The sequence below is a fragment of the Bradyrhizobium sp. Ken01 genome (assembly GCF_055807355.1).
This window is the reverse complement of record NZ_JBVVPC010000005.1, coordinates 1-219,645: the sequence shown is the minus strand read 5'-3', so window position 1 is coordinate 219,645 and position 219,645 is coordinate 1. Positions and strand designations below refer to the sequence as shown.

229 protein-coding genes, 1 tRNA gene, 1 pseudogene and 1 riboswitch are annotated in these 219,645 nt (G+C 64.4%); of the genes and pseudogenes, 110 read left to right on the top strand and 121 right to left on the bottom strand.

What is annotated here, in order from left to right:
* Complete coding sequence (locus AC0L3S_RS08135) at positions 1 to 1,146, top strand: GNAT family N-acetyltransferase (RefSeq protein ID WP_473278662.1); 1,146 nt, start codon at positions 1 to 3, stop codon at positions 1,144 to 1,146.
* Positions 1,147 to 1,174: 28 nt separating this feature from the next.
* Here the strand turns inward: AC0L3S_RS08135 and wrbA are convergent, their stop codons facing one another.
* The 3 genes from wrbA to AC0L3S_RS08120 form a co-directional block, all read right to left on the bottom strand.
* Positions 1,175 to 1,774, bottom strand: coding sequence for an NAD(P)H:quinone oxidoreductase (gene wrbA / locus AC0L3S_RS08130; protein ID WP_473278661.1), 600 nt, complete (start codon positions 1,772 to 1,774; stop codon positions 1,175 to 1,177).
* Positions 1,775 to 1,915: 141 nt separating this feature from the next.
* Positions 1,916 to 2,614, bottom strand: coding sequence for a pirin family protein (locus AC0L3S_RS08125; RefSeq protein WP_473278660.1), 699 nt, complete (start codon positions 2,612 to 2,614; stop codon positions 1,916 to 1,918).
* Between the two features lie 36 nt (positions 2,615 to 2,650).
* The gene (locus AC0L3S_RS08120) at positions 2,651 to 3,403 is read right to left on the bottom strand and encodes an SDR family NAD(P)-dependent oxidoreductase (RefSeq protein ID WP_473278659.1); all 753 of its coding nucleotides are present in this window, start codon (positions 3,401 to 3,403) and stop codon (positions 2,651 to 2,653) included.
* Positions 3,404 to 3,520: 117 nt separating this feature from the next.
* Between AC0L3S_RS08120 and AC0L3S_RS08115 the strand changes: the two genes are divergently transcribed.
* Complete coding sequence (locus AC0L3S_RS08115; protein WP_473278658.1) at positions 3,521 to 4,456, top strand: LysR family transcriptional regulator; 936 nt, start codon at positions 3,521 to 3,523, stop codon at positions 4,454 to 4,456.
* A 73-nt stretch (positions 4,457 to 4,529) separates the two neighbouring features.
* Here the strand turns inward: AC0L3S_RS08115 and AC0L3S_RS08110 are convergent, their stop codons facing one another.
* Positions 4,530 to 4,787, bottom strand: coding sequence for a hypothetical protein (locus AC0L3S_RS08110; protein ID WP_473265729.1), 258 nt, complete (start codon positions 4,785 to 4,787; stop codon positions 4,530 to 4,532).
* 151 nt (positions 4,788 to 4,938) lie between these two features.
* Between AC0L3S_RS08110 and AC0L3S_RS08105 the strand changes: the two genes are divergently transcribed.
* Complete coding sequence (locus AC0L3S_RS08105) at positions 4,939 to 5,922, top strand: tripartite tricarboxylate transporter substrate binding protein (protein WP_473278657.1); 984 nt, start codon at positions 4,939 to 4,941, stop codon at positions 5,920 to 5,922.
* Between the two features lie 95 nt (positions 5,923 to 6,017).
* Positions 6,018 to 6,374, top strand: coding sequence for a hypothetical protein (locus tag AC0L3S_RS08100; RefSeq protein WP_473265731.1), 357 nt, complete (start codon positions 6,018 to 6,020; stop codon positions 6,372 to 6,374).
* Positions 6,375 to 6,442: 68 nt separating this feature from the next.
* Here the strand turns inward: AC0L3S_RS08100 and AC0L3S_RS08095 are convergent, their stop codons facing one another.
* The 4 genes from AC0L3S_RS08095 to AC0L3S_RS08080 all read right to left on the bottom strand — a co-directional run bounded on the left by AC0L3S_RS08095 (position 6,443) and on the right by AC0L3S_RS08080 (position 9,682).
* On the bottom strand, positions 6,443 to 7,282 hold the full coding sequence (locus AC0L3S_RS08095) for an adenylate/guanylate cyclase domain-containing protein (RefSeq protein WP_473278656.1): 840 nt from the start codon (positions 7,280 to 7,282) through the stop codon (positions 6,443 to 6,445).
* A 55-nt stretch (positions 7,283 to 7,337) separates the two neighbouring features.
* On the bottom strand, positions 7,338 to 7,805 hold the full coding sequence (locus AC0L3S_RS08090; protein ID WP_473278655.1) for a YbaK/EbsC family protein: 468 nt from the start codon (positions 7,803 to 7,805) through the stop codon (positions 7,338 to 7,340).
* The gene (locus AC0L3S_RS08085; RefSeq protein ID WP_473278654.1) at positions 7,802 to 8,578 is read right to left on the bottom strand and encodes a haloacid dehalogenase type II; all 777 of its coding nucleotides are present in this window, start codon (positions 8,576 to 8,578) and stop codon (positions 7,802 to 7,804) included. The genes AC0L3S_RS08090 and AC0L3S_RS08085 overlap by 4 nt, the downstream gene beginning before the upstream one ends.
* 93 nt (positions 8,579 to 8,671) lie before the next feature.
* Positions 8,672 to 9,682 carry a zinc-dependent alcohol dehydrogenase family protein gene (locus AC0L3S_RS08080; protein WP_473278653.1) on the bottom strand — a complete coding sequence of 337 codons (1,011 nt, stop codon included), beginning with the start codon at positions 9,680 to 9,682 and terminating at the stop codon, positions 8,672 to 8,674.
* An 84-nt stretch (positions 9,683 to 9,766) separates the two neighbouring features.
* On the opposite strand from AC0L3S_RS08080, the gene AC0L3S_RS08075 reads away from it, so the two are divergent.
* On the top strand, positions 9,767 to 10,114 hold the full coding sequence (locus AC0L3S_RS08075) for a MerR family transcriptional regulator (protein ID WP_473265736.1): 348 nt from the start codon (positions 9,767 to 9,769) through the stop codon (positions 10,112 to 10,114).
* Positions 10,115 to 10,228: 114 nt separating this feature from the next.
* On the opposite strand, the gene AC0L3S_RS08070 is transcribed toward AC0L3S_RS08075, so the two are convergent.
* Positions 10,229 to 11,113 carry an amidohydrolase family protein gene (locus AC0L3S_RS08070; protein WP_473265737.1) on the bottom strand — a complete coding sequence of 295 codons (885 nt, stop codon included), beginning with the start codon at positions 11,111 to 11,113 and terminating at the stop codon, positions 10,229 to 10,231.
* A gap of 323 nt (positions 11,114 to 11,436) precedes the next feature.
* On the opposite strand from AC0L3S_RS08070, the gene ykgO reads away from it, so the two are divergent.
* The 3 genes from ykgO to AC0L3S_RS08055 all read left to right on the top strand — a co-directional run bounded on the left by ykgO (position 11,437) and on the right by AC0L3S_RS08055 (position 12,696).
* Positions 11,437 to 11,562, top strand: a complete 126-nt coding sequence (ykgO, locus tag AC0L3S_RS08065; protein WP_006611362.1) for a type B 50S ribosomal protein L36 — start codon at positions 11,437 to 11,439, stop codon at positions 11,560 to 11,562.
* 107 nt (positions 11,563 to 11,669) lie between these two features.
* Positions 11,670 to 12,311 carry a tetratricopeptide repeat protein gene (locus AC0L3S_RS08060; protein WP_473278651.1) on the top strand — a complete coding sequence of 214 codons (642 nt, stop codon included), beginning with the start codon at positions 11,670 to 11,672 and terminating at the stop codon, positions 12,309 to 12,311.
* A gap of 124 nt (positions 12,312 to 12,435) precedes the next feature.
* Complete coding sequence (locus tag AC0L3S_RS08055; RefSeq protein ID WP_473265739.1) at positions 12,436 to 12,696, top strand: hypothetical protein; 261 nt, start codon at positions 12,436 to 12,438, stop codon at positions 12,694 to 12,696.
* Positions 12,697 to 12,708: 12 nt separating this feature from the next.
* Here the strand turns inward: AC0L3S_RS08055 and AC0L3S_RS08050 are convergent, their stop codons facing one another.
* Entirely contained in the window at positions 12,709 to 12,891 is a 183-nt protein-coding gene (locus AC0L3S_RS08050; protein WP_007596968.1) for a hypothetical protein, read from the bottom strand.
* Positions 12,892 to 13,216: 325 nt separating this feature from the next.
* Between AC0L3S_RS08050 and AC0L3S_RS08045 the strand changes: the two genes are divergently transcribed.
* Positions 13,217 to 14,173, top strand: a complete 957-nt coding sequence (locus AC0L3S_RS08045; RefSeq protein ID WP_473278650.1) for an alpha/beta fold hydrolase — start codon at positions 13,217 to 13,219, stop codon at positions 14,171 to 14,173.
* 108 nt (positions 14,174 to 14,281) lie between these two features.
* Here the strand turns inward: AC0L3S_RS08045 and cycA are convergent, their stop codons facing one another.
* The gene (cycA, locus tag AC0L3S_RS08040) at positions 14,282 to 14,677 is read right to left on the bottom strand and encodes a cytochrome c-550 CycA (RefSeq protein WP_473278649.1); all 396 of its coding nucleotides are present in this window, start codon (positions 14,675 to 14,677) and stop codon (positions 14,282 to 14,284) included.
* Positions 14,678 to 14,950: 273 nt separating this feature from the next.
* Here cycA and AC0L3S_RS08035 point away from each other — a divergent pair, with 273 nt between their 5' ends.
* The 5 genes from AC0L3S_RS08035 (at position 14,951) to AC0L3S_RS08015 (ending at position 20,941) form a co-directional block, all read left to right on the top strand.
* A complete protein-coding gene (locus AC0L3S_RS08035) occupies positions 14,951 to 16,444 on the top strand; it encodes an FAD-linked oxidase C-terminal domain-containing protein (RefSeq protein ID WP_473278648.1) in 1,494 nt (497 codons plus the stop codon).
* Positions 16,445 to 16,506: 62 nt separating this feature from the next.
* Complete coding sequence (locus AC0L3S_RS08030) at positions 16,507 to 17,745, top strand: FAD-binding protein (RefSeq protein WP_473278646.1); 1,239 nt, start codon at positions 16,507 to 16,509, stop codon at positions 17,743 to 17,745.
* Complete coding sequence (gene glcF, locus AC0L3S_RS08025; RefSeq protein ID WP_473278645.1) at positions 17,742 to 19,064, top strand: glycolate oxidase subunit GlcF; 1,323 nt, start codon at positions 17,742 to 17,744, stop codon at positions 19,062 to 19,064. Before AC0L3S_RS08030 ends, glcF begins: the two co-directional genes overlap by 4 nt.
* 99 nt (positions 19,065 to 19,163) lie before the next feature.
* Complete coding sequence (locus tag AC0L3S_RS08020) at positions 19,164 to 19,523, top strand: histone (RefSeq protein ID WP_473265745.1); 360 nt, start codon at positions 19,164 to 19,166, stop codon at positions 19,521 to 19,523.
* Positions 19,524 to 19,936: 413 nt separating this feature from the next.
* Positions 19,937 to 20,941 (top strand): TorF family putative porin, encoded by a 1,005-nt coding sequence (locus AC0L3S_RS08015; protein WP_473265746.1) that lies wholly within the window; start codon positions 19,937 to 19,939, stop codon positions 20,939 to 20,941.
* 251 nt (positions 20,942 to 21,192) lie between these two features.
* Here AC0L3S_RS08015 and AC0L3S_RS08010 read toward each other — a convergent pair whose 3' ends face one another.
* Positions 21,193 to 22,956, bottom strand: a complete 1,764-nt coding sequence (locus AC0L3S_RS08010) for an ABC transporter ATP-binding protein/permease (RefSeq protein ID WP_473278644.1) — start codon at positions 22,954 to 22,956, stop codon at positions 21,193 to 21,195.
* A gap of 313 nt (positions 22,957 to 23,269) precedes the next feature.
* Here AC0L3S_RS08010 and AC0L3S_RS08005 point away from each other — a divergent pair, with 313 nt between their 5' ends.
* Positions 23,270 to 24,934 carry an L-lactate permease gene (locus AC0L3S_RS08005; RefSeq protein ID WP_473278643.1) on the top strand — a complete coding sequence of 555 codons (1,665 nt, stop codon included), beginning with the start codon at positions 23,270 to 23,272 and terminating at the stop codon, positions 24,932 to 24,934.
* A gap of 137 nt (positions 24,935 to 25,071) precedes the next feature.
* Positions 25,072 to 25,470, top strand: coding sequence for an META domain-containing protein (locus AC0L3S_RS08000; RefSeq protein WP_007614988.1), 399 nt, complete (start codon positions 25,072 to 25,074; stop codon positions 25,468 to 25,470).
* 153 nt (positions 25,471 to 25,623) lie between these two features.
* Here the strand turns inward: AC0L3S_RS08000 and AC0L3S_RS07995 are convergent, their stop codons facing one another.
* The 3 genes from AC0L3S_RS07995 to AC0L3S_RS07985 form a co-directional block, all read right to left on the bottom strand.
* Positions 25,624 to 26,835, bottom strand: coding sequence for a hypothetical protein (locus tag AC0L3S_RS07995; RefSeq protein ID WP_473278642.1), 1,212 nt, complete (start codon positions 26,833 to 26,835; stop codon positions 25,624 to 25,626).
* Positions 26,836 to 27,037: 202 nt separating this feature from the next.
* The gene (gene groL, locus AC0L3S_RS07990) at positions 27,038 to 28,669 is read right to left on the bottom strand and encodes a chaperonin GroEL (RefSeq protein ID WP_027520435.1); all 1,632 of its coding nucleotides are present in this window, start codon (positions 28,667 to 28,669) and stop codon (positions 27,038 to 27,040) included.
* 146 nt (positions 28,670 to 28,815) lie between these two features.
* Positions 28,816 to 29,112 carry a co-chaperone GroES gene (locus AC0L3S_RS07985; RefSeq protein WP_007596954.1) on the bottom strand — a complete coding sequence of 99 codons (297 nt, stop codon included), beginning with the start codon at positions 29,110 to 29,112 and terminating at the stop codon, positions 28,816 to 28,818.
* Positions 29,113 to 29,425: 313 nt separating this feature from the next.
* Between AC0L3S_RS07985 and AC0L3S_RS07980 the strand changes: the two genes are divergently transcribed.
* Complete coding sequence (locus AC0L3S_RS07980; protein WP_007596953.1) at positions 29,426 to 29,947, top strand: hypothetical protein; 522 nt, start codon at positions 29,426 to 29,428, stop codon at positions 29,945 to 29,947.
* 83 nt (positions 29,948 to 30,030) lie between these two features.
* Here AC0L3S_RS07980 and AC0L3S_RS07975 read toward each other — a convergent pair whose 3' ends face one another.
* Positions 30,031 to 30,810 carry a protein phosphatase CheZ gene (locus AC0L3S_RS07975; RefSeq protein WP_007614982.1) on the bottom strand — a complete coding sequence of 260 codons (780 nt, stop codon included), beginning with the start codon at positions 30,808 to 30,810 and terminating at the stop codon, positions 30,031 to 30,033.
* A 315-nt stretch (positions 30,811 to 31,125) separates the two neighbouring features.
* Here AC0L3S_RS07975 and AC0L3S_RS07970 point away from each other — a divergent pair, with 315 nt between their 5' ends.
* Positions 31,126 to 31,926: a L,D-transpeptidase gene (locus AC0L3S_RS07970; protein ID WP_473265750.1), complete on the top strand. Its 801-nt coding sequence runs from the start codon at positions 31,126 to 31,128 to the stop codon at positions 31,924 to 31,926.
* 76 nt (positions 31,927 to 32,002) lie between these two features.
* Here AC0L3S_RS07970 and AC0L3S_RS07965 read toward each other — a convergent pair whose 3' ends face one another.
* The 5 genes from AC0L3S_RS07965 to AC0L3S_RS07945 form a co-directional block, all read right to left on the bottom strand.
* Positions 32,003 to 32,830, bottom strand: coding sequence for a DUF2076 domain-containing protein (locus AC0L3S_RS07965; RefSeq protein ID WP_473265751.1), 828 nt, complete (start codon positions 32,828 to 32,830; stop codon positions 32,003 to 32,005).
* 135 nt (positions 32,831 to 32,965) lie between these two features.
* The gene (locus tag AC0L3S_RS07960; protein ID WP_473278641.1) at positions 32,966 to 33,811 is read right to left on the bottom strand and encodes a ChbG/HpnK family deacetylase; all 846 of its coding nucleotides are present in this window, start codon (positions 33,809 to 33,811) and stop codon (positions 32,966 to 32,968) included.
* Positions 33,808 to 34,899, bottom strand: coding sequence for a glycosyltransferase family 2 protein (locus AC0L3S_RS07955; protein WP_473278640.1), 1,092 nt, complete (start codon positions 34,897 to 34,899; stop codon positions 33,808 to 33,810). The genes AC0L3S_RS07960 and AC0L3S_RS07955 overlap by 4 nt, the downstream gene beginning before the upstream one ends.
* A gap of 112 nt (positions 34,900 to 35,011) precedes the next feature.
* Positions 35,012 to 35,989 (bottom strand): ATP phosphoribosyltransferase, encoded by a 978-nt coding sequence (gene hisG / locus AC0L3S_RS07950; protein ID WP_018453440.1) that lies wholly within the window; start codon positions 35,987 to 35,989, stop codon positions 35,012 to 35,014.
* A gap of 3 nt (positions 35,990 to 35,992) precedes the next feature.
* Complete coding sequence (locus AC0L3S_RS07945) at positions 35,993 to 37,144, bottom strand: ATP phosphoribosyltransferase regulatory subunit (protein ID WP_473278639.1); 1,152 nt, start codon at positions 37,142 to 37,144, stop codon at positions 35,993 to 35,995.
* A gap of 739 nt (positions 37,145 to 37,883) precedes the next feature.
* On the opposite strand from AC0L3S_RS07945, the gene AC0L3S_RS07940 reads away from it, so the two are divergent.
* Positions 37,884 to 38,828: a helix-turn-helix domain-containing protein gene (locus AC0L3S_RS07940; protein ID WP_473265755.1), complete on the top strand. Its 945-nt coding sequence runs from the start codon at positions 37,884 to 37,886 to the stop codon at positions 38,826 to 38,828.
* Positions 38,829 to 38,911: 83 nt separating this feature from the next.
* Here the strand turns inward: AC0L3S_RS07940 and AC0L3S_RS07935 are convergent, their stop codons facing one another.
* Positions 38,912 to 39,664, bottom strand: a complete 753-nt coding sequence (locus AC0L3S_RS07935) for a 16S rRNA (uracil(1498)-N(3))-methyltransferase (RefSeq protein WP_473265756.1) — start codon at positions 39,662 to 39,664, stop codon at positions 38,912 to 38,914.
* A gap of 210 nt (positions 39,665 to 39,874) precedes the next feature.
* On the opposite strand from AC0L3S_RS07935, the gene AC0L3S_RS07930 reads away from it, so the two are divergent.
* Together AC0L3S_RS07930 and ubiA are read left to right on the top strand one after the other, a co-directional pair.
* Positions 39,875 to 40,534, top strand: coding sequence for a hypothetical protein (locus AC0L3S_RS07930; protein ID WP_473265757.1), 660 nt, complete (start codon positions 39,875 to 39,877; stop codon positions 40,532 to 40,534).
* On the top strand, positions 40,531 to 41,463 hold the full coding sequence (gene ubiA, locus AC0L3S_RS07925; protein WP_473278638.1) for a 4-hydroxybenzoate octaprenyltransferase: 933 nt from the start codon (positions 40,531 to 40,533) through the stop codon (positions 41,461 to 41,463). The genes AC0L3S_RS07930 and ubiA overlap by 4 nt, the downstream gene beginning before the upstream one ends.
* Here the strand turns inward: ubiA and AC0L3S_RS07920 are convergent.
* Entirely contained in the window at positions 41,460 to 41,978 is a 519-nt protein-coding gene (locus AC0L3S_RS07920) for a DUF6101 family protein (RefSeq protein WP_473278637.1), read from the bottom strand. The genes ubiA and AC0L3S_RS07920 overlap by 4 nt on opposite strands.
* Before the next feature lie 264 nt (positions 41,979 to 42,242).
* Here AC0L3S_RS07920 and AC0L3S_RS07915 point away from each other — a divergent pair, with 264 nt between their 5' ends.
* Genes AC0L3S_RS07915 through lpxK form a run of 6 tightly spaced genes read left to right on the top strand, consistent with a single transcriptional unit; the run spans position 42,243 to position 47,782 of the window.
* On the top strand, positions 42,243 to 43,646 hold the full coding sequence (locus AC0L3S_RS07915) for a TldD/PmbA family protein (protein ID WP_473262539.1): 1,404 nt from the start codon (positions 42,243 to 42,245) through the stop codon (positions 43,644 to 43,646).
* Positions 43,633 to 44,451: a 3'(2'),5'-bisphosphate nucleotidase CysQ gene (locus AC0L3S_RS07910; protein WP_473278636.1), complete on the top strand. Its 819-nt coding sequence runs from the start codon at positions 43,633 to 43,635 to the stop codon at positions 44,449 to 44,451. Before AC0L3S_RS07915 ends, AC0L3S_RS07910 begins: the two co-directional genes overlap by 14 nt.
* A 60-nt stretch (positions 44,452 to 44,511) precedes the next feature.
* Complete coding sequence (locus AC0L3S_RS07905; RefSeq protein WP_007596929.1) at positions 44,512 to 44,754, top strand: DUF4170 domain-containing protein; 243 nt, start codon at positions 44,512 to 44,514, stop codon at positions 44,752 to 44,754.
* Entirely contained in the window at positions 44,751 to 45,464 is a 714-nt protein-coding gene (locus AC0L3S_RS07900) for a lysophospholipid acyltransferase family protein (RefSeq protein WP_027520420.1), read from the top strand. The genes AC0L3S_RS07905 and AC0L3S_RS07900 overlap by 4 nt, the downstream gene beginning before the upstream one ends.
* A complete protein-coding gene (locus AC0L3S_RS07895; RefSeq protein ID WP_473278635.1) occupies positions 45,427 to 46,773 on the top strand; it encodes a 3-deoxy-D-manno-octulosonic acid transferase in 1,347 nt (448 codons plus the stop codon). Before AC0L3S_RS07900 ends, AC0L3S_RS07895 begins: the two co-directional genes overlap by 38 nt.
* The gene (gene lpxK, locus AC0L3S_RS07890) at positions 46,766 to 47,782 is read left to right on the top strand and encodes a tetraacyldisaccharide 4'-kinase (RefSeq protein ID WP_473278634.1); all 1,017 of its coding nucleotides are present in this window, start codon (positions 46,766 to 46,768) and stop codon (positions 47,780 to 47,782) included. The genes AC0L3S_RS07895 and lpxK overlap by 8 nt, the downstream gene beginning before the upstream one ends.
* Positions 47,783 to 47,994: 212 nt before the next feature.
* On the opposite strand, the gene AC0L3S_RS07885 is transcribed toward lpxK, so the two are convergent.
* Positions 47,995 to 48,222, bottom strand: coding sequence for a DUF2093 domain-containing protein (locus AC0L3S_RS07885; protein WP_007596922.1), 228 nt, complete (start codon positions 48,220 to 48,222; stop codon positions 47,995 to 47,997).
* 174 nt (positions 48,223 to 48,396) lie between these two features.
* Here AC0L3S_RS07885 and AC0L3S_RS07880 point away from each other — a divergent pair, with 174 nt between their 5' ends.
* Positions 48,397 to 49,221 carry a dienelactone hydrolase family protein gene (locus tag AC0L3S_RS07880; protein WP_473278633.1) on the top strand — a complete coding sequence of 275 codons (825 nt, stop codon included), beginning with the start codon at positions 48,397 to 48,399 and terminating at the stop codon, positions 49,219 to 49,221.
* Positions 49,222 to 49,292: 71 nt separating this feature from the next.
* Positions 49,293 to 49,457, top strand: coding sequence for a hypothetical protein (locus tag AC0L3S_RS07875; protein ID WP_473262544.1), 165 nt, complete (start codon positions 49,293 to 49,295; stop codon positions 49,455 to 49,457).
* A gap of 413 nt (positions 49,458 to 49,870) precedes the next feature.
* Here AC0L3S_RS07875 and xseA read toward each other — a convergent pair whose 3' ends face one another.
* Positions 49,871 to 51,493 (bottom strand): exodeoxyribonuclease VII large subunit, encoded by a 1,623-nt coding sequence (xseA, locus tag AC0L3S_RS07870; RefSeq protein ID WP_473278632.1) that lies wholly within the window; start codon positions 51,491 to 51,493, stop codon positions 49,871 to 49,873.
* A 137-nt stretch (positions 51,494 to 51,630) separates the two neighbouring features.
* Between xseA and AC0L3S_RS07865 the strand changes: the two genes are divergently transcribed.
* Genes AC0L3S_RS07865 through AC0L3S_RS07855 form a run of 3 tightly spaced genes read left to right on the top strand, consistent with a single transcriptional unit; the run spans position 51,631 to position 53,491 of the window.
* Positions 51,631 to 52,641, top strand: coding sequence for an alpha/beta hydrolase (locus tag AC0L3S_RS07865; protein WP_473278631.1), 1,011 nt, complete (start codon positions 51,631 to 51,633; stop codon positions 52,639 to 52,641).
* A complete protein-coding gene (locus AC0L3S_RS07860) occupies positions 52,638 to 53,192 on the top strand; it encodes an Asp23/Gls24 family envelope stress response protein (protein WP_473278630.1) in 555 nt (184 codons plus the stop codon). Before AC0L3S_RS07865 ends, AC0L3S_RS07860 begins: the two co-directional genes overlap by 4 nt.
* Positions 53,192 to 53,491: a winged helix-turn-helix domain-containing protein gene (locus AC0L3S_RS07855; protein ID WP_027520413.1), complete on the top strand. Its 300-nt coding sequence runs from the start codon at positions 53,192 to 53,194 to the stop codon at positions 53,489 to 53,491. The genes AC0L3S_RS07860 and AC0L3S_RS07855 overlap by 1 nt, the downstream gene beginning before the upstream one ends.
* 1,560 nt (positions 53,492 to 55,051) lie before the next feature.
* Here AC0L3S_RS07855 and AC0L3S_RS07850 read toward each other — a convergent pair.
* The gene (locus tag AC0L3S_RS07850; RefSeq protein ID WP_473278629.1) at positions 55,052 to 56,173 is read right to left on the bottom strand and encodes a hypothetical protein; all 1,122 of its coding nucleotides are present in this window, start codon (positions 56,171 to 56,173) and stop codon (positions 55,052 to 55,054) included.
* A gap of 502 nt (positions 56,174 to 56,675) precedes the next feature.
* On the opposite strand from AC0L3S_RS07850, the gene purD reads away from it, so the two are divergent.
* Together purD and AC0L3S_RS07840 are read left to right on the top strand one after the other, a co-directional pair.
* On the top strand, positions 56,676 to 57,959 hold the full coding sequence (gene purD, locus AC0L3S_RS07845; RefSeq protein ID WP_473278628.1) for a phosphoribosylamine--glycine ligase: 1,284 nt from the start codon (positions 56,676 to 56,678) through the stop codon (positions 57,957 to 57,959).
* Positions 57,960 to 58,128: 169 nt separating this feature from the next.
* Entirely contained in the window at positions 58,129 to 59,031 is a 903-nt protein-coding gene (locus AC0L3S_RS07840) for an alpha/beta fold hydrolase (RefSeq protein ID WP_473278627.1), read from the top strand.
* 146 nt (positions 59,032 to 59,177) lie between these two features.
* Here AC0L3S_RS07840 and AC0L3S_RS07835 read toward each other — a convergent pair whose 3' ends face one another.
* Positions 59,178 to 59,636, bottom strand: a complete 459-nt coding sequence (locus AC0L3S_RS07835) for a nucleoside deaminase (RefSeq protein ID WP_007596901.1) — start codon at positions 59,634 to 59,636, stop codon at positions 59,178 to 59,180.
* Positions 59,637 to 59,755: 119 nt separating this feature from the next.
* Between AC0L3S_RS07835 and AC0L3S_RS07830 the strand changes: the two genes are divergently transcribed.
* Together AC0L3S_RS07830 and rsmD are read left to right on the top strand one after the other, a co-directional pair.
* Entirely contained in the window at positions 59,756 to 61,897 is a 2,142-nt protein-coding gene (locus tag AC0L3S_RS07830; RefSeq protein WP_473278626.1) for a pseudouridine synthase, read from the top strand.
* Positions 61,898 to 61,899: 2 nt separating this feature from the next.
* A complete protein-coding gene (gene rsmD / locus AC0L3S_RS07825; protein WP_473262554.1) occupies positions 61,900 to 62,454 on the top strand; it encodes a 16S rRNA (guanine(966)-N(2))-methyltransferase RsmD in 555 nt (184 codons plus the stop codon).
* Between the two features lie 9 nt (positions 62,455 to 62,463).
* Here the strand turns inward: rsmD and mutL are convergent, their stop codons facing one another.
* Complete coding sequence (gene mutL, locus AC0L3S_RS07820) at positions 62,464 to 64,275, bottom strand: DNA mismatch repair endonuclease MutL (protein WP_473278625.1); 1,812 nt, start codon at positions 64,273 to 64,275, stop codon at positions 62,464 to 62,466.
* A 243-nt stretch (positions 64,276 to 64,518) separates the two neighbouring features.
* Here mutL and AC0L3S_RS07815 point away from each other — a divergent pair, with 243 nt between their 5' ends.
* Entirely contained in the window at positions 64,519 to 64,836 is a 318-nt protein-coding gene (locus tag AC0L3S_RS07815) for a ribbon-helix-helix domain-containing protein (RefSeq protein WP_018453472.1), read from the top strand.
* A gap of 147 nt (positions 64,837 to 64,983) precedes the next feature.
* Here the strand turns inward: AC0L3S_RS07815 and AC0L3S_RS07810 are convergent, their stop codons facing one another.
* The 4 genes from AC0L3S_RS07810 to AC0L3S_RS07795 are packed head-to-tail and all read right to left on the bottom strand — an operon-like array spanning position 64,984 to position 67,948.
* Positions 64,984 to 66,552 carry a GMC family oxidoreductase gene (locus tag AC0L3S_RS07810; RefSeq protein ID WP_473262556.1) on the bottom strand — a complete coding sequence of 523 codons (1,569 nt, stop codon included), beginning with the start codon at positions 66,550 to 66,552 and terminating at the stop codon, positions 64,984 to 64,986.
* 30 nt (positions 66,553 to 66,582) lie between these two features.
* Positions 66,583 to 67,131, bottom strand: a complete 549-nt coding sequence (locus tag AC0L3S_RS07805) for a gluconate 2-dehydrogenase subunit 3 family protein (RefSeq protein ID WP_354061512.1) — start codon at positions 67,129 to 67,131, stop codon at positions 66,583 to 66,585.
* Between the two features lie 34 nt (positions 67,132 to 67,165).
* Entirely contained in the window at positions 67,166 to 67,561 is a 396-nt protein-coding gene (locus tag AC0L3S_RS07800) for a VOC family protein (protein ID WP_473262557.1), read from the bottom strand.
* On the bottom strand, positions 67,562 to 67,948 hold the full coding sequence (locus tag AC0L3S_RS07795; RefSeq protein WP_473262558.1) for a c-type cytochrome: 387 nt from the start codon (positions 67,946 to 67,948) through the stop codon (positions 67,562 to 67,564). It lies immediately after the preceding gene.
* A gap of 304 nt (positions 67,949 to 68,252) precedes the next feature.
* Here AC0L3S_RS07795 and AC0L3S_RS07790 point away from each other — a divergent pair, with 304 nt between their 5' ends.
* Positions 68,253 to 68,561: a hypothetical protein gene (locus AC0L3S_RS07790; protein WP_473278624.1), complete on the top strand. Its 309-nt coding sequence runs from the start codon at positions 68,253 to 68,255 to the stop codon at positions 68,559 to 68,561.
* 62 nt (positions 68,562 to 68,623) lie between these two features.
* Here the strand turns inward: AC0L3S_RS07790 and arfB are convergent, their stop codons facing one another.
* The 7 genes from arfB to AC0L3S_RS07755 all read right to left on the bottom strand — a co-directional run bounded on the left by arfB (position 68,624) and on the right by AC0L3S_RS07755 (position 77,776).
* Complete coding sequence (arfB, locus tag AC0L3S_RS07785; protein ID WP_247352946.1) at positions 68,624 to 69,040, bottom strand: alternative ribosome rescue aminoacyl-tRNA hydrolase ArfB; 417 nt, start codon at positions 69,038 to 69,040, stop codon at positions 68,624 to 68,626.
* A gap of 114 nt (positions 69,041 to 69,154) precedes the next feature.
* Positions 69,155 to 70,522 (bottom strand): M16 family metallopeptidase, encoded by a 1,368-nt coding sequence (locus tag AC0L3S_RS07780; RefSeq protein WP_473262560.1) that lies wholly within the window; start codon positions 70,520 to 70,522, stop codon positions 69,155 to 69,157.
* The gene (locus AC0L3S_RS07775) at positions 70,519 to 71,913 is read right to left on the bottom strand and encodes a M16 family metallopeptidase (RefSeq protein WP_473262561.1); all 1,395 of its coding nucleotides are present in this window, start codon (positions 71,911 to 71,913) and stop codon (positions 70,519 to 70,521) included. The genes AC0L3S_RS07780 and AC0L3S_RS07775 overlap by 4 nt, the downstream gene beginning before the upstream one ends.
* A 198-nt stretch (positions 71,914 to 72,111) precedes the next feature.
* Entirely contained in the window at positions 72,112 to 72,837 is a 726-nt protein-coding gene (locus AC0L3S_RS07770; protein ID WP_473262720.1) for a hypothetical protein, read from the bottom strand.
* A gap of 97 nt (positions 72,838 to 72,934) precedes the next feature.
* Positions 72,935 to 73,429, bottom strand: coding sequence for a signal peptidase II (gene lspA / locus AC0L3S_RS07765; protein ID WP_473278623.1), 495 nt, complete (start codon positions 73,427 to 73,429; stop codon positions 72,935 to 72,937).
* Between the two features lie 164 nt (positions 73,430 to 73,593).
* Entirely contained in the window at positions 73,594 to 76,602 is a 3,009-nt protein-coding gene (ileS, locus tag AC0L3S_RS07760) for an isoleucine--tRNA ligase (RefSeq protein ID WP_473278622.1), read from the bottom strand.
* A gap of 202 nt (positions 76,603 to 76,804) precedes the next feature.
* Positions 76,805 to 77,776 (bottom strand): bifunctional riboflavin kinase/FAD synthetase, encoded by a 972-nt coding sequence (locus tag AC0L3S_RS07755; protein WP_473278621.1) that lies wholly within the window; start codon positions 77,774 to 77,776, stop codon positions 76,805 to 76,807.
* A gap of 228 nt (positions 77,777 to 78,004) precedes the next feature.
* On the opposite strand from AC0L3S_RS07755, the gene AC0L3S_RS07750 reads away from it, so the two are divergent.
* Entirely contained in the window at positions 78,005 to 78,400 is a 396-nt protein-coding gene (locus AC0L3S_RS07750; RefSeq protein WP_007596883.1) for a response regulator, read from the top strand.
* Positions 78,401 to 78,520: 120 nt separating this feature from the next.
* On the opposite strand, the gene AC0L3S_RS07745 is transcribed toward AC0L3S_RS07750, so the two are convergent.
* The 3 genes from AC0L3S_RS07745 to AC0L3S_RS07735 all read right to left on the bottom strand — a co-directional run bounded on the left by AC0L3S_RS07745 (position 78,521) and on the right by AC0L3S_RS07735 (position 82,570).
* Positions 78,521 to 79,375, bottom strand: coding sequence for a TIGR01459 family HAD-type hydrolase (locus AC0L3S_RS07745; RefSeq protein WP_473262567.1), 855 nt, complete (start codon positions 79,373 to 79,375; stop codon positions 78,521 to 78,523).
* 15 nt (positions 79,376 to 79,390) lie between these two features.
* A complete protein-coding gene (locus AC0L3S_RS07740; protein ID WP_473278620.1) occupies positions 79,391 to 80,866 on the bottom strand; it encodes an EAL domain-containing protein in 1,476 nt (491 codons plus the stop codon).
* A gap of 141 nt (positions 80,867 to 81,007) precedes the next feature.
* Complete coding sequence (locus AC0L3S_RS07735; protein ID WP_473278619.1) at positions 81,008 to 82,570, bottom strand: winged helix-turn-helix domain-containing tetratricopeptide repeat protein; 1,563 nt, start codon at positions 82,568 to 82,570, stop codon at positions 81,008 to 81,010.
* 119 nt (positions 82,571 to 82,689) lie between these two features.
* Here AC0L3S_RS07735 and AC0L3S_RS07730 point away from each other — a divergent pair, with 119 nt between their 5' ends.
* The gene (locus AC0L3S_RS07730; RefSeq protein ID WP_473278618.1) at positions 82,690 to 83,529 is read left to right on the top strand and encodes a class I SAM-dependent methyltransferase; all 840 of its coding nucleotides are present in this window, start codon (positions 82,690 to 82,692) and stop codon (positions 83,527 to 83,529) included.
* A gap of 45 nt (positions 83,530 to 83,574) precedes the next feature.
* Here the strand turns inward: AC0L3S_RS07730 and AC0L3S_RS07725 are convergent, their stop codons facing one another.
* From AC0L3S_RS07725 to uvrC, 7 genes are all read right to left on the bottom strand, one after another.
* Positions 83,575 to 84,705 (bottom strand): YihY/virulence factor BrkB family protein, encoded by a 1,131-nt coding sequence (locus AC0L3S_RS07725; protein ID WP_473278617.1) that lies wholly within the window; start codon positions 84,703 to 84,705, stop codon positions 83,575 to 83,577.
* 2 nt (positions 84,706 to 84,707) lie between these two features.
* Entirely contained in the window at positions 84,708 to 85,307 is a 600-nt protein-coding gene (locus AC0L3S_RS07720) for a phage holin family protein (protein ID WP_473278616.1), read from the bottom strand.
* A gap of 90 nt (positions 85,308 to 85,397) precedes the next feature.
* Positions 85,398 to 86,357 (bottom strand): 50S ribosomal protein L3 N(5)-glutamine methyltransferase, encoded by a 960-nt coding sequence (gene prmB / locus AC0L3S_RS07715; RefSeq protein ID WP_473278615.1) that lies wholly within the window; start codon positions 86,355 to 86,357, stop codon positions 85,398 to 85,400.
* On the bottom strand, positions 86,357 to 86,833 hold the full coding sequence (locus AC0L3S_RS07710) for a molybdenum cofactor biosynthesis protein MoaE (protein ID WP_473262575.1): 477 nt from the start codon (positions 86,831 to 86,833) through the stop codon (positions 86,357 to 86,359). The genes prmB and AC0L3S_RS07710 overlap by 1 nt, the downstream gene beginning before the upstream one ends.
* A gap of 3 nt (positions 86,834 to 86,836) precedes the next feature.
* Complete coding sequence (gene moaD / locus AC0L3S_RS07705) at positions 86,837 to 87,088, bottom strand: molybdopterin converting factor subunit 1 (protein WP_473262576.1); 252 nt, start codon at positions 87,086 to 87,088, stop codon at positions 86,837 to 86,839.
* Positions 87,085 to 87,702 (bottom strand): CDP-diacylglycerol--glycerol-3-phosphate 3-phosphatidyltransferase, encoded by a 618-nt coding sequence (gene pgsA / locus AC0L3S_RS07700; protein ID WP_007596859.1) that lies wholly within the window; start codon positions 87,700 to 87,702, stop codon positions 87,085 to 87,087. The genes moaD and pgsA overlap by 4 nt, the downstream gene beginning before the upstream one ends.
* Positions 87,703 to 87,800: 98 nt before the next feature.
* Positions 87,801 to 89,870, bottom strand: a complete 2,070-nt coding sequence (uvrC, locus tag AC0L3S_RS07695) for an excinuclease ABC subunit UvrC (RefSeq protein ID WP_473278614.1) — start codon at positions 89,868 to 89,870, stop codon at positions 87,801 to 87,803.
* A 250-nt stretch (positions 89,871 to 90,120) separates the two neighbouring features.
* On the opposite strand from uvrC, the gene AC0L3S_RS07690 reads away from it, so the two are divergent.
* Complete coding sequence (locus AC0L3S_RS07690) at positions 90,121 to 90,744, top strand: outer membrane protein (RefSeq protein ID WP_473278613.1); 624 nt, start codon at positions 90,121 to 90,123, stop codon at positions 90,742 to 90,744.
* Between the two features lie 67 nt (positions 90,745 to 90,811).
* Here the strand turns inward: AC0L3S_RS07690 and AC0L3S_RS07685 are convergent, their stop codons facing one another.
* The 4 genes from AC0L3S_RS07685 to AC0L3S_RS07670 form a co-directional block, all read right to left on the bottom strand.
* Positions 90,812 to 91,027, bottom strand: coding sequence for a cold-shock protein (locus AC0L3S_RS07685; protein ID WP_007614865.1), 216 nt, complete (start codon positions 91,025 to 91,027; stop codon positions 90,812 to 90,814).
* Between the two features lie 249 nt (positions 91,028 to 91,276).
* Positions 91,277 to 92,137 carry a 23S rRNA (adenine(2030)-N(6))-methyltransferase RlmJ gene (locus tag AC0L3S_RS07680; protein WP_473278612.1) on the bottom strand — a complete coding sequence of 287 codons (861 nt, stop codon included), beginning with the start codon at positions 92,135 to 92,137 and terminating at the stop codon, positions 91,277 to 91,279.
* 52 nt (positions 92,138 to 92,189) lie between these two features.
* A complete protein-coding gene (locus AC0L3S_RS07675; RefSeq protein ID WP_473262580.1) occupies positions 92,190 to 92,882 on the bottom strand; it encodes a ribonuclease T2 family protein in 693 nt (230 codons plus the stop codon).
* Between the two features lie 120 nt (positions 92,883 to 93,002).
* A complete protein-coding gene (locus AC0L3S_RS07670; protein ID WP_473262581.1) occupies positions 93,003 to 93,467 on the bottom strand; it encodes a hypothetical protein in 465 nt (154 codons plus the stop codon).
* 182 nt (positions 93,468 to 93,649) lie between these two features.
* Here AC0L3S_RS07670 and AC0L3S_RS07665 point away from each other — a divergent pair, with 182 nt between their 5' ends.
* On the top strand, positions 93,650 to 93,943 hold the full coding sequence (locus tag AC0L3S_RS07665) for a hypothetical protein (protein WP_007596852.1): 294 nt from the start codon (positions 93,650 to 93,652) through the stop codon (positions 93,941 to 93,943).
* A 44-nt stretch (positions 93,944 to 93,987) separates the two neighbouring features.
* Complete coding sequence (locus tag AC0L3S_RS07660; RefSeq protein WP_473262582.1) at positions 93,988 to 94,518, top strand: DUF3617 domain-containing protein; 531 nt, start codon at positions 93,988 to 93,990, stop codon at positions 94,516 to 94,518.
* 162 nt (positions 94,519 to 94,680) lie between these two features.
* Here AC0L3S_RS07660 and AC0L3S_RS07655 read toward each other — a convergent pair whose 3' ends face one another.
* From AC0L3S_RS07655 to AC0L3S_RS07645, 3 genes are read right to left on the bottom strand one after another with little or no spacing between them, the layout of a single operon-like run.
* Positions 94,681 to 96,069: an ATP-binding protein gene (locus AC0L3S_RS07655; protein ID WP_473262583.1), complete on the bottom strand. Its 1,389-nt coding sequence runs from the start codon at positions 96,067 to 96,069 to the stop codon at positions 94,681 to 94,683.
* A 17-nt stretch (positions 96,070 to 96,086) separates the two neighbouring features.
* Positions 96,087 to 96,818, bottom strand: a complete 732-nt coding sequence (locus tag AC0L3S_RS07650; protein ID WP_018453502.1) for a response regulator — start codon at positions 96,816 to 96,818, stop codon at positions 96,087 to 96,089.
* Positions 96,815 to 97,354: a MarR family winged helix-turn-helix transcriptional regulator gene (locus tag AC0L3S_RS07645; protein WP_007596846.1), complete on the bottom strand. Its 540-nt coding sequence runs from the start codon at positions 97,352 to 97,354 to the stop codon at positions 96,815 to 96,817. The genes AC0L3S_RS07650 and AC0L3S_RS07645 overlap by 4 nt, the downstream gene beginning before the upstream one ends.
* A 339-nt stretch (positions 97,355 to 97,693) precedes the next feature.
* On the opposite strand from AC0L3S_RS07645, the gene AC0L3S_RS07640 reads away from it, so the two are divergent.
* From AC0L3S_RS07640 to AC0L3S_RS07615, 6 genes are all read left to right on the top strand, one after another.
* Positions 97,694 to 98,776, top strand: a complete 1,083-nt coding sequence (locus tag AC0L3S_RS07640; RefSeq protein WP_473278611.1) for a branched-chain amino acid aminotransferase — start codon at positions 97,694 to 97,696, stop codon at positions 98,774 to 98,776.
* Positions 98,777 to 99,055: 279 nt separating this feature from the next.
* On the top strand, positions 99,056 to 99,469 hold the full coding sequence (locus AC0L3S_RS07635; protein WP_473262586.1) for a YegJ family protein: 414 nt from the start codon (positions 99,056 to 99,058) through the stop codon (positions 99,467 to 99,469).
* A gap of 118 nt (positions 99,470 to 99,587) precedes the next feature.
* Positions 99,588 to 100,112 (top strand): YegJ family protein, encoded by a 525-nt coding sequence (locus AC0L3S_RS07630; protein WP_473278610.1) that lies wholly within the window; start codon positions 99,588 to 99,590, stop codon positions 100,110 to 100,112.
* A gap of 50 nt (positions 100,113 to 100,162) precedes the next feature.
* Positions 100,163 to 101,683, top strand: coding sequence for a histidine--tRNA ligase (gene hisS / locus AC0L3S_RS07625; RefSeq protein ID WP_473278609.1), 1,521 nt, complete (start codon positions 100,163 to 100,165; stop codon positions 101,681 to 101,683).
* Positions 101,684 to 101,738: 55 nt separating this feature from the next.
* Entirely contained in the window at positions 101,739 to 101,987 is a 249-nt protein-coding gene (locus AC0L3S_RS07620) for a tautomerase family protein (RefSeq protein ID WP_473278608.1), read from the top strand.
* A gap of 183 nt (positions 101,988 to 102,170) precedes the next feature.
* Positions 102,171 to 102,566 carry a thioesterase family protein gene (locus tag AC0L3S_RS07615; protein WP_473278606.1) on the top strand — a complete coding sequence of 132 codons (396 nt, stop codon included), beginning with the start codon at positions 102,171 to 102,173 and terminating at the stop codon, positions 102,564 to 102,566.
* Positions 102,567 to 102,692: 126 nt separating this feature from the next.
* Here the strand turns inward: AC0L3S_RS07615 and proC are convergent, their stop codons facing one another.
* Positions 102,693 to 103,517 (bottom strand): pyrroline-5-carboxylate reductase, encoded by an 825-nt coding sequence (proC, locus tag AC0L3S_RS07610; RefSeq protein ID WP_473262722.1) that lies wholly within the window; start codon positions 103,515 to 103,517, stop codon positions 102,693 to 102,695.
* 195 nt (positions 103,518 to 103,712) lie between these two features.
* A complete protein-coding gene (locus tag AC0L3S_RS07605) occupies positions 103,713 to 104,213 on the bottom strand; it encodes a type III secretion system chaperone family protein (RefSeq protein ID WP_007614845.1) in 501 nt (166 codons plus the stop codon).
* A gap of 412 nt (positions 104,214 to 104,625) precedes the next feature.
* Positions 104,626 to 104,785, top strand: a riboswitch (FMN riboswitch).
* Positions 104,786 to 104,861: 76 nt separating this feature from the next.
* On the opposite strand from AC0L3S_RS07605, the gene AC0L3S_RS07600 reads away from it, so the two are divergent.
* Positions 104,862 to 105,440, top strand: coding sequence for a 6,7-dimethyl-8-ribityllumazine synthase (locus AC0L3S_RS07600; RefSeq protein ID WP_473278605.1), 579 nt, complete (start codon positions 104,862 to 104,864; stop codon positions 105,438 to 105,440).
* A gap of 76 nt (positions 105,441 to 105,516) precedes the next feature.
* Here the strand turns inward: AC0L3S_RS07600 and AC0L3S_RS07595 are convergent, their stop codons facing one another.
* The 8 genes from AC0L3S_RS07595 to AC0L3S_RS07560 form a co-directional block, all read right to left on the bottom strand.
* Positions 105,517 to 106,551: a D-alanine--D-alanine ligase family protein gene (locus AC0L3S_RS07595; protein WP_473278604.1), complete on the bottom strand. Its 1,035-nt coding sequence runs from the start codon at positions 106,549 to 106,551 to the stop codon at positions 105,517 to 105,519.
* Complete coding sequence (locus tag AC0L3S_RS07590; RefSeq protein WP_473262592.1) at positions 106,548 to 107,576, bottom strand: putative zinc-binding metallopeptidase; 1,029 nt, start codon at positions 107,574 to 107,576, stop codon at positions 106,548 to 106,550. Before AC0L3S_RS07590 ends, AC0L3S_RS07595 begins: the two co-directional genes overlap by 4 nt.
* Positions 107,577 to 107,718: 142 nt before the next feature.
* On the bottom strand, positions 107,719 to 108,672 hold the full coding sequence (locus AC0L3S_RS07585; protein WP_007596822.1) for a ribose-phosphate pyrophosphokinase: 954 nt from the start codon (positions 108,670 to 108,672) through the stop codon (positions 107,719 to 107,721).
* 193 nt (positions 108,673 to 108,865) lie between these two features.
* Positions 108,866 to 109,492, bottom strand: coding sequence for a hypothetical protein (locus AC0L3S_RS07580; RefSeq protein ID WP_473278603.1), 627 nt, complete (start codon positions 109,490 to 109,492; stop codon positions 108,866 to 108,868).
* Positions 109,493 to 109,605: 113 nt separating this feature from the next.
* Entirely contained in the window at positions 109,606 to 110,373 is a 768-nt protein-coding gene (gene pgeF / locus AC0L3S_RS07575) for a peptidoglycan editing factor PgeF (RefSeq protein WP_473278602.1), read from the bottom strand.
* Positions 110,370 to 111,488: a class I SAM-dependent methyltransferase gene (locus AC0L3S_RS07570; RefSeq protein WP_063993930.1), complete on the bottom strand. Its 1,119-nt coding sequence runs from the start codon at positions 111,486 to 111,488 to the stop codon at positions 110,370 to 110,372. The genes pgeF and AC0L3S_RS07570 overlap by 4 nt, the downstream gene beginning before the upstream one ends.
* Positions 111,489 to 111,509: 21 nt before the next feature.
* Complete coding sequence (gene lgt, locus AC0L3S_RS07565) at positions 111,510 to 112,355, bottom strand: prolipoprotein diacylglyceryl transferase (protein ID WP_473278601.1); 846 nt, start codon at positions 112,353 to 112,355, stop codon at positions 111,510 to 111,512.
* Between the two features lie 206 nt (positions 112,356 to 112,561).
* Positions 112,562 to 113,293 (bottom strand): dienelactone hydrolase family protein, encoded by a 732-nt coding sequence (locus AC0L3S_RS07560; protein ID WP_473262597.1) that lies wholly within the window; start codon positions 113,291 to 113,293, stop codon positions 112,562 to 112,564.
* A 169-nt stretch (positions 113,294 to 113,462) separates the two neighbouring features.
* On the opposite strand from AC0L3S_RS07560, the gene AC0L3S_RS07555 reads away from it, so the two are divergent.
* The 4 genes from AC0L3S_RS07555 to ychF all read left to right on the top strand — a co-directional run bounded on the left by AC0L3S_RS07555 (position 113,463) and on the right by ychF (position 116,385).
* Entirely contained in the window at positions 113,463 to 113,714 is a 252-nt protein-coding gene (locus AC0L3S_RS07555) for an accessory factor UbiK family protein (RefSeq protein WP_007596812.1), read from the top strand.
* 184 nt (positions 113,715 to 113,898) lie between these two features.
* Positions 113,899 to 114,618 (top strand): 50S ribosomal protein L25/general stress protein Ctc, encoded by a 720-nt coding sequence (locus AC0L3S_RS07550; protein ID WP_473278600.1) that lies wholly within the window; start codon positions 113,899 to 113,901, stop codon positions 114,616 to 114,618.
* A 58-nt stretch (positions 114,619 to 114,676) separates the two neighbouring features.
* Entirely contained in the window at positions 114,677 to 115,282 is a 606-nt protein-coding gene (pth, locus tag AC0L3S_RS07545; protein WP_473278599.1) for an aminoacyl-tRNA hydrolase, read from the top strand.
* 5 nt (positions 115,283 to 115,287) lie between these two features.
* Positions 115,288 to 116,385, top strand: coding sequence for a redox-regulated ATPase YchF (ychF, locus tag AC0L3S_RS07540; protein ID WP_247489249.1), 1,098 nt, complete (start codon positions 115,288 to 115,290; stop codon positions 116,383 to 116,385).
* A 116-nt stretch (positions 116,386 to 116,501) separates the two neighbouring features.
* On the opposite strand, the gene AC0L3S_RS07535 is transcribed toward ychF, so the two are convergent.
* A complete protein-coding gene (locus AC0L3S_RS07535) occupies positions 116,502 to 116,798 on the bottom strand; it encodes a DUF4282 domain-containing protein (protein ID WP_473278598.1) in 297 nt (98 codons plus the stop codon).
* 178 nt (positions 116,799 to 116,976) lie between these two features.
* Here AC0L3S_RS07535 and AC0L3S_RS07530 point away from each other — a divergent pair, with 178 nt between their 5' ends.
* The 3 genes from AC0L3S_RS07530 to AC0L3S_RS07520 all read left to right on the top strand — a co-directional run bounded on the left by AC0L3S_RS07530 (position 116,977) and on the right by AC0L3S_RS07520 (position 118,256).
* A complete protein-coding gene (locus AC0L3S_RS07530; protein ID WP_473278597.1) occupies positions 116,977 to 117,429 on the top strand; it encodes a MaoC family dehydratase in 453 nt (150 codons plus the stop codon).
* Positions 117,429 to 117,911 carry a MaoC family dehydratase gene (locus AC0L3S_RS07525; protein ID WP_473278596.1) on the top strand — a complete coding sequence of 161 codons (483 nt, stop codon included), beginning with the start codon at positions 117,429 to 117,431 and terminating at the stop codon, positions 117,909 to 117,911. The genes AC0L3S_RS07530 and AC0L3S_RS07525 overlap by 1 nt, the downstream gene beginning before the upstream one ends.
* A 198-nt stretch (positions 117,912 to 118,109) precedes the next feature.
* Complete coding sequence (locus AC0L3S_RS07520; protein ID WP_007614826.1) at positions 118,110 to 118,256, top strand: hypothetical protein; 147 nt, start codon at positions 118,110 to 118,112, stop codon at positions 118,254 to 118,256.
* A 39-nt stretch (positions 118,257 to 118,295) separates the two neighbouring features.
* Here AC0L3S_RS07520 and AC0L3S_RS07515 read toward each other — a convergent pair whose 3' ends face one another.
* From AC0L3S_RS07515 to AC0L3S_RS07495, 5 genes are all read right to left on the bottom strand, one after another.
* A complete protein-coding gene (locus AC0L3S_RS07515) occupies positions 118,296 to 118,433 on the bottom strand; it encodes a hypothetical protein (RefSeq protein WP_007614812.1) in 138 nt (45 codons plus the stop codon).
* Positions 118,434 to 118,696: 263 nt separating this feature from the next.
* Positions 118,697 to 119,119, bottom strand: coding sequence for a hypothetical protein (locus AC0L3S_RS07510; RefSeq protein WP_007614810.1), 423 nt, complete (start codon positions 119,117 to 119,119; stop codon positions 118,697 to 118,699).
* 337 nt (positions 119,120 to 119,456) lie between these two features.
* Entirely contained in the window at positions 119,457 to 120,374 is a 918-nt protein-coding gene (locus tag AC0L3S_RS07505; RefSeq protein ID WP_473278595.1) for a hypothetical protein, read from the bottom strand.
* A 214-nt stretch (positions 120,375 to 120,588) separates the two neighbouring features.
* Positions 120,589 to 121,029 (bottom strand): nuclear transport factor 2 family protein, encoded by a 441-nt coding sequence (locus AC0L3S_RS07500; protein WP_473262601.1) that lies wholly within the window; start codon positions 121,027 to 121,029, stop codon positions 120,589 to 120,591.
* 214 nt (positions 121,030 to 121,243) lie between these two features.
* A complete protein-coding gene (locus AC0L3S_RS07495; RefSeq protein ID WP_473262602.1) occupies positions 121,244 to 121,696 on the bottom strand; it encodes a nuclear transport factor 2 family protein in 453 nt (150 codons plus the stop codon).
* A 283-nt stretch (positions 121,697 to 121,979) separates the two neighbouring features.
* Between AC0L3S_RS07495 and AC0L3S_RS07490 the strand changes: the two genes are divergently transcribed.
* From AC0L3S_RS07490 to AC0L3S_RS07480, 3 genes are all read left to right on the top strand, one after another.
* Entirely contained in the window at positions 121,980 to 122,222 is a 243-nt protein-coding gene (locus AC0L3S_RS07490) for a hypothetical protein (RefSeq protein WP_473278594.1), read from the top strand.
* 118 nt (positions 122,223 to 122,340) lie between these two features.
* Positions 122,341 to 122,727, top strand: a complete 387-nt coding sequence (locus tag AC0L3S_RS07485; protein ID WP_473278593.1) for a hypothetical protein — start codon at positions 122,341 to 122,343, stop codon at positions 122,725 to 122,727.
* A gap of 7 nt (positions 122,728 to 122,734) precedes the next feature.
* On the top strand, positions 122,735 to 123,100 hold the full coding sequence (locus tag AC0L3S_RS07480; protein ID WP_473262605.1) for a hypothetical protein: 366 nt from the start codon (positions 122,735 to 122,737) through the stop codon (positions 123,098 to 123,100).
* A gap of 46 nt (positions 123,101 to 123,146) precedes the next feature.
* Here AC0L3S_RS07480 and uvrB read toward each other — a convergent pair whose 3' ends face one another.
* The 7 genes from uvrB to AC0L3S_RS07445 form a co-directional block, all read right to left on the bottom strand.
* Complete coding sequence (gene uvrB, locus AC0L3S_RS07475) at positions 123,147 to 126,122, bottom strand: excinuclease ABC subunit UvrB (RefSeq protein WP_473278592.1); 2,976 nt, start codon at positions 126,120 to 126,122, stop codon at positions 123,147 to 123,149.
* Between the two features lie 86 nt (positions 126,123 to 126,208).
* Positions 126,209 to 127,135, bottom strand: a complete 927-nt coding sequence (locus tag AC0L3S_RS07470; RefSeq protein ID WP_473278591.1) for a DNA/RNA non-specific endonuclease — start codon at positions 127,133 to 127,135, stop codon at positions 126,209 to 126,211.
* A 15-nt stretch (positions 127,136 to 127,150) separates the two neighbouring features.
* Entirely contained in the window at positions 127,151 to 127,627 is a 477-nt protein-coding gene (locus tag AC0L3S_RS07465; protein WP_473262609.1) for a hypothetical protein, read from the bottom strand.
* Complete coding sequence (locus AC0L3S_RS07460; protein ID WP_473262610.1) at positions 127,590 to 127,958, bottom strand: hypothetical protein; 369 nt, start codon at positions 127,956 to 127,958, stop codon at positions 127,590 to 127,592. Before AC0L3S_RS07460 ends, AC0L3S_RS07465 begins: the two co-directional genes overlap by 38 nt.
* 168 nt (positions 127,959 to 128,126) lie before the next feature.
* The gene (locus AC0L3S_RS07455) at positions 128,127 to 128,357 is read right to left on the bottom strand and encodes a hypothetical protein (protein ID WP_473262612.1); all 231 of its coding nucleotides are present in this window, start codon (positions 128,355 to 128,357) and stop codon (positions 128,127 to 128,129) included.
* A gap of 56 nt (positions 128,358 to 128,413) precedes the next feature.
* A complete protein-coding gene (locus AC0L3S_RS07450) occupies positions 128,414 to 128,641 on the bottom strand; it encodes a hypothetical protein (RefSeq protein ID WP_007614796.1) in 228 nt (75 codons plus the stop codon).
* Between the two features lie 124 nt (positions 128,642 to 128,765).
* Positions 128,766 to 129,683, bottom strand: a complete 918-nt coding sequence (locus tag AC0L3S_RS07445; protein WP_473262613.1) for a LysR substrate-binding domain-containing protein — start codon at positions 129,681 to 129,683, stop codon at positions 128,766 to 128,768.
* 313 nt (positions 129,684 to 129,996) lie between these two features.
* Here AC0L3S_RS07445 and AC0L3S_RS07440 point away from each other — a divergent pair, with 313 nt between their 5' ends.
* Both AC0L3S_RS07440 and AC0L3S_RS07435 read left to right on the top strand, forming a co-directional pair.
* Complete coding sequence (locus tag AC0L3S_RS07440) at positions 129,997 to 130,776, top strand: TSUP family transporter (RefSeq protein ID WP_473262614.1); 780 nt, start codon at positions 129,997 to 129,999, stop codon at positions 130,774 to 130,776.
* Positions 130,773 to 131,003 carry a hypothetical protein gene (locus AC0L3S_RS07435; protein WP_473247179.1) on the top strand — a complete coding sequence of 77 codons (231 nt, stop codon included), beginning with the start codon at positions 130,773 to 130,775 and terminating at the stop codon, positions 131,001 to 131,003. Before AC0L3S_RS07440 ends, AC0L3S_RS07435 begins: the two co-directional genes overlap by 4 nt.
* A 26-nt stretch (positions 131,004 to 131,029) precedes the next feature.
* Here AC0L3S_RS07435 and AC0L3S_RS07430 read toward each other — a convergent pair whose 3' ends face one another.
* Positions 131,030 to 131,611, bottom strand: coding sequence for an SCO family protein (locus AC0L3S_RS07430; protein WP_473262615.1), 582 nt, complete (start codon positions 131,609 to 131,611; stop codon positions 131,030 to 131,032).
* Between the two features lie 26 nt (positions 131,612 to 131,637).
* Positions 131,638 to 132,753: an MBL fold metallo-hydrolase gene (locus AC0L3S_RS07425; protein ID WP_473247177.1), complete on the bottom strand. Its 1,116-nt coding sequence runs from the start codon at positions 132,751 to 132,753 to the stop codon at positions 131,638 to 131,640.
* 181 nt (positions 132,754 to 132,934) lie between these two features.
* On the opposite strand from AC0L3S_RS07425, the gene AC0L3S_RS07420 reads away from it, so the two are divergent.
* On the top strand, positions 132,935 to 133,633 hold the full coding sequence (locus AC0L3S_RS07420; RefSeq protein WP_473247176.1) for a glutathione S-transferase family protein: 699 nt from the start codon (positions 132,935 to 132,937) through the stop codon (positions 133,631 to 133,633).
* Between the two features lie 160 nt (positions 133,634 to 133,793).
* Here AC0L3S_RS07420 and AC0L3S_RS07415 read toward each other — a convergent pair whose 3' ends face one another.
* Positions 133,794 to 133,985 (bottom strand): cysteine-rich CWC family protein, encoded by a 192-nt coding sequence (locus AC0L3S_RS07415; RefSeq protein WP_473278590.1) that lies wholly within the window; start codon positions 133,983 to 133,985, stop codon positions 133,794 to 133,796.
* Positions 133,986 to 134,099: 114 nt separating this feature from the next.
* Here AC0L3S_RS07415 and AC0L3S_RS07410 point away from each other — a divergent pair, with 114 nt between their 5' ends.
* The 3 genes from AC0L3S_RS07410 to hmuQ all read left to right on the top strand — a co-directional run bounded on the left by AC0L3S_RS07410 (position 134,100) and on the right by hmuQ (position 137,298).
* Entirely contained in the window at positions 134,100 to 135,677 is a 1,578-nt protein-coding gene (locus AC0L3S_RS07410) for a DUF1800 domain-containing protein (protein ID WP_473278589.1), read from the top strand.
* Between the two features lie 2 nt (positions 135,678 to 135,679).
* Positions 135,680 to 136,897 carry a DUF1501 domain-containing protein gene (locus tag AC0L3S_RS07405; RefSeq protein ID WP_473278588.1) on the top strand — a complete coding sequence of 406 codons (1,218 nt, stop codon included), beginning with the start codon at positions 135,680 to 135,682 and terminating at the stop codon, positions 136,895 to 136,897.
* Positions 136,898 to 136,974: 77 nt separating this feature from the next.
* Complete coding sequence (hmuQ, locus tag AC0L3S_RS07400) at positions 136,975 to 137,298, top strand: heme-degrading protein HmuQ (protein WP_473262723.1); 324 nt, start codon at positions 136,975 to 136,977, stop codon at positions 137,296 to 137,298.
* Positions 137,299 to 137,316: 18 nt separating this feature from the next.
* Here the strand turns inward: hmuQ and AC0L3S_RS07395 are convergent, their stop codons facing one another.
* The 6 genes from AC0L3S_RS07395 to AC0L3S_RS07370 form a co-directional block, all read right to left on the bottom strand.
* Positions 137,317 to 138,258, bottom strand: coding sequence for an aldo/keto reductase (locus AC0L3S_RS07395; RefSeq protein WP_473262620.1), 942 nt, complete (start codon positions 138,256 to 138,258; stop codon positions 137,317 to 137,319).
* A gap of 276 nt (positions 138,259 to 138,534) precedes the next feature.
* Positions 138,535 to 138,990, bottom strand: coding sequence for a GNAT family N-acetyltransferase (locus tag AC0L3S_RS07390; protein ID WP_473262621.1), 456 nt, complete (start codon positions 138,988 to 138,990; stop codon positions 138,535 to 138,537).
* 66 nt (positions 138,991 to 139,056) lie between these two features.
* The gene (locus AC0L3S_RS07385) at positions 139,057 to 139,869 is read right to left on the bottom strand and encodes a PAS-domain containing protein (protein WP_473278587.1); all 813 of its coding nucleotides are present in this window, start codon (positions 139,867 to 139,869) and stop codon (positions 139,057 to 139,059) included.
* A 129-nt stretch (positions 139,870 to 139,998) separates the two neighbouring features.
* Entirely contained in the window at positions 139,999 to 140,193 is a 195-nt protein-coding gene (locus AC0L3S_RS07380; RefSeq protein ID WP_473278692.1) for a hypothetical protein, read from the bottom strand.
* 37 nt (positions 140,194 to 140,230) lie between these two features.
* Positions 140,231 to 140,407 (bottom strand): hypothetical protein, encoded by a 177-nt coding sequence (locus AC0L3S_RS07375; RefSeq protein ID WP_007614766.1) that lies wholly within the window; start codon positions 140,405 to 140,407, stop codon positions 140,231 to 140,233.
* 157 nt (positions 140,408 to 140,564) lie between these two features.
* Entirely contained in the window at positions 140,565 to 141,215 is a 651-nt protein-coding gene (locus AC0L3S_RS07370; RefSeq protein ID WP_473262624.1) for a glutathione S-transferase family protein, read from the bottom strand.
* A gap of 523 nt (positions 141,216 to 141,738) precedes the next feature.
* Here AC0L3S_RS07370 and AC0L3S_RS07365 point away from each other — a divergent pair.
* The 8 genes and pseudogenes from AC0L3S_RS07365 to AC0L3S_RS07330 all read left to right on the top strand — a co-directional run.
* Complete coding sequence (locus tag AC0L3S_RS07365) at positions 141,739 to 142,941, top strand: pyridoxal phosphate-dependent aminotransferase (RefSeq protein ID WP_007596745.1); 1,203 nt, start codon at positions 141,739 to 141,741, stop codon at positions 142,939 to 142,941.
* A 163-nt stretch (positions 142,942 to 143,104) separates the two neighbouring features.
* A complete protein-coding gene (locus tag AC0L3S_RS07360; protein ID WP_473262625.1) occupies positions 143,105 to 143,584 on the top strand; it encodes a DUF992 domain-containing protein in 480 nt (159 codons plus the stop codon).
* A 151-nt stretch (positions 143,585 to 143,735) separates the two neighbouring features.
* Entirely contained in the window at positions 143,736 to 145,784 is a 2,049-nt protein-coding gene (locus tag AC0L3S_RS07355) for an elongation factor G (protein ID WP_473278586.1), read from the top strand.
* 156 nt (positions 145,785 to 145,940) lie between these two features.
* The gene (locus AC0L3S_RS07350) at positions 145,941 to 146,213 is read left to right on the top strand and encodes a helix-turn-helix domain-containing protein (RefSeq protein WP_007614761.1); all 273 of its coding nucleotides are present in this window, start codon (positions 145,941 to 145,943) and stop codon (positions 146,211 to 146,213) included.
* Positions 146,214 to 146,322: 109 nt separating this feature from the next.
* Positions 146,323 to 148,077 carry a SulP family inorganic anion transporter gene (locus AC0L3S_RS07345; RefSeq protein ID WP_473278585.1) on the top strand — a complete coding sequence of 585 codons (1,755 nt, stop codon included), beginning with the start codon at positions 146,323 to 146,325 and terminating at the stop codon, positions 148,075 to 148,077.
* A gap of 93 nt (positions 148,078 to 148,170) precedes the next feature.
* On the top strand, positions 148,171 to 149,004 hold the full coding sequence (locus AC0L3S_RS07340; protein ID WP_473278584.1) for a shikimate dehydrogenase: 834 nt from the start codon (positions 148,171 to 148,173) through the stop codon (positions 149,002 to 149,004).
* 67 nt (positions 149,005 to 149,071) lie between these two features.
* The gene (locus AC0L3S_RS07335; protein ID WP_473262629.1) at positions 149,072 to 149,698 is read left to right on the top strand and encodes a hypothetical protein; all 627 of its coding nucleotides are present in this window, start codon (positions 149,072 to 149,074) and stop codon (positions 149,696 to 149,698) included.
* A gap of 15 nt (positions 149,699 to 149,713) precedes the next feature.
* A pseudogene (locus AC0L3S_RS07330) lies at positions 149,714 to 150,334 on the top strand (single stranded DNA-binding domain-containing protein); the annotation flags it as partial.
* 127 nt (positions 150,335 to 150,461) lie between these two features.
* Here AC0L3S_RS07330 and AC0L3S_RS07325 read toward each other — a convergent pair.
* On the bottom strand, positions 150,462 to 151,598 hold the full coding sequence (locus tag AC0L3S_RS07325) for an alpha-hydroxy acid oxidase (protein ID WP_473278583.1): 1,137 nt from the start codon (positions 151,596 to 151,598) through the stop codon (positions 150,462 to 150,464).
* A 135-nt stretch (positions 151,599 to 151,733) separates the two neighbouring features.
* On the opposite strand from AC0L3S_RS07325, the gene AC0L3S_RS07320 reads away from it, so the two are divergent.
* The 11 genes from AC0L3S_RS07320 (at position 151,734) to AC0L3S_RS07270 (ending at position 162,723) form a co-directional block, all read left to right on the top strand.
* A complete protein-coding gene (locus AC0L3S_RS07320; protein WP_473262631.1) occupies positions 151,734 to 151,901 on the top strand; it encodes a hypothetical protein in 168 nt (55 codons plus the stop codon).
* Positions 151,902 to 152,120: 219 nt separating this feature from the next.
* Positions 152,121 to 153,464 (top strand): phosphoglucosamine mutase, encoded by a 1,344-nt coding sequence (gene glmM, locus AC0L3S_RS07315; protein WP_027565344.1) that lies wholly within the window; start codon positions 152,121 to 152,123, stop codon positions 153,462 to 153,464.
* A gap of 135 nt (positions 153,465 to 153,599) precedes the next feature.
* A complete protein-coding gene (locus tag AC0L3S_RS07310; protein WP_473278582.1) occupies positions 153,600 to 154,847 on the top strand; it encodes an MFS transporter in 1,248 nt (415 codons plus the stop codon).
* A gap of 236 nt (positions 154,848 to 155,083) precedes the next feature.
* Complete coding sequence (locus AC0L3S_RS07305; protein ID WP_473278581.1) at positions 155,084 to 155,911, top strand: outer membrane protein; 828 nt, start codon at positions 155,084 to 155,086, stop codon at positions 155,909 to 155,911.
* A gap of 167 nt (positions 155,912 to 156,078) precedes the next feature.
* Positions 156,079 to 156,906: an outer membrane protein gene (locus AC0L3S_RS07300; RefSeq protein ID WP_473262634.1), complete on the top strand. Its 828-nt coding sequence runs from the start codon at positions 156,079 to 156,081 to the stop codon at positions 156,904 to 156,906.
* Positions 156,907 to 156,976: 70 nt separating this feature from the next.
* The gene (locus tag AC0L3S_RS07295) at positions 156,977 to 157,576 is read left to right on the top strand and encodes a glutathione S-transferase family protein (RefSeq protein WP_473262635.1); all 600 of its coding nucleotides are present in this window, start codon (positions 156,977 to 156,979) and stop codon (positions 157,574 to 157,576) included.
* Between the two features lie 15 nt (positions 157,577 to 157,591).
* A complete protein-coding gene (locus AC0L3S_RS07290) occupies positions 157,592 to 158,056 on the top strand; it encodes a GNAT family N-acetyltransferase (RefSeq protein ID WP_473278580.1) in 465 nt (154 codons plus the stop codon).
* A gap of 158 nt (positions 158,057 to 158,214) precedes the next feature.
* Positions 158,215 to 158,421 (top strand): hypothetical protein, encoded by a 207-nt coding sequence (locus tag AC0L3S_RS07285; protein WP_473262637.1) that lies wholly within the window; start codon positions 158,215 to 158,217, stop codon positions 158,419 to 158,421.
* 79 nt (positions 158,422 to 158,500) lie between these two features.
* On the top strand, positions 158,501 to 159,673 hold the full coding sequence (locus AC0L3S_RS07280; RefSeq protein WP_473278579.1) for a phosphoserine transaminase: 1,173 nt from the start codon (positions 158,501 to 158,503) through the stop codon (positions 159,671 to 159,673).
* A 134-nt stretch (positions 159,674 to 159,807) separates the two neighbouring features.
* Positions 159,808 to 161,397 (top strand): phosphoglycerate dehydrogenase, encoded by a 1,590-nt coding sequence (gene serA, locus AC0L3S_RS07275; protein ID WP_247358003.1) that lies wholly within the window; start codon positions 159,808 to 159,810, stop codon positions 161,395 to 161,397.
* A gap of 153 nt (positions 161,398 to 161,550) precedes the next feature.
* Positions 161,551 to 162,723, top strand: coding sequence for a thiolase family protein (locus AC0L3S_RS07270; protein WP_106940730.1), 1,173 nt, complete (start codon positions 161,551 to 161,553; stop codon positions 162,721 to 162,723).
* A gap of 134 nt (positions 162,724 to 162,857) precedes the next feature.
* Here AC0L3S_RS07270 and AC0L3S_RS07265 read toward each other — a convergent pair whose 3' ends face one another.
* Positions 162,858 to 166,247 (bottom strand): PAS domain-containing sensor histidine kinase, encoded by a 3,390-nt coding sequence (locus AC0L3S_RS07265; RefSeq protein ID WP_473278578.1) that lies wholly within the window; start codon positions 166,245 to 166,247, stop codon positions 162,858 to 162,860.
* Positions 166,248 to 166,897: 650 nt separating this feature from the next.
* Here AC0L3S_RS07265 and AC0L3S_RS07260 point away from each other — a divergent pair.
* The 3 genes from AC0L3S_RS07260 (at position 166,898) to AC0L3S_RS07250 (ending at position 169,275) form a co-directional block, all read left to right on the top strand.
* Positions 166,898 to 167,329: a phasin gene (locus AC0L3S_RS07260; RefSeq protein WP_473278577.1), complete on the top strand. Its 432-nt coding sequence runs from the start codon at positions 166,898 to 166,900 to the stop codon at positions 167,327 to 167,329.
* Between the two features lie 339 nt (positions 167,330 to 167,668).
* Positions 167,669 to 167,745: transfer RNA gene (locus tag AC0L3S_RS07255), tRNA-His, on the top strand.
* Positions 167,746 to 168,732: 987 nt separating this feature from the next.
* Positions 168,733 to 169,275, top strand: a complete 543-nt coding sequence (locus AC0L3S_RS07250; protein ID WP_473278576.1) for a methyltransferase domain-containing protein — start codon at positions 168,733 to 168,735, stop codon at positions 169,273 to 169,275.
* Positions 169,276 to 169,418: 143 nt separating this feature from the next.
* On the opposite strand, the gene AC0L3S_RS07245 is transcribed toward AC0L3S_RS07250, so the two are convergent.
* Positions 169,419 to 169,598: a hypothetical protein gene (locus AC0L3S_RS07245; protein WP_473278575.1), complete on the bottom strand. Its 180-nt coding sequence runs from the start codon at positions 169,596 to 169,598 to the stop codon at positions 169,419 to 169,421.
* A gap of 132 nt (positions 169,599 to 169,730) precedes the next feature.
* A complete protein-coding gene (locus AC0L3S_RS07240; protein WP_473278574.1) occupies positions 169,731 to 170,774 on the bottom strand; it encodes a restriction endonuclease in 1,044 nt (347 codons plus the stop codon).
* A 392-nt stretch (positions 170,775 to 171,166) separates the two neighbouring features.
* On the opposite strand from AC0L3S_RS07240, the gene tenA reads away from it, so the two are divergent.
* Positions 171,167 to 171,841, top strand: coding sequence for a thiaminase II (tenA, locus tag AC0L3S_RS07235; RefSeq protein ID WP_473278572.1), 675 nt, complete (start codon positions 171,167 to 171,169; stop codon positions 171,839 to 171,841).
* A 289-nt stretch (positions 171,842 to 172,130) separates the two neighbouring features.
* Here the strand turns inward: tenA and AC0L3S_RS07230 are convergent, their stop codons facing one another.
* The 7 genes from AC0L3S_RS07230 to AC0L3S_RS07200 all read right to left on the bottom strand — a co-directional run bounded on the left by AC0L3S_RS07230 (position 172,131) and on the right by AC0L3S_RS07200 (position 176,748).
* Positions 172,131 to 172,265 (bottom strand): hypothetical protein, encoded by a 135-nt coding sequence (locus AC0L3S_RS07230; RefSeq protein WP_473278570.1) that lies wholly within the window; start codon positions 172,263 to 172,265, stop codon positions 172,131 to 172,133.
* A complete protein-coding gene (locus AC0L3S_RS07225; RefSeq protein WP_473278569.1) occupies positions 172,265 to 172,426 on the bottom strand; it encodes a hypothetical protein in 162 nt (53 codons plus the stop codon). Before AC0L3S_RS07225 ends, AC0L3S_RS07230 begins: the two co-directional genes overlap by 1 nt.
* A 46-nt stretch (positions 172,427 to 172,472) precedes the next feature.
* Positions 172,473 to 172,943, bottom strand: a complete 471-nt coding sequence (locus tag AC0L3S_RS07220) for a hypothetical protein (RefSeq protein WP_473278568.1) — start codon at positions 172,941 to 172,943, stop codon at positions 172,473 to 172,475.
* A 41-nt stretch (positions 172,944 to 172,984) separates the two neighbouring features.
* Positions 172,985 to 173,497 (bottom strand): hypothetical protein, encoded by a 513-nt coding sequence (locus AC0L3S_RS07215; protein ID WP_473278567.1) that lies wholly within the window; start codon positions 173,495 to 173,497, stop codon positions 172,985 to 172,987.
* Between the two features lie 216 nt (positions 173,498 to 173,713).
* On the bottom strand, positions 173,714 to 174,649 hold the full coding sequence (locus AC0L3S_RS07210) for an AEC family transporter (RefSeq protein ID WP_473278566.1): 936 nt from the start codon (positions 174,647 to 174,649) through the stop codon (positions 173,714 to 173,716).
* Between the two features lie 6 nt (positions 174,650 to 174,655).
* Entirely contained in the window at positions 174,656 to 175,579 is a 924-nt protein-coding gene (locus AC0L3S_RS07205) for an HpcH/HpaI aldolase/citrate lyase family protein (protein ID WP_473278565.1), read from the bottom strand.
* Positions 175,580 to 175,581: 2 nt separating this feature from the next.
* The gene (locus AC0L3S_RS07200; protein WP_473278564.1) at positions 175,582 to 176,748 is read right to left on the bottom strand and encodes a CaiB/BaiF CoA transferase family protein; all 1,167 of its coding nucleotides are present in this window, start codon (positions 176,746 to 176,748) and stop codon (positions 175,582 to 175,584) included.
* 322 nt (positions 176,749 to 177,070) lie between these two features.
* Here AC0L3S_RS07200 and AC0L3S_RS07195 point away from each other — a divergent pair, with 322 nt between their 5' ends.
* Together AC0L3S_RS07195 and AC0L3S_RS07190 are read left to right on the top strand one after the other, a co-directional pair.
* Positions 177,071 to 177,421 carry a hypothetical protein gene (locus tag AC0L3S_RS07195; RefSeq protein ID WP_473278563.1) on the top strand — a complete coding sequence of 117 codons (351 nt, stop codon included), beginning with the start codon at positions 177,071 to 177,073 and terminating at the stop codon, positions 177,419 to 177,421.
* Positions 177,422 to 177,858: 437 nt separating this feature from the next.
* On the top strand, positions 177,859 to 178,536 hold the full coding sequence (locus AC0L3S_RS07190) for a ParA family protein (protein ID WP_007596685.1): 678 nt from the start codon (positions 177,859 to 177,861) through the stop codon (positions 178,534 to 178,536).
* Between the two features lie 78 nt (positions 178,537 to 178,614).
* Here the strand turns inward: AC0L3S_RS07190 and AC0L3S_RS07185 are convergent, their stop codons facing one another.
* The 5 genes from AC0L3S_RS07185 to trxB form a co-directional block, all read right to left on the bottom strand.
* On the bottom strand, positions 178,615 to 178,794 hold the full coding sequence (locus AC0L3S_RS07185; RefSeq protein WP_027565323.1) for a hypothetical protein: 180 nt from the start codon (positions 178,792 to 178,794) through the stop codon (positions 178,615 to 178,617).
* A gap of 98 nt (positions 178,795 to 178,892) precedes the next feature.
* Positions 178,893 to 179,039 (bottom strand): hypothetical protein, encoded by a 147-nt coding sequence (locus AC0L3S_RS07180; RefSeq protein ID WP_166517545.1) that lies wholly within the window; start codon positions 179,037 to 179,039, stop codon positions 178,893 to 178,895.
* Positions 179,040 to 179,218: 179 nt separating this feature from the next.
* Positions 179,219 to 180,127, bottom strand: a complete 909-nt coding sequence (locus AC0L3S_RS07175; protein WP_473278562.1) for a 4-hydroxy-tetrahydrodipicolinate synthase family protein — start codon at positions 180,125 to 180,127, stop codon at positions 179,219 to 179,221.
* Positions 180,128 to 180,589: 462 nt separating this feature from the next.
* Positions 180,590 to 181,513, bottom strand: coding sequence for a LysR family transcriptional regulator (locus AC0L3S_RS07170; RefSeq protein WP_007614700.1), 924 nt, complete (start codon positions 181,511 to 181,513; stop codon positions 180,590 to 180,592).
* Between the two features lie 5 nt (positions 181,514 to 181,518).
* Entirely contained in the window at positions 181,519 to 182,484 is a 966-nt protein-coding gene (gene trxB, locus AC0L3S_RS07165; RefSeq protein WP_007596678.1) for a thioredoxin-disulfide reductase, read from the bottom strand.
* 265 nt (positions 182,485 to 182,749) lie between these two features.
* On the opposite strand from trxB, the gene AC0L3S_RS07160 reads away from it, so the two are divergent.
* Complete coding sequence (locus AC0L3S_RS07160) at positions 182,750 to 183,229, top strand: Lrp/AsnC family transcriptional regulator (protein WP_007596676.1); 480 nt, start codon at positions 182,750 to 182,752, stop codon at positions 183,227 to 183,229.
* Positions 183,230 to 183,398: 169 nt separating this feature from the next.
* On the opposite strand, the gene greA is transcribed toward AC0L3S_RS07160, so the two are convergent.
* From greA to AC0L3S_RS07145, 3 genes are all read right to left on the bottom strand, one after another.
* Positions 183,399 to 183,872, bottom strand: a complete 474-nt coding sequence (greA, locus tag AC0L3S_RS07155) for a transcription elongation factor GreA (protein WP_007596674.1) — start codon at positions 183,870 to 183,872, stop codon at positions 183,399 to 183,401.
* Between the two features lie 211 nt (positions 183,873 to 184,083).
* Positions 184,084 to 187,548 (bottom strand): carbamoyl-phosphate synthase large subunit, encoded by a 3,465-nt coding sequence (gene carB / locus AC0L3S_RS07150; RefSeq protein ID WP_473262652.1) that lies wholly within the window; start codon positions 187,546 to 187,548, stop codon positions 184,084 to 184,086.
* Positions 187,549 to 187,693: 145 nt separating this feature from the next.
* Complete coding sequence (locus AC0L3S_RS07145; protein ID WP_473278561.1) at positions 187,694 to 188,863, bottom strand: MFS transporter; 1,170 nt, start codon at positions 188,861 to 188,863, stop codon at positions 187,694 to 187,696.
* Between the two features lie 112 nt (positions 188,864 to 188,975).
* Between AC0L3S_RS07145 and AC0L3S_RS07140 the strand changes: the two genes are divergently transcribed.
* Positions 188,976 to 189,347: an ArsR/SmtB family transcription factor gene (locus tag AC0L3S_RS07140; protein ID WP_473278559.1), complete on the top strand. Its 372-nt coding sequence runs from the start codon at positions 188,976 to 188,978 to the stop codon at positions 189,345 to 189,347.
* A 281-nt stretch (positions 189,348 to 189,628) separates the two neighbouring features.
* Here AC0L3S_RS07140 and AC0L3S_RS07135 read toward each other — a convergent pair whose 3' ends face one another.
* On the bottom strand, positions 189,629 to 190,330 hold the full coding sequence (locus AC0L3S_RS07135; protein WP_473278558.1) for a class I SAM-dependent methyltransferase: 702 nt from the start codon (positions 190,328 to 190,330) through the stop codon (positions 189,629 to 189,631).
* Positions 190,331 to 190,443: 113 nt separating this feature from the next.
* Here AC0L3S_RS07135 and AC0L3S_RS07130 point away from each other — a divergent pair, with 113 nt between their 5' ends.
* Positions 190,444 to 190,968: a Dps family protein gene (locus AC0L3S_RS07130; protein ID WP_473262657.1), complete on the top strand. Its 525-nt coding sequence runs from the start codon at positions 190,444 to 190,446 to the stop codon at positions 190,966 to 190,968.
* Between the two features lie 120 nt (positions 190,969 to 191,088).
* Here the strand turns inward: AC0L3S_RS07130 and AC0L3S_RS07125 are convergent, their stop codons facing one another.
* Together AC0L3S_RS07125 and carA are read right to left on the bottom strand one after the other, a co-directional pair.
* On the bottom strand, positions 191,089 to 191,610 hold the full coding sequence (locus tag AC0L3S_RS07125) for a hypothetical protein (RefSeq protein ID WP_473278557.1): 522 nt from the start codon (positions 191,608 to 191,610) through the stop codon (positions 191,089 to 191,091).
* 166 nt (positions 191,611 to 191,776) lie between these two features.
* Entirely contained in the window at positions 191,777 to 192,967 is a 1,191-nt protein-coding gene (carA, locus tag AC0L3S_RS07120; protein WP_473278556.1) for a glutamine-hydrolyzing carbamoyl-phosphate synthase small subunit, read from the bottom strand.
* 146 nt (positions 192,968 to 193,113) lie between these two features.
* On the opposite strand from carA, the gene AC0L3S_RS07115 reads away from it, so the two are divergent.
* The 4 genes from AC0L3S_RS07115 to AC0L3S_RS07100 all read left to right on the top strand — a co-directional run bounded on the left by AC0L3S_RS07115 (position 193,114) and on the right by AC0L3S_RS07100 (position 197,359).
* Positions 193,114 to 193,842: an alpha/beta fold hydrolase gene (locus AC0L3S_RS07115; protein WP_473262660.1), complete on the top strand. Its 729-nt coding sequence runs from the start codon at positions 193,114 to 193,116 to the stop codon at positions 193,840 to 193,842.
* 34 nt (positions 193,843 to 193,876) lie between these two features.
* Complete coding sequence (locus AC0L3S_RS07110) at positions 193,877 to 194,332, top strand: GatB/YqeY domain-containing protein (protein WP_473278555.1); 456 nt, start codon at positions 193,877 to 193,879, stop codon at positions 194,330 to 194,332.
* 160 nt (positions 194,333 to 194,492) lie between these two features.
* A complete protein-coding gene (locus tag AC0L3S_RS07105) occupies positions 194,493 to 195,629 on the top strand; it encodes an epoxide hydrolase family protein (RefSeq protein WP_473278691.1) in 1,137 nt (378 codons plus the stop codon).
* Between the two features lie 119 nt (positions 195,630 to 195,748).
* Entirely contained in the window at positions 195,749 to 197,359 is a 1,611-nt protein-coding gene (locus AC0L3S_RS07100) for an acyl-CoA synthetase (RefSeq protein ID WP_473278554.1), read from the top strand.
* Positions 197,360 to 197,371: 12 nt separating this feature from the next.
* On the opposite strand, the gene AC0L3S_RS07095 is transcribed toward AC0L3S_RS07100, so the two are convergent.
* Positions 197,372 to 199,600: an ATP-binding protein gene (locus tag AC0L3S_RS07095; RefSeq protein ID WP_473278553.1), complete on the bottom strand. Its 2,229-nt coding sequence runs from the start codon at positions 199,598 to 199,600 to the stop codon at positions 197,372 to 197,374.
* A gap of 315 nt (positions 199,601 to 199,915) precedes the next feature.
* Here AC0L3S_RS07095 and AC0L3S_RS07090 point away from each other — a divergent pair, with 315 nt between their 5' ends.
* The gene (locus AC0L3S_RS07090; protein ID WP_473278552.1) at positions 199,916 to 200,689 is read left to right on the top strand and encodes a DUF2189 domain-containing protein; all 774 of its coding nucleotides are present in this window, start codon (positions 199,916 to 199,918) and stop codon (positions 200,687 to 200,689) included.
* A 27-nt stretch (positions 200,690 to 200,716) separates the two neighbouring features.
* Here AC0L3S_RS07090 and AC0L3S_RS07085 read toward each other — a convergent pair whose 3' ends face one another.
* Together AC0L3S_RS07085 and AC0L3S_RS07080 are read right to left on the bottom strand one after the other, a co-directional pair.
* Positions 200,717 to 200,908, bottom strand: coding sequence for a hypothetical protein (locus AC0L3S_RS07085; RefSeq protein ID WP_473262665.1), 192 nt, complete (start codon positions 200,906 to 200,908; stop codon positions 200,717 to 200,719).
* Entirely contained in the window at positions 200,908 to 201,714 is an 807-nt protein-coding gene (locus AC0L3S_RS07080) for a transglutaminase-like domain-containing protein (protein WP_473262666.1), read from the bottom strand. The genes AC0L3S_RS07085 and AC0L3S_RS07080 overlap by 1 nt, the downstream gene beginning before the upstream one ends.
* Before the next feature lie 390 nt (positions 201,715 to 202,104).
* Here AC0L3S_RS07080 and AC0L3S_RS07075 point away from each other — a divergent pair, with 390 nt between their 5' ends.
* Positions 202,105 to 202,284, top strand: a complete 180-nt coding sequence (locus tag AC0L3S_RS07075) for a hypothetical protein (protein WP_018453606.1) — start codon at positions 202,105 to 202,107, stop codon at positions 202,282 to 202,284.
* A gap of 18 nt (positions 202,285 to 202,302) precedes the next feature.
* Here the strand turns inward: AC0L3S_RS07075 and AC0L3S_RS07070 are convergent, their stop codons facing one another.
* Genes AC0L3S_RS07070 through AC0L3S_RS07060 form a run of 3 tightly spaced genes read right to left on the bottom strand, consistent with a single transcriptional unit; the run spans position 202,303 to position 203,589 of the window.
* Positions 202,303 to 202,815 carry an SRPBCC family protein gene (locus AC0L3S_RS07070; RefSeq protein WP_473278551.1) on the bottom strand — a complete coding sequence of 171 codons (513 nt, stop codon included), beginning with the start codon at positions 202,813 to 202,815 and terminating at the stop codon, positions 202,303 to 202,305.
* A complete protein-coding gene (locus tag AC0L3S_RS07065; RefSeq protein ID WP_473278550.1) occupies positions 202,812 to 203,282 on the bottom strand; it encodes an SRPBCC family protein in 471 nt (156 codons plus the stop codon). Before AC0L3S_RS07065 ends, AC0L3S_RS07070 begins: the two co-directional genes overlap by 4 nt.
* On the bottom strand, positions 203,275 to 203,589 hold the full coding sequence (locus AC0L3S_RS07060; protein WP_106940701.1) for an ArsR/SmtB family transcription factor: 315 nt from the start codon (positions 203,587 to 203,589) through the stop codon (positions 203,275 to 203,277). The genes AC0L3S_RS07065 and AC0L3S_RS07060 overlap by 8 nt, the downstream gene beginning before the upstream one ends.
* A gap of 167 nt (positions 203,590 to 203,756) precedes the next feature.
* On the opposite strand from AC0L3S_RS07060, the gene AC0L3S_RS07055 reads away from it, so the two are divergent.
* Positions 203,757 to 204,377: a LysE family translocator gene (locus AC0L3S_RS07055; protein ID WP_473278549.1), complete on the top strand. Its 621-nt coding sequence runs from the start codon at positions 203,757 to 203,759 to the stop codon at positions 204,375 to 204,377.
* 11 nt (positions 204,378 to 204,388) lie between these two features.
* On the opposite strand, the gene AC0L3S_RS07050 is transcribed toward AC0L3S_RS07055, so the two are convergent.
* Positions 204,389 to 205,195, bottom strand: a complete 807-nt coding sequence (locus AC0L3S_RS07050; protein WP_473278548.1) for an N-formylglutamate amidohydrolase — start codon at positions 205,193 to 205,195, stop codon at positions 204,389 to 204,391.
* Positions 205,196 to 205,286: 91 nt separating this feature from the next.
* On the opposite strand from AC0L3S_RS07050, the gene AC0L3S_RS07045 reads away from it, so the two are divergent.
* Entirely contained in the window at positions 205,287 to 206,198 is a 912-nt protein-coding gene (locus AC0L3S_RS07045) for a transglutaminase family protein (RefSeq protein WP_473278547.1), read from the top strand.
* A gap of 90 nt (positions 206,199 to 206,288) precedes the next feature.
* Entirely contained in the window at positions 206,289 to 206,687 is a 399-nt protein-coding gene (locus AC0L3S_RS07040) for a gamma-glutamylcyclotransferase family protein (RefSeq protein ID WP_473262673.1), read from the top strand.
* Here the strand turns inward: AC0L3S_RS07040 and AC0L3S_RS07035 are convergent.
* Positions 206,684 to 207,247, bottom strand: coding sequence for a chlorite dismutase family protein (locus AC0L3S_RS07035; protein ID WP_473262674.1), 564 nt, complete (start codon positions 207,245 to 207,247; stop codon positions 206,684 to 206,686). The genes AC0L3S_RS07040 and AC0L3S_RS07035 overlap by 4 nt on opposite strands.
* Positions 207,248 to 207,439: 192 nt before the next feature.
* Here AC0L3S_RS07035 and dnaG point away from each other — a divergent pair, with 192 nt between their 5' ends.
* Positions 207,440 to 209,455: a DNA primase gene (dnaG, locus tag AC0L3S_RS07030; protein ID WP_473278546.1), complete on the top strand. Its 2,016-nt coding sequence runs from the start codon at positions 207,440 to 207,442 to the stop codon at positions 209,453 to 209,455.
* Between the two features lie 377 nt (positions 209,456 to 209,832).
* On the top strand, positions 209,833 to 211,980 hold the full coding sequence (gene rpoD, locus AC0L3S_RS07025) for an RNA polymerase sigma factor RpoD (protein ID WP_473278545.1): 2,148 nt from the start codon (positions 209,833 to 209,835) through the stop codon (positions 211,978 to 211,980).
* A 94-nt stretch (positions 211,981 to 212,074) separates the two neighbouring features.
* Here rpoD and AC0L3S_RS07020 read toward each other — a convergent pair whose 3' ends face one another.
* A complete protein-coding gene (locus AC0L3S_RS07020) occupies positions 212,075 to 212,311 on the bottom strand; it encodes a hypothetical protein (RefSeq protein ID WP_007596614.1) in 237 nt (78 codons plus the stop codon).
* Between the two features lie 605 nt (positions 212,312 to 212,916).
* Positions 212,917 to 213,855: an OmpA family protein gene (locus AC0L3S_RS07015; protein WP_473278544.1), complete on the bottom strand. Its 939-nt coding sequence runs from the start codon at positions 213,853 to 213,855 to the stop codon at positions 212,917 to 212,919.
* 158 nt (positions 213,856 to 214,013) lie between these two features.
* Between AC0L3S_RS07015 and AC0L3S_RS07010 the strand changes: the two genes are divergently transcribed.
* The gene (locus AC0L3S_RS07010) at positions 214,014 to 214,820 is read left to right on the top strand and encodes a lytic murein transglycosylase (RefSeq protein WP_473278543.1); all 807 of its coding nucleotides are present in this window, start codon (positions 214,014 to 214,016) and stop codon (positions 214,818 to 214,820) included.
* Between the two features lie 171 nt (positions 214,821 to 214,991).
* Here the strand turns inward: AC0L3S_RS07010 and AC0L3S_RS07005 are convergent, their stop codons facing one another.
* Complete coding sequence (locus AC0L3S_RS07005) at positions 214,992 to 215,822, bottom strand: SDR family NAD(P)-dependent oxidoreductase (RefSeq protein ID WP_473278542.1); 831 nt, start codon at positions 215,820 to 215,822, stop codon at positions 214,992 to 214,994.
* A 131-nt stretch (positions 215,823 to 215,953) separates the two neighbouring features.
* On the opposite strand from AC0L3S_RS07005, the gene AC0L3S_RS07000 reads away from it, so the two are divergent.
* The 4 genes from AC0L3S_RS07000 (at position 215,954) to AC0L3S_RS06985 (ending at position 219,449) form a co-directional block, all read left to right on the top strand.
* Positions 215,954 to 216,328 carry a response regulator gene (locus AC0L3S_RS07000; protein WP_027520278.1) on the top strand — a complete coding sequence of 125 codons (375 nt, stop codon included), beginning with the start codon at positions 215,954 to 215,956 and terminating at the stop codon, positions 216,326 to 216,328.
* Positions 216,329 to 216,384: 56 nt separating this feature from the next.
* On the top strand, positions 216,385 to 216,996 hold the full coding sequence (locus AC0L3S_RS06995; RefSeq protein ID WP_473262685.1) for a LysE family translocator: 612 nt from the start codon (positions 216,385 to 216,387) through the stop codon (positions 216,994 to 216,996).
* A 580-nt stretch (positions 216,997 to 217,576) separates the two neighbouring features.
* Positions 217,577 to 218,788: a GGDEF domain-containing protein gene (locus AC0L3S_RS06990; RefSeq protein ID WP_473278541.1), complete on the top strand. Its 1,212-nt coding sequence runs from the start codon at positions 217,577 to 217,579 to the stop codon at positions 218,786 to 218,788.
* A gap of 34 nt (positions 218,789 to 218,822) precedes the next feature.
* On the top strand, positions 218,823 to 219,449 hold the full coding sequence (locus tag AC0L3S_RS06985) for a peptidoglycan recognition protein family protein (protein ID WP_473278540.1): 627 nt from the start codon (positions 218,823 to 218,825) through the stop codon (positions 219,447 to 219,449).
* Positions 219,450 to 219,645: the final 196 nt, after the last annotated feature.

Genomic DNA, 219,645 nt, shown 5'->3' with positions numbered 1-219,645 from the left:
ATGACGATCCTCAGTGTCGAGCAACCAGATGGTCTTGTGTCCAGCGCGTCGGGAATCGCGATCGATTTCGTGCGTGACTGGAAGCAGGCCGCTTCGCGCCTGAGCGCAGGCCATCGCACTGCATTCCAGCATGGCTACTGGCTTGGCGCCTGGTACGAGGCGTTCCACGATCTCTCGCCGCTGATTGCATTGATCTCCGATGCCACGACCGGCAGGGACATCGCAATGGTGCCGATGATCAGCCATCTCAGGCGCGGCATCCGCATCGTCGAATTCGCCGATTGCGGCGTCTCCGACAACAACGCGCCGATCCTGGCGCTCGATGCCGCGTTGGACGCGGCGGCCACGGAGGCGATCGGCAAGGCGCTGATCGACGCGTTACGCGCATTACCGGACCGCTTCGATTTGCTGCGCCTGAGGAAGATGCCGGCCCAGATCGGCGGCAACCCGAACCCGCTGGTGTCGCTCGGCCGGATCGGATCCTGCTCGCTCAACGGCAACCTCGTGATGACCGGCGACGACTATGAAGATTACCAGGCCTCGATCAAGCGCATGCAGATGCCGCGCTGCTGGCGCGTCTTCAGCCGTCACGACGGCGCGCGATTCGAGATCGCTACCGATGTCGCGTGTGCGCGCGAGCTGCTGGACGTGATGGATGCCCAGCAGCAGGCGCGCATGCGAAAGCTCGGCTCGCGCTTCGTCCTCAACGACGAAACCCATGCGCAGTTCTACCGCGAGGTCGCCCGCCAGGGCGTTGCGGACGGTTATGCCGTCATCTCGGCGCTGGTCTGCGACGAGGCCGTCGTTGCCACCACGCTCGGCGTCAGATTCGGTGCGACCTATTTTCTCCTGCGCATCAGCCACGCCGGCGATTCATGGTCGAGCTGCTCGCCGGGTCTGCTCGTGACCGAGCGCACCATGGCGGCGTTGCATGCGCAGGGCGTGCGCCGTTTCGACCTCAGCATCGGCAACCAGGACTACAAGCGCCGCTTCGGCGCCGAGCCCGTGCCGCTGACCGATGTCAGCGTCGCGCTGTCCTGGCGCGGTATGCCCTTCGCGTGGCGGGACCACGCCGCGCAGGGCCTGCGCCGTCACCCCAGGCTTGCCGCCTTTGCGGCGCAGGCGATGGGCAAGGGGACGCGCTGACGGGCGACCCTCGCATCAGCCATGTAGCTCAGCCGTGCAGCTTCCTGGCCGTCTCCGCGATCTGGCGGCCCTGATAGCGTGCACCTGCAAGTTCGTGGGCACTGGGCTGGCGGCTGCCGTCGCCTCCGGTGATCGTGGTGGCGCCGTAAGGTGCGCCGCCGGTGACCTCGTCGAGCTTCATCTGGCCGGCAAAGCCGTAGTTCAGGCCGACCACGACCATGCCGAAATGCAAGAGGTTGGTGATGATCGAGAACAGCGTCGTTTCCTGGCCGCCATGCTGGGTCGCGGTCGATGTGAAGGCGCCGCCGACCTTGCCGTGCAGCGCGCCCTTGGCCCAGAGGCCGCCGGCCTGGTCGAGGAAGTTCGCCATCTGCGAGGCCATGCGGCCGAAGCGGGTGCCGGTGCCGACGATGATCGCGTCGTAATTGGCGAGGTCCTCGATCTTGGCGACGGGGGCGGCCTGGTCGAGCTTGTAATAGGAGGCTTTCGCGACCTCGGCCGGCACCAGTTCGGGCACGCGCTTGATGTCGACGGTGGCGCCGGCTTCGCGCGCGCCTTCGGCGACGGCGTTGGCCATCGCTTCGATGTGGCCATAGGCGGAATAATACAGGACGAGAACTTTGGTCATGATGGTCTCCGTTGGGTGAGTCGGATGATTAATCTTGTTCAGGTCGTCATGCCCGGGGCTTGTCCCGGGCATCCACGTTCTTGGATCCTCGTGGAAGGGCGTGGATGGCCGGGACAAGCCCGGCCATGACGGAGAGAGCCGTTAGGCCGCGTCGACGAGCACGATCTCGGAATCTTCCAGTGCCGTGATCTTCAGCCTGTCCTCGTCGCGGATCGCGGCGCCGTCGCGGGCGTTGACGCGCACGCCATTGATCTCGACTGACCCCGCCGCGGGCACCAGATAAAGGTGCCGCGACTTGTGCGGCACGTATTCCGCGCTCTCACCGGCCTTCAGCGTGGTGGCGAGCACCCGCGCATCGGCGCGGATCGGCAGCGCGTCCGTATCATGCTCGAAGCCGCTCGCGATGGTGACGAGCTTGCCCGAGCGATCTCCTTTCGGAAAAGGCTTCGAGCCCCAGGTCGGCTGCCCCCCGCGCGCGGTCGGCTCAATCCAGATCTGGAAGATGCGTGTCCTGGTCGGCTCGAGATTATACTCGGAGTGGCGGATGCCGCTGCCGGCGCTCATCACCTGCACGTCCCCCGCTTCGGTGCGGCCTTCGTTGCCCAGGCTGTCCTGATGGGTGATCGCGCCCTCGCGCACATAGGTGATGATTTCCATGTTGGCGTGGGGATGGGCGGGAAAGCCGGTGTTCGGCGCGATCTCGTCGTCGTTCCACACCCGCAAGGCGCCGTGACCCATGTTGTCGGGGTCATAATGGCTTGCGAAGGAGAAATGATGCTTGGCGTTGAGCCAGCCGTGATCGGCGCCGCCGAGCTTTGCGAAGGGTCTGAGTTCGATCATCTGCGTAATTCCTTGTTTTGGCGGGTGGCGCCTTGATCAGGCGCCAAAACCGCCGTCGACGTTGAGCACCGTGCCGGTGACGAAGGATGCTTCCGGGCTTGCGAGGAAGACGATTCCGGCGGCGACTTCCTCGGGGCGGCCGAAGCGCTGCAACGCGTGCTGCTGGCGCTGGGTCTCGGCGAACTCGCCGCCGTCCTTCGGGTTCATGTCGGTGTCGATTGAGCCGGGCTGCACCACGTTCACGGTGATGCCGCGCGGGCCGAGGTCACGTGCGGCGCCCTTGGTGTAGCCGACTACGGCCGCCTTGGTGGCGACGTAGTCGGCGAGACCCGGGAACGAGGCGCGGTCGGCGAGCATCGAGCCGACGGTGACGATGCGGCCGCCTTCGCCCATCAAATGCGAAGCGGCGCGGATCGCGGCGATCACGCCATGCACGTTGACGGCATCCTGGCGGGCAAGCGCTTCGGTATCGGCATCGGCGTCGTCGATCGCGGCGCCGCTCGCAACGCCGGCATTGTTGACGAGGATGTCGAGACGGCCGAACTCCTTTGCGACATCGTTGACCAGCTGCGTCACGTCCTTTGCCGAGGCCTGGTCGGCCTTGAAGGCGCGCGCCTTGACGCCCCGGGCCTTCAACTCAGTGACGACCGCTTCCGCCTTTTCGGGAGAGGCAACGTAGCTGATCGCGACATCCGCCCCTTCATCGGCGAGTGCGCGGGCAGAGGCCGCGCCGATGCCGCGCGAGCCGCCGGTGACGAGGGCAACCTTGCCTGAGAGCTTCTTGGTCATTGGATTTCTCCAGTCCTGAATTTCTGATGACCCTTGGATAAGCCTCCGCCTGTGGTATAGAAATAGAAACTGTCGAAACACATTGTTTCCTTAAGCAGCCCAATTGGATCCGCTTTCATGGCCAAGCTCCCCGATTTCGAGGCGCTCGCAATTTTCGCAAAAGTCGTGGAATTACGGTCGTTTGCGGGGGCCGCGGGCGAGCTCGCGATGTCCAAGGCGACGGTGTCCAAGGCGGTCACGCGCCTCGAAGAGCGGCTCGGCGCCCGGCTGTTCAACCGCACCTCACGCCGGCTCGCGCTGACCGATGCCGGGCATAAGCTCGCCGAGCGTGCGACCCGCCTCCTGTCCGACGGCGAGGCGGCGGAGAACGAGGCGCTGGCGCAGTCGGTCGCGCCGCGGGGCCTGGTGCGGCTCGCCGTGCCCATGTCGTTCGGGATCAAGGCGGTGGCGCCGTTGCTGCCGGAGTTCTTCGAGGCCTATCCGGAGGTCTCGGTCGATCTGCACCTGAGCGATGCCACCATCGATTTGATCGGCGAAGGCTTTGACATGGCGGTGCGGATCGCGCGGCTGCCGGATTCCTCGCTGATCGCGCGGCGGCTCTTCACCATGCCGCGTTTCACGGTGGCCGCGCCGTCCTATCTTAGACAATACGGACGGCCGACGCATCCGATGCATCTGGCCGAGCACAAATGCTTCAGCTACGCTTATCTCTCGACGCCCAATGTCTGGCACTACACCAACGCGGCCGGTGAGCAGGCCAGTGTACGCCCCGGCGGCCAGCTCCGTGTCAACAACGGCGAAGCGGTGATGCCGGCGCTGATCGCCGGGCTCGGTATCGCGGATCTCCCCGAATTCATCGTCGGTGACGCCATCTCCTCCGGCGAGGTCGAAGTGATCCTGAAGGACTGGAAGCAGGCCGAAGGCGCCGTGCATCTGGTGACGCCACCTGGCGGCCCGCGCCCCGCACGCGTCGAGGCGCTCGGCGATTTTCTCGCAGCGAAGCTGCCGGGTACGTGCAAGCGGCGGGTGCGCGGAAAGGCAAAGCCGTCGTAGCAAAGTCATCGTAGAACGAGCGGCTTCAGCGATCTCTGGATTGCTTCGCTTCGCTTGCAATGACGGGTTTGGACTAAGACACCTTCTCACCATTACGCACGACAATTCGCAAGCTCGGTTTCAACGTCTCTTCCAGTTGCGACTTCAATTCATGGACACGCGGATCGTGCGAGCGCCTCGCGCAAACCGCGTATTGGTGCACAGATCGCGCCAGGGCGCGTCGCGCTTCCGGGGTTCGCGTCACGTCCGGCTTCGAAAGCCGCAAGACGATGGCGGCGAGATTCACCAGCATCTCGTCCAGCGCCACGTCAATGGTCTGAAGTCTATTCATCGCTCCACTCCCTGGGGGGCAACGGTAGAGTCCAGAGGGCGTTCCTGACCGGGCGGAACATGGATAATACCTGGTAAATCCCGCTGCGCCGCTTGTTCTTGCGGACGGTCGCGCTAGGCTGGCGACACAAGAAAACAGGGGGGAATCTGCTATGGATCGACGCGATGTCCTGCGCGCCGCTGCCGCATTGCCGTTGTTGCCTGTGTTGTCGAGCGTGGCTTTCGCGCAAGCCTATCCCGCGCGCAACGTCACCATGATCGTGCCGTTTCCGGCCGGGGGCCAGGCGGATCTTGCGGCGCGTCCCGTCGCACAGGCGCTGGAGCGAATCCTCGGCAAGGCGGTCATCGTCGACAACCGCGCCGGCGGTGGCGGCGGATCGGTCGGCAATGCCGCGGCGGCACGCGCCGAGCCCGATGGCTATACGCTGCTGATGACGCTGTCCTCGCTCGCGGTGCTGCCCGAGGCCGACCGGCTGTTCGAGCGTCCGGTGGCCTACGAGGTCTCACAGTTCATGCCGATCGCGCGGGTGCTGGCCGATCCCACGCTGCTCGCGGTGCCGGCTTCGGCGCCGTGGAAGACGGCGCAGGATTTCGTCGAGGATGCGAAGAAACGCTCGGGCCAGATCACCTATGGCTCGTCGGGGCCTTACGGCACGCTGCATGTGGCAATGGAGATGTTTGCGAGCAGCGCCGATATCAAGCTGCTGCATGTGCCGTTTCGCGGCGCCGGACCGGCGCTCACCGCGCTGCTCAGCGGCACCGTGCAGGCGATCGCCGCCGCACCGGGGACGCTGAAGCCGCAAGTGGACGACGGCAAGCTGCGCGTGCTCGGCAATTGCGGCGCCAAGCGGATCGCGAGCTTCCCCGACGTTCCGACGTTCCAGGAGCTCGGCTACAAGGACGTCGAGATGTACATCTGGGCCGGACTCTTTGCACAGAATGATCTTCCTGCGCCGATCGCGACTCGCCTGCGCGAGGCGATGGCGCAGGTGATGACGAGCCCGGACGTGCTCAAGGCCTTCGAAACGTCGGGCAGTCTCGTCGCCTATCAGGACGCGCCGGCGTTCGCCGAGTTCGTGGCGGTCGACAGCGCGCGGCTGATTACGGCTGTCAAGAAGATCGGCAAGGTGGAATAGGTTCCTAGCCCGTTTTCACATTTTTTTGTTGGTCCAGAACCTCTCCGCGTCTCATTGATTGAACAGAGTTCGAGAGACTCGCGAAGGAATCGGACATGCGAACAGAGCGGATTGCGCTGGGTGTAGCGCTTGCGATCGGCGGCATCGCCGCGCAAAGCGCTGCATCCGCTGAAGAGTATCGCGGAACCATGGAGCAGCAGATGGCCTGCACGCCGGATGTGTGGCGGCTGTGCAGCGACCAGATCCCCGATGTGAGTCGCATTACCGCCTGCTTGCGGCAGAACACGCCCCAGCTCTCCAGCGGTTGTCGCGCGGTGTTCCAGTCCAACAATCAGATGCCGCCGCAGCAGCAGGTTCCGGGCAATCGCGTGGCGCCGGCGCCGCGATACAACAATGTGCCGCCACCACCTCCGCAGGCGCAGCCGCGGCCTTATGACGATAGCGACGATTAGTGCTGCCCAAGGCATGATCCGGGCGCGCGCACAGCAGTGGGCGCGAAGATGCGGCCGTGCCGCCTCGTTCAGCGCTCGCCCTTGCCGCCCGACTCAGGTCGATCCCGGAGCGCCGTCCGCATGATGGCGCCGAAGAGCAAAGCTGCCACCGGCCAATGGAACCAGATCTTGTGCATGCCGGTGAAAATATTGATCAGAATCAGAAAGGCCGACACCGTGAGGGCCCCCGCAATCGGGCGGGGCAGCTTCGCCAGCCCGTCTGAAACGAAGCCCATCCAATTGGATGACTCGGATCTGTCGCGGCGCGCGGCGTCAGTTTGCGACCCCGCCATTGCGGTCTGAGACGTCGGGCGTTCGCCAGGCGGAAAGCTCCGTGCTTGAGCGGTTTGGCCGCTCATGGTCACACGATAGCTGGTCACGGGAGCAATGTTTTTCATTGGACGCTGGCCGAGGCAGTCGAAGCCAACAGACAATTTGTTGTGCACCTGATCATAGGCGGAGCTGGAGATCACGATGCCACCGGGTTCGGCAAGTTCTTGCAGACGCGCCGCGATATTGACCCCGTCTCCGTAGAGGTCGGAACGATCCACCATCACATCGCCGAGATTGATGCCGATGCGAAACCGCATCGGGGGAGGTGGGGCCGAATCCTGGTTGGAAATTTCCTGCTGAATCTCGACCGCACACTGCACGGCTTCGACGACGCTAGCGAATTCGGCGATGACAGCATCGCCCCAGGTATTCACGATCCGGCCGTCATGGCGCTCCACCAATCGCGCAATGGCCGTGCGGTAGCGGCGGAGTGTCTCCAGCGTTCCCGCCTCGTCTGCTTCCATGAGACGAGAATAGCCGTGCACATCGGCGCATAGCACGGTGGTCAGCCGCCGTTTGACCTTATCGTCGGGCATGGTCTGTACATTAGCCTCCCTGACCGGCAAATGCATCAGGCATCCCGCAGCTGCCTTACGGCCTGACTTCGCAGACATCGACCCATTCCGCTGCGGTCAGCTCGGCCATCCGTTCCGGCGTGATGCGTACCGCACTGTGGGTCGAGCCGGCGGCCGGCACCACCACATCGAACGCTTTCAGCGAGACGTCGCAATAGACCGGCAGCGGTGCCTTCAATCCGAACGGGCAGACGCCGCCGACTTCGTGGCCGGTGATCTCGGCGACCTCTTCCAGTCCCAGCATCTTCGGCTTGCCGCCGAACGCCGCCTTCACCTTCTTGTTGTCCATGCGCGAGGTGCCGGCCGCGACGATCAGGATCACGCGTTCGCCGATCCGCAACGACAGCGTCTTGGCGATGCGTCCGGGCTCGACGCCATAAGCCTCGGCGGCCAACGGCACGGTCGCGGAGCTGATCGGGGATTCGATGACTGATATGTCGGGGGCTTTTTCGGCGAAGAAATCGCGAACGGATTGAAGGCTCATTCAGGTCGGCTCATTCCAGACTCATGGGCGGGCGGCGATGCCCAGGCAATCCCTGGCAGCTCCGAGAGCGCCCGGACACGATGATCCGGCGCAAAGCCGAGCTCGTCCATCTGGGTGCGGATCGCCTTGAACATCGTCAGCGGTGCCACGAGTTCGTTCTCGACGCAAGCCAGCGCCATCGCTTCGGGCGTGACCCGTTCGATCCAGGCAACGTTCAGTCCGAACGCTTTCGCGCCCGCGACATCCCAGGGATTGGAGGAGACGAACAGCACCTCGTCAGGCGCGGTGCCGAGCACCTCGCCGATCAGCTCATAGGCCTCCGGGCTCGGCTTGAAGATCTTCTTCGCGTCGACGCTGATCGTGGCGTCGAGCAGGGCGTCGAGGCCGGAGTTGCGCACGAGCGCATTCAGCATGTCCGGACTGCCGTTGGAGAGGATCGCGAGTTTTCGCGGCTTTAGAGCCGTGAGTGCTGCCGTCGCATCCGGATAGAGATCGAGATGCAGATATTTCTCGATCACGCGCTCGAATGCCTCGTTCTCGTAAGCGAGCCCGAGCACGCGCAGCGTATAGGCTAGCGAGTCGCGCGTGATGGCTGCAAAGTCCTGGTAGCGCCGCATCAGCGAGCGCAACCAGGTGTATTCGAGCTGCTTGATCCGCCAGATCTGCGTGATGATCTCACCGTAGCCGGGAAACGCATCCTCGGTGATCTCCGCGACCGACTGGATGTCGTAGAGCGTTCCGTAGGCGTCGAAGACAACGGCTTTGAGACTCAATTGACCTGTCCCCGGGATTGCTGCGGGCGCATGGACTATACAAGGCGCTACGGTATCGATCCAACACGGAAACGCGAACTGGGCCCCTGATTTCTAAAGCCCGATCACGACCTTGCCAAAGTGTGAGCCGGTCCGGAGGTGCGCATATGCTTCGAGAACGTCGTCGAAATCGTAGACCCGATCGACGATCGGGTGGATCGCATGCTCGGTCAGGAAGCGATTCATCGCGACAAAGTGTTCGGCCGATCCGACGGTAACACCGATGATGTCGGCATTCTCCCACTGAAGGCGCGCGAGGTCGGGCTTGGGGCCGAACCCCGTCAAAACCCCGATCTGAACGATCTTGCCACCCGAAGCGACCGATCGCAGCGATCGGTCATAGGTGCCGGGACCGCCGAGTTCGAGGATATGACTGGCCCCGGCGCCATTCGTCGCCTTCATCAGGCCCACATCCCAGTCAGGCGTGTCGCGATAGTTGATGAGGATCGAGCCGCCCAGCGCCTTGGCGCGGGCGAGTTTTTCATCCGAGGAGGATATCACGATCGCACGCGCCCCCAGCGCCGCTGCGAATTGAAGCCCGAACAGCGCGACGCCGCCTGTTCCCTGGACCAACAGCGTGTCGCCTTTGCGCATCCCGCCGCGCGCGATCAGGCCGTGGAAAGCCGTGACGCCGGCACAGGGCAGGGTCGCTGCCTCCACCGCGGACAGATGCGCTGGCACGGACACCAGCGCGGTCGCCGGCAGCACGACATACTCAGCCAGCATTCCGTCCATCGTGTTGCCACCGAGGGATGACGGAATATAGCTGGAGTTGAACGGCCCCGAGATCCAATCGCGGAAGAACGATGCAGCGACGCGGTCTCCGAGTTGCCATTGCGCGACGTCGGCGCCGACGGCGTCAACGACACCCGCGCCGTCGGAGAGTGGCACGCGGCCGTTGAGCTCGCCTCGGCCTGCACGGTCGAGGATCAGGAGGTCGCGGTAATTCAGACTTGCCGCTTCGACCCGAATGCGGACCTCGCCATTGGCGGGTTCGGGTTTGCTGATTTCGGCGCGCGCAAGGTGGCCAGCACCAGCTTGGCCGTTCAAATGGTAGGCTTTCATCGTTGCTCCCTTCACAAGTGGCATTCACTTGGACGAGCAAATTCTGTAAGGTCTGACAGTGCTGTCAGGGTCAAGAGGCTTCAGATGAAAATCGGCGAACTCTCCCGGCGGACGGGGGTCAGCGTCCGGATGCTGCGCTACTACGAAGGCGAAGGACTGCTCGCGCCGCTGCGGACGAACTCCGGCTATCGCGACTATGGCCTGGCCGAAGAGGAAGCCGTACGGCGGATCAAGATGCTCGGCGCCGCGGGGATGACGCTCGAAACCATCAAGCGGTTGCTCCCGTGCGTGCGGAACAACGATCCGGCTTTCACGCCGTGCAACGAGCTGCGAAAAATACTCGCTCAGCAGGTCGGCCTGATCGATGAACGTATTGAGACGCTCAGCGAAAGCCGGACAATTTTAGCGGGCTATCTGGCAAGCGTGAATTGATCGCACGCAACGCGGCCATCGGATTCACCGCGCCAAAGTCTTAGGCCTTGAGGGTTTGAGTGTGAGGGCTTCGATAGCAGCGTCGAAGCCCTCGATGCGCTGACGAGTACGCGCCTAGATCCCCAGCAGCTTCCGCGCGTTCGCCTTCAACACCTTCGGCCGGATCTCGTCGCGGATCTCGATCTTGGCGAAATCCGACAGCCAGCGGTCGGGCGTGATCACCGGCCAGTCCGAGCCGAACAGCATCTTGTCCTGCAGGATCGAGTTGATGTAGCGCACCAGGATCGGCGGGAAATATTTCGGCGACCAGCCCGAGAGGTCGATGTAGACGTTCGGCTTGTGGGTCGCGACCGACAGCGCTTCTTCCTGCCAGGGGAAGGAGGGATGGGCGAGGATGATCTTGAGGTCGGGGAAATCAGCCGCGACGTCGTCCATGTACATCGGGTTGGAATATTTCAGCCGCATCCCCATGCCGCCGGGCATGCCCGAGCCGACGCCGGTCTGGCCGGTGTGGAACAGCGCGATCGCGCCACCATTGTTGATCTCTTCATAGAGCGGATAGGCCATGCGGTCGTTGGCGTAGAAGCCCTGCATGGTCGGGTGGAATTTGAAGCCGCGCACGCCGTATTCTTCGATCAGCTTGCGCGCCTCGCGCACACCGAGCTTTCCCTTGTGCGGGTCGATCGAGACGAAGGGGATGAGGACGTCGAGATGGTCGGAGGCGATCTCCAGCATCTCCTCGTTCTTGTAGCGGCGGAAGCCGGTCTCGCGCTCGGCGTCGACCGGGAAGATCACCGCGGCGATTTTCTTGGATCGGTAGTAGGCCGCGGTCTCCGGCACGGTCGGCGGATGCTTGTGCGGCGACTTGAAATAGTCCGCCATCTGCGCCTGGAAGTCGTCATAGCCGTCGTCGGGATGGGTGCCGCAGGGCTCCTCGGCGTGGGTGTGGATGTCGATGGCGACGACGTCGTCGATATTGGGCAGCTTCAGCTTCGGCATGGGTTTCCTCCCGACGGGTTGCCGAATTGATTATATGATATAACGAACTTGGCAAGGCGTTGTGGGACAAGGCGTTGTGGGGCAGGCACCGTCCGAGATGCTGATTGGGCCGATCCGGTCGCTTCTACTTTGCATGGGGTTGTTTTCCTGAATTTGCTGGGTGGGATCGGGCCAGTTAACATTGACATCCGGTCCTCCCATGCCTTAAGAACCGCCCCGTCCCGGGCGGTCGGTCCGCCAGCGGGAAAATCTCATTTTGCCTCATTCGCGCGTGCCGAAACGGTAGTGCCGAACACGGCCTTTCGAACGTTCAGGATTCTGCCATGAAGGTCCGTAACTCGCTGAAATCGCTGCGCGGTCGCCATCGCGCCAACCGCCTGGTCCGCCGCAAGGGCCGGGTCTATGTGATCAACAAGGTGCAGCGCCGCTTCAAGGCGCGTCAGGGCTGATTTCGCCCTGCCGGACGCCCGCGCGCGCCCCGCAAGACCACGGTCTCACACGAGTTTGACGCCGCCCCTGCTTTGCAAGGGCGGCTTTGCGCGTTTAGACTTCGACCATGGCAGTGAGATTCTCCGTCGCGCGCACCCTGTGTCTGGCTCTCGCACTGGGAGCCGCCGGACTCACTCCGGCGCTGGCACAGCAGATTGATCCGCCGACCCCGCCCGGCAAGCAGAAGAAACTTCCGGAAGCGCCGGCCAAGCTGCCCAAGGTCGATCGCACCAAGAATCTCGATTTCCTGTTCGGCGCGCTGAAAGCTGCGCCCGACGAGGCCAGCGCCAAGCATGTCGAGGCGCGGATCTGGGCGATCTGGATCCAGACCCCGAGCGACACCGCGGCGCTTTTGATGGCGCGGGCCAAGACCGCGGTCGACGCAAAGAAGATCGAGGTTGCGATCAAGCTGCTGGATTCAGTCGTCAAGCTCAGGCCCGACTACATCGAAGCCTGGAATCGTCGCGCCACGCTCTACTACATGCAGAACGATTATGGCCGCTCGCTCGCCGACATTCGCGAGGTGTTGATCCGCGAGCCCCGCCATTTCGGCGCGCTCGCAGGCCTCGGCATGATCATGCAGGAGGTCGGCGACGAAAAGCGCGCACTTGAGGCCTACCGCAAGGCGCTCGCCGTCAACCCGCACCTCGAGAAGATCCCCGATCAGGTCAAGGCGCTGACCGAGAAGGTCGAAGGCCGCGATATTTAGCGGACAAGTCGATCATTGCTCGAGCGAATGCGGCGCTAGCCGATTAACCACGATCACACGCGCCGCGTCACGAGGGGTGTGGGTGGCCCCGCCGCAGGCCTACCTTCATCGCGGGAGCACAGCCATGAAGCGTTTGATCTTTGCAGGTACATTGCTGCTCGCGTCGGGCACGGCGAGCCTCGCCGACGGACTGTTCTGGGTGGTCGGCAATCGCGCCACCGGAAAATGCAACATCGTGACCAGCAATCCCGTGATCATCGGCGACGTCTGGTTCGGTGACGGTCCCTACAAATCGAAGGCCGACGCCAAGCTTGCCCGTTCGACCATCCGCGCCTGTCCCGCATCCACGCCTGACGAGGAAAAGGACGAGGACACCACGAACTAGGTCGACAGCGACCTAGTGCAAAACGCTGCCTTCGCGCTCGGCGAGGCCGCGATCGACCGCTGCGGCGTAGGCCTTTGCAAGCTCCGTCTCGAGATGCTCGTTGATCAGCAGCAGCGCGCGCACGGCACCGCGCAGGTCGCCGTGGCAGCTTGCCACGATCTCGTCGATCGCAGTGTCTTTGGATCTCAGGCTCATCGCAATTCTCCGGTTCAAATCAGGATAAATCCTGCCGGTCTTTCCCGCATCCCCGAGGGCTGCGAGCACGATCGGCGCCCACCCGCGTCTAAATGGCGGAACCGACCGTGGCGATTATAAGGAAGCTGCGATGACGAAGGCATGAAGCTGTTTCGAGGCTTGCGTGCTCCCGGGCCAGTATTGATTTCGTTGCGTTTTTCCCGCTTGAATTATGCACATATCCACAGCCCCGGCATTTCAAGTGGAGCGCGGGGGCTCCCCGGGCGAAACTGCCGCCCGCAAGCCACGTAACTGCCCTGTGCCCTGGATCGCCCGGATTCCATCCATGATCGTGATGTCAGTCGTGACCGCGCTGGTTGTGCTGGCGCTGGTCACGCAGGCCGGCGTCCTCGCCGTGCAACGCGCCTTTCCACCGCAGGGCCGGATGATCGAGGTCGATGGCGCCGTGCTTCACCTCGTCGATATCGGCCCGCGCGATTCGGGCCTGCCGATCGTGATGCTGCACGGCGCGAGCTCCAATCTCGAAGCGATGCGGCGGCCGCTCGGCGATCTCCTCGCCAGGAATCATCGCGTGATCCTGATCGACCGTCCCGGTCACGGCTGGAGCACGCGGGCGCGGCGGCAGGATTCGACCCCGGAGGTCCAGGTGCGGATGATCGATGAGGCGCTCGGCAAGCTCGGGATCGATCGCGCGGTCTTCGTGGTGCATTCCTGGAGCGGTGCGCTCGGCGCACGGCTGGCGCTCGATCATCCCGGCCGCGTCGCGGGCCTTGTGATGCTCGCGCCCGTCACCCATCCCTGGCGCGGCGGCGTCGGCCGCTACAACGAGGTCATCGCAACGCCCGTGATCGGCCCGCTGCTCGCCTACACCATAACCCTGCCGCTGGGCTACTTCCTGAGCGAGCCCGGCGCGCGCAACGTCTTCCTGCCGCAAATGATGCCAGACGGTTTCGTGCAGGACTCCGCGACGCCGCTGCTGCTGCGCCCGCGCGAGTTCATCGCCAATGCCTATGATCTGGTGACGCTGAAGGAAGCGGTCGCCGCGCAGGTTGCGCGCTACGGCGAGATATCGGCGCCGGTCACGATCATCGCCGGCGAACCCGACAAGACGGTAAAGACCGACATTCACGCGCGCCCGTTCGCCGCCACCGTGCAGAATGCGAAGCTGATCGTGCTGCCTGATCTCGGCCACATGGTGCAGAACGCGGTGCCCGATCTCGTGAAGGCGGAGATCGAGACGATGATCGGGAAAATCGTATCGGCGCAGACGGTCGCCGATTAGAGCGTTTTCGAGCGAAGTGGCTGCCGGTTCGCGTGAAGAAAACGCGTCAAAAAAAGAAGCTGGAGCTCCGGTTCAGAACCGAAGCTCCAGCGGCCGCCCGTCGCGCGCTTACTGCTTGATCTTCCCGTCCTTGTCGAACTGCGACACGTAGGCCCAGAGATTGTTGATCTCGGTCTCGTTCTTGATGCCGGCGAACGCCATCTTGGTGCCGGGGATCTTGGCCTTGGGGTCCTTGATGTATTCCTTGAACTGGGCCTCGTTCCAGGTGATGCCGGAATTCTTGTTGGCGTCGGAATAATTGTAGTCCGGCGCGGTGCCGGACTTGCGGCCGTCGAGGCCGTTGAGCTCGGGGCCGACCTTGTTCTTGGCGCCTTCGCCGATCGCGTGACAGGCCAGGCATTTGTTGAAAGACGATTTGCCGGCCGCAACGTCCTGCGCCATCGCGGCGGGTGCGGTGGCAATCGCGGTGAGGATGGTCAATGCGCCAAAAATCAGTTTTGTCATCGGGTGCTCTTCGTCTCTTCCCTGGGGGCTGGTCAGTTGCATGCCTGATCGGCAATGGTCGGACCTGCCGGTTTTGGCAGGCCTGCTCGGATTGGACAAGCCGCCAAACCATGGCAGGTTTCACGATTTCCTACTTGTCCCAGAGCGAACTCGCGCAAGATCGTCGATCCGACTTTCGGATGGCCTACCCAAACCACCGCGGACATGGTTGATTTGCCGCGACAATTCGATCCTGCGGCCTCAGCCGGAAGGATACGCCATGAAGGATGTGATATGGCCATCATGATGCCCGCGAGCGACCAGGCTGTGCTCGCGCGTCGCGCCGAGATCGTGGCTGCATTGCGCGCAATCGTGCCGGGCGAAGGCGTGATCGATACGCCTGCCGAGATGCGGGCCTATGAATCCGACGGACTGACGGCCTATCGGCAGCCGCCGATGGTCGTGGTGCTGCCCGACACGACCGAGCAGGTTTCGCTCGTCCTGAAATATTGTGCAGGGCAGGGCATCAAAGTGGTGCCGCGCGGCTCCGGCACCTCGTTGTCCGGCGGCGCGCTGCCGCTGGAAGACGGCGTGCTCCTGGGACTCGGCAAGTTCAAGCGCATCCGCGAGATCGATTTCGACAACCGCGCCGTCGTCACCGAACCCGGCGTCACCAACCTCGCGATCAGCCAGGCCGTCGCCCATGCCGGATTCTACTACGCGCCGGATCCGTCCTCGCAGATCGCCTGCTCGATCGGCGGCAATGTCGCGGAGAATTCCGGCGGCGTGCACTGCCTGAAATACGGCATGACCACCAACAACGTGCTCGGCTGCGAGATCGTGCTGATGAGCGGCGAGATCCTGCGCATCGGCGGAAAATCGGCGGAGAACTCAGGCTACGACCTGATGGGCGTCATCACCGGCTCGGAAGGCCTGCTCGGCGTCATCACCGAGATCACGGTGCGCATCCTGCAAAAGCCGGAGACGGCGCGCGCGCTGATGGTCGGATTCGCGCAAGTCGAGGCGGCCGGCGAATGCGTGGCGCGCATCATCGGCGCCGGCATCATTCCCGGCGGCATGGAGATGATGGACAAGCCCGCGATCCACGCCGCGGAGGCCTTCGTCCATGCCGGCTATCCGCTCGATGTCGAGGCGCTCCTCATCATCGAGCTCGACGGTCCCAAGATCGAGGTCGACGAGCTGATCACGCGGGTCGAGGCGATTGCGAACGCTTGCGGCTCGACCACCTGCCAGATCTCGGCCTCGGAGGCCGAGCGCAATTTGTTCTGGGCGGGGCGCAAGGCTGCGTTCCCCGCCGTCGGCCGCATCTCGCCGGACTATCTCTGCATGGACGGCACCATCCCGCGCGGTGCGCTGCCGAAGGCGCTGGCGCGCATCCGCGAGCTCTCGGAAAAATACCAGCTCGGTTGCGCCAACGTGTTCCATGCCGGCGACGGCAATCTGCATCCGTTGATCCTCTACGACGCCAACAAGCCCGGCGAGATCGAGCGCGCCGAAGCCTTCGGCGCCGACATCCTGCGCGCCTGCGTCGAGTTCGGCGGCGTGCTCACCGGCGAGCACGGCGTCGGCATCGAGAAGCGCGATCTGATGCCGGAGATGTTCAGCGAGATCGACCTCAACCAGCAGCAGCGCCTGAAATGCGCCTTCGACGCGCAGGGCCTGCTCAATCCCGGAAAGGTGTTTCCGACCCTGCACCGCTGCGCCGAGCTCGGCCGCATGCACGTCCATGCTGGGAAGCTGGCGTTTCCCGACATCCCGCGATTTTAACGTCGCCTCGCTGCAACGCGCCAGATTTGATTTTCGCTGCAAATTTCGCTACCGCCTCAGTCGTGGATACGCTCAAGGTACGAGACGCCAAAGACGTCGAAGAAGTGGTGCGCGCGGCGATTGCCAATGAGCAGCCGCTCGAGATCATCGGCCATGGTTCCAAGCGCGGCATCGGCCATGCGATGGCGACCAATGCCGTGCTCGACGTCTCCGCGCTGAATGCCATCACCGCCTACGAGCCCAACGAACTCATTGTCACGCTCCAGGCCGGCGCGCCGTTGGCCGACGTGCTGTCGCTGATCGATGCCAAAAACCAGCAATTCGCCTTCGAGCCGATGAACACCGCGCCGCTGCTCGGCACGCCGGTATCAGGCACCATCGGCGGCATGATCGCGGCTGGACTGGCCGGTCCGCGCCGGATCAAGGCGGGTGGGGCGCGCGACCATCTGCTCGGGGCGCATGCCGTCTCCGGTTTCGGCGACAGCTTCAAGACCGGCGGCAAGGTGGTGAAGAACGTCACCGGCTACGACCTCTGCAAGCTTCTCGCCGGTTCCTGGGGCACGCTGTCGGTCATGACCGAGGTCACGCTGAAGGTGATGCCGAAGCCGGAGGCCGAGCGGACGCTGTTGCTGCGCGGGCTCGACGGTGCCGCCGCCAACCAGGCGATGACGGCGGCGCTCGGCTCGCCCTTCGACGTCTCCGGGGCCGCGCACCTGCCGACATCGGCGTTCCGGACCAGGACCGAAGGCCTCGGCGATATCGCAGGCCAAAGCGAGGCGCTGACCATGCTGCGGCTCGAGGGCATTACCGCCTCGGCCGCCCACCGTGCCGGCTCGCTGCGCGAATTGCTGGCGCCGTTCGGAACCGCAACTCTCGTCGAGGACACGGTGTCAGCGGCGCTGTGGACCACGATCCGCGACGTCCTGCCGTTCGCGGCTGACGGCGCGCTGGGGGCTTGGCCGGTCTGGCGGATCGTCTGTCCGCCGGCGTCGGGCGCGGCGCTCGGGACGCTGCTGGCGCGCGAGACCGGCGGCGAATTGATCTACGATTGGGGTGGTGGACTGATCTGGGCGGCGTTGCCCCCGAAGCCGGACGCGCATGGCCCGGCCGTGCGCGAACGTGCAAATGCGGCCGGCGGGCACGCTACGCTGATCCGAGCGGCCGAGGACATCAGGCGCACGATCGATGTATTCCACCCGCAAGCCCCTGGCCTTGCCGCCTTGAGCGAGCGGGTCCGCGCCAGCTTCGATCCGAAGACCATCCTCAACCGGGGCCGGCTGTCGCGGGGCGTTGCGGCATGAAGACCGAATTCTCACTCGCGCAGCTCGCCGATCCCGACATCGCGGAAGCCGACAAGATCCTGCGCGCCTGCGTCCATTGCGGCTTCTGCACCGCAACCTGTCCGACCTATGTGCTGCTTGGCGACGAGCTCGATAGCCCGCGCGGCCGCATCTATCTGATCAAGGAGATGCTGGAGAAGGACCAGACGCCGACCGCCGAAGTGGTCAAACATGTCGACCGCTGCCTGTCGTGCCTGGCCTGCATGACGACCTGCCCCTCGGGGGTGAATTACATGCATCTGGTCGATCAGGCCCGGGTCAGGATCGAGCAGCGTTACGAGCGGCCGCTGGCCGAGCGGCTGCTGCGCCGGGTGCTGGCCTTCGTCCTGCCGGACCCGCAGCGCTTCCGCGCCAGCATGGTGCTGGCACGGCTGGCCCGCCCGCTGGCGGCGTTGCTGCCGACGCCCCGGCCATCGGCGACGCCCGGCATGATCCTGCGCCTCAAGGCGATGCTGGCGCTGGCGCCGAGCCGGCTGCCGCCGCGGGGGCCCGCCGCCGGGAGTGTGTTCGCGGCTCTCGGCAAGAAGCGCGGCCGGGTCGCGCTGCTCCAGGGCTGCGCTCAGCAGGTTCTTGCGCCGCGCATCAACCAGGCCGCCATCAGTCTCCTCACGCGCCACGGCATCGAGGTCGTCCTTGTCAGGGACGAGCAGTGCTGCGGCGCGCTGACCCATCACCTCGGCAACGACCAGGACGCATTGGCGCGGGCTCGCGCCAATGTCGCGGCGTGGTGCGCGGAAGCGGCCGGCGAGGGGCTCGACGCGATCCTGGTGACGGCGTCAGGCTGCGGCACCGTGATCAAGGACTACGGCTATCTTTTGCGAGAGGACACTGCGTTTGCCGCCGATGCGGCGAAGGTCTCTGCGCTCGCCAAGGACATCACTGAATACGTCGCCGGCCTTGGACTCGCGGCCATCGCGCGCCAGGACAACATCGTCGTCGCCTATCACTCTGCGTGTTCGTTGCAGCACGGGCAGAAAATCACGGGCCTTCCGAAAGAATTGCTTTCCAATAATGGATTCGTGGTGAAAGATGTGCCGGAGAGCCATTTGTGTTGCGGTTCGGCGGGGACTTACAACATTCTCCAGCCCGAGCTTGCGGGCCGGTTGCGCGATCGCAAGGTCGCCAACATCGCGAGCGTCAAGCCGGACATGATTGCCGCAGGCAATATCGGCTGCATGGTGCAGATTGCCAGTGGCACGTCAGTTCCGGTCGTACACACGATTGAGCTTCTCGATTGGGCTACGGGCGGGTCGCGGCCGGCGTTGAACGCGCAAGACTGAGCTTTCGAAGACTGAGCTTTCGGGGGCTGAGCTTTCGTCCGGAGGTGGCGGCTGACGACACCCGATCGACCATTGTTCGGCGGCAACAGGAGGACCACGATGGCGAAAGCGAAGAAGAAAAAAAGCAAGAAGGCTAAAAAGGCCAAGAAGGCGGTAGCGGCGAAGAAGACCGCAAAGAAGGCAGCCAAGAAGTCCGCGAAGAAGTCTGCCAAGAAGGCTACAAAGAAATCTGCGAAGAAGGCCGCGCCGAAGAAGGCGGCCAAGAAGGCCGCTAAGCAGGCTGCGCCCAAAAAGGCCGCCAAGAAGACTGCGAAGAAAGCGGCGCCGAAGAAGGCGAAGGCAGCTCCCGCGCCGAAGCCGTCAACGCCGGCAGCTCCGGCTCCTGAGCCCGCCGCCGAGACAAGCTGGGCGATGCCTTCGTCTTCTGCGGACTCGACGCCGGCCGAGGGACAGGGTTAGGCCCAAGGTCGGGCCAAGGGCTGGACCCATCCGACGACCACGATCGACAACAGGGAGGCCGCAGCGGTGATGCTGCGGCCTTTTTGCATCGCGCGACGGCGCGCGGAGGATGGTCTTGTCCGGAGGCAGCCTGATTCGTGGCGCGGGCAGCACGGTACCGCAGGACCCGTACTAACCCGGGCCTCCCAGTGCACTTTGGAATGCAAATAATGTGTTCGAGAAGACACACAGGCTGACAACCTTCCGTGGAATCGTCAGAACGCCCAAAAAGTCGGCAGATGCCCGTGTTTTTTGCTTCACGGTTTGCCTCACCCCATCCAGATTGCCGCAGTTACGAAATTTGCAATCAGGTCGTGCGTTCCGGGGGCTTCCGGGATCCGGCTGGGGTCTTAGAACTGGTGATGGGGATCGAAATGAAAAAAGTGGCTTTGTTGGCAACGGCGCTGGCAATGGTGACGGGCTCGGCTTTCGCGGCAGACATGGCGGTGAAGGCTAAGAAAGCCCCGCCGGTGGTTGCGTTCGATCCCTGGGATATCGCCTTCGGCGGCGCCATCATGAGCGACTACATCTTCCGCGGCGTCACGCAGTCGAACCACAAAGCGTCGGTCGCCGCCTATTTTGAGCCGCGCTACAACGTCAACAAGGACCTCCAGCTCTACGTCGGCGTGTCCGCCGAGAGCATCTCCTTCGCCAATCGCGCCGCTGCTGAAGTCGACATCTACGGCGGTATCCGCCCGACCTTCGGCGCCTTCGCGTTCGACATCGGCGTCTGGGGCTACCTGTATCCGGGCGGCAGCTGCGCCGACAACGTGCTCACCGGCGGCATTCCCGGCGGCAACGTCTGCGGCGTCAGCACGACCACGATCTTCCTCGCCGACGGCAACGTCATGAAGAAGGACGTCAGCTTCGTCGAAGTCTACGGCAAGGTGAACTACACCATCAACGACAGCTTCACGGTCGGCGCGACCGAGTACTACTCGCCGAACTTCCTGAACTCGGGTGCATGGGGCAACTACGCTTCGTTGACCGCCAAATACACGGCGCCCAGCACGGCCTTCGGTGCTTCCGGCATGGGCATGTACGTGTCGGGTGAGTTCGGCCGGCAGTGGTTCGGTACTTCGGACGCCTTCTACGGCACCGGCGTCGGCACCGTTTTCGCCAACGGAATCCCCTACAAGGACTACAACACCTGGAACATCGGCATCGGCTTCACCTACAAGGTGTTCACGCTGGACCTGCGTTACTCCGACACCGACCTGAACAAGGGTGATTGCAACGCCTTCACCAGCGCCTTCAACGCCACCGGCACCACCAACGTCACCGCGATCAATCCGGGCGGCGCTGGCTCCAACTGGTGCGGCGCGGCCGGCATTGCCAAGCTGTCCTTCGACCTGACCGCGATGAGCAACCTGAAGTAAGCTTCTTCCCGAAGCGACTTGATGAGGGCGGCAGGGCAACCTGCCGCCCTTATGCTTTGGGACTTTGGCGCACAGGCCGGGGGCCCGCATGGTTCGAGACGCCCGCCTCCGGCGGGCTCCTGCTCCTCACCAGGAGGGCTCACAGATTTCATCGCGAGGACAGACCTCATCCTGAGGGCCCGTCAAAGGCGGGCGTCTCGAAGGAGGGCCGCAACGAAGGGCCATTAGCCTCAGGGCTTGGTCGAGCGTTCTCAGCGTGCCGCGCTCGGCTCCTTCTCGACCGGCACACCACCGTCGCCGAGGACGTGGATCGAGCCGTGCTTCACCATCGTCACCTTGCGGGTATGGAAGGCTTCCAGCGTCGAGCGGTGGCCGATCGAGACGAGGGTGGCCTGTGGCAGCTTCTCCGCCAGCAGCCGGTACAGGCGGGCCTCGGACGGCTCGTCCAGCGAGGCCGTGGCCTCGTCCAGGAACAGATAGTCCGGCGCATGCAGCAGCGCGCGGGCGAGCCCCAGGCGCTGCTGCTCGCCGAGCGACAGCATCCGGTTCCAATGACCGTCCTCCTCGAGCCGCTCGGCGAGGTCGGGCAGCCCGACCGCGATCAGCGCATCCCTGACACGTGAGGTTTCGAACGCGCCCGGCGCGGCCGGATAGACCACCGCGTCGCGCAGCACGCCCACCGGGAAATAGGGGCGCTGGGGCAGCATCATCAGCTTCGCTTTTTCCGGGACGAAGATGCTGCCGGTGCCGAACGGCCAGATGCCGGCGATGGCCCGGAACAGCGTCGACTTCCCGGAGCCCGACGGTCCGGTCACCAGCACGCGCTCGGGCGTCTGGACGGAGAAGGCGTCGGCTGCGACCAGCGGCGTGCCGCTCGGCAGGTTCACGCAGAGCTGTTCGAGGGCGATATTGCGATTGCCGCCGGCGGCCTTGAGGGCAATCGCAGGCTCGTGCGGCGGCAGGTGCGCGGCCGCATCAACCGACATCTCGAAGCCGTCGAGGCGCGCGACGATCGAGCGCCATTCCGCCAGCGATCGGTACGCCGTGACGAAGAACGACAATGCGCCCTGTACGCTCGAGAAGGCCGAGGCGGTCTGCATCATGTCGCCAAGCTGGATCTTCTTGGCGAAGAAGGCCGGCGCCACCAGCACGTAGGGAAAGATCACGGCGGCCTGCTGATAGCTCGCGGTGAACGCGGTGAGGCGCTTGGTACGGCTCATGATGGCGTACCAATTGCCGATCACGAAGCCGAAGCGCTCCAGCAGCCGGCCGCGCTCGGCGCCTTCGCCCTTGAGCAGCGCGATCTGCTCGGAATTCTCGCGGACGCGGACGAGGTTGAAGCGGAAGTCGGCCTCGAAGCGCTGCTGCTCGAAATTGAGGTTGACCAGCGGGGCGCCGATCCAGTGCGTCAGCGCTGTACCGAAGATCGCGTAGACCAGCGCGCCCCAGCACAGATAGCCGGGGATCATGAGATCGGCGCCGAACAGGTGCAGCGGCGCGGCGTTGGAGAGGCCCCAGAGGATGATTACGAAGGAGAACAGCGTCACGATCGACGAGAGCAGGCCGAGCCCGATAGTCAGGGTCTGCTCGACGAAATTCTTGACGTCCTCGGTGATGCGCTGGTCCGGGTTGTCCGCCGCATCGCCCTTGAGCTGCATGCGGTAATGGGTGGCGCCTTGCAGCCATTCGCCGAGGTAGTGCCGGGTCAGCCATTGCCGCCAGCGGATCTGGAGCCACTGGTTCAGGTACAGCTTATAGACCGCCAGCGCGATGAAGGCGGAGGCGAGGCCGATGAAGATCCAGATCTCCCTGACGAAACTATCCCAATCACTTGCCTGCAGCGAGCTGTAGAACCGGTTCTGCCATTGATTGACCAGGACGTCGATCGCGACCAGCGCCAGCTCCATCGCGATGACAGCGGCGAGCAGGCCGCGGCCAGCCCATTTGTCCTCGGACCGGAAATACGGGGCGGCGATTCGCCAGACGATCGCGAGCGTGGCGCTGATGTTCTTCACAGAGCTCTGTCTCCTGAGGGGATGTGCACAACTGCCAAGGGCCAAAGACCTGGGACGACGGCGGAAATCGGCGCGCTTAGACTAAAGTCGCAAGTGCTGCAATTTGCGTTGGCTTGTCGCAGCTTGCAACCCTAGCATGGGGCGCATCGGCGCGGGGTGGGGGCCTCCGGGATTTCGCGAGCTTGTGAGCGGACGGGAACCGCTGCATTCGCGAGGAATTCGCGTCCAGCTCGGGGGTTATCGCTTCAGCGTCAAGCAGGATCGGCTGTCCACGCGGGCCGCCTGCAGCACACATGCGTGGGGGAGGAAGATCATGTGGAATCAAGTTTATGACCCGTTGCACAGCCCTGTGCTGTCGACGATCGCGGCGGCGGTCCCTGTCGTCACATTGCTGATCCTGATCGCGAGCGGCCGCGTCCAGGCTCATATCGCGGCGGTCATCGCCGTGATCGTGGCCAATTTGATCACGATCTTCGTCTTCACCATGCCGGCGAACATGTCGATCCGCGCCTCGGTGCTGGGCATCGTCACCGGGTTCTTCCCGATCGGCTGGATTGTTCTCAACGTCATCTTTCTCTACCAGGTGACGGTGAGCACCGGACGCTTCGAATTGCTCAAGCGCGCGGTCGGCGGCGTCACCGAGGACCGGCGGCTGCAATTGCTGCTGATCGCGTTCTCGTTCGGTGCGTTCTTCGAGGGCGCCTCGGGCTTCGGCACGCCGGTCGCGATCACGGGCGCCGTCCTGATCGGCCTCGGCTTCTCGCCGCTTGCAGCAAGCGGCCTGTCGCTGATCGCCAACACCGCGCCGGTCGCCTATGGGGCGCTGGGCACGCCGATCCAGGGCCTTGCCTCGGTCACCGGGCTTGATCCCTACATCCTCGGCGCGATGGTCGGCCGGCAATTGCCGTTCTTCTCGCTGATCGTGCCGTTCTGGGTGGTGTGGGCGTTCGCGGGCTGGAAGGGCATGAAGGACGTCTGGCCGGCAATCCTGGTCACCGGCGTGTCGTTCGCGGTCCCGCAATTCTTAATCTCGAACTTCATCAATCCCTGGATCGTCGACATCGGGGCCTCGCTGATCTCGATGGGCGCGCTGATCCTGTTCCTGAAGGTCTGGCAGCCCAGGCAGCTCTGGCTGTCCCCGGCGCTGCGCGGGCGCGATGAATCGGCCGCCACCATGGCCGCGGCAAAACCGATGGACAAGACGCCGCTGACGCAGAGCGAGCTGTTCAGCGCGCTGCTGCCGTGGATCATCGTTTGTATCGTGATGCTGATCTGGGGCAATGGTGGATTCAAGACCTGGGCGAACTCGATCTTCACCTGGAGCTATCCCGTTCCCGAGCTGCATCAGATGATCAACAAGATGCCGCCGGTCGCGCCAGGGCCGACGAAAGAGAGCGCCGTGTTCGGCTTCACCTATCTCTCGTTCACCGGCACAGGCATGCTGATTGCCGCGATCATCTCCGGCTTCCTGATGGGCGTCGGGCCCGGCAAGCTCGTGATCCAGTACGGCCGCACCATCCGGCTGTGCGCAATCTCGCTGATCACGATCTCGGCGATGCTCGCGATCGGCACGCTGACGCGGCTCTCTGGCGTCGACGCGACGCTCGGCCTCGCCTTCGCCGCAACCGGCGTGCTCTATCCCTTCTTCGGCACGCTGCTCGGCTGGTTGGGCGTGGCGCTGACGGGATCGGACACCGCCTCCAACGTGCTGTTCGGAAATCTTCAGAAGATCACCTCCGAGCAACTCGGCCTGTCGCCGATCCTGATGGGTGCGGCCAACTCGTCCGGCGGCGTGATGGGCAAGATGATCGACGCGCAGTCCATCGTGGTCGCCTCGACCGCGACCAACTGGTACGGCCATGAGGGCACGATCCTGCGCTTCGTGTTCTGGCACTCGATCGTGCTGGCCTGCCTCGTCGGTGTGCTCGTGACGCTGCAGGCCTATGTCTATCCGTTCACGGCGATGGTGCTGAAGTAGCAGGCCACGCCCGGCTTCAACCCAAATCCCCGCGAGGTCGGCCCTCGCGGGGATTTTTGCGTCGCGCATGGCGAACCTTCTCAACGGCGCCGCCGTCTTATAGAAGGTGCCGCAAGTCAGGTCGGTCGAGAGGTCTCATGGTTTCGTTCAGGCAGACGGTGTGTGCGGCGGTCGCAATGCTCGCGATGTCCACGCTCGCGCGTGCGGAGGACGGTTTTCCGTTCGGCACCGAGATGACGCTGGAGGCGCTGCCGCAGCCGGGCTCGAAACGGATCCCGAACATCGAGATCGGCGACAATGGCGAGGTGGTGCTGGAGCTCTGGTGCAAGGGCGGCAAGGGCCAGTTCTCGGTCGCCGGCAACACCGTGATCTTCGTCCCCGGCCAGATCCAGGACCGCTCCTGTCCGCCGGCAAGGGCCCAGGCCGACGACGATCTCGTTGCAGCGCTGGGCAGCGTCGAGACCTGGAAGCGCCAGGGCGACGTGCTGACGCTCGTAGGCCCCAAGCCGCTGCGCTTCCGCGTCAACGGGAATTAGGTCTCGCTCTCGTGTCCCGGACGCGCTGCAGCGTGCAACGCTGCTGCGCAGAGCCGGGACCCCGGTATCTGTCGTCAATTTCGTGCGCGGCTTCTGGGCCCCGGCTCAGCAGCGCATCACTGACGTGCTGCGCTGCGTCCGGGGCACGAGGGTCTACTTCCACACCGACTTGTCGGCGTCCCAGCGCTGGCCTTTCAGCTCCTTGGCGAGCGCCTCGACCGAACCGTTGTCGTCGGGCTGATCGCCTTCCTCGTCGGCGGTCGCTTCGTCCGAGAGATTGAGCTTGGCACCGCTGCTCTCGTCGGTGGTCGTGGTCACGGGATTCCCGACCCAGAGCATGAGCTTGTCGGTCGTGCCGGGCTTGTCGGGCGAGACGAGGCCCGCGACCTCGATCGTGTCGGTGAGCTCGAGCGCGGGAAAGTCCTGGTTCGGCCGCTTGAACACCAGCTTGAGCTTGCCGGTCGCCGGGTTGAAGCTTTGCGAGACCGGCTTTGCCGCCAGCGTCCTGCTCAGCACGCCAGCCACCGCGGCCGCGAGCTTGTCGCGGTTGATCTTGTCGCCGTCGCGCCAGTCGGCGGCGGGAATGCGGATGGTGCGGTCCATCTCCGTCATGCCCGCGGTCCAGCCCGCGGCGGTGACGCCGGGCATCGCCTTGAATTTTGCCAGCAGCGCGCCGGCGCGCTCCGGATCGACCGACATGTTGATGGTCTGCTCGCCCGCGCGCAGCGCGTCGCAGCCGACGGTGAGGCTCGCCAGCGTCACCTCGACGTCCTGGCCCTTCAGGCTCTTCAGGAACTCGGTCGCGGCATCCAGCTTGACCTTGACCGCGATCGCTTCCGGCGAGACGTCGGTGAAATCCTTCGGCTGCGGCGTGATGCCGTCGTCGGAGGTCTGGTTGTCGAGGAATTCCTTCTCGCTGAGATCGGAATTGTCGGGCGAGGTGACCTCGGTCACGGCCTGGCCAATGCTGATCTGGCCGCGGAATTCGAACGTGTCTCCGGCCTGTTTGCGCAGCAGCTTGACGGTGACCGGCGCCTTCGCGCCGAGGCTCTGCGTCGTACCCGTCAGGTTCTGGCCCGCGACCTGGAGATTGACGACGAAGCGGTCCTTGCGGTCGGAATTCTTCGCGACGGGATAACAGACGTCGAGCACGGCTGCGGTGACGGTCTTGCCCTGGCGTGTCTCCTTCAGGATCACGTCGGCATTACCGTCCATCAACCCGTCGATCGAGGTGAAATAGCGCGTCTCGACGCCGCCGGGCGCCGTGGCCTTCGGCGCCAGCTTCATCTGGGCGGATGCGACCTCAGGCGAAACTGCAAGCAGAGCCGCCAGAACGGCCGTGGAGCAAAACACAAGCGCGCGCATCTAGGAAATCCCTGAGGCAATGGGGCATGATCCGGAAAAGTGTGAAGCGGTTTTCCGTTGAGATCAGGCCCAAACAATTCGAATCGGGCGTCACCGTAGTGGGTTTTGGCCGCCGGTTGAATTGGAAAGCACGGGGCATGATCGCCAAAAAAGAAGGCCGCCCGGAGGCGGCCTTCGCAACACTGTGGGCTAGGGATCGGCCTTAGAAGCCGCCCATGCCGCCACCGGCCGGCATGCCGGGCGCGGCGTCCTTCTTCGGCGACTCGGCGACCATGGCCTCGGTGGTCACCAGCAGGCCGGCGATCGAGGCGGCGTCCTGGAGCGCGGTGCGCACCACCTTGGCGGGGTCGATGATGCCCTTCTCGACCATGTCGACATACTCCTCGGTCTGGGCGTCGAAGCCGAAGGTCTCGGACTTGTTCTCCAGGATCTTGCCGACGACGATCGAGCCTTCCACGCCCGCGTTCTCGGAGATCTGGCGAATCGGGGCTTCCAGCGCCTTCAGCACGATGTTGATGCCGGCCTGGACGTCGGCATTGGCGTTGGTGAGACGGCCGACCGCCTTCTTGGCGCGGAGCAGCGCGACCCCGCCGCCGGGGACGATGCCTTCCTGCACCGCGGCGCGGGTGGCGTTGAGCGCGTCTTCGACGCGGTCCTTCTTCTCCTTGACCTCGATCTCGGTGGCGCCGCCGACGCGGATCACCGCGACGCCGCCTGCGAGCTTGGCGAGGCGCTCCTGGAGCTTCTCACGGTCGTAATCCGAGGTGGTCTCCTCGATCTGGGCCTTGATCTGGCCGACGCGGGCCTCGATCTCCGGCTTCTTGCCGGCGCCCTTGACGATCGTGGTGTTCTCCTTGTCGATCACCACCTTGCCCGCGCGTCCAAGCATCTTCACCGTGACGTTCTCGAGCTTCATGCCGAGGTCTTCGGAGATCAGCTGGCCGCCGGTGAGGATCGCGAGGTCCTCGAGCATGGCCTTGCGGCGGTCGCCGAAGCCCGGCGCCTTGACGGCGGCGACCTTCAGGCCGCCACGGAGGCGGTTGACGACCAGGGTGGCCAGTGCCTCGCCCTCGACGTCCTCGGCGATGATGACGAGCGGCTTGCCCGACTGCACCACGGCTTCAAGCACCGGGAGCATGGCCTGCAGGCCGGACAGCTTCTTCTCGTGCAAGAGGATGTAGGCGTCCTCGAGCTCGGCGGTCATCTTCTCGGGGTTGGTGACGAAGTAGGGGCTGAGATAGCCGCGGTCGAACTTCATGCCCTCGACGATGTCCACCTCGGTGTCGAGCGACTTGTTCTCCTCGACGGTGATGACGCCCTCGTTGCCGACCTTCTGCATCGCCTGCGCGATCATCTTGCCGATGGCGGCATCGCCGTTGGCCGAGATGGTGCCGACCTGGGCGACCTCGGAGGAGGCGGCGACCGGCTTGGCGCGCTTCTCGATGTCCTTGACGACGGCCGCGACCGCGATGTCGATGCCGCGCTTGAGGTCCATCGGGTTCATGCCGGCGGCAACCGACTTGGCGCCTTCGCGTACGATGGACTGGGCCAGCACGGTCGCGGTGGTGGTGCCGTCGCCGGCGAGATCGTTGGTCTTGGAGGCGACCTCACGCACCATCTGGGCGCCCATGTTCTCGAACTTGTCCTCGAGCTCGATCTCCTTGGCGACGGTGACGCCGTCCTTGGTGATGCGGGGCGCGCCGAACGACTTCTCGATGAGCACGTTGCGGCCCTTGGGGCCGAGCGTCACCTTGACGGCGTTGGCGAGAATATCGACGCCGCGCAGCATGCGATCGCGCGCGTCTCCGGAAAATTTGACGTCTTTGGCAGCCATGGTCTGCAATTCCTCTTCTTTTTTCGTGATGTGTCTTGCTTATTGGGTCGCCTCATTCCGGGGTCCGCGATCGAACCCGGCGGAATGATGCATGCCCGGATCGAATGACCCGGGCATGCATTCAGCGGCCGTTCAGGCGTCTGGCCTTAGGCCATCACACCCATGATGTCCGACTCCTTCATGATCAGGAGCTCATCGTTGTCGATCTTGACCTCGGTGCCCGACCACTTGCCAAACAGCACACGGTCGCCGACCTTGAGGTCGATCGGGATCAGCTTGCCGGCCTCGTCGCGGCCACCGGGGCCGACGGCGACCACTTCGCCCTGGGACGGCTTTTCCTTGGCCGTATCCGGAATGATGATGCCGCCCTTGGTCTTTGACTCGGCGTCGATACGTTTGACCACGACACGGTCATGCAGCGGACGAAATTTGGATTTAGTCATGACGTTTCCCTTTGGAGGCTCGCTTCGGAAGGAGAGGAAGTGGGCGGGCGGCGCTTCCGTCCACCCTTCCCGAGGATCGATCGGCGCGCGTTAGCAATCCATCTTTCAGAGTGCTAATGGTGCGTCCGGGAATATGGCTTGGCCGCGATCCTGTCAAGCAAAGGTGGTTAAGCGATTGGTGAGACGGATATAGGATGGTGACATTGGAAACTTGTTCGGGGCGCCGGCGTATTAAAGGACGTCATTGCTCCGGCAGCGGTTTTGCGCTTGGCTGCGGAAGGGGTGCGGCCATGGTTTTGTCCGGGGGAATGCCATGATCAGTTCAGCTCACGCGCGCACGGTCGCCAATCTGGCGGCGGCTTCTTGCCTGGCGCTGCTGCTTGGCGCCTGCGGGGGCGGCATGAGCCTGCCGTCCTTTTCTTCGTCCTCACCGCCCCCCGAGGCCGAGCCCGGCACCGGTCCGGAAATGCCCGCGTCGATCCGCGCCGACGAGATCGTCGGGCGCTGGGGCCTCGCCTCGTTCCAGAACCCGGCCGACCGCGCCCGTACCGAGGCTGCCGCCCGGGCCCAATGCAAAAATCCTTACGTGATCACCGCCGGCTCCTCCGGCGGCGTGATCATGCATCTGGCGGACCAGGCAACACCGCAGGAGCTGCGGCTGAAGGGTTCGCCCAGCGGCAAGAACTATATCGGGCCGGCGGGTCCGACGCCCGGCGAGCAGGACCGCGAGATCGTCTCCTTCGACGGCCGCGTCCTCATCACCCGCTTCATCGATAAGGACGCCGCCACCCGCTACGGCAACATGGTCTACGTCCGCTGCGCGCCGAGGGCGTAGGCGGCCCGCTCTCCCAAAGACGTCCAAAAACAGAAAACGCCGGCTTGCGCCGGCGTTTTTGTTATTCAGGGTGCCGCGTCCGCTCAGTCGAACAGCGCGTCGATGTCGTCCTGCGAGGCGTGGCCGACGTCGCCGGCGAGCTTCGGGCCGTTGAGAAGCTTGTCGTCATCGCTGCGGGTGTCGACCTGCGGCACGACATGAGACTTGATCGCGTCGACGCCGCCCCAGATCTCCATCATGGAATTGATGTGCTGCTCGATGAACTTCATCGTGCTCATGACCTTGCTGATGCGCTGGCCGGTCAGGTCCTGGAAGTTGCAGGCTTCGAAGATCGAGATGACGCGTTCCTGGATATCGTCGGCGAGCCGCTTCTGCTGATCGGCCGATTGCACCTTGGCCATCGCGCTGGCCGCCTGGTCGATCGACTCGGCAGCTTCGAGGATCTGCTGGGTCGCCTGTTCGGTGCCGCCGACGACCGCGCCGAGCTCGCCATTGACCTTGGCCATTTCGCCGCCGTCGAAGCTCTTGCCGTGCAGTGTCGCGATCTCGCGCTTGGTACGGTCGATGGCGTCGTGGATGAGGTCGAGCTCGACCTTCAGCTTCTCGCACTGCTCGATCTGCGCCCGGTAAGTGTCGAGCATGGTACGGGCTTCGGAGAGCTCGTGGGCGGTGGAGGCGTCGATCGCGGCCATGGCGGCGCTGCCGGACAAGGGCGCGGTGCCCTTCGCCATCTGTGCACGGATCGCACGCAACTCGGCCATGATCTCGCTATGCATCGGCGCAGCCTCCTCAATCATTTCGGGGCTGGGCATCTCGCCGACAATAGCCTCCTCGACACGAAAACGTTTGCGGTGAATAGCCATCAAGAACTCCCCCCACCTCACTCACGCGTCTTTGTAGACAGAAGCGATTTAACACGAAGTTCACAGCCGGAACTGTCGTGGCGGTTGTGCGCGACGGCCTGCAAACGAGCGATTAACCATGCGTGCACGGCGTTCATCGAAAATAAACGCTGATCGCCAAATTGCGCCGCCGCCGACGACGTGGTGAATCGAAATGGCGTTTCCGTTTACCAAACAAAACGGCTTTTGCTCTTTATTGACCACGTCGCGGGTGCGGATCAGCCATCACCTCGCCACGACGCATGTGATCTAGACGAAACAGTACAGAGTACGTCGATGTTCAAGAAAATGTCTGTCGCGCTGCTTGGTAGCGCTTGCACCTTCATTGCCGGCGCCAACGGCGCCAGCGCCTTCGACAATAGCGTGCCGAACGATCCGCCCGCGGTGCTCTATCAGCCGCAAGTGCCGCCTGCGCCGGTTCGCGTCGCCTCCAATTCGAACATGGGCGGCGGCTTCATCGAGTTCATGTTCGGCGACGGGCCAGGTCGCGGTCCGGCCTACGCTCCGCAGCAGCCGGTGTATCAGCAGCAGCCTGGTTACTACGACCAGCGTCGCCTGCCGCCGATGGGCGAGCCGCAGATGCAGGGCGCAGGTCTCCAGCAGGAGGCGGTCGATCCGCGGCAGCGCCAGTTCGACCCGAGATTCGAGAAACAACTCGTTGACTATAGCGGCAATGAAAGCGCCGGCACGATCGTGGTCGATACGCCGAACAAGTTCCTCTATCTCGTCGAGGGCAACGGTCGGGCAATGCGCTACGGCATCGGCGTCGGCCGTCCCGGCTTCACCTGGTCCGGCGTGAAGTCGATCACGGCCAAGCGCGAATGGCCGGCCTGGACGCCGCCGGCGGAAATGATCGCGCGCCGCCCCGACCTGCCCCGGCACATGGAAGGCGGCCCGGAAAATCCGCTCGGCGCGCGCGCGATGTATCTCGGTTCGACGCTCTACCGTATCCATGGCTCGAACGAGCCCTGGACCATCGGCACCAACGTCTCCTCGGGCTGCATCCGCATGCGCAACGAAGACGTCATCGACCTCTATGGCCGCGTCAACGTCGGCACCAAGGTCGTCGTGATGTAGGCGCATAGTGCTCGGAACCAAAAACGGCCGCCTCATCGGCGGCCGTTCTCGTTTGGAGCAAGAAGGATAAGAAGCGTCAGGCGTAATCGCTGCCGCCATCGTCTCCGCCGCCGAAATCGCTGTCGTCGGCGAGGTCGACATTGTCGTCATTGTCGTTCTGATCGTTGTAATTCTGGTCGTCGTTCGAAGCGTGGTCGGCGAAGCCCTGCCGGGATGCATCGCCACGATCGCGGTTCGAGCCGATGTCGTCGAGGCCGGCATCGCGTGCGAGCGAGCCGCCGGACTGATCGTTGCCGCTCCAGGGACTTCCACCAGCGCTGCGGTCGCCCAGGGCATTGGTGTCGCCGAAGGCCTGCTGATGCGATCCGCCCATCATGCCGCGGATGCTGGAGAGCAGCAGCGACCCGCCGACGACGCCGGCCGCGGCTGCCGCCGCCGTGCCGAGGAACGAACCGCCGCCACCGCCGACCGGCGGCGCGCCATAGCCTTGCCCCGGTCCTTGGCCGTAAGCCTGCCCATAGGGCGGCTGGCCGTAACCTGGCTGGGTCTGCTGCATCGCCTGACCGCTGTTCCACACCGGCCGCGAGTCACGCGGCGGCACGTTCGGAACCGAGCCGCGCGACGGACCCCCGCCGAATAGCGTGTCGCGCATGGTGTCCAGGAAACCGCCGGACTGCGCCTGCTCGGGCGCCTGCGCCGCCTCCAGCTCCTGGATGCGGTTGTGAGCGCGCTTCAGCGCCTCGTCCTGCAACAGCACGGTCTGCACCAGCGCATAGATCGCGCCGGGGGCCTTGCGCAGGCCGTCGGAGATCGCGGCGATCGCGTCGGGATCGCGCGGTGCATTTTCCAATTTCGAAAGCCGGTCGAAAAGCTCGTCGACGAGTTGGCGTTCCTGCGGCGTCATGGTCAGTCTCCCTCGCGCAAACAAGCGCGAGGCAGATGTAGGGTTCCATTGTGGCCCCAACAGTGCCGGCTGGATTAAATTTCGGTATGCGACAAGCTGCCTCGCGGGCGGCTTTCTCGCAAGCTTTCGTCGGTTTCACCCCAGCGTGACGCCGCTGTCCGTCAGCAGGCGCGCAAAGGCATCGCCGGCGAGATAGGCGTACTCGCGTTCGCGGACATCCGTCATGGGGTCGAGCCCGGTGAGGATGTCGTCGACGAAGCCGGGATGGCACATGATCAGGCCGCCATCCGGCAGGCCTTCGAGGAATTGCCGCATCAGCGCACCGAAATCGGCGGCTAGCGTGAAATCATAGGCGCCGGCGAAACCGGGATTGAAGCTGAGGCCCGCGTTGCCGGCACGGCGGCGGAATTGCGCGCTGAGGATATCGAGCACCATGGCTTTCGGTGAGGCCAGCCATTGCATCAGCGGCAGGTCGCGGCCGCCCTGGCGCACCCAGGCTTTTGGCGCGGCTTCGGCGACTGCGTCGACAAATCCGTCGCGCACCTGCGGGTAGAGCTGCACATGTTGATGGCCGTCGACGAAGTTAGGCGCGCGCCCGAACGCTTTCGCGAAGGCTGCCAGCTGCGCCTTGACCTCATTGCGAAAGAACTCGCGGTCGAGCCTTCGCGCAAGACCCGCGCGCAGCAGCTTCGGAAACGGGAGAAACATGTCGCCGTCGAGCGGACGGAAATGCATGGTGAGCGGCCGGAACGGTGCCGACAACGTCACGTGCAATCCGATCGCGCAGCGCGGGCTCGCTTGCGCTGCTGCCTGGAGCGCCTCGATCTCGCTGCGCTCGACCGCAGGTCCCACCATCATCACCGAGGTGGCGTTGAGACGGCCGCGTTCGATCAGGTCGCGGATGGCGCGATTGACGCCCGGGCTGATGCCGTAATCGTCGGCGCAGAGCCAGATCCGCCGCGGCGGCGCGGCCGCGCTCATTCGGCCGCCGTCCTCTTCGAGGCGTCCAGACTTGAAGCGTCCAGGCTTGAAGCGTCCTGGCTTGAAGCGTCCTGGGCCTTGTCGGTCTCGAAATGCTTTTCACTGTGCTCGGCGACGAAGTAGATCGGCCGCGCCTTCAGCTCGGACAGGATCTTGCCGATATATTCGCCGACGATGCCGATCATGATGAGCTGCACGCCCCCGATCGTCATCAGGCCGATCACGAGTGAGGGATAACCGGGCACCTGCTTGCCGGTGGTCAAGACCTCCCAGAGGATCGACAGACCGAACAGGAACGCTCCGCCGGCGAGGATCACGCCGAGCAGGCTGGCGAAGCGCAGCGGCGCCACCGAGAACGAGGTGACGCCTTCGATCGAAAGACCAAGCAGACGCGCGGCGCTGAAGGTTGTCACGCCATGGGTGCGCGGCGCCGGTTCGTAATCAACGCGGATCTGGCGGAAGCCGATCCAGCTCGCGAGGCCCTTGAAGAAGCGGTTGCGCTCGGGCAGCTGCCTCAGTGCTGCGACCGCGCGCGGCGATAGCAGGCGGAAGTCACCGGCGTCTTCTGGTATCTTCTGGCGCGCGCCCCAATTGATCAGCGCATAGAAGCCGCGTCCGGCGAGCCGCCGCAGGAACGGCTCGTTGTCGCGATGCGCCTTGGCGGTATAGACGACGTCGTAGCCGTCCTCGATCCAGTGCCGCACCAGTCGCTCGACCAGCGACGGCGGATGCTGGCCGTCGCCGTCCATGAACAGCACCGCGCCGAGCCTGGCATGGTCGAGGCCGGCCATCAGCGCGGCCTCCTTGCCGAAATTGCGCGACAGCGACACCACCTGGACGTCGACCGCGTCGGCCGGCAGTGAGCGGGCGATTGACAGCGTCGCGTCCGCGCTGCCGTCGTCGACATAGACGACCTCGCAAGCCAAGCGATAGCGCTGCCGCAAGGTCTTTGCGAGATCGCAGATGCGCTGGTGCAGGGCGGCGAGGCCCGCCGCTTCGTTGTAGACGGGGACGACAATCGACAGTCCCTTCGCGGCGGCGCTTGCCGCGGTGGTCGTCATGCCGGAAACGTCAGAGCCCAGCGTCATCGATCAAGGTTCCAGAGGCGATCAGGTTCTCTTGCAAGGTCATCTCGACAGCATATGGTAGCTGCCGTTTGCTGTCGCTACGCTGAACGGAATTGCTCATCAAACTTTGGGCTCACTGCCGCAGGAACGCCTCGAGCCTGGCGAACAGCGGGTTCTCCCGGTCGAACACGTAGTCCAGCGAAACCACCGAGACGGTCTCGGCGCCATGTCCGCGCAGGAAGCTCGCGAGTGCATAGAGCTGGCCCGGCGGGCAGTGCAGCGTGAGCATGCCTGACGAGGTCGGCCCGCCGAACGGGGCCTCGACGCCGAAGCGCTCGTGGGCCTCGGTGAGCATGGCCGCGTCGCACTGGCGGAAGCGGGTGCGGACTTCGCGGTATTTGTTGGCCCGCGCGCGCGCGGCGATGTGATCGAGGATGATTCGCGCGGTCTCCCGCGCCTGCGGCGACCAATCGGCGTCCCTCGAGGCGACCAGATTGGCCTGGCTGCGCAGGATCACACCGTCGTCGAGCACCCGCAATCCATTGGCGGCGAGGGTCGCGCCGGTCGTGGTGATGTCGACGATCAACTCGGCGCTGCCGGCGGCCGGTGCGCCTTCGGTCGCGCCCGTGCTCTCGACGATGCGGTAATCGGTGATGCCCTGGCTCTGGAAGAAGGCGCGGGTGAGGTTGATGAACTTGGTCGCGACCCGCATCCGCATGTGATGCTGCTCGCGGAAGCCGGTGGTGACGTCGTCGAGGTCGGCCATGGTGCGGACGTCGATCCACGCCTGCGGCACCGCGACGACGACGTCGGCATAGCCGAAGCCGAGGCCTTCGATCAGGGAGACGCGCTTGTCGGCGTCCGCGATGGTCTCGCGCACCAGATCCTCCCCGGTGACGCCGAGATGCGCCGAGCCGCGGGACAGTTGCGAGGCGATCTCGCTCGCCGAGAGATAGGCGACCTCGACATTGTCGAGGCCTGCGAGCGTGCCGCGATAGTCGCGGGCGCCGCCCGCCTTCGACAGCTTGAGCCCGGCGCGGGCGAAGAAGGCCTCGGTATTTTCCTGCAGGCGGCCCTTGGAGGGAACGGCCAGAACGAATGGCGCGCTCATGACTTAAGCTCCCACCTTGCGGCCGATCCGGGTCAGCGCATCCACCCAGACCGAGAAACCGACCGCGGGAATCGGCTCGGCCGATCCAAGCTGGGTCATCAGCCCGTCATAGCGGCCGCCGGCAACCAGCGGCTCGGCGCCGTTGCCGCGGTGATGCAGCTCGAATTCGAAGCCGGTGTAGTAGTCGAGCCCGCGTCCGAACGCAGTCGAAAAACGCGTCCCCTTCACATCGATGCCGCGCGCGGCCATGAAGCCGACCCGGCTTTCGAACTGGTCGATCGCGGCACTGAGGTCGAGCTTTGCATCATTGGTCAGCGCGCGCAGCTCGGCGACGGCGTCATCGGGGTTACCCGATATCGACAGGAAACGCTTGAGCACGGCGATGGCCTCGCGCGGCAGTGCGCCGCCCTTCAGCGTCGACTGCTCGAGGAAGCGGTCGGCAATCTCGGCCGTGGTGCGGCCGCCGACATTGGTGGTGCCTGCGATCGACATCAGATCGGTGACGAAAGCGAGTGCCGCCTTGCGGTCGGAGCCGGCGAGCGCCGCGAGCACGCCCTCATATTCGCTGCGGGTCGCGGTGGTCGCGGCCGCCAGCCGCTCCAGATCCTGCTCCAGGCTGATCTTGCGGTTGAAATCCTTGACCAGGCGGCGGCGCCAGACCGGATAGAGGTCGAGCGCGTCGAGCAGCGCGTTGAACAGCGCCACGTCGCCGGTGCGGATCTCGACGTCGCGGACGCCGAAGGCGGCGGTCGCCTCCAGCGCCAGCGCCAGCATCTCGGCGTCGGCCGCGGCGCGGTCCTGGCGGCCGAACGATTCGATGCCGGCCTGCAGGAATTCGCTGCTCTGGCCGTTGCGGTAGCGGAACACCGGGCCGAGATAACTGAACCCGGCCGGCTGGCCGGCACGACCAGAGCTGAGGTAATCGCGGGCCACCGGAATGGTCAGGTCCGGGCGCAGGCACAGCTCCTCGCCGGAGAGGTCCGTGGTCAGGTACAGGCTCTTGCGGATATCCTCGCCGGAGAGATCCAGGAACGGTTCGGCCGGCTGCAGGATGGCGGGCTCGGCCCTGACATAGCCGGCCTGCGCGAACGACAGCAGCAGCGTGTCCGCCCAGGCGGCGGAGCCGGCAGCATGTGAGGTGGCAGTCGGGGTCATCTCGGGGTCCATCGTCCCGGTGGAACCGGGCAGGGCAAGCAGGCGAAGCGAATTGCCGCAGGCCTTAGCATGGCCCGAAAGCGGTTTCGACCTCCAAAGGATCAATCGCTTAACGGCGTCGGAGCGAGGCGCGGTCATCACAGGAGGCGAAGCCCGAATCGGGTCTCGGACCGATTCGGGGTAGTATAATACCAAATTCATGCAGCTGCCCGACCGGGACAGGTAGGGAGGCCTTACCCTCATTCATTTCGGGCCAGGGACGTCTCCGGGCGCTTCCACGAGGAATGCGTCGCCTGGGGCGGAAAGCTCCGGCCGCCTTCGGACTCACCCCATCCGCGAGCTGCTCGGCCCGTTTGAGAATACTCCACCGGTCGCATACTCAATTTGGGTAGGGGGACGATCCGTTCGCAGAGCCTTCGTTTACAATGCGAGTTGGTTTCCGATTCATGTGCAACGCAACCGATGGTATCCGGTCGCGCGACACACGCTGGCCTATATGCTGTTTTCGATCTGCGACATGTTCCGGCACTAAGACGAATTCGATCCACTCGACCTTCTGATCGTCCATGCCATCTCAATGCTCCGCGACCTGCGGCGCGCCGGCGTCGACGGGCCGGATGATTGCGTGGCGCTAAAGTCGCAGTTTCCAAGAAGAAGGCCAGGTAAGCAGCAGAACATGGATCAAAGCCGTCTAGTCCCTGCTCGCGAGGGAATGCAAAAGAGAGCGGCGGATCGCTTGATGTCGTTCCAGGATCTCAAGCCGTCCTCGGCGCTCGAGCTCAAATCGTATGACATCGATCATTTCGGCGAGACCGAGAAATACGCCGGCGCATCGAGCATGCCGTTGTCGGCCGGGGTGACAGCGATCATGCGTGCCCGGCTCACCTTGCCGAGCCTGACCCTGTCGCTGTTGAAAACCTTCCCCCGGATCATTCGAGGCTATCAGTTCACCAATGCTGCCGCAGTGGCGGTACCGATGGATCACGTGACCTCTGCCCGCATCAACGGGCAATCGATGGGCGGTTCTGTCCTCGTATTGAAAGGTGATTCAGATTGCCTGGTGCATGAGCCGGAGGGGCGTCTGCTGGCAGTGGTCTACTTCAGTCCATCCGGGCGGGAGCCATTGCCTGAATTGGGCGATGGATGCCATTTGCTGAATCCGGCGCCGGACGTGCTTGCCTCGCTGCGCCGTCTGATCTCGATCTCGCTTGAAACCGCAGCAAATGACCCAGACTTCCTGAACGAGCCGGCTTCGCAAGCACTTGTCGAACAGTCGCTGCTCAGCACGATGGATGCGGCGATCTGGTCCAGTGTCGCAAGCGGACCTGTGTCATCCACCAGCGAGCATTATCGGCGGATCGTGGCTGATATGGAGAAACTGATCCGGCGCGATCTGATGATCTGGCACAAGACGACCGAACTGGCGGAGCAGGCGGGCGTGTCGGTCCGGACTCTCCAGAGTGCGACACGGGCCATCTGCGGCATGAGCCCGCATCGCTATAGCCGGGTCTTGCGCCTCTGGTCGGTGCGCAAGCAACTGCGCACCGGCCGAGCGGGCCGGAGTGTGAAGTCCTGTGCGCTTGCGCATGGTTTCTGGCATCTCAGCGAGTTCGCAGCGAGCTACAGAGAGGCTTTCGGAGAGTTGCCTTCCGAGACTCTGAACCGATCGCTACGAGGCGAATAGCAGGGTGCGGTCGCCCTCGACCCGGTTCGCTGGCTTTGGGCTGCTCAGATGATCAGCAGCCGGAAGGCCAACCAATTATTGCCTTAGCCGCGTTCGCCACCCCAGTCGCCCAGCACCGCCTGCACCAGCGCCAGCGCGGCCACCGCGGCCGTGTCGGCCCGCATGATCCGGGGTCCCAGCGCCAGCCGCAGGATTTTCGGCTGCCGCAGCAACAGGGCCCGCTCTTCCCCGGCAAAGCCGCCTTCGGGGCCGATCAGCACGTCGATTCCCCCCGCCGCGCCGGCGCCTTGCAGGCTCTGAATGGGATTTTCGAGCTCCGCCGCCTCGTCGCAGAAGATCAGCAGTCTGCCGATGGCGCGCTGGCTGAGGAAGCGCTCCAGCGGCATCGGCTCGGCAACGGTGGCGATGCTGAGAATGCCGCACTGCTCGGCCGCCTCGACGACATTGGCGCGCATCCGCTCGGTATTGACGCGGGAGGCCTGGGTGAACCGGGTCAGAACCGGCTGAAGGCTGGCGGCGCCCATCTCGATGGCCTTCTGCACCATGTAGTCGAGACGGGCATGCTTGAGCGGGGCGAAGACGTAGGCGAGGTCGGGCAGCCGGTCCTGCGGCCGGGTCTGCTGGAGGATAACGAGGCCGTCCGGCCGTTTGCGGCCTTCAATGGCAGCCTGCCATTCGCCGTCGCGGCCGTTGAACGCCAAGACCTCGGCCCCGGCGGCTAGCCGCAGCACATTGCCGAGATAGTTGCTCTGGTCGCGGTCGAGCTCGACCCTGCCGTCCTGGGCAAGGGGGGCGTCGACGAACAGGCGGGGGCCGCGGAAATCGTGGGAAGGCATGGTTCAAAGGTCCGATTTGGCGCCGTTCTTAGCCGAAAGCAGTACTTTCGGGGTAAATTTTGCCAAAATGGTGCGTCGGCGCGCCGCGCTCTCGCCCTATTCAACGGGTTGTTAAGGGCCGGCGGGAATCGTAAAATCGCGAGCACGCTGGTTGCGCTTCAATTGGGAAGACGCCGAACCCCGCAAGCTCCCGCCGGAGAGACTGCCTTGATGATCCGTCATTTGATGGTTCCGATCACTGCCGCCATGGTCACGATGGGCGCCGTTTGTGCCTATGCGCAGGGCTTCCCCGCGCCGCTGCCGGGCCAGGCCCCAGCTAGTTCCGCGTTTCCGCCCGTGAACGGCTCGGCGCCCGTCGCCTCGGTCGGCGGCGCGCCGCAATCCTCCTTCCCCGTGAACGGCGCCGCGCCCGTCGGTGGCGCCGGCGCCTTCAGCGCGGCCCCGCCGACGCAAGCCGGTCCCGGCGAGGACTGCATGAAGGCCTTCATGCCTCTGCGCGAGGATGCCGAAAAGCGCGGCAAGCTGATCAAGGCCGCGAGCGACCGTCACGCCCCGCCTGACGAGGCTTGCAAGCTGATCCGCAACTTCAGCCAGGCTGAGACCAAGATGATCAAGTACATCGAGGCCAACGCTTCGAAGTGCGGGATTCCGGCGCAGGTCGGCGCGCAGATGAAGGACGGCCACAAGAACACCGAAGCCATGGCGGCGAAGGTCTGCAATGTTGCGCAGCAAATGCAGAACCAGCCGCGCGGTCCGGCCGGTCCGTCGCTGAGCGAAGTGCTGGGTTCGGGCTCGGCGCCCGAGGCCAATGCCGGCAAGAAGGGCGGCAGCACCTTCGACACACTCAACGGCAACGTCCTGACCCGATGAGCGACACATCCGCCCGAGTTGCCGATTCCACCGGCAACTGGGTCGATACGCGCGCGCCGCAATGGGCGCGGCCTTATCTGCGCTTGTCCCGCTTCGATCGTCCGATCGGCTCCTGGCTCCTGTTGATGCCGTGCTGGTGGTCGGCGGCGCTCGCAGCCGGAATGGCCCATGACGTCCGCGGCCTGTCGCTCACCATCACCCTGTTCTTCATCGGCGCCTTCGTGATGCGGGGGGCAGGCTGTACCTGGAACGACATCACCGATCGTGACCTCGACGACAAGGTCGAGCGCACCCGCTCGCGGCCGCTGCCGTCGGGCCAGGTGAGCGCAAAGCAGGCGCTGGCCTTCATGGTCGCGCAAGCGTTGATCGGGCTTGTGGTGTTGTTGCAGTTCAACCGCTTTGCGATCCTGACCGGCATCGCCTCGCTGCTGATCGTCGCGATCTACCCGTTCATGAAGCGCATCACCTGGTGGCCGCAGATCGTGCTCGGGCTCGCGTTCTCCTGGGGCGCACTGATGGGATTTGCCGTCACCTTCGGGCGCATCGACGTCACCGCGCTCGTGCTCTATGCCGGCGCGATTTCCTGGGTGATCGGCTACGACACGATCTACGCGCATCAGGACGCCGAGGACGATGCGCTTATCGGCATCAAATCCACCGCGCGCCTGTTCGGCGCGCATACGCACCAGGCGCTGATCCTGTTCTACGGCCTCGCGGTGCTGCTGATCGGCGTGGCGCTGGCGTCGGGCGATGCGCGCTGGCCGGCCTGGCTCGGACTCGGCGCCTTCGCCGTGCATCTGGCCTCGCAGATCGCGCGGCTGAATATCAGCGACGGCGATCTCTGCAAACGCCTATTCTATTCGAACCGCGACGCGGGATTTCTGCTGTTTGCTGGTTTGCTGACCGACGCGGTGCTGCGCGCGGCTTAAGTCCGCGCGATGATCTCGCGCTCATCGCGATGCACCGACAACTCGCGTGCGACACCGGTGCGGCGGCGCATCAGAAATTTCGGACGGCGGTGGCGGATCGCGTTGGCGCGGCGACGGCGCGGCGCGGGCTTGCGTGCGCCTTCGTCGAGCTGCGGAAGCGCGAACAGCTCGCTCCAGATCGCCCAGGCCTCAACGAGTTCGTCGCCGTCGGCGCTGACCAGCAGCGGAATGGAGAGCGAGGGATCGCGATGCACGAGGACGAGGGTCTGGGCCTCGTCGTTGCCGCGCAGCGCGACGCCCGTGAAGTCGCTGACGCGGACGTTGATCGCCATCCGCATGCCGCGGACGGCACGGTGCAGCACGACACGTTCGCGATGAAGCTCGATCTGCCGGACATATCCGTCGGCGCGCGGATCATGCGCATCGAAGCGGACCGGAAGGGAAAGGGGGTCGAGCCGCAGGGAGCGGCTCGACCCGGCGGGAGCGATCCCGCTTGTTGCTGTTTGACGCCTCACGGCTTTAGTTCTCCCCGCCGGGATTATGTTCCCGGTCGATGCGAGGACCTTAGCGCGCGCCTTTCCGAAACCGCTTAAAAAGGCTGGTTAATCCAACCTCACCGCCGCGCATGATTGACAAGACCTTGGCGCGCATGATTGACGAGACGTTGCGCGCAAGGTGCGAATCTGAGCTTTTGGTGCGCTGAAAATGCTTGAAGTCCGCGCGATCAGGGCACATCTGTGGGTTCCGGTCCCGCAGCCCGCCCCAACAGGATTTCGTTTGTGAACCCTTCACCAAGCTCGACGCTTTCGCCCAAGGATTCGTCCACAGCCAGCCGCGACCTGTTCGACCAGTCTGCGCTCTCCGATCTCGCGCAGCGGCTGGTGGAGGCTGCCCGGCGCGCCGGCGCGGATGCGGCCGATGCGGTCGCCGTGCGTGGCGTCTCGCAAGGCGTCGAGGTGCGCGACGGCCGGGTCGAGGAATCCGAACGTTCCGAGGGCGACGATGTCGGCTTGCGCGTGCTGGTCGGCCGGCGCCAGGCGGTGGTCTCGACCAACGACGCCAGCGGCGATGCCGTGACCAAGCTTGCCGAGCGAGCGGTTGCGATGGCGCGCGTCGCGCCCGACGACAAATATGTCGGCCTTGCCGATCCGGCACTGCTCGCGCGCGACTTCCCCGATCTCGATCTGCTCGACCCTGATGTGCCCGCCACCTCGGAACTCGAGCGCCGCGCGCTCGAAGCCGAGGCCGCGGCGCTCGCTGTGAAGGGCGTGACCAAATCCGGCGGCGCCTCGGCTTCCGCCGGCATGGGCGGCATGGTGCTCGTCACCAGCACCGGCTTCCACGGCTCTTATCTGCGGTCCAGCCAGGGCATCTCCGCCACCGCCATTGTCGGCGACGGGACCGGCATGGAGCGCGACTACGATTTCACCTCGGCGCCGCATGGTGCAGACCTCTTGTCACCGGAGATCGTCGGCCGTTCCGCGGGCGAGCGCACCGTGGCCCGCGCCAATCCGCGCAAGGTCGAGACTTGCAAGGTGCCCGTGGTGTTCGATCCGCGCGTCGCGGGCTCGCTGGTCGGTCACGTCGTCGGCGCCATCAATGGCGCTTCGATCGCGCGCAAGACCAGCTTTCTGAAGGACAAGCTCGGCCAGCAGCTGTTCGCCAAGAACATCCGCATCATCGACGATCCCCTGCGCAAACGCGGCCTGCGCTCGCAGACGTTCGACGCCGAAGGCGTCGCCGTGAAGAAGATCGCGCTGATCGACGAAGGCGTGCTGACGACCTGGCTGCTCGATTGCGCCACCGCGCGTGAGCTCGGTCTCACCACCACCGGTCACGCCCATCGCGGCGTCTCCTCCTCGCCGTCGCCCGGGCCGTATAATCTGCATCTTGAACCCGGCACGCCCACGCCGGCCGAACTGATCTCCGACATCAAGCAGGGGTTCTACGTCACCGATCTGATCGGCTCGGGCGTCAACGGCGTGACCGGCGATTACAGCCGCGGCGCCTCCGGCTTCTGGATCGAGAACGGCGAACTCACCTATCCCGTGAGCGAGGTGACGATCGCCGGCCATCTGTTCGAGATCTTCAAGTCGATGCAGCCGGCGAACAATCTCGAGTTCCGCTACGGCGTCAATGCGCCGACCGTGCGCATCGAGGGTTTGACGCTTGGCGGACGTTGACGCGAACGCAACAGGTGAAGCCATCCTGACGCGCGACGCGGCGCTGCTGCAAGATACGGTGCGGGAGGCGGGCGCACTGGCGCAGTCGATGTTCCGCACCGAGCTGAAGAAGTGGACCAAGGGCGCGTCCTCGCCGGTCTCGGAAGCCGACATTGCCGTCAACGATCTCCTGGAATCGCGCCTGCGCGCGGCGACGCCCGACTATGGTTGGCTGTCGGAGGAGAGCGCCGACGACGAGGTGCGGCTGTCGCGGCGGCTGACCTGGATCGTCGATCCCATCGACGGCACCCGCAACTACCTCAATGGTCACGACGAATGGTGCGTCAGCGTCGCGCTGGTCGAGGATGCCTCGCCGGTGCTGGCTGCGGTGTTCGCACCGACGAGCGATGAGTTCTTCTTCGCCGCCCGCGGCCAGGGCACGACCCTCAACCAGCTGCCGGTGCGGGCGACGGCGGGATCCGAGCTCGACCTTTCGCGGGTCGCGGGTCCGAAGCCCCTGGTCGAGCGCCTGAAGCCCTCACTGGGCGAGATCAAGCTGCATCCGCGAATCGGTTCGCTCGCGCTGCGTCTGTGCCGGGTCGCCCATGGCGCGCTGGATGCGGCTTTTGCGGGCGGCAACAGTCATGATTGGGACCTTGCCGCGGCTGATTTGATCGTGCAGGAAGCCGATGGTAGGATGAGCGATCTCTCCGGAGATCCCATCCTCTATAACCGCCGGCAAGTCACGCATGGGGTGCTGGTGGCAGCGGGTCGCGATCGTCATGCGAACATTGTTTCGCATTTTCGAAACCGCCCCTTGCCGTGAAGCGCTTTCTCGTGCTTGTCGAACACTGCTTTGCCGGGCAGCCCGTTAGGAACAGAACCGATGCCAGATAGTGCCCCGCAACAACTGCTCCACCTCGTCGTCGGCGGCGAGCTCGTCGATCTCGAGCACAACACCTTCAAGAACCTCGACGACGTCGAGATCGTCGGCCTCTATCCGAACTACGCGACCGCGCACGCCGCCTGGCGCGCCAAGGCGCAGAGCACGGTCGACAACGCGCAGATGCGCTATTTCATCGTCCATCTCCACCGGCTGCTCGACCCGAATCAAGAACCGGCGCGTTGAAAAAGCTGCTTCGCAATACGCTGAGGAGCAGCTTCGTCCAGCGTGCCGTCGGAATCCTGGCGGCGGAATATCTGCGTCTGGTCTGGCGGACGAACAAATTCACGTTCGATCCGCCCGACGTCTACGACCGTGTCGAGCCGCAGATCCCGGCGATCTTCGCGTTCTGGCACGGCCAGCATTTCCTCACCCCCTTCATCAAGAACAAGGACTGGTACAAGGCCAGGGTCCTGATCTCCCGTCACCGCGACGGCGAGTTCAACGCGATTGCCGCCGAGCGGCTCGGCATCGGCACCATCCGCGGGTCCGGCGACCATGGCGGCGCGTTTCATCGGAAGGGCGGGGTCGGCGCCTTCAAGGAAATGGTGCGGACGCTCCAGGACGGTTGTAATGTCGCGCTGACCGCCGACGTCCCCAAGCGCTCGCGCGTGGCCGGGCTCGGCATCATCATGCTGGCACGGGAATCGGGGCGGCCGATCATGCCTTTTGCGATGGCGACCAGCCGCTTCGTCCGGCTCAAGAACTGGGATCGCACCACCATCAACCTGCCGTTCGGGCGGGGCGCATTGGTCGGCATCAAGGAAATCCACGTTCCGCCGGACGCGAACGCCGCCACCATGGAAGCGCTGCGGCTCGAGCTGGAGGAGACCCTCAACGAGGCGACCCGCCGCGCCTATGCGCAACTCGGCCGGCCGGGACCTGCAGATGCCTAAATCGCTGCCCGGCTCGCTGCCGTTGACGCTGCGAATGTACCGGCGCCTGGCGCGCGGCCTGGTGCCGCTCGCGCCTGTGCTGATCAAGCGGCGCCTGAAGCAGGGCAAGGAAGATCCCGCGCGCGTCGGCGAACGGCGGGGCCTGTCCCGGGACGTGCGGCCGCATGGTCCGCTGGTCTGGATTCACGGCGCCAGCGTCGGCGAGGTCCTCGCCGCGGCGGCACTGATCGAGCGCCTGCGCGATCTGAACCTGCGCATTCTGCTCACCTCGGGCACCGTCACGTCGGCTGCCATTGTCGCAAAGCGTTTTCCGCCCGACGTCATCCATCAATACGTGCCGTATGATTCCCCGCGTTATGTCGCGCGCTTCCTCGATCATTGGAAGCCGTCGCTGGCGCTGTTCATCGAATCCGATCTGTGGCCGAACCTGATCCTGGCGGGCGCCGCGCGCCGCGTGCCGATGGTGCTGATCAACGGGCGGATGTCGCCGCGCTCCTTCCCGCGCTGGCGCCGCATGCAAGGCACCATCTCGGCTCTGCTATCGCGGTTCGACATTTGTCTGGCGCAGTCGAAGACCGATGCCCAGCGCTTCGCGGCGCTCGGCGGCCGCGACGTCGTCACCACGGGCAATCTCAAGCTCGACGTTCCCGCGCCGCCGGCCGATCCCGCCAAGCTCGAACGGCTGACGGCGATGACGCGCGGGCGTCCGATCATCGTGGCGGCCTCGACCCATCCGGGCGAGGAGGAGATGCTGGTGGCGGCGCATCGCAGCCTCAGCGGTTTCTTCCCGCAGCTCCTCACCGTGATCGTGCCGCGCCATCCGGATCGCGGCTCCTCGATCACGGGCCTGATCACGGCGTCCGGCCTCAAGCCGGCCCTGCGCTCGCGCGACGAGCTGCCGACGGCGGCCACCGACGTTTACATCGCCGACACCATGGGCGAGCTCGGCCTGTTCTACCGCCTCTCGGACATCGTGTTCATGGGCGGATCGCTGATCCACCACGGCGGCCAGAATCCGATCGAAGCGATCAAGCTCGGCGCGGCCATCGTCCATGGTCCGCACGTCTTCAATTTCGCCGACGTCTACGAGGCGCTCGATCACAGCGGCGGCGCGCGCCAAGCCGACACGCAGGAACTGCTGATCAAGCAACTCGGTCAGCTGCTCGCCGATCCTGCCCTGCGCCAGAAGATCCAGCAGTCGGGCGCCGGCGTGGTCGAGGATCTCGGCGGCGCTCTCAACCGCACCATGACTGCGCTCGAGCCTTATCTTCTGCAGTTGCGGATCGAGATGGGGGCCGCCAATGCGTGAGCCGGCCTTCTGGTACCGGCCACGTTCGCTCGAATCGTACGCATTGGGGCCGCTGGGTGCGCTCTATGGCGCGATCACGGAACGGCGGATGCTGCGCGAGGGCGTCGACGCCGGCATCCCCGTGATCTGCGTCGGCAACTACCATGTCGGCGGCGCCGGCAAGACGCCGACCGTGCTGGCGCTGACGAAGCTCCTGCGCGAGCTCGGCGAGACGCCGGTGGTGCTCAGCCGCGGCTATGGCGGCAGCCTCAAGGGCCCGGTGATGGTCGACCGGATACGTCACACCGCCTCCGATGTCGGCGACGAGCCGCTGATGATGGCGCGCGACATCCCTATTGCAGTTGCGCGCGACCGCCTCGACGGCGTCGTGCTGGCGAAGTCGCAAGGCGCCACCGTGATCCTGATGGACGACGGTTTCCAGAACCCGCGTCTCCTCAAGGACACCTCGCTGATCGTGATCGACAGCGAGCGCGGCCTCGGCAACGGCAGGGTGTTTCCGGCCGGCCCCCTGCGTGCGCCGCTGAAGGCGCAGCTCGCGCGCACCGACGCGCTGGTCGTGATCGGCGGCGGCCGCGCCGCCGACGATGTCGCCGCCGAGCTTGCCAGGCGCAACAAGCCGGTGCTGCGTGCGCGGCTGAAACCCGACGCCGGATCGGTCGCAAGACTGCTGGGCAAGCCGGTGTTCGCGTTCGCCGGCATCGGCGATCCCGAGCGGTTCTTCCGCAGTTTGCGTGCTGGCGGTATCGAGGTCGCGGCTACGCGTGCCTTCGCCGATCATCACATGTTTTCGAACGACGAGATCGCAACCCTCGCCGCGGAGGCGCGGCGCGAGCAGCAAACCTTGGTGACGACGGAAAAGGATCTCGCGCGTCTGCACGGCCGCGAAGGCGTGCCCGATGGCATCGTGCCTTTCGCCGTCGAGCTCGAGTTCGACGACCCGGCTGCGCTCCGGCAATTGATCAGCGATCAGCTCTACAAGGCGCGCGAGCGGCGGTTTTCAAGGCGTTGAAACCCACTGTCGTCCTGGCGAACGCCAGGACCCATTGCCACCGAATTTAGTTTTGCGATTCACTGTGGCTCCCGCTTTGCCTCACACGCGCTCGCGGGGTAATGGGCCCTGGCTTTCGCCAGGGCGACGAGGACATTCACGCGACGTTCATCGCAACACGCCTATCGGTTTGAACCGCTCAGGAGAATGCGATGAAGTTGTTGCCCCCCGCCTCACGCTTGCGGCTTGGGCGCGCCCGGGTAATGCCGCTCGAGCACGGCGGCGGGCGTGGCGTAGGCTTCCTGCAAATCCACGCTCCAGTATTTCAACTCGTCGAGCGGGATGCGCGTATCGGTGATCGCGCAACGCACGAAGGTCCCCGGCGAGATCACGCGGAAATCGCCGTCGAGATACTGCACCTGCGCTTCGCCATGGCCCGAGGGGCCGAACTTGTTCAGCACGGTCGAAGGTCTCCGTGGAAGGCCGCTCCGGGATCACTTGGAGGGCACGATGTGTTGGATGGGATGTAGCATAGATAGGGTGGCTTGTCCGCCCGGTAAACCCACCGGTTTGTGATGTTTTGGCGCCGATTCCGCATGATAGTGCTTGAGCGAAGGATCCAACGGCAAAGTTCGATGCGCCTTCCGTTCACCGCCCTGTTCCTGACGTTCCTGATCTCGGCCGCGCACGGCTCGCCGGCGCCGCAGCAGGTCGAGATTCCGCTGGCCTCCGGCGTGCTGCATGCGCAGCTCTACAAGCCCGAGGGCACCGGGCCGTTTCCGACCGTGATCGCGCTCCACGGCTGCGGCGGCCTCGGCGGTCATTCCGATTCCGTTCTGCCCCGCTATCGCGACTGGGCCGAGCGGCTGCTCAGATCCGGCAATGCCGTCCTGCTCCCTGACAGCTACGGCTCGCGCGAGCTCGGGCCGCAATGCCGCGTCAAGGAGATGCACGTCAAGGCGCGGCGCGAACGCGTCACCGACATCGCGGCGTCGCGCGCCTGGTTGATGCGGCAGAGTTGGGTTGCGCGCGACCGCGTCAGCCTGATGGGCTGGGCGAACGGCGCCAGCGCGTTGCTCTGGGCCGTGCGTCCGCAAAGCGTTGCGCGCGAGGTGGGCCCGGATTTCCGCGCCGCGATCGCGTTCTACCCGGACTGCAGGATTTCCGCGGGCCTCGGCTGGAGCACACGGGTGCCGACGCTGGTGCTGATCGGCGGCAATGACGACGTCTCGTCGCCGCCGGCCTGCCGCCAGATGGTCGATGGTGCGCATGGCCGCAGCGCGCTCGCGCGCATCGTGGTCTATCCCGGCGCCTATCACGATTTCGACCGCGCCAACACGCCGCTGCATGCAGCCGCCGGCAGCCTTGATGCCGCCGCGCCCGAGCACGGCCATCTCGGCACCGATGCGGCCGCGCGCGCGGAGTCGCAGAAGGAAGTCGTGGAGTGGCTGGCGCGGTAGAGGGGGTCTCGTAGCCCGGAAGCCCGTGACGACGCCATCATTCGACCACGATGTCGATTAAACGCAATCCCATGCGCAACCGCCTCGTCCTGTTCACCTCCGCCCTGATCGTCTTCACGGTCGCGGTCTTCCTGTTCGAAGCCCATCTGTTCGAAGCCCATGCCGGCGCGCCGCAACTCGCGCCGGAACATTGCGGCTTCTGGACCACGATCGACGCGGGCTTGTCCTGCCGCTGAGACGCGCAGTCTTGTAGCCCGGATGAGCGTAGCGATATCCGGGGCCGCTGGTCCCGCATGTCGCTACGCTCATGCGGGCTACGACAGCTCGCAATGACGAGGTTGGGGCTGCACGCAAGCCTCTCCCAGCGTCGTCCTGGCGAAAGCCAGGACCCATTACCCCAGGGAGTCGTTTGGCGAAGATTGGTCGTTCGGGATTGACACCACGCGTGCCCGATAGACCTCGCGGTATGGGTCCTGGCTTTCGCCAGGACGACGGCCTGTGGCACGCGCATGCCACATCCTCACTGTCATCGCCCGGCTTGACCGGGCGATCCAGTATTCCGAGATGGCTGTGATCGATCGAGAAGCCGCGGCGTAGATTCCCCGCTCCAGTGCGCAATTGCGCACAAGGCGGGGAATGACAGCGACCTCTAAAACAAATTCCCCTGATCCACCGGCTTGCCCACGCGCTTCGGAGCTGGCTTCGCCTCTTGCGCCGCCGCCTTGGCCTGCGAAGGCGCGCGCTTTGCCGTCGGTGCTGCACGATCCGCATCCGCGGTCGCACCCACACGCCCATCCGCAAATTCGATCTCGACCCGTGCACCAGGCCCGATCGCGTCGGCCGCATGCAGGGGATGGCCGGCCTCGTCGCGCACCAGCGCAAAGCCGCGCGCGAGCACGCCGCGATAGGACAAGGCGGAGAGCAGCTTGCCGCTGTTCTCGACGCGGGCATCGAGCCGCTGCAACAGCGTCACGAGCGCGCGGCCCGCGCGCTCGGCCAGGCGATGGGTGCGCTCGCGCTGGCGCGCAATCGCGTTGCGCTGCGCCTGCGCATTGGAGAGCTTTGAGGCGCGCAGGCGCACCTCCAGCCCGGCAAAGCGGTCGCGTCGCCGCCGCAGCAGCGAGCGCGCGGAAAGGCCGAGCCGCTCGCCGCACACGGTGAGGCGATGATCGGCCTGCGCGATCTGGCCATGCAGCACCCGCAGCGTCAGCTTGGCGCTCGCGGCGGTGAACCTGCGGAAATGCGCGTGGGTGTTGGCCTTGAGGCAGCGGGGCAGGGACGCGCCCGCCGAATCCAGCCGCTGCCGCGGGATCGCCAGCAAATCGCCTGCCGCCGGCAGCGCGCGCGCGGCCGCACGCAGCTCGCTGCGACGGCTCTCCTGGCTGCGCAGCCAATAGGCGCGGGTGCGTCGCCCGAGATCGCCGACCTCGACAAAGAGATCGCTGCGCACCGGCACGGCCATCTCGGCCGCCGCCGTCGGCGTCGGCGCGCGCTTGTCGGCGACGAAATCGATCAGCGTGATGTCGGTCTCGTGCCCCACCGCCGAGATCAGCGGGATCATGCTCTCGGCCGCGGCACGGACCACGATCTCCTCGTTGAACGACCACAAATCCTCCAGCGAGCCGCCGCCGCGCGCGACGATCAGCACGTCGGGGCGCGGAATCCTGCCGCCCTCCGGCAACGCGTTGAAGCCGCGGATCGCGGCCGCGACCTGCTCGGCCGAGCCTTCGCCCTGAACTTTCACCGGCCACACCAGCACGTGGCGGGGAAAGCGGTCCTCCAGCCGATGCAGGATGTCACGGATCACGGCGCCGGTCGGGGAGGTCACCACGCCGATCACCTCCGGCAGCCACGGCAAAAGCTGCTTGCGCGCCTCGTCGAACAGGCCTTCGGCGGCGAGCTTCCGCTTGCGCTCTTCCATCAGCGCCATCAGCGCGCCGATGCCGGCCGGCTCCAGCGCCTCGATCACGATCTGGTATTTCGAGGAGCCCGGATAGGTCGTGAGCTTGCCGGTGGCGATGACCTCGAGCCCCTCCTGGGGCTTGAAGCGCATGCGGCCGTGCACGCCCTTCCAGATCACCGCCTCGATCTTGGCGCTCTCGTCCTTGAGCGCGAAATAGCAATGGCCGGAGGAATGAGCCCCGCGGAAACCGGAGATCTCGCCGCGGACCCGGACATGGCCGTAGGTGTCCTCGACCGTCCGTTTCAGGGACTGCGAGAGCTCGGAAACGGTGAATTCGGGAGTGTTGAGCAGGGGTTCCGCTGAAGGCATCGGCAAACGATTCGGCATGTTGGGATCAGACCCGACGTTAAGGATTTTTGCAGCGCGGCGCCAATCCGGGGATTGATCAGGAGAGTACTCTGTAGTATAGAGTTCTCTATAGTTGATCGGTTTGAGGGGAGTGGATCATGGCAATTCGACTGCTGCGCGGCGTTCTGAGCGGGCTGAAATGGGCCCTGTGTGCGGTCGGCGGCGTGGCGCTGATCCTGACCGCGATGATCGCGACGCCGCTGGAGCGGCCGCCGGAGATGCGATCGGTCTCCGACTCCGCCAAGGGCATCGACTGGACCACCCTCCCGCCCCTCGAGCGCTTCCAGGCCCGCGACGGCACCTGGATCGGTTTCCGCCACTACGCCTCCAACGGCCCTGCCACGGGGCGTGGCGCGATCTTCATCCACGGCTCGTCCGGCTCCAGCGGCACCGTCAATCATGCCCTGACCCATGCCATCGCCGCGCGCGGGGTGGAGACCTGGGCGCTCGACATGCGCGGCCATGGCGGCTCCGGCACGCGCGGCGATATCGGCTATGTCGGCCAGCTCGAGGACGACCTCGTCGACTTCGTCGCCGAGGTGCGCAAGACCGCGCCGGAGCTGCCGCTCACCTTGATCGGCCATTCCGCCGGCGCCGGCTTCTCGCTGCGCGTCGCCGCGACACCGATCATGCAGGACATGTTCGTGCGCACCGTGCTGCTCGCGCCTTATCTCGGCTATGACGCGCCGACCAACAAGCCGCATGCCGGCGGCTGGGCCAATGTCGACCTGCCGCGCTTCTTCGCGCTCGCCACGCTGCGCAAGCTCGGCATCGACTGCTGTTCGCAGCTTCCGGTGCTCGCTCTCGCCGTGCCCGCGACTTCGGCAAAATATCTCGTCTCTACCTATTCCGATCGCCTGACGCGCAATTTCGCGACGCGCGGCTATCGCATCGATTTTCCGGCGACGACACGTCCGGTCACGATCTTCGGCGGCGCCGACGACGAGATGATGATCTCGGATAAATATGCGGAGACCGTGCAGGCCATCAAACCGTCGGTCGACGTCAAGATCATCGACGGCATCAACCATATGGGCATCGTCACCAACCCGAAGGCGATCTCACTCATCGCCGACGACGTGGCAACGCGCGGGGCAGGGCAGTCATGATCGACAGCAAGGAAGCGTCCGCGGCGCTGGCCGATATCGACGACATCGTCCAGCGCGTGAAGCAATCGCAGCTCTATGAGCTGGCGAGCTTTGCTGCCGTCTGGTGGGGCATCCTGGTGTTCGCGGCCAATCTCGTGACCTGGCTTTGGCCGGTCTATGCGGTCTACGCCTGGGTTGCCGCGGACACGCTGGGCGCCGGCGGTCTGGTGGCGCTGCGCATTTTCAATCCGCCGCATCACTCCCATGGCGCCGGTTTCAACATCAGACTGCTTCTGGTGTTCGTGCTGTTCTTCGCCTTTGGCTATCTCTGCACCAATTTGCTCGGTCATTTCGGTCCGCGCCAGCTCGGCACGTTCTGGCCGCTCTACTTCATGCTGTTCTATTCGCTGGCGGGTCTCTGGTTCGGCTATGCCTTCATCGCGATCGGTCTCGGCATCTCCGCGCTGACGCTGATCGGCTTCTTCTTCATCGGCGAGGCATTTCCGCTCTGGATGGCCTTCGTCAATGGCGGCGGCCTGATCCTCGGCGGCCTCTGGATGCGGCGGATCTGATGGCCGAGCTCGACGACATCATCCACCAGCCGTTGCGGCTGAAGATCATGGCGGCCCTGAACGCGCTGCCGGGTACCGCTGGATTGGAATTCTCCCGGCTGAAAAAGCTCACCGGCGCCACTGACGGCAATCTCGGCGCGCATATCGAGACGCTGGCCAAGGCGGGCTACGTGTCGGTGGAGAAGGCGTTCGTGGGGAAGAAGCCGCAAACCACGGTGACTGCGACTGCAGCGGGCCGCGGCGCGTTCGCGCGGCATGTGGCGACGTTGCAGGAGATTATTGCGGGGAAGCAGGGGTAGGACGTGTACTCATAAACGTCGGCTTACCAACGCAAAGCGGAAGTCTCCCACCTCGAGCGCGATCGGCGGCTTGTGACCCTGAAGCGACATTCGGTCGGCATCCGCTGAGTTAAGGCTTGGTGTTGTACAGCGCGACGGCAAATGCAGTCAAAGCTACGCCTGAGCACAAGGTTACGATCAAGGCCCTCAAATATCGCAACCTGTAACGCTTCCCTGAGGCTGAAAGCTCGTCGGGGAAAAGAACAGCATTTAGCCGCCAGACCCTTACAGTCCATCGGCGCGGTCCGCCAGGAGCGATATTCAGAACCGCACGGATCCCGAAATAGCTTCCTACGACGGCGGACACCATTGTCGCGAAGAATGCGACAACTGTGCCCAACAAAAGAACATTGCGAACCATGGCGCTTTAATATCAGGCCAAAGCCGCAATGTCGCCAGTTGGCCCATCGCTTCCGTTGACTTGGTGCCGTACATGTCGGTTCACGAGGCTAGACCGGAAGTTTGCATCGGAGTGCCAAACCGGCGCGAATGTCCATTGCGGACATATCCGTGGCTTCGCGATCGAGGTGCAGATTGCTGTGCCCTCGCCCCTTGTGGGAGAGGGCATCTCCGTTGGCAGACACGGGCACACTCGGGTGAGGGGTCTGTCTCTGCAAATATTTGTGCGTGTGGATGGAAACCCCTCATCCGGCGCTTCGCGCGAGAAAAACCCTCTCGGTACCCGTGCTCACGGTGACGCCGTTTTACTCCCGTGGGGGAAGTCGCCAGGCATTGGGTCCAGGTCGCGAACTAGCGCATTCCCAATGCGCAAGCAGCAACCCCGCTACAAGTCTGGACGGCCGCGGATGGAAGAGAAAAAACCGCTGATCAGGCCAACCACTTGAACGATCATCCACTTTCCGCAGCGATGATCTTACCAAAGTCTCTTCCCGTCATATTCTCGCGCTATCGCGCGAGGTTTTGACAGCTCACTCAGATACTTATCGGCATAGTAGTTTTCGGTCACCTACATCAGCGGTTTTTTTGCAAGAGCGCTGATGACATTGCGTCCTGCTTAAGGCCTTACGATCACTCAAGATCTTTTTTGACCGCCGAATGATCTTGGCACCACGTGCCGATGCTGACCCAATGGCGACATCGGTTCGGATCGTCTGAGCCAAGTAGCACGGAGCTAATGTGGTGGACCAATTTCAACGACTCGAAATACACTTCCTCGGAGCAGTTATCCGTGCCGACGGAGTGGTCGGCATAGCTGCGGCGGTTGTGATTATCACCATCCTTCTGTTGATGTACTCGCACGCCGAGGGGCTGTGACGGACAATGGCGCTAGCGCTCAAGCAACTAATAGCTTCCTATCGAAGCGATTTGGACTCGCCTTTCCAAAAACTTCGCTATCAGGTGCGCATCAAGCAGGGCCGCACGTTCGATCGGATAAGTGAGAAGTACGGCCACCATCAGGTCCGAGGCATCACGGCGCCAACGCTGCTTTACTGGTACAAAGTTTCGGGTTCTGGCGGTCGGACTGCCGCTGCGAATGAAATGATCGCGCGGCTTCGGGCTCTATTTAAGTTTGGCTTCCCGTTTCGTAGTAGAGGGGGCAAAGGCTTGCGGTGTATCTGTCGCCGGCATTGTTGGTAGCTCGCTGATCTTGCTACCGTCCCACACCTCATACGTGCCAGGGGCGAATGTAACACCCTTGCCAAGCTTAGCTGTGAACCCCTCATCGGTTGTGAAGCTGAATTTGCCGTTTTCGTCTCGCACGACCGACTTGATACCACCGTGCCACTGCATCACAGGATAGAGTTGGTCGGGCATCGCCAAATCATCCGCGTGTCCAGACAGAGTCCCACGCAAATACCGCACGAGAAGCACTGGACCTCGCGGTTCATCGAACTCTTTGCCTAACAATCTTTCGCGTATCTGGACCTCAAGTTTCAGCATGTCGAGAATGGCGCGTCTCAAATGCCGGGCTGTCCTAACAACGACCTCGCGAGCGGGAGCATGCATCTCGTCGTACTCACTAAAGCCGTGTTCGAATCCGTCGCTTACACTCTTTGCCTTGGTATATGCCTCCTGATCCTCACGGAAGATCAGCCTACGTCGCACTTCACTGTCGAGTTGCTTCTTTTCGACTTGCCATTCCTGGATCATCGCCTCTTCGCTTAAGCCACGGACCAATAGATGTTGCCGGAGCATCGCCTTCGTGAGCGCTTCCACGCCCATGTAGAGATGGGCTACACATTGGAGTTCTTGACCAGGCTGCCAGAAACTCAATGCCGTTGCGTATTGTGCTATTGCCCTCCTCAGCCTGATCAACTCGGGATGAGCCGAAAGTGCTACTCCAACCGCACCTACTGCCTCTACTTCAATGCGACGGTTTGGCACCGCTTGAATCGGCCGCTCTGGCTGCACGATTTGCAAAAAATCATGCTTATCTTGATCCGGGGATACGTCGAATACCAATTCGGGCTGAAGGAGGCCGACATCCGCGTTCGCTACGAATGCCAATATGCCACTTCCGGCTCGGGCAGCGTTGCCAAAACGCCTGGCGGCATCGCTCAAGCCACCCGCAGGTCCACGTCCTTCAGCGCATAACTTCAACGGCACGGGCACTTCGAAGTTGCCCCCGTAGTCCGTCCAGAATTTTACTGTGAATGTGCCGGGAGGGCCTTCAAAATTCATAGCCACATGTTCACCGGGCTCGAAAATCGCGCTGGCACGCGAATTCGCAACCACGACTACAACACTGAGGCGCCTATCACCTCCGAGACTTCCGTCCTGCTCTGCCATCAATGGCCCCGTCGTGTTTGTAAGCACCCTGTTGATCAGGGTCGCGACCCCCAGCCTCAAGAAGGGAAGCTTAGCACGCTGCTACCTTTTCGTTAGCTTCGGTTATCTCGGCTGCGGGTGTCGCGCCGTGCAAAACGGAATCCCTCTGATTCCCAACTGAGCATTGGGCCTCTTCGCAGCATCGTACACAAATTCATTCAAACGGTCGTCGCGGCGTTAGGCATCGCAATGTCCGTCGTTTCGTCGAAAGCGAAATGGAAGCGTTGCCAACGGATTCCTGGCTGGCGGCTTCGTGCGCCCCAGAATGACGGGGGTTGGAGCTATGCCCCCCTTGAGCCCCACCCCGATTCGTGCGACCTCCGCCGCAAGCCAAACCCCTCATTTCGAGCCTTCGATGCACATTCTCCTGCTTGGTTCCGGCGGCCGCGAACATGCTCTGGCGTGGAAGATCGCAGCCTCTCCCCTGGTGACCAAATTCTGGTGCGCGCCGGGCAATGCCGGGATCGCGCGCGAGGCGGAATGCGTGGCGCTCGATGTCGCCGACCATGCCGCCGTGATCGACTTCTGCAAGACGAATGCGGTCGAGCTCGTGGTGGTCGGCCCGGAGACGCCGCTGGCGGCCGGGATCGTCGATGACCTCACCGCCGCCGGCATCAAGGCGTTCGGGCCGGACAGGATTCCCGCCCAGCTCGAAAGCTCGAAGGGTTTTACCAAGGCGCTGTGCACCGAATTCGGCATTCCGACCGGCGCCTACAAGCGATTCACCAACGCCGCCGATGCGCGGGCTTACGTCCAGAGCCAGGGCGCGCCGATCGTGGTGAAGGCCGACGGACTTGCCGCCGGCAAGGGCGTCGTCGTTGCCAAGTCGGTGCGCGAAGCCGAGGACGCCATCGCCATGATGTTCGAGGGCGGCTTTGGCGAGGCCGGCGCCGAGGTCGTGATCGAGGAGTTTTTGCCGGGCCGCGAGATCAGCTTCTTCGCGCTGTGCGACGGCGAGACCGCCATTCCGCTGGCTTCCGCGCAGGACCACAAGCGCGTGTTCGACCATGACGTCGGTCCGAACACCGGCGGCATGGGCGCCTATTCGCCGACGCCGCTGGTGACGCCGGCGATCCACGACGCGATCATGGCCAAGATCATCCTGCCGACGGTATCAGGCATGAAGCAGCGCGGCACGCCGTTCCGCGGCATCCTCTACGCCGGGATCATGCTGACGACGCAGGGCCCGAAACTGTTCGAGTTCAACGTGCGCTTCGGCGATCCCGAGTGCCAGGTGCTGATGCTGCGGATGATGTCGGACATCGTGCCGGCCTTCCTCGCCGCCTGCGACGGGCAGCTGAAGAACTTTGACCTGCGCTGGCATCCGGAGGCCGCGCTCACGGTGGTGATGGCGGCGAAGGGCTATCCCGGCGACTATCAGAAGGGCACGCGCATCGAGGGGCTCGACGACGCCTCAGAGGTCGAGACCGCCGAGATCTTCCACGCCGGCACGGTCGAGAAGGACGGCGCCATCCTCGCCAATGGCGGCCGCGTGCTCAATGTCTGCGCGCTCGGCAAGACCGTGACGGAGGCGCAGGCCCGCGCCTATCAGGCCGTCGACCGCATCAACTGGCCCGAAGGCTTTTGCCGCCGCGACATCGGCTGGCAGGCGGTGGACGCCGAGAAAGCCAAGAACTGACAGGCTTTTTTCGCACACGCGCGCAATGTGGGGCTGCGCCGCCGGCACTCCGAAATTATGTAGGCGGCGGTTGGACTTAGCTACTGTGCATGGGGTTGTTTTTCGACTTTTTGTTTTGGGGCACCCCAAGACCGAGCAAATCCAGCGCTGACAGATAAGGATGCAGAAGATGTCCGATCTCGCCGACCTCTATCCCGGCTTCGCCTCCGAATGGATCAACACCTCCTTCGGCCGCATCTTCGCCCGCGTCGGCGGCAAGGGACCGCCGCTGTTGCTGCTGCACGGCTTCTCCGAGACCAACGTGATGTGGCACCGAGTCGCGCCGCAGCTGGCCGACCAGTTCACGCTGATCATCGCCGATCTGCCCGGCTATGGCTGGTCCGACATGCCCGAGAGCGACGCGCTGCACATCCCCTACAGCAAGCGCGCGATGGCCAAGGCCATGGTCGAGGCGATGGAGCGTCTCGGCCACGTGCACTTCGCGCTCGCCGGCCATGATCGCGGCGGCCGCGTCTCCTATCGCCTGGCGCTCGATCATCCCGGCCGGCTGTCGAAGCTTGCGGTGCTCGATATCCTGCCGACCTATAATTACTGGGAGCGGATGAACCGCGCCTATGCGCTGAAGATCTATCACTGGACGTTTCTGGCGCAGCCCGCGCCATTGCCGGAGACGCTGATTGCGAGCAACGGCGAGTTCTTCCTGCGCTTCAAGATGGCGAGCCAGACCAGGTCGAAGACGTTAGAGGCGATCGACGAGCGTGCGCTCGAACACTACATCGCCCCGTTCCGCGATCCCGCCCGCGTCCACGCGATGTGCGAGGATTATCGCGCCGGCGCCTATTTCGACTACGATCTCGACAAGGCCGATTTCGAGGCCGGCAAGAAGATCACCATTCCGATGCTGGCGCTGTGGGGCAATGCCGGCGTGGCGCAAGCCCCCGCCACCCCGCTCGACATCTGGAAGCAATGGGCGACCAACGTGGATGGCATGCCGGTGGATTCCGGTCACTTCCTCACCGAGGAAAACCCCGACGTCACCGCGAAGGCGCTGCGCGAGTTCTTCTCGGTCTAGGCCCCCGCTGTTCGCCACACACTCAACTGTCATCGCCCGGCTTGACCGGGCGATCCAGTACGCCGAGGCGGTCATGATTGATCGATACGCCTCGGCGTACTGGATGCCCCGGTCAAGCCGGGGCATGACAGCGGAGGGCGTATCTCCTACCGCCGCTCGCGAAAGAAGTCCTTGAGCAACCGTGCCGCCTCGCTTTCGCCGACCCCGGAATAGACATCCGGGACGTGATGGCAGGTCGGCGAGGTGAAGAACCGCACGCCTGATTCAACCGCGCCGCCCTTGGGGTCGGCGGCGCCGTAATACAGGCGCCTCACCCTTGCAAACGAGATCGCGCCCGCACACATGGTGCACGGCTCAAGCGTCACGTAGAGGTCGCAGTCGACCAGGCGCTCGCTGCCGATTTTTTTGGCCGCCTCGCGCAGCGCCACGATCTCGGCATGCGCCGTGGGGTCGTAGTCGGTCAGCGTCCGGTTCGCCGCGGTGGCGATGACCTCGTAATTGCGGACCACGACGCATCCGATCGGAACTTCGCCCGCCTTTCCGGCGTTTTCGGCCGTTTTGAGCGCCAAATCCATGAAAGAGGGGGCTTTCAAGCCTCGTATCATCGCGAGAAACCTGCTAGTAGCTGCGCCTTCAGCAGAAGTGCTTACCGAATTTGCCTGAGCATGCGGCTCGAGACGAGCGCGCACAATGCTTTCTGGCCACCCCCTGAGTGAGATTATTCATGCCTCGCGACAGCGACAAAGACAACGATTCCCGCGGCCGTCGTGATCGCGGCCCGGCCAAGGGCGGCCGTTCCGGCAAGCCCCGCGGGCCCGACAAGAAGTTCGCCAAGCGCGGCTTCGAGGGCAAGGGCGACAGCCGCCCGCCCCGCGGCGACCGTGACAGCCGTCCGGTCCGCCGCCGCGAGGACGGTGATGCGCCCCGACGCGATTTCGCCGACCGCCCGAAGTTCAATCGCCAAGACCGGCCGCGCGAAGACCGGCCGCGCGGCGAGGATCGTGGCGAGCGCAGCTTCAAGCCGCGTGGCGATCGGCCCTTCAAGCCGCGTGAAGACCGTCCGTTTTCCGATCGTCCGTCGCGCGACGGCGAGAAGCGCCCGTTCAAGCCCCGTGGCGACCGCCCATTTTCGGATCGCCCCTCGCGTGATGGCGACAAGCGGCCATTCAAGCCGCTCGGTGATCGCCCGTCCTATGGGCGTGATGACCGTCCGCCGCGCAGGGATCGCGACGAGTCCCGTCCGGCCGGCCGAACCGGCGACACGAAGTTCGGCGACAAGCGACCTTACGCGCCGCGTGGCGACCGTCCGGAACGCAAGTTCGACGGCGAGCGGAAGTTTTCGCGCGGCGCACCGGACCGCAATCGGACCGAGCGCAGCGATTCGAAACCCTGGCAGAAGCGCGATGCGGCTCCGCGCGGCGACCGGCCGCCGCGCAAGGACTTCAGCAAGGGTCCGCGCAAGGATTTTGGCGGCAGCGACCGCGGTCAGGACAAGCCCTGGCAGAAGCGCGACGATCGGCAAGGCGGCGGCGACGCCCGTCCGCGCTTTTCGCGTTCGCGCGACGATCGTCCATCGGGTGATCGTCCGTTCCGCGAGCGGCCCAAATTCGATCGTCCCAAGTTCGATCGTCCACGCGATGATCGTCCGAGGTTCGATCGCGGCGGCGACCGCCCGAAATTCGATCGTCCGCGCGAGCGCTCCGAGGGCCGCTCCGACTGGCACGAGCATCCCCGCAGCGAAGCTCGCTCCGGTGATCGTCCACGCCGCGAAAACGAGGACGAGAGCAGGATCTTCGAGAAGCGTCCGGCCTTCGGTGGCCGCGGCGCCTATCGCGAGCGCGATCGTGATTCCGAGCGGCGGCCGCGCCGCGAGGAAGAGGCCAAGCCGAAGAAGGCCGGCGAGCGTATCGCCAAGGTGCTGTCGCGTGCGGGCCTCGCCTCGCGCCGCGATGCCGAGGAGATGGTCACGCAGGGCCGCGTCAGCGTCAACGGGCGCGTGATCAACTCGCCGGCGCTCGACATCACCTCGAACGATGTCGTCACCATCGACGGCAAGCCGTTGCCGGAGCGTGAGCGCACGCGGCTGTTCCTCTATCACAAGCCGCGCGGCCTGATGACGACGCATGACGACCCCGAGGGACGTCCGACCGTGTTCGACAATCTGCCGGAAGGTCTGCCGCGGCTGATCTCGATCGGCCGGCTCGACTTCAACACCGAGGGCCTGCTGCTGCTCACCAATGATGGCGGGCTCGCGCGCACCCTCGAGCTGCCCGACACCGGCTGGCTGCGCCGCTACCGTGTCCGCGCCCATGGCGACGTCACGCAGGCGCAGCTCGACGAACTGAAGAACGGCATCGAGATCGAGGGCGTCAAATATGGTCCGATCGACGCCACGCTGGAGCGTGACCAGGGCGCCAATGTCTGGCTGGTGTTCGCGATCCGCGAGGGCAAGAACCGCGAAGTGCGCAACGTCTGCGCTCATCTCGGACTCGAGGTGAACCGGTTGATCCGGGTCTCCTACGGCCCGTTCCAGCTCGGCGAGGTCCCGGAAGGCCAGGTCGAGGAGATCAAGTCCCGCGTGCTGCGCGACCAGCTCGGCGAAAAGATCATCGAGAAATCGGGCGCGCAGTTCGACGTGCCGCAGAAATCCGCCTCGCATGAGGGGGACGACGCGCCGCGCGAGAAGAAGCCGGCGAGCAAGCGCGGCGTGATCAATGACCGCAAGGGCCGTCGCGTACTGGTGCAGCGCACCGGCAGCGAGGAAGCGCGCGAGCGTAACGAGGCTGAGGCGAGCGGCTACGGTCCGCCGCGCCGTCCCAAGCGCGGCTATCACGGCAAGCGCGACCTGGCGCCGAAGGAGGACTGAGGTTGCGCGTCGTCGGCGGTCGATTGAAGGGGCGCAATCTGGCCTCACCGTCCTCGCGCGACATCCGCCCCACGGCGGACCGCCTGCGCGAGTCCGTGTTCAACATCCTCGTGCACGCCTATGACGATCCGATTGCGGATGCGCGCGTGCTCGATCTCTTCGCCGGCACCGGCGCGCTGGGCATCGAGGCCTCGTCACGCGGCGCGAAGTTCACGCTGTTCGTCGACAACGGCGCGGAAGCGCGCGCCCTGCTGCGGAACAATGTCGAGACGCTGGGCTTGGGTGGCGTGACAAAAGTCTATCGTCGAGACGCGACCGATCTCGGGCCTGCGCATCCGGTCGAGCCGTTCTCGCTGGTGTTCCTCGATCCGCCCTATGGCAACGGGTTTGCGGAGAAGGCGCTTGCGAGCTTGCGCGACGGCGGCTGGCTCACGCCGGGCGCGCTGCTCGTCGTGGAAGAGGCGAAGGCGGCGCAGTTCGTCACGCCGGAGGGCTTCGAGGAATTGGAGCGGCGCGCTTATGACGACACGGAGTTCGTGTTTTTGAAGCGGCCGTAACTTCGAAGGTCACCTTCGCCCGAACAGCTTCTCGACATCCGACAGCTTCAGCTCGACATAGGTCGGGCGGCCGTGATTGCACTGGCCGGAGTTCGGGGTGTCCTCCATCTCGCGGAGCAGGGCGTTCATCTCCTCCGGCCGCAGCCTGCGGCCGGCGCGCACCGAGCCATGGCAGGCCATGGTGGCGGCGACGTGCATCAGCCGGCGCTCCAGCGGCAGCGCCTCGTCCCACTCGGCCATGTGCTCGGAAAGATCGCGCAACAGCCCGCCCGCGTCGGCCTTGCCCAGCAGCGACGGCGTCTCGCTCACCGCGACCGCGCCGGGGCCGAAGGATTCGATCGCAAGCCCAAACGACGCCAGCTCCTCGCTGCGCTCGAGCAGGCGCTCCACCGTGGCCTCGTCCATCTCGACGATCTCGGGGATCAGCAGGATCTGCCGCTGCACGCCGTTGGCAGCCAGCGAGGCTTTCAGCCGCTCGTAGACGATGCGTTCATGCGCGGCGTGCTGGTCGACGATGATCAGGCCGTCGCGGGTCTGCGAGACGATATAGGTCTCGTGGATCTGGGTGCGCGCAGCGCCGAGCGGGCGATCGACCAAGTCACTGACCGCCTGGGATTCGACCCGCACGTCCGCGCTGGGTGCGCCGACATCGAAGGCCGCTTGCGCGCGTTCGGTAAATGCCGGCACGGCGGAGCCGTCGAATGACGGCATCGGCGCGACCGGAGCGGCTGGCGACGCCCGCCAGTCCCAGCTTGCCGGGCGCTGCGTGAATGCGGGGCGGAACGACGACAGCGCGCTTCCGCCGCTGTTGGCGGCGGTGCGCCGGCCCTCCCGCGCAAGCCCGTCCTTCAATCCGTGCACGATCAGCGCGCGTACCAGGCCGGCGTTGCGAAACCGCACCTCGGTCTTGGCCGGATGCACGTTGGCGTCGACCTCGCGCGGATCGAGCGTGACGAACAGCGCCAGCACCGGATGACGGTCGCGCGGCAGATAGTCGGCATAGGCCCCGCGTACCGCCCCTAGGATCAGCTTGTCGCGCACCGGGCGGCCGTTGACGAAGAGATATTGCCCGAGCGCGTTGGCCTTGGTCAGCGCCGGCGCCGCGGCATAGCCGGCGACCACCACGCCCTCGCGCTCGGCGTGGACCTCGATGGCATGGCTGCGGAACTCCGCCCCCAGGATGTCGCCGAGACGCGTCAGGCGACCGGCGACGCCGGGCAGTGCCGCAGCCCAGGTCACCGGGGCGCGCTCTTCGCCCGCGAGCGTGAAGGCGATTTCGGGCCGCGCCATCGCGAGGCGCCGCACCACCTCGCGGATAGCTTCAGCCTCGGTCCGGTCGGTCTTCAAGAACTTCAGCCGCGCGGGCGTCGCGTAGAAGAGGTCGTTGACCTCGACCCGCGTGCCATGCGCGAGCGCGGCCGGCATGATCTCGGATTTCTCGCCGCCCTCGACATTGAGCGCCCAGGCATGCGGCTCGCCGGCGTGCCGCGTGGTGATGGCGAGCCGCGCCACGGACCCGATCGAGGGCAGTGCCTCGCCGCGGAATCCGAGCGTGCGGATCTGGAGCAGGTCCTCGTCGTCGAGCTTGGAGGTGGCGTGACGCTCGACCGCCAGCGACAGGTCCCTGGCGGTCATGCCGCCGCCGTCGTCGGTGATGCCGATCCGCCGACGCCCGCCGCCATCGGTAAAGACGTCGATCCGGCTCGCGCCGGCATCGATGGCGTTCTCGACCAGTTCTTTGACCACGCTCGCAGGCCGTTCCACCACCTCGCCGGCGGCGATGCGGTTGACGACCTGTTCTGGCAATTGGCGGACGGGCATGAAACTTGGGCTTCGACCTGGATTCGCTGACAGCGATATTCTAGGCCGTGTTGCGTCAAAAGCATGTGTTGGGCAACAGGAACATGGCGGGTTGGGGAAAAGGGCCGTCTATCGCATTGAAGGGATTGGACGTTCGAGAAAATCGCGCAACTGGATGGATCAATACCCGGCTGCCGTCCCGATTGTGGGGTGCCGGGCTGCGGTGTAGCATCGCGAAAAAAGGCAACAGGACGGGAGGACGCCATGTGCCATCTCTTCGCGCATCAGCCCCAAGGCGACTACGAATCCCAGACCCGCTCGTTGCGGATCGGTGGGCATTGCACCTCGATCCGGCTGGAAATGGCATTCTGGGACACGCTGGAGGAGATCGCGGCCAAGGAGAACATGAGCGTCGGCAAGTTCCTGACGACGCTCTACACCGAGGTGCTCGACCATCACGGCGAGGTCAACAATTTCGCTTCGTTGCTGCGCTGCTCCTGCCTGATCTACCGCTCCAAGACGGCAGCGCCGGTGCAGGCGTTCAAGACGACGGTTGCGCCCATCCTCGATGCAGCGGAATAGCCCTGATGTCGTCCTGGCGAAGGCCAGGACCCATACCGCGGAATCCATCAGCGATGGGCGGTATGAGTCCCGAACAACGAGCCTTCGCCGAACTCCTTCCCGGGGCAATGGGTCCTGGCTTTCGCCAGGACGACGAACGAGATTGGATCAAATCTCCTTCTTCTGCATCGCACCCGCAATGTAATCCGCCTGCCGGATCGCGAGCGAGACGATGGTCAGCGTCGGATTGCAGGCTGCGCCGCTGGTGAACTGGCTGCCGTCGGAGACGAACAGGTTCTTGACGTCGTGGCTCTGGCCGAACTTGTTGACCACGCCGTCTCGCGGCTTCTCGCTCATCCGGTTGGTGCCGAGATTGTGCGTGCTCGGATAGGGCGGTGTCGGATAGCTCACGGTGGCGCCGACGGCGTCGTAGACCGCCGCACCCTGCTTGTACGCGTGAGCGCGCATCGCGAGATCGTTGGGATGATCGTCGAAGTGCACGCTTGCGACCGGCTGGCCAAACTTGTCCTTCACGGTCGGATCGAGCGTGATGCGGTTGGTTTCCTGCGCCATGTCCTCGCCGACGAGCCACATACCGGCCATCCGGGGATAGCCGTCGAGCGCTGCGGTGAACGGGCGTCCCCAGGCGCCGGGGTTGAGGAACGCCGCCATGAAGGGCAGGCCGATCGACAATGTCTCCATCTCGTACCCGCCGACGAAGCCGCGCTTCGGATTATTTGCGGCCTCGTCGCGGATGATGCCGGCCATGGTGGTGCCGCGATACATGTGCACCGATTTCTCGAACACGGCGTAGACGCTGCCGGTCATGTGGCGCATGTAGTTGCGGCCGACCTGGCCTGATGAATTGCCGAGGCCGTCCGGAAACATCGTGGATGCGCTGTTCAACAGCAGCCGCGGGCTTTCGATCGAATTGCCGGCCACCGCAACGATGCGGGCCTTCTGGCGCTGCATCGCGCCAGTCTCGTCGGCGTACACCACGCCGGTGACCTTGCCGCCCGCGTCATGCTCGATCTTGACCGCCATGCTCGCGGGGCGGACCTCAAGATTGCCGGTCGCCTCGCCCTTGGGGATCTCGGTGTAGAGCGTCGACCATTTCGCGCCTGATTTGCAGCCCTGGAAGCAGAAGCCGATCTGCTGACAGGCGCCGCGGCCATCGCGCGGTTGGCTGTTGATCGCCATGTTGCCGGTATGCACGGTTTTGTATCCGAGTTTTTTCGCGCCGGCCTCCATCACCCTGAAGTTATTGTTGCCGGGAAGTCCGGGAATGCCGTTGGTGCGGGTCACGCCCATCTTGTTCTCGGCCTTGGCGTACCACGGCTCCATCTCGGCGAGCGTGACCGGCCAGTCCAGCAGGTTGGCGCCGGGAAGGTTGCCGTAGGTGCTCTTCACCTTGAACTCGTGCTCCTCGAACCGCAGCGATGCGCCGGCCCAGTGTGTGGTCGAGCCGCCGACCGCTTTGACGATCCAGGCGGGAAGACCCGAGAAGTCTTTTGCGACGCGCCATGTTCCCGATGTGGTGCGGGCATCGGTCCACGCGAGTTGGGAGAAACTCTCCCACTCGTCATTGACGAAGTCCTGATTTTCGATGCGGGGACCTGCTTCGAGAATGACGACCTTGATGCCCTTCTGTGCGAGTTCGTTGCCCAGTGTGCCGCCGCCGGCACCGGAGCCGACGATCACCACAACGCCGGAGTCGTTCAGATCGAATTTTGCCATATGCGTTCTCCTGAACCGTTGGGGTGGACGTTAAGCCTTCGGCAGCCAGTCGATGTCGGCGAAGCCGCGGTTGATGTAGCCGCCGTGCTCGGCCGAGGAGCCCTCGTAGCCGAACCGCGGCCAGACCTCTTTTTGGTTGTAGAGAGAGACGATGAGATCGCCGCGCACCTTCTGGAAGAACTCGCTCTGCTCGATCTCCTTCAGGAGCACCACGCGGTCGGCTTCCCAGGGCACTTCGGCGTAAGCCACCTTGTGGCGATCACGCGCATTCTGATCGAGCCGTGTGATGCCGTCGCTGATCAGCGACTTGACGGACGCGTCCTTCGCCGCCTTGCCGTCCCACGGCTTGATCGCGGTGATGTAGTAGCTGTCGCCGAGGACGTCGTGCGGATAAATGTCGCGCGCGACCTTCAGCAGCGTCTTCATCGTTGTGGGCGAAAGCGCACTGGTCTCGTCGGCCCATGCGCCCTCGACGCTGACGGCGACGCTGGCCGCGACTGCCGCGACCGGCACGGCGGTCGCGGCGCCCTTGAGAAAGACGCGGCGGCTGTGCTTGCTTCGTCGATCGACTTCTCTCATGGCATTCCTCCGTTGATCTTGATTTTTGATTTGGTTAGTTGAAACGTCCGCCGCGCTGGATCACCTCTATCTTGTAGCCGTCGGGGTCGCTGACGAAGAAGAAGCGCGCGAGCGTTTTGCCGTCGTGCTTGAAGTCGCGCAGCGGGCCCGGTGCGAGCTTCTGGCGCCCGAAGCGGGCATGCTCGGCATCGAGATCCTCGACCACCACGGCGAGATGTCCGTAGCCGTCGCCGAGCGCATACGGCTCCTTGCGATCGAAATTGACCGTCAGCTCCAACTCGAAGGATGAGGAGGGATGACGCAGATAGATCAGGGCAAAGTCTGCGAACTTCAGACGGTCGGTGACTTCCAGGCCAAAGGCCCGCTGGTAGAAGTCGAGCGAGCGCGCCTCGTCGAGTGCGCGGATCATGGAATGGACCGGCTTTGCCATTCAGTTCTGCTCCTTAAGAAAGGCGATGATGGCGGCGCGCGTCTCCGGCTTCGCCTGCCGGTAGACCATGACCACGCCGGGAATCACGGTTTGCGGATCGGTCAGCCAGGCGTCTAGCTTCGTCTCGTCCCAGGCGAAGGCTGCTTGTGCGAGGGGCTCTGAATAGTGAAAGCCTTCGACCTTGCCGGCGGGCCGCCCGACGATCCTGACCAGCGGCGGACCCTGCCGCACCGGTTCTGACAGGTTCATGGTGTGGCACACCGCGCATTGCTGCTTGAACAGTGTCGCGCCATCCGGCGGCTTTGCAGCCGGCAAGGGCATTTGCGCCTCGGCCACCCGCATCGCCAGCACCATCGCGGTGCACAACCCCAGCACGATCGCGCGCATCGTCAAAAGTCCGCCCATCCACGTCAATTCAGCGTGCGCAAATTCTAGGCGCGGCAAAACAAGCCGTGGTAGTAGCGGGCTGTTTCGCTGCGTGCGGAGATGCGCGCGGGCAGCGTTGTTCCGCGCTGCCGCATATGCGGAGGACAATTCCGCGAAACCGCCGTCAAATCCCTAAACGATCACCACACGAGGCAGATTGCATCGCGGTCGCGCCGTTCGAGCTCAACGCGATGGATTGGTTCGGCTCGGGCGGACGGCGCATCAAGCCGCCGAACCGATCATCGCGAAAATCCAGGAGAAATGGATGAAGTTGGTGAAGACCTCCGCAATCGCATGCGCCGTCTCGGCCCTCATTGTGACACCGGCTCTCGCGCAAAGTACGTCGTCTGGCGCCAAGTCTAGCGGCACGGTGCAAAGCAAACCCATGCAAGGTAGCACGATGGGCAGCGGCGACGAGGAGATGAGCGCCCAGCCGGGCGCGGGAGGCGAGACGACGGGCATGAAGCCGACGAAGGGCACCAGGGGCACGGTTGGCACCACGGGCAGTGCTGCACACAAAGGGACGGCCGACGAGTCCGCGACGGGCGGTGCAGCGACGGGCAAGCGCTACTAGCCAATGGAGTGAGACGGCAGAACTCCGGTCGCCGTGCGGCCGGAGTTCTTTTGCAGTCTCTGCTAGTCGTCGAAATGCCCGCCGCGCTTCGACTTGATGTCGCTGCGGCGCTTCTTGCCCTCGAGCCGGCGCTGCTTGGAGCCAAAGGTCGGCTTTGTCGCGCGTCGCGGCTTCGGCCGGACCATGGCTTCGCCGAGCATCTCCGTAAGGCGGTCGATGGCGTCCTGGCGGTTGCGCTCCTGCGTGCGGAAGCGTTGGGCCTGGATCACGATCACGCCGTCCTTGGTCATGCGTTGCCCTGCGAGCCGGGCGAGGCGCAACGCGGCATCCTCCGGCAGCGTCAGCTTCCGGGTGTCGAAGCGCAATTGCGCCGAGGTCGCGACCTTGTTGACGTTCTGCCCGCCCGGGCCGGAGGCGCGGACAAAGCCGATCTCGATGTCGTCCTCGTCGATGACGAGATCGCGGGATATCCGCAGCATGGTGGCACCATTCGTGATGCCCGGACATATCCCGGACGCCCAAGTTCGGCAATGGCGCCCCGAAATGCAAATGGCCGGGCGAGCCCGGCCATTTCAGGAAGCGTAAGAAAGACGTCAGTTCGACTTCGTCGCCGGTGCGGCTGCCGGTTGCGCCGCGGCCTGCGGAGCGCGGCCGACGACGACGGTCAGCAGGCCCTGGCCCCAGAGGCGCCTTGCGGCCGCCTTGGCGTCGTCCATGGTGACCGCATCGACGACGGCGTTGCGCTTCTCGATATAGTCGATCGGCAGCTTGTCCTGCTGATATTGCAGCAGCGCCTGCGCGAGCTTCGAGGAGGTGTCGAGCGCCAGCATCTGCGAGCCCTTGAGGTAGGACTTGGCCTCGTCGAGCTCCTTCTGCGTCGGGCCTTCCTCGGCGATCCGGCGCACTTCCTTGTCGATCGCGTCGATAGTGTCGCCGGCGCGGTCGGCGCGGGTGCCGGTATTGCCAATGAAGACCGCCGAATGCTCCATCCAGAGCAGCGATTCGAACACCGAATAGGCCAGCCCGCGCTTCTCGCGCACCTCGCGATAGAGCCGCGAGGACAACCCGCCGCCGCCGAGGATGTGGTTGACGACATAGGCTGCCATGAAGTTCGGATCGCTGCGTTTCACCCCGGGGCCGCCGAAGGTGATCACGGTCTGGGGCACGTCGAGCGCCACGAAGGCGCGTTGCGGCGGCTTGGCGGCCTCGACGTCGGGGACCGGCACGAGGTTAGCCTTGGCGGGCAGGCTGCCAAACGTGTGGTCGAGAAGCTTTCCGAGCGAATCGGGATCCACGTCGCCAACCACCGCGATCCTGAGCGTGTCCTTGGCGAGCACGCGGGCGACATAATCCTTCATGTCGGCAACCGTGATGGTTGGAACGCTGTCGAGGTTGCCGTTGGACTGCCGGCTATAGGGATGATCGCCGAAGGCAACCTCCAGGAATTTGCGGCTCGCCAGCGAGGTCGGGTTGGTGGTCTCGCGGCGCAGGCCCGAGATTACCTGCGAGCGAATGCGTTCGACGTCGGCGGTTTCGAAATGCGGCGAGGTCAGCGCGCTTCGCAGCAGGTCGAAGGCCTCGTCTTTGTTGTCGCGCAGCATGCGCAGGCTGCCGCGGAACGTGTCGCGGGTGGCGCTGAAAGAGAGCTCGATGGCGCGGCGATCGAGCCGCTCATGGAAGGTCTTGGAATCGAGATCGCCGGAGCCTTCGTCGAGGAGATCGCCGACCAGATTGGCGACGCCCGACTTGTCCTTGGGATCCTGGGCCGAGCCGCCGGCAAAGGAATATTCCATGGCGATCAGCGGCACGGTCGCATCCTGCACGAACCAGGCTTCGATGCCGCCCGGCGAGGTCAAGTGCTGGATCTTTGCAGCCGCCTGCGACGGAGAGACGGTAGCAAGCGCGAGTGCCGCGCCGGTGGCAAAGGAGAATGCAACACGTCGAAGGAAGGGATAGGTCACGAACGCTTCTCCTCGCGCTTGGCGGCGCCGGTGTCCTTGATCAGATAGCCCGTCACCGAGCGCTTCTTCTCGAGCCATTTCTGCGCGACGGTGCGGACCTGCTCGGCGGTGACGGCGCGGATGCGATCGGGCCAGCTCCGGATGTCTTCGATCGACAGGCCTGTGGTCAATGCACCGCCATACCAGCGTGCCAGCACCGCTTGGTTGTCCTGGGCGTAGATGGCCTCGGCGATGAGCTGGGTCTTGACCCGCTCGAGATCCTCGGCACGGATCGGATTTTGCGCGATGTCGGCAATGACGCCGTCGATCACCTGCTCGACCTCGGCGAAGCTGACGCCGGATTTGGGGGAAGCCGAGATCGCGAACTGGGTCGGGTCGAGCGAGATGCTCGAATAGCTGGCGCTGGCGGAGACCGCGAGCGGCTTGTCGACCACGAGCGCGCGGTAGAGATAGGAATTGTTGCCGCTGCCCATCAGCTGCGCCAGCACGTCGAGGGCCGCGCTTTCGCCGGCTGCAGCCGTGGTCGCCGAGGGCACCAGGTAATAGCGCCGCAAACCGGGTTGCTCGACGCGCGGATCGGCCAGGGTCACGGTGCGCGGCGCCGCGGGCTCCGGCTCCTGCGGGCGGACGCGGCGCGCCGGGATCGCCGGTTGGGCCGGGATGGACCCGAAATTGCGCTCGACCAGCGGGCGGATGTCGGCGGGCTCGACGTCACCGGCGATCACGAGGGTCGCGTTGTTCGGCGCATAGAAGCGGCGGTAGAAGGCTAGCGCATCCTCGCGATCGAGCTTCTCGATCTCCTGGTGCCAGCCGATCACCGGCCGGCCGTAGGGATGGTTGAGATAGAGCGCGGCCATGATCTGCTCGTTTAGCCGCGCGTCCGGATTGTTGGCGACGCGCATGTTGTACTCTTCGAGCACGACGTCACGCTCCGGCAGCACGTTCTCGTCCTTGAGGATCAGGCCGGTCATGCGGTCGGCCTCGAACTCCATCATCTTCGGCAGCTGCTCTTTCGGCACCCGCTGGTAATAGTTGGTGTAGTCGACCGAGGTCGAGGCGTTCTCGTTGCCCCCGACGCGGAGCACGGTCTGGGAGAATTCGCCGACCGGATGCTTCGATGTACCCTTGAACATCAGGTGCTCGAGGAAGTGCGCGAGCCCGGACTTGCCCGGCGTCTCGTCCGCCGAGCCGACCTTGTACCAGATCATTTCCGTGACGACGGGCGTGCGGTGGTCGGGAATCACCACGACCTGCATGCCATTAGCAAGCGTGAAGCTGGCGGGCGGAGCCGATGTCACCGTGGTCTGCGCAAGGGATGCGCCGGCCGTCAGAACACTCGTCGAAAGCAGCGCGGCAAGGAGGCGGGCAGCCGATCGGTAAGAGGACATCATGATCCTTCTGAAAGGCCGAGCCCGGGTGTCCGGCTCGGAGGCACGGCATGGTACACCGTGCGGCAAACGCTTCGCGTCACGAAGCAGAGAACTCAACTCGGGCGCAAGTTACTGATAAGCAATTAAAGACCGCGTCCGGCGCGCACGAGCCGCCGGCGCGGGACCGGGTCTGTCGGGATGTCGCAAAGGGACAGGAGGCTATTGTTCCTTGTCCTTGCCGGACATGATGTCGAAATAGGTCCGCCTCGTCTTGTCCTCTCCGGCGCCATAGGCGTAGCTCGGCGACGGCGTCTGGTAGCCCGGCGGCGGCTCGACCAGTGACTGGCGCGGCGGCTCGGTCGTGAATTGCTTGGCCTCGCCTTTGTTGTTCGACATCATGCCCCACAGGCCGCCGGTGAAACCGAGCTGGGCCGGGCTGAGCGACGGATTGCCGTTGGTGCCCGGCTGAATAGGATCATTGCTCGTGCGCTCGGGTGCGGCTGTCCTGCCGACCTCCATCTCGGCGGGCGACAACGCCCGGCCTGCCTGCCAGCTCTCCGTGGCCTTGACGGCCTTCTTCCGCTGCGCGATGGCCTCCTTGCGGCGCCTCTCGTCAGGGTCCTTCGGCCAGTTCGGTGCGTTCTTGGCTTCAACGCCGGCGGGTGGCGGCAGGTCGAGCTTGGGTGGTACCACCAGCGGCGACCGCTCGCGGTATTCGATACCCTTCTTCTCCATGCTCTTGGCGCCGATGCCGGACATCAGATTGTCGATGAGCTTCTCTTCGAAGGTCATGTCGTCATCGTCCTCGCCGTCGTCGCCGGCGCGAGCGGCGCCAGCCGACATGACGAGACCGATGCCGAGCGCGACAGCGGACAATTTCAACGCCCGCCAGAACCCCTGCCGGGGGTCTCCAACCATCGAACTGCTGGTCTTCGAGCTGCGCATCACTGTACCTGTTCCAAATTGTGGCAGTTTGCCGCTCTCGCGCGGCATAATCCCTCGCAAAAGCAAGGTTCCGCCTGCCGGTCCGTATCGGCCGGGATCAGGGCGCTTTTGCGGCGGGTACCCCCAGGAAGGAATCATACAATAGCGCCGCCACGCCAGCAACGATGGCGACGTCCGCGAGGTTGAACACGTACCAATTATAGGTTTTTCCGCCGATCTCGACGTGAAACAGGGCGAAATCGACCACCGCGCCGTAGGCCAGGCGGTCGATGCCATTTCCGATGGCGCCGCCGATGATCAGGCCGAGGGCGATGGTTGCCAGCAGGGTGTGCGAGCGGGCCATCCAGATCGCCAGCGCGACCACGGCGAGGACCTTGACGGCCATCAGCGCCATTTGCGCAGCCTGGCCGTCGTTCTGGAGCCAGCCGAAGCTGATGCCGATGTTCCAGGCCAGCACCAGGTCGAAGAACGGCGTCACCTCGACCGCGCCGCGACGGGCGAGGTCGAACACGTTCAGCAGCCAGAGCTTTGAGGCCTGGTCGGCCACGAGCGTGGCCAGGGCCGCGAGGATGCCGGCGCGGAGCGGGGTCATGCAGGGGAGATCTCTGTCGCCACCACAAACACCGCCGTCGTCCCGGCGAAGGCCGGGACCCATACTCCGAGGCGGAAGTTGTTTGAGGGACTCGTGGTCATCGGCCTTCGCTGCAATCGGCGGTCGTGGTTATGGGTCCCGGCCTTCGCCGGGACGACGCAGAGTTAAACGCTGCCCCCCAGGGCCTTCCATTCACGCAGCGCCTTGGCGTCGCGCGGGGTGACGTCGGGATATTCGGGGTCTTCACCCACCGCCGGCGAAATCTTCCAGGAGCGGGCGCATTTCGTGCCGACCGCCTTCTCCACCACGACTGCGACGCCTGGCACGGCATCGAGACGGAATGCGGAAGCCGGCGCCTCGCCCTCGCGCACCTCGTAGTTCGAGGTGATGCAGATCTCGGCGAGGTCGGTGTCGAACAGGGTTGCAAGCATGTCGCGGTCGGCGACATAGATGACCGGCGAGGCCTCCAGCGACGAGCCGATGTTCTTGGCGGCGCGTTCGAGCTCCAGCGCACCGGTGACGAGGCGGCGGACATTGCGGATCGCTTCCCACTTCGCGGCGAGCTTGTCGTCGCGCAGGCTTTCGAGGTCGTCGGGAAACTGCGTCAGATGAACCGAGGGCTCGGCGTCGGGCCTGTACATGCGCCAGGCTTCCTCCGCGGTGAAGCTGAGGATCGGCGCCAGCCATTTCAGGATCGAGCTGCACAACAGATCGATCGTGGTCAGCGCCGCCTTGCGCGTCGGCGAGGACGCCGGATCGCAATACAGCGTGTCCTTGCGGATGTCGAAATAGAACGCGGAGAGCTCACTGTTCAGGAAGGCGGACAAGGTTGCGACCACGGTCTTGTAGTCGAACTCCTGATAGGCCTTGCGGACGACGGCAGCACGGACCGCGAGCTCGTGCAGCATCAGCCGTTCGAGCTCGGGCATGTCGGCGGGCGCGACTGCGTCGGCCGGCTTGTAGTGATCCAGCGTTCCCAGCATCCAGCGCACGGTGTTGCGCAGCTTGCGATAGGTCTCGATGGTGTTCTTCAGGATCTCCGGGCCGATACGCTGGTCGTCGGCATAGTCGGTGGCGCAGACCCACAGGCGCAGGATATCCGCGCCCGAATCCTTGATCACCTTCTGTGGCTCGACGGTGTTGCCGATCGACTTCGACATCTTGCGGCCATTCTCGTCGAGCGTGAAGCCATGGGTGAGCACGATGTCGTAGGGCGCGCGGCCGCGCGTGCCGGCGCTCTCCAGCAGCGAGGAGTGAAACCAGCCGCGATGCTGGTCGCTGCCTTCCAGATACATCACGGTGTCGTCGCCGCCATCGACCTTGCGGACGATATTGCCGAGCTGCGGGAAGTTCTGGCGATCCTCGAGCACGAAGGCATGTGTGGAGCCGGAATCGAACCAGACGTCGCAGATGTCGTCGATCTTCTTCCAGTCTTCCTTCGCGCGCGATCCAAGGAAGCGCTCGCGGGCGCCTTCCATGTACCAGGCGTCGGCGCCTTCCTCCATGAAGGCCTCGGTGATGCGCTGATTGACGGTCTCGTCCTGCAGGATCTCGGCCGAGCCGTCGCTCTTCTCGCGCACGAACACGGCGATCGGAACGCCCCAGGCGCGCTGGCGCGAGATCACCCAGTCCGGACGGTTGGCGATCATGCCGTTGATGCGGTTCTCACCCGACGGCGGCACCCATTGTGTGACCGAGATCGCATGCAGCGCGCGGGCCCGCAGTGTATCGCCCTTGTTGGCATGGCCATTCTCGCTGATGTCCTTGTCCATCGCGATGAACCATTGCGGCGTGTTGCGGAAGATGACCGGCTTTTTCGAGCGCCAGGAATGCGGATATTGGTGCTTGAGGCGGCCGCGCGCGAGCAGCTTGCCGGCCTCGATCAACGCCTTGATCACGGCTTCATTGGCATCGCCCTTCTCACCCTTGTCGTTGAGCACGCGCTTGCCGGTGAAGCCGGGGGCCTGCGCGGTATAGGCGCCGTTCTCGTCGACAGTGTAGGGGATAGCGGTCGAGATGCCGCGCTCATCGAGCTCGCGGGTATTGGCCATCCAGACGTCGAAGTCTTCGCGGCCGTGGCTCGGCGCGGTGTGCACGAATCCGGTGCCGGTATCGTCCGTAACATGCTCGCCGGCGAGCAGCGGCACGATAAACTCGTAGCCGCCATCGAGGCCGCGCAAGGGATGGGCGCACTCCACGGCGTCCAAGGTGTCGCCGGGAATGTCGCGCAGCTTCTCATAGGCCGTGACGCGCGCCTGCTTGAACACCTCTGCGGCAAGCGCGTCGGCCAGGATCAGGAGATCGCCGGTCTTCGCCCAATTGTCCGCGGCCGCATCCGTCACCTTGTAGAGGCCGTAGGCGATCTTCGGTGAGAACGAGATCGCGCGGTTGCCGGGCAGTGTCCACGGCGTGGTGGTCCAGATCACGACCGAAGCATTGGCGAGCGCACCATGGGCCGGGGACGTGACGGGAAACTTCACCCACACCATGTCGGAGGTGTAGTCCTCGTACTCGACCTCGGCCTCGGCGAGCGCGGTCTTCTCGACCACGCTCCACATCACCGGCTTGGAGCCGCGATACAGCGTCCCGTTGGCGGCGAACTTCATCAGCTCGCGGGCGATCTGCGCTTCGGCGGGATAGCTCATCGTCTGGTAGGGATGATCCCAGTCGCCGATGATGCCGAGGCGCTTGAATTCCTCGCGCTGCACGTTGATCCAGTGTGTCGCATAGGCGCGGCATTCTTTCCGGAACGCCACCATCGCAGCGGAGTCGCGGAAGTCGGGCTTCTGCTTGCCCTTGGAGCGGTAGTTCTCTTCCTCGATCTTCCATTCGATCGGCAGGCCGTGGCAGTCCCAGCCAGGCACATAGTTGGAGTCGAAGCCGAGCATCTGCTGGCTCTTGGTCACGACGTCCTTGAGGATCTTGTTCAGCGCGTGGCCGATATGGATGTTGCCATTGGCGTAGGGCGGGCCGTCATGCAGCACGAATTTGGCGCGGCCCTGGGCTTCCTGGCGCAGCTTGTCGTAAAGGCCGATGTCGTTCCAGTATTTCAGCAGCTCCGGCTCGCGCTGCGGCAGGCCGGCGCGCATCGGGAATTCGGTCTGTGGCAGGAACAGGGTTTTCGAATAGTCTTTGGCTTCGGATTTTTGGGACTTTTGTGGCTTGTCGGACATGAGGCTGACTGGCTCGGAAGGGCGCGGGAACGGATCGCGATGCGGAATCGCGGGTGAAACGACAACATCCCGGTCTTGCGCCGAGCCGAAGGCTCAGGCGGAAGCCGGGCCGCTAATCCCTATGATGCGCCGCGCAAACATGGGCTCTCCATAGCAGGGGGGCGGGGGAAGCGCAAAAGGTTCGGCGGGCCGGTTTCCGACCTCAATCGATGATACCAAGCCTCGGAAACGCGTCCGGGGCGGCGGCGAGCATGGCGCGGGCGCGGGCGGAATCGTCGTCCATCTGGCGGATCAGGGCCTCCAGGCTGTCGAATTTCAGCTCCTCGCGGATGAAGCCGATAAAGGCGCAGTCGAGCGTCTGTCCGTAAAGATCGCCTTTGAAGTCGAACAGGAAGATCTCCAGCAGCGGCGCACCATTATCAAACGTCGGGCGGCGGCCGAAGCTTGCGACCCCGTCCAGCCGCTCCGCGCCGCGGCCGACCCGCACCGCGTAGATGCCGTGCTTGAGGCCGCAATTGGCATCTAGGCGGATATTGGCGGTGGGATAACCGAGGTCGCGGCCGCGCTTCTCGCCGTGGATGACCTCGCCGGTGATGAACCAGGGCGCGCCGAGCATGGCCGTGGCCTCGTCGAGTTGGCCTTCGGCGAGCGCGATCCGGATCGCGCTGGACGAGACCGGCCGCTCGTCGATATCGACATGCGGCTGCACGTCGACCTCGATGCCGAGCCGGGGCGCCTCGCTGACGAGGAGGCTCGGCGAGCCGACCCGACCCTTGCCGAAGTGGAAGTCGTAGCCGACGGCGATTCCGCCGATGCCCAGGCGCCCGATCAGGTCGTGGTGAATGAAGTCTTGCGCGCTGGTCCCGGCGCGGGACTTGTCGAAGGTCATGACCACGGCGCCGTCAAGTCCGGTGCCGGCCAGAAGCCGCAGCTTGGCACGCTCGTCCGTCAGGCGGAATTGCGGGGTGTTGGGGCTGAAAAACCGGCGCGGATGCGGCTCGAAGGTCAATGCCAGCGCAGGGCGGCCATGTATCCGGCCCATTTCCAGGGCTGCAGCGATCACGGCGCGATGGCCGAGATGAACGCCGTCGAAATTGCCCATGGCGACCACGGCCCCCCTTGCAATGGCGGAGTCCGGCGTGGTGTCACGGATAATGGTAAAATGCGGAGCCATCAGGGGAATCTCGAACCGGCGGGACCGGCCGGGACCGTGGCGCGACGGGCCGGATGAAGTCAAGCGGGAGGGGGCGGCCGCATCGAAAGCGATTTCAGTCCACCGGGGGCGTTGCCAGTTAACGCGCTGTTTAACGCCTTGGTGCTAGTCCTTGGGCATGGAACCGCGGGGCTCCGGCCCGGCTGGTCCGATCGTAATATTTCCTGGGTTTGCGTTGGGGGAGTCGAGATGGCGGTTGATTTGTCGATGTCGGTTCTGGTGGTTGACGACTACAGCACCATGATCCGTATCATCAGGAACCTCCTGAAGCAGCTTGGCTTCGAGAATATCGATGATGCAAGCGACGGTTCGGCAGCGCTGAACAAGATGCGCGGCAAGAAGTACGGGCTCGTGATTTCCGACTGGAACATGGAGCCGATGACGGGTTACGACCTGCTGCGCGAAGTGCGCGCGGATCCGAACCTCGCCACCACGCCCTTCATCATGATCACGGCCGAATCAAAGACCGAGAACGTGATCGCGGCCAAGAAGGCCGGGGTGAACAACTACATCGTCAAGCCGTTCAACGCGGCGACGCTGAAGACCAAGATCGAGGCGGTCTTCCCGGACATGGCGAGCGCGTAAGGCGCGATCGAAGCCATCGGTTGAATTCGGAAGGCCCGGGCGATTGTCCCGGGCTTTCTGCGTCGGGTTCGACGTTCCGGAATCGACGCCCCATATCAACCGGGAATGAGGATCAACTCGCTACCACTTCAGTTCGCGCATCAGCGCCTTAGGCGGATGGCCGAACAATTCCAGCACCGAAGCCGGGTCGAGCTGGTCGAGACCCTCGAACTCCTCGGCATGGATGCCGCGGGTCACGAACAGGCAATCGATGCCGAACGCGCGCGCGCCGGTGAGGTCGGTCCGGACGGAATCGCCGATCGCGAGCACCTTTTTGCGGTCGATCTGGTGGCCCTGGCGTTCGCCGGCGAGCGCCATCGCGCGCTCATAGATCGGCCGGTGCGGCTTGCCGTAGAAGATCACCTCGCCGCCGAGCTCGCGATAGAGCTCCGCGATCGCGCCGGCGCAATAGATCAGCCGGTCGCCGCGTTCCACCACGATGTCGGGGTTGGCACAAACCAGCGTCAGCTTGCGCTCGCGCGCCTTCAGCATCATGCCGCGATAGTCTTCCGCCGTCTCGGTCTCGTCGTCATAGAGGCCGGTGCAGACGATGTAATCCGCCTCCTCCAGCGGCGCGGTCACCGCATCGAGGCCGCGATAGATCGAGTTGTCGCGCTCGGGGCCGAGCCAGAACATCTTGCGGCCGGGATGGTCGGCGACATAGAGCCGCGTCAGGTCGCCTGACGACACGATCGCGTCATAGGTCTCGTCGGCGACGCCTAGCTTGCGCAACTGCCGCTGCACAGAGTCGGCCGGGCGCGGCGCGTTGGTGATCAGGATCACCGTACCGCCGCGGCTGCGATAGGTGTGCAGTGCCTCGCAGGCTTCGGGAAAGGCTTCGAGACCGTTATGGACCACGCCCCAGATGTCGCTGAGCACGACGTCCACGCCCGCCACGAGTTCACGCAGGCTTTCGGCGAAATGCAGCGTGGTCATGATGCGTGCGGCCGATCAGATGCGGCGCGCGAGCGCGGCGTTGCCGGTGACGCGCTGTGGCGCAGACGCAGCCGACGTCGCGCCTGAGCTGGGTATGCCGGAGCCATTGGATCCCTGAGTGTCCTGTGCCTGGTTCGGCGCGGCGGTAGCAGATGACCCCTCTGGCCGCAATGGCCGGGGCGGCGCGAACAGGAACCCCTGGCCGAACCGCACGTCATAGTCGAGCAGGTCGATCACGGCGCGCTCGCCCTCGATGCGCTCGGCGATCAGGTCGATGCCGAAGCGGCCGAGCAGGTCGGAGAGGTCGGACGGGTGGATGTCCGAGGCCGAAGCCTGCCTGGGGTCGAGCAGGAGCGAGGCGGGCACCTTGATGAAGCGCACGCCGCGATCGGCGAGCTCGCGCGGTTCGATACGCAAATCGGTGACATGGTCGATCGAGAAACGGAAGCCGCGCTGGGCGAGCGCGGCGAGATTCTCAGTCTCGACCGGACCCAGGTTGCGGAAGGTCGATTGCTTGAATTCCAGCACCAGCGAGGGCGCCAGCGCCCGATTGGCTTCGAGGAAATCGAGGTATTGCGCGAAGGTCGTGGAATTCCCGAGCGTGGAAGCTGCGACGTTGCAGAATACGCCGACCTCCTTGTTGCGTACCATCAGGCGTCGCAGCACCTGCACGCAGCGCAGCATCACCATGTTGTCGATGCGCCCGATCAGGCCGGAGGCCTCCGCGATGCTGATGAACTCCTCGGCCGCCACCAGTTGGTCGCGCTCGTCGCGCAGGCGCGTCACGGCCTCGTAGAAGCGGACCTTGCGCTGCGGCAGCGTCACCATCGGCTGGAGGAAGATGTCGATGCGGTTCTCGTCGATCGCGTTGCGGAGCGTCGCCAGCAATTGGGTCTGGTTGCGGCCGTTTGCCGTCTGAACCGGAGTGGCGGTCTGGGTCTGAATCGCCGGTGTTGCCGGCCGCGGCGGCGGCGCGGCCGCCGGGGGAGGGGCAGCCGGCCGCTCCTCTTCGAACGGGGCCATCAGGTCGAGCGGCGCGTCCGGCTCCTGCCTTGCGACCGGAGCTGGGGCCGGCACCGGCGCGTTGCCGGCCATCAGATCCTCATGGGCCGACACGGTGGTGGCGAGCTGCCTCACCAATCCGCCGAGCTCGTTGATCTCGCCGATCACCGACTGAATGCGGTCTGAGTTGGTCGAATTGGAGGAGGCGATGCGTGCTTCGATCGTGGCAAGCCGGCGGCCGAACTCGGCGACCTGGCGGGCGAGATCTGCGGTGCCGCGCGAAAGGTCGGCGATCTGGCCGCCGACGTCGTTGCGGTCGCGCAACCGCATCGACACTGCATTGTAGAGGATCAGGAAGGTCAGCGCCGTCAGCGCTACGATCGCGGATTCGGTTCCGCTGATGCCGGCGACCGCGTAGAGCACGAGCCCGAGCGAGGCGGCGACCAGGACCATGCAGATGGCGATGAAGATCGTCGAGATACGAATCATGCCGCGCGTTACGCCTCAAGAGCTGACTGCCTGACCGGGAAAATACGGGCGGCGTCTCGAACCCGTCACGCCGCATGCTCCCCCAAGCGGCATAAGCTTAACATCATTGTTGATTCGAGGGGATAGCGGCTCTCTTGCGGCTCAAGTCAGGCCAGCCCGGCGAAAACCTTCCAGATAGCGCTCGCGGTCGGGGGCGAGCTTGATCGGCATGAACTCTGCGATCCAGGCGAGCGAGACGTTCGGCTGGGCGCGGCAGAGTTCCTTCAGCGCCGCACGGGCAATCTCGCCGTGACCCGCCATGCCGGCGGCCGCAGTCAGTACCCGGTGCGCGCCGACGAAGTCGCTACGCTGGCGCAAGGCCTCCTGGGCGAGCCGGATGGCCTCCTCGTCGTCGCCGCCAAGAAAACGGGCATAGGCGGCGATGCCGAAATAGACGGGGGCATAGGGGTCGCGCGGACTGAGACGGATGGCGCGGCTCGCGGCCTCGTCGGCATCCTGCCAGCGCCCGCAATAGCCCAGCGCCAGGCCATAATAGCCCTGCGCTAGCGCAAAGTTTGGATTGAGCCGCAGCGCGGTCTCGAATTCGGCAAGCGAATCGTCGAATCGCCGCGCGAACAGATCGACATGGCCGAGCGCATTATGGGCCCAGGCATCCTCGTCGTCGGCGCGAATCGCGGCCCGCGCCGCACGCTCGGCGGCCGGCATTGCCGCGGTCATATCCATCCAGCCCATATGCGCCGTGAACATGTAGCTGGTGCCGAGCAGTCCGAGCGCCTTGCCGTAGTTGGGGTCTAGTGCGATGGCCTTTTCGAGCAGGGCCTGTGCGACCAGGTGGTCCTGCCGTGTCACGCGCCAATAGTGGGAGAGCGCGCGCATCAGCAGATCCCAAGCATCCATGCTCTCGGGCGCCTTGCGCTGGGCGCGAAAATTTTCCGCAGCGTAGAGCTGCGGCTCGATCGCGGCGACGATCTGTTCGGTGATCTCGTCCTGCACGGCGAAGACATCGGCGAGCTTGCGGTCGTAGCGTTCGGCCCAGAGATGGCTGCCGGTGGCGGTGTCGTTGAGCTGCGCGGTGATGCGGACGCGGTCGCCCTCCTTGCGAACGCTGCCCTCCACGACATAACGCACGCCGAGCTCCTCAGCGACCTGCCGCAGGTGAACCGTACGGCCCTTGTAGATGAAGGAGGAGTTGCGCGCGATGACGAAGAACCAACGCAACCTGGACAGCGCAGTGATGATGTCCTCGCTGATGCCATCGGAAAAATAATCCTGCTCGGCCTCGCCGCTCATATTGGTGAAGGGCAGGACGGCGATCGCGGGACGGTCGGGCAGCGGCAAGCCCGCCGGTGTCGGAGCAGCCGGCTTGATCGCAGCAGCCGGCTTTGTCGCCTCGGTGAGTTCAGTCACATCGCCGACGAACCGCACGCCCTTGCGCGCAATGGTGCGGATCAACCGCTGCTGCTCGCCAGTGTCGTTGACCGCGCGCCGCGCAGCGTTGATCCGGCTGGTCAGTGTCGATTCCGAGACGACGCGGCCGTTCCAAATCGCATCGAGCAGATTGTCCCGCGTCACCACGCGTTCGCGGTTGCGGACCAGATACAGCAGGAGGTCGAACACCTGGGGCTCAAGGGAGACGAGCGCACCCGACCGCCGCAGCTCGCGCCGCTCGGGATCGAGCACGAAATCCTCAAATCGATGCGCCACGCTGCGCCCCGGTCCACACCCGAAATCAAGGTGCTCTCAGCCTAAAATAACGCCGGTCTCAAGGCCAGAAGGCCACATGCGCCCTATCGTCCCGGCGTTTTCAACCGCAGGAGATTGCCATGTCGACATCCACAGCTCTCAAGCCGACCGCCGCCCAACCCGACCTTGCTGCCCTGAAGCAGCGCCAGCACGTTGCGTGGTCGTCCGGCGACTATGCCATCGTCGGCACCACCTTGCAGATCGTCGGCGAGCAGCTTTGTGAGGCCTTGGATTTACGCGCTGGCAGCAAGGTGCTGGACGTCGCCGCCGGCAATGGCAATGCGACGCTGGCCGCCGCACGACGCTGGTGCGACGTTACATCCACCGATTACGTGCCAGCGCTGCTCGAGCGTGGACAGGAGCGGGCGGCGGCGGACCATCTAACGGTCGAATTTCGCGAAGCGGACGCCGAAGCGCTCCCCTTTGCCGATGCGAGCTACGATGTCGTGCTCTCGACCTTCGGAGTGATGTTCACGCCCGACCAGGACCAGGCGGCCTCCGAGCTCGCGCGGGTCTGCAAATCCGGCGGCAAGATCGGCCTTGCCAACTGGACTCCACAGGGCTTCATCGGCCAACTGTTCAAGATCATCGGCAAGCATTTGCCGCCGCCGGCCGGTGTGAAGTCGCCGGCGCTGTGGGGCACGCAGGCTCGACTTGAGGAAATGTTCGGCGGCGCGGCCTCGGAGATCGCAGCCGAGCCGCGCATGTTCGTGTTCCGCTATCGCTCGCCCGACCACTGGCTCGAGGTCTTCAAATCCTATTATGGCCCGATGCTGAAGGCCTTCGCGGCGCTCGACGAGACCGCCCAGGCCGCGCTGCGGCACGATCTCATGACCCTGCTCGGTGAGTTCAATCATGCCGATGACGGCACGGTGGTCGTGCACAGCGAATATCTGGAGGCGGTGATCACCAAGCGCTGATTGTGGTCAAGACATGGTCAGGCCGGCTTTGGCCTGACCATCGCGTCAGGATGGCGCCGCAGCGCCGACCGTGTCGGCCGAGACGGCCTGGCGGGTGCCAAGCGGCTTGGGCGCCCCGGTGGTCGTGTCGCGCAGGGTCTGCCGTTCGATCTCCGAATTCAGTTCGGCCCCGAACATGATGACGATGGCCGACATCCACATCCACATCATCAAGCCAATCGCAGCGCCGAGCGAACCGTAGGTCGCGTTGTAATTGGCGAATTCCGAGAGATACCAGGACAGCAGCGCCGAGCCGGCGATCCAGAGGATAGCGGCCGTTACCGAGCCGAGGCTCAGCCATTGCCAGCGCGGGGCATCGCGGCTGGGCGCGAAGCGGTAGAGCACGGCGAGCGCCGCAAGGAGAATGACGAACAGCACCGGCCATCGCGCCAGCGCCACGATCAGCTTGCTTTCGGGCGCCATGCCGAGGTGGTTGAGCGCGAGCGGGAAGGCGACGACGGCGCCGACCATCAGCAGCAGGGCAACGATGCCGCCGACCGTGAAGGCCAGCGAGACCGTGTTCAGCCGGACGAAGCTGCGCTTTTCACGCTCCTCATAGGCGACGTTGAGGGCGTCGAAGATGGCTTTGACGCCGGCATTGGCGCTCCAGATCGCGAGCACGAGGCCAAACAGGAAAGTGACACCAAGGGTCGCACCGCCGTTCGACACGACGCGCGCCACCTGGTCCTCGACGATCTGGAACGCACCCTCGGGCAGCATCATCGCGAGCGATTGCAGGTTGGAACTGATCGTCGAGGGATCGGCGAACAGGCCATAGAATGAAACCAGAGCCGTGATGGCGGGAAAGATCGCGAGCAGTCCGAAAAAGACGACGCCGCCGGCGGTGGCGAGCAGGCGATCCTCGTCGATGCGCTGATAGGTGCGCCAGAGGATGTCCTTCCAGCCTGCCCACGGGATCGCGAACGGGCTTTTCGCGCGGCGGCCGCGGCCGGGCTGCGAGGCTGCGCCCGTCGGGCTGGTTTCCGGCGAATTCGCCTCGTCGTTGCGGTGGTCTTGCGGAGGTCCCGGCCGGATCATGCCAGAATCCTGGAAATACCGTTCCGCGGTGAGCACGAACACGGTCGTGGCTGCCACTAACAGCCAGCTGTCGAATTGCTCGGCGCGCCGCATACGCATTTCTAGGCATCCGCTCGGTGGCCGTGACGCCGCCGGCGCGCGGCCGTGAGCCCGACCAGCCCAACGGCCGCGAGCATCAGCCCGAGTTGCACGGGCCGGTTGGACCGAGCCGGCCACGTGCTGCCGCCATGTCTTGGTTCATGTCCTCGTTCGCCCGGCGCGAGCGGCGCCAGGGGAATTGTGGTCGCGACCTCCTTCACCGCCTCCTTCACCGTTCCGCGCGGGATGCGCGGGGTGGCGATAGCCACCCGCAGGCGGCTGGCGAGCGGCACGATCGGCTTGGTCTTGCGCTTCATCTGAGCCATGGCCACGCCGGCGCAGGCGGCGGCCAGGACGAGGAGCACGCCGCCGACGGCGCCGAACCCCCAAAATTGCCCGTAATGGATTGCAACCCAGCGGTACAGCGCGATCAGGCCGACGAAGAAGGCTGCAACGACGAACAAGCCCGCACCCGCAAGCAGTCCGGCCGCAGCCGCGTACGACGTCATGCGCCCCGTGGCCTGATTGCTCCGGTCGCGGGCATAGGACTGGGCGGCGCGCTTGAGATGGTTGAGCTTGAGCGCGACGCCGGCGCGCAGCAATTCGCCCGATGGCGCAAGCATGCGGTTATCCTCCGAGTGCGAGAAAATTCGTCGGGGGATGAACGTGGGGGTATTTGACTTGTTCCGACGAGGTCGGCCCGTCGTGCTGGATCAGCCGAGATCGGTTGCCGCGATCCAGAACACTTCGCCCTCGGAGTCCTCGGTGTCGAGCCAGAGCAGCGGCAGTTCAGGAAAGGCCTCGTCGACCAATTCGCGGCCCCGTCCGATCTCGCAGATCAGTCCGCCATCCGGCGTCAGGTGGTCGGGCGCGTCGCGCAGGATCCGGCGCACCACGTCGAGACCGTCGGCGCCGCCGTCGAAGGCGAGCTTCGGCTCGGCCCGGCATTCCGGCGGCAGCGCCGCCATGCCTTCGGCGTCGACATAAGGCGGGTTGGTGATGATCAGGTCGTATTTGGCGTCACCGAGCGGGGCGAACAGGTCGCCGCGATGCAGGCTGATCCGGTCATCGAGCCCGTATTCGCCGACATTTCGTCTGGCGACGTCGATCGCGCCCTTCGAGATATCGACGGCATCGATCGTGGCGTTCGGAAAATGATGCGCGGCGAGGATCGCGAGGCATCCCGACCCCGTGCAGAGATCGAGCACACGCTCGACGGCGCTAGGATCGTCGATCAGCGAGCCGGCTTCGCCGTCGCCGCCGAAATGCGACTCCAGCAACTCGCCGATGAAGGAGCGCGGAACGATGACGCGCTCGTCGACATAGAACGGCAGGCCGCGCATGTAGATCTTGTTGACGAGATAGGCCGCCGGTTTGCGCGTGGTGACGCGCTGATGAATGAGATCGGTGATGATCTTGCCCTCGGCTGCCGTAACGCGCGCGTTGGCAAAAATCTCGAACTGCTCGGGATGCAGATGCAGGGCTTCACAGACCAGGAAAGCCGCTTCCGCGACTGGATCGGGCGTGCCATGGGCAAAGGTGAGCTTGGCCTCATTGAAGCGGCTCACCGCATACCGGACGAAATCGACCAGCGTGAGAAGCTCGCCGCGGCCCACTTTCGCGAGCTTTGGCGCGGCGCGGCCGCGCACCGTCTTTTTGGATGTCGTTGCCATCAGGATCGGGTCCAGCGTGCGGCGGCTTCGTCGTCGCGGGCCTGTGCCTCGACCCAGCCGGCGCCGGTGGCGCTCTCTTCCTTCTTCCAGAACGGCGCGTTGGTCTTGAGATAATCCATCAGGAACTCGGCTGCCTGGAACGCTGCCTGGCGGTGCTGCGAGGCGGTCAGCACCAGCACGATGTTCTGACCGGGCATGAACCGGCCGACGCGATGGATCACCGTGATGCCGTTGAGAGGCCAGCGCGAGGTGGCCTCGTCGGCGTGGCGCCTGATCTCTTCCTCCGCCATGCCAGGATAATGTTCGAGCGAGAGCGCGGCGATCTTCGCGCTGTCCTCGTCGCCGCGGCAGATGCCGGAAAAGCTCACGACCGCACCGATGTCGGTGCGGTTCCCGGTCAGGACCGCGATCTCGCGTGCGATGTCGAAATCGTCTTGCTGGATACGGATGGTGATGGGGCAGGTGGCGACGGGCATGGTCTAGCCGCCGGTCATCGGCGGGAAGAACGCGATCTCGCGAGCGCCCGCGATCGCGGTGTCCGACTTGACGTGGGTATGATCGATTGCGGTGCGGATCACCTTCGGCTTCTCGAACGCGTAGGCGTAGGCTTCGCTTTGGCCGGACAGCCAGGCGATCAGCTCTTCCACGGTGCGCACGGTCGCCGGCGGCTCGATGGTCTCCTCGGCCTTGCCGACGCGCTCGCGCACCCAGGCAAAGTACTTCACCTTCATCCCTCATCCTCCTTGATGAGGTGATGGATGCCGGCGCCGAAATAGTCGTAGCCGGTGTACATGGTGAGGATCGCCGAGGCCCAGAGCAGCGCCAGCCCGATCATCGAGACCATGGGCACGACCTCATCGCCGGCCGGACCAGCCAGCAGGAAGCCGATGGCGATGAGCTGAACCGTCGTCTTCCACTTCGCAAGCTTGGTCACGGGCACGCTGACGCGCAGGGCGGCGAGATATTCGCGCAGGCCCGAGACCAGGATCTCGCGGCACAGGATCACGATGGCGGCCCACAGCGACCAGCCGTGGATGATGCCGTCGGCGGCCAGCATCAGCAGGCACGAGGCGACCAGAAGCTTGTCGGCGATCGGATCGAGCATGCGGCCGAACGCCGATTGCTGATTCCAGATTCGCGCGTAATAGCCGTCGAGGTAATCGGTGACCGCAGCCGCGATGAAAATGGCGACCGCGACCCAGCGCAGCCACAGCGGGCCGTCCATGATCGACTGTGCGTAGATGCAGCCGACCACGACCGGGATCGCGGCGATCCGGCCGTAGGTCAGGATGTTCGGGAGGGACATCGCGCGGCTGGTGGTCCCTCGTGTCGTGGCGATGTTCATCCGTCCTACCAATACCGCTGCAGCCTGAAGGTCAACCGTTCCGCTCCCCAAATGGGGTGCGGGATGCGACGACCATATGACCGCGGCCCCCCTTTATTTCACCCCGGCTGGGGATGGAAATACTCGAAAATCCTGCGGGCGCTCTCGGCGCTCACCCCCGGAACCTTGCCGAGATCGGTGATCGAGGCCCGTTCGATCTCCTTCAGGGTTCCGAAATGGTGCAGCAAGGCACGTTTGCGTGACGGGCCGATGCCCGGAATCTCCTGCAAGCCGGCCTCGCGGATGTCCTTCTTGCGCAGCTTGCGGTGCGAACCGATGACGAAGCGGTGCGCCTCGTCCCGCAGCCGCTGGATGAAATAGAGTACGGGGTCGCGCGGCTCCAGCTTGATCGCCTCGCGCTCCGGCATGAACAGGGTCTCGCGGCCGGCATCCCGGTCCGGCCCCTTGGCCACCGACATCAGCGCCACCTGGGTCAGGCCGAGATTTGCAAAGATTTCCCGGACCGCGTTGAGCTGGCCGCGGCCGCCGTCGATGATCACGAGATCGGGCCATTGCGGGAAGTCGTCGTCCTTGGTTTTGGCCGCGCCCTCTTCGGGCGGGTTGATCAGGCGCTTGAAGCGGCGCTCCAGCACTTCGCGCATCATGGCGAAGTCGTCGCCCGGCGTGATCCCTTCCGACTTGATGTTGAACTTGCGGTACTGGTTTTTCACAAAACCGTCCGGGCCAGCGACGATCATGGCGCCGACCGCGTTGGTGCCCTGGATGTGGCTGTTATCGTAGACCTCGATCCGCTTCGGCGCATGCGGCAGGCTCAGGGTCGTGGCCATGGCGTCGAGCAGGCGGCTCTGCGTCGCGGTGTCCGCGAGCTTGCGGCCCAGGGCTTCGCGCGCGTTGGTGAGCGCGTGGGTGACGAGCTCCTTCTTCTCGCCGCGCTTCGGCGTGGACACCTCGACCTTGCGGCCGGCCTTGATCGACAACGCGTTGCCGAGCAGCTCGCTCTCCTCGATCTCGTGCGAGAGCAGGATATTCCTCGGCGGCGGCTTGTCGTCGTAGAATTGGGCGAGGAAGGAGCCGAGCACCTCTTCCGGCGTGTACGTTTTCTCCGCGCGCGGGAAATAGGCGCGGTTGCCCCAGTTCTGCCCGGTGCGGAAGAAGAACACCTCGACGCATGAGAAGCCGCCCTCCTGGTGGATGGCGAACACGTCGGCTTCTTCCACCGTGCGCGGATTGATGCCCTGCTGCGACTGGATCGCGGACAACGCTGCGAGGCGGTCGCGGTAGAGCGCGGCGCTCTCGAATTCGAGCTCGCCGGAGGCCTTCTCCATCTCGGCGGCAAGCTCCTGTTTCACCGCATGGCTCCTGCCGGACAGGAAGTCGCTCGCCTCGCGTACCAGGGTCGTGTAGCCGGGGAAGTCGATCTCGCGGGTGCAGGGGCCGGCACAGCGGCGGATCTGGTAGAGCAAGCAGGGCCGCGAGCGGCTCTCGAAGAAGGAATCCGTGCAGGAGCGGATCAGGAACGCGCGCTGAAGTGCGGTGATGGTGCGGTTGACGGCGCCGGCGGAGGCGAACGGGCCGAAATAGCGACCGGGCCGCGTCTGCGCGCCGCGATGCTTCAGGATCTGCGGCGCCCAATGATCGCCCGTGATCAGGATATAGGGAAACGACTTGTCGTCGCGCAGCTGCACGTTGAAGCGCGGCCGAAGCTGCTTGATGAGGTTGGCCTCCAGCAGCAGCGCTTCGGTCTCGGTGTGGGTCGAGATGATTTCCACGGTCACCGTGGCGGCGATCATGCGCAGGATGCGCGCCGGCTGCGGCGCACTCTGGCGCGCATAGTTCGACAGGCGCTTTTTGACGTTCTTGGCCTTGCCGACGTAGAGCACGTCGGCATTCGCATTGAGCATGCGATAGACGCCGGGCGAGGTGGGGGCGAGGCGCACCGCGCGTTCGATCGCCTCGTGGCCGGTCGCCAGCGGCTCCTCGCCGACGGTGCCGCTCTCTTCCAGGATGTCCGGCAGCCGCGCATCGTCCTCGTCGTCGCCGTTCGCGGTGGCGGGATCGAGGTCGGGCGGCCCCACTTGCGTCTCCTGGGGCGGGACGTCGGGAGCGTTGCCGCGCGCGGGTTTACGTACGCGTGCGTCGTCCGGATTGTCGGGGGAATCGTGAACCATGGTGCGAATTTAGGCGCTGCGGGTGCCGATTTGAAGTTCCGGCCGTGCGGCGCGCACAGGATGGCGCCGCAGTTCCCGGTAACGCTTGCTTAAGCCTGTTAACAGCGCGGTAACCCGGCTTAACAGGCCTTTAACTTAAAACTCTCGATAAATCTTACGCGAAAAAGTGGTGGTTCCGTAACCATGCGGTTTTGCCTCGCGCGGCGGCGCGGGCATCGCACCGGTAACGGCAGTTGCGTTGGAGTGTGTGATGAAGAGGCTCGTTGTGGGCGCAGCCGCGTTGGCTGCGCTCGGCTGGACGGCTTCGGCAGAGGCCGCCGATCTCAATTACGGGCAGCGTGCGCCCTACACGGTCAATCAGCCGCTCAATGCCTATAGCTGGGCCGGTCCGTATCTCGGCGCCAATCTCGGCTACGAATGGGGTTCGGTGAACAACAATCCCGCAAAGCCGTCAGGCTTCGTCGGCGGCGTTCAGGCCGGCTACAATTTCCAGACCGGCCCGTGGGTGTTCGGCGTCGAGGGCGACATCCAGGCAGCCGGTGCCGACGACACCTTCGCGCCGTGGAAGTTCTCCAATCCGTGGTTCGGTACCCTGCGCGGCCGCGCCGGCTACGCCTTCAGCAACGTGCTGTTCTACGGCACGGCGGGCCTCGCCTTCGGCGAGCTGCGCGCGCAGACGTTCGGCTGGACCGAGTCGCACACCAGCGCCGGCTGGACCATCGGTGCCGGCGCGGAAGTTATGTTCGCTCCGAACTGGAGCGCCAAGCTCGAATATCTCTATATCGATCTGTCGACGAGTCAGTTCGCAATTACAGGCGTGTCAAACGGCTATAGCGCCAGCGTTGTGCGCGCAGGCGTGAACTATCACTTCTGATAGCTAAGAAGAAAATACCGGACCAACCTCCCGGCTGCTCGCGGCCGGGATTTTTTTACCAGGCTCGCTAGGGAAGGATGACCAGATCGACCGCCTTCGGCCCCTTGCCCTTCTTGTCCGGTTCGACTTCGAAAGTAATACGCTGTCCTTCGGCAAGGTCCTTCAGTCCGGCCCGCTCCACAGCAGTAATATGCACGAAGACGTCGCGGCCTCCGTCGTCCGGCTTGATGAATCCGTAGCCGCGCTCGCCGTTGAAAAACTTGACCGTTCCCGTCATGGCCATCGGGAAACTCCCCCTCATTGCTCCTCCGTCGTGACGCAGACGCGCGTCACGACATGACCGGGACTTACGAAGCCCGGGAGCTGGCCATCCTTGGGCAGACCATTCGGTCCGACTGGATCTTTCTTAGGCCTTCACTCCGCCGCAACCATTCGCGGAAGCGGAACGTAAAGCCAGTCACCGCAACAGCATAATACGGTTCTCTGCAGATTGACCACCGCTCCTGCATATTTTTCCCAAGATGCCGGAGTGTTACGGCCTCGGCACCTCTAATCGGAATCTGGCAGCGCCACCCTGGCCAAGCGGCATTTCCAGCTCCGGCAGGATCGTCTTGAGTTCGCCGTGCAGTGTGTAAGGGGGATTGACGATCAAGAGCCCGCTCGAGGTGAGGGCTGCGCCGTCGGCTTGCGGCGCCACGCTGAATTCCAGGCGCAGGCATTTTCCCGGCGGTTTTGCTGCGGCTGCGAGCCGCGCCACTGATTGCACCAGCGTGTCGGTGGCACGTCGGCTCTTGGCAGGATACCAGATTACATAGATACCGGTCGGCCATTTCGCGAAAGCCGCCGAGAATGCCTCTCCGAGCTTTTCGAACTCGTCCTTTGCCTCGAACGGCGGGTCGATCAGCACGAGCCCACGCCGTTCCTTCGGCGGCACGAAAGCCGGCAATGCCATCCAGCCGTCGAGGTCGACCACGCGGGCCTGTTCGTCGTGGCGCAGCACGCCGATCAGCGCTTTCCGCGCCTTCGGCTCGATTTCGCAGGCGACGAGGCGGTCCTGCGGCCGCAGCAGGGCGCGCGCGATCAGCGGCGAGCCCGGATAGGCCTTGAGCTCACCTTTCGGATTGAAAGCGCGGACGATGTCGAGATAGGGCTTGGTCAGCGCCATGGCGTCATTCGACAGCCGCGCCTGCATCAGCCGCGCAATGCCCGTCAGCCACTCGCCGCCGCGGCGCGCCTCGTCGCTTTCGAGATCGTAGAGGCCGGCGCCGGCATGGGTGTCGATGACGCGGAACGCGCCCGGCTTGTCCTGGAGATAGGTGATGATGCGCGCCAGCACGATGTGCTTGATGACATCGGCGAAGTTGCCGGCATGGAAGGCGTGGCGGTAATTCATGCAAGAGCACTACGCCACGTGACGGCCTGAGCAAAGAGGCACGACGCCTGGGCTACCCACCCCGGATCGGCGGCATCGCCACCTGGTCGCGGCGGCAGGCGCGGCGGTCGATCTCCTCGCAGGCGCGGAATTGCAGGTCCTTGCTGAGGCAGATGCGGACTTCCGATAGCCGCGTCCGGTTGCAGGTGATCGAGACGGCGGCATTGCTGAGGCCCGGATTGGCCTTGATGAAGGCTTCCTCCACCTCCGCTGGCGCCACGGTTTTGGCCTGCGACAAATCGAGATATTCAGCCGGAATCTTGATTGCGGCGCGCGCCTTCCGGATCGTTTCGAAATAGTTGCGGTCGGCCAGGCCCGAGCAGGTGCCGTGCTTGTCCCATTCGTTGAAGATCAGCCCCGGCGCCGGCATCAGATCGAGCATGGAGGAGACGATGCTGCGGTTCAGCCGCGGCGACGGCCGCTGACAATATTCCGGAAAACCGTTCTCATATTGCGGCCACAGACCATGCACCACGAAAGCGTAGGGCCGTCCGCTGCACTGGATCTGCGAGCGGCCGCCGCGCTCCGCCGCCTCTTCGCAGAAGGAGGGCGACCACGACAGTGACAGCACATAAAAATCGAATTCGCCGGGCGTGTTCTGCCGCTTGTCCTGGGCCTTTGCGCCACCGGCCAGCGCAGCCAGCCCGGCCGCAAGCGTCAGCGAGATCATCAGGCGGGAGAACGAATGCAATCTGGAATGAAACATGGCGACGCCCCTCAACTAGACTGTGCAGACGAGCCTAGCAGGCGATAAGAACATTTCAAGAACAAAATTCGGGCGACCGTCGTTCGGCCGCCTGATCTGTCCGGATCAGAACTTTTTCAATTATTGTTTGGCGGCGCGGCAGGCCGGGTTGTAGGCCCAGTTGCGGTCGAGCCCGACCACGCACCATTCGACGCCCTGGCCATAGCCGGCGAAGCCGCCATCCTCGACGATCGAGAAATGCACCTTGCGCATCTTGCCGTCCGTGAGCATGGCCTCGCCGGTGCAATAGCGGCGAGGGATGTTGTCCGATGCCCAGGGCCGGAACGCGGTCTCGTGAACCGCGGCGAAGCCGGTGATCTTCAACGAGGAATTCCAGAACGAGCTTTCCTTCTCCCAGAACTGCGTGGCGATCGTCGGCAGCGCCCTGTCGCATTCGGAGACGTTGCCGTCATAGCGCGGCCCGCTCAGCCAGAAATTCAGCTCCAGCGGATTAGCGGCCCTGGCCTCGCCGAGCGACAGCGCCCCGAACAGGAGGCCGAGCACGGCGGCAAAGCGGAGCGATTTCAGGAAGGTCGAGGCGCGCATGGGCAATCCAGACAGCATGATCTGCGAGGGTCGGACGGTGCCGCGAAGGCCGGGGGAGGTCAAGTGCAGCGCGGCAACACTTGCCGACGAGTTGACTGCAATGCTGCGTTAGAGGGGTCTTCGGTTCTTTCCTCCGTCGCGCCGGCACCGTAAACTGCCGCCAACCAATCGGAGTGACGGGAATGCGAATCATTGCGGCCGCGGGCCTACTTGCCTTGGGTATGATGGCGAGCCAGTCGGCACGCGCCGATCTCCTTCCGGTGCCTCCGTTCAAGGGCAACGACACCGGTGGCATCATCGCCTATTCGATGGCAACCCAGGTCGATGCGCGGCAGGTCGCGGTCGATCACTGCGCGCGCTACGGCAAGGTCGCCAAATTCCTGGCGATGCAGGCCTATGAGGGCGGCTACATCTCGTTCTCCTGCCGCTGGGTGCCCTATGGCGCCGCCGACCAGCCGATCCGCACGCTCTACTGAGGCGCTTTCGCAACGCCGCTATCTCGCAGCCGGGAGCTTCCCTCATGACGCGCAAACTCGCTTTGCTCGGCTCCGCCCTTTGTCTCGTCTTGTCGGCAGCCAGCGCCCGCGCTGACGACCTGCCGGTGCGCAAGGCGGGCCTGTGGGAATTGAAGATGGTCAGGACCGGCACGCCGGTGCCCGAGATGACCATGCAGCACTGCACCGACGAGACCGTCGACAAGGAGATGAACAACAACGTCTCCCCGATGGCCAAGCAGATTTGCGCCAAGCAGGACATCAAGAAGACCGCAAACGGCTATGTCAGCGATTCCGAATGCAATGTCGCCGGCATCAGCACGACTTCGCATGCTGAGATCACTGGCGATTTCAATTCGGCCTATACGGTGAAGACGTCGTCGCACGCACAAGGCGGCGCCGCCGGCACGGCAGGCCGCGACACGACCATGCAGCTCGAAGCGAAATGGCTGGGGGCGTGCAAGCCGGACCAGAAGCCCGGCGACATCGTGATGCCCGGCGGCTTCAAGATGAACGTGCGCGACATGGACAAGCTGAAGGCGCTGTTGCCGAAATAGGTGCCGCGCGGCCGGTGCGCTTCCTCGCCCCGTTCTTACGGGGAGAGGGGTGGGGTGAGGGGCCTCTCTCCGCGAGTGAGATCGCTGACGGACCTGCACCCCGTCACCCGGATCGCAAGAGCGATCCGACCTCTCCCCGCAAGCGGGGCGAGGTAAGAGCAGTTACACCGGTATCCGCACGCTCGCCCTTAATCCCCCCATCGGGCTGTCGCCAAGAGTGATGTCGCCGCCGTGCGAACGGGCGATGTCGCGGGCGATGGCGAGGCCAAGACCCGTGCCGCCTTCGTCCTGGTTGCGGGCGTTGTCGAGCCGCAGGAACGGCTTGAACACCTCTTCGCGCAGATGGGCGGGAATGCCCGGCCCGTCGTCGTCGACCGTCACGGTCAAATAACGGTGATCGCGCTGGCCGGTGATGGCGATGCTCTTGCCGTAGCGGGCGGCGTTGGTGACGAGGTTGGCGAGGCAGCGCTTGAACGAGGCCGGCTTCACCGTGACCACGGGCAGTCCGTTGAACGCGACGGTCGCAATGTGGCCGTGGCGTTCGGCGTCGCTGCGCAGCTCCTCGAGCGCCTGCGCCATGTCGGTCGGCTGGGACTGCTCGCCGGAATCGCCGCGGGCAAAGGCGAGGTAGTCCTCGAGCATCATCGACATCTCGTCGACGTCCTTGCGCATACCCTCCATTTCGGGGCTGTCGCCGATCAACGCCAGCTCGAGCTTGAACCGCGTCAGGATCGTGCGCAGATCGTGGCTGACGCCGGCGAGCATCGCGGTGCGCTGCTCCATCGTCCGCTCGATGCGCGATTTCATTTCGAGGAAGGCGACCGACGCGCGCCGCACCTCGCGCGCGCCGCGCGGGCGGAAATTCGGCGCCTCGCGGCCCTTGCCAAAACTTTCGGCGGCGTCTGCTAGTCGCAGGATCGGCTTGATCTGGTTGCGCAGGAATAGCACCGCGACGATCAGCAAGATCGAGGACGTGCCGACCATCCAGAACAGAAAGATCTCCGAGTTCGAGGCATAGGCGGCGCTGCGTTGCGCGAACACGCGCATCACGGCGTCGTCGAGCTGGATCCGGATCTCGACGAGGTTGGAGCGGCCGACCGTGTCGATCCAGAAGGAGCGCCCGATCTGGCGGCCGAGCTGCACCGACAGCGTCTGATCGAGCAGCGAGAAGAACGGCTTTGGTCCCGGCGGCGGCATGTCGCCGGCGGGGAGGAAATCGACGACGAGGCCGAGGCGCTGCTGCGCGATGCGGCGGATCTCGTTGCGGTCCTTGTCCTGCGGATAGCCCTTGTAGACGTCGATCAGCGCGGCGATGTCCTGCACCACCGCGGCCGACAGGCGCCGTGTCACCGTGTTCCAGTGCCGCTCCATGAACACGAAGGCGACGACCGATTGCAGGATCACCATCGGCACGATCATGATCAGCAGCGCACGCGCGTAGAGGCCGGTCGGCATCCAGCCCTTGAACGCATTGCCCATCCAGCCATTGGCGGCGGAGACGCGGCCGGCAGCGCTCTTCAAAAGCGTCAGGCCGGTATCGATCGTGCTCATCGGTGGCGCTTCACTCTTTATGGCGAGGCTACCAGCCGGTAGCCGATGCCGCGCACGGCCTGGAGGAACAGCGGATTGGCGGGATCGGTCTCGATCTTGCGCCGCAGGCGGTTGATCTGCACGTCGACGGCGCGCTCGTTGACGCTGCCATTGCCGGTCAGCGCGCTACGCGGCACGGTCTCGCCCGGTGTCTCCGACAGGATCCGCAGCATCTCGCGCTCGCGGTCGGTGAGGTGAATGACGTCTTCGCCCTGGCGCAGTTCGCCGCGGTCGAGGTGATAGATGTACGGGCCAAATGCGATCTTCTCCACCGCAGCGGCCTGCGGCGGCGGCGCGGCGCGCTTGAGGATGTTGTTGATGCGCAGCGCAAGCTCGCGCGGCTCGAACGGCTTTGCGACGTAATCGTCGGCGCCGATCTGCAGGCCCTCGATGCGCGCTTCGGCTTCGTGCCGCGCCGTCAGCATCACGATCGGCACCGAGGACGAGGTCCGGATGAAACGCGCGAGATCGAAGCCGGTCTCGCCGGGCATCATGACATCCAGGATCAAGAGGTCGAAGTGCAGGCCCAAAAGCTTGGAACGGGCGTCGCTGGCGCTGGCGGCGGTCGAGACGCGATAGCCTTCGCCGGCAAGGAAGCGCGAAAGCAGATCGCGGATGCGGCGGTCGTCATCGACCAGCAGGAGATGCGGGGCATCGTCGGCGGGACGTGCCGGCGGGCGTGCGAGCGTGGCAGCGAGCGGCACGGTCACTCCTTGTCCTGATTGACGGTGGCAAAGATCGTCTCCAGCACCTTGTCCGGATCGTCGCGGTCGATCATCGCGCGCAGGAAGCGCTTGACGGTCTCGGCGTCCTGCGGCGCCATCTCGGCGAGCGCCTTGGTGATGCGCGTGGTCTGAAGCCCGGCGAGCTTCTGCACCAGCGCCTCGCCCTTCGGTGTCGCAAACAGCAGGCGTTGGCGGCGATCATTGTCGCCGGTCTTCTGTACGATATAGCCCTCGTCCAGGAGCTGCTTGAGCACCCGGCCGAGCGACTGCTTGGTGATACGCAGGACGTCGAGGAGGTCGGCGACCTTGAGCCCGGGATAACGATATACGAAGTGCATGACGCGATGATGGGCCCGGCCGAAGCCGAATGCCTCCAGCTCCTGGTCGGGATCGCCGACGAAATCGCGATAGGCGAAGAACAGCAGTTCGATGATATCCCAGCGCAAATTGCCTCCGTCGTCTGCGGCCGGCCGCGGCCCGGCAGCGTCTTGAGAAGGAGTCGCGAAATTTATGTCAGGCATATTGACGTATCTTGGTTTCAATGTTACAAAACGATCAACCCGCACGAAATTTTAGATCGTTTCGCGTCGGGTGGGCATCGAAGCAAGGCGGCCAGAGAGGGCCGGACAGGTGGCGACGGCCGGAGCAGATCAACCGTGCGATTGTCGAACGGCATTTCGGCAAAACATACTGGACTTCCGTCTTCCGCAAAAGCATGTCCTCGGTGACATGCTGGCCACGGAAACCGGCCGTAACAAGGCTGGCGGCGGTCCGGCCAGAAACCAATCGAGCCAGCCGGGCCCAAATCGGGGCAGGCGGGTGCCAGAACGGCGCCGCCACCGGCAGCGGGAGGCAAGGACATGAGCATGAAATTCGACATCCAGCCCGCATCCAATCCGACCCCCGAGAAGGACCGGGTCGCCAAGCTGGTGGACCCCGGTTTCGGGCGGGTCTTCACCGACCACATGGCAGTGGTCCGCTACAACCAGGCCAAGGGCGGCTGGTACGAGGCGCGTGTCGAGGCGCGCACCAATTTCCAGCTCGATCCGGCCGGCGCCGTCCTGCACTACGCCCAGGAAATTTTTGAAGGCCTCAAGGCCTACAAGCGCGATGACGGCGGCGTGAACCTGTTTCGCCCCGACGCCAATGCACGGCGCTTCAAGGACTCGGCCGACCGCATGGCGATGGCGCAGCTCCCTGAAGACGTCTTCATCGAGGCGGTCGAGCAAATCGTGCGCATCGACCGCGCCTGGATGCCCGGCGGCGAAGGCAGCCTCTACCTGCGCCCCTTCATGATCGCGAGCGAAACCTTCCTCGGCGTCAAGCCGTCGTCCGAATACATCTTCGCGGTGATCGCCTCACCGGTCGGCTCCTACTTCAAGGGCGGCCCCGCGCCGGTCTCGATCTGGGTGTCCGAGAATTACACGCGCGCGGCCGTCGGCGGCACCGGCGCCGTCAAATGCGGCGGCAACTATGCCGCAAGCCTGCGCGCCCAGGCCGAAGCGATCCAGCACGGCTGCGACCAGGTCGTGTTCCTCGATGCGATCGAGCGCCGCTATATCGAGGAGCTCGGCGGCATGAACGTGTTCTTCGTGTTCGACGACGGCTCGCTGTCGACGCCGCCGCTCGGCACCATCCTGCCCGGCATCACCCGCGATTCGATCATCGCGCTGGCCAAAGACGCCGGCAAGACCGTGCGCGAGGAGCCGTACTCGCTCGACCAGTGGCGCAAGGATGCGGCAAGCGGCAAGCTGAAGGAAGCGTTTGCCTGCGGCACCGCGGCCGTGATCTCGCCGATCGGCACGGTGCGGTCGGTGAGCGGCGATTTCGAGATCAGCGGCGGCGCCGCGGGCCCCGTTGCCATGGGGCTGCGCAAGCAGCTCGTCGACATCCAGTACGGCCGCACCAACGATCCGCACAACTGGATCAAAAAGGTGATTTGAGACCTCGTCTCCTGGGCTGAGCGCGGGGCCGAGCTCGCGAAACGGGTCCGCAGCGCACCTTCCTGCGAAGGAAGTGCGCCGCGTTTGCACGAACGGCGCTAACCTTTAGTTGTTGAATCCATCACTGCAACTGTGCGAGGATGACGAGACATCAAGCCTCTCAGACCTCGCGACATGCCTGCCCCTCTCTCCCAGCCAATCAAATGGGCCGTATCCGCTGTCGTAACGGCAGTCGCTCTATTCGGCATTCTAACATTGGGTCCCGGGCCGGCGGTCGAGGTGGCGGACCGGGTCATCAGCGTGGCCGACACGGACGCCGAGATGAATGCCGCGATCGCTCGCGCACGCGCTACCCTGCCTGTCTTCTGGGCTTCCTATGAAGCACCAAAGCGAACGGAGACGGAGCACACTCTCAAGGTTCGATTTCCGAGCACCGGGAACGACGAGCACATCTGGATGAGTGAAGTGAAGAAGCTTCCGGGTGGGGAATATGCAGCGCGGTTTGGGGATACGCCGCGCAATCTGCCAGGAAAGCGGTTGGGAGACCTCGCCGCGTTCAAGGACGCCGACATCTCGGACTGGATGTTCATGCGCAACGGCAAGATCGTCGGCGGCGAAACCATCAAGCCGCTGCTCAAATCCATGCCGAAGGCGGACGCCGACGCGCTCCGGGCCCGGATGGAGCAGCCGTAGGCCTTGGGCGCGGAACAATCTCTCTTCCGTTGCCTCTGCTTGCGGCGACGGCCATGAACGCCCCGCCACGTTCCCGCGACAAAGCCCGGAGATATTCATCCATCCGGACATCGCGACCATGGCATCCACTCTTCCCCAACCCCTGAAATGGGCCGTTCTCGCCGCAATCGCCGGCGTCACTGTCTTCGGCATTCTGACCATCGGCCCCAAGCCGGATGTCTCAGCTGAGGCCCGTTCGCCCGTCGTCGACGTGCGCACCACCGATCCGGAGATGAACACCGCGATCGCGCGCGCCCGTGGCACGCTGCCGACCTTCTGGGCCTCCTACGAGGCGCCGAAACCGTCAGAGACAGGGCACGCCCTGAAGGTACACTTTTCGACCCGCAAGGGCGGTGAGCACATCTGGATCGCCGAGGTGAAGAAGCTGCCGAATGGGGGCTATTCCGGCCTCTTCGCCAATGAGCCACGCGATCTCCCCGGCAAGCGGGCAGCCGACGAGGTCAAGTTCAGCGAAGCCGACATCTCGGACTGGATGTTCATGCGCAACGGGAAGATCGTCGGCGGCGAAACCATCAAGCCGACGCTGAAGTCGCTGCCGAAGGCGGATGCGGATGCGCTTCGGGCCCGGATGGAGCAGCCGTAAGCGACCACCCGGTAGTTGCCGCCTTGCGCGTCGGCTGGTAAATGCCGCGCATGGCCGAAAAACCCAAAAAACCGCAGAAACTGAAGGCACGCCTGCCGCGCGGGCTCGAGGATCGCGATTCCGCCGCGATCCGGGCGACGCGCGAGATGTTGGAGAAGATCCGCTCCGTCTACGAGCTCTACGGGTTCGAGCCCGTGGAAACGCCGGCGATGGAATACACCGACGCGCTGGGCAAGTTCCTGCCCGACCAGGATCGTCCGAACGAGGGCGTGTTCTCGTTCCAGGACGACGACGAGCAGTGGATCTCGCTACGCTACGATTTGACCGCGCCGCTCGCCCGCTATGTTGGCGAGCGATACGGGACCGACGGTCTGGTCCTGCCCTACCGCAGCTACCGGGTCGGCTACGTCTTCCGAAACGAGAAGCCCGGCCCCGGTCGCTTCCGCCAGTTCATGCAGTTCGACGCGGACACGGTCGGCTCGGCGACGCCTGCGGCGGATGCTGAGATCTGCATGATGGCCGCGGACACGATGGAGGCGCTTGGTGTTCAGCGCGGCCAGTACGTCGTGAAGGTCAACAACCGAAAAGTGCTCGACGGCGTTCTGGAAGCAATCGGACTCGGCGGCGAAGAGAACGCAGCACGCAGACTGACCGTGTTGCGCGCAATCGACAAGCTCGACAAGTTTCCTGCCGAGGAAGTGCGCAAACTGCTCGGTCCCGGCAGATGGGATGGCGGCGAAGAAGGCAAGGGCGACTTCACGAAGGGCGCCAACCTGAACGCGTCGGAGGCTGACGTTGTGCTGGCCATCACCAAACCGCGCGACGATTGGAAAGAGGCGATCGCCGCGGCGGAAACCTATCTCGCCAAGAGCGAAGTCGGTCAGGCTGGCGTGAGCGAGCTGGAAGAAATTGCGAAACTGGTGACGGCGTCGGGTTACGGCGCAGACCGCATCAAGATCGATCCGTCCGTGGTGCGCGGCCTCGAATATTACACCGGCCCCGTCTACGAGGTCGAACTGCTGCTCGAGACCAAGGACGACAAGGGCCGCCCGGTCCGTTTCGGCTCGGTCGGCGGTGGCGGCCGCTATGATGGTCTCGTCTCGCGCTTCCGCGGCGAGCCGGTGCCGGCGACCGGATTTTCCATCGGCGTGTCGCGCCTTCAGGCAGCGCTGACGCTGCTCGGCAAGCTCGACACCCGGCCGGAATTCGGCCCCGTCGTCGTCACCGTGTTCGACCGCGATCGCGTCGCCGACTACCAGAAGATGGTTGCAAGCCTGCGAACCGCCGGCATCCGCGCCGAGCTCTATCTCGGCAATCCCAAGAACATGGGCAACCAACTCAAATATGCCGACCGCCGCAATGCGCCTTGCGTCATCATCCAGGGCTCGGATGAAAAAGCGCGTGGCGAGGTACAAATCAAGGATCTGATCGAGGGCGCGAAGGCGGCGGCCGCGATCGCTTCCAACCAGGAATGGCGCGAGAGCCGCCCTGCGCAGTTCTCGTGCAGCGAGGCCGACCTCGTCGCCAAAGTGCGCGATGTGTTGGCGCGTCATGACGTGAGCTGGGGCTAGCCATTCGCTGACGCCGCCATGCCCGGGCTTGTCCCGGGCATCCACCTCCTGTTTGATGGCGACCGTCAATGGCCGGTGTTCGGCCCCAAGGGAGAGAAAAATGCCTGAGATCACCGTCAGCATGGCCGAAGGCCGCACCGACGAACAAAAGTCCGGCATGATGCGCGACATCACCCAGGCACTGGTGAAGAATCTCGGCGTCGACGCCGACGCCGTCGTCATCCAGATCAACGAAGCCCCGCTCCGTCACAAGATGAAGGGCGGCAAGACGTTCGTGGAGCGCGCGGCGGCTGCGAAGAAGTAGCGACTGCTATAGCTGCAAACGCAACTGTCGTCCTGGCGAAAGCCAGGACCCATTACCCCAAGCGGCAGTTGTTACGGCAGGTCGTGGTTTAGACCGCGCATGACAATGTTCAGTCGGGGTAATGGGGTCCTGGATCGGCGCTTCGCTTCGCTGCGCTTGTCCAGGACGACGGGGGGAGGCCCCATGGACGCACGTGACTTCATCAAGGCCGGCATGAGCGCCGAGCGCACGCTGGTGGTGCCGGTGGAGCGCACGGTCGGGCATTTCGTGCCCGGCATGCCGATGGTCTATGCGACGCCGATGATGATTCTGGAAATGGAGATGACGTCGGGCGATGCGATCCGCAGCGTCCTTCAGCCGGGCTGGGTCACCGTCGGCACTGAGGTCGATATCCGCCATCTTGCAGCAGCCCTTGTCGGCGCGACGGTGCGGACCAGCGCGAAGGTTTTCGCAGTCGAGCGCCGCGTCATCCGCTTCGAGGTCGAGGCCTTCGAGGGCTCGCGCAAGCTCGGCGAAGGCCGCCATGCGCGCGGGCTCATTAATGTCGCGATGTTCAACAAGCGGCTGGGGGCGAGCTAGGAGCCGGTTGCTCTGCCCTCATCCTGAGGAGACCGCGCAGCGGTCGTCTCGAAGGATCGCGACAGGCGAGAGCCGGGCCTGCATGGTTCGAGACGGCGCTTCGCGCCTCTTCACCATGAGGATCAGCTACTTCGCCAATTCCTTCGACCGCTGCGTCGCCGCTGCGATCGCGCGGATCATCAGATCGCGCAGGCCTGGTTCGCCCATCAGCACGCCGAGCGCCGCGGCCGTGGTGCCCCCGGGCGAGGTGACGTTCTGGCGCAGCGTGCCGGAGGCAAGCTCCGACTGGTGGAGAAGTTCACCTGAGCCGGCAACGGTCTCGCGCGCGAGTTTTGTCGCCAGCGCTTCGGGCAAGCCGGCTTCGACACCGGCGCGCGCGAGCTCTTCGGCGAGCAGAAACACATAGGCCGGGCCCGAGCCGGAGACCGCGGTCACCGCGTCCATCAGGCTCTCGTCGTCGACCCATTCGACCGAGCCGGTGGCCCGTAGCAGCGCATCGGCCACCGCGCGTTGCGGCGTGCTGACGCTGTTCGCGGCGACAGCCACCGTGATGCCGCGACCGATCGCGGCCGGCGTGTTCGGCATCGCGCGTACCACCGCGCCGCCGCAGACCTCCTCGAGCGAGGCGATCGTGGTTCCCGCCATGATCGACACCACCGCGGTCTTGTCCGAGACGAATGGCTTCAGCTTGGCGCCGGCCTCACGGAACATTTGCGGCTTCACCGCGACCACGAGCGTCTCGACCTGGCCTGCCGTCGCCACATCAGGATTGAGCGCAACCCCCTTTGCGGCAAGTGCGGTGATCTCGGCCGAGATGTGCGGATCAATCACCGCGACGCGGCACGGATCGAGCCCGCCCGAAAGCCATCCGGTCAACATCGCGCCGCCCATCTTGCCGGCGCCGGCGAGAAGGATGGTGCCGGTGATGTTTTGGAGCGTGTTGTTCGCCACGGTGGTTACCACAAATTCGGTGTCGTCCCGGCCTAGTGCGCAATTGCGCACGGGGGGCCGGACCCATAACCCCGCATGTTTCTAATGGATGGAAGGCAGAGCAACAAGCATGGCGCGATACAGCGAAATCACGCGGTATGGGTCCCGGATCTGCGCTCCGCTTGTCCGGGACGACTTGGAGAGGGAGGCGAGACCCTACGCCTCGCCCACCGTATCGAACATGGCCGCGTCCATGGCTTCCGTCGTGGACTTGCCGGCCCACACCACGAACTGGAACGCCGGGAAATAGCGCTCGCAGGCGTGGATGGCGCCGGCGAGCATGGCTTCGCATTGCCCGGTGGAGGCGATGAGCCCGCCCGGCAGCACCAGGGCCTGCCGGTGCATGATCATGCCGGTGGTGGTCCACAGGTCGAAGTGCCCGACCCACAACTGCTCGTTGACTGCGGCCACGAGCCGCTGGACCTCCGATCGCCGCGCAACCGGAATCTTCATATCGAACGCGCAGGCCAGATGCAGCGCCTCGATCTCTCCCATCCAGGTGAAGGAGATCTGGTAGTCGGTCCATTGTCCTTTGGAGACAATCGTGAGTTCGTCTTCGCCGGAGCGTTCGAACGGCCAGTTGTTGCTGGCAGCGATATCCTCGACCACCGCGAGCGGATGGTTTTTGGAATCGATGGTGCCTTCGAGCAGGGACATGCCGTCTCGACCTCTTGCCTTTTTGTTGTCTTTGATACGCACGCGGTTGGTCCGGCGCGCGCTCCCCTAAACATCGTTAAGGCGATCCGTTCGGATCAGCGCGGGCTTGTCGCGGATCAACTGATGTGATTTGCGGAATCTGCGCAACTGGCTGCCGAGTCCGTCCACAAGTCAGGACTCGTTCGTCCACAGCTCATCTCGGCCACAATTATTAACGCGGGGGAGGCCGGGCCGGACGGAGAAGAACAAACCGGAATCGGATTCGCCGATGGCCCGCCAATCGTTAATTCCGCCGCGTGCCCACTGGACCGCCATGGCGGCATGGGACCATGCGGTTTTCCCATGCGGAACCCGCTTGCCGCGGCCCCGAACCGGCGTCATATTTCCGGTCAGGCCGTTCATCCCGGGCGGCCGATGTTCTCAGGGCGGGGTGAAAGTCCCCACCGGCGGTAAGGACCGAAAGGTCCAAGCCCGCGAGCGCCTTCCCCAAAGTGTGTTGCTGAGGGGAAGGGTCAGCAGATTCGGTGTAACTCCGAAGCCGACGGTTAAAGTCCGGATGAAAGAGAACGGTCGGTGGCAGACGCATCGCAGGATGCGGCTGTTTGTCGTTCCGTGTGCCCTGATTCTGGTCCTTAACTGAGGAAAGCCATGAATCAGATGTTGCAAGACCCCCAAGTCCAAACTTCCAAAGCCGAAACCGCCCAACCAACCCAAACGCCACCGCCGGTTCCGCAGGATCCGGTGCCCGACCATCCGCGCTTCGCGAAACCGCAGCGGGTGGCCTTCGTGCAGGCCTGCTGGCACCGCGACGTGGTCGAGGAGGCCCGCATCGCCTTCGTGAAGGAGGCCGAGGCGCGCCACCTCAATCATGTCGACGTGTTCGAGGTGCCGGGCTCGTTCGAGATCCCGCTGCATGCGCAGATTCTCGCCAAGACACGACGCTACACCGCGATCGTCGCGGCTGGCCTCGTCGTCGACGGGGGCATCTACCGCCATGAGTTCGTCGCCGACACCGTGATCAAGGCGTTGATGGACGTGCAGCTGCGTACTGAGGTGCCCGTGTTCTCCGCGGTGCTGACGCCGCAGCAATTCCACGAGACCGAGGTGCACTACGATTTCTTCCGCAGGCATTTTGCAATCAAGGGCGTCGAAGTGGCGGCCGCTTGTGCGGAGACATTGCTCGGGCTCGAACGCCTGCGCGGCCAGGTCGCGGCGGGAATCGTGTAACGCCGCGCAACGACCATCCCTCATCCCGAGGGGCGCGAAGCGCGTCTCGAAGGATGAGGGGCGATCGCCCCCGTCATCACCCCAGTGACACTCCCGCCTTGGCGCGGCTGATCCCGAGCGCCAGGATGCGCTGCAGCAGAGCCGGATATTTGAGCCCGTCATGTAGAGCCGCCGTGGCGAATTCCTGGCTCTTGGCGATCTCGGGATTGGGATTGGCTTCGATGAAATACGGCGTGCCGTCGGCGGTGAGACGAAAATCGATGCGCGCGTAGCCGTCGAGGCCAAGCACCCGGTAGATGCGTTTCGCGGCCCGCTGGATCCTGGCGGTCACTTCCGGCGCCAGATCGTTCGCAGGCCCGTCGACGATGCCGACCTTCTCCTGATAGTCGGTGTCGTGCTTGGCCTTCTCGGTGGCGATGTGCCGTGACGAGCGGCCGCCCATGCTGCCGAATTTCAACTCCCAGACCGGCAGAACGCGTAAGCGGTTGTTGCCGAGCACGCCGACGTAGAGCTCTCGTCCCTCGATGAACTGCTCGGCGATGGCGGCGGATTCGACCCGTTCGTGGATGAAGGCAACCCGCTCCGCCAGCTTCTCGTCGGTGTCGACGATCGAGGCTTGCGAGATGCCGAACGAGCCATCCATGTTCAGGCTCTTGACGATCAGCGGCAGCGCAAGACGCGTTGGGCGTTTCACCTTGCGGCGCATCGGGAAGACAGCAAAGGCCGGCGCAGCGATCCGGCGGTGATGCACCAGCGTCTTGGACAGATCCTTGCCGCGGGCCAGGGTCAGGCCGCGCGGATTGCAGCCGGTATAAGGGACCTTCATCAGCTCGAGATAGCTCGCGATGTGCTGGTCGAAGGCGACGTTGTTGTGGAATTCCTCCAGCAACGTGAACACCACGTGCGGCTTGAACTCCTCGATCGCCTCGCGCACCGGCTTGATTTCCTCCTGTGCGCCGAGCGGTCGAACCTCATGGCCCGCCGCGCGCAAGGTGCTCACCACGTCGTATTCGGTTTTCCACGCGTTGATTTCCTGCGCGGTGTGCCCGTCGCTGGAGTCCGGCGGCACGAAGTCCGGATGCATGAGCACCAGAATGCGCAGACGTCTCATAGCGCGATCCATTTTCGTCGAGACGGGCCAAACATCGTGTGCATCGTCTTGGCCGTCACGAGGACGATGAAGTCGAGCACGAGCTTCTGTTCAGGACCGACGGCACGCAGATCGAGCTCGCGACAGCGGGAGATCATCTCGTCGAGCACGGCATCGAGCGTAAGCTGATTCTCGCCGGTCCATCGCGCGACCAATTGCCTGATCTGGGAGCGGTGGCGCCTGATCAGGGCCGAAGCCGGCTTTGAGCGGTGGTGCCGTGGATCGGCTGAAAACAGCCGGGAGAGATCGCGGTCGTAGGTCTTGGGGGGCGTGAAGGCGTAGAACGCCTGCTTCTTCTTGTAGTGCTCTTCGAGCGTCTGGCTGAGCCGACCCAGCGTATCGACACGTTCCCGTGTCGTGATCAGCGGTCGCTTGCCGGCGATCTCGCCCATCAGCTCGTCGACATATTCGAGCTTCTTCAGCGCCGGCCAGCCGGCATATCGCGTCCGCCAGTTCGAGCGGGGCCGCAGCCACACTGCAAAAGTTTCGGCGAAATCCTCGTCCGGGTGGCTCTGCGCGTACCAGAGCCGCAGATGCTGGACGTAGCGGCGGCTCGCCGGATTGGGCCGGTAATAGCGCGGATAATGTTTCGACGACGGGCCGAACAGTTGCTGCCAGCGCCGGCGGCGCTGCAACTGGTAGCCGTGCTGTATGGCGTGGCCCGCTTCGTGACGGAGGATGGCCATGCATTCGCGCCAGGTTCCGCCCTCGATGTCGAACATCATCTTCTTCTCGAGCTTCATCAGGCGGGGATGAGCGAGATAGAACGGAATGGCGATGCCGGGAACGCCGCCCGGACTGAACCATTCGCTCGACATCCAGGTGTGCGGCCGCAGCCGGATGCCGCGCTCCTCGAGCTCCTCGTACAGGGTGCTGACGCAGTCCTCGAGCCAGGTGCCTTCGACCGTAACCCTCAGGCTGGAGAGGCGTTGCTTGAGCAACTCGTCATCCGACAGCTTCTCCCAGGCAAATTTCCGGCGTGGCATCGGGCATCCAGAGGGCAGAGATGACTCGGGATTCGGATGATGTCATGGGCGGTCGTTGGCAACAACCCGGGGGCTGCCTCGTAAGGGACGGTAGACGCTCGCACTCCCTCTGCCCGCAAACGGGGAGAGGCGAAGAAGAAAATCAGTCGAACAGGCTCGACACCGATTCTTCCGCCGCGGTGCGCGCGATCGCGTCGGAGATCAGGCTGGCGATCGGCAGCGTGCGGATGTTCGGCGCCTTGCTCACCGCCTCCGTCGGCAGGATCGAATCGGTGATCACCAGCTCCTTCAGCCTGGAGTTTGTGATCCGGGCGGCCGCGCCGCCGGAGAGCACGCCGTGGGTGATGTAGGCGTAGACGTCCTTGGCGCCCTTGGCGATCAGCGCGTCGGCGGCGTTCACCAGCGTGCCGCCGGAGTCCACGATGTCGTCGATCAGGATGCACGTGTAGCCGGCGACGTCGCCGATCACGTTCATGACCTCGGATTCACCCGCCCTCTCGCGGCGCTTGTCGACGATCGCGAGCGGGGTGTTGATGCGCTTGGCGAGACCGCGTGCGCGCGCCACGCCGCCGACGTCGGGCGAGATCACCATCGTCCTGGAGAGGTCGAACTTGTCCTTGATGTCGCGCACCATCAGCGGCGCCGCGTAGAGGTTGTCGGTCGGGATGTCGAAGAAGCCCTGGATCTGGCCGGCATGAAGGTCGAGCGTCATGACGCGGTCGACGCCGGCCTGCGTGATCAGATTGGCGACGAGTTTGGCCGAGATCGGCGTGCGCGAACCCGATTTGCGGTCCTGCCGGGCGTAGCCGAAATAGGGCAACACCGCGGTGATGCGGCGCGCCGAGGAGCGGCGCAGCGCGTCGGTGATGATCAGCAATTCCATCAGATGGTCGTTCGCCGGGAACGAGGTCGACTGGATGACGAAGGCGTCCGAGCCGCGCACGTTCTCCTGGATCTCGACGAAGATCTCCATGTCGGCGAAGCGCCGTACCACCGCCTTGGTCAGCGGCAGGTCGAGACCCTGCGCGATGGCCTGTGCGAGAGCCGGATTGGAGTTGCCGGCGACGAGCTTGATGGAGCCGTTCTTGGCCGACATGGACGCTTCCTCCCGCGCTTTGCTGGACACGATGTTCAACATCAAACAATACCCACTGGAAGCACGGTTACGACGGGCGAGGAAATATCAGGCCGGGGGCTGCAATGGCAACCCGGGACGCTACGTTTTCCCTGCGAAATCCCGAGTCCGGCCAACGGTTTGGCCGGAAGTTGGGACCGTGGTTTCGCGGGGGTTATCGCTCGGCATAGCCCAGCGCCGAGGCCGGCATCTCCGCCGCCGGAGCCTCCGGGATCACGCTCGCCACGGCCGGCCCGCGCAAGCCGGGAGCCGAGCCCGGCGCATCCGGCGTGCCGTTGATCATGTTGGAAAGTCCGCTGAATCCGGCCTGGGCGATCTTCCGCAGCACGAGGTCGTCGGCAGCGCTCCAAGGATCCCGGGCAGCATCGCGGCCGCCCTTGGCCGCAGTCGGTTCCTCGCCGGAAAGGCGCAGCGCCCGCTGCTGGTTGGCGTCGTAGACGTCCCAGACCCAGGCGATCACCGTCTTGCCGCGCACGATCTGGGCGGAGAGGTAGCTGCGCACGCGGTAGGCAGCCGTCCCCTCGCGGGAGACCACGGACAGGCTGCGCAGCTTGGATTCGGTGTCGAGCACGCCGACCATGCGGTCGAACACTTGCGGCGGCGGTCCGTCGATCGATTCGAACGCGACCGTCGCCCCCGAGCCGGCGCTCGGCGCCATGGCGTAGGAGTTCGCGGCACCACCCCCACCGGCACAGCCGCAGAGCGCGGCCGCGGCCGTCAGCAGCATGACCGCCAGCACGCGCGAACCCGCGCGGCGCAAGATGAATGACGCGTCCCTCATTATGGAGGGCAGCGATATCGTTAAAACGCATTAACGTCTAGGGCGGGTGCGCCACAGCCCACTGTCATCGCGCGCAGGCATAGCCCCGGAATGACACGGGGTTGCCCTTGTGTTCACGCTTCGAGCGCAATCGCGTGAACGTGGCGGCCGTAATCCGGCTCCTTGCGATGCACCGAGCGGCGGTAGCTGAAGAAGCGTTCGTCGGCGTAGGTGTCCAGACCGAGATCGTCGATCATCAGGATGCCCGCGTCTTCCAGACGCTTGCGGATGAAGCCGGCGAGGTCGAACATCGCGTGGCTCTCGCGCACCGACGGGATGAAGAACATGGCGTTGTCCGCATCCGCCTCGATGAAGCGCGCCACGAACTCGTTGCCGACTTCATAGCTGTCCTGGCGGATCAGCGGGCCGATCGCGGCGATGATGCGGCTCCGCGAGGCGCCGAGTTTTTCCATCGCTGAAATGGTCTGCTCCAACACGCCGGTGAGCGCGCCCTTCCAGCCGGCATGCGCGCCCCCGATCACGCCCGCGTCGGGATCGACGAACAGCACCGGGCCGCAATCGGCGGTGGAGACGCCGAGCGCGATGCCGGGCACCTTCGTCACCAGCGCGTCGCCCTTCGGCCGCGGCCCGCTCGGCCACGGAGCGTCGGCCACAAGCACGTCGGGCGAATGGATCTGGTGCAGGCTGAGAAAGCGTTCCGGTGCGACGCCGACATGCTCGGCCATGCGGCGGCGGTTCTCCGCGACAAGCGCCTGATCGTCGTTGGAGCCGAGCCCGCCGTTCAGCGCGGAATAGATGCCGCCCGAGACGCCGCCTTCGCGGGTGAAGAAGGCGTGGCGCAGGCCCGGCACCGCAGACAGCAGCGAGGAGGCAACCGTCATGAACCGTCTCCGGCGCGTTCGAGATCGCTGAGGCCCGCAAGGCCCGTCAACCGCGGCTCGGAAATGCCGAGCACCTTGAACATCGAACCCATGCCGCTGCGCCCGGTCTCGGTCAGGCGCTTGAGCGCGATTGAAATGTCGGTGGCGACGTCAGGCGCGGCCTTCTGCATCAAGGCGGCGGCACGGGTTTCAATGCCGACGCGTTTGAGGAAATCGCCCTGCGTCACCGGCCCGTGCACGCGGGCGCCCACGTCCTCCGCCCCGCGCGCGAGCGCCTGGAAGTCGACATGGGCCGTGACGTCGGCCTGGCCCGGCGCCTTCAGGGGATCGGTGAAGGTGTGGCGCGCGATCGCCTGGAAGGTGTCGCCGGCATCGCTGCGCAGATGCCCGTAATCGATGATCAGCGCCGCGCCGTCCTGGTCGCGCACGCGGCTGGCGAGCTTCATGATCTCCGCATCGGGCCGCCATTCGAACACGGCCCCGACGGGCGCGGCGCGCACCAGGGGTGGCAGCAGCACCTCGAAGCGCGGCGTCGGCTCGGCCGCCGCGCCGAATTGAAGTTTTCCGTTGGCGTCGACCTCGATTACGCGCTCGTGCCAGCCGTTCTCGTGCCGCACCATCTGGTGGATCGGCAGCACGTCGAAATATTCGTTGGCGAGGATGATGCTCGGTCCGTCCGGCACGTCGTCGATGCTGTCGTGCCAGGCGATGTTGCGCACGCCCGACAGCGTCGCACTCTGCCGCTCGCGCAGGACGGGATTGACCTCGACCATGTGGATGTGGAGTGCCTGATAGAGCGGCGGCAGCACGCGGAGCGCACGCAGCGCATCGGCCATCATGGTGCCGCGGCCGGGCCCGAGCTCGATCAGCCGCAGGAATTGCGGCGAGCCCATCTGCTTCCACACCGAGGCGGTCCACAGGCCCAGGAGCTCGCCGAACATCTGGCTGACCTCGGGCGCGGTGGTGAAGTCGCCTTCTCGTCCCAACGGATCGCGCGAGACGTAATAGCCATAGCGGGGATGCATCAGGCACAGTTCCATGTACCGCCAGACCGGCATGGGGCCTGAGGATTTGATCAGCGCCTTGATCTCGTCGAGTAACGGCTGGTCGGTCACGGCCTATCTTCTCAGAAGAAATTAACGAATAGCACCTGCGGGCTTCGGCGCACCGCGCCTCACTGCCAATACAATAAGTATGCCGCCCACAATAAGCATCGGGATCGACAACAGCATGCCCATGGTTAATCCGCCCCAGAGGAAGCCGAGCTGGACGTCCGGTTCGCGGAAATGCTCGCCGGCGATCCGGCTCAGACCATAGATCAGGATGAAGGCGCCGAGGATCATGCCCGGCCGTTTCAGGGCACCAAAGCGGATCATGATCGCGAGGGCCGCGAACAGCAAAATGCCCTCCATGCCGGCCTCATAGAGCTGGCTCGGATGACGCGGCAGCTGGGTGGGATCGTTGGGGAAGATCATCGCCCAGGGCAGCTCCGGGTCGGCGGCGCGGCCCCACAATTCGCCATTGATGAAATTGGCGATGCGGCCGAGCAGCAGCCCGACCGGGGCAACGGCTGTGGTGATGTCCCCGAGCGACAGGATCGAAATGCGGTTGCGATAAGCGAACCACATCACCGCCACGACGCAGCCGAGGAAACCGCCGTGGAAGGACATGCCGCCTTCCCATAGCCTGAAGATCGCTGCGGGATGGTCGATGAAGAAGGGCAGATTGTAGAACAGCACATAGCCGGTGCGGCCGCCGAGGATGATGCCGAGCGTGACCCACAGGATGAAGTCGTCGATCTGCACCAGCGACATCGGCGCCGGGCCGCCCCACAGACGCTCTTTCTTCAGGAGCGAGCGCGCATAGAGCCAACCGAACACGATGCCGCAGATGTAGGCCAGCGCATACCAGCGGATCGCGAACGGACCGATCTCGATTGCGATCGGCTTGAAGGCGGGAAAGTCGATGAGCAGAAAGGGCATCGCGCCTTGCTTCTAGAGACTGGAGGGCAAGCTGCGGCCCCGACGGAGCTGCGCCCCCTCTCCCGCCTGCGGGAGAGGGTAGGGGAGAGGGTGTTTCCGCCGAAAGACTCCCAGTGAGGAGAGAGCCCCCACCTGGCGCTTCGCGCCGACCTCCCCCGCAAGCGGGAGAGGTGCACCGAGTCCGCGGATGCGCTGATCCATCCTGCTCACACGAGATTGCGGCGATAGAGCGCCAGCAGACGCTCCCAATGCCGCTCGGCGGCGTCGCGGTCATAGACCGGACGCTTGGGGAAGGCGAAGCCGTGGTGGGTGCCGGGATAGATCTCGACTTCGGCTTTGGCGCCGCTCATGCCCTGCTTCACCTTCTCGATGATCTCGGCGGGCGCGTAGATGTCGGTCTCGGCGCAGGCGAAGTAGAGTTCGGCTTTGGTCTTGGCGGCCGCGAGATGCGGGCTGTCATCCTGGTCGGTTGCGAGCTGCGTGCCGTAGACCGAGGCGGCGGCCTTGACGCGATCGGGGAAATGCGTGGCGGCGTTGACGGCGTAGCGGCCGCTCATGCAGTAGCCGACGGTGCCGATCAATTTGGTGTTCGCGGCCGCCTGGCTCTCGGCGTAGGTCAGCAGCGCGCGCGTGTCGTCCATGATCATGGGGATCGTGAGCGATCCCATCAGTGCGAACATGCGCTTACGCTCCGGCGCGTTCGGATCGGCCGGCAGCGCGCCGAGCTCCATCACCCCGGAGCGGTAATAGAGGTTCGGCAGCATCACGTAATAGCCCGATGTCGCCAGCCGGCGCGCCATGTCGCGCAGCTCTTCGCGGATCGCCGGCGCGTCCATGTAGAACAGGATGACCGGAAACGGCCCGCCGCGTTCGGGATGGCTGATGAAGGTTGCGGTGTGACCGTCCTTGGTAGGGATCGCGATCTGCTGGTCGATCATCTCGAACGCCTTTTGTGATTCTTCTTATGCAGGGACGTTCAGTACGATTGCAAGGAAACCGGGGCATGACAAGGATACCGCCGATCGGCCCTTGAACCGGCCCGATCGGATTGCCATTGTCTCCCCTCGCGTTCGCGCAGAGTTCATCGAAAGCCGCCAGGAGACCGACATGACCCAGACCAACAACCGGTTTTTCGACGAGATCGGCCGCCTGATGAACGACGCCGCCGGTGCCGCGCAGGGCGTCAAGCGCGAGTTCGACACGGTGATGCGCACCCAGGCCGAAAAATTCCTTCGCGACATGGACCTGGTGAAGCGCGAGGAGTTCGAGGCGGTCAAGGACATGGCGCGCCTGGCGCGTGAGGAGAACGAGGCTCTGAAGGCGCGCATCGCGGCGCTGGAGGCCAAGCTCGGCGGGTAGCTCCGCCGGCTCCGTCCGGGCGGATCCGGTTCCTTCCGGCACCCCATTCTCCTTGTCATTTCCGCGTCTTCCGGGTAAAAGCCCGCCACGTCCGCAGCCCCCGCACCCCTGGAGGCTTGCTGCGGCGTATGCCATGGGCCGCGTTGCGGCCCATTAACTTTTGCAAAAACAAGGACTTAACGTTATGGCGACCGTCAAGGAATTGAAGGCGACCGCACGTCCGAAGAGCGGCAAGGGGGCCGCCCGGGCTGAGCGTCGCGCCGGGAGAGTGCCCGGAGTGATCTATGGCAACAACCAGCCCCCGCTGACCATCTCGGTTGACGATCGCGAACTGCGCTCGCGCATCCTCGCCGGCCGGTTCCTGACCACGCTGGTCGACATCGACCTCGAAGGCAACAAGCACCGCGTGATTCCGCGCGACTACCACCTCGATCCGGTCAAGGATTTCCCGATCCACGTCGACTTCATGCGGCTCGGCGAAGGCGCCACCATCCGCATCAGCGTTCCCTTGCACGTGGTGAAGGCTGAAGGTTCGCCCGGCGTGAAACGCGGCGGCGCCGTGAACATCGTTGCGCATGCGATTGAGCTTGAGTGCGGCGTGGAGAACATCCCGCAGTTCATCGAGGCCGACGTCGGTTCGCTCGAAATCGGCCACTCGCTGCATCTCTCCGACATCAAGCTGCCGGCCGGCGTAAAGGCGCTGACCGCCGAGGACGCGACCCTCGTCACCATCGTGCCGCCGTCCGGCTACGCTGAAGAGCAGAAGGCGGCTGCTGCTGCTCCTGCTGCGGGTGCTGCTGCTCCGGCGGCTGGTGCTGCCGCTCCTGCTGCGGGTGCTGCTCCGGCAGCGGCTGCCAAGGCTCCGGCTGCCAAGGCTCCCGCCGGCGGCGACAAGAAGAAGTAATCTCTCAAAGCTGGCGCGCGGTCCCTGACCGCGCGCCGAGCGAGGGGCGCGCCGCGTCATGCGACTGTTTGTTGGGCTCGGCAATCCCGGCCCGAAATTCGCACGTAACCGGCACAATGTCGGCTTCATGGCCGTCGATGAGATCGCGCGACGTCATGGTTTCGCGCCCTGGCGTCGCAGGTTTCAGGGCGAGACCTCGGAAGGCGCGCTCGGCACCGAACGCGTGATCCTGCTCAAGCCGATGACCTACATGAATGAGTCCGGCCGCAGCGTTCAGGAAGCGGCAAGCTTCTTCAAGATCGCGCCGGGCGACGTCACCGTATTCCATGACGAGCTCGAACTGCCGCCGGGCAAGGTGCGGGTGAAGATCGGCGGCGGCATCGCCGGCCACAACGGCCTGCGTTCGATCTCCGCCCATATCGGCAACGAGTACCGCCGGGTGCGGCTCGGCATCGGTCATCCCGGCGTCAAGGAATTGGTGCACGGCCACGTGCTGTCCGACTTCGCCAAAGCCGACAACGACTGGGTGGCGACGCTCTGCGACGCGGTGGCCGAGCACGCGGCACTGGTTGCCAAAGGCACGGACGCGACCTTCGCCAACAGGGTGCACCTCGCCATGCAGGCGAAGGGATTTTTGACCAAGGACGACAACGGCAAGGAATAACGCTCGTGGGATTTAAATGCGGGATCGTCGGATTGCCCAATGTCGGCAAATCGACCTTGTTCAACGCGCTGACCGAAACGGCCGCGGCGCAGGCGGCGAACTATCCGTTCTGCACGATCGAGCCGAATGTCGGCGAGGTTGCGGTGCCGGATCCGCGGCTCGACAAGCTCGCAGCGATCGCCAAGTCGGGCCAGATCATCCCGACCCGGCTGACCTTCGTGGACATCGCCGGCCTCGTGCGCGGTGCGTCCAAGGGTGAAGGCCTCGGCAACCAGTTCCTCGCCAACATCCGCGAGGTCGACGCCATCGCGCATGTCGTGCGCTGCTTCGAGGATTCCGACATCACCCATGTCGAGGGCAAGATCGCCCCGCTCGCCGACATCGAGACCATCGAGACCGAGCTGATGCTCGCCGATCTCGACAGCCTCGAAAAGCGCGTCGACAATTTGTCCAAGAAGGCCAAGGGCAACGATAAGGACGCCAAGGAGCAGCTCGACCTCGTCAATCGCACCCTGGTGCTGCTGCGCGAGGGCAAGCCCGCGCGCCTGGTCGAGCGCAAGGCCGAGGAGGAGCGTGCCTTCGGGATGCTGGGCCTGCTCTCGTCCAAGCCCGTGCTCTACGTCTGCAACGTTGAGGAAGGCTCGGCCGCATCAGGCAATTCGTTTTCGAAGGCGGTGCAGGACCAGGCCGCCAAGGAAGGCGCCATTGCCGTCGTCATCTCGGCAAAAATCGAATCCGAGATCGCCACCATCTCGCGTGACGAACGCGCCGATTTCCTGGAGACGCTGGGTCTCGAAGAGGCCGGCCTCGATCGCCTGATCCGGGCCGGCTACACGCTGCTCGACCTCATCACCTATTTCACGGTGGGCCCGAAGGAAGCGCGCGCCTGGACCATCTATCGCGGCACCAAGGCGCCGGGCGCGGCCGGTGTGATCCACACCGACTTCGAGAAGGGTTTTATCCGCGCCGAGACCATCGCGTATGAGGACTACGTCGCGCTCGGCGGCGAAGCCGGCGCCCGCGATGCCGGCAAGCTCCGCCTCGAAGGCAAGGAATACGTCGTCGCCGACGGCGACGTGATGCATTTCAGGTTCAATACGTAAGCTGACGTTGTCATTCCGGGGCGCGCGAAGCGCGAGCCCGGAATCCATTCATCCACTTGTCTTGAGGCTCGATGGATTCCGGGCTCGCCTCTGCGAGGCGCCCCGGAATGACGGGCTCACCGCACGCCGCCGCCCTGATCCCTGATCGCGCCGAGATGCTCGTTGATGCGGAACATGATCAGGATCAGCTCGGCGAGAATTCGCGAGAACACGATCCCGACGACGACGCTCGCGATCGACGACAGCAGCATCAGGAAGCCGCCGAACGGGCTGATCGCCATCATCGCGAGGCCGGAGAAGATGCCGGAGAGGCCGAACAGGCAGATCAGCGCGATCACCAGCCAGTAGAAGGTCTTGATGATGGTCGGCGTGATGAAGCGGTCCCATTGAAACAGGTCGCTGAATGAAAACATTGCTCTCCCCAGGGCAATTCAGGTGTCGTCGGGCCTTGCAAATGGATCGTGGCCCCTGATCGATCCGACTCAACATCAACGCCGGTGCGCCGAATGTAGCACGAGCCATGCGGGCCGGCGGGTTGAGATTGCCGCAAAGTGCGGCCACAATCTGTCATTCCCTCAAACCTTTCCCAAGATGACCCTGACCTTCGAAGATTTCCCGCCCGGCCGGTTCGGAACATTCGGCCCACGCCATGTCACGCGCGACGAGATCGTGGCCTTTGCCGCCGAGTTCGATCCGCAGCCGATGCACCTCGACGAGGAGGCCGCCGGCAAAAGCATGCTGCGCGGCCTGTCCGGCTCGGGCTGGCATCTCTGTTCGCTGATGATGCGGATGATGGCCGACGGTTTCATTGCCCGCGCCGCTTCGCTGGGTTCTCCCGGCGTCGATGAAGTGCGCTGGCTGTCGCCGCTCAGACCCGGCGACGACCTCATGCTCGACGTCGACGTCGTGGAGGCCCGCGCCTCGAAGAGCCGGCCGGAGCTCGGCATCGTCAAGTTCAAATGCACCGTGCGTAACGCGGCGGGGCAGGCGTTGTGCGAGATGACGTCACCGATCCTGATCAAGCGGCGCGAGGGGGCGGTCTGATGCCGTTTTTCGAGGAGATCGAGATTGGGCATCGCCGCGAGATCGGCGCCTATACGTTCACGGCCGAGTCGATCAAGGCATTCGCCGCAAAATTCGATCCGCAGCGTTTTCACCTCGACGAGGAGGAGGGCAAGAACTCGCTGTTTGGCGGGCTCGCGGCCTCGGGCTGGCATGTCGGCTCGGCCTGCATGAGCTTGCTTGTCGCCGACGGCCAACGTCTGGCGCGGGAGGCCGCTTCGCGCGGCGAGGAGGTCGCGGTGTGGGGCCCGTCGCCGGGCTTTCGCGATCTGCGCTGGATCAGGCCGGTGCTCGCCGGCGACATCGTCACTTATGCCAACGTCGTCATCGATAAGCGCAGCTCCGCCTCGCGACCGGGCTGGGGCATCCTGACCGCGCGCACCACCGGCACCAACCAGCGCGGCGAGGACGTCTACGCCATCACCGCAACCGCCTTCGTGCCGATGCGTGTGAACGGCGGTTAGATTCGTTCCAGGATGAACGGCAAAAACAGCGTGCGAGTGTTGCCCCCGCGCTATGGACGCGATTCCAAGTGGCTGCCATAAGCCTGCGCAACATGGTTTTCCCGCGGAGCAATGCGCGGAACCATCGAGTTGCTAACCAATTATGAACCTGTCGCTGTCTATTTGAACGAACTGGGCAGAGTACAGGGGACGAGGACCATGGCAGACCGCGGCGCACTCAAGCTGGTCGGATTTATCTTTGCTACCGCCACGCTGGCCGTGATGCTGGTCGCCGGCATGGTGGTGAAGGGCTATGCCGATGGTGCCTACACCCTGGAAGCCTCGACCGTGGAAGCCACCCGGTAAGATTTCGTTAACTCCGCGGGGCCGGCATCAGGCTCCGCCTCAGCGGCTATAGACGAACGCCAAGATCGCGATCGCAACCGCCAGCAATCCGACAAAACGTAGCATGATCGTGCCGAACTGGTTCGGCGCAGGTCGCAGCGGTATCGGGTCGGTGGTGTCGGGCCGAATGCTTTCCATGACATGTCCCCAGGCGCGGCCGCGATGGCAAGAGCGCTTGGCGTTAGTCGCCGGGGGGATGCGGGAAGTTCAAACCCTCCGCAGTCATGCCCTGCGAAAGCGGGGCATCCAGTACGCCGCGGCGTCTCGGTTTCACATCACCGCCTCTGGAATACTGGATCATCCGCCTTCGCGGATGATGACGCCACATTGATGCCTCCCACGAATCAAAACCGCCGCGCCCCTTTCGGAACGCGGCGGCCGGTGATGCGTGATGTCGGCGATCAGCTGTTGCGCAGGCCGTCGGCGGCGCGCTTCCACTGCGAGACGTTGTCGGCGATCATGCGGGTCGACTTCATCGCGGCCTGGCTGAGCTGGGCGTAGCCGGAGATCTCGCGCTGGACGCGCTGGCCTTCGGCATGGAGCAGGTCGCGCAGGCTCTCGAGCTCGGAGATCAAATTCTCGATCTCGGCGAGCGAGGTGCCGGCGACGCGCTGGATCAGCGAGTTGACGTTGGTGACGGTGGCCTCCGCGCTCGGATCGAGCGGCGGCGCGTCCGTGGCGGTCGCTGCCGGACGGCGCAGATAGGCGATGTCGTTGCGGACGAAGTCACGGATGCCGGCTTCGACTTCCGTCACGGCGGCGAGGTTGGTGTCGATGGTCTCGGTCTCGGTACCTTCGGTCTTTTCCGGACGCATGGCGTTCATCGTTGTTCCCCTGTTCGCGTTGAGCGCAGCGCGAGTGTCCCCCGCACGACGACGTCGGTCTGGGACTAGGGCGTCGGATTTTGGCCGCAACTTGGCCGAGGTGCGGCAAGGGCGGTCCATTCGGGGGCTTTGCCGTGGCGTATGGTTACGGAAGCCTGAACGCGGCCGCGGAGAACTTTCTGGTTCCTCATGGTGAGGAGCGCGAAGCGCGCGGCGGACGGTGCTGCGCACCGCCGCGAGAACCATGCAGGCCCAACTGTGGCAGCGGGGGCCTCGATCCTTCGAGACGCGCTCCGTTGGAGCGCTCCTCAGGATGAGGAGAAAGATCAGCGCCCAGCTACCAGCTCTTCTTGAAACCCGCCGTCAGGCTCTTGTTGATCGCCCCTTGCGAGGTTTCGCCGACCGAGCCGGAGACGGTGACGTTGTCGAAGAGCTTTTGTTCGGCGCCGACCTTGCGCAGCCATTTGTCGTCGGTGGTCGACAGCGACTGGCCCGCGGTGATGCTGGTGCCGGTGTCGGTGAGCGTAACCTTGGCCGACTGCTCGGTCTCGTAATTGCGCGTGATGTGACCGCCGACGCCGGGGAGCGCCGTGGTGCCCTGCTGATTGACGCTGTAGCCGTTCTGGAGCGTCAGCGACGTGTCGCCCGACAGCGGCACCGACTTGACCAGCGACGCCCCGAGCTTGCTCTGTTCGGCGCCGGGATCGACGCGGGCTTCGACCGCGGTCTTGTCCCAGATCGCGCCCGCGCCCGGCGCGGTCGCGGCCGCCCAGGCGCTGCCGGACGATTGCGGCACGCTGCCGCCATTGGTGGCCTTCTGCGCCAGCAGCTCCGACATCGTCCGCGGCTCGCTCGTTACCGTCATGTCGGCGCCGATGCGGGCGTCCCAGAATGAGGATACGGACTGCTTCACAGTCACCGCCGAGGAGCCGTTGGCGTTGGCGTTCGTCGTCCAGTTCAGCCCGTCCTTGGCGGCGGCCTGCGCACGCTTCTTGGCGGCGACGATGTCGTTGAGCGTGCCGGCGTCGATCGCGAGTTGGCCCCAGTCGAGCTTGTCGACGTCGATGCCGCTCAGCACGTCGGGGTCGTTGACATCAGGGGCCTCCGCCGCTTCGGAGTCCTCGTCGGACACTGCGGCCGGGCCGGGGGAGAAGGGCGGAATGATTTGCGCCGAAACCGTCAGCACCGATCCCAGGATGAAAGCGGCCGCCAGCATCGGCAGCCTGGTCCAGCCAAACCTTGTCGCGAATTCCATCGTCCTGCCCGTCAGCCCAGTTCCCGCCGAGGATGCGGAACCATCGTTGCGAAATTGTGGCGGTTCCATCAAACGCGAACCAACGGGCCGCGCGAAAGGCGCGCGCCCGATGACGAGCTTCTCCACGATTGCATCCGGCGGGGCTGGAGGCCAGGACGCGTCGCGGGGAGCATCAGTCATCGGTCCCGAAGTGCGGGGCCCGTTGGTGTTCCGTTCAGCCGACGCTGGTCATCTTCGGCAGATGAATGGCGCGGCCGAGTGCCTGCTCGACCAGATCAAACGTGTCGATCAGCACGCGCATGCTGGTGAGCTTGCCCGCCCTGAACTGTGCGAACTGCGCCACCCGCAAGCTGATCGGCTTGCTGGAATCCATCGCGGTCAGCGAATAGCGCAGCATCGAGGCGGCGGAATCGACGCCGAGCATGATGCTCTCGCGGTCGAAGCGGCGGACCTGGAAATTGTCGGCGAGCTGGCGGATGACGTCGAGCACGGCGTCCTTGCCCTGGCGCGCGCCGAGGAACGGAAACATGTCGATCGGGCCGTACAGCGCCCACTCGACGTCCTCGTCGATCAGGGCCTCGATGTCCTCGAAATGCCGGTCGTTGATCGCGCGGTGCAATGCGCGCGAGAAACGCCAGAGGCTGTGCTCTGTCATTTGGGCAGTCCTGAAGCTGGCTTGCGAAAAAACGAAAAACAACCCCAAGCGCACAGGATAAGGTGCCGCGGGGTCGCTCAACTCATTTGTATACAAACAAAATACGCCAATTCGGCCAAAACGCAATTCACGTTTTCGCAATGCACAATTGATCCCGGCGTGTGAGATTTACAATAGAACCCCGTATTATCCCGGTCCGGCCGGTTCGAGGGAGCTAGCCCCCGTCCACCCGCTCGCCCACGATCAGCGGGCCGATCTCACGTTCCAGCACCTGCTGCACCAAATCGTAGGAATCGATGATCTCGCGGATCTGCGCCACCTGGCCGTTGCGGAAAGTGTAGAATATGGCCATGTCGACCTGAATGATGCGGTCGTGGCTGCGCTTCCTGAAGAACGCGCGCAGATAGGCCGCGACAGTGTCGCCTTCCGCGACGATCTGCGGCACCTCGTAACGGATTTCGGCGTATCGCTCCCCCACGGTGCGCCAGAATTCGCCGAGCTCCTGCTTGCCGTGGCAGGGGCCCATGTGCGGCAGCACGTCGATCGGCGCGTGGGTGAGGAAGTCGACGTCGTCGGTGCAGCACGACAGCGCGCCCTCGAGATCGCTGCGTGAGATGGCGTCGAGCAGATGCAGCACGCGCTGGCGATTGAGCTTCTCGACCGTCATTCCGCCCGTCCTCATTGGCCGTGTGGAGTTTGCGCAAGCCTAACGCGCGGCTTCGGACACCGGCAATCCGCAAAACCACAGGAGATGTTGCAGACGATTTGACGCGCAAACGCAATGCCAGGTTCATGGCTGCAATTGGCGGTTGAGTTACCGCGCGCCTGCACGAATTCGCACGGCGTTCGGCTGCATGGGCTCGCGCTGCCCAACGCGCGGCAGCGGACACGGGAACCGGGAGGGGTCCGTGCCCGTTGAGATTGCGACCCGCATTCGGAGACATCGACCCATGAAATCCCTTGCCGCCATCGCCGCCGCGCTTCTCATGCTTGGCGCGACCTCCGCCGCCGACGCCAAGGGCTGCATCAAGGGCGCCGTCGTCGGCGGCGTCGCCGGCCACTATGCCGGCCATCACGGCGTCCTCGGCGCCGCCGCCGGCTGCCTCTACGGCCGCCACCATGCCAAGGAGCAGCAAGAGCAGGAGAGGCAGCGACAACAGCAGAGCCAGGTCAACGGCCAGGGCAAGCTGTAATTCCTGGTCATTCCTGACGAGCCCCTTGTTCCCGCAGACGAAAGGGGCGTGACGCATCTCACATCAGGCCTCCCTGATGGCGGCTAGATTTATCCGCAAGTCATCAGGGAGACGCGCCATGGCCGCCATCGCCACAGTCAGAAAGTCCAGCCTGCACAACGCGCTCGAAGGCCTTGCGCTGACTGCGACGCTGCAGAGCTTCCCGACCTTCGCCGCCGCGGCTTTCCTGCTCAAGCTGGTCGGCAATCACGACCTGGTCGGCGATCCCGGCGTCGCCATCTTCGTCGCCATCGCCTCACTCGGCCATGCGCTGCTTGCGGTGACCTTCGGGCCGAACTTCCCGCATGTGTTCAAGACCGTCTACGAACCGAAGTTCTTCGAGGCCCATCTGTCGCTCACTGAGAAGATCACGGCATGGCGCACCCAGCCGGCCGCCTCGCTGCAACTGATGACGATCGTGCTGCTGCTGTCGGTGATGGCAGTGGTGACGGCGAGTGTGGGGTGATCGCATCATGCCCTTCATCACGGCGTCGAAATCGGGCCCGCTCAACTGGCTCGAAGGCTTTGCGCTCACCACGATCCTTCAGGGCTTCCCGATCTTCGCCGCGGCGTCGCTGATGGTAAAACTCCTGGGACATGACCGCGGTGGCAGTCACGCACTCACCATTGCGATGGCGTCGATCTTCTACAGCTGTCTCGCCATCTGGGCGGGATCGACATTCCCGGGATTTGCAAAGAACGCCTACGAACCGCTGTTCTTCGACGCCAGCCTGTCCTTCTCCGACAAGATCGCCCGCTGGCGCGCCAAGCCCGCGACGTCGATGCAGCTCACGGCCTCAGTGCTGCTGCTGTCGCTACTGACAGCAAGCGTGGGGTGAGTTCGCCGCCACCAATAGCCATGGGCGGCCCCGGCTCTCCGCGCCCCTACCTCTTCTTCCACCCACCTCGATGCCCCGGGGCCCCTCCGCTCGATCGTGGCGATGGGCCGAACTCCGGGCCCGACTGCCGTGAATCCGTCGGCTGGATGATGCGGCTCTCGCCGCCGAACGGTTTTGAGGGCAGCCCGCGGTCTCCCCGATACGGCAACGACTCTGGACCGTGCATCTCGTCGAGATGCGGCTTGTGGATTCGCGACCCCTTGCTGCCGCTGGCCTTGAGCGCCGTAGCGGCGCTCTTGTTCTTCAGCGCGCTGACCGGCAAATTGGCGGCGTCGCCGTATTTCTTCGTGCCCGCATAGGCGCCGGCCTTGCCCTGCACCGTGCGCTGCTTGACGGTGGGATCGTCGACCACCGCGAGCTCGGTGGCACGCAGGCGTTTGACCTCGTCGCGCAGCCGCGCGGCTTCCTCGAAGTTCAGATCGGCGGCGGCCTCGCGCATTCTCGTCTCGAGATCGCCGAGCACGGCTTCGAAATTGTGGCCGATCGAGATGACGTCGTCGGTCATGTCGTGGCCGCCGATCTCGACCAGCACATGATCGCGCTCGTAGACGCTGTTCATGATGTCGCCGATCGACTTCTTGATGCTCTCCGGCGTGATGCCATGCGCCGTGTTGTACTCGACCTGCTTCTCGCGGCGGCGGTCGGTTTCGGCGATGGCGCGCTCCATCGAACCCGTCATCTGGTCGGCATAGAGGATCACCTTGCCGTCGACGTTGCGCGCGGCGCGGCCGATGGTCTGGATCAGCGAGGTCTCGCTGCGCAAGAAGCCTTCCTTGTCGGCGTCGAGGATCGCGACCAGCGCGCATTCGGGAATGTCGAGGCCTTCGCGCAGCAGATTGATGCCGACCAGCGCGTCGAACGCGCCGAGGCGCAGATCGCGGATGATCTCGATGCGTTCGATGGTATCGATATCGCTGTGCATGTAACGGACACGAATGCCCTGCTCATGCAGATATTCGGTGAGGTCCTCCGCCATGCGCTTGGTCAGCACCGTGATCAGCGAGCGATAGCCGGCCTGCGCGGTGGCGCGGACCTCGCCGACGAGATCGTCGACCTGGGTGCGCGCCGGGCGGATGTTCACGGGAGGATCAATCAGGCCGGTCGGCCGGATCACCTGCTCGACGAACACGCCGCCGCTCTCGTTGATCTCCCAGGCGCTCGGCGTGGCCGAGACCGCGACCGTCTGCGGCCGCATCATGTCCCATTCCTCGAAGCGCAGCGGGCGGTTGTCCATGCAGGAGGGCAGCCGGAAGCCATATTCGGCGAGCGTCGCCTTGCGGCGGAAGTCGCCGCGGAACATGCCGCCGATCTGGGGCACCGTGACGTGGCTCTCGTCGGCGAACACCAGCGCGTTGTCGGGCACGTATTCGAACAGCGTCGGCGGCGGCTCGCCGGGCAGGCGCCCGGTGAGATAGCGCGAATAGTTCTCGATGCCGGCGCAGCTTCCGGTCGCCTCCATCATCTCGAGGTCGAAGGTGGTGCGCTGCTCCAGCCGCTGCGCTTCCAGCAGGCGGCCCTGGTCGTGGAGCTGGTCCAGCCGCATCTTCAATTCAGATTTGATCGACTTGATCGCCTGCACCAGCGTCGGGCGCGGCGTCACATAGTGCGAGTTGGCGTAGATCTTGATGAATTCGAGCTCGTCCTGCTTGTGGCCGGTGAGCGGGTCGAACTCCTCGATGGTCTCGACGGTGTCGCCGAACAGGTTCACGCGCCAGGCACGGTCTTCATAGTGCGCCGGGAAGATGTCGATGACATCGCCTCGCACACGAAATGTGCCGCGGGTAAAATCGGCCTGGGTGCGCTTGTATTGCAGCGCGACGAGGTCGGCGATCAGCTGGCGCTGGTCGATGCGCTCGCCCTTCTTCAGGGCAAAGGTCATCGCGGTGTAGGTTTCGACCGAGCCGATACCGTAGATGCACGACACCGAGGCGACGATGATGACGTCGTCGCGTTCGAGCAGCGCGCGCGTCGCCGAGTGGCGCATGCGGTCGATCTGCTCGTTGATCGAGGAGTCCTTTTCTATATAGGTGTCGGTGCGAGGGACATACGCTTCCGGCTGGTAATAGTCATAATAGCTGACGAAATATTCGACCGCGTTGTCGGGGAAGAAACTCTTGAACTCGCCATAGAGCTGGGCGGCGAGCGTCTTGTTCGGCGCCAGGATGATGGCGGGGCGCTGCGTCGCCTCGATCACCTTGGCCATGGTGTAGGTCTTGCCGGAGCCGGTGACGCCGAGCAGCACCTGAGAGCGGTCGTTGCGGTTGATGCCCTCGACCAGCTCGGCGATCGCGGTCGGCTGGTCGCCGCGCGGCTCGTAATGCGACTTGATCTCGAAGCGCACGCCGCCTTCGGACTTTTCCGGGCGCGGCGGCCGATGCGGGGTCCACACCCTGGTGGAGCCGTCGTCCTTGCGGAACTCGGGCCGGCCCTCGCGGATCAGCGATTCCAGCGCGTCGGCGGTCGCCTTGACGCCGAGCGCCTCCATCTTGCTGCGCGGCGGGCGCGCCAAAGCTTCGGCGTCGTCCTCTTCCGTGGGAAGGCCGAGCTGCCGCGCCAGCTCCGGATCGAGCGTCGGGATCGTGGCCGCGGTTCCGTAATTGGCCTGCGGCGCCTCGTCGAAACCGGCGTCACGGGCGCCGGGCGGTTGCGGATTTGGCCGCAGTGGCATCGGCCTCGTATTGTCCTGCGGAAACTCCTTCGGCGTCGAGGCCCGCGCGCGATGCGCGGCGGCTTCGCCGCCGGAGCGGCGGTCGCGCGAATTGTCCGGCGGCGGCTGCAGGCCGGTGCCCGATCCGAGCCCGGCATCGCCGCGATTGATCGCCGGATTGAGCAACTCGGCCAGCGCCGGCCCGATCGGTTGCACGTCGGGGCGAGACGCCTTGGAATTGGGCGCCTTCGCTTTCGGAGCCTTGGCCTTCGGGGATTTGCCGGATTTTTCGGGGGACGCAGGTTTCTTCGCCATGCTCCGAATATGGGGCGAGTCCGGCTCTCAGGAAAGAGGTCTCTCCGCTTGGCAACAGGTGTCAGCAAGGCGGAAGCAGTAGAACCTCAATGAAGCATTGTCGCGACGCACTCCTCGACCTGCGCCCGCCGCCCCGGAATATCCGGCAGAAACTGGAATCCGGTAAGGCGCTCGACCACCTTCACCGTGGTTCGAAAGCCCTTGAGGTATTCGAGCGCGTCCTTATCCTCGAACTCCCGATGATCGATATTTGGCAAAACGTAGGCGTTGGCGCGCTTGGTGGCTGGATCATAGATGATTTTGAAGAGAGCAATCGGAACCCCCACGCCAGCGTCGCACTTCTTCTTTGAGCCGCAAATGGCTGGCCTTGTTGGGGCCTTAAATTTGATTTCGGTCTTGCACGCGTTGTTCTTCCGGGTCACCTCGGGAAGATTGTCTTCGCCGTCGGCATAGATCGGTCCCGTGATGACGTAGAGTTCGCCCCGATCCTTGGTGAGGGTGCGAACCAGCTGTTCAAACTCCTTCCAGATGCCCCGGTTGAATCCGAGGCCCTGCTGTGGAACGGCATTCGACAAAATGAAGCTCTCGTCCATCCAGTCGGCGTTGAAGCTGAAGTCGGCGGAGGCGGCTTGATGCCCGCGATCGAGTTTGCTGCCGGTATAGTCTGCGTCCTTGGCCTGCGCCGAATCGCAGACGTCCTCCTCCGACTTGAATTTCTTGCTCTCCGGACGCTTGAACTTGCCGCTGACCTGCTTCTTGTTCAGCGCCTCGATCACCCAGAACGGCGTCTTGGCCTCGTTGTTGTGCAGGAGGACGTAGCGGGTGTGACAGACGGTGGTGGAGTCGAGATCGTCGCCACCGGTCGGCAGGCCGATCTTTTCCCAGAGCGCACGGCAACTGTCGGGATCGTTCACCGGCTTTGCCGGAGCTGTTTCACAAACATCCGCCCGGACCGGCTGACACAGGGTCAGTCCGAGGCAGATGAGCCAGCACAGACGCGAGAATTTCGACATGGCTCGCCTCCGGACTCAACCAGCCGCGCCGGGCGGCGTGGTCGTGGGCTTGCGGCCCCGTGCCGGTTTGCTTGCCGCGGCCTCTGCAGTTTGCTCCTGCTTGCGCTCCGACGAGCTCACGGTCTTCGATATGACATAGGTGCCGCCGCTGATGCCGAGCAGCGCCAGCACATTGCCCGGAATTTCGATCAGCGTTCCGGCCTCGATGGACAGCAGCAGATAGAGTCCAGCGATAACGAATGTGAAGATTAGGAACTGGAAGCGGGAGAGGCTCGCCTTCGGCGGCGAGGTGTCATTGGGCGTTTGCGGCTCGGACAGCAATCCCGCGAGAGCTCCGGAGTCGCTGAACAACTTCCAGAGAACAAGCGCGGCGAACCCGAGCAGAATGATCGAAATAACGACAAAGCCCCACCATGAAATCCATTGCGCGGTCATGAAATTACCTCCTGAAAAGCTAGCTTCGTTCACTCCTTCGTGCGATTTTTCCGGCAAGATAGAGGCCGTTCCCGCCGGTCAGGAGCGTCACAAGCTCCTCCGACAGATCCGGCATCGACAATGCTCCGGTGGGCATCGTGACAATCCCGGTGTTGAGTGCGTGAATCGTATAGATGGCCAGCACCGCGGGAACGATGGCGGCTGCGACCACTCGTTCGGGATTGACGCTATCGTCTTTGGAGATGTCGCTGACGAGCAGGCCGCTTGACGCCACTTCGTCACGCAGCACACGAATGAGTACGAGCAACAGCATCGCGCCGAACCAGGCGATCAGGCCAAAGGCCAGAAATTTGCCAATTGCTGTCATCAGCCCCGGGGCTCCGCTCAAGATTCTGCCACATCGGATGGCCGGATGCAATCAAAGGTAGTGCGCAAGGGCGGGGGTGTGGAGCTCCGAGATGTCCAAGCAAGCGTCGCCTCGGCAGATCGAGTCACTTCACTCCGTCAGCATTCGTCCGCGTCAGGAACTGCGGCCACTAGGCTTACGAACCCGCGATCAAGCCGCCGGCAACGGTCCCTCATCGTCCCCGGCCGCCTGACGCAGCTCGAGGATGTCGAGATGGATGCCGCCGCAATCGGTGCAGCGCATGGCCCAATACTCGCATCCGGCACGGCCGCCGATCACCCGGAGCACCGTGAGATCGCCGTCGCATTCCGGGCAGCTCGACAACACATTGCGGGTGTAAATCCTCGGCCGCGACGTGTCTTCGAATTCGATGACTGACATGACCGGTTTCCCCCTTTGACCCTGCGCGTTCCTTGGTCGCCTGCAGTCCCGCTCGCTTATTCGTCGTCGCTGTCGTCGGCGCGCCGGCGGAAGCGATCGATGTGATGTTTGGCATGGGCAATCGCGGCATCGGGATCGGGCCAGGCGAAGCCGACTTCCATGGCCGGAAACAGCACGCCGTCGATGGCAACCGGGCTGAAATCGGCACGCCTGATACGGGCGTGCCACAGCCCCTTGCCAGCTTCGAAGGATTCGATGTCAAAGCCGTCGTAGAGGGTCGTCATTGCAGTCCCCAAAATGTTTTGTTCGAGCGCCTTGTTGGAGGGTCAGGGGACCACATTTGCGGATTCTGGGATGTGAAGCCGTTCACAAGCGGCGCGCTTTTTTGCCCAAAGGGCGGCTGCAGCGTCAGTTCCGAGCGCTGGTGCGGCCGGTCCGCCGGACGGGACGCGCGGCAGGTTCCGACGCCGCGCGCATGATCCAGCGGCGGAACGCGGCAAAGTCGCGCTGCTCGGTCTGGAAGCTGCGATAGAGCAGGTACCAGCGCATGCCCTTGGGCACCGAGAGATCGAATGGCGCCACCAGCCGGCCGGCGGCAAGATCGTCGTCGATATAGGGCCGGATACCCATGGCGATGCCGAGCCCGTCGGCGGCGGCCTGAAGCGCCTGGCCGTAAAACTGGAACTCCGGGCCCCGCGCGTTGATGCGCGCGAGGTTCGCGGCCTTGAGCCAGATCGGCCAGTCCTCGGGCGAATGCGCGACGCGGATCAGGCTCGGTCCCCTGAGATCGGCCGGGCGCTTCAGCAAGGAGGCGAGGCGGGGCACGCAGACCGGTGTGAGATCGCCGGCGAACAGCGGCTCCGCCACCAGCCCCGGCCAGTCGCCGGTCCCGAGCTGAATGCCGCAGCTCCAGTCCTCGCCGAACGGCACCGACGCGCCGCCGGTGGTGAAGCGCACCTCGATGTCGGGCTCCTCGTTTCGAAACTCCGACAGCCGCGGGATCAGCCAGCGCATCGCAAAGGTGTGGCCGATGCCGATGGTGAGCACGCGGACGCTCGAGGGCGCCGTCACCTGGGCCGTGAGGCTTGCGAGCGCGTCGAAGATCGGCGTCAACCCGCTCTGGTAGGCGCGGCCCGCCTGGGTGAGAAGCAGCTTGTTGGCCTTGCGCTCGAACAGCGCGACGCCGAGCCGTTCTTCCAGGATGTGCACCATGCGGCTGACCGCCGCCGCCGATACGCTCAGCTCGAGGCCGGCCGCGGCAAAGCTGCCGGCCCGCGCCGCGGCTTCGAAGGCCTTGATGCCGTTGAGAAACAGCAGGCGCCGCAAATGACCGACCCTCAGAAAAGCTGATGCCAGGCCAAGATAACTCAGTTTGCGTGGACGGGGCAAGCGCGGCAGAAATATCGGCGTAATTCATGCTGATTTGCTGAAGCGGAGGCGGTGCCCTTCGCCTCTCCCCGCGTGCGGGGAGAGGCCGGAATCCAAGCGCAGCTTGGATTTCGGGTGAGGGGGGCTCTCCGCGAGTCCCACTGCTGGCTCCCTTGCGGAGACTCCCCCTCACCCCACCCTCTCCCCGCAAGCGGGGCGAGGGAGTGAAGCACCTTTGCGTCCCTTACATGCCACACCCGGAGAACATCGCGTGACGCCCATCATGATTGCTGCCCTTGGATTGCTGATGGTCGGCACCGCGTTCCTGTCGGGGCTGTTCGGCATGGCGGGCGGGCTGATCCTGATCGGCGTGCTGCTGGCCCTGATGCCGCTGCCGACTGCGATGGTGTTGCATGCGATCACGCAGATGGCCTCGAACGGCTGGCGGGCCTTTCTCTGGCGCGCGCATATCCGCTGGCGGCCGGTCGCAAACTACATGGTCGGCGCGGCTGTCGCGCTCGCGGCGTGGTCGCTGACGCGATACGTACCCGACAAGCCGGTCGCGCTGCTGCTGCTCGGCATCACCCCGTTCATGGCGCGGCTGCTGCCCGCCAACATCAAGCCGGATCCCGACCGTCTCTGGCAGGGCACCGTCTACGGCACGATCTGCATGGGGCTCATGCTGATGACCGGCGTGTCGGGGCCGCTGCTCGACACCTTCTTCCTCGGCGGCGATTTCGGCCGGCGCGAGAAGGTGGCGACCAAGGCGATGTGCCAGCTCGTCAGCCATTTCATCAAGCTGATCTATTTCGGCGGCGTGATCGACCAGGCGGCGACGCTCGATCCCGTGCTCGCGGCCGTCGCGATCGCAGCGTCCATGCTCGGCACCACGCTGGCGCGGCGCATCCTGGAAGCCATGACCGACCAGCAATTCGTGGCCTGGTCGATGAAGCTGATCACCACCATCGCCTGCTACTACATCGCCTACGGCAGCTGGCTGCTGGTCCGCACGCCCGTGCTGGCAGCCTTCGACAAGGGAGGTTTGCAATGAGCGAGACTGCCGACCCGTTGGTGCTGGACTTCGTCGAATGGGTTGCGCGCGAGCCGCGCGCCTATGCCGAGGTGATCGCGACCTGGAAGACCTCGTGCCCGCGCCTGACCATCTGGGAAGACGCCGCCGACCGCGGCTATGTCGCGCGCGAAACGCTGCCCGGAATGGGGCTGATCATCGCGGTGACAAGGGACGGCGAGAAGCTGCTGCGCTCGAACGGGCGGTGACTCGGGTCCGGTCTGAGCCACTCCTGCTAGCGCGAAGGCGCCGCAAGCCGCGGTCGGATGATCTCGACCATGCGCTCGGCCGAGGTGCCCGGCGGAAAGAAGCCGAGATATTTTCCGTCGCGGTCCATGAGATAGATGAAGGACGTGTGGTCGATCGTGTAGTCTCCGGCCTCCTTGCCGACCGGAATCTTGTCAAAATAGACCTTGTAGGCGTCTGCCGCTGTCCCGATTGCGTCAAGGCTGCCGGTTAACCCGAGCAGCCGCGGGTGAAACAGCGGCACATATTCGGCAAGATGCTCGGCCGTGTCACGTTCGGGGTCGAGTGTGATGAAGACCGGCTGCACGGCGTCGGCATCCGGACCGAGTTGCTCGAGCGCCAGTCCGATCGCCATCAGGTCGGTCGGACATGCGTCAGGGCAGTAAGTAAAGCCGAAATAGACCAGCATAAGCTGCCCGCGAAAGTCGCGGTCGCTGCGCAGCTTGCCGGTCTGGTCGATTAACTCGAACGGTCCGCCGACCGGCTCCCGATTCCACATCAGGACGTCCATGGTCTGCGCGGCCGAGCGCGCCTGCGCCGCTGCCGCCCCGCAGGCGAGCGCCAGCATCATCAATAGCCCCGCGCTCACACGTCGCATCACAGCCCGAAGGTGAGGCGGCTGCCTGTTGTCGTCACCACGACCTTGCCCTCCATCTGGACATTGGCTTCCTGCGCGAAGTTGAGCCCGCTGCAATGCATTGGCACCACGACGTCAGGATTGAGCGCCTTGATCTCGCTCACGACCTGCGTGAGGTAGTCCTTGGGCGCCGGGCCGAGATGGAAGCCGCCCACGATGGCGTGCACCTTCTGGATACCCGACACTTCCTGCGCCTGCTTCACCGAGTTGACGATGCCGACATGGCCGCAGGACGAGATCACGACCAGACCGAGATCCCGCACATTGAAGCAGGTGGCGTGCTCGTGGGTGTGCTCGTCCGGCACGATCTTGCCCTCCATCTCTGCCGGGAGATAGTGTCCGACATTGCAGCCAAGCCCGTCCTTGATGCCAAACTCGACGAGAGTGTTCGGCAGCACGCGTTCGCTGCTGCGGCGTGTGATCTTGCCCGTGGTGAAGGCATGGTCAGCGATCAAAGTCGGCGTTTCGCACAGCACAGTCGTGACCTTCTGTGCCGCGAGCTGCCGGCGGTCGAGAGTGCCGAAATCCGCGAACTGTCCCTGTGTCGGGGTCGGGTTGACGCGATGACAGAAATTATCCTCGCCACCCGCATAAAGCTTGAGGTCGGCGGGCAGCTTTTCCCGGAATTTGTCGAGGAAGCCGTTCAGGCCGCCGAAATGATCGTAATGGCCGTGACTGACGATCAGCGCGTTGAGCTTCGCCGGATCGACGCCGATCAGCGCCATGTTGTTGAGCAGCACCTCGGGCGTGTAGCCGTAATCGAGCATCAGCGTGCGCTGATTGCCGCCGCCTTCGGATTCCAGCCAGAGCGACAGACCCCATTCGTTGTGCAGCGATTTGCGGAAATCGCTGCCGCGCGGCGCAGGTGCGATCGAGACGCCGTTGATCTGCTTGGGACGGAAGAACAGGTCGAAACTCGAATCCACCAGCACGCGGATCGAGAGCTTGTCCACGGTCGGGACGGCAATCGGCGCAGCGCTCGCGATCTCGACACAGGTGAACGCATTGGCAGCCGCAGCACCTGCGAGCGCTGCCGAACCCAACAGGAAATCGCGTCGTGGCAGGTTTCTGGTCATTGCAATTCCTTCCGTATGAATGCTGGAAAGGCCCGAGCTTAGGTCCAATCCGGAATGCCCTCAACAAGCCTCAGGTAGATTCCCGTCGTCAGTCTCACGAGCGCGAGCAAGCTCGGCGGTTGACAGAGTGGTACGATGTTACGAAACTAATGCAGCTGCATCATTGCAGGGCAGGCCCATCATGTCGCTTAAACTCTTCGAACTCGTCGGCACTGACGCCTCGCGACCGTTCAGCCCGTTCTGCTGGCGCACGCGGATGGCGCTGGCGCATAAGGGCCTTTCGGCGGAAACGCTGCCCTGGCGCTTCACCGAGAAAAGCGCGATTGCGCCGCACGGCTCGGAGAAGGTGCCGGTGCTGCTGCATCACGACCAGCCGGTGGTCGATTCCTGGACGATCGCGAATTATCTCGAAGACAAGTTTCCGGACCGTCCGTCGCTGTTCGGCGGCGAGGGTGGCCGCGCCATGGCGCGCATGCTCAACGCCTGGGGCGACATCGCCATCGTGGGCGGCATCTTTCCGCTGATCATCGCCGACATCCCGAAGAATCTGGACGAGGTGGACGCCGCCTATTTCCGCCAGTCGCGCGAGGCGCGTTTCGGCGGCAAGACGCTGGAAGAGATCATGGCCAGCCGCGATGCCGGCGTGGTCGCCTTCCGCAAATCGCTCGAGGTGATGCGGCAGACCCTGAAGAAGCAGCCCTTCATCGGCGGCGCCGCACCGAACTATGCCGATTACATCGTGTTCGGTGGTTTTCAGTGGGCGCGCGTGACGAGCCCGTTCAAGCTGCTGGAAGCGGACGACCCGGTCTACGCCTGGCGCGAAAAGCTGCTGGATGCGTTCGACGGCATGGCGCGGAAATCGCCGGGGCACGCGGTGTAGTTGTCGCGAGCTGTCTCTCCCCAGCGTCGTCCTGGCGAAAGCCAGGACCCATACCGCGGAATTTATCGATAGCGTTCGGTAGACGTCCCGAACGACGAATCTTCGCCAAACAATTCCGTGGGGTAATGGGTCCTGGCTTTCGCCAGGACGACGCGGAGGATTACGTTGCTTCCGCCGCCCCGCGCAAGCAAGCCCGGCACAAGCAATCCTCGCCCTTGACCGGCATCGGCAGCCGCGCTGTTTCTTCCGCGCACCAGCACGTGCCTGAGAGATCGCAGCCGAACTCGGCGCCGCAACGGGAGCAGGCGAGGCGGCGCGGTTTCTGCACTGGAATGTCTTGCGGATTTGTCATGATTTGCGCGAAAGCTGTGCTGTCATTTTCATGCCGGGTTCATCTCCCGCTGCGGTATATTATGCCTCGCGCACAGACTCGGAAAGCGGTTGGCAACGCGCGAAGGACATATCGATGGCCCGCGATTCGCAAGCCGCGCTCGTCGCGCTCAACCGTTTCGGCTTCGGCGCCCGCGGCGGCGCATCCGGCGATCTCGTCAACGCGGCCTCCGATCCTCGCGGTTTTGTGAAGGCGGAACTCGCCCGCCCCAACGCTGTGCTGCTGGAGGCGCCGGGCCTGCAATCCACGCCGCAGCTCGGGCAGGCCGTGTTCGCCTATCAGGATCAGGTCAAGCAGGCGCGCGAGGCCGCCGCCAAAGCCGGCGCGCCGACCGAAGCGCCGGCCGATCAGAAGCCCGGACCGCGCCGCAATCTCTCGCTGAACGCCGTGGCAACCGAGATCGCCGGCCAGATGGCTGAGGCCAAACCTACTGACAATAAGCCGACTGACAATAAGCCGGCGGACAATATGGCCAAGCCGGACACCATGCAGCCCAACACGGCCGCGCCGGCTGCGGCAAAACCCGCCCCGCAGCCGCTCAACGTCATCCAAAAGACCTTTCGCGCCGAGGCGTTGGCGCGGTTGCAGCGCGCGACCCTGGTCGAATGCGGCTTCACCGAACGCCTGGTCGTGTTCTGGTCCAACCATTTCTGCATCTCCGCCAGCAAGGGCGAGCTGGCGCGGATATGGGCCGGCGCGTTCGAGCGCGAGGCGATCAGGCCGCACGTGCTCGGGCGTTTCGCCGACATGCTGAAGGCGGTGGAGCAGCATCCGGCGATGCTGTTCTTCCTCGATAACCAGCAATCGCTCGGACCGGACTCGCGCGCGGGCCAGAACCGCAAGCGCGGGCTGAACGAAAATCTCGCGCGCGAGATCATGGAGCTGCATACGCTCGGCGTCGGCGGCGGCTACACGCAGGACGACGTCACCTCGCTCGCGCGCATCATCACCGGCTGGACCTTCGCCGGCCGGCAGGGACAGCTGGGAGCGCCCGGTTCGTTCGTGTTCAACGTCAATGCGCACCAGCCCGGACCGCAAATGCTGCTCGGCAAGACCTACGAGCCGACCGGCCGTTCGCAAGGCGAGGCCGCGCTCGCGGACATCGCGCACCATCCCGCGACGGCGAATTTCATCGCCACTAAATTCGTCCGCCATTTCGTCGCTGACGATCCGCCGCCGGCGCTGGTGGCGCGATTGCGCGATGTCTTCATCAAGACCGACGGGGATCTCAAGGCGCTCGCAACGGCACTGGTCGAGTCCGACGAGGCGTGGAAGGCGTCGCTGACCAAGATGCGCAGCCCCTATGATTTCCTGGTCGCGAGCGGCCGGCTGCTCGCGCGCGTGCCGGAGGATCCCGGCGCCTATCTCAACAACCTCAATCTGCTGGGCCAGCCGCTGTGGTCGCCGGCCGGCCCGAATGGTTTCGCCGACACCAACGCGGCGTGGGCTGCGCCCGAAGGCATCAAGCTCCGGCTCGACATTGCCACGCAGATGGGCGCGCGGCTCGGGCCCAACATCGACCCGCTCGATCTGTTGGAATTCGCCGCGGCCGATGCGGCCTCGATCGAAACACGGCGCACCATCGAGCGCGCCGAGTCGCGGCAGCAGGCGCTGGCGCTGCTGTTGATGTCACCGGAAATGCAGAGGAGATGATGATGATCGACTGCGTCGAGAACCGGCTCCTCACCTCGCGCCGCGGCCTCCTGCTCGGCGGCGCCTCTTTCGCGGCGTGGGCCTATTTGCCAAAATTTGCACGCGCGGCGGACGGTCGCGATTCTCGGCTGATCGTCGTGATCCTGCGCGGCGCGCTTGACGGGCTTTCGACCGTCGCGCCGGTCGGGGATCCCGATTATGCCGGCCTGCACGGGTCGATCGCGCTCACGGCGGACGGCGCGCATCCCGCGATCATACTCGATACGTTCTTTGGAATGCATCCGTCGATGCCTGAGTTCGCACGCATGTATCGCGACAAGCATGCCGCGGTGATCCACGCGGTCGCGACGCCCTATCGCGACCGCTCGCATTTCGACGGCCAGGACGTGCTCGAAAGCGGCTATGCCGGTCCCGGTCGCGTGCAATCCGGCTGGCTCAACCGCGCGCTGGAGGCGCTGCCGCGCGGTGAGCGGGTGTCGAGTACTCTTGCCGTCGGCCCGACCACGCCGCTGGTGCTGCGCGGCAATGCGCCGACCGTCGGCTGGGCGCCGGTGGCGCTGCCGCAAGCCGATGACGATACCGCGATGCGCTTGGTCGAGCTCTATCGTCACCGCGATCCCGCGCTGGCGGCCGTGCTGTCGCAAGGCCTTGCGCTGGAAAAGGCCGCGAGCGGCGACGACATGAAGCCGAAGCCGGGCAATGCGGTCGCGCAGATGCGCCAGGTCGCGCGCGGCGCCGCAAAACTGATGGCGTCAGACGACGGCCCGCGCATCGCGGCGCTCGCGTTTGACGGCTGGGACACGCATGCCAATGAAGGCGGGCCGGTCGGTCGCCTCTCCTTCCTGCTCGGCGGGCTCGACGGTGCGCTCGCCGAATTCGAAAGCGGCCTCGGCGACCGCTGGCGCGACACCGCCGTGGTGGTCGCGACCGAGTTTGGCCGCACCGCGCGCATCAACGGCACCGACGGCACCGATCACGGCACGGGAACAATCGCGCTGCTCGCCGGCGGCGCGGTGAAGGGCGGCCGCGTCATCGCCGACTGGCCCGGCCTCAAGCCCGCCAACCTCTTCGAGGCCCGCGATCTCAAGCCGACCACCGATCTGCGCTCGGTGATCAAGGGCGTGCTGCAGGGCCAGTTCGGCCTATCCGATCGCGTGCTGGCCGAGACGGTGTTCCCCGACAGCGCGGGAGCACGGCCGATGAAGGGGCTGGTTACTTAACTGCGATTCCGGGCCCGCGCCTTGCGGCGCGTCCTGGAATGACGACATCATCAGCCGAACATCAGGAGATCATCCCCATGTACATCGCCATGAACCGCTTCCGCGTCGCCAAGGGCTCCGAAGCTGCCTTCGAGCAGGTCTGGCTTTCGCGCGATACCCATCTGGACAAGGTGCCGGGTTTCGTCGAGTTTCATCTGCTGCGCGGCCCCGAGCTCGAGGACCACACGCTGTACGCCTCGCACACGGTGTGGGCGAACCATGCGGCGTTCGAGGCCTGGACCAAATCGGATGCTTTTCGTGCCGCGCATGCGCGGGCCGGCGACACCAAGCCGACCTATCTCGGCCATCCCCAGTTCGAGGGCTTTGAGGTGATCCAGACGGTCGGACACGGCGCCAAGTAGCGCGCCGCGCTTCAACGGTCAGCCCAGCGTGATCTTGTCGATCTCCGCCATTTCCTCCGGACTGAGCTTCCAGGCAATCGCCTTCACGTTCTCCTCGACCTGCTCGACGCGGGTGGCGCCGGCAATCACGCTCGACACTTGCGGGCGCGCGGCGAGCCAGGAGAAGGCGAGCTCGAGCATGCTGTGCCCGCGCGCCTTCGCGAAGGCCGTGAGCTTCTCGACGATGTCCTCGTTGCGCGGCGTGACGTAGCGGTCGCGTAGCGCCGGTACCTTGCCGAAGCGCGTATCGGTCGGGGCGGCGGCGCCGCGCTGGTACTTGCCGGTGAGCAGCCCGCTTGCGAGCGGGAAGAACGGCAGGAGGCCGAGCTTGTACTCCTGTGCGGCGGGCAGCAGGTCCTTTTCGATGTCGCGCACAAGCAGGCTGTATTCATCCTGGCAGGAGACGAAGCGGCTGACCTTCATCGCGCGCGCGGTGAACTCGGCCTCCGCCAAGCGCCAGGCCGGGAAATTGGAATTGCCGATGTAGCGCACCTTGCCCTGACGGATGAGATCGTCGAGCGCGCGCAGCGTCTCCTCCATGGGCGTCAGCGGGTCGTAATCGTGCTGCTGATAAAGATCGATGTAGTCGGTCTTGAGCCGCGTCAGGCTCGCCTCGACTGCGTTCATGATGTAGCGGCGCGAAGCGCCCTGCTTGGTTCCGTCGGTCGCCATCGGCTTGGAAAATTTGGTGGCGAGCACGATGTCCTTGCGGCGGTCGCCGAGCACGGTTCCGAGCACCGTTTCCGAACCGCCCATGCCGGCATAGATGTCGGCGGTGTCGAACAGCGTGATGCCGAGATCGAGCGCGCGATGGATCACCTTGCGCGAGGTCTCCAAATCCGTGCGCTGGCCGAAATTGTTGCAGCCGAGTCCGACCGCAGACACGCGCAGGCCGGAGGCGCCGAGATTACGAATTTCCATGGGAGATCCCTGTCGGAGATGGCCAGGGGCTTATTGTGACTGCGGTGCGCCGCCGCAGCAAGCGGCGCGCCGCGTTGCTGCCATGCCTAGAAGGCGCTTCCGACAAGGACTGCCGACAAAAAAATGCGGCCCCTGTCAGACGCGGCGACTGACGGGGACCGCTTTGGGGCGCTTGATCGGTGACGGGGGGCTGACCAGACGCAGCTGCAGCCTAGTCCCGCTATGTTACGCGCGGGTGACAGGCAGAGTTATCCACAGGCCTCGCGACCGCGAGGATCAGAAGATCTTGCGATAGACGATGAACCCGGAACGCTCGGCGACCTTGTCGTACAGGCGCTGCGCCGTCACGTTGGTCTCATGTGTTTGCCAGTACACGCGCGGCGATCCCACAAGCTTTGCGCGCTCGTAGACGCCATGGATCAGCGCCGACCCGACACCCTTGCCGCGTGCGGCCTCGGTCGTGAACAGGTCCTGCAAATAGCAGGATGGTTCGATCGCGGTGGTGCTGCGGTGAAACAGATAATTCGTCATCCCGAGCAGGCGGCCGTCGCTCTCGGCGACCAATCCGTGCACCGGCTCATAGGCATCGAAAAAGCGCTGCCACGTCACGCGCGTGATTTCGGGCGAGAGGGCGGTCGGGCCGGAGCGGCCGTAGAAGGCGTTGTAGCCGTCCCACAGCGGCAGCCATTGATCGTAGTCCTGCCTGGTGACGGAGCGAATGGTGAGCGACATATGAAATTCCCGCGATCGATGAGGCGTCCTTCATACGTGATCATGGACGTGCCGATCAATCGCGCATCACTCCGCCACGCGCAGATACCGGATCAGCTTGCGGCCCGCGGGATCGCGCAGCGAGCGGTAGTAGTCGGCGTGGGACGGCGCATCGGTGTGGCGCACGAGGTCGGTCACGGGCGTGTAGCTCAGCATGCGCCCGCCATCGGGCAGCGCGGCACAGACGAAGCGCAACACCTCGCCATTGCGCAAGGCAATGTTGATCGGCGTGGCATCGCCGATCCGCACCATCTCCATGCGCTGTGCGATGAAGGTGCCGAGTTCGTCCTCGGGTAATTCGAACGCGCCGGTGTCGCGGCCGTGATACATCAGCGCGATGAACGGCGGCTTGTCGTCGGCGATGTCGTCCGGCACCGCAAAATAATCGCGGAACGCGCGGTTGATGAATTCGGCGCGCGTCTCGGCATCGAGCAGCACGATGCCGATATCGACCTGGTCGAGCGCGGCCGACAGCCGCGCGGCGATGGCGTGACTCCGACGCTCGGCGGCAAACGTGCCGAGCAGCCGCTGGCGCATCAGGCCGGTGATGCCTGCGGTGCCCGCCGCCGTCGCGGCCAGGAGGCCGAGCTGGATCATATCCGCCGTGGTCAGGCCTGCAACGCCGTGCCGGCTGAGGAGCAGCAGTGCCGCGCCGATGACGGCGATGGCTGCGCTGGCGACCGCGGAAGCAGGACCCGAGAGCGCGCCGGCGAGCGCCACGATACAGACGAGCAGCGGCGCGGGCGAGGGAACGGGGACGAAGCGATCGAAAAACATCGCCAGCAGCAAAGTCGCTGCCGTCAGCGCCGGACCGGAGATCGCACGCCATCCCAACCGCATGGGCCTGTCTCGCTCCTCCCTGGACGAGGTAAGGCGGCAACACTGACCGAACATTGCGCCATTGCGATGCGGTTTCGCGCGGTGTGCTTAAGGTGCGCTTTGGGTCATGCACAAAGCTTTCGGATGATTTTAGACCAAGTGCGCGTGCTTGAGACGTTGTTGCAGCGCGGGCGCATTCAGCGTCGACGTCCCCTGGCCCTTGCGCGTGCCGACGAAGATCAACAGCGATGCCGTGACCAGAATGGCCGCGGTCAGGGTGATTGCAACGATGACCACAGGTGATTTCATCGAAATCCTGTCGCGATGCCGGTCGGCGCGGGCCACGAGGCGCCTTGAAGGCGGGTCCAGGATGAAGCGGGAATCAGACCGGCAGGCCCATCGCCATGGTCGCCTTGGTCGACAGCACTGTCAGGGTGACGATCAGGCACAGCGAGAGCGCGGCGACGGCGAGCGAGGCCGCGACCGCGTTGGTCAGCCGGGAAGACGAAACGGTAGCGGGGGGGCCCTGAAAGCCTGCCGTGCCGGACGCCCGAATCATGGTCTAAATCCTTCAACGCGCGAGCGAATCACCCGCGACATCGAACAATTTCGCTGTTGCAATCGGCAATATTGCGGCAGCCATTTGAGCGAAAACGGCGAGATTGCGGCAATGGCGACCCTTATGCCCGCTATTCGCCAGAGCGCGATCGCCCCTCTCAGGCGCCAGCGGCGATGCTGGCGGGGTCCTCGATGTCGGCCGGCCGCCAGTCCATCGCGACGAAGCCGGGGGCCGCTTCCACGCGCTTCAGCCAGTCCCGGATCGCCGGGAAGGTCGAGAGGTCGAAGTCGCAGCGTTCGGCGAGGTGGGTATAACCGTACAGCGCGATGTCGGCGACCGTGAGCTGGCGGGCGGCGAAATAGGCGTTGGTCTTGAGATGATTCTCCATCACCTGGAGCGCGCCATAGCCGCGCTCCATCCAGTCCTCCAGCGAATGAGTCTGGAGGTCGCGGCCGCCCCTCACCAGCGACAGCCAGAAATAGGCCGCGCCGATGTTCGGCTCCAGCGCGTGCTGCTCGAAGAACATCCATTGCAGCGCGTCGGCGCGATCGATGCGGTTCTCCGGCGCGAGCGGCGTGCCGACGGCGACATACCAGAGAATGGCGTTGGACTCGGCGAGATAGCGATCGTCGCCGACCTCGAGCAGCGGCACCTGGCCTGACGGGTTCTTGGCCAGGAAGTCCGGGGTGCGGCTCTCGCCGCGCAGAATGTCCACCTCGACCGCTTCGTAAGGCAAGTTCAGCAGCGCCAACGCAAGGCGGACCTTGTAGCTGTTGCCCGAGCGCTGCATCGAATAGAGCTTGTACATTCTGAGGATGATTCCGGAAGACGGGAAGGCGCGGCGCTTGTTGCCCCGCAACGCGGCTAAACAATGATGCCGATGCGAATCCGCCGCAAGACCCGGCCAATAGAAAAACTCGAAAACCCTACCGCATTGCAATGCGGCGGAAGATCATTTCCGTGCGACCATCCAACTCAGTTCACGCTTGCGTCAACGCGGCCTCATCGCTCGGAGCATTTGTGTGAGAAGGTCGAACGGTCGTGATCGCCTCGACCGCTGGTCTCTCGAGCGCCGGACTGCCGTCAGCTTCATGGGCGTCTTGAAGGGCGCAAAATTGCTCCGAGGACACGCGTTGTCGGATATGTGGGATTTGCCCGGCAAAGTTGCGGAAAATTGCGGAAAGTCAGGCCTTGATGCGCGCAGACACGTAAACTTTTGCGGGATCGGACCGAAGTTTCTTGCGGTGCAACGGCACTCGTTTTAGGGTGGCTCATTCCCACAATCGGAGTCGTGAAGCCAAAGGGTTCACGACGCTTGTCAGGAGATGACGATGTCCTTCCTTGCCGCTGCGCTCGACCGTGTGAAGCCGTCCGCGACCATCGCGGTCACGGATAAAGCACGTGCGCTGAAAGCGGCGGGCCGCAACGTCATCGGTCTTGGCGCCGGCGAGCCCGACTTCGACACGCCCGCCAACATCAAGCTGGCCGCGATCCACGCCATCGAAGCCGGCAAGACCAAGTACACCGCGGTCGACGGCATTCCCGAGTTGAAGGAAGCCATCATCGCCAAGTTTCAGCGCGAGAACGGCGTCGTCTACAAGGCGAACCAGATCATCGTCGGCACCGGCGGCAAGCAGGTGCTTTACAACGCACTGATGGCAACCATCAATCCGGGCGACGAGGTGATCATCCCCGCGCCGTACTGGGTCAGCTATCCAGAGATGGTGGCGCTCGCCGGCGGCGAGCCGGTGCCGGTGGTCTGCACCGCCGCGACCGGCTTCAAGCTCCAGGCCGAGGCGCTCGAGCGCGCGATCACGCCGAAGACCAAATGGGTGATCCTGTGCTCGCCGTCGAACCCGACGGGAGCTGCCTACACCAGGACCGAGCTGAAGGCGCTCACCGACGTGCTGGTCAAGCATCCCCACGTCTGGGTCATGACCGATGACATGTACGAGCATCTCGTCTATGACGACTTCCAGTTCACCACGGTCGCGCAGGTCGAGCCGAAACTCTACGACCGCACGCTCACCGTGAACGGCGTGTCGAAGGCCTATTGCATGACCGGCTGGCGCATCGGCTATGCCGGCGGTCCGGCGCAGCTCATCAAGGCGATGTCGACGATCCAGTCGCAGTCGACCTCGAACCCGTCGTCGATTGCGCAATGGGCCGCGGTCGAGGCGCTGAACGGTCCGCAGGACTTCATCCCGGCCAACAACAAGGTCTTCAAGGAGCGCCGCGACCTCGTCGTCTCCATGCTCAACCAGGCCAAGGGCATCGAATGCCCGCGGCCCGAGGGCGCCTTCTACGTCTATCCGTCCTGCGCCGGCACCATCGGCAAGACCGCGCCGTCGGGCAAGGTGATCGACAATGACGAGACGTTCGTCACCGAACTGCTGGAGACCGAAGGCGTCGCCGTGGTGCAGGGTTCGGCCTTCGGCCTCGGCCCGGCGTTCCGCATCTCCTACGCGACCAAAACCTCGGACCTCGAAGACGCCTGCAAGCGCATCCAGCGCTTCTGCGGCAATCTGCGGTAAGCTTGCAGACATGATGTGACATGAAAGGGCCCGCGCTATGCGGGTCCTTTTTCTTTCAAGTCTACGCGAGCTGGCGCCACCGGAACTGTTGTGGCATAGACCGTCGCGCATCACGGGTAGGGCGCTCTCTCTGCTCGCCTCACATTCATCGCCGGAGACATTCATGCGCCGTTCACTCCTCCTCGCCGGGCTTGCCGCTGCGAGCCTCGTTGCCTCCGTTGCGGGCGCCAGCGCGCAGTCCCGGATGGTGCAGGTGGGCGTGCTCGAATGCCGCGGCGGCGCCAGCGTGGGCTTCATCGTGGGATCGGTGACCAATCTCGGCTGCGTGCTGCGCGTCGATGGTTTGCCGGACGACCGTTACGTCGCGACGATCCGCAAGGTGGGCCTCGACCTCGGCATCACCCAGGAAACGGCACTCGCCTGGGGCGTGTTCGCGCCGGTGAACCGGCTCGGACCAGGCGACCTCGCCGGCACCTACGCCGGTGCGCAGGGCAGCGCCTCGGTCGGCGTCGGCCTTGGCGGCAACGTGCTGGTCGGCGGCTCCAACAATTCGATCGCGCTCCAGCCGCTCAGCGTGCAGGGCCAGGTCGGCCTCAACGTCGCCGCCGGCCTCGAGAGCCTGGAACTGCGCCCGGGCCGTTAACAACTCCGTGTGTGAATCGCGTCGCTTCGACGCGATTCCGGCAACGACGCACCGCAGCGACGTTTGATGCTTGCCAAATCTCGGGGACGGGCAGAGCATCGGCGTTTGCCGACCCAATCATGGGCCGAGCTCCACACCAAGGAGGCGGCGAATGGGACAAGACGTCAGAAGTCCCCGAGGTCCACGGTGCATCGCGCTGGTGGGCCCTTTCCAAAGCGGTAAAACCACACTTCTCGAAGCCATCCTGGCGCGAACGGGCGCCATCCCGCGCGCCGGCAGCGTCGACGCCGGGACCTCTGTCGGCGACGCCGCGCCAGAGGCCCGTCATCACAAGATGACGGTCGGGCTGACTGCCGTCACCACGAGTTTCATGGGCGACAGCTACACCTTCCTCGATTGTCCCGGTTCCGTCGAATTTGCCCACGACATGCGCGCCGCGCTCCCTGCGGTCGATGCCGCAATCGTGGTCTGCGAAGCCGACGAGAAGAAGCTGCCGCAGCTTCAGATCATTCTGCGCGAGCTGGAGGAACTGAAGATCCCGCGTTTCCTGTTCCTCAACAAGATCGACCGTGCCAACAAGCGCATCCGCGAGACGCTCGAGATGCTCCAGCCCGCCTCGCGCGTGCCGCTGGTGCTGCGCCAGATCCCGATCTGGAAGGACGAGCTGATCGAGGGCTTCGTCGATCTCGCGCTGGAGCGCGCGTTCATTTACCGCGAGCACAAGGCCTCCGAAGTGGTCGCGCTTCAAGGCGGCGATCTCGATCGCGAGAAGGAGGCGCGCTTCTCGATGCTGGAGAAGCTCGCCGATCATGACGATGCGCTGATGGAGCAGCTGCTCGAGGACATCCAGCCGCCGCGCGATGCCGTGTTCGACGATCTCGCCCGCGAACTGCGCGACGGGCTGATCTGCCCCGTGCTGCTGGGCGCCGCCGCCCGCGAAAACGGGGTGCTGCGTTTGATGAAAGCGTTGCGTCACGAGGCGCCCGGTATCGCGGAGACCGCAAAACGTCTCGGCGTTCCCGAGACCAGGGACGCCCTCGGCTTCGTCTTCAAGACGCTGCATTCGCAGCACGGCGGAAAGCTGTCGCTGACGCGCATGCTCGCCGGCCATCTCGACGACGGTGCCACGCTGCAATCCTCCTCAGGTGGGGCCAGTCGCATCTCCGGCATTCTCGCCGTCACAGGGGCCTACGACACCAAGCGTGCTGCGGCGGAAGCCGGCGACACGGTGGCGCTCGCCAAGCTCGACCCGATCAAGACCGGCGACACGGTCTCGAACGGCAAGACCCAGCCGGCAGCGCTTGCCGCCGTTGAGCCCACTCCGCCGGTGCTCGCGATCTCGGTTGCGGCCACCGACCGCAAGGACGACGTCAAGCTCGGCCAGGCGCTGATGCGCCTGCACGAGGAGGATCCCTCGCTTATCTTCGTGATGAACGCGCAGACCCACGACACCGTGCTGTGGGGTCAGGGCGAGATGCACTTGCGCGTCGCGAGCGAGCGGCTGCGCGATCGTTTCGGCGTCAAGGTCGCCTCGCATCCCCCCGCGATCGGCTATCAGGAAACCATCCGCAAGCCGATCGTCCAGCGCGGTCGCCACAAGAAACAGTCCGGCGGACATGGCCAGTTCGGCGACGTCGTGCTCGACATCAGGCCGCTGCCGCGCGGCGAAGGCTTCAAGTTCGCCGAGAAGGTGGTCGGCGGCGCGGTGCCGCGCAACTATATCGGCGCGGTGGAAGAGGGCGTCGTCGACGGGCTCGCACGCGGCCCGCTCGGTTTCCCGGTCACCGATTTGCAGGTGACGCTGACCGACGGCTCCTATCACAGCGTCGATTCCTCAGACCTCGCCTTCCGCACGGCGGCGCGGGTCGGGCTCACCGAGGGCCTGCCGCAATGCCAGTCGGTGCTGCTGGAGCCAATCCACGTGGTCGAGATCGTCTGCCCGACCGACGCCACCGCCAAGATCAACGCGATCCTGTCGGCGCGGCGCGGCCAGATCCTCGGCTTCGACACCCGCGACGGCTGGAGCGGATGGGACTGCGTCCGCGCCATGATGCCGGAAGCGGAGATCGGCGAGCTGATCGTCGAACTGCGCTCGGCCACGGCAGGCGCCGGCAGCTTCACCCGCCAGTTCGACCACATGGCCGAAGTCACGGGCCGCGCCGCCGACCAGATCATCGCCGCGCATCAACACGCGGCGTGATCGGTCTGCCGAAGTAAGGGACGCATCACTGTCTCACTCCCTCTCCCCGTTCTTACGGGGAGAGGGTAAGCGCTTGCGTTCGACGGACAATGATGTATTTTACATCATTGTACATGCTCCAGACATCATTTATAACCGTTCATACGTGAGGCTAGGGTGATCACGTCGTTCCAGATGCGCGCAGCGCGTGCGCTGCTCGGCATTGACCAGAGGGCCTTGGCGGAGCTTGCAGGCGTATCGCTGCCGACCATTCAGCGAATGGAGGCGAGCACCGGCAACGTTCGCGGCGTGGTCGAGACCTTGATGAAGGTGGTCGAAGCCTTTGATCGGGCCGGCGTCGAACTGATCGGCGAACAGGCGCGCAGCGAAGGCGGCGGACGTGGCGTTCGGCTCAAGGAGCCGGGGCCGCCGCGTCGGGTGGGAGCATGATCCCGCAATGATCATGCTCGGGAGCAGTCTTAACTAACGCACCGTCGCGCCCCAATACGCGGCCGCACGATGCATCGGAGCGTTGTGGGCAGCGGAGCATTTTGCTGAAATGAGCATCACAGGCGAACACGCAGGCAAGCTGCACCAGCTTCGTCGGCCGACCTTTACCGAACTCTATCTGCCAAAGCTCGTCACCGTATGGCGCGAGGGCTATGGTCTATCGGATTTCCGCGCCGATGTGTTCGCCGGCCTCACGGTCGCGATCGTCGCGCTGCCGCTGTCGATGGCGATCGCGATCGCCTCGGGCGTGACGCCGGACCGCGGACTCTACACCGCCGTCGTCGGCGGCTTCATTGCCTCACTGCTCGGCGGCAGCCGGTTCCAGATCGGTGGTCCCGCCGGCGCCTTCATTGTGCTGGTTGCGGCGACCGCCGACCGTCACGGGGTCGACGGCGTGATCTTGGCCACGCTGATGGCCGGCCTGTTCCTGATCGCTGCGGGCTTCCTGCGGATCGGCACCTATATCAAGTTCATTCCGTATCCGGTGACGGTCGGCTTCACCGCCGGCATCGCCGTCATCATCTTCGCCAGCCAGCTGCGCGATCTCGGCGGGATCACGCTCCTCGCGAAGGAGCCGAGCGAATTCGTTCCGAAACTCGTCGCGCTCGCAGGCGGCCTGCACACCGTCAATCCGTCGGCCGTCGCGGTCGCGATCGTCAGCATTGCCATCATCGCCGGCCTGCGACGCTGGCGGCCGTCCTGGCCGGGCATCCTGATCGCGGTCGTGCTCGCGGCGGTCGCATGTGCCCTGCTGTCGCTGCCGGTCGAGACCGTCGGATCGCGCTTCGGCGGTATTCCGCGCGAACTGCCCTCGCCGGCCTTGCCTGCGTTCTCGCTCGCGAAGGCGACCGCCGTGCTGCCCGATGCGATCTCCTTCGCGCTGCTCGCCGCCATCGAATCGCTGCTGTCGGCGGTGGTGGCCGACGGCATGACCGGACGCCGTCACCGCTCCAATTGCGAGCTGGTGGCGCAAGGCGCCGCCAATGTCGGTGCGGCGCTGTTCGGCGGCATCTGCGTCACGGGGCTGATCGCGCGTACCGCGACCAACATCCGCGCCGGCGCGCGGGGGCCGCTCGCGGGCATGTTGCATTCGGTCTTCCTGTTGCTGTTCATGCTGATCGCAGCGCCGCTCGCGAGCTACATCCCGCTGGCCGCGCTCGCCGCCGTGCTCGTCGTGGTGGCCTGGACCATGGCGGAGAAGCACGAATTCGCGACGCTCCTGCGCTCGTCATGGGGCGATGCCGTCGTGCTGCTCGCAACCTTCCTGCTCACCATCTTCCGCGATCTGACCGAGGGCATTCTGGTCGGCTTCGCGCTTGGCGCGGTCCTGTTCATCCATCGCATGGCGGAAATGACCGGCATCGAGGAACGTTCGCCGATGGTGGCCGCCGATCGTCCCGATGACGAAAATGGCGAGCGCGTGCCTTACGACCCCGCGCTCGCGGTCGATCGCGACGTGCTGGTCTATCGAATCACCGGCGCGTTCTTCTTCGGCGCAGCCTCGGCGATCGGCAGCGTGCTCGACGGCATCGCCGACAAGCGCAAGGGTTTTGTGGTCGATTTCGCCGCGGTGCCGTTCCTGGATTCGACCGCGGCCAACGTGCTCGGCCGCGTCGCCGCCAAGGCCCACCGGCAGGGCATCCGGCTGTTCATCACGGGGGCATCGCCAACGGTTCGCCGCGCGCTGCTCACCCATGGCGTCACGCCGCCACGCGCGCGCTATCGCGAGACCATCGCGCGTGCGGTTGCCGACATCAAGGGCGGCGCGGCACACCCAGCGGCCGGTGAGGCGGGCACGACCTGAGGTCGAGCCTCTCACGAGACGGCCCGCGCGCTTGACAGGGCCTGCGGGACGCGAAATGGATCGCCTCCGAAACGACCCCAGGGGAGGACGACCGTGACCAAGGCTCCCGCAGCCTGTCTGATCGGATGGCCGGCTGCGCATTCGCGCTCGCCGCTGATCCATCGTTACTGGCTGCGCACGCTCGGGATCGAGGGTGGCTATGTCATCGAGGCGGTTCCGCCGGATAATCTGCGCGACTTCGTGCTGCGGCTGTCGCTGCGCGGCTTCGTCGGCGCCAACGTCACCATTCCGCACAAGGAGGGCGTGCTCGAGCTCTCGACGCCAGATGCCCGCGCGCAGGCGGTGGGGGCGGCCAACACGCTGTGGTTTGCGGACGGCGAGCTGCGCTCGACCAACACCGACGTCGAGGGCTTTATCGGCAATCTCGACGCCAGTGCGCCCGGCTGGGACGCAGCCGAAGAGGCGCTGGTGCTCGGCGCCGGCGGCTCCTCGCGCGCCATTGTGTTCGGGCTGCTCGAACGCGGCATCGAGCGCGTCCATCTCGCCAACCGCACCATCGGCCGGGCCGAGACGCTTGCAAGGCAGTTCGGACCGAAGGTGCATCCTGTTGCGTGGGAGCGGATCGAAGATATCCTGCCGCGTGCAAAACTTCTCGTGAACACGACCTCGCTCGGCATGCACGGTCAGCCTTCACTCGACCTTGACGTGGCGCGCCTGCCGGATGGCGCCGTGGTCGCCGATCTCGTCTATGTCCCGCTGGTGACGCCGCTGCTCGCGGCCGCAAAGGCGCGCCGGCTGAAGACCGCCGACGGGCTCGGCATGCTGCTGCATCAGGCGGTCCGCGGTTTCGAGCTGTGGTTCGGCCAGCGGCCGCAGGTCACGGTCGAGCTGCGCGCGCTGGTCGAGGCCGATCTCACAAAGACTTGAGAGAATAGCGCGTAACCTCCGGAGTTCTATGTCCGTAAGGGGACAATAGGGACAATCGGAGACCATCATGTCTGTTCAACGTGCAACTTTCACACGTCCGCTTATCGCCGTCGCGATGGTGGCCGTCTCGACCCTCTCGGCACTTGCGCAAAGGGCGCCGGTGCCGACGCGCGTGCGCGGCACGATCGAAAGCGTCGATGGCGACACGATGCAGGTCAAGGCGCGGAGCGGCGAGGATGTCAAGCTGCACATCGCTTCCGACGTGAACGTGTCCGGCATTACCAGGATTTCACTTGCCGACATCAAGCCCGGCTCCTTCGTCGGCGCCACCACCGTGCCGGGACCCGACGGCGGCGCGAACGCGGTCGAGGTCCACGTGTTTCCGGAGAGCATGCGCGGCACCGGTGAGGGCTCGCGACCTTATGACCTCAAGCCCAACTCCAGCATGACCAATGCGACCGTGTCGGAGAGCGTGGTCGGCAATGACGGCCATACGCTGCTGGTCAAGTACAAGGACGGCGAGAAGAAGGTGTTCGTCGCTGACAATACGCCGGTGGTGACCTTCGTGCCCGGCGACAAATCCGATCTGAAGGCCGGCGCCAAGGTGATCGCCTTCATGAAGCAGCTGCCCGACGGCTCGTTCGAAACCAACCGCGTCAGCGTCGGCCGCGACGGCCTGACGCCGCCGATGTAAATGGAGACTAACAACATGTCGAAGAGAAGCTGGATATCACGTATTGGCGTGGCCGCATTCGCCGCCTGCATCGTCACGTCATCCGCCCTGGCGCAGCAGACGCCGACGGTCCGCATCCGCGGCACCATCGAGAGTGTCGACGGCAACACGCTCGGCATCAAGACTCGCGAAGGCAGCGACGTGAAGGTGCGCATGACCGACAACGTCGCCGTGTTCGCGGTGGTGAAGACGTCGTTGTCGGAGATCAAGGACGGCTCCTACATCGGCGTCACCGGCCTGCCCGAGCCCGACGGTACCCAGAAGGCGATCGCGGTGCACATCTTCCCCGAAAACCAGCGCGGCGCGGCCGAAGGTTTTCGTCCCTGGGACGCACGCGCCAACTCGACCATGACCAACGCCACCGTGGCGCAGACCGTGAAGGGCACCGACGGCCAGAACATCACGGTGAAGTACAAGGACGGTGAGAAGAAAGTCGTGGTGCCCCCGGACACACCGATCGTCACCTTCGTCGCCAGCGACAAATCCGAGCTCAAGCCGGGCGCCAAGCTGATCATTTTCGGTGCGGTGAAGAAGGACGATGGTTCGCTGGAAGCCAACCGGGTCAACGTCGGCCGCGATGGGGTGACGCCGCCGATGAGAGCTGTGCGGAAAATTTGGATCGCAACTGCGGCAACAAAATCCATTGTCGTCCCGGATCAGCGCTCCGCTTCGCTGCGCTTGTCCGGGACGACAGCTGTTGTTGCAGCTGCATCCCGGTAGACGCTCACATCGCGATGATATGCTCGTCGATCTCGTCGATCCTGTTGACGCCGCACAGGCCCATGGTGGTGAGCAGCTCTTTCTGGATGATGTCGATCGCCTTGGCGACGCCGGCCTGGCCGCCGGCGCCCAGGCCATAGGCGTAGGCGCGGCCGATCATGCAGGACTTTGCGCCGAGCGCGAGCGCGCGCATGACGTCCTGGCCGGAGCGGATGCCGCCGTCGAACATGATTTCCATCCTGTCACCGACCGCCTCGGCGATCTCGGGCAGCACCTCGATGGATGACGGCGCGCCGTCGAGCTGACGGCCGCCATGGTTCGAGACGACGAGAGCCTGCGCGCCGGTCTTGGCGGCTTCCTCGGCGTCCTCGACATCCAGAATGCCCTTGATGATCAGCTTGCCCGGCCAGATGCTGCGGACCCACTCGACGTCCTTCCAGTTCAGGGACGTGTCGAACTGCGACGCCGTCCACTCGGCGAGGCGATTGAGGTCCCCGGTGTTCTTCACATGGCCGGCGATGTTACCGAAGGTGCGACGCTTGCCTTGCAGCACGCCGGAGACCCAGGTCGGCTTGCTGGCGAAATCCAACAGCTTCGAGAGCGACCATTCCGGCGGCACCGTCATGCCGTTCTTGATGTCGGCGTGGCGCTGGCCGATGACCTGGAGATCGACTGTCAGCACCAGCGCGGAGCATTTCGCCGCGATCGCGCGCTGGATCAATTCCTTGATGAAACCGCGGTCCTTCATCACGTAGAGCTGGAACCAGAACGGCTTCTCGACACTGGCCGCGATGTCCTCGATCGAGCAGATCGACATGGTCGACTGCGTGAACGGGATACCGGCGGCTTGCGCGGCGCGGCAGGCATGGATCTCGCCATCGCCATGCTGCATGCCGAGCAGGCCCACCGGCGCGAGTATCAGCGGCATGGTCGAGGGCTCGCCGAGGATCGTGGTCGCGGTGTCGCGTTTGGAGACGTCGACCAGGATGCGCTGGCGGAACTTGATCGCCTGCATGTCTTCGCGGTTGGCGCGCAGCGTTTCCTCGGCGTAGGAGCCGCGGTCGCAATAATCGAAGAACGCCTTCGGCACGCGGCGCTGATGCAGTGTGCGAAGATCGTCGATACAGGTGATGTGCTTCATGAACGTTTCCCCGGCCCGTCTTGTCGGAAGAGTCTCGCATTGGAAGACTCTTGCATCGGAAGATCGAGGGGTCATCTAGCATGGTTGGATGCAGAGCCAAATCGTTTGCAAATTCTTTGTGGAGAGGAGGGCGCCATGACCAGGCCGCACACCGGACCGACGCCGGAGGAGATCAAGGAGAAGCATGATCTCGAGGAAGCGCTGGAGGAAGGTCTGGAAGAGACCTTTCCGGGCTCCGATCCCGTCAGCGTCACCCAGCCGGCGCCGAGCCGCGGGGACGGCCATGTGAAGCGCTCGGACTAGGCGCGGGTTCCGCCCTGTTCCGGCGTCCTCGCTGGAAATATAATGTTAACAAGGCGTTATCGGCACCGGGTACGTCCGGTTCCGTAATGATTCATCATATTTTTTGAAGCCAAGTTAGCCGCGATGGCTTTATAAGACCTCAGCAAATCAGGGATGCGGGTCCCGCCAGGGCACCCGCAGGTTGTCTTGGGGATCCCTGGTTGTCGCGTGGGGGACGATATGAGCCGCAAATATTTTGGGACGGACGGGATCCGGGGCCGCGCCAACGGGCTGATCACGCCGGAGCTCGCGCTCAAGGTCGGCCAGGCCGCAGGCCTGGCGTTTCAGCGCGGTGACCACCGCCACAGGGTGGTGATCGGCAAGGACACGCGCTTGTCCGGCTACATGATCGAATACGCGATGGTGGCGGGCTTCACCTCGGTCGGCATGGACGTGCTGCTGGTCGGCCCGATGCCGACGCCGGCGGTTGCGATGCTGACCAAGTCGATGCGCGCCGATCTCGGCGTGATGATCTCCGCCTCGCACAATCTGTTCGAGGACAACGGCATCAAGCTGTTCGGCCCGCAGGGCTTCAAGCTCTCCGACGACGTCGAGAAGCAGATCGAGCAGCTGCTCGATGAGCCCATCGACAAGCGTCTTGCCCAGAGCGCCAGTCTCGGCCGCGCCCGCCGCATCGACGGCGTGCATGACCGCTACATCGAATTCGCCAAGCGCACGCTGCCGCGCGATCTGTCGCTCGACGGCCTGCGCGTCGTGGTCGATTGCGCCAATGGCGCCGCCTACAAGGTGGTGCCGGAAGCGCTGTGGGAGCTGGGCGCCGACGTGATCCCGATCGGGGTCGAGCCCGACGGCTTCAACATCAACAAGGAATGCGGCTCCACCTCGCCCGAGGCGCTGTCGAAGAAGGTGCGCGAGATGCGCGCCGACATCGGCATCGCGCTCGACGGTGACGCCGATCGCGTCATCCTGGTCGACGAGCGCGGCCACATCGTCGACGGCGACCAGCTGCTCGCGGTGATCGCGCAGAGCTGGAAGGAAGACGGCCGGCTTTCGCGATCGGGCATCGTCGCCACCGTGATGTCGAACCTCGGGCTCGAGCGATTCCTCAATGCGCAGGGGCTCGATCTCGTGCGCACGCCGGTCGGCGACCGCTACGTGCTCGAGCAGATGCTGAACGGCGGCTACAATCTCGGCGGCGAGCAGTCCGGCCACATCATCCTGTCCGACTACGCCACCACCGGCGACGGCTTCGTTGCCGCGTTGCAGGTGCTTGCCGTGGTGCAGAAGCTGCGCCGCCCGGTGTCCGAAGTCTGCCATCGCTTCGATCCGCTGCCGCAGATCCTGAAGAACGTCCGTCACAAGGGCGGCAAGCCGCTCGACAATTCCGACGTCAAATCGGCGATCTCCGACGGCGAGCAGCGGCTCAACGGCCACGGCCGCCTGCTGATCCGCTCCTCCGGCACCGAGCCGGTGATCCGCGTCATGGGCGAGGGCGAGGATCGCATCCTGGTCGAGGACGTCGTCGATACCATCGTCTCGGCGCTCGGGCAGGCCGCGGCCTGAGGCGCTACGCTACGAATTCCCGCAAAGGATGGAGCGAAGCGCATCCCAGCCGTCGACGATTGGCGGTGGATCGGTCGCCGCGCGCAGCGTAACTAGCTTGTCGCGGCAATCTGCCGCGCCGGCCGGGATGCTCCATTGAACAAGCCAGTCGTCGTCTCAGAGGAAACGCTGACCGAGCCCGTCGTGGTCAGCGACGTGGCACAAGCAGCCAAGGCCGCAGGGCCGGCCTATGTCGTGCTTGCCGGCATCAGCTTCTCGCACTTCCTCAACGACACCATGCAGTCGCTGATCGCTTCCGTGTATCCGATCCTGAAGGACACCTACGCGCTCGACTTCGCGCAGATCGGCATGATCACGCTGGCCTTCCAGTTCACGGCTTCGCTGCTCCAGCCGGTGGTCGGCCACTACACCGACAAGAAGGCGCAGCCCTATTCGCTGTCGATCGGCATGGCCTCGACCTTCTTCGGTCTGTTGCTGCTCAGTGCCGCTCACCAATATCTGGTCATCCTCGTCGCCGCCGCGCTGGTCGGCCTCGGCTCGGCGGTCTTTCATCCGGAATCGGCGCGCATCGCGCGGCTCGCCTCCGGCGGGCGCTACGGTTTTGCGCAATCGGTGTTTCAGCTCGGCGGCAGTTTTGGCACCTCGATGGGACCGGTGCTCGCCGCGGTCATAGTCGTGCCGTTCGGGCAGGGCAGCATCGCCTGGTTCTCCTCGATCGCCTTTCTCGCTATCCTCATCCTCTGGCGCATCGGCCGCTGGTACGAACCGCAGATCAAGGCGAAGAAGACCGCGGTGGCTCAAGCCCATCCCGACGCGCCGAGCTCGCGTCGCGTCGTCGTTGCGCTCCTCGTGCTGGTTGCGCTGCTGTTCTCGAAACAGCTCTACGTCTCGAGCCTGTCGAGCTACTACATCTTCTATCTGATCGACCGTTTCGGCGTGTCGACGCAGGCCGCGCAGATGTATCTCTTCATCTTCCTTGCGGCGAACGCCGTCGGCGCTTTTCTCGGCGGTCCCCTGGGCGATCGCTTCGGCCGCAAGATCGTGATCTGGATCTCGATCCTGGGGGCGCTGCCGTTCACGCTGGCGCTGCCCTATGCCGGGCTCTATGCGAGCGCGGTGCTGTCCGTGATCATCGGCCTGATCATCTCCTCGACGACGTCGTCGATCATCGTGTTCGCGCAGGAGCTGGTACCGCATCGCTTCGGCATGATCTCCGGCGTGTTCTTCGGTGTCGCGTTCGGCATCGGCGGCCTTGGCGCCGCCGTGCTCGGCAAGCTCGCCGATCACACCTCGATCGCGTTCGTCTATCAGGTCTGCGCCTATCTACCCGCGATCGGCCTGCTTGCGGTGTTCCTGCCCAAGCTGCCGCGGCACGCGCGTTAACATATCCTCTCTTGCTGCAACGCGGCTTCATACATCGTTAGGAAATGCGGCGAAGCCGTCGCATTTGGCGCTGCATTTTTGCAACGCTCGCGCCGCATGCGCGCGTGCGGTCAGAAAAAATCAACCTTAAAAATTAGGGTTAAGTGGCGCTTAAACATTTGCTGGCATCGTCCGGGCCGTGAGTTTCCAGAACGTGAGGCGCCGTATTTGCCTCACCGGCCAAAAGGACGAAGCCAATGCGTAGCGTTAAGTCTCTCCTTGCCGCGGGTGCGGCAACCCTGATCTCCTCGATGGCGTTCGCCGCCGACATGCCGATCGCGGCGCCCCCTCCGATGTACGCGCCCCCGGCTCCGCCCGCCGATTTCGGCGGCTGGTATCTGCGCGGCGACGTCGGCATGACCAACCAGCGCGCCAAGAGCATCGAGGGCGCCATAGCGCCTGGGTTTACGAAGACGACGGAGGGACTCGGCTTCGACTCGGCGACGCTGTTCGATCTCGGCGTCGGCTACCGCTTCAACAACTGGTTCCGTGGCGACGTGATCGGCCAGTACCGGGGCAGGGCCAATCTGCACGGCAGCGACAACGTCATTGGACCCGGCTTCGTCGGCGTCAACAATTACAGCGGCAGCAAATCCGAGTGGGTCGTCATGGCCAATGCCTATGTCGATCTCGGCACCTGGTGGTGCATCACCCCGTTCATCGGCGCCGGTGTCGGCGGCTCCTACAACAAGCTCAGCGGCTTCCGCGACGACGGCGTGTCGTACAGCCCGGGGCTCAACAACAGCGTCGCTTACTTCGCCGACAACGGAAAGTGGAACCTCGCCTGGGCCGCCCACGCCGGTCTCGCCTACAAGGTCAATCCCGGGTTCACCGTCGAACTGGCCTACAGCTACATGAACCTCGGCGACGCGGCGCCCGGCAACTATCGCTTGTTCGACAACAGCGCTTCGGGTCCGTCCACGATCAAGATCAAGGAGCTCACCTCGCACGACGTCAAGCTCGGCGTGCGTTGGGATCTCAACAGCCCGCCGGCCTACATGCCGCCGCTCGTCACCAAGGGCTGATCGGCAGCCTCATCGCTTAACCTCTCTTAACGGCGCGGGATCATCCCGCGCCGTTTTGCTTTGCGAATTTTTCATGGCGCGCGGCGACGAAAGGCTCCGGCGCAACCATTGGTTAAGGTTAACGAGCCATGATCACGGCTGAAAGTTCGAGTTCGATGGAGCGTTCGATGCGTAGGCTTTTGTTGGCGGCGGCGATGTTGGGGACGGTGTCTGCGGCGCAAGCGGCCGATCTCTCTGACTTGCCCATCCTGCGCGGCAGCTTCACCGACGGCCTGAGCAAGTCCGGCGTCAACTGGCAGGGAAGCTATATCGGCGCCCAGGGCGGCTATGGCTCGTCGGATGAGAACTTCAGAGGCTCGACCAGCAATATGATGGCGGCGTTGTTGGCCGATACCTTGATCGAAAGTGAGATGGGCGTATCGCAGTGGAACCTCGGACTTGGCAAGGCTTCACAGCGCACCAGCGGCTACGGCGCTTTCGTCGGCTACAATGCCCAGTGGGACGACGTCGTACTCGGCCTCGAAATGAGCTACCTGCACGGCAAGTTCGGTGGAACGGCGTCAGCCTCGGAGCGGCGCGTCAGCGCTCTCGTCCTGTCCGACAACAATTTTCACGACGTCACGGCGACCTCCACGTCGTCGATCAACATCAGCGACATGGCGACATTCCGCGGCCGCGCAGCTTACGCCTGGGGATGCTTTCTGCCCTACATGTTCGCGGGTCTCGCACTCGGAAATGCCGACATCATCCGCACGGTCAGTGCGCAGGACCGCATCAGCGCGACCCTATTAGGTCCCTATACTCCACTCGCGCCGCTGAGCTCGACGGACGCCCAGCATAACCATTTGATCTACGGCTACACCGCCGGTCTTGGCGTCGACGTCAATCTGGTCGGTGGACTGTTCTTCCGCGGTGAGTACGAATATATCCGCTTCAGCTCGGCGGTCGACACCAGCATCAATACCGTCCGCGCCGGTCTCGGCTACAAGTTCTGACGGGCGCGCGCGCCGCCGATTGACAGGCCGCCTCCGTCCTGATGCTCTGTCGCTGAACGCGGGGGCAGCGATGCGGATCTACGGCGATACCAATTCCGGCAATTGTCTGAAGGTGAAGTGGGTCTGCGACAAGCTCGCGCTGCCCTACCAGTGGATCGAGATCGACACTCGCAAGGGCGAAAGCCGCACGCCGCAATTCCTGAGGATGAACGGCGCCGGCCAGGTGCCCACGGTGGCCTTCGACGAAGGTCGCACGCTGGCGCAATCCAATGCCATCATCCGCTATCTCGCGCGCGACAGTGCGCTCATTCCGCGCGATGCCTTCACTGCCGCGAAGATGGACGAATGGCTGTTCTGGGAGCAATACAGCCACGAGCCCTATATCGCGGTGTGCCGCTTCCAGATCGTCTATCTCGGCAAGAACGCCTCCGAGCTCGATCCCGAAAAGGTCAAGCGCGGCTATGCGGCGCTCGATCGCATGGAGCAGCATCTGGCGGCAGGCCGCTTCTTCGCCGGTGATGACGTTTCGCTTGCCGACGTCTCGCTGCTTGCCTATACGCGCGTCGCGCATGAAGGCGGCTTCGATCTCGGTCGTTATGCCGCCATCCGCCGCTGGATCGGCGAAGCCGAGACCTTTCTCGGCCTTCCCAAGTGCGCTAAGGCGCGCTGAGGCAGGAGTAACTCAATGAACGGCGAATCCGTCTCCATTCGTCCCGCGCGCCGCGAGGATGTTGCTGTGATCGTGGCGATGCTCGCCGACGATCATCTCGGGCGCGCACGCGAGCGCGTGGAAGATCCGTTGCCTGCGTCCTATTACGAGGCATTCGCGCGGGTCGATCGCGACCAAAATATCCAGCTCGTGGTTGCCGAGAGCGAGGGCAGGGTAGTCGGCTGCCTGCAGCTCGCGATCCTGCCGGGTCTCAGCTCGCAAGGCGGCTTGCGCGGTTTGCTCGAAGACGTCCGCGTTGCCTCCGATTGCCGCAGCCGCGGCATCGGCGAGCAATTGGTGCAATGGGCGGTGACGGAAGCGAAAGCGTGCGGCTGCAATCTGGTCGAACTGCTGACGCATCAGACGCGAACGGATGCGCAGCGCTTCTACAAGCGGCTTGGGTTCACGGCGAGTCACGTCGGCATGACTGTCCGCTTTTGACGCAGCACGCTATGCGCCTTGCGCGATCAACGAAATCGGATCGCGCATACGTTCATCTTAAGAGCTGATAAACTACCCGTTCGACGTTCACGTGGAACCAGGAACGAACGGTGCTACGCGAGCGTCTGAAACCGGGCTCGATCGGTTCGGGGATTTCGATGACAAGCTATTCGATGATCAAGGTCGGTAACGACTACGTCGTGCAGGCCAATGACAAATGCATTTTGAAAGTCGGCAGCCGCCGCCGCGCCGCGCAATTGATCAACGATGCCACGGACTTGTTGAACGCGCTCGCCGCCGTCGAATCCCCCAAAATCGCACCGGAGACAACATCACTCGCGCGTGAGGCCCCGGAACTTCCTTGACGACCCTTCCCGATTCCCGTATCAGCCGCGGCGGGACACCTCCCCCCAACGGGAGGCTTACTATCTGGAAGGGTAGACGATGACTGTAGCGAAGCCCGCTTCGCGGCCGAACGTGCCGCATTTTTCCTCCGGCCCCTGCGCCAAGCGCCCCGGATGGAATGCCGAAAATCTCAAGGACGCAGCGCTCGGCCGTTCGCATCGCGCGAAGGTCGGCAAGACCAAGCTCAAGCTCGCGATCGATTTGACGCGCGAGGTGCTCGAAGTGCCCGCCGATTATCGCATCGGCATCGTGCCGGCCTCCGATACCGGCGCGGTCGAGATGGCGCTGTGGTCGATGCTGGGTGCCCGGCCCGTCACCACGCTCGCCTGGGAATCCTTCGGCGAGGGCTGGGTCAGCGACATCGTCAAGGAATTGAAGCTCAAGGACGTCACCAAGCTCAACGCGGCTTACGGTGAGATCCCCGACCTCTCCAAGGTCGATCCGAAGTCCGACGTCGTCTTCACCTGGAACGGCACCACCTCGGGTGTGCGCGTGCCGAACGCCGACTGGATCAGCACGACCCGCGAAGGCCTGACCATCTGCGACGCCACCTCGGCCGCGTTCGCGCAACCTCTCGACTGGGCCAAGCTCGACGTCGTCACCTTCTCCTGGCAGAAGGCGCTCGGCGGCGAAGCCGCGCATGGCATGCTGATTCTGTCGCCCCGCGCAGTGGAGCGGCTCGAAACCTACAAGCCGGCCTGGCCGCTGCCAAAGATTTTCCGCATGACCAAGGGCGGCAAGATCAACGAAGGCATTTTCATCGGCGAGACCATCAACACGCCATCGATGCTCTGCGTCGAGGATTATCTCGACGCGCTGAACTGGGCCAAGTCGATCGGCGGCCTGAAGGCGCTGATCGCGCGCGCCGACGCCAACACCAAGGTGCTCGCCGACTGGAAGGCGAAGACGCCCTGGATCGACTTCCTCGCCAAGGACGCCGCGATCCGCTCCAACACTTCGGTGTGCCTGAAGTTCACCGATCCCGCGATCACCTCGCTCTCCGAGGACGCGCAGGCCGACTTCTCCAAGAAGCTGGTGGCGCTGGTCGAGAAGGAAGGCGCGGGCTACGACTTCGCCTACTACCGCGATGCGCCGGCCGGCCTGCGCATCTGGTGCGGCGCCACCGTCGAGGCCAGCGATGTCGCGCTGCTGACCCAGTGGATCGACTGGGCCTTTGCCGAGACCAAGGCCACGCTCGCCAAGGCGGCGTAAGCAAGCTTCGCTCGTCGCGCTATCTCATCTCGTCATGGCCGGGCTTGACCCGGCCATCCATCGAAGAGAATGGATCCGCGGGTCAAGCCTGCGGATGACGGTCTCAGATTTATCGACCATCAGGGATCATTCCCATGACCAAACCCAAAGTTCTCATTTCCGACGCGCTCTCTCCCGCCGCCGTGCAGATCTTCAAGGATCGTGGCGTTGAGGTCGACTTTCAGCCCAATCTCGGCAAGGACAAGGACAAGCTCGCCGAGATCATCGGCAATTACGACGGCCTCGCGATCCGCTCCGCGACCAAGGCGACCGCGAAGATCCTCGAGAAGGCCACCAATCTCAAGGTGATCGGTCGCGCCGGCATCGGCGTCGACAACGTCGAGATTCCCGCCGCCACGGCCAAGGGCATCATCGTGATGAACACGCCGTTCGGCAATTCGATCACGACCGCCGAGCACGCCATCACGCTGATGCTGGCGCTGGCCCGCGAGATTCCGCAGGCGGATGCTTCGACCCAGGCCGGCAAGTGGGAGAAGAACCGCTTCATGGGCGTCGAGATCACCGGCAAGGTGCTCGGCGTCGTCGGCTGCGGCAACATCGGCTCGATCGTCGCCGACCGCGCGCTCGGCCTGCGCATGAAGGTGATCGCGTTCGATCCGTTCCTGTCGCCGGAGCGCGCCAGGGACATCGGCGTCGAGAAGGTCGAGCTCGACGATCTCTTGAAGCGCGCCGACTTCATCACGCTGCATACGCCGCTGACCGAGAAGACCAAGAACATCATCGACGCAGCCGCGATAGCCAAGATGAAGAAGGGCGTGCGCCTGATCAACTGCGCCCGCGGCGGCCTCGTCGACGAGCAGGCCGTGGTCGACGCCTTGAATTCCAAGCACATCGCCGGCGCCGCATTCGACGTCTTTGTCGAGGAGCCCGCCACCGCGAACGTGCTGTTCGGTCATCCCAACGTGATCTGCACGCCGCATCTCGGCGCGTCCACCACCGAAGCGCAGGAGAACGTCGCGCTTCAGGTCGCCGAGCAGATGTCGGATTACCTGCTCACCGGCGCGATCTCGAATGCCGTCAACTTCCCCTCGATCACGGCGGAAGAGGCGCCGAAGCTGAAGCCGTTCATCGCGCTCGCCGAAAAGCTCGGCTCGTTCGCGGGACAGCTCACCGAGAGCGGCATCCTCAAGGTCGAGATCACCTATGAAGGCCACGTCGCCGAGATGAAGATCAAGGCGATCACCTCCGCCGTGCTGTCCGGCCTGCTGCGGCCGATGCTGGGCGAGGTCAACGTCGTCTCCGCGCCCGTCGTCGCCAAGGAGCGCGGCATGGTGGTGGACGAGATCGTCCGCGCCGCCCAGAGCGACTATGAAAGCCTGATCACCGTCACCGTCACCACCGAGCGGCAGGAGCGGTCGGTCTCGGGCACGGTCTATGCCGACGGCAAGCCGCGCCTGGTCGACATCAAGGGCATCCGCGTCGACGCCGAATTCGGCAAGTCGATGATCTACGTGACCAACGAGGACAAGCCGGGCTTCATCGGCAAGTTCGCGAGCCTGCTCGGCGATGCCAAGATCAACATCGCGACCTTCCATCTCGGCCGCGTCGCGCCGGGCTCCGATGCCATCGCGCTGATTGAGGTTGACGGCGCGGTGCCCGCCGACCTGCTCGCCAAGGTGCAGGCCCTGCCGCAGGTCAAGCAGGTCAAGGCGCTGACGTTCTGATACGCCGACATATTCCGACCCGCGGAACAACGCCGCCCTCTCGCGAGGGCGGCGTTTTTATTTCTCCCGCGACCACTGGACATTGTGTACCAATGGCGCCGAGAAGACCTCGACCGGCGCTCCGGTCAAAATCGTTCGAAAAGGGAGAAAACAATGCGTGAAGCCGTCATCGTTTCCTATGCACGCACGGGCCTCGCGAAATCCGGCCGCGGCGGGTTCAACATCACCCCGCCGATGTCGCTCGCGGCCCACGCCATTCACCACGCGGTCGACCGCGCCGGCGTCGAGAAGGACTATGTCGAGGATTGCTATCTCGGCAATTGCGCCCATGGCGCGCCGAACATCGGCCGCCAGGCCGCGCTGCTGGCAGGAATGCCGAAATCGACCGGGGGCGTCTCGGTGAACCGGTTCTGCTCGTCCGGTCTCCAGACCATTGCGATGGCCGCCAACTCGATCCGCTCGGACGGTTCCGACTGCATCGTCGCCGGCGGCGTCGAGAGCATCTCGATGCCGGGCGGCGGGACGCCGAAGGAATCGATCGATCCCGAGCTGCTCAAGACGGCGCCGGCGATCTTCATGGCGATGATCGACACCGCCGATATCGTCGCCGAGCGCTACAAGCTCAGCCGTGAATATCAGGACGAGTATTCGCTGGAGTCGCAGCGCCGCATGGCCGCCGCGCAGCAGGCGGGCAAGTTCAAGGACGAGATCGTCCCGATGAAGACCAAGATGAAAGTGGTCGACAAGGCGACCAAAGCCGAGTCGATCGTCGATTACGTCGTCGATCGCGACGAGTGCAACCGGCCCGAGACCACGCTGGAAGGTCTCGCCAAGCTCGAGCCCGTCAGGGGTCCCGGCAAGTTCGTCACGGCCGGCAACGCCAGCCAGCTGTCGGACGGTGCCGCGGCCGTGGTGCTGATGGAAGCCAAGGACGCGGAGAAGCGCGGCCTCAATCCGATGGGCCGCTTCGTCGCCTGGGCGGCGGCGGGTTGCGAGCCGGACGAGATGGGCATCGGCCCGATCTTTGCCGTGCCGAAGCTGTTGAAGCGTCATGGCCTGAAGATCGACGACATCGATCTCTGGGAGCTCAACGAAGCCTTCGCCAGCCAGTGCCTCTATTCGCGCGACAAGCTCGGCATCGATCCCGCCAAGTACAACGTCAACGGCGGCTCGATCGCGATCGGCCATCCCTTCGGCATGACCGGCGCGCGTCTCACCGGCCACATCCTCCAGGAAGGCAAGCGCCGCAAGGCCAAATGGGGCGTCGTGACGATGTGCATCGGCGGCGGCCAGGGCGGCGCGGGACTGTTCGAGATTTACAGCTGAGACGATAGCCTCATTGAATGCGAAGGGCACGGCGCCGCAAACGCCGTGCCCTTTTTGTTTGGGTGATTTGGGCTTGCGAGCTTTCTCAACGCGGGTCGTCCCGGCCTTCGCCGGGACGACGATGTGGTGAAGGCTCAAGCCTGCGCCAGCGCCGGTGCGAACACCACCTCGATCAGCGAGCCGGAGTTCGCCGCGCTCTTGATGTTGAAGCGTGCGCGGTTGGCTTCGACCAGGGCCTTGGTCAGCGACAGGCTCAGCGCCGAATTGTCCTCGGCGTCGCCGGGCGGTGGCGTCCGGAACGGCTCCATCGCGGCGGCGACTTCGCGCTCGCTGAGGCCGTGGCCGGTGTCGCGGATCCGAAGTGCGACCTCGCCGCGGTCGGTGAGCGCGGTCGAGACGATGACCTGGCCGCCGGCGCTGGCGAGCCGGATCGAGTTCGAGATCAGATTCATGGTGATCTGCCGCATCGCGCGCGCATCCGCGCTCACTTGCGGCAGCGCATGGCCGAGCGAGGTGCGGATGATGATGCGCTCGCGATTGGCCTGCGGCTGCATCACGACCACGCAGGCCTCGACCAGATCGTTGAGGTTGAGGTTGGCGAAGGTGAGGTCGAGCTTGCCGGTCTCGATCCGCGACAGCTCGAGCAGATCGTCGATGATGGCGATGACGCGCTCGCCGGAGGCGCGGATGTCCTTCATGTACTCGCCATAACGCTCGTTGCCGAGCGTGCCGAAGCGCTCCGAGATCATCACCTCCGAAAAGCCGATGATGGCGTTGAGCGGCGTGCGGATCTCGTGGCTGATCCGCGCCAGCATGTCGGCCTTGGCATTGGCCGCGCCGTCGACCAGGCGTCGCGCCTGCGTCAGCTCGCTCTCGCCCTGCTTGCTCTGCGAGAGGTCGCGGAACACGGCGAAGAAGTTCGGGCCGTCGGGCCGGGTGCGGCCCATGATCATGGCGAGCGGAATGACGCCGCCCTTCTTCTCGCGCCCCAGCACCTCGCGGCCGTGGTCGAGCAGGCTCGCGATGTCCTGGCTCTTGAGGTTTTCCAGATAGTCGATGACGACATGCTGGCTCTCCGGCGCGAACAGCGTCACCAGATTCTGCTGCATCAGCGTCTCGCCGTCATAGCCGAACAGCGCCTCGGCGCTGCGGTTGCAGGCGTGGATGTTGCCTTCGGCGTCGAACATGACGATGCCCTCGGCCGTGGTGTCGAGGATGGCGGCGAGATCTTCCGCGTCCGCCTCGCCGACCTCGGGCTCGGTGGGCAAGATCTCCGGAACAATGGTCTCCGGGACAATGGCCTCAGGGACCACGGTCTCCGCGACAACGGGCGCAACGGTTGCAGCTTGCGGCAGCGCGCAGATCAGCGCATGCGCGCTCTCGCCGTCCCAGTCGATCGCGTGCAGATGTGCCTCGGTGGTCGGCAGCGGCGCTTCGCCATTGGCGAGCGTCGCGCTGATCGTGACGGGCGTGCCTGCTTGCGACGTGCTGCTGGCCGCGGACACGCCCGGCTCGACATAGAGCGCATCCAGTCCACCGGCGTGCTCCAGTGCGCTCAGGCTGGCATAGCCCATGCGCGCGAGAAACGCGGGGTTGGCGTAGAGCAGGCGGTCGAGCCGATAGATCAGGATGCCGGTCGGCAACAGGTCGAGCAGCGCGCGGTCGCGCGTGCTGTGGCCGTGCGCGGGCGGCGCGGGCTCGCTCAGCCATTCGGCCGGCGCATGCGGCGGTTCAGGCTCTGGCGTGGGCAACGGCGCTTCAGGCGTGATCTCGGCATCCGCAGGCTCGGCCGATGCCGCGATGGTTTCCTTGTCGCGTTCGAGGCGCTCGGACAATTGCCGCGCGAGCTCGTTGAACGCGCTGTTTTCGACCGGCGTCAGTGTCGGCGATCGCGTGTCGCCGGGCGCGCGGAACGGCAGGACATTGGGAGGCGTTTCCACTGGCGTTTCCGGATCGGTTGGATGTGAATTCGCGTCGGGTGTGGGTTCGGGCAGTTCGGCTTCAGGCTCAGGCGCGGGCGGCTCGATCGGCGGAGGCGGCGGCGCCTCTAACACTGGCTCCGGTTCGGGTTCGGGCTCGACCACATCGGCGGACAGGCTTTGCGGCGCCGCCGGTTCGGCCAGCAGCTCAAAGCGCCTGAGCGCATCGAGCCGGTTGAGGCCGTCGAGATCGCGGCAGACGCCAAAACCCCTGAAGCCCGCGAAATTGCGTTCGCCGTCGTAAACCGGAAGCCCGGCGAGCTCGACCGGCAGATGCTCGCCGCCATCGGCCGGCCAGTTCACGGTGATCCCGGCCCAGGTGTCCTTGCTGGCAAGCGCCTGCGCCACGCGGCTTTCAGGGTCGAGCGCGAATGCGTCGGCGATCTCGTGCCAGGGGCGGCCGAAGCCGGCGGCCGTGCGCGGACCGATCAGGTGGATGAATTCGTCGGAGAGCAGCACAAAGCGGCCCTCTGCATCCGCCTTCCAGAGGAAGCGCAGCGGATGCTGACGCGGTGCGGGCGGCTCTTCGTGGCCCGACGGCGGCTCGACCATGCCGGTCACGGTCGGCGCGGCCTGCGGCGACACCATGGCTTCCGCCGAGTTTTCAACCGGAGTCTTCTCTTCAACCGGAGTCTTCTCTTCAACCGGAGTCTTGTTTTCAACCGGAGTCGCCGGGGCGATTGTCGCGGTTGCTTCCGGCGCGTCGACCGGCTCGGCGAAGGCATCGAACAGCGCGATTTCGGATGGCGCCTCGTGCAGCGGCGCTGCTTGCACATGCTCCGGTACGGCGGCCGGAGCAGGGGCCGGCGCAGCCTCACGCTGGGCAATGTCTTCGCGCGCGACCTCTTCAGCGGCCCCGGCTTCAACCTCATCACTCGCAGCCGCCGCCTGCTGCACCGCAGGCTCGATCAGCGCGACCAGGCCGACATCGGCGCCGCTGCCGACCCGCTGCAGCACCATCTGGCCGATGCCGATCGGCGTCTCGGCGCGGCCCTGGCGCAGCGCATCGCTACGCGCCTGTTCGAGGCCTGCTTCGCCGAGATCGCGGAAGCCGAGCAGGGTGCGGGCCGTTTCGCTGGCGCCGACGAACAGGCCGTCGGGGGCGAACGCCGCCATCGGCGTCTTGGCGCCGTCGACCAGACGCAGCAGCCGCTCGACGAGCGGCATCGAGCGCAGCATCGGATCCATCGCCGTGACGAGCACCGCGCGGCCGCCATCGGCGAAGTCGAGCCGGGCGCAGGCGCAGGTCATCAGCGTGCCGAGCCGCGCGCCGAAGCCGCGCAGCCGTTCGAGCCGGAGCGCCCCGTTCGGAGGCAGCCGGCCGGCAAGACGGACGATCTGGCGGCGGTGGCCGTCGGTGGGCCCGAAAATCCTGTCCGCCAGCGCCGTGGCGTTGGCCGCGCCGAACAGCCTTGCGCCGACCGGATTGGCCCAGAGCACGCGCGTGCCGTCGATCGACCAGAGCCAGGCGGGCAGCGGCGAAGTCGCGTGCACGGCCAGCCGGGGATCGCCCACGCCTCGCAACTGGAAATCCGAACTCGTCATCCGACCGGCTTCGCGTCCCGCTTGTGCGCATCAGGCTGCCGGGAATGGCAGCCTTAAGAAAGGGTTAGTATCGCCCGCAGCCGCTGGCAGGTCCACGTCCCAAGCCTATGCGCCAAGGCCTAAAGCCGCGATAACCTTAATGTCCCCAGGCCCGCAAGGCGTGCCGGCGCTGCATCCGCAGGATTCGCGCGTAGCGGATGGTCAGTTGCATCAAGCCCAACTCGCGCCCCAACCCAGCTGCGTTCCCTCCCCCCTTGTGGGGGAGGGCTAGGGAGAGGGGTAAGCCCAGCAAAAGCTGCCAGTCGTTGCCCCGAGGCCGAAGCGCGACGGACATAATCCCGGTGCGGCACCCCCCTCCCTGACCCTCCCCCACAAGGGGGAGGGAACGGAAAGAGCGCTGCTGGCGCACTCAGACACCTCAACCCACCGGTTCCCCTGCCCGGGAACCTCATCCTCCCCGAGATTAAATTTGCGCAACGCACCCTCAAACCCGTTGCGATGCACAATGTTGACATTTTAGGCAGGCATGGTCCTCGCGCTGGGCGAGCCATCATTCGTTTCGTGTTTCCAGTCTTCGCACCCGTCACCCGGTTGGCCGGCGGGCGCGCCTGAAGGCTCACTCCGTTTTTTCATTAGTGTGAGGGATACCCATGACAGGTGCGACTGATCCGTTTTCTGCCTCGATCATTCCGTTCGAGGTCCCCGAGCAGGTGCGTGCGTTCGCCGAAAAGGGCGTGTCGCAGGCCCGCGAGAACTACGCCAAGTTCAAGGACGCCGCCGAGACCCACAACGGCACCGTCGAGGCCGTGTTCTCGTCCGCCCACAAGGGCGTGAGCGAATACACCGCCAAGCTGATGGAGTTCGCGAAGGCCAACACCAAGGCCCATCTCGACTTCACCCAGGAGCTGTTCAGCGTGAAGGCGCCGCAGGATGCGTTCGCGCTGTGGACCAGCCATTCCAAGTCGCAGCTCGAGACCTTCCAGGCCCAGGCCAAGGAGCTCGCCGAGATCGCCCAGCGCGCGGCCACTGCCGCCGCCGAGCCGATCAAGGCCTCCGCCGCGAAGCTCTACCCCGCCGCCTGAGCGGAGTGGGCCGCTTAAATTAGGAAACCCGGGCCTAGAGCCCGGGTTTTTCTTCACCTCTCCCGCTCATGTCCGCCGAAGCCTTGGCGAAGGCGGATGCGGGAGAGGCCGGGAGAGGGCTCTCTCCTCAACGAGAGTGTCGCCACCAAGCGGGCGAGGGGAGCGCAACCTCGCTACGGTCGCCATCAAGCCTGATTTCATTGCGCTGAGGGTGATTTACCCCAGTTTTTCGTCCGTTTGCGGCCTTGCCAAAAACGGCCGTTGCACCTAGTTTCCGCCCCGTCCAGCCCCCCTTGGTTCTCGGCCCTATCAAGGGCGCCCCGGGCGGCTCGCAAGGATGCAGTTGTAGCTCAGTTGGTTAGAGCGCCTGTCTGTGGAACAGGAGGTCGGTGGTTCGAGCCCACCCAACTGTACCAGTGCAGTGGATCAGTCCATCTTCTACTAACTTACTGGACCTGCGGCGCGCTTTCCCGAGCCCTTGACCTGCGCGTCGGCTCCTAGAGACAGGTCAGGTCCGCTCGCGGCTATAGTCGAAGCGGCTATAGCCGAAATTGCTGGGCGCTCTGCCATCAACGACAGGACTGGACAGACGCCGGAGGCGTTTACCTACCAAAACCGCCTAGCGCCGAAGCACGAATCCAGGATTACCGAAGCCTTGCCTGTAGCGAACGCCGCTATCACCAGCGCAGCTATGAGAGCGAAGAATAGCAGTGTGGAAGTCTGACCTTCCACACTGAAGCCGGACCAGCCGACGGACACACGTTCACGTTGGTGTTGCTCGCTCATCTTGCAGTACCTCCCGCAAGGCTGTCTATCAGTAAATGCGCGGTGGGCGATTCGGACAAGGGCAATCCTCACCGGCCTAGGGTCGCTCGCCCAAGCGCTAGCAACGTTGTTCACAAGCAAGGCGCCGAGCTTGCTTATTTCGGCCCCAATGTTTGCAGCCCAATGAAGAGCTGTATCGGCATTTGATTCGATGGAGTCTTGAAGTTGGACCAGGTTAGCCAGTGCTCGGTCTGCCATGGCATCGGCTTGAAATATTTGCCTTTCGACTGCGTACCATCGAACGAGACGCCTGAAACGACAACGACAGGCTGTCCCACTTGTGAAGGGACAGGCAAGAGGAAACCAGCGCCGTTCGTCGATCTTCAAGTCTTTCAACACCCCGGCGGCCAGCTCCTTGGCGTTTTCCGAATGCACGATCCGCGGCCGAATAAAGCGAGTCTTTACTCGACGGCTATGCCCGTCGGAGAGGCTCTGAGGAACGCGCGTTACGTCGCGCGTTCTAAATCGGTCGAACTCGTGATTAACGATCCGCATGGAAGACTGAGTACGCGCGCCGCTGGCTAGCGGCGGCTGGAGCGTCAGGTCGTTAGAACTGGGAAAAATGTACAGCCCGAAATTTGCGACAACTTAGGGCCGATGCCCTCCTTGGCGAACTCACTCCAAATGAGTTTGACCGCCTGATCCTCCTCGACAAGTCAGAGGACATGATCTTTTATTCGCGAAAGTTCAGCCAAATCGCTGACCTGGTGGTCGGCGATGCCTTGGCACTCCCTTTCGAAGGCAACACATTTTCGTTGATAGTAGCTTCCCTTGCCGATCCGTTTAACGAGTCCCGTTTCTGGAATGAAGTCCAGCGCACGCTAAAATTGGGAGGCTACTGCGTCTTCACTACGCCTTCTTACGATTGGGCATCGTCATTTAGAATGCGGTCAGCCGAGGAGCAGCGTGGGGCCGCACTCTTCCAGACGCGAGAAGGCGAACGAATTTATCTTCCTTCTTTTGTAGAGCCAGAGGCTACTCAGAGGAGAATGATAGAGAACGCAGGGTTACGCTTGCTTCAAACAAATAGCATAGGCGCCGCTGACATTCCGGAGCCGCATTCTTCAAAGATAGCAGGGTGCGACAGCGTCGTATCGGGGTACATTGTCCAGCGTGGCTAGGAGATCGGATCATATCGTTCAGCTATTTTCTGGGCGCTGCGTACCCCGCATTACAGATGCAAGCCCCGGCCATTGCTGATCTAGGCTTCCTTTGGATAGGGAGCCAGGCTTCGATCTATCTTGATCCGCACGGGGACGGGGGCCTAATCGTCCATGACCTTAGCCACCAGCGGCGCAAGCTCTTCCTGGGCCCTTACTGAAACGTCAGCTTCCTTCGTTTCGTCGAAGGAATCTTTTTCTTTGGCGTCAATATAGAAGAGCCCGACCTTTCGATCTTCATAAATGAGCGGAAAGCAAAAATAGGAGCGGCGCTTAAAGATCACATCCTATCTAGGACTACGGTGACAGTGCATAAAACTCCGCGACCGCAGTGAGATCAACTTCGTGCACCGTCACCGAAATTGCAGCCAAGGCGCGATAACTCTGTCGCTATGGACATCGTGGACACAGTGCAGTCAAGCCTCATCCCCAGATACGGGCGCCCAGATTTGTTTGAGGCGTAGCTTCCCTTTAGTCTCGTCCGAAAGACGGTCGTAAGCTCGAAAAAGCGCTGTCAGCAAGTCCGGCATCTGCCAAAGCCGCAGCTTGAAAAAGTGGTGATCGAGTTCCCTCTGTGCCGGTGCGTTAACTCCTCCGATGCTCACTAACAATCCTGTCGAGGCTTGGACATTAGACATAGAACCAATCAGGCGTAGCACCACGTCATGGTTGGCTGCGCCGTCTCCAGATTTCACCTGCACGCACATGCGGTCTTGGCCAAGACCGAGCACGCCACCAGCTGCGAGGATATCCACGCCACCGTCGGGGCCGGGGGGTGACACCTTTGTTTTATAACCCTCGACACTCAGGATTTCAGCTACCAACTCGGCCAATGCATGGCCTGCGAACTCGGAGCTTATTAGAGATATGATTTGCTGATTGGCGATCTCCTCAATATCGGTCGCGTAGTCCGCCTCCTCAGTTTCGTCGTCGGAGACGTGTACAGACGCCTTTCCCTGTGCGCCTAACAACGCGCCCGGGTCGATACCGGTGTCAAGCAGCGAACGTACTCGCTCAAAGGCGCCGTTGCGTTTGATTTCACAAATAGTCATGAACGCGCCGAAGGAATGACGCAGATCCTGCTTGAAAGCATCGCGCGGTATGGATGTCTTGAGCCATGTCACCGAGCGGGAGTGCCGATATGTGTCGTCGGCGCCATAGGCGTACTCACCTGTGACCCTTCCTATGGCGACTCCGTTCGTTACCTTCCGTGGCATCACCGCAAGATCGCCGATCTGGATTGTGTGCGCGAACTGGTTGAGTTGGGCAGCAAAGTTTTTCAGTGTATTCTGTGCTGCTCCGGGCAGTGCCTGCTGTAGATGAGCCAGGATCGCGTTTCGGCCTTGCAAGGGTCCCAGGTCGCCTACCTCGAGGAAGCCTGGCAGGAGTCTGTTCTGTTCTATCGCAGCAAGCTCTCGCTCTCCGTGCTTCCCAGCGCGAACAATCCAGAGGCGAGCCATCGGGTCATATCCTGCTAGTGTGTGGCGCTATGATTTAAAACAACGCTGCCGCTCGAGCGATTGAAGCTCTGCGTGGCACACAATTTCTGTTAGCCACGCAACGCATATATATTGCGCGGACTACTATGACCGCGCATCGGGCCGGCGAATTTTGGACCCGGGGGTGGGGTCCATCACGTCTGCCCTAGCACGTTCCCCGCGATAGGTGGACTATCGAACGGAATTACGGGATAATGTGATGTTGCACAAGACTCTCGACCCGGGGAGGGCCCCATCCGCAACGCTGCCCAAAGCCCGTTTTGTCCGCGGTCGCCGTAGCTCCCCAATTCGCAATGCGCTATCGGTAGCGAGCCAAAGACGTTCATGCGCAAGCACCCCAGGCGAAAAAGATCGTGAGTTTCTTCGAGCGTCTCAAGACAGCAGCATCCGTCGAGTGGCGGGCTTACACCGAGCATCCCTTCACGAACGGATTGGCGGACGGCTCGCTCCCCGAAGCGGCGTTTCGTCACTACCTCGTTCAAGACTATCTGTTCCTCATCGAGTTTGCGCGCGCCTACGCGCTCGCGGTCTACAAGTCGCCCAGGCTTGCCGACATGCGTGAAGCAGCGGCCGGCCTTTCGGCCATCCTCGATGTCGAGATGAACCTGCATGTGAAGCTCTGTGCCGATTGGGGTCTGTCCCCGACCGACCTTGAACAGGCCGCTCCAGCAGCCGAGATGCTGGCCTATACACACTACGTGCTCGACGCGGGAATGCGCGGCGACCTGCTGGCACTCAAGGTGGCGCTTGCCCCCTGCGTGATCGGGTACGCGGAGATCGCAACGCGGCTCGCCTCGCTCCCCCTCGCGGACGCTGCGACGAACGCCTACCGCGTCTGGATCGCCGAGTACGCCGGCGCGCCGTACCAGGAGGTCGCTGCCAAAGCGCGGGCGCATATGGAGCATCTCGCCGATCTCTACGCCACGCCGGCCCGCGAGGCAGAGCTGATGGCGATCTTCAAGGAAGCCACCCGCCTCGAGGCGGACTTCTGGGAGATGGCCTGGCGCGCGGGCCAGCGTGTTCAATAACTCTTTCGGCAGTCAGGATGGGGGCGACGGCTCGGCACGCCACGACGCAGGATCGGTCGCTTTCGTTCCCCCATTTCAGGAGAAATCGGCGTCGGGCAACGCCGAACCTTTTCACGACCTTGGGTGTTTGTTTTGCGGCAGGACTGACAACGCTGAGGAGCTGAGACATGAACGGACTTATCTATCTGGTCGGACTCGTCGTCGTGGTTGGTGTGGTGCTCTCGTTCCTGGGCCTGCGCTGATTTGATATTTGGGAGGTGGTGCGGCGCGCTCGCTAGGCTCTGACACCTCACCTCGCCACCACCCACACCACCGGCCACATCACCGCCGCCAGCAGCGTGCCCAACGCCACAGCTACCGACACCGGGTTCACGAGCCGCTGATACTGCACCGCGAAGATGTAGGCGTTGGCGCCGGTCGGCATCACAGCACGATCACGCCGGCTGCGATCGGCGGCAAGGCGAGCGGCTTTGCCATGACGAACGCGGCCGCCGGCATCGCCAGCAGTTTCAGCGCGCTCATTGCGACGGCGCTCAACGTCTCGCCCCTGACCTCAAACCGGCGCAGGATGATACAGAGCGCCATCAGTGCAGAATCACGGTAGCAGCACTCTTACCGGAACGACGTTTCGCTAGTCCTTCCCGATGTCAGGGAGCACCTGCTCGTACGGTCGATCAAAATCAATCATTACGCGGCCCGGTATTTTATTGATTTCGAGATTTCGGATCAGAAACGCACGTGTTCCAAACTTGTTGCGGTACTCTTGTCTTGCCGTATCCCAGTTGGTGTATTCACAGTATTTTGCGGAAGGCAGACCACAGCGGTCTTCATTCGAGATTTGTGCAAATCCAAGTGGATGCCAATCACGCGAAATGCTGCCAACGAAAGCGTGCGCAGAGTAAGTTGAGTTTTTGCAAGCAAACTCGTAGGTTAAAGCGCAGTAATGTGGATACTTGTCGGAGAAGTGATCCAGTTTGAACGACGGAATGCTGGTGATTGCGAGGTCCTGCAGCTCGTTGGTGTTCAGCGCATTCGTACCGTCCAGGAGCTTCTTGGTGAGCTGCGTCTGTATCTCCCTGCGATCCTCGATCTCCTTTATCACTTGTAGGAGGCCCCGCGAGCTGGCCGGGAATAGCGCTGTGTTCAGCGGGAATATAATGGCTGATACTCGTTTGATGCTTTTCTTGCTTTGCCCGACCTTGGCCAGCGCATCCGCGAGCCGACCAGTTCGTCATAGCTTGCAACAAACGAATAGAGCTGATCGGAAGGCCCCAGCTTGGTTAGGCGGTCGAGCGCGAGGCCGGGCTCTCCTGCAGGATCATAGGCGATCAGGCGGACGACCTTTTTGACTTCGGCGTTGTCCTCGAGATTCTTGAACGCCCGGTCGGTCGACATTCTGGGAATGGTGACAACATTGAGCAGCGCGACACTTGGGCCCGCCGCGGAAAAGATCATGCCGCCTATCAACGAGAAATAGAGAATGATCTTCATCGATAAAGGAAATTCATCAGGCTTGGATGTTGCTGCTTTGTAAGTAAGGCCGATTGCTGCCACGAGAAGGGAAAGCCCGACTGCTGAAAGAAACGCGCTGGAGGATGAATCGGTGACGAGCCGGAATATCGTGCCGATGCTATCAATGATCTCTTTGATACCCATATCGTGGGCTCCTGAAATGAGTGAGTCAATTTGCCCGTAGAAATGTCTTAATGTATCATCCTGTGGTTGTTACGAAAAGCTCAAATTGCGAGGCGGAGCCTGCGCACGTCTTGGGCCGGGATCCAATGCGCCGGCTGCTACCTTGAAGCGACGTGGTGATTGCAGTGCAGCGAATTGCTCGTTGTGGCCACGAGCTGGGTGGGCTTGCAAGTCGACCTATCTCACCACCCACACCACCACCGGCAGCGTCACCGCCGCCAGCAGCGTGCCCAGCGCCACGGCTCCCGACACCGGGTTCACCAGCCGCTGATACTGAACCGCGAAGATGTACGCATTCGCGCCGGTCGGCATCGCCGCGAACAGCACGACCACGCCGGCCGCGAGCGGCGGCAGGTCGAGCAGCTTTGCCAGCACGAAGGCGGCCGCCGGCATCGCCAGCAGCTTGAGCGCACTCATGGCGAGGATGCCGAGCTTCTCGCCCTTGACCTCAAACCGAAACAAATTGATGCCGAGCGCGATCAGCGCCGCCGGCGAGCCCGCCTGCGCCAGCAGCTCGACGGTCCGGTCGACGACGGGATGGAGCCCGAGGCCGGTGAGGCGCCAGAGCAGGCCAATGCCGATCGCCAGCATGATCGGGTTGCGGGCGAGATCCAGCAGCACCGGCAGGATCAGCGAGGCGGCCGAGGCGGTCTGCTTGCGGTCGACCAGCTCCATCTGCAGCGTGCCGCAAAGCCAGAGCAGCGGCGTGTTCACCGACAGGATCAGCGCCATCGGTCCTGCCGCCTCGTTGCCCAGCGCCGACAGCGTCAGGGGAATGCCGAGCATCACGATGTTGCCGTAGACCGAGCCGATCGCGAACACGACGCCGTCCTCGCGGTCCTCGCGCCGCTGCCGCAGCAGCGCCGAGAGCACGAGTGCCGCGACCCAGGTCAGCGCGAGCGCGCCGTAATAGGCGCCCCACATCCGCCACGGGCTGACGCCGGAAAATTCCGAGACGACGATGGTGCGGAACAGCAGCGCGGGGATCGCGATGCTGAAGGCGAATTCGCTGATGCCCTTGTGCGCGGTTTCGGAGACGAAGCGAAACAGCACCGCGGCATAGCCGGCCGCGATCAGCGCAAACACCGGCGCGACGATCAGCATGGTGGCCATGCGCCGCTACGACCCCATCTCGATGATCCGGCGCGCCATGCGGACATTGGCATAGTCGATCATCTTGCCGTCGAGGGTCACCGCGCCCTGGCCCTGCGCCTCGGCCTGCTCCATGGCCTCGACCACCCGCCGCGCGTGCGCGAGCTCGGTGTCGGACGGGACGAACGCCCGCAGCGTCGGTTCGATCTGGTCGGGATGGATCACCTGCTTGCCGTCGAAACCCATCGCGGCGGCCTTGAGCGCGCTGCTTTCAGTCAATTTGCTATCCCGGAACGCGCCGCACGGACCGTCGATGGCACGCAGGCCGAACGCGCGCGCGGCCACCAGCAGGCGCATCATCGGATAGGCGAACAGGTCGAGCGGAGCGGAGGCATAGCCGCTCTGGGCGGAGCCGACGTGCCGGTAGCCGTCCGGCGACGCGCCGATTTCCGAGGAGCGGGCGCCGATCGAGGCAGCGAAATCCCCGACGCCGAGATGAAGGGCGGCGACGCTGTCGTGCGCGGCGGCGAGCGTGTCGACATTGACGAGACCCAGCGCGGTCTCGATCAGCAGTTCGAGCTTAACAGGCGAGGCGCGATCAGGCGCGGCCGTGCGCAGCTGATCGGCAATGGCGGCGATGTCGCTCGCGCGCTCCGCCTTCGGCACGATCACCGAATCCAGCCGGGGGAGTGCTGCGAGCTTGCGGATTTCCTGCGCGATGAAGGGGCTGTCGACGGCGTTGAGCCTGACGGCGACGACCTTGTTGCCCCAATCCAGCGCGGACAGCGCCCGCGCCGCTTCCTCCAGCGCCGCGCTCTTCTCGGATGGCGGCACCGCGTCCTCGAGATCCATGAACACCGCGTCCGCGGCCGAGGCAGCAGCTTTGGCGACGAGACGGGAGCGATGTGCGGGAACAGCCAGGTAGACCCGCGTCGGCCGCTGAGGCGCCATCGTCATGTCTCCTTTGCGAGACCGAGCTCGCTGAGGATGGATGGGTTGTGCTGCCCGACGTCAGGCACCGGATCCATCCGCGGCGACAGGCCGGGAATGGTGAGAGCCGGCAGGAAGCTCATCACCGGTCCGCAGGGAGAGCCCACCGTTTGCACCCGGGCGCGGGAGCGGAGCTGCTCGTGCTCCAGGAACGCCTCGACCGAATTCAGATGCGCGTTGGCGATCGAGGCCTCGTCGAGCAGCCGCAGCACCTCGTCACTGCTCATCGCTGCAAACCGCTGCTCGATATGGACCTGCAGATCGTCCCTGTTCTGCATCCGCAGCGGATTGGTGCGGAAGCGGGGGTGGTCGGCGAATGCCGCATCGCCAAGCACGATGGCGCACAGCGATCGCCATTCCCGGTCGTTCTGGATGCCGAAGAAGATCGTGTTGCCGTCGCCGACGCGGAAAGGGCCATACGGCGCTATCGTCGCATGCTTGGCCCCGGTTCGCGGCAGCGGCCGGCCCGTACTCTGCGTGTAGAAGGCGGGATAGCTCATCCAGTCCGTGATGGAATCGAACAGCGAGGCCTGGAACGCGGTGCCCTTGCCGGTGCGCTCGCGGCGATACAGCGCCATCAGCACGCCGTTGAGGATGTACATGCCGGTGGCGATATCGACCACGGAAAGTCCGACCTTGGCGGGCTCCGCCTCGGTGCCGTTGATGGCGAGGACGCCGGCCTCGCACTGCACCAGGAGATCGTACGCCTTCTTGTTGCTGTAGGGACCGCCCGCGCCATAGCCCGACACGTCGCAGGCGATGATCCGGGGAAATTTCCGCAGCAGCGATGCGGCATCGAGACCGAGCCGCTCCGCCGCGCCGGGCGCCAGGTTCTGGATGAAGACGTCGGCCTGCGGCAGCAGGGCCTCGAGCACTTTCTGGCCCTCAGGACTCTTGATGTCGATGGCGAGGCTCTCCTTCGACCTGTTGGTCCAGACGAACTGGCTCGACATCCCGTTCATCACGTGATCGTAGTCGCGGCAGAAATCGCCATCGCCCGGCCGCTCGATCTTGATGACCCGCGCGCCCCAATCCGCAAGATGCCGGCTGGCAAGAGGAGCCGCGATCGCCTGCTCGAGCGAGACCACCGTCACGCCCGACAGCGGCAGCTCCGCCTCATTTTGCTCCATGCAATCGTCTCCGTCCCGCTCACGCTTTTGTCCAGCGCAGGAGACAAGCCGACCACCCCACGCACGTTCTGTGATGATGGCATCATGCGCCTGTTTTGCCCGACGAGTCAAATCCAATTTCGTAAAATCCGCAAAACGCGATTCACAAAGTTCAATCGGTACATGGACTTGGCTACTGTGCATGGGGTTGTTTTCGCGTTTTTGTTTTAGGGGGGGCCCTGTTGCCGAGACCGCACACGTCGCGGCTTTCGCATCTCGCCTCGGTTGCCAACGAACCGCCGTTCACCCACTATCCGCTCCGACTCGACATTTGGGGGGATCGATGCCGCCGTTCCGTTTCAAGAAGACCTTGGCTGCTGCGATCACGGGGATCGCCCTGGCCGTCCTGATCCATCCGGGTGAAGGCTTTGCCTACTCCCAGGAGGAGCAGCAGGCCTGCACCCCCGATGCGATGCGGCTGTGCGGCGAGTTCGTTCCGAACGTCGACGCTATCACCGCCTGCATGATCCAGAAGAAGTCGCAGCTCTCGCCGCAGTGCCGGGTGTTCTTCCGGCCGGGGCCGGAGCCGGGCATGGCGGCCGCACCCCGTGCCGGCAAGCCGACCAGCATCGCCCCTAAGCCCACGAAGAAGAGCACAAAGACGGCCAAGAAGAAGAAATCCAGCGAAGGCTGAGTGCGGGCACCGCGTTCCCTTTCTGAAACTCGATCATGCCCGGGCCACAGCGCGCAGTGCGTTTGAAGTCCCGGGCATTTGCGTGTCCGGCCCTCGTTCGCTGTCCCCTTGAGTCAAACTGACCCAGCCATCAGCCCCGCACCAGCCACCGGACTCGTTTTGTTCGCCTTCCTGTGCGGACGCCTGCGACAAGGCGGGATGGAAAACGAGTCACGGAATGGTTTGCGCGGCGAGGTTGCATTCCATTTTTTCCCGCAGGACTGCTCAATAAATGCACGATTGCCGGCGTGAAGCCGTCGTCGCACGCAGCAGTGTGACTCAAAAGCCAACGCGCTTTGTTATTTCATGGCGCCGACATAACTTATGATAAATTTTTCTTTCCCGAATCACCGCGGTGATTCATTTTCGCCGCCTGGGGTCAATCTGGAGGCAGAGGTATGAACGTTATTGTTTTTGCATCGCGTAAAGGTGGCTCAGGCAAGAGTACGCTGGCCGCGCATCTCGCCGCGCAGATCAAGGCGACCAAGCCGATCCTGCTCGTCGATGCGGATCCGCAAGGCTCGCTCACGCTGTGGCACAAGCTGCGTGGCACCAACGAGCCGCCGATCAAGTCCGCGGTGAACTCGGTCAGCGGCATCGTCTCCGCTGCCAAGCGCGACGGTTATGAATGGGTGTTGATCGACACGCCGCCAAACCTGTCGGCCGTCGTCGACGACGCCATCCGCAATGCCACCATGGTGGTGATTCCCGCCCGTCCCGGCGTGTTCGACGTCAACGCGGTGCAGGAAACCATCCAGATGTGCCGTGCGGCGCGCAAGCCCTACGCGGTCGTGCTCAACGGTGCGCCGGCGCGCCGCGACGAGTCCGAAAGCCCGATCGTCACCATTGCCCGCGAGGCACTGGCGAAGTTCCGTGCTCCGGTGTGGGGCGGCCAGATCACCAACCGTTCGGATCTGCTGATGGCGCTGAGCCACGGCGAGGGCGCGCGGGAATATCAGGCCGAGAGTCGTGCGGCCCAGGAAATCGCAAGGCTGTGGGCGGCGATCGAACGTTCGGTAAAGGCTATTCGCGGCACGGCGTCGGCGTCCGGCGCAATGCACAAGCAGGCGGCATAATTTTTCATAAATCATTCCCCGGACGAAAAACGCGCGGACATCCGCGCGTTTTGCGTTTTTGGGAAGATGACTTTGCCGCTAGGCCACCATCAGCATGTAGAACACGATTACCGGCGACAAAGTGAGGATCACCGACCAGATGCCGGCGGCCCAGAGAATGTCCTCGGTGGTGAAGCCCTGCTGTCCAGCGTCGTAATGCGACGCCACTTCGTTATGACTATTCACAAACGCCCCCGCGATTTCTTCGCTTATGGGCATGAACGCTACGCGTGATGTTTTAAAATTCCGGGTCGCAGTTTCGCGCGCTTTCGAACACAGGTGCTACCACGGGTTAACCATCCGGGTCTGCGCAGGCATCACGCCAGCCACACTCGAAACACCAGCACCGGCATCAGGCCGAGCATCACCGCCCAGAAGCCGAACGACGACACCACCACAATTCCCCGCAAGAAATCGGCGGACGCGAACATGTCTGCCGCCGTCGGGCGGATGCGTTGCCCCATGATCATTCCCCCATTTGAAAAGACTTTGAATGAAGACGGTAGCCGCGATTGCGTAAACGAGCCGTAGCAGCGCCATGCGGCAGCAGCGAAGGCCGTTGGGGCGTGGTTAACCACGGCACGCTCTCTCTCACTCCCTCTCCTCGTTCTTACGGGGAGAGGGCGGGGTGAGGGGCTATCAGCTACGCCGCGACTTGCATCCGCCGCTCGATCTCGCGATCGATCTGGACGGCGAGTTCGCTGCCGATCTCGACCATCGGCAGGCGCACTTCGGGGCTATCGATGAGACCCGCGCGCCACAGCCAGTATTTTGCGGGCGCGGGACTGGGCTCGGTGAACAACAGGCGCGTCAGGTCCGCGACCTCCTGCCAGCGCGCCAGCGCAACATCATGGTTGCCGCGCTTCAGCTCGGCATGGACAGCCGCAAACGTCGCGGTCTCGAGATGGGCTGACAGCACGATGCCGCCGTCGGCGCCGTCACTGAGCGCCTCGAAATAATTCGCATCCTCGCCGGTCAGCACGCGGAAACCCGTGGGCCTGTCGCGCAGCAGCGCGATGGATTGCTCGCGGCTCGCGCCGCAATCCTTCAGGCCGATGATGTTCGGATGCCCGGCAAGCCGCAGCAGCGTCTGGTTGGTGATGTTGACCGAGGTGCGATAGGGGATGTTGTAGAGCGCGAGCGGCCAGGCGGCGTGATCGGCGAGCGCTTCGAAATGCGCCAGCAGGCCGCGCTGCGACGGCCGCACATAATACGGGCTCGCGATCAGATAACCGTCGATCGGCCAATCCGCGGTCTCGTCGAGACGCTCCTTCAGCCGCGAGGTATCGGCGCCTGACAGTCCGAGGCAGATCGGAATCTTGCTGTGGCCGGTGGCCAGCTCGTCGCGCACGATGGCGACGAGGCGTTCGAGTTCGACGTGGCGCAGCGTCATGCCTTCACCGGAGGTCGCTCCCAGGATGAAGCCGTCGACGGCCTGTCCGCTGTAATGCCGTATCAGCCGGCGCAGCGACCTCTCGTCGAGGGCGCCGTCGCGAAACGGCGTCACCAGCGGCAGCCAGAGCCCGTGCAATTGTTCCTGTAGTCCGGTCATGTTCCATCTCCTTCTCGGGAAAGATCCTGAGACGAGGGCACATGAAAAAACCCCGTCCAGGCGGCGGGGCTTTCGAAGTTCGGCTCGCGATGACGAAGGCTGTTAGCGCGCGCAAAAATCCGAGGTCCCCAGATGGGGCCCTTTTTTCGAGGCGATTGCCTGCGATGAGATTGCGCACGACTTCGTGATCATTCGCAAATGATGCGGGGTAAGCATGGAACTGTCAATACACGTGGAGGGCGAAGGCCGAATCCGCCAAAAAAAAGCCGGGCTCGATCGAGCCCGGCTTAAGGTATTGGCCACGTGAGGCCGACACAATCACCTTCCAAGAGGGATTACTGAACTCCCGCGCCACTGGAGGAGGGGGACAAATGCGCAACGCGAAGGCTCAGCGTGAAGAGATTATGGGCTAGCTTCGCGCCATGCATCAAGCGTCCGAGCCGCATGTCTGACATGCGGAAATCAGGACGGCCAGCGCTGCGCCTTGCTCACCACGAAGTCGCGGAACACTTGCACGCGCGCGACCGTCTTCAGCTCTTCCGGATAAACAAAATACGTATCGAGCTGGATCGAATCCGATTCGCCGAACAGCTGCACGAGGCGGCTCTGTTCTTCGATCAGATAGTCCGGCAGCGCGGCGATGCCGAGGCCCTGCTGACACGCGCGGACGAGGCCGAGAATGTTGTTGACCCTGAAATAGGCTTCGCGCGGACCCGAGCCGTTGCGCCCCGCTTCGACCAGCCAATTGCGGTTCTGAAGATGCGGCGCGAAGTTGCCGTCGGAGAGCGTGATGATGCGGTGGGAGTCGAGCTCCTCCAGCGTGCGCGGCGTGCCGAAGCGCTTGATGTAATCGGGCGAGCAATAGGCGTGGAAGCCCATCGCGAACAGCTTGCGCTGGATGAGATCCGGCTGCGTCGGCTTGCGGGTGCGGATCGCGACGTCGGCCTCCCGCATCGAGAGATCGAGCTCCTCGTCGGTGACGATCAGCGAGATCCGGATTTCCGGATAGAGCGCGGTGAATTCGCCGAGCCTGGGGATCAGCCAGTTGATGCCGACGCCGGGCGTGGTGGTGATCTTGAGATCGCCGCTCGGCCGCTCGCGGCTGTCGGTCAGTTTCGCGCGCGCCGCCTGCAGCTGCATGAACACGTCATGGGCGGTGCGGAACAGGAGGTCGCCCTGTTCGGTGAGGATCAGGCCGCGAGCGTGGCGGTGGAACAGCGAGACCGAGAGCTCCTGTTCCAGTGCCGAGACCTGGCGTGACACCGCCGATTGCGACAGGCCGAGCTGCTCGCCCGCGTGCGTGAAGCTGCCCGCTTCCGCTGCGGCGTGAAACACCTTCAGCTTGTCCCAGTCCATATCCGTAAATCCGTCGCGTGTTCTTGCCATGATGTCTATTCCGCTGCCGCGCGCTCGCTGGCGCGCAGGGCCAAAAATCGTTCCGCCTCGAGCGCCGCCATGCAGCCGAGGCCGGCCGCGGTGACCGCTTGACGATAGGTCTCGTCGGCGACGTCGCCGGCGGCGAACAGGCCGGGGACCGAGGTGGCGGTCGAGTTCGGGGCGACCTCGACATAGCCCGACGGTTTCAACTTGATCTGGCCGGCAACGAGTTCGGTCGCAGGGGCATGCCCGATGGCGACGAAGACGCCGTCGGTCGGCACGTCGGTCAAGGCGCCGGTTTTGACGTTCTTCAGTCGCACATGGGTGACCTTGTTCGGATTCTCGGTGCCGCAGATTTCGTCGACAGCTGAGTCCCAGACCACCTTGATCTTCGGGTGCTTGAACAGACGCTCCTGCAGGATGCGTTCGGCGCGGAAGTGATCGCGGCGATGCACGATGGTGACCTGCGAGGCATGGTTGGTGAGGTACAGGGCTTCCTCGACCGCGGTATTGCCGCCGCCGACCACCACGACTTCCTTGTTGCGGTAGAAGAAGCCGTCGCAGGTGGCGCAGGCCGACACGCCGCCGCCCTGGAATTTCGCTTCGGACGGCAGCCCGAGCCAGCGCGCCTGGGCGCCGGTGGCGAGGATCACCGTGTCGGCGAGATAGACGTCACCGCTATCGCAGGTCAGGCGAAAAGGTCGCTGCGAGGTGTCGAGCTTTGTCACCAGGTCGGTCTTGATCTGGGTGCCCACATGCAGCGCCTGCTTCTCCATCTGCTCCATCAGCCAGGGGCCCTGGATCACGTCGGCGAAACCCGGATAGTTCTCGACGTCGGTGGTGATGGTGAGCTGGCCGCCCGCCTGGATGCCCTGGATCAGGATCGGCTCGAGCATCGCGCGCGCGGCATAGATCGCCGCCGTGTAGCCGGCAGGGCCGGAGCCGATGATGACGACCTTTGCATGGACAGCGGCGGACATTTCGACAGATGCCTTTCACGGGGGACTGCAGCGCGGGCGCGGAACGTGCCGGGAGGCCTCGCGGAGGCGCTGAAATATCAGAGGTAATCTAAGCCTTCTGGTGAGCTATGCAAGAATTGCATTCCCTGTCGGCGGATTTTTCCAACAGGGAACAAAAGTCGATTGCGCTGCACGCGCAATAAAATTGCGCCGAGTGCGCCGTCTGCGCTATGAGGATTGCGATAGACCCACCAATACCGCCGCAAAGGCCAGGAGTTCCAATCACGTGTCGCGGAACCTAGACGAGATCGACCTGAAGATTCTCACCGAGATTCAGGCCGACGGTCGAATCACGAATGTCGAGCTGGCCAAGCGCGTCGGCATTTCGCCACCGCCCTGCCTGCGCCGAGTCCGGGCGCTGGAAGAGGAGGGGTATATCCACGGCTATCGCGGGCTTCTGGACGCACGCAAGCTCGGCTTCGACGTCACGGTGTTTGCGGCAGTGCACCTCTCCAGCCAGGCCGAGGCGGATTTGCGCGCCTTCGAGGAGTTCGTCCGCGCCGAGCCGCTGGTGCGCGAGTGCTGGATGCTGTCGGGCGAAGTCGATTTCATCCTGAAATGCGTCGCCCCCGACATGGCTACCTTCCAGGATTTCGTCACCCATTTGACCGCCGCTCCGCACGTCCGCAACGTGCGGACCTCGCTGGTGCTGCACAATTCGAAATACGAGGCGGCCGTGCCGCTCGACGTGAGGGGACGAAGGTAGCGCGATCTCGTGCCCCGGACGCAGCGCAACGCTTCTTCAGCGGTGCGCTGCAGAGCGTCCGGGACACGAGGGCTGAGTGAGCGCTTCACCTCACATTCCCCGCAACATGCAGCAACAAAAAGGGCCGCGCATCGCGCGGCCTTTTCAAATCAAACGCAACGGCAAATCGCTACCGCCACTCGACCTTGGTGATCTCGTAAGCCTTGGCGCCGCCGGGTGCGTTGACCTCGACGGTTGAGCCCTTCTTCTTGCCGATCAGCGCGCGCGCGAGCGGCGAGGTGATGGAGATGCGGCCCTTCTTGGCGTCGGCCTCGACCTCGCCGACGATCTGCCACACCGTCTTCTTCTCGGTGTCCTCGTCGACCAGTGTCACGGTCGCGCCGAACTTGATGGTGTCGCCGGACAGCTTTGAGATGTCGATGATGTCGGCGCGCGCCAGCTTGTCCTCGAGCTCGGCGATGCGGCCTTCATTGTGGGACTGCTCTTCCTTCGCGGCGTGGTATTCCGCGTTTTCCGACAGGTCTCCGTGCGAGCGCGCCTCGGCGATATGCTCGATGATACGCGGACGGTCCTCCGACTGGCGCTTCTTCAGTTCTTCCCCGAGCGCGGCAAAGCCGCCCGCTGTCATCGGTACCTTTTCCATCTCTTCTCTCGTCCTTCGGTCGCGCGCGCCCTGAAATGTCAGCGCGCACGCAACTTGATTCGTCAGTCTGTCCGGGGGCTCAAGCGCTTGCCGCCGAACGTTCATATGGGCTTGGCGCCGGAACAGAACAACCATATGGCCGGACAGTTCCTCCGGCCATATTGGCTTCATCGCCAATCACTTAGCGGGAGATTGGGCCTCCCGCTCGCGATCAGGTTTCCGAAAAGTAGCTCTGCAGGGTCCGAACCTCAAGGTCCCCGCCCAGATAGGCGCGGATGCCCTGCGCGGCCGCCACGGCCCCGGAAAGAGTGGTGTAATACGGCACTTTATGCAAGAGGGCCGCGCGCCGCAGAGAACGGCTGTCGGCGAGCGCCTGCGGGCCTTCGGTGGTGTTGAAGACGAGCTGGACGTCGCCATTGGTAATGGCGTCGACGATGTGCGGCCGGCCCTCCAGCACCTTGTTCACCTTCTCGGTCGGGATGCCCTGGTCGGTCAGGAAGCGGGCCGTGCCCGACGTCGCCAGCACCTTGAAGCCGAGCGAATGCAGCTCGCGAACGGCCTCGGTGATGCGCGTCTTGTCGCTCTCGCGAACCGAGACGAACACCGTGCCCTTGCGCGGCACCCGCGTGCCGCCGCCGAGCTGGCTCTTGGCGAACGCCACCGCGAACGAGCGGTCGATGCCCATGACCTCGCCGGTCGAGCGCATCTCGGGGCCGAGCACGGTATCGACGCCGGGGAAGCGGGCGAACGGAAATACCGATTCCTTCACGCCGACATGCTCGAAGTTCGCCTTCTTCAGCTTGAAATCGGCAAGCTTCTCGCCGGCCATGATGCGCGCCGCGATCTTCGCAACCGGCGTGCCGACCACCTTGGCGACAAAGGGCACCGTGCGCGAGGCGCGCGGATTGACTTCGAGCACGTAGATCTCGCCGTCCTTGATGGCGTATTGCACGTTCATCAGGCCGACCACGTCGAGGCCGAGCGCCAGCTCGCGGGTCTGCCGCTCCAGCTCCTCGATCATCTTGTCGTCCAGCGAGTGCGGCGGCAGCGAGCAGGCGCTGTCGCCGGAATGGATGCCGGCTTCCTCGATGTGCTCCATGATGCCGACGATGAAGGTGTCCTTGCCGTCGCAGAGGCAGTCGACGTCGATCTCGGTCGCATCGGATAGATAGCGGTCGAACAGCAGCGGGTTCTTGCCGAGCACGGTGTTGATCTGGCCGGTCTTGTCGTTCGGGTAGCGCGCCTTGACGTCGCCCGGCACCAGCTCCGGCAGCGTGCCGAGCAGGTAATCGCTGAGCTGGTTCTCCTCGCGGATGATTTGCATCGCGCGGCCGCCGAGCACGTAGGACGGGCGCACCACCAGCGGCAGGCCGAGATCGGTTGCGACCAGGCGCGCTTGCTCGACTGAATAGGCGATGCCGTTCTTGGGCTGCTTCAGCCGCAGCTTGTCGAGCACCCGCTTGAAGCGGTCGCGGTCTTCCGCAAGGTCGATGGCGTCGGGCGAGGTGCCGAGGATCGGCACTTCGGCGGCTTCCAGCGCACGCGCGAGCTTGAGCGGGGTCTGGCCGCCGAACTGCACGATCACGCCGTGCAGCGTGCCGTTGGTGCGTTCCTTCGCGATGATCTCCAGCACGTCCTCGGCGGTGAGCGGCTCGAAATAGAGTCGGTCGGCCGTGTCGTAGTCGGTCGACACCGTCTCCGGGTTGCAGTTGACCATGATGGATTCGTAGCCGGCGTCGTGCAGCGCGAAGCAGGCGTGACAGCAGCAATAGTCGAACTCGATGCCCTGGCCGATGCGGTTCGGTCCGCCGCCGAGGATGATGACCTTCTTCTTGTCGGACGGCGAGCTCTCGTCCGCAGGCGTGCCCGCGAACGGCGCCTCATAGGTCGAGTACATGTAGGCGGTGGGCGAGGCGAACTCGGCCGCGCAGGTGTCGATGCGCTTGTAAACCGGGCGAACGCCGAGCGCGTGGCGCTTCGCCGTGACTTCCGCCTCAGTCGTCTCCGCGATCACCGCGAGCCGGGCATCGGAGAAGCCCATGGCCTTGAGCGTGCGCATGCCGAAGGCGTTGCCTGGCAGGCCGTTCTTGCGGACCTTCGCTTCCATATCGACGATGCCGCGCATCTCGCTGAGGAACCACGGATCGATCTTGCAGGAATTGAAGATCTCCTCGTCCGACCAGCCGAGCCGCATCGCCTGCGCGACCTGGAGCAGCCGGTTCGGTGTCGGCGTGCCGAGCGCAGCGCGGATCGCATTCTTGTCGTCGTCGCGGCCGAGACCTTCGATCTCGATCTCGTCGAGGCCGGTGAGACCGGTTTCGAGCCCGCGCAATGCCTTCTGAAGGCTTTCCTGGAAGGTGCGGCCGATCGCCATGACTTCGCCGACCGACTTCATCGACGTGGTCAGCGTGGTGGAGGCGCCGGGGAATTTCTCGAAGGCGAAACGCGGCACCTTGGTGACGACATAGTCGATCGTCGGCTCGAACGAGGCCGGGGTGGCGCCGCCGGTGATGTCATTGGCGATTTCGTCGAGCGTATAGCCGACCGCAAGCTTGGCGGCGACCTTTGCGATCGGAAAGCCGGTGGCTTTCGAAGCCAGGGCGGAGGAACGCGACACGCGCGGATTCATCTCGATGACGACCATGCGGCCGTCTTCGGGATTGACGCCGAACTGCACGTTGGAGCCGCCGGTCTCGACGCCGATCTCGCGCAGCACCGCCAGCGAGGCGTCGCGCATGATCTGGTATTCCTTGTCGGTCAGCGTCAGCGCCGGCGCCACCGTGATGGAATCACCGGTGTGCACGCCCATCGGATCGAGGTTCTCGATCGAGCAGACGATGATGCAATTGTCCTTTTTGTCGCGCACCACCTCCATCTCGTACTCTTTCCAGCCGAGCACGGATTCTTCGATCAGCACTTCGTTGGTGGGAGACGCATCCAGGCCGCGCTCGATGATGTCGAGGAACTCTTCCTTGTTGTAGGCAATGCCGCCGCCGGTGCCGCCCATGGTGAAGGAGGGGCGGATGATCGCGGGCAGGCCGATCTCGGAGAGCGCCATCAGCGCCTGGCCGAGCGCATATTCCTGGTAGCGCTTGCGACGGTCGCTCTCGCCGAGCGTCCACTGCCGCTCGAGCTCTGCGAGCGCCGCGCCCGAGGCCTTTGCGCGTTCGGCCTGGTACTTGTCGCGGAAGGACTTCTTCAGGGCGGAGGCGTTGGCGAGCCGCGACTTCGGCGTCTCGAGCCCGATCTTCGTCATGGCCTCGCGGAACAGCTGGCGGTCCTCGGCCTTGTCGATCGCGTCCGCGGTGGCGCCGATCATCTCGACGTCGAACTTGTCGAGCGTGCCTTGCTGGCGCAGCGATAGCGCGCAGTTCAGCGCGGTCTGTCCGCCCATGGTCGGCAGCAGCGCGAAGCCGCCGGGGATGACGTGACGTTCCTTCTCGATGATTTTCGCGACGATCTCGGGCGTGATCGGCTCGATATATGTCGCATCGGCCAATTCCGGGTCGGTCATGATGGTGGCCGGATTGGAATTGACGAGGACGATGCGATAGCCCTCTTCCTTCAGCGTCTTCACCGCCTGGGTGCCCGAATAGTCGAACTCGCAGGCCTGGCCGATCACGATGGGACCGGCGCCGATGATCAGGATGGTGGTGATGTCTGTACGTTTGGGCATCAACTCTCGCCGAAGTGGAATTTGGGCACAAAAAAAGGGCGCGCCTGCTGCGCGTCCCTTTGGCCGAGAGCGCGGTGGTCCCCCCTCGCGCGCGGGGTGGGTCTTAGAACAGTTTTCGGGGCGGCGAAACCCCGAAAAACGCCCATCAACCGGCAATTTTGACCGGTTTTGGCCGGGCCTGCCAGCCGCGGGCGACATGCACCAGAAGAGCCGCCGAAACGCTCAATCCGCCGACCCAGCCGAGATCGGCCGGGCTCCACGCTGCAAGCACGGCGCCGCCCAAGGCACCGCCGATCGCAAAGCCGAGATACATGGCCGAGGCGTTGAGCGAGAGCGCGATCATCGAGGCCTGCGGCTCGATCCGGATGATGCTGGCGACCTGGGCCGGGTAGAACGCCCAGCCCGAGATGCCCCAGAGGAAGATCGCGCCCAGTACCGCATAATGCGCCTGTCCCGGCATCAGCTTCAGGACCAGCGAATGCAGGATCAGCGCGCTGGCCATGCCCGCGAGCCCGAGACCTGCTGTGGCGAGCGTGCCGAGCCGGTCGGCCAGGACGCCGCCGAGCATGTTCCCGATCGCGGCGGCGCCGCCGAACACCAGCAGTGCGAGGCTGATCTGCGAGGCATCGAATCCAAGGCCGCGCAGCGGGACCGCGAAATAGGTGAACACGGTGAAGCCGCCGAGCGCCCAAAAAATCGTGATCAGAAGTGCCGTCAGGACATTGCGGTGACGCGCCACAGCCAGCCGCTCGCCGAGCGAGGCCGTGTTGCGCGGCAGACCGCGGGGCAGACCGAGCAGGAGGCCGGCGAGCGCAACGGCACCGATCAGGGCGACCATGGCAAAGGTCGCACGCCAGCCGAGCAGGCTGCCGACGAGATTGCCGAGGGGAACGCCGATCACGGTCGCAACCGTGAGGCCTGAGGTGACGAGTGCCACCGCACGGCCGCGTCGCTCAGGCGCGGCGACGGCCACGGATACGGCGAGCGCGGTCGGCATGCACAGCCCGGAGCCCAGCGCCATCAACATGCGCGAGGCCAGCAGCAAGGCGTAATTCGACGCAACCATCGCCGCGAGGTTTCCGGCGATGAAGGTCGATAGCGCCAGAGCCAGCACGGTGCGGCGGTCGATATTGTTCAGAGTCACCGCCAGGATCGGCGAGCCGACCGCGTAGGTGAGGGCGTAGGCCGTGACCAACTGGCCGGCGGCGGGGACGGAAATCGCCAGGTCAGTTGCGATCGACGGCAAAAGCCCTGCAATGACAAAGCCTTCCGTACCGATCGCAAAGGCCGCCAAGGCTAACCAGAATACGCTCATCCGAGAATTTCCTATGTTCAACGATTATTGAACTATCGGTGGGGCCGAGCCAGGAGTCAATTGGTTCAAGAACTATTGAACATTGAGGCGATCTCGCTATGATCTTCAGACCATGAGCCGCACCCCACCCCACCCCACCCGCGAGCAGATTGAACTGCCGATGGTCCTGGATTGCCTGAGCGATCCGATCAGATTGGCGATTGTGTATCAGCTCGCCCAGCAGGAACCTGTCAGCGGCGAGCTGTGCTGCGGCGACTTCAACGCGCTCAGCGGCAAGTCGAATCTCGCCTATCACTTCGCCAAGCTACGCGAATGCGGCCTGATGCAGACCCGCGTCGCCGGCACCAACCGATTCGTGCGGCTCCGCCGCGACGATCTGGACGCACGCTTTCCGGGCCTGCTCGATGCCGTCATCACCTCCGCGGCAAAGGATGCCGACCGGCTGCGGCTGCTGTCGGAGCGCGATGTGGTTGAGGCTGATTGAGGATTGGGCGGCCAGTCCGTCTTCGCTTGCGCTTCGCTCCAGCTACGCCGGACACGCTTCGCCCCTTCGGGTCTCGCGTGGCTGCGCCACGCGTAGCCCCGAGAGAGGCGAAGCGTGGAGACCCGGCCTGGATTTGAACCAGGATAAAGAGCGATGCATCGCCCTCGCGTAGACACTTCCGCCACCGGGCCGCGGCGATCATTACTGATCGGGGTGCGACAAGCCACCTCAGGCAGACGTTATGCTTAACGAACTCAGGAAGCTTACCGAATCCGAGAGGTTTACCGAACCAATGGCGGCCGCGCGACGAACGTCATGCGCCAGCTATTGTGGCCGATATTGCGGTGAGCGCGCTGGACCGTGAAGCCGGCTGTCCTGAGCCTGGCGGTGATCTCCTGCTCACTGTAGCGCTGCAGCCCGATGCGCGTGCGCAGCTGACGGTAATCCGACAATGCGGTGCTGATCAGCCCGATCAGCGCATCTTTCAAAAAGCCGTGACGAAGGCCGAAGCTGAGCAGCGCTGTGACGTCCCTGAACATGCCGACATTGGGCTGGAGGATGTCGCCGAGCACCAGCTTGCCGGAGGGCTTCAGGATACGGCGGAAGTTGAGGAGCGCGGCGTCGAGCTCGTCCGGCGCCATGTATTGCGCGACCGAGTTCATCACGACGAGATCGATCGACTGCTCCTGCATGTGGTGGACGTCGTCGAGCGAGCGGACGCGGATTTTCGTGTTCGGGGCAAACCGCGCGATCAGCCGGCCGCGCACGCCGGGCGCGGGCTCGGCGAGGATCAGCTTGCCGCAGACAGCCGCGACCTGGCTCGCCGACAGTGCCTCGCCGCAGGCATAGTCAAGCACGGTCGCCTCGGGCGAAGAGATGTAGCCGATGATGTCCCGCGCGATAATCTGAAAGTGCAAGTCGCGATGCAGCTTGCTGACATAGATCGTATGCGTCGAGTCGTAATAATCGATCCAATCGTCCATGGTCGTCGAGGGCCCCGGCCAAACGGTTCCGCTGCAGGAACCGGCGCTGCCCGCCTGCGTTAGGGGTGCGGCGGCGCGCCGTCAATGTCCGCGTCCTAACAGGAAGGTTTCCCGTGAGCAAAGCCCCACAAAAGGTCTCGCCCGACCTCGACACCCCCACCGATCTGTCGCCCCAGGCGGTCAACAAGGTTTCGGAGGCACTCAACGTGCTTTTGGCCGACGCGTTCGCGCTGTATCTGAAGACCAAGAACTTCCATTGGCACATCAGCGGCCGGCATTTCCGCGACTATCACCTGCTGCTGGACGAGCAGTCCGACCAGATCTTCGCCACCACCGACCAGCTCGCCGAGCGCGTCCGCAAGATCGGCGGCACGACGCTGAAGTCGATCGGCCAGGTCGCCAAGCTCCAGACTATCAAGGACAACAACGAGGACTACGTCCCGCCGCGTGAGATGCTGCGCGAGCTGATGCAGGACAACAAGCATGTCGCCGCGGCAATGCGCAAGGCACACGAGGTCTGCGACGACGCCGGTGACGTCGCCAGCGCCAGCATCCTCGAAAACTTCATCGACGAGACCGAGCGCCGCACCTGGTTCCTGTTCGAAGCCACAAGACAGGAAGGCGCGAACGAGGCGTAGGATAGGTCGTAGGGTGGGCAAAGGCGCGCTCTTCGCGCGCCGTGCCCACCATCTATCCGCAGTTCAAATTGTTTGGTGGGCACGCTTCGCTTTGCCCACCCTACTGCACCGTATTTGTAGCTACCGCCACAACCGCATCAACGCCCCATTCTTCCCCGTCACCGGATCGGCCGGCGGCAGCGCGACGTTTGGAATCGTCTTCAGCGCCTTGGCGTGGTTCTCCGGCGTTGCGCGGGTGACCTCCATCTTCGCACCCGGCGGATAAGCGCCGATCACGCAGAAATCCTCGCTCGCCTTGATGCGTTGGTGACCTGTGCCGGCGGGCAGGATCGCGACGTCGCCGGCCTTGATCTCCAGCTCCTGGCCATGGTCGCCGCCGAAGCGGACGCGCGCGCTGCCACGCGCAACGCCGAGCACCTCGTGCACCGTCGCATGATAATGCAGATAGTCGAAGACGCCATTGCGCCACGTGCCGCCCCAGCCGTTCGCTTCGAACAAGCGTTCGATCGTCTCTTCCGGCTGTCTGGAATCAAGCTTCACCGCGGCCTGGTAGACCAGGAAGGGAAGGATATTGTTCGGCACGAGCCCGTCATCCTCAAACACGATGGCGAGCGGCTCGGCATTGTCGCGGACGACGGACATAAGGGGCTCCTGCGTGAGCGTAGCAGTGATCAACGATAGGAGTTGAGCGGCGTTCCTCGTTCCGCTGTCATTCCGGGTTCGCGCTGCGCTACGCCCCGGAACGACAAAAGCCCGGGAGAAGGCCCGGGCTCGATGTCGTCAAAGCAGTCGCAGGAGAGCGCGCGCCTTACGCGCTCTTGTTCTGCCGCATCAGGTCCGCAAATCGCTGGAACAGATAGTGCGAGTCGCGTGGACCCGGTGAAGCCTCGGGGTGGTACTGCACCGAGAACACCGGCTTGCCGTCGAGCTGGATGCCGCAATTGGAGCCGTCGAACAGCGAGATGTGAGTCTGCGTCGCGCCCGTCGGCAAGGTGCTCTCGTCCACCGCAAAGCCGTGGTTCATCGAGGTGATCTCGACCTTGCCGGTGGTCTCGTCCTTGACGGGATGATTGGCGCCGTGATGGCCCTGGTGCATCTTCTTCGTCTTGGCGCCCACGGCGAGGCCGAGCATCTGATGGCCGAGGCAAATTCCGAATGTCGGCGTGCCCGACTTGATCACGTCCTGGATCACGGGCACGGCGTATTTGCCGGTCGCGGCCGGATCGCCGGGACCGTTCGACAGGAACACGCCGTCCGGCTTCATCGCAAGGATGTCCTCGGATGACGTCGTTGCCGGCACCACCGTCACCTTGCAGCCGACGCCCGCGAGCAGGCGCAGAATGTTGCGCTTGATGCCGTAGTCGATGGCGACCACGTTGAACTCAGGCTTGTCCTGACGGCCAAAGCCCTTGTCCCAGAGCCAGGGCGTCTCGTCCCAGGTGAAGCGCTGGCCGGAGGTGACCATCGGCACGAGGTCCATGCCCTCGAGCCCCGGCCATTCGCGCGCTTCTTCCTTCAGGCCGTGCAGGTCGAACTCGCCGTCCCTGGCGTGCGCGATCACGGCGTTGGGCATGCCCTTGCCGCGGATCAGCGCGGTCAGTGCGCGGGTGTCGATGCCGGAAAGGCCGATGATGCCGCGCGCCTTCAGCCACTGGTCGAGGTGTTTGGTGGCGCGGTAGTTCGAGGGATCGGTGATCGCGGTGCGCAGGATCACGCCGCGCGCGCCGGGCGTCGCGGCCATGTTCACCGTCTCGATGTCGTCGTCGTTGGTGCCGACATTGCCGATATGCGGGAACGTGAAGGTGATGAGCTGGCCGGCATAAGAGGGATCGGTGAGGATCTCCTCATAGCCGGTCATCGCGGTGTTGAAGCAGACCTCACCGACGGCTTGACCTTCGGCGCCGAGGCCAAAGCCTTCCAGCACCGTGCCGTCGGCAAGCACCAACAGCGCGGTCGGTTTGTGGTCCGGCCAGGCGGGATCGTTGTCATGTTGTGTCATGAGCCCGGTTCATAGTCTCCGCGGGCGCCGACGTCAAAGCGGAGATGCGCCGATTCACATGCGTTTTTGCATATTTGACAGATCGCCTTCGGCCCCTAAGCTCCGCGGCATAATTTCCGGCAAATTCCGGGGCTTGGGAGGCAATAATGGACCAGACGACGCCGATTCTGCTGGTTCCGGGACTAGCCTCATCAGCCCGGATCTATGCACCGGTCATCCCGTCGCTCTGGCGGTTCGGCCCGGTGATGGTCGCCAACCATGTTCGCGACGACAACATGGCGGCGATCGCCCGGCGGGTGCTGAGCGAGGCGCCGCCGCGCTTCGCGCTCGCCGGCCATTCCATGGGCGGCTACATCGCCCTCGAGATCATGCGCCAGGCGCCCGAGCGGGTGGCCAGGCTGGCGTTGATCAACACTCAGGCGCGGCCCGACACGGAGGAGGCGACCACGCGCCGCCGTGGCCTGATGGAGCGGGCCAGGCGCGGCGAGCTGCGTGCCGCGCGCGAGGAGATGTTTCCCGAACTGGTGCATCCGTCGCGCCGCGACGATGCCGGTATTCGCCAGCTCGTGCATGAGCAGGGCGAGGACGTCGGCGTCGAAGGCTATCTGCGACAGCAGACTGCGATCATCGCGCGGGTCGATTCGCGGCCGACGCTTGCGACGATCAAATGCCCGACATTGGTGCTGACGGGCGATCAGGACAACACGATTCCCAACGCATTCTCGAAGGAGATGGCGGAGGGCATTGCCGGTGCAAGGCTCGTTATGTTGGAGAATTGCGGACACCTGCCGCAGCCGGAGCAGCCTGCGGCGACGGTGCGGGCGCTGGTCGAATGGCTGGGACCCCCGGTTGTCTCAGGGCCGCGAACGGCCTAGATCAGGCGTCGGACATGCAAAAGGGATCACGACCATGCTGCGCGACGACATCAACAATGCGGTCAAGGAGGCCATGAAGGCCAAGAACGAGCGCAAGCTGTCCACGCTGCGCATGGTCAACTCGACCATCAAGAATGCCGACATCGAGGCGCGCGGCAGCGGCAAGCCGCCGCTCTCGGACGCGGACCTGCTCGGCGTGTTTCAGAAGATGATCAAGCAGCGTCAGGAATCGGTCGAGCTCTACGAGAAGGGCGGACGTGCCGAACTCGCCGCGCAGGAGCGCGAGGAGATCGCGGTGATCTCGGCGTATCTGCCGAAGCAGATGTCGGACGATGACGTGAAGAAGGCGATCTCGGACGCGGTCGCGGAGACGGGCGCCGCCGGCATGAAGGACATGGGCAAGGTGATCGCCGTGTTGAAGACGAAGTACGCCGGCCAGATGGATTTCGGCAAGGCGTCCGGTTTGGTGAAGGCTGCTCTGACGGGCTAAGCGGCCGCGCCGAAGGTTTGCCAGGAACTGACAGACTATCATCCTGGTCATGCCCGGCCTTGTGCCGGGCATCCACGTTCTTCAGAATGAAGAGAAAGAGCGTGGATGGCCGGGACGAGCCCGGCCACGACGAGAACCCCCGATGAGCAGGGCCTCTCCCATGACCGCCATCAAGCCATTCCGCATCGACATCAGCGACGACATTCTCATCGACCTCAAGTCGCGCCTTGCTCGCACGCGCTGGCCGGAGGCGGAGCTCGTCTCCGACTGGAGCCAGGGTGCGCCGCTGGCATGGATCCAGGAGATCTGCACCTATTGGGCTGATGGCTACGACTGGCGCGCGCGCGAGGCAAAACTCAACCGCTTCGAGCAGTTCACCACCGAGATCGACGGGCTCGACATCCATTTCCTGCATGTGCGCTCGAAGGAGCAGTCGGCGCTGCCGCTTATCATCACCCATGGCTGGCCCGGCTCGATCGTCGAATTCCAGAAGGTGATCGCGCCGCTGGTCGATCCTGTCGCGCATGGCGGCAATCCCGCCGATGCCTTCCACGTTGTCTGTCCGTCGCTGCCGGGCTTTGGGTTCTCCAGCAAGCCGAACACCACCGGCTGGGGCGTCGATCGTATCGCCGCGACCTGGGCCAAGCTGATGGACCGGCTCGGCTACGCGCGTTATGGCGCGCAGGGCGGCGACTGGGGCTCGGCGGTGACGACCTCGCTTGGCATGCAGGACGCCGAGCATTGCGCCGGCATCCACATCACGCTCGCCTTTAACGCCACGCCGAAAGTCGAGGGCGAACCGACGCCCGAAGAGAAACGCGCGCTCGCCGGCCTCAAGCATTACGTCGACCTCGACTCCGGCTATTCGAAGCAGCAATCGACGCGGCCGCAGACACTCGGTTACGCTCTGACCGATTCGCCGAGCGGACAGGCGGCCTGGATTCTGGAAAAATTCTGGGCCTGGACCGATTGCAACGGTCATCCCGAAAACATCTTCACCAAGGACGAGCTGCTCGACAACGTCATGCTCTACTGGGCGACGGAGACGGCGATCTCGTCCGCGCGGCTCTATTGGGAAAGCTTCGGCAAGCGCCGGACCACGCCGGTCGTCAAGGTGCCGACGGGCGTCGCTGTCTTCCCCAAGGAGATCATCACGCCGGTGCGGCGCTGGATGGAGCCGAACTTCCACAACATCACGCATTGGAGCGAAATGGAGAAGGGCGGCCATTTCGCCGCATTCGAGCAGCCGGAGCTGTTCGTGCGCGATGTCCGCAAGTTCTTCGCGACGATGCGCTGAAACGCAATCTGCGTCATGCCCGGGCTTGTCTCGGGCATTGACGCCCTTAAACTCAGGCCAAACAAGAACGTGGATGGCCGGAACAAGCCCGGCCATGACGACGCTGCCGGGAAACGACCATGCTCACCGAAGCCAGCACCTACGATGAACTCTACGGCAATTTCCGCTGGGAGATCCCGGCGCGCTTCAACCTGGCGGAGGCTTGCTGCGATCGCCACGCCGACGGAACCGGCCGGCTGGCGTTGGTCTATGTCGACGAGAACGGTGCCATCACGCGTACATCCTTCGACGACGTCGCTGAGATGTCGCGCCGCTTCGCCAATGTGCTGAAGACAGATGGTCTTGCCAGCGGCGACCGAATCGCGGTGTTCCTGTCACAGTCGCTGGAGCTGCCGATCGCGCACATGGCCGCGTTCCGATCGGCGATGATCTCCATTCCGCTGTTCGCGCTGTTCGGCGAAGACGCGCTGGAATTCCGCTTGTCGAACTCGCAGGCCAAGGCGATCGTCACCGACGCGGGCGGCTGGGAGAAGCTTTCGAAGATCCGCGACCGTCTGCCGGCGCTGAAGAATGTCTACATCGTTGGCGAACGAGCGCCGGCGGGCACGACATCGTTCTGGAATTCGGTCAAGGCTGCATCGCCCGACTTCACGCTGGTGGACACGTCTGCGGAGGATCCCGCGCTGATCATCTACACCTCGGGCACGACGGGCAATCCGAAGGGCGCGCTGCACGCACACCGCGTCGTGCTCGGACATCTCCCCAATGTCGAGATGTGCCACAACTTCCTGCCGCGTCCCGGCGATCTGATGTGGACGCCGGCGGACTGGGCCTGGATCGGCGGCCTCATCAACGGCCTGTTCGCGTTCTGGTATCACGGCATTCCTCTGGTCGGTCACCGCGCGCGAAAGTTCGAACCGCAAGCGGCGATGCAGATGATGGCCGATCTCGGCGTGCGCAATGTGTTCCTGCCGCCGACTGCGCTGAAGCTGATGCGGCAGGCTGGGGTGACGCATTCCGGCGTCAAGCTGCGCAGCATCTTTACCGGCGGCGAGTCCCTCGGCGGCGAGATGCTCGGCTGGGTGCGCGAGACTTTCGGCATCGACGCGCATGAGGTGTTTGGTCAGACCGAATGCAATCTCGTGATCGGCAGCAACGCGAATCTGTTTCCGATCCGCCCCGGTTCGATGGGCAAGGCGACGCCGGGTTTCGATGTCCGCATCGTCAACGACAGAGGCGAGGAGCAGCCGCGTGGCCAGCGCGGCATCATCGGCGTGCGCCAGCCATGTCCTTGCACGATGCTCGAATACTGGCGCAATCCGGAGGCCACGGCGAAGAAGTATGCCGGCGAGTTCCTGCTCACCGGCGATCTCGGCGTGCAGGATGAAGACGGTTACTTCTGGTACGTCAGCCGCGAGGACGACGTCATCACCACCGCCGGGTATCGGGTCGGCCCGTCCGAGATCGAGCACACGCTGATGAAGCACCCGGCGGTGGCGATGGCGGCGGTGGTCGGCATTCCCGATCCGATCCGCACCGAATCGATCAAGGCCTGGATCGTGCTGCGCCCGGGCTTTGCCGCCGGCGACGCACTCGCACGCGAGATCCAGGAGTTCGTCAAGATGCAGCTCGCCGCCCACGAATATCCACGGTTCGTTGAGTTCGCGGAGACACTGCCAATGACCGCGACAGGCAAGGTACTGCGGCGTGAGCTGCGGGCACGCGGATAGGACATCGTCGTCTTACTGCGACGGCGTCGACAGCGCGGACCGCAGCATCGCGGCGAGGTCTCGCCGCCGGAACGGCTTGGATAGGATGCGGGCATCGCCGATCCCGTCGGGCGCCTTGACGGGATTTTGGCTGTAGCCGGAGGTGAAGAGCACCTTGAGCCCTGGACGCAACTCGATTGCTTGCCTCGCAAGCTCCGGTCCGAACATGCCGCCGGGCATCACGACGTCGGTGAACAGCAGGTCGATGTCCACGGACTGGCGCAACAACTCGAGCGCCGCCGGGCCGCTCGCCGCGGTGATGACGCGATAGCCGAGCGTCTTCAGCTCGCTTTCGACATAAGTCCGAACCATGTCGTTGTCCTCGACGACGAGAATGGTCTCGCTTCCTTCGCGCGCGACGATCCCTTCGGCGGGTGTGGCGTCCTCGTTTGGCGGTGTTGTCAGGCGGGGAAAGAACAGCCTGACGGTGCTGCCTTGTCTCGGCGCGGACTGCATCTGCACCAGCCCGCCGGACTGCCGCACAAACCCGTAGACCATGCTCAGGCCGAGCCCGGTTCCCTTGCCGACCTCCTTGGTGGTGAAGAACGGCTCGAACGCCCGGCTCGCCACCTCGGCGGTCATGCCGCTGCCGGTGTCGGTCACGGCCACCATGACATAGTCGCCAGGTCGCGGCTCGCCATTGATGTCCAAGTCGGATTCACCGAGCGAGACATTGCGCGCCTCGATCGTCAGCCTGCCGCCCAACTGCATGACATCGCGCGCGTTGAGCACGAGATTGAGCAGCGCAGTCGTTAGCTGGCCGGGATCGATGCTGATCAACCACAGGTCCGGTGCGAGCGCGAAGGTGCATTCGATGTGCTCGCCCAAGGGGCGGCGCAACAAGTGCTCCATCTCCCTAAGCTTCTCGCCGATGTCGATCTCTCGCGGCCTCAGGGGCTGCTTGCGCGCGAAGGCGAGCAGGCTCCGCGTCAGGTCGGAGCCGCGCTCGGCGGCCGTAGCGATGTCGCCGGCGATCCGGTGCAACTCCTTGTTCCCCGCCAGCCTGTCGGCAAGATGCTCCGAATTGCCGAGAATGACGGTGAGGAGATTGTTGAAGTCATGCGCCACGCCGCCGGTGAGCTGGCCCATGGCCTCCATCTTCTGGGATTGGCTGAGCTTCTGGTTGAGGTCCGCGATGGCCGCGCGTTGCTGCTCGAGCGACTCGGCGGTGCCGTTGAGCAGGGTCATCAATCCGCCCAGCTCGCCGCGCGGATGGGGAGGAGGAATTCGCGCGCTGAGATCGCCGAGCCCGAGTCTCTTCGCCATATTGGCGAGCCGCCCGACCTGGCGCCCCACGCTCACGGTCGCGAGGATCCATACACCGGCCAGCAGCAGCAGCAAGGCCACCGCGAGGATCGCCATGTCCTCGTAGAGCCGGCGATTCGCCGCCGCCACCAATCCGTCCTTGGACCGTCCGACCAGGATGTAGAGGCCGGCATCACGGATCGAAGGCGCGTGGGCGACGGCCCAGACCTGCGTGCGGCCGTCGCGATCGGTCACTTCCTGAAATGCCTTTTGATCGGGAGCCGTCGCGAAGCGGAGCAGGTCGGATCCCGCAATCGACGCGCCCACGGGCGCGGTCCAGCCGGCTCCCGAGGGAGCGACGAGAACGGTGCCCTTGCCGTCGATGAGCAGGATATCCTTCTCCGCGAGCAGCCGTTTGTGATGATACTCGGCGAATTTGCGCAGGTTGAACGAGGCGAGCAGCACCAGCTTCAGCGCGCCCGCATCCGATCGCACCGGATATGCGATCTGGAGCACCGATATTCCGGTCAGCCGGCCGAATACCGGCTCAACCACGACGCTGCGCGAGACCAGGGCCTGCTTGAAATAGGCGCGATCCCGCAAATCGAGGGTGCGGTTGGTCCGCAGCGAGTCGCAGAACAGGCTGCCGTCCGGATCGATGGTCAGGATTCCCGTGAACTGCGGGTATTCCTCGCGCACGTCCGACAGAAACGCCGAGCACGCCGCCTTGTCGCGCGTGTCGAGGTCGCGCGCACGGGCGAGACCATAGTGAAGCTGTGCGGTGCCCTGAATCTTCTCGCCCAGATCACTCGCAATGTCGTCGGCCGAGGCCGCCAGATTGGCCAGGGCGGCGTTGATTTCGCTGCTCCGATTCTGCACGAAACGCAGCCCGACGAGGCTCGCCGGCACCAGCATGGCCGCGATGACGAGGATCAGTAGCCGGGTACGCAAGCTCATCGGTCGGACAATCCATTCCGGTCATCGCGCTGTTCGTTCAAGGACCCAATTTGCGGCACCACCCTCCGCTCAGTCCATAGGCATCGGGCCGAAAAAGTCTCCGGCGGGGAAAGATTTCGAGCCGCATGCAGCACGGATGAGCTCCCCGAACGGAGCGCCGCAGTCGGCGCGATGGCTTTCCCCGGTCTGCGCCGGCGGCGTCGGGATACCGTCGTCCGGCAATCCAACTCGCTCGTGCGCGCCGGCCGCGGGAACGCTAAGATCGAGGTCATCCGCGTGCGACGGAGATCGCGCCGGCCAACGAGGAGGAAGCTGATGTCCATTTCGGGCAAGGTCGATCCGGTGGTGCGTCCCGTCGCGGCGACCGACATCGCCGAGGCGCTGGTCGAGGGCCTGCGTGATTTCCAGGCGCTGCCGCTTTACGGCCTTTGCTTCGGTTCGCTCTACGCCGCCGGCGGCATTGCCATCATGCTGTGCTTCACCGCGTTCGGCATGGTCTATCTGGTCTATCCGCTGGCCGCCGGCTTCGCGCTGCTCGGGCCGTTCGTGGCGATCGGGCTCTATGAAGTCAGCCGCCGTCGCGAGCGCGGCGAGCCGGTCTCGCCCGGCGCGATCTGGTCGGCCGTGCGCGCGCGGAGCGAGATCGGTTGGATGGCCTTCGTCACGCTGTTCGTGTTCGTGGTCTGGATGTATCAGGTGCGGCTTCTGATCGCGCTGCTGCTCGGCCTGCATGCCTCGTTCTCGAGCCTTCAGGAATTCATGACGGTGGTGCTGACCACGAACGAGGGCTTGCTGTTCCTCGGCATCGGCAACGCGGTCGGAGCGGTGCTGTCGCTGATCCTCTTTTCGCTGACCGTGGTGTCGTTTCCGCTGCTGCTCGACCGCGAGGTCGATTTCGTCACCGCGATGGTGACGAGCGTGCGCGCGGTCGTGGCCAGCCCGCTGCCGATGATTGGCTGGGCCGCGGTGATCGTGATGGTCCTGATCGTCTCCGCGCTGCCGTATTTTCTGGGGCTGGTGGTGACGCTGCCCGTGCTCGGGCACGCGACCTGGCATCTTTATCGGCGGATCGTGGTGCCGGTGGCGTAACAGCGAGCCGGACGCAACGGCAGCGAGCTATTCGCCCGTTGCCAGCCGGCGCGCGCCTGATGAAGTCAGTTCGAGTTCACCGAGGCGCCTGATCGCATAACCGAGGTTGGTCAGCCGCTCGCCGTGCGCTTGCGGAATTTCGCCTTGCGCCTTGCCCTTGCCGATCTCGGCCAACGACGCAAATTCATCGGCGCTGAGCCCAACGCTGCTGTCTGTCATCAGGCAACCTCGTCGGTCCATACTTTGAAATTGAGCAGCTTATTCGGACCGAAGGTCTGGGTGATCGGGACGTCCGCGGCATCGCGTCCTTGTGCGATCAGCACGCGGCCGATTCGCGGCGTGTTGTTGCGGGGATCGAACATGTGCCAGCTTCCGCCGAGATAAGCCTCGAACCAGCCGGCGAAATCTCCCGCGGCCCAGGGCTTCGGCGTGCCGATGTCGCTGAGATAGCCGGTGCAGTAGCGCGCCGGGATGTTCATGCAGCGGCAGAACGCGATGGCAAGATGAGCATAGTCACGGCACACGCCCTTGCCTTCGTCGTAGGCCTCCCGCGCCGTCTTGGTTGCGCGCGCGTGCTCATAGCCGAAAGCGATATGACGATGAACGAAATCGCAGATGGCCTGGACCCGCGCCCAGCCCGGCTGGGTGTGCTCGAACAGTTTCCATGCGATATCCGACAGGCGATCGGTCTCGCAGTAACGACTGCCGAGCAGATAGACGAGCGTGTCCGTCGGCAGCGCCTCGACGGCGTGCTGAGCCGCCTTCGGGAACACCGGGTCGGGCAGGCCGCTGTCGCTCACGACGCCGTCGCCGGCAAGGCGAAAGGCGCCGGCCGGCGCCACGATGCGGCTGCACCAATTGCCGAAGAGATCGCGATAGGGAGTGATCGGCACCGAGGGTCTCGTGGTCACCAGGTCGGGCACGATGACATCGGAGGCGCGGGTGAAGTGGGTGCCCAACACCATGATCATCGGTGTGGGCTGCGGGAATTCGTACAGCATCTCAAACCCAACGCGGAGCTTCATACGATTTTCCCTTGGCTAAGCTCCCAACATGGCTACGAAGCGGCCGATCACAAGGCTTTGACGGCTTATTCGCTCGCGCGCGGCATTTGGCGCCTCAAAAGTGCGGCACGGGCGAGAAAACGATAGCTAATTGCGGCGATTGCGCGCACGGTGCGGGAATGTCGAAAGATCTGTCGTTTCTGCGCCTATGCAGCGCCACGACTATTCGCGCGACGTGAAGCGCCTCATTTCCTCGCACGGCGGAGCCGATTCATCGCGACGTCGCAACAGCGGTCGTTGCGCATATTGCCCGCTCCAGCGGGTGTGTTGGACGCGGCAGCTCGTGCCGCAGACGCCTGAAGGTTTCACCGCGGTTCGGTCGAGAGATCGAACGCCAACCGAAAGCACCAGATGCAAGCTCTCTCCCCACGGCACGTCAAGACAGAAGAAGCGCTCCGGCTCGGCGTCGAGTCGGGCTGGTACGCGATCAAGGTCAGCGGGACCTTTGTCTCCGGCCCGCACGATTCGGAAGCGGATTGCAGTCGTAAGATCGACGAAATCAATCCGCCTCCGGTGAAGAAGAAGCGATGACGGCGCGGAGTTCGCCCGCTACGGCGTCTTGATACCCATCGCCTTCAACGCTTCCAGCATCTGCGCCGGCGGCGCCATCTTGATCTGCGGCGCCTTGCCCGTTTCCAGCAGGCTCTTCAGCCCCGACAGGATTGCGGGCCAGCCGGTGCGGCCGCCGGAAAGAATGTCATCGCTAAGCGGGCGGTCGTGACGTTCGCTCATGGTGAGGCGGACGGCCTCGCCGGCTTGTTCGATCTCGTAAGTGACAAGCGTGGTGCCGAGCTTTGCGACGAGGTCGGGCCAGTTGACGTTCCACGTCACTGTCAGCTTGTTCGGCGGATCGTATTCGAACACATCGCCCGAGATGTGTTCCGACCCGTCAGGCGCACACACGATGAATTTGCCGCCGAGTCTTGGCTCCATCTCAACCGCGAAGCCGGAAAAGTATTTGCGGCTGAACTCGGCGGAGGTCAGCGCCTCCCACACCTTCTCCGGCGTCGCGGCGATGTAAATCGTGTAGACGGTGAGCGGCTTGAACTGATCGAGGTTCATTTTGCATCGAATCCCTTGTTGAGCGCTGCGCGTGGAATAGCCAGCACTTTGTCGCTTTCCAGCAGGCTCTTGAGACCGGACAGGATCGCCGGCCAGCCGTTGGACACGGCGCCGAGATATTTGCCGCCTTCGACGAAGCCGTCATGCAGCACGGTCAAACGCACGAGCAAGCCGAACGGTTCGATGGTGAACACGACGCGCGAGATCGGCTCACCGCGCAGCTCCTCGTATTTCTGGTGCTTGAAGCTGTAGGACAACCGCCGCGGCGGATCGGCTTCGAGGATTTCGCCGGAATCGGTGGTCTCGCCGTCCAGCAGCAGCGCGAAAGGGGAGCCGATTTTCCAGTCGGATCTGACCGCGGCGCCGAACCAGTATTGCTTGGTGAACTCGCTTGATGTCAGCGCCTCCCACAGCCTCTCCGGAGTGGTCTCAATGTAGGTGACATAGACGAATTGCGGATTACTCATCACGCTTCTCCAACTGGCGTTTCAACTCGCCGAGTGCGGCGAGCTTGCCGCGCTCGAATTTCTTGATCCAGCGCTCGCCGATCTGATGGATCGGAACCGGATTGAGATAGTGCAGCTTCTCGCGGCCGTGCCTGATGGTCGTGACCAGGTTGGCCTGTTCCAGAATCGCAAGGTGCTTGGTCACCGCCTGGCGCGTCATTGCGAGACCTTCGCAGAGCTCGTTCAACGTCTGGCCGTTCCTGGCGTGAAGCCTGTCGAGCAGCGACCGTCGTGACGCATCGGCGAGCGCTTTGAAGACCTCATCCATGACCGCGATAATATGCAACCGAATGGTTGCCTGTCAAGATGGTGATGCAGCGCGCGCGGTGCTCGTGTTCCTGGAGACGCGAGACGAAGACGTGGGTGACGGCGGCGCTGGACGGAAAATGAGTGCCATGCATTAATGCCCCAAACCGCTCTCAGCGAGTCCTCCCCATGATGTCTCTGCAAGCCTATCTCGCCTTTCTTGCCGCCTGCGTCGCGCTCGCGCTGCTGCCGGGGCCGATCGTCACTCTCGTCATCGCCAACGGCCTGCGCCACGGCACGCGTGCGGCGCTGACCAATGTGGCCGGTGCGCAGGCCGGCCTCGCCATCGTCATCGGCATCGTCGCGGTCGGCCTGACCTCGCTGATGGCGACCATGGGCTACTGGTTCGACTGGGTGCGCTTTGCCGGCGCCGCCTATCTGGTCTGGCTCGGCGTCAAGCTGATCTGGGCGCCGGTAGAGGGCGTCAATGTGGACGAGCCGCCGGCGCCGCCGCGCGGCGGATTCTTCCTGCAAGGTTTCCTGGTGCTGCTGTCGAACCCGAAGGTGCTGGTGTTCTTCGGTGCCTTCATTCCGCAGTTCATGGACATGAACCGCGACCACTTCCCGCAGGTCGCGCTGCTGGGCGCCACCTTCATGGTCACTGCGGTGATGACGGACGCGCTCTACGCCATCGCCGCCGGGCGGGCCCGAAAGTTCTTCTCGGCCCGGCGTACCCGCATGATGTCGCGCATCTCCGGCGGCTTCATGATCGGCGGCGGCATCTGGCTGGCGCTGACCAGGGCGAAATAACCGCCATCGGGCTAGTCGACCAGCCTCTGCGCCCGCAGCTCCAGCTCGATCTCCGCAAAAATCCGCGCCAGACGCTCGGCCCATTGTTGCTGGCCGGACTGGTCGGCGATCAGATCCTGGCGGATCTCGATGCCGGTGTTGACGAGACCACGGGCTTCGCCGTGGACGGGGATGGTGTAGTCGGTGAGGTCGTCCACCGCGTAGGGCTCGTTGTCGCCGACGACGAGATCGCTCTCGCTGCGCAGATGCCTGAGCAGCAGCTGCGGCAGCACGGTGTCGCGATTGTACAGTGCGCCGATGTGCCAGGGACGCGCGACGCCGGCGTAAACGGGGGTGAAGCTGTGCAGCGACACCAGCACCGTCGGCCGCTTGTCGTGCACGCGGCGGTCGATCGCGGCATGGATATGCCGGTGGTAGGGCTCGAAGATCTCGCGCCTGCGAGCTTTGCGCTCCTGCTCCGAAATTCCCTCGTTGCGCGGGATCGCGGTTGCTTCGGAAATCACGGGGATCGAACTCATTGCGGCGGGCGGGCGGTTGCAGTCGATCACCAGCCGCGAATAGCGCTGCGCGATCAGATGTGCGCCCAGCATCTCTGCCAGCCGGTCGGCGACCCCCGCGATGCCGATGTCCCAGGCGATATGCCGCGTCAGTTCGCCTCCCGCGACGCCGAGATCGCCGAGCGCGCGCGGCAGCACCCGTCCGTAATGGTCCGAGGTGAGCAAAAAAGGCGATGTCCCTTGCGCGTTCACCTCGTGCACCGGGGGGACGTCACCCTCGCTGAGGAGTTGATTGGTCGCCTCGATTGTGTCTAAAGCCATCCTGATTGCCTAATGAAACAGCAGTCACCCCGAAGAATCGGGCGGGATTGCTATAGATTGGTCCGCCCGACCCCACCATGATTGCCTGACGATGCCGCTGCTGACGATTCATCACAAGACCGAATATCGCTACACCCGCCCCGTGGCGTTCGGCGAACACAGGATCATGCTGCGTCCGCGCGACGGGCATGATCTGCGCGTGCTCGACTCCAGGCTCGAGATCTCGCCCGAGCCGATGTCGCTGCACTGGATCCACGACGTGTTCGGCAATTCTGTCGCGATCGCGAATTTCGACGAGCGCGCGGACGCGCTGGTGTTCGACTGGCACGTCACCGTCGAGCACAATCCGGTCGAGGAGTTCGCGCTGACGCCGGACGACTCGGCTTATTTCTATCCGTTTGCCTATGACGACGAGGAATTTCCCGACCTCGTCCACTACATCACGCCGCAATATACCGATCCCGACGGCGAGATCGCGGAATGGGCGCGCGGCTTTCTCGACGAGGACGCGCCGACGCCGACGTTCAAGATCCTGAGCGGCATGACCCACGGCATCCGCGAGCGGTTCAAGTACCGCAAGCGCCACGAGCTGGGCACGCAGCACCCGCTCGACACCTTGCAGTCCGGTAGCGGCACCTGCCGCGACTACGCGCTGTTCATGATCGAGGCGCTGCGCCATCTCGGCATCGCCGCACGCTTCGTTTCCGGCTACATCTTCCTGCCGGAGGATATCGAGCAGCGCCATGTCGGCGGTGGTTCGACGCATGCCTGGGTGCAGGTCTACCTGCCGAGCGCGGGCTGGATCGAATTCGATCCGACCAATGGCATCGTCGGCACCCGCGACCTCATCCGCGTCGCGGTCGCCCGCGATCCGCGCCAGGCGATACCTCTGCACGGCGTCTATATCGGCGCTGCGGGCGCGTTCGACGCCATGGACGTGACCATCAGGGTGGTGTCGGACGAGCAACGCAGCGACGAGGAGCTGGAAGCAGAGCTTTCGTAGCCGCTCAGCGTCGTCTTCCCGGCTTTCGCCCGGAGGACACTGGAATGTGTGGCGCTGTCGCTCTGAATCATTCGCAGCTATAGAGCCCCCATGACCTCCGATCGTCTTTTCGTCTACGGCACGCTGATGCGCGGGTTCGACCATCCGATGGCGCGGCTGCTTGCGGGCCACGCTGATTTTCTGGGTGAAGCGACCTGCCGCGGCCGGCTCGTTCTGGTGAAGCATTATCCGGGGCTGCTGCTCTCCGATGTGCCGTCCGACCGCGTCCACGGCGAACTCTTTCACCTGCGCGTGCCCGCCGAGCTGTTGCGCGAGCTCGACATGTACGAGGCCTGCGGCGAGGGCTTTCCGGAGCCGACCGAATATCTGCGCAGACTGGTCGACGTGACAGGCGCGGACGGGGTGACGGCACCGGCCTGGACTTACATCTACAACTGGCCCGTCACCGATCTGCCGCGTATCGAATCCGGCCGCTTCCTCGATCACTAGGCCGACAGCACTTCCTTCACCGCGCGGACGTCGACCTCGCGCTCGACATAGCTCCACTCCTCGGTCCGCCTCAGCATCGCGACCAGCTCCTCGAACAGCGAGGCGTGGGCGGGCGCGAATTCGAACCAGGTCAGGAAATCGAAGGGCCCGCCGAGGTCGCGGCAATGATAGAGCTGGCGCGCGATCGCGGGCAGGAAGCGCAGGCTGCTCGCGATGTGATGCGATTTGTCCTCGAATATCCTGCGGCGCTCTTCCTGGGTCAGCTCCCACCAGGCCTGCGACTTGCGGATCGGGATCAGCGCCGCGCTGGTTGCTTCGAGCCGACCGAGGCCGGCCTGCACGGCAGTGAGCTGCTGCTTCTCGGCGCGCTCGGTGTAGCGCAAGCTGCTCGCGACACCGACCAAGCGCCAGGCATTGCGCGAGGGCACTAGCGGCAATGCGATGGCCTCGCTGTCGGTGACCGACAGCGCCGGCATGAAGGCGAGGGGGTCGCCCGTGACAGGCGAAATCGAGGTGATGCGCCAACCCCCGCTCTGGCCGCCTCGGAAGGTCCTGAACATGGCCCATGGAAGCGTGGAACCGGGGCGGGTTCAAGGCCTCTGGCAGTCCGGGCTCACGCTCCGCCCGTCCGGGAATGACGGAAGGGCTGTGAACAGCGCGTATAAGCCTGACAAACCTGACTTCTGGACGGGTCGTCCCTATATCCCTGATCCCTTCGCCCGACTCACACGGTTTCGCGTTACACAGAGCCCATGCGCTTCACGCCCCAATTCCTCGACGAGCTTCGTGCCCGGCTTTCGGTCTCCGAAGTCGTGGGCAAGCGCGTCAAGCTGAAGAAGGCGGGGCGGGAGTGGAAGGGGCTGTCGCCGTTCCAGCAGGAAAAGACGCCGTCCTTCTACGTCAACGACCAGAAGGGCTTTTACCACGACTTCTCCTCGGGCAAGCACGGCGACATCATCAGCTTCATGATGGAAACCGATGGCCTGCCGTTCGCGGAGGCCGTGGAGCGGCTCGCCAATATGGCGGGCCTGCCGCTGCCGGCGGTGACGCCGGATGCGGCGCGTCAGGAGCAGCGGCGCCGTTCGCTGCACGACGTCATGGATCTCGCCGCGAAGTTCTTCGCCGAGACGCTGGCCTCGCGCGTCGGCGCCAAGGCGCGCGGCTATCTCGCCGACCGCGCCATCTCGCCGGCGACGCAATTGCAGTTTCGGCTGGGCTATGCGCCGCCCGATCGCTTCGCGCTGAAGGAGCATCTCGGCAAGCTCGGCGTCTCCGTCGACGACATGGTCGAGACCGGCATGCTGGTGGCCGGCAACGACATCCCGGTGCCCTATGATCGCTTCCGCGATCGCGTGATGTTTCCGATCACGGATCTGCGCGGCCGCGTCATCGCCTTCGGCGGGCGCGCGCTGGAGAAGGACGTTCCGGCCAAGTACCTGAACTCGCCGGAGACGCCGCTCTTTCACAAAGGCGACAATCTCTACAACCACCAGACCGCGCGCAAAGCCACCCATGACGGCAGCGCGCTCGTCGTGGTCGAAGGCTATGTCGACGTCATCGCCATGGTCACCGCGGGCTTCGCCGGCAGCGTGGCGCCGCTCGGCACCGCGCTTACCGAAAACCAGCTCGCGCTGCTCTGGAAGATGGCGGACGAGCCGATCCTCTGCTTCGACGGCGACCGCGCCGGCCAGAAGGCGGCGTATCGTGCCGCGGATCTTGCCTTGCCCTTCCTCGCACCCGGCAAGAGTCTTCGTTTTGCGCTGCTGCCGGAGGGGCAGGACCCCGACGATCTTGTGCGCTCCGGCGGTCGCGGCGCAATCGAGGAGGTGATCGCGGCGGCGCGTCCGCTCGCCGAGATGATCTGGTCTCGCGAGCTCGAAGGCGGCAATTTCGCCACGCCCGAGCGCCGCGCCGCGCTGGAGGCGCGCATCAAGGAGCTCTCCAACGGCATCCGCGACGAGGTGGTGCGGCGCTATTATCGGCAGGATCTTGCCGAGCGGCTTCAGCGCGCCTTTGCCCCCGAAGGCGGGCGCGGCGGCTTTGGCGGCGGCCGAGGCAATTTCCGCCCCAGCCCCGGCGGTCGCCAATTCCAGCCCCGCGGTGGGGGAGGCGCGAATCGATTCGGCGGTCAGGGATTTGGTGGAGGCCGCCGCGGCCCGCCCGGTCTGATCCAGCTGCCCTCCGGGCCCTACCAGGCGGCGAGCGCGCAGCTGGCGGCAAGCCCGATCATGCGCGGCCAGCGCAGCGCCATCTCCCGCCGCGAGGCCCTGATCCTGCAAATCCTGATCAACCACCCCTGGCTGCTGCACGATCATCTTGAGGAGGTCGCGGCCCTGGAGCTCGCCCATCCCGAGGTCCACAAGCTCCGGGCCGGCATCATCGCCGCCTTCGCCAACGACCATCACCATTCGCCGGACCCCGGCGAGCTCGCCGAGAAGATGCGCAGCGACCTCGAGAAGGGTGGATTTTCGCAAGCGCTTCAACGGGTTGAGGGCGGCATCACGACCGCGGCGGTGTGGGGCGCCCGCGAGGGCGCCGCACGGGACGACGTTCTCTCCACCTGGCATCAGCTGGTCGCCTTGCATCGGCAGTACCATTCACTACTTAGAGAGCTGAAAGACGCCGAGATGGCCTTGGGGGAGGATCCCAGCGAGGCCAACATGGCGTGGCTGCGCGACGTCAAGGCTCGGATAGGCGAAGTCGACGGCACCGAGGCCTTGATCGAGGGTTTTGGCGAGCTGTCGGGCCGGTTCCAGAAGAGCGTGTGATGAAAGAATCATGCGGACGGCCGGGACCGGAACCGCTAAAAGACTCGCCAAATCCGAGGTTTGGCGGCAAAAACAGGGTTAATCGAGGCTTAACGGTCTTGTAGCACTTTGGCCACCAGGCGGCCGCAGGCAGAACAGACGCGTCAGGAATGAATCCGCGCAATTGCTGTTGGCACTATACCTGCAACCGCTGCGACAAAGAGGCTCTACGAAGCGTTAGGCAAATCCGGCGAGTGAAAGGTCGGGGGTGGCGACAAGAGGTCCGCGCCGCCCTTTCCGTGTCGAGATCTGACGAAGCGAGAGCATCGAGCAACAGGTTCAAGTGATTTCACGCGGGCGCGGCGAACGTCTGTGTGAAACGCGTTTAGGAGCAATGGATGGCCACCAAGGCAAAGACGCTGCAGGCGAAGGACAAGGAAAAAGACGACAAGGCAGCGGACGCGCCGGAGAAGGACTCCCAGGACGCGCCCTCGCCGTTGCTCGATCTGTCCGACGCGGCCGTGAAGAAGATGATCAAGCAGGCCAAGAAGCGCGGCTTCGTGACCTTCGATCAGCTCAACGAAGTTTTGCCGTCCGACCAGACCTCTCCCGAGCAGATCGAGGACATCATGTCCATGCTCTCGGACATGGGCATCAACGTCACCGAAGCCGACGATAGCGAAGGCGAGGAGGACAAGGACGAGGCCGAGGACGAGACCGACAACGAGCTGGTCGAAGTCACCCAGAAGGCCGTCACCGAGGTCAAGAAGAGCGAGCCGGGCGAGCGCACCGACGATCCCGTGCGCATGTATCTGCGCGAGATGGGCACCGTCGAGCTGCTGTCGCGCGAAGGCGAAATCGCGATTGCCAAGCGCATCGAGGCCGGCCGCGAGGCGATGATCGCAGGGCTCTGCGAAAGCCCGCTGACCTTCCAGGCCATCATCATCTGGCGCGACGAGCTCAACGAAGGCAAGATCTTCCTTCGCGACATCATCGATCTCGAAGCCACCTATGCCGGGCCCGACGCCAAGGCCGGCATGAACAATGCGATGATCGCCGGTCCCAACGGCGAAACCGGTGAAGCGTCGGCCGAAGGCGGCCAGGCCACCGGCGCCGCGCCCGCGCATGTCGCGCCGCCCGCCGCACCGCCGGCGCCGACCCCGTTCCGCGCCGCGCCTGCGCCCGGCAATGCCGGGGAAGCCGCGAAGGATCCGGCGGAGTCCGCCGCCGAAGCCGACATGGACGAGGACGACGAGTTCGAGAACCAGATGTCGCTCGCGGCGATCGAGGCCGAGCTCAAGCCGAAGGTCGTCGAGATCTTCGACAAGATCGCCGACAGCTACAAGAAGCTGCGCAAGCTGCAAGAGCAGGACATCCAGAACCAGCTCGAGAGCACCTCGCACGGCCCCTCGCTCTCGCCGCACCAGGAGCGCAAATACCGCAAGCTTAAGGACGAGATCATCGTCGAGGTGAAGTCGCTGCGCCTCAACCAGGCGCGTATCGACTCACTCGTCGAGCAGCTCTACGACATCAACAAGCGCCTCGTCTCGCATGAGGGCCGCCTGATGCGCCTTGCCGACAGCCACGGCGTCGCGCGCGAGGACTTCCTGCGCAACTACACCGGCTCGGAGCTCGATCCGCGCTGGCTCAACCGTGTCTCGAAGCTGTCGGCCAAGGGCTGGAAGAACTTCGTCCACCACGAGAAGGACCGCATCAAGGACCTCCGCCACGAGGTGCATCAGCTCGCTGCGCTGACCGGCTTGGAGATCATCGAGTTCCGCAAGATCGTGCACTCGGTGCAGAAGGGCGAGCGCGAAGCCCGCCAGGCCAAGAAGGAGATGGTGGAAGCCAACCTCCGTCTCGTGATTTCGATCGCCAAGAAATACACCAACCGCGGCCTGCAGTTCCTCGACCTGATCCAGGAAGGCAACATCGGCCTGATGAAGGCGGTCGACAAGTTCGAGTACCGCCGCGGCTACAAGTTCTCGACCTACGCCACGTGGTGGATCCGGCAGGCGATCACCCGCTCGATTGCGGACCAGGCGCGCACCATCCGCATCCCCGTGCACATGATCGAGACGATCAACAAGATCGTGCGCACCTCGCGCCAGATGCTCAACGAGATCGGCCGCGAGCCGACCCCGGAAGAGCTGGCCGAAAAGCTCGGCATGCCGCTGGAGAAAGTGCGAAAAGTCCTCAAGATCGCCAAGGAGCCGTTGTCGCTGGAGACGCCCGTCGGTGACGAAGAGGATTCACACCTCGGCGATTTCATCGAGGACAAGAACGCGATCCTCCCGATCGACGCCGCGATCCAGTCCAACCTGCGCGAGACCACCACGCGCGTGCTGGCCTCGCTCACCCCGCGCGAAGAGCGCGTGCTGCGCATGCGCTTCGGCATCGGCATGAACACCGACCACACGCTGGAAGAAGTCGGCCAGCAGTTCTCGGTGACGAGAGAGCGTATTCGCCAGATCGAGGCGAAGGCCCTGCGGAAGCTGAAGCATCCGTCAAGGTCAAGGAAGCTGCGGAGCTTCTTGGATAATTGAGCGCGAACACCGATTCAAAAGCAAAGCGGCGGGCCAAGGCCCGCCGTTTTTGTCTTTTTGCTCCCGCTCACAACGACGGGCATAGGGCTGAGGCCTACTTCTTCTTCGCGCCGACCCGCTCGAGGTTCTTGATCTCCAGCGCCGGGCGGCCGGATTTTTCGGCGATCTCGCGGTCCTGCTCCATGATGAAGGCGCGGGCCGGCTCGTCGCCGTCGAGGCCGCCGAGCAATTCGGCGGGCACGCGCCGGTTGGAGCGTTGGGAGCCGTCTTCATAGAAGACGTTGAAAAAGGCGAATTCGCCCTTGGGATTGGTTCCGGGTTTTTTGGCCATGGCCGGCTTTTCGTCGATCAGGGGGCCATAGTCAAATGACTTTGGCAGGTTTCCGGGGGCTGGCCGCGGGCCCTGCCGCGGCAGAACCGGCTGCGCGATCGATCGACGAACCGGTTTGCGTGGCGCCTGGATGTCGGGTGGAAGCGTCCAGCGCTTCGTGAAACCCGATGCGCTCCTTCGAGGAGACCCGTGTCTCACTCTTTGCTCACCCTTGCCTCAACAAACGGCGGGCCGCGAAGCCCGCCGTTTATTTTGGTCTTCAGCGTCGCCCGGGGCTGGCGGGGCGACAACCTAGAATAGAAGGTTATAACCGGCGCCATGCCGTGGCAAGGCAAATCGTTGGCGCTGCGATGTCTCAGCGAACGCATCAGATATGCAGTAGTCGCGACATCGCGTTTCGATCAGCGTCAAAGCAATTGCTTGGATGGCCAAATCACTTTGTTCATATTTCCTGCTCTCGCAATGCAGCGACCGGTGCTCGCCTTGTTGGAAAGTGCGTTTGCCTGCACGTATTCCCGCGTGCGTGCAGAAATTGCGATGCCCAACATAGTGAGTTCCGCACTTCAGCGGCTCCCATCACATCGCGCGCGCCGCACGCTCCGTTCTCACGGCGCCACCAGCTCCACGCGCCGGTTGAGCGCGCGCCCGGCGTCCGATGCGTTGGAACCGACCGGCGCCAGCAATCCAACGCCGGCAGTGCGCAATCTCGTCTGCGCAATCCGAAAACTCTTCACCAGCTCGGCTGCGACGGCTTCGGCGCGGCGCTTCGACAGGTCGAGATTGTACTCATAGGCGCCCTGGCTGTCGGTGTGGCCGACGACGAAGACGTTGAGCTGCGGCTGGCTCGTCAGCAGCTTTGCGATCTGCTCCAGCGTCGGGCGGCTTTCCGGTTTGAGCACGGCCTTGTCGGTGTCGAAATAGATGCCATAGAGCGCGATGTGGCCGGTCTCGCCAAGCCCCTTCGCCATCGCGGCGGCGTCCACCATCTTGTTCGCGATGGCGCCGAGCTCGGCGACGGTGACCTGCGCGGTGATGTCCTGGTTGTTCTGGCTGACAAGGACGCTGGCAAAGGTCTCGCGCCCGCGCTCGGTCTTGCGGCCGGCGTAGTAACGGTAGTTGAAGCCATCGACCCACATCTGCGGGACCGGCAGCGTGTCGACGGCTTCGGTAAAGGGAATGGCGCCGCAGGCGTCGGTGTCGCAGGCGAGCAGGGTCTCGAAACCGGCTTTCGCAAGCTGCGTCTCGAAATTGCGCGAGACTTCCAGGATCGAGGGGCCGGGATTGGTGCGATAGGAGATGCGAAAGACGCGGCCCTCGAGCCGTCGCGCATCGACGGGCTGGCCGTCCTTGAAGGGAGCCGCCTGCATCCGCGCTGCGTCAAAATCCTTCATCACATAGCCGGTGATGACGCTGCCGGCGAACCGGCCGATGCCGGGATAGTCGCGGCTGCCGGCGACATCGCGCGTTTGCGCGGAAGCGGCCGTCACGGTGAGGGAGAGCAATGCGAGAACGGCGAGGATCCGGCGCGACATGGACATGATCATGAACATCTCGATCGGTTGGGGGGAGGGGGCTAGCGCATTTGATTTGTCGCAGGCAGGCAGCGATCGGTTCTGGCGAGGATTTGCCGCTTTGACGCGAATCCGGTTCCCGGGCATGATCGTGCGCTGCTTCCCCCTTATTCCCTGTAGGATTCATCCGAATGTCGAAATACGCCTTGGCCATCGCCTTCATCGCCTGTCTGGCCGGCGGATCGGCGCATGCCGCGCGCTGCGGCGGCGACTTCAACAGCTTTGTCGCCAGCATGGCCTCGGAAGCGCAAGCCGCCGGCGTCTCGGCGAGCGTGACCAGCGCGGCGCTCAGCGGCGTGCAGCAGGATGGCGCGGTGCTCGCCTTCGACCGGCGCCAGCGCTACACCTTCAACAAGAGTTTTGAGCAGTATGTCTCGACCCGCGTCGGCCCCGGCCGCATCAATGGCGGCAAGGCGCTGCTGCAGCGGCACGCCGCGCTGCTGTCGCGCATCGAGCAGCAGTTCGGCGTGCCCCGCTATATCCTGGTCGCGATCTGGGGCCTGGAGAGCGATTTCGGCAAGGGCGACATCGGCAAGATGCCGGTGATCCGCACGCTGGCGACGCTGGCGCATGACTGCCGCCGCACGGAGCTGTTCCAGGGCGAGCTGCTCGCGGCGCTGAAGATCGTGCAGCGTGGCGACCTGCCGCTGCGCGACCTGATCGGCGCCTTTGCCGGCGAGATCGGCCAGACCCAGTTCCTGCCGTCCTCCTACATCAAGTACGGCGTCGATTTCGACGGCGACGGCCACGTCGACCTTCGCCACAGCGTCCCCGACGTTCTCGCCTCGACCGCGAACCTGCTCCACACCAGCGGCTTCAAGATGGGCCAGCCCTACGGCGAAGGCACCGCCAATTTCGAGGCGATGCGCGAATGGAACAGGGCGGTGATCTATCGCAAGACGATCGGTTATTTTGCCGATCGGCTGGCGGGGCAGTGAGGGGCGTGATGTCTCTCCGCCGTCGTCCTGGCGAAAGCCAGGACCCACTACCCCAGGCGGGACTTGTTACAACGATTCACAGTCACATGCTGAGTAACTGCCAGTCTTCGCCAAACTGAATTCGGTGGTTATGGGTCCTGGCTTTCGCCAGGACGACGGCGACGGGTTTGCTCACGTCCCCTTCGCCATCTTCTCCAGCTTGCGCTGCAACGGCGCCCAGTACGTTGCCGGGCGGAAGCGCTGCAGGAGATCCATGAAGCGGGCGTCGTTGCCGATCAGGATGCGCGGCTCGTTTCTCTCGATGCCCTTGATGATGCGCAGCGCGGCGTCTCTCGGCGTGGTCTTTGCCGCGTTCTCGAACCGCTCGATCGATTGCGACCGGCGCGCATTGTCGGTGACGCCGACCCCGGTGCGCGAATTGCGCGCGATGGCGGTGGCGACGCCGCCGGGATGCACGACCGACAGCCTGACGGGGCTGCCCGCCGCCGCTAGCTCGTGCCGCACGCTCTCGGAAAAGCCGCGCACCGCGAATTTCGCCGCGGCATAAGCCGACTGTCCCGGCGGGGCGATGATGCCGAAGATCGAGGACAGGTTGACGATGTGCGCCTCGCCCATCGTCTTCAGATGCGGCAGGAAGGCACGCGTGCCGTGCACCACGCCCCAGAAATTGATGTCGAACAGCCAGCCCATCTGCGCCTGGTCGATCTCCTCGAACGAGCCCATCAGCGCCACGCCGGCATTGTTGACGACGATGCCGAGCGTGGGATGGGCGGTGGTCGCCTCACGCGCGAACTGTACGATGTCGTCGGGCTCGCTGACGTCGACGCGATGCACGCTCACCTTGCATGCGGCTCCGATTTCCGCCGCGAGCGTCTTCAGCCCGGCCTCGTCGCGATCGGCAAGCGCGAGATCGCAACCGCGCCGCGCAAGCTCGATCGCCAGCGCGCGGCCGATGCCGCTTGCCGCTCCGGTGATAGCCGCGGCGCCGCGGATTGCAGTCATGATGATCCCCCCGTCGAGCCTCGCGAGCGGGAACTATGATTTACATTTTTTCATAATGGAACCGAACCGCATCGCTGTTCCCACCTTAACCTACGTTACTTGATGAAGACAGGCAGCATTGGGAGCCGCCGATGGGACAAGCACAACCGTTTCGCGCCACCGCACTGATCGTCGAAGACGACCTCATGCAGAGGGAGATGCTCAGTCTTCTTCTCGAAGAAAGCGGCTACGACGTCATTCAGTGCGAGAGCGCCGAGGCGGCCGAGCTCGTGCTGGAGAAGAGCGCCGGCGCGCTCTGCCTGATGATGACCGACGTCCAGCTTGCCGGCCGCATGAACGGAGTCGAGCTCGCGCATGTCGCCAAGGACCGCAACCCGAAGCTCGACATCGTCGTCACCTCCGGCCGCCCCTTGATGCAGCCCCTGCCGAACGGCGCAAAGTTCTGGGCCAAGCCCTGGGCGCCGCTCGACGTGCTGCGCGAGGCCGAGATCGCGCAGCTGTCCTGACGGTTGATCCGGCAGGGCGGCTTTCGTGGTCCGGGGCGCGGTGATAAGGTCTGTCCATGACCTTGTCCTTCCTGCTCACCTCGCTGATCGTCGTCGCCTCGCCCGGCACCGGCGTGCTCTACACGCTGGCCGCCGCGCTGACCCGCGGCTCGCGCGCGAGCATCGCGGCCGCCTTCGGCTGCACCCTCGGAATCGTGCCGCACATGACGGCCGCGATGCTGGGGCTCGCTGCCGTGCTCCACACCAGCGCGCTGGCCTTCGCCGCGCTGAAATGGTGCGGCGTCGCCTATCTGCTCTACATGTCCTGGCAGGCCCTGCGAGAGACCGGGGCGCTGGCGGTCGACAGCGAGATCCGCGAGCGTTCGGTCGGCCGGGTGATCGTGACCGGCTTCCTGATCAACATCCTCAATCCGAAGCTGTCGATCTTCTTCCTGGCCTTCCTGCCGCAGTTCATCGCCGCGGACGAAGCCCATGTGCTGGCGCGGATGCTGGAATTGAGCGGCGCCTTCATGGCGATGACGTTTGCGGTGTTCGTGGTCTACGGGCTCTGCGCAGCCTCGGTGCGCGAGCGCGTCATCTCGCGCCCGCGCGTCATGGCCTGGCTGCGCCGGAGTTTTGCCGCCGGCTTCGCCGCGCTCGGCGCCAAGCTGGCGTTCGCGGAGCGATAGCTTTTCCAGCTAGTAAAGGCCGGGCCAATAAAAAAGCGGGCCCTGCGCCCGCCATCTTCAAACTCACAACTTCTACCCGACGCCCGGGCGGAGCGAGCTCCACCCGGGCAAAGAATAAGAAGCCTCGTTACTTCTTCTTCGCTGCCTTCTTGGCCTTCTTCTTCGTCGCCTTCTTCGCCTTCTTCGCTTTCTTAGCCATAGGATCCTCTTCAGGGTTAATGGTGAAACGCGACACGAGGGATGCTCGGCGGAGGGCCAGCCTCGCAACATCCTCGACGACGAACTCAGCAGATTCGCGCGCCTCTGCCCCGCGCTGTCACATCCGTGTCATCGCGTTATCCACAGCTCAGATGCATTTTTGGGTGATTTTGGCTCGCGAATCCGCATCGCCGACGTGCTCAACGATCCGACCATGCGCCAGCCGTTCATGAATCCAAAACCAAAGGCATGTTTTCGCGGATCGCAGTGAGACTCCGTTAAGCGCGACGGCCGCATTGTCTCCGCAAGAAAACGGGGACGGGGTCATGGACGGACAGCTGGCAGGGACGGAGGGCGCGGTGCTGCGCGCGCCGCGTGCGCCATGCTGAACGTGCCGACACTCTGGACCGTGTTCGTCGTCAACTTCCTGGCGCTCGGCCTGATCTGGGCCTACGTCACGCGCTCCTATCCGAAATTCGCGGCCGCGCGGTTCTGGATGGCGTCGTGCTTCGTCGGCGCGATCGGCACGATGGCGGCCTTGATCCGCCTTTTTGTCGTCTCGCCTGTCCCGCTTCTGCTCGGAGCCGCCGGCGTCATCGCGGCGAGCTGCCTTGCCGCCATGGGCATTCAGCGCTTCTACGGCCGGCCGGTATCCTGGCGCGTCATGGCCGCCACCGGAATTCTCAGCCTCGGCGGCGTCGTGTTCTTCATGGTCGCATTCGATCACATGCAGCTGCGCATGCTCAGCTACTCGCTCGGTCAGGGGCTGCCGCTGGCGCTGTCGCTGCGTTTGCTGCTGTGGCCGCCGGAAGGCCGCGCCAGCCCCGGAGCCCGGCTCTCCGGCATCGTCATCATCACCATCATCGCAATCTTCGCGGCACGTGCGATCGGCAATCTGCTCGGCGGCGATTTCTCGTCGGTCTCCGGAGGGCAGTCTCATGCCGTCATGGTGCTGGGTCTGCTGTTCCTGTCGATGACGCTCAATTTCGGCTTCCTCCTGATGGCGATGGACCGCCTGCGCAACGAGGTTGCCGACCTCGCGCTGCTCGACGATCTCACCGGTGTCGCCAATCGGCGGCACCTGTTGCAGCGGCTGGGTGAGGAATGCGCCCGCTCGGAGCGCAGCGGCGAGCCGTTCTCGCTGCTGGTGATCGATCTCGACGGCTTCAAGGCCGTCAACGACACCCATGGCCATGCCGCGGGCGATGCCTGCCTCCAGCACTTCACCCTGATGGCGCAGACGCGCTTGAGGCCCGGCGACATGCTCGCCCGCACCGGCGGCGACGAATTCTGCGTCGTGCTGCCGTCGTCGACCTTGCGCGAGGCGGCTGCGATCGCCCGCCGCGTGCTCGATGTCTGCCGCCAGGATGCCGTCAACTGCACCGGCGTCGACATCCCGATCGCGATCTCGATCGGGGTGGCGCAGTGGGACCGCAGCGTCGGCCAGTTTCCGGACCGGCTGATCGCGCATGCCGACCGCGCCCTCTATGCGGCCAAGAAGAACGGCAAGAACGACTTTGCCGTCCACGATCCGGCGCCGCCGCTCATGCCTGACCCGATCGGTCCAGGCGAGGCCGTGCGCAAATTCGCGTAAGAGCATGCTAACGTCAGATCCGCACCGGACCCGCATGATGATCTCTCGCCTGCTCGCGGCCGTTCTCGCCGTTGTCATTCTGATAGCCCCCGCCGCGGCGACCGACGCCGAGCTCGCAAAGCTCGCGCGCGCCTCCGGCACGCCCGACATTCCCGGTCTGAAGATGGTGTGGCTGGCGCCATGGGGCGATGTCGGCAACGCAAGACCCTGGCGCAACATCATCGTGCACCAGACCGAGGGACCTGCAGGCTCGGCGCGCGGCGGCGCCGAGGTGCAGGCGAAGAATCCCACGCGTCGCGGCGTCACATTGTGGGTCGAGACCGACGGCACCGTCTATTGGGCGGTCGCGGAAAATCTGGTGCCGACCCACGGCGACGGTGCCAACCGCAACGACAACAAGTACATCGATAACAAGTCCACCTATCACCAGGTGGTGCGCGACAATTCGATCGGCGTCGAGTTCGCCGGCAACTATCCCGACGTCACCACCGGCCCGACCGCGGCGCAGGTCGCGGCGTGGAAGATCCTCGTCCAAATCCTGCGCGCGCGCTACGGCATCCCGCTCGATCACGTCTATGCGCACAACTGGATAGACTACAAGGACGCCCGCTATTGCGAAGGCTGCTGGCTCGCGACGCTGGCGCGGATTTGGGGGGAGTAGAGGGCGCGCCGGCGGTAGTCTTTTCCCTTCTCCCCTTGCGGGAGAAGGTGGCGCGAAGCGCCGGATGAGGGGTATCTCTCCGCGAATGACGATGTGAGAGGCGTGCTCGCGGAGGCAACCCCTTGTATCTGCACGGCCAGCATTTGTGCGATGGAAGTGACTTAGCGCCTTGGCCGGTGGCCACCGGCCAAGGCGC

Coding starts and splice junctions, on each gene's coding strand:
- AC0L3S_RS07980 (WP_007596953.1), top strand. CDS start 29,426: ATGATCAGTTCAGCTCACGCGCGCACGGTCGCCAATCTGGCGGCGGCT.
- AC0L3S_RS07835 (WP_007596901.1), bottom strand. CDS start 59,636: ATGATACGAGGCTTGAAAGCCCCCTCTTTCATGGATTTGGCGCTCAAA.
- pgsA (WP_007596859.1), bottom strand. CDS start 87,702: ATGAACATCGCCACGACACGAGGGACCACCAGCCGCGCGATGTCCCTC.
- moaD (WP_473262576.1), bottom strand. CDS start 87,088: ATGAAGGTGAAGTACTTTGCCTGGGTGCGCGAGCGCGTCGGCAAGGCC.
- AC0L3S_RS08075 (WP_473265736.1), top strand. CDS start 9,767: ATGAAAATCGGCGAACTCTCCCGGCGGACGGGGGTCAGCGTCCGGATG.
- AC0L3S_RS07145 (WP_473278561.1), bottom strand. CDS start 188,863: ATGAGCGTATTCTGGTTAGCCTTGGCGGCCTTTGCGATCGGTACGGAA.
- AC0L3S_RS07500 (WP_473262601.1), bottom strand. CDS start 121,029: ATGACAGAGCACAGCCTCTGGCGTTTCTCGCGCGCATTGCACCGCGCG.
- AC0L3S_RS07225 (WP_473278569.1), bottom strand. CDS start 172,426: ATGGCGCTCTGTATCATCCTGCGCCGGTTTGAGGTCAGGGGCGAGACG.
- AC0L3S_RS07895 (WP_473278635.1), top strand. CDS start 45,427: ATGCGCAACTCGGCCGGCCGGGACCTGCAGATGCCTAAATCGCTGCCC.
- AC0L3S_RS07490 (WP_473278594.1), top strand. CDS start 121,980: ATGAAATCCCTTGCCGCCATCGCCGCCGCGCTTCTCATGCTTGGCGCG.
- AC0L3S_RS07555 (WP_007596812.1), top strand. CDS start 113,463: ATGACCCAGACCAACAACCGGTTTTTCGACGAGATCGGCCGCCTGATG.
- AC0L3S_RS07515 (WP_007614812.1), bottom strand. CDS start 118,433: ATGGAAAGCATTCGGCCCGACACCACCGACCCGATACCGCTGCGACCT.
- AC0L3S_RS07290 (WP_473278580.1), top strand. CDS start 157,592: ATGAACGGCGAATCCGTCTCCATTCGTCCCGCGCGCCGCGAGGATGTT.
- AC0L3S_RS07665 (WP_007596852.1), top strand. CDS start 93,650: ATGCGAATCATTGCGGCCGCGGGCCTACTTGCCTTGGGTATGATGGCG.
- AC0L3S_RS07000 (WP_027520278.1), top strand. CDS start 215,954: ATGGGACAAGCACAACCGTTTCGCGCCACCGCACTGATCGTCGAAGAC.
- AC0L3S_RS07050 (WP_473278548.1), bottom strand. CDS start 205,195: ATGGCTTTAGACACAATCGAGGCGACCAATCAACTCCTCAGCGAGGGT.
- AC0L3S_RS07620 (WP_473278608.1), top strand. CDS start 101,739: ATGGCGACCGTCAATGGCCGGTGTTCGGCCCCAAGGGAGAGAAAAATG.
- AC0L3S_RS07455 (WP_473262612.1), bottom strand. CDS start 128,357: ATGTCAGTCATCGAATTCGAAGACACGTCGCGGCCGAGGATTTACACC.
- AC0L3S_RS07640 (WP_473278611.1), top strand. CDS start 97,694: ATGAGCATGAAATTCGACATCCAGCCCGCATCCAATCCGACCCCCGAG.
- ykgO (WP_006611362.1), top strand. CDS start 11,437: ATGAAGGTCCGTAACTCGCTGAAATCGCTGCGCGGTCGCCATCGCGCC.
- AC0L3S_RS07305 (WP_473278581.1), top strand. CDS start 155,084: ATGCGTAGCGTTAAGTCTCTCCTTGCCGCGGGTGCGGCAACCCTGATC.
- AC0L3S_RS08005 (WP_473278643.1), top strand. CDS start 23,270: ATGTGGAATCAAGTTTATGACCCGTTGCACAGCCCTGTGCTGTCGACG.
- AC0L3S_RS07750 (WP_007596883.1), top strand. CDS start 78,005: ATGGCGGTTGATTTGTCGATGTCGGTTCTGGTGGTTGACGACTACAGC.
- AC0L3S_RS07520 (WP_007614826.1), top strand. CDS start 118,110: ATGGCAGACCGCGGCGCACTCAAGCTGGTCGGATTTATCTTTGCTACC.
- AC0L3S_RS07935 (WP_473265756.1), bottom strand. CDS start 39,664: ATGCCTTCCCACGATTTCCGCGGCCCCCGCCTGTTCGTCGACGCCCCC.
- AC0L3S_RS07065 (WP_473278550.1), bottom strand. CDS start 203,282: ATGAGTAATCCGCAATTCGTCTATGTCACCTACATTGAGACCACTCCG.
- AC0L3S_RS08050 (WP_007596968.1), bottom strand. CDS start 12,891: ATGAGCCTGAGATCCAAAGACACTGCGATCGACGAGATCGTGGCAAGC.
- AC0L3S_RS07960 (WP_473278641.1), bottom strand. CDS start 33,811: ATGAGCGCGGCCGCGCCGCCGCGGCGGATCTGGCTCTGCGCCGACGAT.
- AC0L3S_RS07590 (WP_473262592.1), bottom strand. CDS start 107,576: ATGCCACGCCGGAAATTTGCCTGGGAGAAGCTGTCGGATGACGAGTTG.
- AC0L3S_RS07805 (WP_354061512.1), bottom strand. CDS start 67,131: ATGAGAGAAGTCGATCGACGAAGCAAGCACAGCCGCCGCGTCTTTCTC.
- xseA (WP_473278632.1), bottom strand. CDS start 51,493: ATGCCTTCAGCGGAACCCCTGCTCAACACTCCCGAATTCACCGTTTCC.
- trxB (WP_007596678.1), bottom strand. CDS start 182,484: ATGTCCGCCGCTGTCCATGCAAAGGTCGTCATCATCGGCTCCGGCCCT.
- AC0L3S_RS07405 (WP_473278588.1), top strand. CDS start 135,680: ATGATCGACTGCGTCGAGAACCGGCTCCTCACCTCGCGCCGCGGCCTC.
- AC0L3S_RS07210 (WP_473278566.1), bottom strand. CDS start 174,649: ATGGCCACCATGCTGATCGTCGCGCCGGTGTTTGCGCTGATCGCGGCC.
- AC0L3S_RS07140 (WP_473278559.1), top strand. CDS start 188,976: ATGAGCCGCACCCCACCCCACCCCACCCGCGAGCAGATTGAACTGCCG.
- AC0L3S_RS07600 (WP_473278605.1), top strand. CDS start 104,862: ATGAATCAGATGTTGCAAGACCCCCAAGTCCAAACTTCCAAAGCCGAA.
- AC0L3S_RS07430 (WP_473262615.1), bottom strand. CDS start 131,611: ATGATGCTGGCGCTCGCCTGCGGGGCGGCAGCGGCGCAGGCGCGCTCG.
- AC0L3S_RS07115 (WP_473262660.1), top strand. CDS start 193,114: ATGGACCAGACGACGCCGATTCTGCTGGTTCCGGGACTAGCCTCATCA.
- pgeF (WP_473278602.1), bottom strand. CDS start 110,373: ATGACGGTTGCCTCCTCGCTGCTGTCTGCGGTGCCGGGCCTGCGCCAC.
- prmB (WP_473278615.1), bottom strand. CDS start 86,357: ATGGCAACGACATCCAAAAAGACGGTGCGCGGCCGCGCCGCGCCAAAG.
- AC0L3S_RS07770 (WP_473262720.1), bottom strand. CDS start 72,837: ATGCGCAGCTCGAAGACCAGCAGTTCGATGGTTGGAGACCCCCGGCAG.
- AC0L3S_RS07675 (WP_473262580.1), bottom strand. CDS start 92,882: ATGTTTCATTCCAGATTGCATTCGTTCTCCCGCCTGATGATCTCGCTG.
- AC0L3S_RS07930 (WP_473265757.1), top strand. CDS start 39,875: ATGATCCGTCATTTGATGGTTCCGATCACTGCCGCCATGGTCACGATG.
- AC0L3S_RS07375 (WP_007614766.1), bottom strand. CDS start 140,407: ATGATTCGGGCGTCCGGCACGGCAGGCTTTCAGGGCCCCCCCGCTACC.
- AC0L3S_RS07395 (WP_473262620.1), bottom strand. CDS start 138,258: ATGGAAATTCGTAATCTCGGCGCCTCCGGCCTGCGCGTGTCTGCGGTC.
- AC0L3S_RS07200 (WP_473278564.1), bottom strand. CDS start 176,748: ATGGAGCAAAATGAGGCGGAGCTGCCGCTGTCGGGCGTGACGGTGGTC.
- AC0L3S_RS07085 (WP_473262665.1), bottom strand. CDS start 200,908: ATGACAGACAGCAGCGTTGGGCTCAGCGCCGATGAATTTGCGTCGTTG.
- AC0L3S_RS06990 (WP_473278541.1), top strand. CDS start 217,577: ATGCTGAACGTGCCGACACTCTGGACCGTGTTCGTCGTCAACTTCCTG.
- AC0L3S_RS08080 (WP_473278653.1), bottom strand. CDS start 9,682: ATGAAAGCCTACCATTTGAACGGCCAAGCTGGTGCTGGCCACCTTGCG.
- mutL (WP_473278625.1), bottom strand. CDS start 64,275: ATGCCCGTCCGCCAATTGCCAGAACAGGTCGTCAACCGCATCGCCGCC.
- AC0L3S_RS08115 (WP_473278658.1), top strand. CDS start 3,521: ATGGCCAAGCTCCCCGATTTCGAGGCGCTCGCAATTTTCGCAAAAGTC.
- hisS (WP_473278609.1), top strand. CDS start 100,163: ATGGCCGAAAAACCCAAAAAACCGCAGAAACTGAAGGCACGCCTGCCG.
- AC0L3S_RS07940 (WP_473265755.1), top strand. CDS start 37,884: ATGTCGTTCCAGGATCTCAAGCCGTCCTCGGCGCTCGAGCTCAAATCG.
- AC0L3S_RS07830 (WP_473278626.1), top strand. CDS start 59,756: ATGCCTCGCGACAGCGACAAAGACAACGATTCCCGCGGCCGTCGTGAT.
- AC0L3S_RS07790 (WP_473278624.1), top strand. CDS start 68,253: ATGAAGTTGGTGAAGACCTCCGCAATCGCATGCGCCGTCTCGGCCCTC.
- lgt (WP_473278601.1), bottom strand. CDS start 112,355: ATGCCCTTTCTGCTCATCGACTTTCCCGCCTTCAAGCCGATCGCAATC.
- AC0L3S_RS07080 (WP_473262666.1), bottom strand. CDS start 201,714: ATGAAGCTCCGCGTTGGGTTTGAGATGCTGTACGAATTCCCGCAGCCC.
- AC0L3S_RS07800 (WP_473262557.1), bottom strand. CDS start 67,561: ATGGCAAAGCCGGTCCATTCCATGATCCGCGCACTCGACGAGGCGCGC.
- AC0L3S_RS07880 (WP_473278633.1), top strand. CDS start 48,397: ATGCGCCTTCCGTTCACCGCCCTGTTCCTGACGTTCCTGATCTCGGCC.
- AC0L3S_RS07005 (WP_473278542.1), bottom strand. CDS start 215,822: ATGACTGCAATCCGCGGCGCCGCGGCTATCACCGGAGCGGCAAGCGGC.
- AC0L3S_RS07070 (WP_473278551.1), bottom strand. CDS start 202,815: ATGAACCTCGATCAGTTCAAGCCGCTCACCGTCTACACGATTTACATC.
- AC0L3S_RS07075 (WP_018453606.1), top strand. CDS start 202,105: ATGCAAGCTCTCTCCCCACGGCACGTCAAGACAGAAGAAGCGCTCCGG.
- hisG (WP_018453440.1), bottom strand. CDS start 35,989: ATGAGCGCGCCATTCGTTCTGGCCGTTCCCTCCAAGGGCCGCCTGCAG.
- AC0L3S_RS07385 (WP_473278587.1), bottom strand. CDS start 139,869: ATGCGGTTGGGATGGCGTGCGATCTCCGGTCCGGCGCTGACGGCAGCG.
- AC0L3S_RS07435 (WP_473247179.1), top strand. CDS start 130,773: ATGAGCGAGACTGCCGACCCGTTGGTGCTGGACTTCGTCGAATGGGTT.
- AC0L3S_RS07240 (WP_473278574.1), bottom strand. CDS start 170,774: ATGGCTCGCCTCTGGATTGTTCGCGCTGGGAAGCACGGAGAGCGAGAG.
- AC0L3S_RS07730 (WP_473278618.1), top strand. CDS start 82,690: ATGTCGACATCCACAGCTCTCAAGCCGACCGCCGCCCAACCCGACCTT.
- AC0L3S_RS07135 (WP_473278558.1), bottom strand. CDS start 190,330: ATGGACGATTGGATCGATTATTACGACTCGACGCATACGATCTATGTC.
- AC0L3S_RS07355 (WP_473278586.1), top strand. CDS start 143,736: ATGGGACAAGACGTCAGAAGTCCCCGAGGTCCACGGTGCATCGCGCTG.
- AC0L3S_RS07295 (WP_473262635.1), top strand. CDS start 156,977: ATGCGGATCTACGGCGATACCAATTCCGGCAATTGTCTGAAGGTGAAG.
- AC0L3S_RS08105 (WP_473278657.1), top strand. CDS start 4,939: ATGGATCGACGCGATGTCCTGCGCGCCGCTGCCGCATTGCCGTTGTTG.
- AC0L3S_RS07775 (WP_473262561.1), bottom strand. CDS start 71,913: ATGATGTCCTCTTACCGATCGGCTGCCCGCCTCCTTGCCGCGCTGCTT.
- AC0L3S_RS07060 (WP_106940701.1), bottom strand. CDS start 203,589: ATGGATGAGGTCTTCAAAGCGCTCGCCGATGCGTCACGACGGTCGCTG.
- AC0L3S_RS07180 (WP_166517545.1), bottom strand. CDS start 179,039: ATGGGGCAACGCATCCGCCCGACGGCGGCAGACATGTTCGCGTCCGCC.
- AC0L3S_RS07970 (WP_473265750.1), top strand. CDS start 31,126: ATGTTCAAGAAAATGTCTGTCGCGCTGCTTGGTAGCGCTTGCACCTTC.
- ileS (WP_473278622.1), bottom strand. CDS start 76,602: ATGTCCGACAAGCCACAAAAGTCCCAAAAATCCGAAGCCAAAGACTAT.
- AC0L3S_RS07110 (WP_473278555.1), top strand. CDS start 193,877: ATGCTGCGCGACGACATCAACAATGCGGTCAAGGAGGCCATGAAGGCC.
- AC0L3S_RS07020 (WP_007596614.1), bottom strand. CDS start 212,311: ATGGCCAAAAAACCCGGAACCAATCCCAAGGGCGAATTCGCCTTTTTC.
- AC0L3S_RS08015 (WP_473265746.1), top strand. CDS start 19,937: ATGAAAAAAGTGGCTTTGTTGGCAACGGCGCTGGCAATGGTGACGGGC.
- AC0L3S_RS07175 (WP_473278562.1), bottom strand. CDS start 180,127: ATGACCGGACTACAGGAACAATTGCACGGGCTCTGGCTGCCGCTGGTG.
- AC0L3S_RS07055 (WP_473278549.1), top strand. CDS start 203,757: ATGATGTCTCTGCAAGCCTATCTCGCCTTTCTTGCCGCCTGCGTCGCG.
- AC0L3S_RS07265 (WP_473278578.1), bottom strand. CDS start 166,247: ATGACGAGTTCGGATTTCCAGTTGCGAGGCGTGGGCGATCCCCGGCTG.
- AC0L3S_RS07095 (WP_473278553.1), bottom strand. CDS start 199,600: ATGAGCTTGCGTACCCGGCTACTGATCCTCGTCATCGCGGCCATGCTG.
- AC0L3S_RS07685 (WP_007614865.1), bottom strand. CDS start 91,027: ATGGCCATGACGGGAACGGTCAAGTTTTTCAACGGCGAGCGCGGCTAC.
- AC0L3S_RS07965 (WP_473265751.1), bottom strand. CDS start 32,830: ATGACGCCGCAGGAACGCCAACTCGTCGACGAGCTTTTCGACCGGCTT.
- AC0L3S_RS07035 (WP_473262674.1), bottom strand. CDS start 207,247: ATGTTCAGGACCTTCCGAGGCGGCCAGAGCGGGGGTTGGCGCATCACC.
- AC0L3S_RS07875 (WP_473262544.1), top strand. CDS start 49,293: ATGCGCAACCGCCTCGTCCTGTTCACCTCCGCCCTGATCGTCTTCACG.
- AC0L3S_RS07410 (WP_473278589.1), top strand. CDS start 134,100: ATGGCCCGCGATTCGCAAGCCGCGCTCGTCGCGCTCAACCGTTTCGGC.
- arfB (WP_247352946.1), bottom strand. CDS start 69,040: ATGCTGCGGATATCCCGCGATCTCGTCATCGACGAGGACGACATCGAG.
- AC0L3S_RS07010 (WP_473278543.1), top strand. CDS start 214,014: ATGTCGAAATACGCCTTGGCCATCGCCTTCATCGCCTGTCTGGCCGGC.
- AC0L3S_RS07335 (WP_473262629.1), top strand. CDS start 149,072: ATGTCTGTTCAACGTGCAACTTTCACACGTCCGCTTATCGCCGTCGCG.
- AC0L3S_RS06995 (WP_473262685.1), top strand. CDS start 216,385: ATGACCTTGTCCTTCCTGCTCACCTCGCTGATCGTCGTCGCCTCGCCC.
- AC0L3S_RS07415 (WP_473278590.1), bottom strand. CDS start 133,985: ATGACAAATCCGCAAGACATTCCAGTGCAGAAACCGCGCCGCCTCGCC.
- glcF (WP_473278645.1), top strand. CDS start 17,742: ATGAAGACCGAATTCTCACTCGCGCAGCTCGCCGATCCCGACATCGCG.
- AC0L3S_RS07260 (WP_473278577.1), top strand. CDS start 166,898: ATGACAGGTGCGACTGATCCGTTTTCTGCCTCGATCATTCCGTTCGAG.
- AC0L3S_RS08125 (WP_473278660.1), bottom strand. CDS start 2,614: ATGATCGAACTCAGACCCTTCGCAAAGCTCGGCGGCGCCGATCACGGC.
- AC0L3S_RS07905 (WP_007596929.1), top strand. CDS start 44,512: ATGCCAGATAGTGCCCCGCAACAACTGCTCCACCTCGTCGTCGGCGGC.
- AC0L3S_RS07470 (WP_473278591.1), bottom strand. CDS start 127,135: ATGTCGAAATTCTCGCGTCTGTGCTGGCTCATCTGCCTCGGACTGACC.
- AC0L3S_RS07670 (WP_473262581.1), bottom strand. CDS start 93,467: ATGCGCGCCTCGACCTTCCTGAAATCGCTCCGCTTTGCCGCCGTGCTC.
- lspA (WP_473278623.1), bottom strand. CDS start 73,429: ATGACCCCGCTCCGCGCCGGCATCCTCGCGGCCCTGGCCACGCTCGTG.
- AC0L3S_RS08120 (WP_473278659.1), bottom strand. CDS start 3,403: ATGACCAAGAAGCTCTCAGGCAAGGTTGCCCTCGTCACCGGCGGCTCG.
- AC0L3S_RS08095 (WP_473278656.1), bottom strand. CDS start 7,282: ATGCCCGACGATAAGGTCAAACGGCGGCTGACCACCGTGCTATGCGCC.
- AC0L3S_RS07045 (WP_473278547.1), top strand. CDS start 205,287: ATGCCGCTGCTGACGATTCATCACAAGACCGAATATCGCTACACCCGC.
- AC0L3S_RS07530 (WP_473278597.1), top strand. CDS start 116,977: ATGACCCTGACCTTCGAAGATTTCCCGCCCGGCCGGTTCGGAACATTC.
- AC0L3S_RS07740 (WP_473278620.1), bottom strand. CDS start 80,866: ATGATTCGTATCTCGACGATCTTCATCGCCATCTGCATGGTCCTGGTC.
- carA (WP_473278556.1), bottom strand. CDS start 192,967: ATGACACAACATGACAACGATCCCGCCTGGCCGGACCACAAACCGACC.
- AC0L3S_RS07525 (WP_473278596.1), top strand. CDS start 117,429: ATGCCGTTTTTCGAGGAGATCGAGATTGGGCATCGCCGCGAGATCGGC.
- AC0L3S_RS07655 (WP_473262583.1), bottom strand. CDS start 96,069: ATGAGCACGATCGATACCGGCCTGACGCTTTTGAAGAGCGCTGCCGGC.
- greA (WP_007596674.1), bottom strand. CDS start 183,872: ATGGAAAAGGTACCGATGACAGCGGGCGGCTTTGCCGCGCTCGGGGAA.
- wrbA (WP_473278661.1), bottom strand. CDS start 1,774: ATGACCAAAGTTCTCGTCCTGTATTATTCCGCCTATGGCCACATCGAA.
- AC0L3S_RS07840 (WP_473278627.1), top strand. CDS start 58,129: ATGTCCGATCTCGCCGACCTCTATCCCGGCTTCGCCTCCGAATGGATC.
- glmM (WP_027565344.1), top strand. CDS start 152,121: ATGAGCCGCAAATATTTTGGGACGGACGGGATCCGGGGCCGCGCCAAC.
- AC0L3S_RS07850 (WP_473278629.1), bottom strand. CDS start 56,173: ATGAATTTTGAAGGCCCTCCCGGCACATTCACAGTAAAATTCTGGACG.
- AC0L3S_RS07535 (WP_473278598.1), bottom strand. CDS start 116,798: ATGTTTTCATTCAGCGACCTGTTTCAATGGGACCGCTTCATCACGCCG.
- AC0L3S_RS07680 (WP_473278612.1), bottom strand. CDS start 92,137: ATGAATTACCGCCACGCCTTCCATGCCGGCAACTTCGCCGATGTCATC.
- AC0L3S_RS07040 (WP_473262673.1), top strand. CDS start 206,289: ATGACCTCCGATCGTCTTTTCGTCTACGGCACGCTGATGCGCGGGTTC.
- AC0L3S_RS07955 (WP_473278640.1), bottom strand. CDS start 34,899: ATGACGCTGGGCTCTGACGTTTCCGGCATGACGACCACCGCGGCAAGC.
- AC0L3S_RS07985 (WP_007596954.1), bottom strand. CDS start 29,112: ATGACTAAATCCAAATTTCGTCCGCTGCATGACCGTGTCGTGGTCAAA.
- AC0L3S_RS07195 (WP_473278563.1), top strand. CDS start 177,071: ATGCCGCCGTTCCGTTTCAAGAAGACCTTGGCTGCTGCGATCACGGGG.
- AC0L3S_RS07710 (WP_473262575.1), bottom strand. CDS start 86,833: ATGCCCGTCGCCACCTGCCCCATCACCATCCGTATCCAGCAAGACGAT.
- AC0L3S_RS07205 (WP_473278565.1), bottom strand. CDS start 175,579: ATGGCGCCTCAGCGGCCGACGCGGGTCTACCTGGCTGTTCCCGCACAT.
- AC0L3S_RS07580 (WP_473278603.1), bottom strand. CDS start 109,492: ATGAGGGACGCGTCATTCATCTTGCGCCGCGCGGGTTCGCGCGTGCTG.
- AC0L3S_RS07325 (WP_473278583.1), bottom strand. CDS start 151,598: ATGAAGCACATCACCTGTATCGACGATCTTCGCACACTGCATCAGCGC.
- AC0L3S_RS07190 (WP_007596685.1), top strand. CDS start 177,859: ATGAACGTTATTGTTTTTGCATCGCGTAAAGGTGGCTCAGGCAAGAGT.
- AC0L3S_RS07320 (WP_473262631.1), top strand. CDS start 151,734: ATGACCAGGCCGCACACCGGACCGACGCCGGAGGAGATCAAGGAGAAG.
- AC0L3S_RS08060 (WP_473278651.1), top strand. CDS start 11,670: ATGGCAGTGAGATTCTCCGTCGCGCGCACCCTGTGTCTGGCTCTCGCA.
- AC0L3S_RS07725 (WP_473278617.1), bottom strand. CDS start 84,705: ATGCGTATGCGGCGCGCCGAGCAATTCGACAGCTGGCTGTTAGTGGCA.
- AC0L3S_RS07815 (WP_018453472.1), top strand. CDS start 64,519: ATGTGCCATCTCTTCGCGCATCAGCCCCAAGGCGACTACGAATCCCAG.
- AC0L3S_RS07125 (WP_473278557.1), bottom strand. CDS start 191,610: ATGTCCGTCGTCCGCGACAATGCCGAGCCGCTCGCCATCGTGTTTGAG.
- pth (WP_473278599.1), top strand. CDS start 114,677: ATGCGACTGTTTGTTGGGCTCGGCAATCCCGGCCCGAAATTCGCACGT.
- AC0L3S_RS07100 (WP_473278554.1), top strand. CDS start 195,749: ATGCTCACCGAAGCCAGCACCTACGATGAACTCTACGGCAATTTCCGC.
- AC0L3S_RS07630 (WP_473278610.1), top strand. CDS start 99,588: ATGGCATCCACTCTTCCCCAACCCCTGAAATGGGCCGTTCTCGCCGCA.
- AC0L3S_RS07550 (WP_473278600.1), top strand. CDS start 113,899: ATGGCGACCGTCAAGGAATTGAAGGCGACCGCACGTCCGAAGAGCGGC.
- AC0L3S_RS07645 (WP_007596846.1), bottom strand. CDS start 97,354: ATGCCTGACATAAATTTCGCGACTCCTTCTCAAGACGCTGCCGGGCCG.
- AC0L3S_RS07860 (WP_473278630.1), top strand. CDS start 52,638: ATGATCGACAGCAAGGAAGCGTCCGCGGCGCTGGCCGATATCGACGAC.
- AC0L3S_RS08090 (WP_473278655.1), bottom strand. CDS start 7,805: ATGAGCCTTCAATCCGTTCGCGATTTCTTCGCCGAAAAAGCCCCCGAC.
- AC0L3S_RS07995 (WP_473278642.1), bottom strand. CDS start 26,835: ATGCGCGCGCTTGTGTTTTGCTCCACGGCCGTTCTGGCGGCTCTGCTT.
- AC0L3S_RS07450 (WP_007614796.1), bottom strand. CDS start 128,641: ATGACGACCCTCTACGACGGCTTTGACATCGAATCCTTCGAAGCTGGC.
- uvrC (WP_473278614.1), bottom strand. CDS start 89,870: ATGGTTCACGATTCCCCCGACAATCCGGACGACGCACGCGTACGTAAA.
- AC0L3S_RS07170 (WP_007614700.1), bottom strand. CDS start 181,513: ATGGCAAGAACACGCGACGGATTTACGGATATGGACTGGGACAAGCTG.
- AC0L3S_RS07300 (WP_473262634.1), top strand. CDS start 156,079: ATGCGTAGGCTTTTGTTGGCGGCGGCGATGTTGGGGACGGTGTCTGCG.
- AC0L3S_RS07360 (WP_473262625.1), top strand. CDS start 143,105: ATGCGCCGTTCACTCCTCCTCGCCGGGCTTGCCGCTGCGAGCCTCGTT.
- AC0L3S_RS07285 (WP_473262637.1), top strand. CDS start 158,215: ATGACAAGCTATTCGATGATCAAGGTCGGTAACGACTACGTCGTGCAG.
- AC0L3S_RS07585 (WP_007596822.1), bottom strand. CDS start 108,672: ATGTCGGCCAAGAACGGCTCCATCAAGCTCGTCGCCGGCAACTCCAAT.
- AC0L3S_RS07015 (WP_473278544.1), bottom strand. CDS start 213,855: ATGATCATGTCCATGTCGCGCCGGATCCTCGCCGTTCTCGCATTGCTC.
- AC0L3S_RS07660 (WP_473262582.1), top strand. CDS start 93,988: ATGACGCGCAAACTCGCTTTGCTCGGCTCCGCCCTTTGTCTCGTCTTG.
- AC0L3S_RS07605 (WP_007614845.1), bottom strand. CDS start 104,213: ATGTCCCTGCTCGAAGGCACCATCGATTCCAAAAACCATCCGCTCGCG.
- AC0L3S_RS07810 (WP_473262556.1), bottom strand. CDS start 66,552: ATGGCAAAATTCGATCTGAACGACTCCGGCGTTGTGGTGATCGTCGGC.
- AC0L3S_RS08020 (WP_473265745.1), top strand. CDS start 19,164: ATGGCGAAAGCGAAGAAGAAAAAAAGCAAGAAGGCTAAAAAGGCCAAG.
- AC0L3S_RS07215 (WP_473278567.1), bottom strand. CDS start 173,497: ATGGGTATCAAAGAGATCATTGATAGCATCGGCACGATATTCCGGCTC.
- AC0L3S_RS08110 (WP_473265729.1), bottom strand. CDS start 4,787: ATGAATAGACTTCAGACCATTGACGTGGCGCTGGACGAGATGCTGGTG.
- AC0L3S_RS07720 (WP_473278616.1), bottom strand. CDS start 85,307: ATGCTTGCGCCATCGGGCGAATTGCTGCGCGCCGGCGTCGCGCTCAAG.
- cycA (WP_473278649.1), bottom strand. CDS start 14,677: ATGACAAAACTGATTTTTGGCGCATTGACCATCCTCACCGCGATTGCC.
- AC0L3S_RS07185 (WP_027565323.1), bottom strand. CDS start 178,794: ATGCCCATAAGCGAAGAAATCGCGGGGGCGTTTGTGAATAGTCATAAC.
- AC0L3S_RS07280 (WP_473278579.1), top strand. CDS start 158,501: ATGACTGTAGCGAAGCCCGCTTCGCGGCCGAACGTGCCGCATTTTTCC.
- AC0L3S_RS07595 (WP_473278604.1), bottom strand. CDS start 106,551: ATGAGACGTCTGCGCATTCTGGTGCTCATGCATCCGGACTTCGTGCCG.
- AC0L3S_RS07865 (WP_473278631.1), top strand. CDS start 51,631: ATGGCAATTCGACTGCTGCGCGGCGTTCTGAGCGGGCTGAAATGGGCC.
- AC0L3S_RS07945 (WP_473278639.1), bottom strand. CDS start 37,144: ATGACCCCGACTGCCACCTCACATGCTGCCGGCTCCGCCGCCTGGGCG.
- AC0L3S_RS07855 (WP_027520413.1), top strand. CDS start 53,192: ATGGCCGAGCTCGACGACATCATCCACCAGCCGTTGCGGCTGAAGATC.
- AC0L3S_RS07510 (WP_007614810.1), bottom strand. CDS start 119,119: ATGAACGCCATGCGTCCGGAAAAGACCGAAGGTACCGAGACCGAGACC.
- AC0L3S_RS08045 (WP_473278650.1), top strand. CDS start 13,217: ATGATCGTGATGTCAGTCGTGACCGCGCTGGTTGTGCTGGCGCTGGTC.
- AC0L3S_RS06985 (WP_473278540.1), top strand. CDS start 218,823: ATGATGATCTCTCGCCTGCTCGCGGCCGTTCTCGCCGTTGTCATTCTG.
- ubiA (WP_473278638.1), top strand. CDS start 40,531: ATGAGCGACACATCCGCCCGAGTTGCCGATTCCACCGGCAACTGGGTC.
- AC0L3S_RS07495 (WP_473262602.1), bottom strand. CDS start 121,696: ATGACGGTCGAGAAGCTCAATCGCCAGCGCGTGCTGCATCTGCTCGAC.
- AC0L3S_RS07755 (WP_473278621.1), bottom strand. CDS start 77,776: ATGGCTCCGCATTTTACCATTATCCGTGACACCACGCCGGACTCCGCC.
- AC0L3S_RS07230 (WP_473278570.1), bottom strand. CDS start 172,265: ATGCCGACCGGCGCCAACGCCTACATCTTCGCGGTGCAGTATCAGCGG.
- AC0L3S_RS07485 (WP_473278593.1), top strand. CDS start 122,341: ATGGCCGCCATCGCCACAGTCAGAAAGTCCAGCCTGCACAACGCGCTC.
- AC0L3S_RS07370 (WP_473262624.1), bottom strand. CDS start 141,215: ATGTACAAGCTCTATTCGATGCAGCGCTCGGGCAACAGCTACAAGGTC.
- AC0L3S_RS07270 (WP_106940730.1), top strand. CDS start 161,551: ATGCGTGAAGCCGTCATCGTTTCCTATGCACGCACGGGCCTCGCGAAA.
- AC0L3S_RS08035 (WP_473278648.1), top strand. CDS start 14,951: ATGGCCATCATGATGCCCGCGAGCGACCAGGCTGTGCTCGCGCGTCGC.
- AC0L3S_RS07425 (WP_473247177.1), bottom strand. CDS start 132,753: ATGACCAGAAACCTGCCACGACGCGATTTCCTGTTGGGTTCGGCAGCG.
- carB (WP_473262652.1), bottom strand. CDS start 187,548: ATGCCCAAACGTACAGACATCACCACCATCCTGATCATCGGCGCCGGT.
- AC0L3S_RS08070 (WP_473265737.1), bottom strand. CDS start 11,113: ATGCCGAAGCTGAAGCTGCCCAATATCGACGACGTCGTCGCCATCGAC.
- dnaG (WP_473278546.1), top strand. CDS start 207,440: ATGCGCTTCACGCCCCAATTCCTCGACGAGCTTCGTGCCCGGCTTTCG.
- rpoD (WP_473278545.1), top strand. CDS start 209,833: ATGGCCACCAAGGCAAAGACGCTGCAGGCGAAGGACAAGGAAAAAGAC.
- AC0L3S_RS07345 (WP_473278585.1), top strand. CDS start 146,323: ATGAGCATCACAGGCGAACACGCAGGCAAGCTGCACCAGCTTCGTCGG.
- AC0L3S_RS08100 (WP_473265731.1), top strand. CDS start 6,018: ATGCGAACAGAGCGGATTGCGCTGGGTGTAGCGCTTGCGATCGGCGGC.
- AC0L3S_RS08055 (WP_473265739.1), top strand. CDS start 12,436: ATGAAGCGTTTGATCTTTGCAGGTACATTGCTGCTCGCGTCGGGCACG.
- AC0L3S_RS07365 (WP_007596745.1), top strand. CDS start 141,739: ATGTCCTTCCTTGCCGCTGCGCTCGACCGTGTGAAGCCGTCCGCGACC.
- AC0L3S_RS07975 (WP_007614982.1), bottom strand. CDS start 30,810: ATGGCTATTCACCGCAAACGTTTTCGTGTCGAGGAGGCTATTGTCGGC.
- AC0L3S_RS07615 (WP_473278606.1), top strand. CDS start 102,171: ATGGACGCACGTGACTTCATCAAGGCCGGCATGAGCGCCGAGCGCACG.
- serA (WP_247358003.1), top strand. CDS start 159,808: ATGACCAAACCCAAAGTTCTCATTTCCGACGCGCTCTCTCCCGCCGCC.
- lpxK (WP_473278634.1), top strand. CDS start 46,766: ATGCGTGAGCCGGCCTTCTGGTACCGGCCACGTTCGCTCGAATCGTAC.
- uvrB (WP_473278592.1), bottom strand. CDS start 126,122: ATGGCGAAGAAACCTGCGTCCCCCGAAAAATCCGGCAAATCCCCGAAG.
- AC0L3S_RS07105 (WP_473278691.1), top strand. CDS start 194,493: ATGACCGCCATCAAGCCATTCCGCATCGACATCAGCGACGACATTCTC.
- AC0L3S_RS07480 (WP_473262605.1), top strand. CDS start 122,735: ATGCCCTTCATCACGGCGTCGAAATCGGGCCCGCTCAACTGGCTCGAA.
- AC0L3S_RS08135 (WP_473278662.1), top strand. CDS start 1: ATGACGATCCTCAGTGTCGAGCAACCAGATGGTCTTGTGTCCAGCGCG.
- groL (WP_027520435.1), bottom strand. CDS start 28,669: ATGGCTGCCAAAGACGTCAAATTTTCCGGAGACGCGCGCGATCGCATG.
- AC0L3S_RS08000 (WP_007614988.1), top strand. CDS start 25,072: ATGGTTTCGTTCAGGCAGACGGTGTGTGCGGCGGTCGCAATGCTCGCG.
- AC0L3S_RS07795 (WP_473262558.1), bottom strand. CDS start 67,948: ATGCGCGCGATCGTGCTGGGGTTGTGCACCGCGATGGTGCTGGCGATG.
- hmuQ (WP_473262723.1), top strand. CDS start 136,975: ATGTACATCGCCATGAACCGCTTCCGCGTCGCCAAGGGCTCCGAAGCT.
- AC0L3S_RS07505 (WP_473278595.1), bottom strand. CDS start 120,374: ATGGAATTCGCGACAAGGTTTGGCTGGACCAGGCTGCCGATGCTGGCG.
- AC0L3S_RS07560 (WP_473262597.1), bottom strand. CDS start 113,293: ATGATCGACCAGCAGATCGCGATCCCTACCAAGGACGGTCACACCGCA.
- AC0L3S_RS07745 (WP_473262567.1), bottom strand. CDS start 79,375: ATGACCACGCTGCATTTCGCCGAAAGCCTGCGTGAACTCGTGGCGGGC.
- AC0L3S_RS07690 (WP_473278613.1), top strand. CDS start 90,121: ATGAAGAGGCTCGTTGTGGGCGCAGCCGCGTTGGCTGCGCTCGGCTGG.
- AC0L3S_RS07420 (WP_473247176.1), top strand. CDS start 132,935: ATGTCGCTTAAACTCTTCGAACTCGTCGGCACTGACGCCTCGCGACCG.
- purD (WP_473278628.1), top strand. CDS start 56,676: ATGCACATTCTCCTGCTTGGTTCCGGCGGCCGCGAACATGCTCTGGCG.
- AC0L3S_RS07390 (WP_473262621.1), bottom strand. CDS start 138,990: ATGTCGCTCACCATTCGCTCCGTCACCAGGCAGGACTACGATCAATGG.
- AC0L3S_RS07090 (WP_473278552.1), top strand. CDS start 199,916: ATGTCCATTTCGGGCAAGGTCGATCCGGTGGTGCGTCCCGTCGCGGCG.